This window comes from Polyangiaceae bacterium (assembly GCA_016715885.1).
Classification (GTDB): Bacteria; Myxococcota_A; Polyangia; order Polyangiales; family Polyangiaceae; genus Polyangium.
Map to the genome: position 1 here is coordinate 346,029 of JADJXL010000020.1, position 230,686 is coordinate 576,714.

Genomic DNA, 230,686 nt, shown 5'->3' on the forward strand with positions numbered 1-230,686 from the left:
GTCTTCTTCTTGACCGGGGGGCTCGGTGTCTCGCTCGATCTTGCGGGAAACATCTTCTATGGCGCCAGTACGTGGGAGAAAAAGTACCCGGTTTACCCAATCGTTTCGGTAACCGCGGGCTTGGTCGTGGACCTCGAGGTTTTGCCGTGAAGGTTGGAGATCAAAGGGTTCGTCACCGCGTCGCAGTGCTAAACCTTGCCGCCGTGCTCGTGCTCGTCGTTGCTGCACCAACGGTTGGCGACATCGGGAGTTGCGGCGCCGAGCCTTCGGATCTCGATGCAGTCACGTTCTTCAAGAAAAAGGCCGAGCTCGATTGTGCTCGGTGTCGTGAGTGCGGATTCGTCACGGCTGCTTGCACGCGCGCGTGCGACCCTACACAAGCCCCAACGGCGTTTCCGGAAGGATGTTTTCCCATCCAGCACGATGGTGACGTTTGTCTCCGCGCACTCGAAGCGACCGCATGCGATGGCTATGCGACCTTCGTCGCTGACCAAGGTGCGACGACGCCGACCGAATGCAACTTCTGTCCGGTCGGAGGAGCTCCATGATGCGCGGCCCTTCGTGGCTCGTACGGGTGTTTGTCCTGGCGATCGTTCTTGCGAGCGTGGCGTGCGCACCTCTTCGGCCAGTTGCGACGTCTCACGATGAATGGATCGCGTATCGAAAAACGCGGACGTCTCCAACGCTCGAAGGCCGCATCGTCGCCGCAGCGAGATACCTCGCACGTTACCCGGATGGCGCGTTCGCTCCGGACACGCGCAAGTTTTACCAAGTTGCAGAGCCGCTTTATTTTGAGCACCTACGAAATGCTCACGACGGCCTCTACACGTACTTGGCCGCGCTCCCTCGCGGCCCACACGCGGACGAAGCCAAGCAGCTCCTCTACAGGCAAAATGAAAAGCCCCGCGGCCCCACGGGTTTCGACAGCGGATTGATGACCGTCGATGCTCAGATTGCCGCAGTCGCGGCGCAGCGAACCGAAGCGCGGGAAGAGATTTTGACAGCGGTGCGCATGTGGCTCGATCCGGCGGCCTTCGACAAACCCATCTCCGAGGCGAAGCCGACGCTCGTGATTCCGTGGAGTTTGTCTTTGCCACAGGCGCGATGCGGCAGCGTCGAAGAGCCGAAGACCGACGTGACGCGTATCTGCGTGAAGCTATTGGAGAAAGTTTACGAAGCGACGAACGGTGAGGGGCTCGAAGAACGACAGGCAACGGTCGAGGTCGCAGTGTCTCAGGATGCGAACGGGCGCCCGCGCAAGGTGAGTATCGGCGGTCCGGACTTGTTCGTACGGCTCGAGGAAACCTTTGGAGGTCGTACGATTGCTCCGGACGACACGCGCGGACGCGCTCTGGGCGTATCGCGAGCAACCGATGTTCTGCGGCGTGAGTTCAGCGTGAACGTGTCGGATGATCCTGCGTGCCGGAAGCGCCCAACCGGAGCAGCGGTGATGGAGCTTCGATGCAAGGGAATACGTGTCACCGTCGAAGCGGCTCTCGATGCTGCAAACGACGATCGAATCGTGATTGAGCCCGCTGGCGGTTCGTGAGTTGCCACGAGCCGACGCTGCCCTCGATGTGATACCTGATCGAAGTGGAAGTCGGTCGCATCCTCGCCGATCGTTACGAGATCGCACGGCCATTGGCTGATGGCGCCATGAGCACGGTGTGGGTGGCGGTTGATCGCGAGAGCGGCGCCGACGTTGCGATCAAAGCGATATCGCTCGATGCAGCAGGCTGGCGCGCCGAAGTGCGTGATCGCTTCATGAAGGAAGCGCGTCTTCTCACACGCGGCAAGCACGAGCACCTGGTCGGTGTGCGTGCCGTGGGCGAGACCGAAGACGGCTTTCTTTATTTGGTGCTGGATTTGCTCGAAGGCGAGACGTTGGCAGCGCGTTTGTCACGTGAAACGAAACTCGAGTGGCAAGAAGCAGCGGCACTTGCACTCGGCATCACGCGTGGTGTTGCGGCTTTGCATCGCGCCGGCATCGTGCATCGTGATCTCAAGCCGGCGAACATCGTGCTGCACTGCAGGAACGCAGGCATCGTGCCCACGATCATCGACCTCGGCATCGGAAAAGCAGCCGCGGCTTTGGGCGATCCGGAATTGTGCGCGACGCTCACGGCGACGGGGCAGGTGCTCGGAACACCGCAGTACATGAGTTACGAACAAGCTTTGGGGCAGCGCGACATCGATGCTCGCACGGACGTGTGGGCGCTCGGCGTCATTCTCTACGAGATGCTCGCGGGCACGCGACCGTTCGAGGCTCCAAACACCAACGCCGTGCTTGCGGCAATCCGGCGCAACGCCGTCAAACCGATACGCCAAGCTGCGCCGAATGTTCCCGACGCCTTGGAGCGCATCGTCGAACGTTGCTTGAGCACCGATCGATCGGCGCGCTTCAATGATGCCGAAGCGCTCGCACGAGAGCTCGAATTGGCCATGAAACAACCGCAAACGGTGGCGAATGCGCGTCCATCACGCAGCCGACGCGTGTTTGTCGTGGCACTCGCGGCAGCAGGCGCGGTGTCGACCATCGTCATGTTCGCCGTGGTCCGAACAACGACGGATTCCAATCCTTCGGCGCCCGAAATTTCTGCAAGTGTCAGCCAAGCGTTGACGTCGCACCCGACGAGCAACCCGTCGTCGAGCGTGCCTCTCGCAGTTCCAATCTCGGAACCGCCGCCTTCGAGCACGCCTCCCACCATTGTTCCAAGCGCACGCAAGGTGCCAACTGTGCCGAAGCGAAACGGCGCGCCTGTCACTCGAGTGGATGAAGCGGGCTTTTGAGGATTCGCGCCACTTCATGGACATCAAGGCGCGCGAAGCAAGCTCGACGATAACCGTGCTAGACAGCCAAAAAGTTATTGCCCCTTGGAAATGAGCCGTGACTGAATCTACTGGCCCGAAGCTTCCGTCGACCGAAGTCGCGCCGCGCCCAACACGTAGTGGCGGTGAGGTTGCACGTTTGGTCGTCACACAGGGTGCGAGCGCAGGAAAGATGCTGCTCGTCACGCGCGCCCGCGTGACCGTGGGTCGTCATCCGACCAATGATCTCGTGGTCGTCGACCCTCGCGTATCCGCAACGCACATCGAGATCGAACGTCGGCCTGAAGGGCGCATCCTCGTACGTGACCTAGGAACGACGAACGGCACCTTTCTAGGTACGCATCGTGTGATCGAATGCGAAGTTGGTCCGGGCGCACTGCTCAAGATGGGTGATTCGCTCGTGCGAGTCGAAGTCGATGATCGCGCTGAACCCGAACGTGGAAGTGATGCGGTTCGTTTTGGCGGACTCATCGGCGTGTCGAGCGAGATGCGGGAGCTATTCGCAACGCTCGAGCGAGTCGCACGAACCTCGCTCACCGTGCTTGCCCAAGGCGAGACGGGCACGGGCAAAGAGGAACTTGCTCGAGCGATCCACGCAGCATCGTCGCGCAATGCTGGCCCCTTCATTGTGCTCGACGCAGCCACGCTTCCACCAACGCTGACGGAGAGCGTCCTTTTCGGGCACGAGCGCGGTGCGTTCACGGGTGCGGACGCGCGTCACATCGGTACGTTCGAGCGGGCGCACGGCGGGACGTTGTTCATCGATGAGATCGGCGAATTGCCCCTGGATGTGCAGCCCAAGCTGCTCCGCGTGCTCGAGAGCCGAAGCTTCACTCGCGTGGGCGGGCACGAAGTCATCCCTGTGGACTTTCGGCTCATCGCAGCAACTCATCGTGATCTGCGCGCCGAGATCGATGCTCATCGATTCCGCGAAGATCTCTACTTCCGTTTGGCCGAGGCACGCGTCGTCTTGCCGCCCTTGCGAGCTCGCCCCACAGACGTCCCGATCTTGGTGCAACACTTCTTGGAGGATCTCTCCACGACTGAACAATCGCTCACGATTTCCGAGGAAGCCCTGCGCAGTTTGTCTCTACGTAAATGGCCCGGAAACGTCCGAGAATTGCGCAACGTCATCGCGCGTGCGGCCGCGCTCTGTCAGGACGAACAAATCACGGAACAGGATCTCGCGGGTGAGGGATTCGGCTTCCGTGGAAGCGACGCCGAACGGGAACCGTTGGACCTCCAAGGAACGTTCGCCGAAGCGAAGTCTCGCGCGGTCGATCGATTCGAGCGGGCGTACCTGGATGCGCTCGTTCGTCGTTGCGGCGGCAATCTATCGAAGGCGTCACGACAGGCGGATATCGCGCGGAATCATCTTCGCGCGCTGCTCAAGAAGCGCGGGCTGTACGACCCGGGCGACACTTGAAACCGCTCAAATCGTCAGCGTTTCGATGTGCTGGCCCCACACGCCACGAAGCACATCGCTGATTTCACCGACGGTCGCTCCACGTTTTACCGCGTCGAGGATCGGCGGCAGGAGGTTGTCCGAACCACGTGCAGCACGATCGACGACACCGAGCGCTTCGCTTTTCTCGGGGCGATCGTGCTCGCTGCGCCATTGCCGAGTGCGCTCGGTTTGTTCCTCTTCGACACGAGGATCGATCTTCATCACGGGGATGGGAGCGCTTTCGCCGAGGTAATCGTTGAGGCCCACGATGACTCGCTTCTTCGATTCGATGTCGAGCTGATAGCGGTACGCCGCTGCCTGGATCTCACGCTGCACGTACCCTTGTTCGATGGCGCTCACCATACCGCCCATCTCGTCGATGCGGCGGATGTACGCACGCGCGGCTTGTTCGAGACGCGTCGTCAACGCTTCGATTGCGTAACTTCCGGCAAGCGGGTCGACGAAGTCGGCGACGCCCGACTCGTTCGCGATCACCTGCTGCGTACGGAGTGCGAGCGTTGCGGCTTCGGTCGTTGGTAGTCCAACGGCCTCGTCATAGCTGTTCGTGTGCAGCGACTGACACCCTCCGAGGACAGCAGCCATGGCCTGGACGGCAACGCGTACGACGTTGACCATGGGCTGCTGCGCCAGGAGTGTCATGCCCGCGGTTTGGCAATGGAAACGCAGCGCTTTTGCTTTGTCCGTCTTTGCGCCGAATCGCTCGGTCATGACGGATGACCATAGCCGTCGAGCCGCTCGGAACTTTGCGACCTCTTCGAGCAAGTTGTTGTGACCGTTGAAGAAAAACGAAAGCTGACCGCCGAAGTCGTCGACATCGAGCCCCGCATCGACCGCCGTTTGCACGTACGCGATGCCGTCGGCAAGCGTGAAGGCGATCTCTTGGGCAGCGTCACACCCTGCTTCGCGCATGTGATAGCCGCTGATGGAAATCGTGTTCCAGTGAGGAACTTCCTTGGAGCAGAAAGCAAATATGTCGCTGATCAAACGAAGTGATGGCCGCGGCGGGTAGATGTACGTTCCCCGTGCCACGTACTCCTTCAGGATGTCGTTTTGAATCGTGCCGCGGAGTTTGTCTCTCGGAACGCCATTCTCATCGGCAACTGCAACGTAGAGCGACAAGAGGATCGCTGCGGTCGAGTTGATGGTCATCGACGTCGAGATGCGATCGAGCGGCAAACCTGCGAGCAGTCGGCGCATGTCACCGAGCGAATCGATGGCAACGCCAACGCGACCAACCTCTCCTTTTGCGAGCGCATGATCGGAATCTCGACCCATCTGCGTCGGAAGATCGAACGCGACGGAAAGGCCGGTTTGTCCCTGCCCGAGCAAGTAGTGGTAACGCTCGTTCGACGCTTCTGCGGTGCCGAAGCCGGCGTATTGCCGCATGGTCCAAAGGCGCCCGCGGTACATGTTCGGTTGCACGCCACGCGTGAACGGCGGCATGCCTGGAAAGCCGAGATCGCGCGCCGGATCGAAGCCAAGCGCTTCGAGTGTCGAGGCATCGTAGAGGTCGTCGGCGTCGACGCCCCCAGATCCCGGTTCGCCTGCAAGCAACCCGACGCGAGGTCGTGCTGCCTTGCGTGATTTTGCAAGTCGCGCCTCGAATTCGGCGCGGTCCGACGAATCGTCTGAGCTCTTCATGTTTGTCTAGTGTGGCTCATCCACGAGCCTTGACGAGTCGGGTGAGCGCATCACCCATCGCTCTTGCAAGCTCGTCCATCCTTCTGGTGCCCGACAGCGTATCGCGAAGCTCGTCGGCAACGAGCATCGCTGCGACTTTGCCTCCCACGCGCACCGTTGCAACGGCGACGTCTCGGCTCGACGTTCCCATGACGGCGAGAAGTGCCTCGTGGGCACGCGTCTTGGGGATTGGGCCGAGATAGATGGAAGTGGCCATCGCCGTGGCCATGATGCTCGGTTGATCGTTTGGAATGACAACCTTGCGCAATGCCTCCGGTGACCCAAAAGCTTCGTTGCACATCCAACCGTGAAACGCATCGCGCTTGGCCGTGAAGAGCGCAACGCGATGCGCGAACAGCGACATGCAGCGAAACGCGAGGTCCACGATCGCGTCGCGATTCGTCACGCTCGCGAGCGCCGAGATGGTCGCCTTCACATCGACCATCGACGTGGGCGGAGGAAACTCGACGAGCGTCGCGCGCTGAGGCACGTCGTCGAAGTCGTTCTCGTTGAACGTCGGCTCAGCGGCAGGCGGGGGAACGGGCGTCACCGCTTCGGGGATCGAGTTGAGCGAGATCGTTTCGACGGTCGACGCGGAGCGCGAGGACGCTTCAGGAGGGCTTGCGTGTGCCGAGACAAACGTCGTCTCGATGTCGGTATCTTCGTCAATCGCGCGCCAGGTCGGAGCTTCGTGAACGTTCACCGACGAACTTTCGGTCGGTGCCGCAAACCCCGAGCTTGCGGCAACGTCCCGCGGCGGCGATGGGTTCGTCAAACCCTTCCATGCGGAGACTTCCGGCGGAGCGAAGCCGAGCGGCGGAGGCACGGATTCGTGACCGGGTGGCGGCGCCGATGGAAACGACACGCGTTGTGGCTCTTCTTCGAACCCCAATGTTCGATTCAGTCGTCGAACAGGAGCCGCGGTTGCCTCTCGATTCGGCACGGCGGTTCCCCATGCAGCCGTTCGACCGAGCGACGGTGATTCGTCGAGCTCGGCCTCGTCACGCATGGGTGCAGGTGCACGCGCAGGCGCTCCCCATGCAGCCGTTCGTCCGAGCGACGGTGATTCGTCGAGCTCTGCCTCGTCATGCACGGGTGCTGGTGCACGCGCAGGCGCGCCCCATGCAGCCGTTCGACCGAGCGACGGTGATTCGTCCGTGTCGACATCTTCGTGCAAATCGGCCGCAGCGTGCGCAGGTGCACCCCATGCGGCGGTTCGACCGAGCGACGCGGATTCCTCCACGTCCTCCAAACCATTCGGCAAATCGTGTCGATCCGGCAGGACCGTTCCCCAACCGGCGGTTCGACCGAGCGGGTCAGATTCATTTGAGCTCAAATCATCGACGTACGTGTCCTCGTCGTCGAGCGTCGGCGGAGCTGCGCGTTTGACGACGAGTGGGATCGGTGTGCTTGGAGCCGGAGGCGGTATGGATCCTGGCGCGCCATAGGGCAGGGCGGGTGTGAGCCGTCGTGGTCGTGGTTTTGCCTCCGCAGGTGCATCGACGGCAGCGAAATCGATGCGTCGAATCGCTTCTTCAACGGCTGCAATCGATGCGCGAAGCACGCGCACGGGAGCGTTCAGGTGGAACGCCATTTCCGTTTCGACATGCGGATCGAACGGGTCCGCAGCGGCAACATCGACGACCCCCGTTAGCGGATCGGTACGCGTCGGAAGCGCACACAAGCGCCGCGACATGCTGCGGGGCAGTTTCGCGACGAGCTCTACCGAACCTTGAACGTACCGAAGGCCTGGCCCTGCCAAACGCGCGATTTCGTCATCGAGCTCTGCTTCGGTAACGATGCCGCGTTCAATGAGCGCCCGTGGCAATGAGATGCCGCGCAACTCCGAAAGCAGCAGTGCATCCCGCACATTTTCGCGCGTGACGAGTTCTGACGCGAGCAGCCGCCGACCCAGCTCTACCGACACATGCCGCACGGTACGTGAGGCCGTGAGCCGTCGCAAGAAACCCTTCTATTGCTTTGATTTCAACGGGAAGCGGGGAACTGAAAAACGACTTCCGTTTGGCGGAGCATACCGAGGTTGTCGCGTGCAATGCGTTCGACAGCCGTGGGATCATCACGAAGGCGTTGCACTCGACCGCGCAAAGCTTCGATTTCTCGGCCAAGCTCGGCCGATTCTTCTTCGACTTGCGCAAGCTCGCGTTCGAGACCTCGAAGCCGCGGCAATCCTTCCGGTGAAAAAATCATCACCGGGGCACCAACGACCGCGACGACGAGGATCGCGAGCGGCAGGACTCGTTCGAGCACGAGCGTGAATCGCTGCATGGTCCAAAGGCGTGTGACACGGAAATCATCGGCGGGTCAACTCTTTGGCAGTCTTTTGCAGTGGGGGAACCGACGCTCGTGCCCCGATTGTTCGCGGTTTTTCAGTGACGAAGTGGGCCGCAGTTGGGGCGAGGTTCGTCCCATTTTGCTTCACACACGACTTTCTTCGCGAATTCGAGAAGCTTTGGTTAGCATACGCGCGTTGCGTTCGGCCTCAGGTTGGTCCGGAAAGACCGGCGTGTGCGTCGCTTGAGACATCTCCGAGGAAGCCACCATGTCTGTCGATGTTGTTCGAGGCGAGCTCGAGCGCCTCTTTTCGCTCGATGAATTGATCGCCCTCTCCAAGGATCTGCTTGGTCTCGATCCGGCCGTCGTTGGTGGCGCCGTGTCGAAGGCATCATTTGCCCGCGCGCTGACGGAGCGATGTGTCGCTGAGGACGCGCTCGACGCGCTCGTCGATGCGGTGCTGGTGTCACGCCTGCTCGCCGACGATCGCCTTGCGGATCTGCAAAAGCGCGGAGCGCTTCACGCGGAAGAACTGAAGCCAGGTGACACATTCGGACCGTTCACGGTCAATCGAAAGCTGGGCGAAGGACCACGAGCCGTCGTCGTCGCCGCAACTCGAAAAGACGCGCCCGATGGTCCTGCAGTCGAGCGCACGCTGAAAGTTTTCAGGCGCGATGCGGCAAGCGGGCCGCGCGCCGTGCACCGCTTCTTCGTGGCGCTACGAATCGCAAGTCGCATCAAGCACGACTCATTGCCGGCCTCCGTCGAGATGGGCGTCACGGCAGGGCATCCGTGGGTTGCCTATGCACCCATCGATGCGCAGCCGCTGGCAGCTCGCGTTGCGCGTACGGGTCCGCTGCACATCAACGAAGCCAAGGACATCGTACGCGGTGTGCTCGGAGGTTTGTCGGCACTTCACGCGGCGCGCGTTTTCCACGGGAACATCAAGCTGGAGAACGTGCTCGTCGGGCGCGGCGAGGGTGGAAAAATCCGCGCTTACTTGCTCGATGCCGCGACTGATCGACTCGGCCAGGGATCGACCGGCATCCTGGGTTTGCCCCAGCTGATGAAGGCAGTTTCTCCGGAACGACTTCGGGGCGCGGGGCCAAGCCAGCAGAGCGACGTTTATGCATTCGGCGTGCTCTTGTTCGAGCTGCTCACGGGCAAAGTACCGTTTGCCGGGGAAAACGCTGCGGACATCGCAACGTTGCACCTCAAACAAGCACCGCCGACCGCATCGACGATGGGGCCCAAAGGCTGGATCAACAAAGACCTCGACGAGCTCATCGCGCGCCTGCTCGAAAAGGTGCCCGAACAGCGACCGAACGGCAGTCGCGCGGTGCTCGATATCTTGGATCCGCCTGCCAAAGTTGCCGAAGCCGAAAAAGCTAAGTTCACCGACGAGGAGATCAACGATCTCGCAGATCTGCTCATTGCCGATCCGACGGACAACGACGCAGCAGTCGCGCTGGAAAACGCAGTGCAGCAAGGCGCTGATCCCGCGAAGGTGGGTGATGCGTTCGTCATCGCTGCAGGCGAAGTCGACGAAGGCTCGAGCGCCGGCGAGAAGATCAAAGCCGTGGAGCTGAAGAAGCAGCTCCTCATGCGCGCCTTCCGGACGTACGACAAGAGCGGGGACCTCGAAAAGGCCGAAGAGCTACTCGAACAAGTCATCCAGCTCGACGAAGAAGACGACAGCGCATTCGCAGCACTCGAAGACGTGCGTCGCCGTCGCGGCAAGTACGAGGAAGTTGTCGAGATGCTCCTCGAGCGCAACGAGAAGGCGCAGAACCCCGCAGATCGAGCGCGAGCGCTCATCGAGATCGGCAGCCTGTACGTCAAGGAGCTCGAAGACGTCGAGCAGGGCGTGTTCGCGTTTGCGCAGGCCCTTTCGATCATGCCGGAGGAGGCCGAGTACGCGCGGCAGCTCGAGCGCGCAGCCGGCGGCGACATGAAAATTTGGGCCGAAGCGCTGCAAATTCTCAGCGAAGCCACGACGAGCAAAGACTTGTCGACCGAGTCGAAGATCGCGCTCTTCAATCTGCTCGGTCATTGGTACTCGGAGAAAATCGCGCGGCCCGACATGGGCGTGCCCTGCTTCCAAGCGGTTCTGTCCGCCAACCCCTCGCACGACGACGCAATGGAAGGTTTGGCGCAAGTCTACCGCCGTGCGCAGCAATGGCAGGAGCTTTGTCAGGTGCTGCAGACGCGTGCAGATCGCGCGTCGACGCCCGAAAAGGCACGCAACATCCGCGTGGAAGCGGCCGAAGTTCTCGAAACGAAGCTCGACGATCCGTCACGAGCCAGAGACCTCTTCGAACACGTGTTCCTGGAAGATCCGAGCAACGACAAGGCTGTCGAAGCGCTCGGCCGCATCTACCGGCGCCTCGAAGACTGGGTCGGTTACGCGAAGATCCTGGAACGACGCGCCGACGCGCTCGGCGGGACGGCTCGCGTCGAAGCGCTCTGCAAGATTGGCGAGCTCTACGAGAAGGAGCTCGACGACTTGGCTGAAGCGACGCGACGTTACGACGCAGCCGTCGCGATCGATCCCAAGTCATCGTTCGCTTTGCGCGGCCTCGACCGAATCTACAACCGAACGGGCAAGTACCAGGAGCTCATCGGGAACCTCGAGCAGCAAATCACGATCAGTGGTACGCCGCGACAAACCATCAACCTGTACCAGCGGCTCGCCAAGATTTACGACGAGCAGTTCCTCGATCACCAAAAGGCAGCAACGGCGTACGAAGCCATTCTGCAGATCGATCCGGCGCACGAAGAGACCCTCACGGCGCTCATGCGGCACTACCGCGCGCTCGAACGATGGGAAGAAGTGTCGTCGCTGTACGACCGTCTCTTGCGGATCGTCACGGACGACAAGCGACGCATCGAGCTATTGCTTGCCCAAGGTCGCGTGCTTCTCGAGCAGCTCAGTTCGCACGAGCGTGCATCGAAGGCGTACGAGAAGGTCATCGAGATCGATCCGCAACATGGCGGTGCGCTCGAATCGCTAGCGAACGTGCGAGCTGCGTCGGGCGATGCGCTTGCGGCGCTGTCGGCCATCGAATCGTTGGCGCACAAAGCGACGACGCCGGATAGCCGTGCAGACCTATGGATGCGCGCAGCGAAACTGCTCGACGACAAGGGCGATCGTGATGGTGCCATCGAACGCTACAAGAAGGCGCTGGATGCCGTTCCAGGGCACGTTGGAGCAACGGGCGCACTACGAGCGGCGTACCTCGCACGCGGTGACGCAACGAGCGCGGTGGAGCTCATCTCACGCGAGATCGATACGGCCGAAGGCAACCTTGCGAAAGCTCGGCTCTACGGCGAAATGGCGTTCATCCTCCACGACAAACTCAAGGCGGAAGATCGCGCGATTCAAGCCGCGACGAAGGCCATCGACCTCGACCCGACCAACATGAAGGCACTTTACGTGTCGGGTGAAATTGCCTTCGCCGCAGGCAGGTACGTCGAAGCTTCGAACAGCTACCAATCGCTCGTCAATCGCGTGGATGCGCTGCCGACCGACATCGCCAACGACGTCGTCAGTCACTACATCGACTCGCTCGCGAAGATCGGTTCGACCGAGAAGGCAGCCGTCGCTGTACCAACCCTGCTGAAACTCGCTCCGGATTCCCCGGATGCCATTCGACGCGCAGCGAAGGTTCGGTACGACGCGAAGCAATACAAAGACAGCGTGGAGCTGTTCGGTGATCTGTTGAAGCGTTTCGGTGACGACTCGAGCGTCGAGGATCGAGCGGACGCGATGCTGCACCTCGGTCAAGCGCGCCTGTCGCTCGGCAATGTCGAAGAAGCGGTGCAACCGCTGCTCGATGCCGCCGACTTGATGCCCGAAGCGCCCGAGCCGATCGCTGCGCTCGTTCGTCTCTACGAAGCGAAGAAGGACTGGGAAGAAGTCATTCGCCTCAAGATGCGCAGGCTCGACGTCGTCACGGGCGACGAGCGTGTGGCGCTGTTGCTCGAAGTCGGTGACATCGTCGCCGCGCAATTGGGCGATCGCACGCGTGCGGCAAAGAGCTATGTCGCGGCGCTCGATGAACGACCCGACGATCGAAAGATCCTGACCAAGCTGATGCAGCTCTACAGCGAGGAAAAGGAGTGGGCGAAGCTCATCGAGGTCGTCGTCAAGCTCGCGAGCAAGATCGACGACAAGCGGCAGAAGGCCAAGTACATGCACACCGCGGCCATCGTGAGCTTCAGGCAGCTCGGCGATGCAGACAAAGCGGTCGAGTACTACGACACGGTCATCGAGCTCGATGCGACCAACGACAAGGCTCTCAACGAAGCCATCGAAGTGCGCGAGCAGAAGCAGGATTGGGAAGGCGTCGAGCGGCTTTATCGCACGGACCTCGAGCGAGCGACCGAGGCGAACGACACGGCGCGCATGCTCACGACGATGGGCAAACTCGGTGCACTCTACCAGGACAAACTGGGCAGCATGGCCGACGCGATTGACGCGTACGAAGCGGCGCAATCGCTCGATCTGGAAAACGAGGAGCGCAACGAGCTACTGGCGAAGCTCTACATGAGCGACGCTGCGCAATACTTCGACAAAGCGGTCGAAGCGCAGGTCGGGTTTCTCCGGAAGAACCACACCCGTCCCGAGCCGTACAAGGCCCTCAGGAAGCTCTACACGGAGGGCAAGCGTGCGGACTGCGCATGGTGCTTGTGTCAGGCGCTTGCTTGCATGGGCTTGGCGGAAGCGGACGAGGACCGGTTCTTCAAGCGCATGCGATCGGACACGATGGCTGCGGCGCAAGCACCACTCGTCGAGGACGACTGGCAGAGCAGCGTGATTCATCCGGATGCAGATCCGCTGCTCACGGCGGTATTTGCGGCGATTCAGCCGGCCGTGATCATGAAGAACGGCAAGCCGCTCGAGCAGCTCGGTTATCAGATGGCGTACGCGATCGACTTGTCGCGCCATCCTTATCCGATGTCGCAAACGCTCTTTTACTCGGCAGGCGTGCTGGGGTTGGAGTTGCCGGTGAGCTTCCAAAATCCGGCAGATCCGGGCGGTTTGAGCTTCTTGCACGGCCATGTGCCTGCGCTCGTGCTCGGCGCCGCGGCGCTCGCCACCGAAGTTCCACCGCAAGTGGGCGGATTCATCGCAGCGCGACATCTCACGTACTACCGACCGGGGCTGTACGTGAGGCACCTCGTGCCCACGGGCACGGGTCTTCGCGCATGGCTCTTTGCAGCGATCAAGTTGATTTCGCCAAACTTCCCGATTTCCAACGACATCCAAGGTCCGGTGAAGGAAAACCTGGCAGTCATCGAGGCGGCTGTGACGGGTGCTGCGCGTGATGAGCTGGCCAGTGCCGTCACAAAGCTGCTTCAGGCAGGCGCGATCGACATCAAGAAGTGGGTTGGTGGCGTGGACCTTACGGCGGATCGAGCTGGCTTCATTCTGGCCGCCGATCTCGAGATCGGTCTCGAGATCATCAAGGCGGCGGACGAAAATCAGGCGGGAGTTCCGCAAAAGGATCGGCTCAAGGAGCTCGTGCTCTACTCGGTCAGTGAGCCGTATTTTGCAGTTCGCCGTAAGCTGGGGATCAACATCGACGCTTGATCCGCATCGACAAGCTCGTCTCGACAAGCTACCTGGCTGGTGATCTTGATGTTCGTCGCGACGTTCGTGACGAACACTGGTTGACGTGCAAAATCCTGGGTTGCTACCCTCACGCCCCGTCGCGCGGGCCGTATTGGCTCGACAGACCTCATTGCGCGGTGTTGATACGGGGATGAGTTCTCCGTTCGACTGTTGGAACAACGCCCATGGCGGCCAAAAAAACCCGTAAACTCGCTAAAACCCCGAAGAAGAAGGCACCTGCTCGTTCCAAGCCAGCCAGGAAAGCCACACCTGCTCGCAAGAAAGAAGCTACGAAGCTGAAGAAAAAGCTGCGTGCTCCGGCGGCGAAGCGAGGTCGAGAGACGGCGAAGAAGGCCGCACGCAAAGCGGCGCCTGCGCGTGCCGTGGCGAAGAAGAAGGCTCGGCTCGAGAAGCGCAAAGTGGCTGCGCCGAAGGTGAAGAAGGCCGCCGCGCGCCCGGAGAAGAAGCGAGTCAAGGCCGCAGTCGTCAAGAAGGTCAAGACCGTCAAGAAGGTCAAGAAGATCGCGCGCAAGCCCGAGCGCGTGGTCGAGAAGCGCGAGCTGCGCAAGAAGAAGCTCGAGGCGAAGGCCAAGAAGGCCGAGCGTGCCGAGCGCGCAGCGCGTGCTGTAGCGCGTGAAAAACGCGCGGAGAAAGCGGAGCGAATCCTTCGCAAGAAGCTTCTCAAGGAGCGCAAGCGTGCTGCGGAAGAAGCGAAAGAAGCGAAAGCCGCGAAGGTAGCGAAGCGTGCTGCGGCGGTTGAAGAAGAGCGACCGAAGAAGAAAAAGAAGAAGAAGGTCGTCGCTGAAAAGGCCGTCGCTGAAGCCAAGCCCCCGAAGAAGGCCGAAGTGGCCGAGGGCAAGGTCAAGCTCAAAAAGAAAAAGAAGGTCGTAGCGGCCGAAGCTGTCGAGGCACCGCGGAAGAAGGCGAAGCTCGAAGAGAAGGCGCCCGAAAAGAAGATCAAGGCCAAGGGTGCGCCTGCCGAGAAGGTTCAGGAAAAGGTCGCCAAGCCGGTCGGCGAGGGGAAGGCGAAGGCAGCGCCGGTTGCGGAGAAGGTCAAGGTTCGGGAAGGCGAGAAGCCCTCGAAGATCGTCGGGAAAGCAAAGCCCGAAGAGAAGGGCGCGCCGGTCAAAGCGGAGAAGGGCGCGCCGGTCAAAGCGAAGGCGACGGACGGCGAGAAGGCTGCCGGCAAGGCCGAGAAAAAAGCGCCTAAGCTCGAGAAGCCCAGTGCAGGCGAAGGCAAAGCGAAAGAACCGCGCATCATGGCGGTCCGCGAGCCTGCGCCACGCATTGCGACGATTCCGCTGCCGCTCTTGGCTCCGCCCCGAAAGCCCACCATCGAAGAGCGTTCGGAAATCATCGAAAAGCGGCTCGACTCGCAAACGGAAGAATTCCGGCGCGCGTATACCGATCGTTTCGATATGTCGTGGATTTTCCACGACAGCGCACTCGAAGGCGTCGTTTACACGTTCGAGGAGCTGCGTTCGGGCCTCGGAAGCATGGCGTCCCATTATGCGGATACGGGCATGCAGCCGACGTACGACGACATTCGGCGGCACAAGGAAGCCATCGACTTCGTGCGCGATTACGCCAAGAAAAAGCTACCGATCACGATCGACGTCATTCGGAAGATCTATTTGATCCTGCATCCGGAAGAGGGCGATATCAAAACGGTGAAGTACCGGAAAGACATCCCGCAGCATCGGCTGTATTTCCACGAGTATTCGCCGCCCGACAAGATCCCCTACAAGGTGCGGCAAATCGTAGATTGGTTGAATGACCCGGAGACCCGCAAGACGCGTAATGCACTGCGTATCGCCGCTCGTGCTCACTACGACCTCTTGCGTGTCTATCCATTCCAGAGCGACAGCGGCAAGGTAGCGCGGCTTTTCATGAACCTCCTCTTGATGAGGTCGGGTTTGCCGCCGTCGATCATTCATTCCACCGAGCGGCAGCGTTATTACGAGGCGCTCAAGGGATCGGCCACGACGGTGCTGCAAATGGTGCAAGAAGCCGTCGAAAACGCGCTGTCGAGCGTAGAGAAGCTGCTCGACGAATACGAAACCCGCAAGCGCGCGTTCGTGAGCTGAGGAGTGCCCGGCAAGAGCCCGTTGAGTCGTCGTTCACGTAACGGTTCAACGGGCTGCTGAACGGGCGCGCCAAACCCAGTCACCAAATCCAAACAATTCAATATTCGTACGAGACGAACTGGGTTCGTCGCGGTAGACTCGGGCCACGTCCATGGCCACGAACTCGACCACCGCTGCACGACAAAAGGCTTTGGCCATCTACGATCGGCTGCTTCGGATTCATCCGGATGCGCATTGCGAGCTCGAGCATGTGGACCCGTTCCAGTTGCTCGTCGCGGTCGTGCTGAGCGCGCAGACGACCGACGTGCTCGTCAATCAGGTCACGCCGACGCTCTTCGCGCGCTGGCCGGACGCGCGGTCGCTTTCGACGGCGTCGGTGGACGACGTATCGACGGTGCTGCGCACGCGTCTTGGCATGTACAACCAGAAGGCCAAGAACATCGTTGGACTAGCAAAGAAGCTGGTCGAAAAGCATGGAAGTCAGGTTCCTCGAACGCTGGAGGAACTGGTGGCGTTGCCAGGGGTGGGTCGAAAGACGGCGAACGTGGTGCTCGGCGTGGCGTTCGGCATTCCGTCGGGCGTCGTGGTCGATACGCACGTGCAGCGTTTGTCGCAGCGGCTTGGTTTTACCAAACAAACCACACCGGAAACGATCGAGAAGGATTTGTCGGAATTATTTCCGCGCGATCATTGGGTGATGTTGGCGCACACGCTCATTTTTCACGGCAGGCGAGTGTGTTTTGCGCAGCGTCCGGCGTGTGCGGCGTGTGGTGTCAATGATTTGTGCCCGAACGCGTTTCGAGCGGAGAAGGTGGGGCGCAAGCCGCCGAGGAAGCGAAAGGTCATCGTCGCGGAGCCTGAGGTAACTGGGGGACGCGTGGCAAGGAAACGTGCTGCGACGTCAACGAAGAAAGCGGCCGCGAAGAAGACCGCTGCGAAGAAAGCTACGTCCAAGAAGACCGCTACGAAGCGGGCGCTGTCGCTGACATAGCCCGGTCGTGTTGCGTCATCTTTTGTTAAATCATCCCCCAATTCCAACCCACTTTTCTTGTGGACAGTGCAGAGACCACGTCTTTGCGCCTCTGCGTCTTTGCCCCTTTGCGTTGTTCTTCGGGGTTGAGAACGTATCCGATGTCTTGACGTCGCCAGCGCGTACGTCGACACTGTTGGGATGACGAGCGAGACCGACGGGGCCGTGGAGCATTTCGATGTATTGATCGTGGGCGCCGGGCTGTCGGGCATTGCCGCGGGCTACTACCTGCAAACGCGTTTGCCAGGCAAGCGGTACGCCATCTTGGAGGGGCGAGGTGCGATTGGCGGAACGTGGGACCTGTTCCGTTATCCCGGCATCCGATCCGATTCCGACATGTTTACGCTCGGTTACTCCTTCAAGCCTTGGAAGAACCCGAAATCGATTGCGGACGGGCCGTCGATTCTTGCGTATGTGCGCGAAACAGCTCAGGAATATGGCATTGATCGCCACATTCGATTTCATCAGCGCGTGCAAGCAGCGTCGTGGTCATCGAAAGAAGCGCGATGGACGGTCGATGTCACGGTAGGGCCCGACGCGACGCCTTTTCGTTATACGTGCAATTTTCTTTATGCATGCGCCGGATATTATCGTTATGAGGAAGGATATACGCCCGTTTTCCCTGGGCGCGATGATTTCGAGGGAATCATCGTCCACCCGCAACATTGGCCCGAGGACCTCGATTATCGCGGAAAACGAGTGGTCGTCATTGGCAGCGGGGCGACGGCAATGACGCTCGTGCCAGCCATGGCGCCGACCGCGGAGCATGTCACGATGGTGCAGCGATCGCCCACGTACGTGCTTTCATTGCCATCCGAGGATCGTATTGCGAACAAGCTGCGCGAGGTATTGCCGGAGAAAACGGCGAACACGGTCGCGCGGTGGAAAAACGTGACATTCGCGACGGCGTTTTTCCAATTGTGCCGAAGGGCGCCCGAGGCGGCGCGAAAGCTGTTGCGCAAAGGCGTCGAAGCAGGGCTACCGAATTTCGACATCGATACGCATTTCAATCCGCATTATTCGCCGTGGGATCAGCGGCTCTGCGTGATACCCGATTCGGATCTTTATCGGACCATTCGAACAGGCAAGGTGTCGGTCATTACGAATCAAATTCGTACGTTCACGAAAAAAGGCATTTTGCTCGAATCGGGCGAAGAATTGCAGGCCGACATCATCGTGACGGCGACGGGATTGCAATTGCTCTCGTGCGGTGGGATTCGTTTCGATGTCGATGGGCGTGACGTCGAGATATCCAAGACATTCGTGTACAAGGGATTGATGTTGAGCGACGTGCCGAACTTTGCGCTTTGTGCGGGCTACACGAATGCATCGTGGACGCTGCGTGCCGAGCTTTCGACACGTTATGTGTGTCGGCTCCTCGAACACATGGATCGCAAAGGCTATCGGCAATGCGTCGCGCATCTTCACGAAGGTTCCGTGGAGACTCGGCCGCTGCTCGATTTGACCGCGGGGTACGTGCAGCGAGCGATTGAAAAATTCCCGAAACAGGGCACGAAGGCGCCGTGGTATTTCCCCCAAAACTATTTCATCGATTCGGTGATGATGCGGTTTGGGTCGGTGGACGACGGGGTGATGACGTTTTCGGGGTCCTGAAATGGTCGAGCCGAAAGCGGTAGCCCTTGACTTCATGTTCACAAGAAATCTGTCGTGTTCCTAGAAATTGGCACGTAACGAGTTGTGAATAATGTGCTTGTGTTCGTAGCTGCAATGCACGTAGATTCGTTTCCGTAGGGGAAACGCGTGGCAACGGACATCAAGCTTGACGAATCGCAGGTGATCGTCGAAGCCCACGGGCTCGAAATCACGGGACCAGACCTCGAAATCGACGCAGCCGAACGGCGCGCAGGTGCGGGCGGTACGAACCGCCGGGCGCTCGTGCATGGTCCGGGCGACGCGCTCGTCGTGAATTGGGGTCAAGATTATACAGGTGGCGTGTATTTGAATGGGCTCGTGCGGGCGCTCAACGACGTCACGGTGCCTGCAATGGCATGGCCGTCGCAAATTCGAGCCAATGGGCGCATCGAACCGCTTGGGGTCACGCCAACCCAGGTCGAAACGGTGGCGGTCGGCGCGGAAATCACGCGATTGCGTGGTGAAATGGCGGTGCTTCGCGAGCATGTGGAATTGCTGCGCATGCAGGCGTCGATTCGCGCGGACGCGTCGCATTACACGCAAGATGGTTGGCGCTGGTGTTGCCGCTGCGCGGGACTCGTTTATGGAACGAATGTGACGCGTAGCGTTTGTCCGGCTCCGGGTGGAGGACCGCACGATACGAGCCAAAGCGGTGAATACGTGCTGTTTCCGCATAAATCTCGTTATGCGGGTCAAAGCGGTTGGGGATGGTGCAACAAGTGCCAGGGGCTTTGTCACGGCTCCGCCGTGCTCAGTGGCCATTGTCCGGCAGGATCCGCTCATGATCGCACCGATTCGCCCAATTATTTGATTTGGGCAGCCGAAAATCCGCAAGGCAGCTCGGCAGCCAAAGACTTCCCCGCGCAAGACAATTGGCGCTGGTGCAGTCGCTGTTATGGCCTGCTCCATAGCGGTGGCGGTGTTTGTCCGGCCCCGGGAGGCGGCCCGCACACCAACCAGAGCTGGAATTACCACTTGCAAACGAAATAAGCCGCGGCGGAGGCTACGATGGCCCAACCTCTCTCGACGCTCGAGTATTTGCGAGGTGCTGGTTTGTCCTCGGACGTGCCCATTTCGCTTTCGCAAACGCTGAATCTCGCGACGGGCTCGCGTTTGCGCGCGGCGATCGAACGATTGCGAACGACGTCGGTTTTCGAGTTTCGGGCGAAGCTTCCTCCGGGAGCCGTGGTGCTCGCCGTCGGCGTCGACGAATTGCAGCAAGCCGTGCTCGAACGAATGGCCGGATCGCAAGAGCCGCGCGATATCATGGTGTGGTCACGCGATGGCGCCGAAATGCTGGTGCACGTGCCTTGCGCGTTGCAATTGACGGGGGGATATTTGCTAGCGCATTTCCACGTCGAAACGGTCGAAACTGGCCCCATTGAATTGAAGCTCGTGTTTTTCCTGGGCAATGTCGATGCTGGGGCGGGCAAGGCTGCGAGCGTGACGCATTCGACGGATGCGCCAGACGCGATCATCGACGCATGGGGCGATACATTGCGAGCGGCGGTGTGGGAAGGCGTGCTCGATATCATCGAAGGTGCGGCGGTTCTGGCAAGTCAGGCGGCGGGCGATGTTCCGTTGCGGGTTCTCGGCTTCATCGGCGGCGAAAATAGGATATTGATTGCAGTGGGGGCCTGAGCGATGTCGACGAACGGCGAAAAAAAGCAGACGCCCGCTAGCTCCATCTTGCTCGATGCATCCTGTCGGGCGCTTGGCATTTACAAAAAAGTGCCGCCCGACGACAAGGTCGAATACCAATTCCCCTGGTTTCTCAGTCCGCTGGGCAGTTCCAAAACGGCACTCGCCACGCAAGCTCAAAAGCCCATCGTCGATGCATTGAAGGCGATCCTGACGCTCGATCCGCCCGGCCAAACGACGTCGCCATGGTTTTTCCGGCTGCACAAGTGGGTACCGATTTGGCTCCTGGTGAACGAATTACCCAATGCCGGCCCGCTGGAATTCGATGTGGTGGCGCAGGTGCCGCGTCCTGCAAACCCGACGGCGTTTGCGGCAGTAGACGTGCCGAATCTGGCCGTTCGTGCGCGCTTGGTAAAACTCGTTGCGGGCGGACAAACCGTGGCCGAATTGCAGGATCCCGTGACGCTCGGGGTACGCCTGAGCATTGCCGAGGCCGATCCAGCGCTTACCAACTTGCCGCTGTTTGCAATCTTCGACCTTCAGCTTGCCATGAAGGATCCGCACGAGCTGACGCTCGAATTGACTGACAGCTCGTTTTTGACGACGTCCAATCCAAAGACATCGAGCGAGCAGGCAGCGACACGGTCGGTCGTGTGGAAAACGAACGATTCGCCGGTCTTACCGCTCGTGCACACGACCCTTTTGGTATTGCGCGCCTGGGTGGTGAAGTTATGCAAGACAAACCCCGAGCCGCATATCGCGTGGCGCCTCTACAAGCATCTTTTTCCGCTGCTCGAGGGAACGAAGGGGCCGCAGAATCAAGAGGTTTTGCCCGCATTTCCAATCCAAGCCCTCAAACCGGATTTGTCAGCGCTGAAGCCGTGGCTCAGCAAATTCTTGAATCCAAACGCGGTCATTACGGCAATTTATCATCTGCGGGGACTTCTCACGGGGAAGGACTCGTGGGGAACCGCGCCCGGTTCAGCCATTGCATGGTTTTCTGCGCCGCCGAACGTGGATCAAAACGATTACCACCACGAACCTCCGCAACCTTACGATTTGGGTTTGGTGGTTCGTACCGACGGCGACGTCAATGAGGGCAATGCGTCGCTGGGCTTGCGCGGGCAAGCGTGTTGGGACGTCGGGGACCAAACGACGCGAGTGGGCTTGGCGATTGAGGGCGAATTGCTGCGTGCGGCATGGGAAGGGCTCGGCAGCTTCGACCCCGACAATCCCACGACGCTGACGTTGCCAAGCGGCGCCAAATGCAATGTGACCGCGGGCGAGCTGGCGCTTTTTGTGGTGCTCGAAAAAGTAGTAGATCTTGCCAATACGAACGCTTCGCTCGTAACGGTTGCTCCGTTTGGCGCGTTGAAACGCGTCGAAGTGGGCGCTCGATGGCGCAACGGCGCGATGACGACATTCGTTCGCGTAACGACGACGACTAATTTGGTGCATTCGTTCGCGCAGGCGAGTCCGCAAGCGATTGCTACGCTGGCCGAATTGTCGATGGTTCCCGATGCGGTAAAAACAGCGGTGACGGGCGATGCTGCGTCCTTGCTGAATGCGGTCATCCAATGGGCGAAGGGTCATCTTGGGAATGCCTCGATCGAATTGGGCGGCTTCGCGACGCTTGGCTTCAGCGCAAACGACAATGCCGTAAACCTCGGTATCAATGACAATGCATTCGGCGGTCCTGTTCGGTTAGCGAATACTTCGTTCAACGTGTCGAGCAGCGGCGTGTCGATGACGATGGGCGTGCAAGCAGCTCCAGAATTGGGTTTGTCCACGTCGCCTTCGTTGCAGTGGACGCTGAGTGACGGCACGCCCGATCTCACAGTACATTACGGCAATGCATCATTTTCATTGCTCAATCCGAACGTCACGGTAAATCAAATCGCCAAGGACGTTTTGCGGCCCATGGTCGCAGGGCTCGCCAATGACGTTTTGAATCAAGAGATCTCGAGCGGATTCACCATTGGTGATTTGTTGAATCTGGTTGGGCTCCAAGAATCGGGTTGGGCACCGCCGTCGCCCGAAGTCGTGCTGAATCAAATCCTCACGACGTTCAACATTGCAACGCCGGTCAATGGATCGAGCCCGCCTCAATTCAATCTGACCTCCAACCTTGGCTTCAGCGACGGCGATGTGCGGCTGAACGTCGGCGCCATCAAGCTGGGCATTTTCGACAATGGAGCCATCAAGCCGACCCTGGAGATCGCAGATGTGGTGCTGGAAGCAAACAGCGAACTAGGAAAACCGCTGTATGCGAATGATTGGTTCTCGGTTGGCAAGCTGGGCATGGGGGCAAGCGTCGGCGTCGCAGAGCTGAAACACATTGCATTGCAAGTGCACGACGTGCGATTGCCGCTCGGAAGCGCAGGCGAGTGGTGGTGCAGGGCTTTTGTCGACCGGAAAAGACAATCCGGGCTTGGGTATCGAGCTGCGTTATGAAAATGGCCTCAGCGCCAAGTTTTTGGATGGAAGCCAGGAAATACGCATGGCCATCGATCGCGTCATTGGGCCGATCGATGTGCAACGAATGCGCGCTTCGCTTGCAGGGCAGGGCGAAGCCACGACCGCGTCGATCACGTTCGATGCGGAATTCAAGCTGGGCGGTGTACGCATTGCCCCGCAAGGGCTCGGCGTCTCGATTCCGTTGAAGCACGTCGCCGAACCGAATCAATGGAGCGCAACGCTCGAGGGGCTCGCGCTGTCGTTCCGCGCATCGGGCATCAGCCTCTCTGGAATGCTGGCGAAAACCGATACGGGATTCGTCGGTCAAGCGGCGCTCGATGCATTCGGCTTTCAGCTCGGAGCGCTCGCGGCCTACGAAAAAGTCGCGCCGGATGACGTTGCATCGCTCGTGGTGTTCGGCGTGCTCGACGCAATGCTCGGAGGGCCTCCGTTTTTCGTGGTGACTGGCGTTGCGGCGGGCTTTGGCGTCAATCGCGCATTCGATAGGCCGAAGCGTACGGCGGATCTGAAAAAAAATCCATTGCTCGTGACAATGGACGGCGAAGCGATGGATCTGGCGAGCTTCCGCTCCAATTTGGCGCCGAAGCCTGGAGCGTATTGGCTGGCGGCCGGTGTCAAATTCGTGTCGTACGGATTCATCAAGGGCCGCGCGCTTTTGTACGTGCTTTTCGACGGCGGCTTCGAGCTCGGGCTGATTGCACTTGCAAAAATGGAAATCCCTTCGCTGGTCTTGGTTCAACTGGCGATTGAAGCGGGCCTGAGCACGCGCGAAGAACCTACGCTGTATGCCAAGGCCGCTCTTTACGATAGCTGGCTCTTGCACGAAGATTGCAAATTGACTGGCGGATTTGCATTGCAAGTATGGCCGGGGCTGGGCGATGCGGTGATCACGCTGGGCGGTTATCACCCACGGTTTGCCAAGCCAGACCGCTACCCGGACGTGGATCGAATTGGTTTTCGGTGGTCCCTCGGAAGCGCCATTTCAATCAAGGGAAGCTGCTATTTCGCGATGACCCCACGCGAAGCGATGGGCGGCGGACGGCTCGAAGTCGAAGGGACGTGGGGACCACTTTCGGCCGGATTCCGCGCAGCCGTCGATGGGCTCATTCAATGGGATCCATTCTATTTCGATGTGATGATCGACGTGGGCGTCTGGCTCGCCATCGATACGTGGCTCGGCAAACTGCGATTGTCACTCGGTGTTGGCCTGCACGTGCATGGGCCTCCCATCGGTGGAACTGCGACGATCGATATCGCGGTCATTTCAATCGACATTCCTTTTGGCGACCAAAGTTCACCCAATACAGCGGCTTTGCCCGTTGCCAAGGTATTGCGGGATCACCTGCAGGTGGCATTGCCTGCGGGCACGGCAGAAAATGCTGGCGTCGTGCGCTGGAATGCCCTGGATTTGCTCGCGTCCGATGCCAAAGCGCCATTGCGTGTGAGCGTCGCGTGGGGGCAAGTCGGGAAATCACAAGAACAATCGAGTGCGCCGCGAAAGCTACGACTGGCGAGCGAATTCAAATTGCGCATTGAAAGCGCGGTGCCATTGACGGAGGTTCGATATACCGGAAATGCGTCATCGCTGCGAGATCCCAACGATCCGCTATACTTGACCCTTGCCAAACAGCAAATTCAGCGCGCAGCGCTCATCTTCGACGGTGAAGGTAGCTGGCACCAAGGCGACGTGGAAGGCGTGTTCGGCGAACGGCCAATGGCGCTGTTTGGCCCGTCGGACGCTGCAGGCGCAGTTGGCGACATGACGTGCGAGGTCACGGTCGAAGTGATCTGGAACATGTCCGCCATGCTGCCAACGGCATGTGAAGTAACAAATCTCACGCCCGAGTATTCGACGGATGCCGAGCGATGCCCGTTGCCGCTCGCGCGCGCGCAAAGTGCTGATTTTGCTCAGCAATCCGCCCTGCTTGGCGGCGGCGGAACGTGGGATTTGGCGGGCCTTCAGGCGGTTGCACCGGCGCTCGCTGCGGAATTGAATTCGATGGGGCGGCCATTGCCACGTAAAAACGTGCCTCTGTCGATGCTCGCCGCAGTCGAGCCGGCCGCGTTCTATCGGCACATGAGCCATCCTTGGAAGCGCCCGCGTGTGACGCATGCCGCCGAGGTGCCGCCGCAATTGCTGGAGCTGGCGTACATGGAGCTGCCCGCGGCACCCGTGGCGTGGTCGGGCGCAACGAGCGTCGCGCTGGAGCATGCCGCCGTGCCGCGAGTGACCTTGCCCATGAGCATTCCTCGTTCACCGCTGCTCGCGGGCGTCGAGCTGCACGTGGTGACGCCGCGCACGCGCAATGTCGCGGTGCCCGCAACGCCGCTTGCGCCGGCAACGATGTTCACGATTGATGGCACAATCCCTCGGAGCGCCTCAGCACCCGCGGGACCCGCGCGGCGAAAGCCATTGGTGATTGACCATTCTGCGTTTACGGGATTGAACGGGCACATCCACGAGGCGGACTTGCGCACGGGCGAAGCGTGTGTGGTGAACCTTGCGCCAAAAGGTGCACGCAAAACGGCACCATGGCGCCTTCTGGCAAATGGCGGGCAATCTCTGCGCGTCGTCGCGCTCAATGCGGTGGATCAGGTCGTCGACGACGTGGACGTCGCATCTGGCGAACAAGCATTCAATTTACCACCAGGTTCGCGGCGACTCGCGCTGGTTGGGCTCGGCGTGAACCCGGGTGCACCGAATGCAATTGGATTCAGCCCGGGAACGACGCTCGTGGGCGTTGGCGCTCGAACTTTCGTCGGACCCGGTTGCGTGCTGGTCGCCAGCGAAGGACCGATGCCCCTGCGTACGCCGCTCGGATCGAGCCCCGCGGCCAAGCTGCTCGAGCACGTGACGCGCGTCGATGTGCGATTGCGTGCGGCACATGGAATCGTTGGCGTGCATGTACAAGCATTGCGGAACGACGCACCCATTGACGCCATTGAATGCTTGGTGAACGGCGAGCAAGTCGCGCCGCAATCCGCTGCCGTGCGTGGCAATTCAATGGTGCTTGCGTTTGCCGCGCCGCCGCTGGTCGCCAATGTCTCGGTGCGCGTGCCCGACGGCGTGCGTATCGTGGGCGTTTCGCGCTGGCCTGCACGTTTCGAGCTGCCAACCAATGTATTCGATGTGGCGATTCATCACGTCGTCCGGCCTCGTGCCGACGCCACACGCTTTCGCCTGGAGGTTATGACATGACGACGTTGCTACCGGGCCAATTGCGAGTGTTCGACAATGCGCTACCGCGGCTACGGCCCGATGCCGAGCGCAATTTTTCCATTGACGTGAGCCTCGTCGTCGAGGGCAACGCCGGCGCAATCGCCGAAGTCCAGCCGAGCACCATTCCGTACGAGCTGGTCGATCCCGGCGCGAATGCGCTTTCCGCGACCGATGTGCTGGCCGTGTATCCGCCCGCGGGCGCTGAAGACGCGACCAACGTAATGCTGCCGCATATCGCGCTCCGCGCGCGCACATTGCCGTGGGCAAACTACGTCGGCGGCGGGTCGACCAATTTGCCTTGGATTGCATTGCTGCTTTTCGTGGGCGACGAGGCGACGTTCGTCACGAACAATGGACGCCGATACGCCGTCGTGTCGAATGCGACGCTTCAGGCGCTTTTGCCTACGCCGGCCGAACGCGAGCTGCTTTGCCACGTTCGCGAGCTGCCGACCGATGATCCCGTGGCCGCCAAAGACGACGATGCCTTCGTTGCCATCGTCATTGGAAACCGCCTTCCGATTGCCGAAAAAACCAATCGCGCTTGCTTGGTCGATTTGCGTAACGTAAATGCCTCGGCCGACCCCAAACAGCTCCCGATTCTCTACGAATGGAGCTTCAAAGCCGGGGATGGCGGCGACTTCGAGGCGTATTTTGACCGCTTGCGCAACCCCACGCCCGAAAACGGAACCGGCGGCGTCGTCGCTTTTGGCATTGCGACGGACGGCCAATCCATTACCAATGACGACGGCGAGCTCGAACTCGCGGCGCCCACGCATGCCGACGCGCAACGCAAAGTCAACTATGCTGGTCCGCTCGTCCCGCTGCCTCGCGCATTGGATGATGCCAGCGTTTGTTCGGCCGACGAGGCGCACGCCGTACGCGATGACGGCCGCGAAGTCGCCACGTACGCGACGGCATTCGAGCTTGGGCGGCTGCTCGCATTGTCGAATGCGACCGTGCTCGAAGGGCTGGTCCATTATCGCGACCACCAATTCCGCCGCAAAGTCGACATCGTCATCGATTCGATCACCAACGACATTCCCCAACATCACCCAGCATTTCGCGGTTCGTGGAAGGACGTCTTCAATGATATTTGGGGAGGTCCGTGGATGCCGAAAACCATCGACACGTTGTGGAGTGGCGGCGCCGATCCCACCGGCCTGCGTTCGCTCGTGGGCAAAATCCCCGGCTTGGATCAAGTGCAAGTCGAGCAACTTGCTCAAATCGGCGGCAATTTTTTCGAGCTTGCATTGACCCGCGTCTCGATGCCCCAAGGTCAAACGTGGCATAGCGCTCCCATCACCATGCCGAGTATCGCCATTGGCGACTTATCCGGGTCGAACGTTGCCGATATTTTGGACAATCGCATGCCCGACCTCCGCGCCAGCATCGCGACGCTCGGTATCGACCAAGAGGGATTGCCATGAGCTTTCGCATTCAATCGACCTTCGAAGGACTCGTGGCCCCGCCGCAAGGCACGCCCGATGGCAAAATCGTCGCCGGGCTGCCGCCCGAAGTGCAAACGTGGCTCGAAGATCTGATGCTCCTGCGCGGCGTGCCGCTCCATTACATCGTGCCCGATCCGAGACTTTTGCCCCCGGAATCCATTCGTTTTTTCCACATCGACCCCACCTGGACCGCGCGCCTCGTCGACGGCGCCCTTGCAGCCGCGAACGTCGGCGGATCGCGCGTCGCGCTCAGCAAACCAATGCTCGCGTACGTGCGCAAAATGGTCGCAGCAGGGCTCGCGCAGCGGCTCTTCGGCAACCAAAACGAAATTCACTTGCCAATGCTTTCGGGCATGTTGATTCGCTCGGACTTGGTGCGTCGCTGGCCGGGCCTGAACGTGACCGCATTGGAAGGTAACCAAGCGCTGACGCTGGCGCGCAAAGAGCGCATTGCATCGGGGCTCATGATCGTCATCTTCGCCGGCGTGCCCACGCGCGTGGAGATTGCCGAACCATTCGAAGGAACGCGTTTCGGCGTGGAGCTCAAAGGGACCGCGTTTTCCATCCAAATTCGCCAAAACAATGGCAGCTTCGTGATGGAAAACAATATCCCAAAAACGGTCGCGGTGCAGCCTCGCACAGGCAGTAGCGGCGTGCTCGACATCCAACAACTCGCCAATGCCGTGCACACGGCGCTCGGCTTGCCCGCGTCCACGCCGCTTGGCGCAGCAATGCTCTCGCTGAGTCTTCAGCAGCAACCTTTCGTGCAGGTATTCGCTGGCTCGGATACCGTCGAAACAGCGCGGCTTCAACGAATTCAGCAGGTGCTCGCGTCGCTCCAAGCTGGCAATGGAGGAACCTGATCATGCCGCGTTCCCTCTACCTTCCCGTACACCTTCACGCCAAACTCGTATTGCCCGGCGCTCCTGCGACGAATCCTCCAGCCTTGGATGGGGGCGTTTTCAACGCACCTGTCGGCGATGCATTGGCCCATGGAGTTCATCTGCATTGGGCACTCCCCGATGCGCTCACCCGCGGGCACATCGACGGAAATGCCCTGCAATTTCCTGCTCTTCCGGATCGCTGGCTCGTCATTCGTTTCGCCACCGTTTCCACGTCCCCGCCTGCTCCCGGCACCGCTCCCGCACGACGCTCGTGCAAAGCCTTCGTCCTCGATGCGAAAGTGCCTGGCACCTTGCAGCCCATCGGAGCCCATTCTTTTGCGCCCGAACGTGAATCTCGATGGCTCACGGCCCTCGGCCTTTTGCCCGAAGGCAAAGCCATTGGCGAAGGCTCGGTGAGCGCGCAAAAGCATCTCGAAGCCGCTTATTACGCAACCTCCAAAGGCCGCTTCGGCTGCCATGACGACCTCGCCGACCTCGGCGCAATCGATTGGACTTTGCTGCACCTCTCGTATCTCGTCATTGGCCATTATACGGCGCCCAGCGAAGATCCGCTCACGCGGGCAGCTTCCGATACCGCGCGTAATGAATGGCTCGAACGCATGCGATTGCACGTCGACCTGTCCGAGCGGTTTCTCCGGCGACAACCCCCACTCTCCACAACGGTGCTCGCGGCGCAACGACCACTTCACCACAGCAACGTGAGCATTCCGGATTTCCAAGGATTTCCTACATCAATCGACGACGGGTACTTTGCCGACGCGGTCGGAGGCATTAGCCAAGGCCCACGCATGACGAATGTCATTGCGCGCCTCGAGGCCAACGAGGAATCCACGAGGTTCTGGAGACAGCAGGTTTCGCTGCAAGTTAGCGAATCGACGTCTGCCATCCCCATGCAATCCGAGGATACAGATGCCGTGCCTTCGCGGCTCGTTTGCCATGGCTCTGTCGTCGACGTGGGTTCTGGTGGCGCGTATTGGACGTCTTCCAATACTGTGGGCCAAAGCGTCAGCATCGTCGAAAGCGTCAATGCAGCCATCGATAACGCGCTTTTGAACATTGGCGGCGCCGAAGTGCTCAGTTTGCTCCGCGAAGGCCTCGATGGAGACGTGACATCGCCTGCTGGTCGCCAGGCGCTCGGGCATTTGCTGCATGCTTCGAGCTTCGATGGCGCACCGGATACGATATCGCCCGCCGAATACGATCATTCGCTCGTCATTCGCGACCCGAACGGCGCAGCCGCGCCCCCATTGCCGCAGCTTCCGCCGCAAACGCCGGTGCGTATCGTCGATCGGCGCACCATTCCCGATGCCAAGCTCCCGCTCGGTGTTCTTGCCGCAGACATTGCTGCACTCGTCGCGTCGCTCGGCAATTCGGTGCGCGTGGAAATCGAATCGCGCTTGCGCAGCCATCCTCGTTGGTATCGCGCGAGTAGCCCGATCGTGCAGCTCAGCGGTCAAGGCCGCGGCTTTCGGCACGGTCACGACGGCCGCATGCGCCTCGACGGCCGGCTGCTTTGTCGCGCCGGCGGACAAGCCGTATCCAGCGTGGCGCTCGAGGTCCCTGACATACCGAGCAGCCGGTCGCGCATCATTGGCCAATCGCTCGTCGACCTCGGCCTGGAGCTATCCGTCGAGCCTGCATTCGTGCGCGAGCTCATTTACGAGCACGTTTTGCTCGATCCGACCAATGCGCCGCAAGCCGCTGCAATGTGGATGCTCGGCGCGGTCGATCAATCGCAATATGCAGCGAACAAGGCCCACGAAGCATTTCGACGGGCCACCGAAGGCTGGTGGGCCGCGGCCGATCCCACGTTGACCACGAGCCCACCCGCGGCAGCCGCTTTCAATGGCACATTGCCGGCCCCCATTGCCGTGACGCCCTGGTCCGATCCGTGGCTACCGCTTTTTGCCGATATCGAATACAAATTCACGTCCCATTGCGCCAATTCGAACAACGTGGAGCTCGGGCCGGTCGATACACAATTGGTTGGAACATCGTCGGGGCCGTCCATTACGTTGCAAGCGCGTGAAGTGTTGTCGTCGGCGCTGTCGACGAGCTTGGCGAGCGCCATTGATAGGCTGAGCAAGGAGCTCACGACCACGCCTGCGCAGCTTCAAAAGCTCGGCGAATTGGCTCGTAGCTTTGCGAACCTCGATTTGCTCACCATTGGTTTCGGCGATCTCGATCCCACATTGCGACAGCAGAATCACGCCTATCGAGGCGGCGAGCTTTGTATCAACAAGCTGCGCCTCGTCGATGCATTCGGTGTCGTCCGTACGCTCGTGCAGCCGGGCAGTCCGCACAAATGCACGTTGCCGCCGCGTCTGACGCATTGGGCGCGCGTGCAAGCGCGCATGAGCCAAGCGGATGCCCCCATGACATCGACACCTGCGCCCGATGCGGATCCCGTCCGATCGCCCGTTGCAGGGTATCTCGTGTACGACGCCGTCGAGCATGCGATCGAGTTTTTCAATCGAAATGGCGAACCGCTCGGGCAACTTCGCCACGATCGCATCACGAGCCAAGCGAAATGGGAAGGGGCGCCTGGTCGCAGCAATGTGACGGCAATCGATCAGCCCATTTTGGCGACAATCGACCAAGCGCTTCGAGCTGGCCCCGATCCTGGCAGTCTTTCGACCGAAACGGCGCTCATGGCGGCGCTCAGCGTATTCAGCACGGCACGACAATCAATGGCCCCGCGTCAAGCGAGCGACGACCATCTCGCCATGCTTTGCGGTCGTCCCATCGTCGTATTGCGTACGCGTTTCGATTTTCAGCTTGCCAATACAGGCGCGAGCGATCAGCCCGCGGCGGGCAATCCAACCGCTTCGCCGGGCAACATTCGTATTCGTCTCGGGTCGCTCGATCAGGCCAACGACGGAGTGCTTGGCTTTTTCTTGAAGGACCCTACAGCGGGATGGCGGCTGCACGTGGTTCCCTACTACGCCAATCAAACCTGGAAGGACCCGTATCAGGTCGTGCATCCGCTCATTTGCAAAGACACGACCTTCGACCTATCGCCCAATCACCCGCGTGAAGTCATTCTGCTCCTGGACGGCATTTCGGCATTTCATGTGCAGACGGGTTTGCTCCCGCGCAAGCGTATCGATACGACCGAGCTCGTTCCTGCGCGCGTCATGTCGAAACTATTGCCGACGTTGCGCGTAGGTCCGCTATTGCTCAGCGAAAGCATGCCGCGCATTGCGACGGCGAAATTCAACGACCGTCGGTGGAGTTTCGTCGAGCTCACCGAGCGCAATGAAACGAAAGACACGTTTCGCATCACGCCGCTCGAAGCGTTTGCGCCTTCGCTTTCGGAATTGCCCGACGCGCCATTACGCATGGCCGACGGCTGGTTGCGACTGGATGGTGAGTGACAAGGCGCTTGATCAGCGCGAAAACGCGGCAAAAATCCCTCAACATGGGTCGTGCAGCTGCTGCAAGGGGTGTGTTGACGGCTCGACATGGGTCGCGCAGGCCCTGTACGACCCATGTTCACATGTCAACAAGGGGCGTGCAGGAGCTGTTGGCACCACGTTTACCGCTCGACTTGGTGCATGCAGGGCCTGTTCGACCCAAGGTGACGCCTCGAGATGCCTCGGACAGCGCCTGTATGCACCAAGTTGACGCCTCAACACGGGTCGTGCAGGCGCTGCAAGGGGCATGTTGACGATTTCGGTGCCGTTGTCAGCGGACGTGCTCACGCCATTGCGAAATGCGGGGCGAACGTTTTTCTTGACCAATGGTTTGTCCGTGGTAGAGTTCGTCCGGTGCGTTTGGACGAGCTTGCTGACATGCTCCACGGAAAAGCAAAATTTTACGCTTCTCAGCCATCGCCAAGCGTGGTAAAGGAGAGACATGACCACGACTGCTCCAGGGTCTCAAATGGTCAATTCGCAACGGGTCAAACGTCTCCGAGCTTCGGCAGGCGAGGTGCCGTTCGACGACGACCCCACCGAGTATCCTGAAAGCGAAGTCATGTGCCGGGAGCCGGTCGAGACCGAGATTTGCCTGCAGCTCCAGCCGGTGTTGCGCCGGTATCTGGCAGAGCGGGGGATCGTCGCTTTCGTTGGTTCGGACAATTTCATTTATTGGGTCAAGGGGGACATCAAGGCGTGCGTATCGCCGGATCTCTATGTGCTCCCTGGCATTGCCCCAACGAGTCGCCCGACGAAGTGGGCGGGCACCAAGGACGAGCAGTGTTGGAAGACATGGATTCATCAAGTGGTGCCGAGTGTTGCGATCGAGGTAAAAGCGCGGCACGTGCCGCGCAAGGATGAGCTGCAATCGCCGTCTCGCCACGATGCTTTGGGGACCAAGGAATTGATCGTCTTCGATCCGTTCCACCATCGACGCAGATCTCCACGAAAGCGTTTCGCCGTCTACCGAAGGGACGCCGTTGGCAAGCTCGTGATCGTGCTCGAGACCAATGACGATCGGGTGCATTCCGAGCAGCTCGATGCATTCGTCGTGGCTCAAGATAAAGGGGACGACGCACTCTTGCGGCTTGCCGTCGGTCCGAACGGAGAAAAGCTGTTGCCATTCGAGTCGGAGCTCGTGGAGCTGGAGACGCTACGTGCGGATGAACAAACGCGCCTGCGGCAAGAAGCAGCGCAACGGGCGAACGAAGAAGCGCGACGGGCGAACGAAGAAGCGCGACGGGCGAACGAAGAAGCGCGACGGGCGAACGAAGAAGCGCGACGTGTAGCGGAGCTCGAAGCGGAGCTTGCCCGCCTGCGAGCGAGCATGGCCGAACGCCCCAAACGGGGTGCAAAATCCAAGAAGTAGGCGCACGCGCCAACGTCGAGCCTCGTCAATCACCCCCGATACCACAATTACGACTGTCGAAACCATCTGCGCCGGAAAAGCCAGTACTCCGCGCATTAAAACGCGATGCACGATTCGACGCAGAGCATCCACTGCGTTTGGCCCCGCCTTCCGGCCCATCTCCCTGCAATTCTCCGCGCGCCTCCGCGGCCTCAATCATTCGAGCTTTTTCGGCGGGCGTGAGGGGCCGCTGCGAAGCGCATCCGCAGAATCCCAACATTCCAAGGAAAAAACATGCTGCAATTCGCATCGTACTCGCAATGTAGCACGCATCAAATGGGCCGCCCAGCCACGAACGCGCGAAGGTGAATGTCGACATCTTCCGGCGCACGCAGCGGCAAATCCAGCAGCAATCCGAGGATCCGAATCACCCGAGTCTTCACGGATCCAAAATCAATTCCTGTGACTCCAGCCGGCGGCGCGGCTTCCAGCCTTTCGAGCATTTGATTGACGGGATGCGTGACATGCCCCGTGCCCGAAAGCCATGCACTGAGCACCTTCAGGCCATCGATTCGTGCTCGCTCGGGGTTTTCCGCATGTTCGATGCGCAGCCGAGCAAATCGGAAAAAACTCGCCGCATGCCGCGCTTCGTCTCCGGCAATGTTCATGGCAATCTTTGCCAAGACAGGCTCGGCTGTGGTCCTTGCAAGCGTGTGATATGCATGGGCCGCAGTGACTTCGGAAATGACGTTCGTCACGAGCGTGCCGATGCGCGACTTCATGAACGGCGTCGAAACCCGAGCGCGCTGCACGAAATCGTCGCCAAAGGTTTCTCCACAATGGCTGAGCCATTGCATGAGCACATGCGGGTGCCGTGTTTCTTCGTAAAACCAAATGGCAACCCAACGCGTGATGTCCACGTCGTCGTAAAAATCTTGTAAAAATCGCTGCGTTGCCGAATATGTCGCGTGCTCCGAAAATGCCATCTCGCGCACGAGCGTGCGAACATCCGGCGTCACGACGGACGGGTTGACCTTGTCCCATGCAATGTCGCCCAATTTCCACCGAGCCGCCTCGGCTTCGATGGCGAGTATATCAAAAAGGTTTGTCGTGGATTCGATCGGTACAGATAGGTCGGCTTCGACCGATTCACTCTTCGCGCGAATGGCGCTCGTCGGACAATTCAAAAGAGCAGCTTCGCAACGGGAAACCTCGGACACACGAGGCTGACGTACGACACGACTCGGCCCGTCTTTCATCTCGAATATGCCGGGCGCGAGGGAAGTGCACGCAGCGCACCGAATACAACGCGATCCTTCCACCAAAAAACGCCGCTCAGTGTCTGCCATGTTGCGCTCCAAGATATAGCTCGAGCTCCGCAGCGACCCACGTACCAATGGCTTCGCGAGAATTTTTGTAAAGTCCGCCGCCAAAAAGTTCTTCGCTGTCAAAAGGCAATTGTTTTTCGCCGTCCATGATCATCGTCAATTTGCGCTTGGAGAGCGATCCGACGAGCGCCGCCCAATGCCGACCATCTCGACTGAAACGTAGCGATCCATCGATGACGACATCATAATGATGGCGGGCTTTGTCCACGGCAATGACGGGCCCCTTGGCATCGCGGTACATGAATGCAATACGTTTGCCCTGCGTATCGAACGTGAGTGCAGTGACAGGGCCCGTTCGCGACCAAACGACCTTTCCATCCACCGAAACGAATCCTTCGGCACCGACGCGACCAACGTGCCCCACATGAAGCCCGTCGCCGGAAAAAACCGGCACCTCGACGGCGTCGTACGGGCGACTCGCAGTACGTGGTTCAATGGCATACCAGGTAGCGTCGCGCCTTGCCGTGTAGGCAAAAGCCTTTCCTGCGGGCGCCCAGACGAATGCGGATATTTCATCGAATGAGGGCTGAGGATTGCCATCGACGACGAGATGATAACCAACTCCGAGAGGCTCGGTTTCGGCAATGACCGCCCAATGCTCGCCGGTGGAATCGGTATGGAGGGACCGAGCATAAACGAAATTTGCAGCTTCTTTTCCGCCAATCAAAAGTCGCGCGGGATGCTCGCCGGACTTTTCCACGACGAGCGCGATATCATGCTCGGCTTTTCGTCCGACGGAAAGACCAATCACGCGGCGATGACAATCTCCGGGGTTGTCCTCGATGACTGCACGCGCGCATTCGCCTGCGCCGGCTACATAGCCGAGGCGCTTTCCATCGGCACTCCAGGTCATCGATGCAGGATCAATCCATTCGAATACCGGCCCCACTTTGCCATCGACGACGACGTGCCAACGTTTTTTGTTTTCGGCAGCATAGGCCAAGTGTGCACCATTCGGAGAAAAAACGAGCCCTGCAAGACCATCCCAAGCGGGGCCTTCTTTGAAGTCGCTAACGACATGCCAGCGCTGCGCGCCGTCTTTACCAATGCGAAGTGCCGCAACCGCCGTACGACGACCTCCGTCGGCAAACGCAAATGCATGCGTCGCAATGGCGTCGTATTCGGCGCTCTTTTGGTCGCCCATGACGAGCCACTGTTTTCCGTGGCTTTGGCGAATTTCGATTCGTTTCGTTCTATCGGGCGTATGGCCGTACCAGGCAAGCGCAGACGAACAACCGCAGGACAAACCTACTGAAAGCAGCGCCAGGGCTTTCAGCGCCCGCGTCACAACGTCAAGCCTCCATCGACGACGAGGGCCTGACCAACGATGTAACTCGCTTCGTCCGACGCGAGAAAAAGCACGGCGCGCGCCACTTCGTCGGCATAACCAAGCCTACCTGCCGGAATGCGCTTGCGTTTTTCGTCGAGAAACCGGGAATCGACCTTCGTCGTCATTCCCGCATCAATCAAACCAGGCACGACCGCATTGACCCGAATTCCCTTGGGCGCAAGCTCGGCGCCGAGCGTTCGGGTGAGCGCGATGATTCCGCCTTTGGACGCCGCGTAATTGGCCTGCCCAGGGCTCGCCATGGGCCCGGCAATGGATGCAATGTTGACGATAGCTCCTTTTCGAGCGCGCCACATGGCGCGAATGCCCGCTTTGCAGCATCGCGCCGTGCCGTTCAAATCGGCGTCGATGACGTCGATCCATGCACTTTCATCCATGATCGCAAATGGCCCGTCGCGATTCACCGCAGCGTTGTTCACGAGCACATCGAGCGTACCGGCATCCTTGATGACCGTGTCGAAAGCTTTTTCGACGTCTTCGGGGCGGCGCATGTCGAAAGCAACGCATTGGGCTTTTCCGCCTGCTTTCTCGATACTCGTCGCCGTCTCCAATGCTTCATTTTCGCGCACGCGGTAACCAATCCAAACGCTTGCCCCCTCGGCGGCAAACGCACGCGCCATGGATGCGCCAAGTCCGCGCGAAGCGCCGGTCACGAATACGGTTTTGCCTTCGAAACGCTTCATGGCAAAACGATGGGCGGAAAGGTGTCGGCTCCGCGCGTGCGGTACGTGTGACGATGAGGATCCACGTGCAAGCTGCGGTTGTTGATGAGGGGAGGGGTGCGCGATTTGATCGAAATCGCCGCACCGCCACTTTCGACGGTGAACGTGACGTGAGGATGTGCGACGCTTTTCGCAATCAATCCAATGCCAACCCATTCGTTGCGAACGATGGAAAAAGCGGCAAACAGCACTTCGCCGACCGTTTGACCATCGAGCAAAATGGTTTGCCCTCGAACGATTTCCACATTCGACGTGATGCATGTCGCGCGCACACGCGGGCCGGCCGCACGACGCGCTCGCAATGCTTCCGCTCCGACAAACGTTCGATCGTAAACGATTCGAGATTGGAGCTGCAATTCGAGCGGCGTGAGCGCGGGAGCACCCGCTGCTTTCGGAAGTGTTCGAATGCAAAAATGCCAGTTTTCGAGCGAGCATTGATCGAGCGCCGCGAGACTGACTTCTCTGAGGTCGAGGGGCGCGCCGATGTCCGCGAGGCGCGCGCGCATCGATTCTACCGATTCTTTGGGCACTAACATGTCGTACCCGAATTCGCCTGTTTTTCCGCTGCGAAAACACCGGTACGGCTCGCGATCGAGCATCGTCAAATAGGGCATGCCCAATACGAGCGGCCCGACGAGCGTCGCGACGACCTCCCACGCGTAAGGACCATCGACGCCCCACAATTCATGCGTCAGAGACAATCGATCAATGGTCATCGCAGCACCCGAAACGTACGTGTCGCGCACCATCTCGAGGTACTTTACGAGCTCGTCTTCCGTCGGCCCTTCGGCAAACACAAAATATCCTTCCACGCTGCCGCAGATGTATACGTCTGCGAAAATGCTCGCGTCGTCGCGCAAGAACAGCGTGTGCCACATTTGCCCTTCACGCACGAAAAGTGCGGCAGTGCTCGCATGATCGAGCACCGCAAAAGCATCGGGGCCTCGCACGAGCAAAAGCTTCACGTGGTCGCGCCGCTGCAAACCGGCCGCTCCGCGAAGCGCTTCCATTTCAAGAGCAAGCGTCATGGAAGCCTCCCTTGCTGCCGCATGATGAGATCCACGAGGGCTCCGACGCTGCGCATGGCCGACATCCGTTCTTCTTCATTGGGAAATTTTATGCCAAACTCGACTTCGACGCCAATGACGACTTCGACGACATCGAGTGAATCGAGGCCCAGGCCCGTGCCGAAGAGCGCGACGTCGGGATCGATTTCATCCGGCGATCGATTGAGGAGCGCATGCTGAATGAGCAGTTTGCGGACTCGATCGAGGATGTCTTCGCGCTGGGAAATGTAATCCGCGAGCGGCGGTTCTACCGATACCGAAATGCTTTTGTCACTATCCAATACAGGCGATGCGGTCATACGGTTTCCTCATTGGCAAGCAGGAGCATTGCAACACTGGCCGACGTGCTGCGCGAAGTCGTAACGAGCACGGATTTCGCTGCGCCTTCGCGGATCAAAGCGCAACCCAAGGCAAAAGCAAGGGACGAACGGGAAGCTTCGGCGGTGCCCCAAATACGCGAGACATCGACGAATCCTCGAGGCAATCGGTTGGCATCGGGTATTTCCGGCGCAAGGCATTCTTTGGCAAGCTCGCCGTCGCCGATGACGGCGTCGACCGATTCGCGGTCGCCCATGGCTTGACGGGCCGCAACCTGCATTTCGTTTGGTCCGGCAATTCCCAAACCACCGATTTCGATGTACGAACCTGGTTTCTCCGCGAATGGCATTCGGTCGAGCAGTACGCAAAGCGCGCCTTCCGTCGCATCGGCCACACCGAGCTGGCATTCGTCGACGCTGCCCGCGACGAGACAATCGGTATCCGTTCGACGCGATAGCCACTCGGCCGCAAGCGCAATGGCGAGCAAACCGCTGCCTTCGCCCATGGAAACCGTCGTCGTCGGGCCCAGCAGGCCGAGCGCTCGCGCGCACGCTCCCGCGGGCGCATTCACGGACATACGCGCGAATGCTGCAGCGGACGATGCCATCAAGCCGTGCCGCTGAATGCTTTCATGACACCGATTCGCACTGTCCGCAGGCATTCGAGTCGCAGCCAAAAAAAGCCCGGCACGCGACCGCGCATTGCCCTGCAGAACGCGCTTTGCATCTTGCAAACAAAGCGCAGCGGCTGACGTGAACAAATGCGCCGATCGGTCGAGCCTCCGAGGGTCGAAAACTCGTGATAGCTCACGAAAATCGATGGTACCAATTTGACCAGAATGCGCTGCGGCGAGATCACTGCTCGATGGCGCTCGCGCAAGGCCTCGAGGACCCACCAAACCAATGCCTCGCACAACCACGGAAGCATTCGTTGGCGATGCGCTTTTCGATGACGCATCGACCGCGCCATACGCAAGGGCTGCGTTTGCCCCGCCAAACGCTGCGCTGAGCTTCAACGCGCGTTTGACCGGGTGCGGACGAGGCGCATTTCCTGCAGCGGGATCCGCTGGACATCCGGGCCGCGGCCCTGCGAATCGCAGGGTAGGGGGCACGGCTGCATCTTGCATGCACAAAAGGGAAGCAATGAGCTCGAGAATGCCTGCGGCTCCCTGCGCGTGTCCAAATATGCTTTTCGATGCGCTTGCAAGTGGCTGCTCTGCCCGCGGTCCAAGGCAGCGCTCGATGGCGAGCCATTCGGCGCGATCATTCGTCACGGTGCCCGTCGCGTGAGCATTGACGTAATCGACTTCGTTTCCGGCCCAACCGGCATCATGAAGTGCACCATCGATTGCGCGAGCAACCCCGGCACCGCTCGGATCGGGCGTGGTTTCGTGAAAACCATCGGCAGAAAGCCCATAGCCAAACACTTGCGCATGCACTTGCACGCCGCGCGCGACGGCTCGTTCGAATGGTTCCACAATGACGAACCCTGCGCCTTCGCCAAGTGTCACGCCGGACGGTTCGCTGAATGGAGCGCACTTTTCTTTGCACAAGACGCCAAGCGATGAAAACCCCGCCATAACCTCGCGCAACAGAATGTCCGCGCCTCCCGCCACGACGGCGTCCGCGCGCCCTTCACGAATCAAATCGCGAGCGAGGCCGACGGCGGTCGTCGAAGACGAACACGCCGTCGAAATGGTCAAACATGGCCCCGTGATTTCAAGGTCCCGGGCGACACGTTCCGCAACCTCGTGAAATTCGCAGAATCCTTGACCAAAACAGGTTCCAAAAACGAGCGCTACGCGATTGGGCGCATGGACCCCATCGAGCCCTGCGCCACGCCACGCTTCGCGCGCAGCGAGGGTGGCCATTTCTGCAAGCGAAAAACCCGTCTTCGCTCCCTTGACGCCAAACTCGGAATCCACTTGCACGCGCCCGTCCCACGCGGGCCACGTGCCAACGATGCTCGATGCAAATGGCGAATCGGGAAATCGACTCGTCGGCTTCAAGCCGTCACGTCCGGCGCGCAAGGCGTCCACATGCGCAGGACACCCTGTGCCTAACGCAGAAACGATTCCCATTCCAGTGATGACAGCAAACGGTGCAGTTTGCCCGTCATGCTGCTGCACGCTGCACCGCACCGACGATCAGGAAAATCAGGCCGATGAGCAACAAAATGGGGCCAACGGTCACGCCGAGCACGATACCAGCCCAAAAGAGCGCGCTTTCGCCCGTAGCCAGCCCTGCGAAGATGATACCCAGGAGCACCGAACCGCCGCCAAATCCCATCATGATGCCGCCTGTCGACAATGCCCAGGCCCCCGGTTTGTCTTTCTCTGGTATGGCGGACGCAGGCGGCGGTGGGCCATATGCATTTCCTCCATTCACGACCCCCTGATCCGTCGACAGTTTGGCTTGCCAACCCGAATGCAACGATGCCAGGTGTGTTTGGTGCTTCCAGAACGCCTCTTCCCCGATACGCGCCGAAAGTCGCCGAATCTGGTCGGCTTCCGAATGGTGTTGAGCCTCGATGCGTCGCACTTTCGATACGACGTGGTCGGAGACGAGCGCCGGCGATTGCGCTCGCATCCTGTCGGAAAGCTGAAGAACGCTCGCGCGCGTTGCAAATCGCCGCTCGAATGGCATTCCATCATCCGCGGCGGGCTCCTCGATCCACTTGGCAATGCGCTCGCCGAGAAGCGGGTCCTTGCGCAACGTGTCCTGCACGCGCCGAAAATCCTCCGGCGTGGCTTTTTCGAGCATCTCCGTCATTCCAAGCACCGCGGCATCCATGTCCTTCTGTGCCGCAATGAGTCTCGATTGAACCCCCGGATGCATCTTGTATTCGTCGGGCATGTCGAGGAATCGACCCGTCAAGTACAATGACCTCATCGTTTTCCGTACGAGGGTCGATCCTTTCGCGAATTCTTCATCGAAATTTTTCGCCTTCGAAAGCTTCGCAAGAGGAGCGATGTCATCCGGCAGCACTTGCTTGTCGATCCATGCAAGGCGTTTGTCGAGCGATACGAGAATATCGTTTGCAGCCGTAGGATCGAGCCGATCGGCAATCTTGGAGAGCGCGTCGGGTGTTAGCGGAGCCTGCTGCGTGCTGCAACCAGTCGTGCCCAAACCGAGCAGCGTCGCGCCACCGACGAGCGAGCCAAGCATCCCACGGCGATCCATCTCTTGCCGATCCATAAACCCTCCAATTGCCCAGCGACCGAGCTATTCAAGAGTTGTACCACAGATGAGGCAGCTAACGTCCACGAAAAGCAGCAACGAGATCCGCAGAAGCCGTGTAAGGATCGGTCTCGCGACGAGCTACCGAGAGCGCCGCTCGGTCGATCTGCGCACCCAGATCCGCAATTGCTGCGTCGAACAGTGCGCCGCGCAACTCCGTACGCATGGCTTCGCAGAGCCGCTGGTAACGTCGCTCCTTGCCAGCTTCCGTTCCGGTGAGCCATTGCCGATGTGCTTCGAGCTTCGACAATAATGCCGCAATGCCCTCGTTGCGCGTCGCCACCGTTCGCACGACCGGCGGCACCCACTTGTCCTTGTCATGACGAACCACTTGCTGCGCAACATCCAGCGTTCCAGCCGTGTGCCCGCGCGTGTGCACACCCGCCCGCACGACTTCGCCACCAAGCGCAATCATGAGCTCCAAATCGCGCACGGTCGCATCGGCCCCATCACGGTCCGCCTTGTTCACGGTAAACGCGTCCGCGCACTCCAAAAGGCCCGCCTTGATGGCCTGCACGTCATCACCGAGCCCCGGAGCCATCACGATGAGCGTCGTGTCCGCCGAACGGGTGATCTCGAGTTCGTCTTGACCAACTCCCACGGTCTCGACAATCACCACGTCGGCACCCCACGCATCAAGAATACGCACGATGTCCATGGCCGACCGAGACAAACCACCCAACGCGCCGCGCGTCGCGACGGATCGAATGAAGACCTCCGGATCGCTCGAATGCGCCTGCATTCGAATTCGATCGCCAAGAATCGCTCCGCCCGAAAAAGGGCTCGTCGGATCGATCGCCACCACGGCGACTCGTTCGCCGCGCGCTCGAAATGCCGCGATCAAGCGATCCGTCAGCGTGCTTTTGCCCGCGCCGGGATTGCCCGTGACGCCCAAAATCCACGCGCGCCCCGTGTGCGGAAAAAGATCCACGAGGACTTGCCGATAGTCACCCACTCGATCGTCGACGAGCCTGCACGCTCGTGCAGTCGCACGCATGTCTCGAGCGATGACTTTTTCGGCGATCGGATGCATCGTGGCGCCTTACGTCAAACCCGACGCATTTCGGGGTGTTTGGCCAGCAAATGGTCGAGCCACGCATTGGATAGTTTTTCCTGCGCGCTGTTGGCTCGAAGCCGCGCCGCAAGATTGCGGAAATCCACGGAATCGATGGGTTGGTCCTGGTTGAAACACGTAAAGACGAATTGCTCTTTGCCCGTCGCCGGATCCACCCAGCGCTGCAAACACTGTGCGCAGACCTCTTTCATCATGCATTGCATCGGCGAGTTGATGCTCGCAATGGCCAGGTGCTTCGGATTCAAATGCGGCGCCAATACCCCGTGTCGAGCTTCTCGGACGGCATTCATCATGCGATCCGATCCAATCGCGATGATGCGGCTCACCTCGGCAAGCTTGAACATCTCGCCCCCAATCCGCCCCTCGGCATACGCGATCATCGCTTGCACGATGTTGCCGCGGAAATGCCGATCCACGTCGCGATGCGGCTCGATCGGTTCCCCAGCGTCGGTGCAATACACGACTTGATCCGTCGCGGCTTCGATCTCTTCACGCTTGAAGACATCGACACCATTTCGATAACCCGCAAAGTAAACGACCTTGTCGCCTCGAGCTTTGAGCGCTTTGGCGATGGAGAAAAGCACCGCATTGCCCAGCCCTCCGCCTGCGAGCAACACGGTTTCTCCCGACGGAATCTCCGTCGGTGAACCCGTCGGTCCCATCACCACGACGCGTTCACCTTCGCGCAAAGACGACAAAAGACGCGACGATACGCCCATTTCGAGCGCAATCAGCGACAAGAGGCCCTTTTCCTTGTCGACCCATGCGCCCGTGAGCGCAATGCCCTCCATCGCGAGACGCGTGCCGTCAATGACACGCGACGACGTCTCGTAGTTCTGCAATCGGTAAAACTGCCCCGGTTCGAATCGACGAGCAGCCGCTGGTGCGCGCACGACAACGTCCACAATCGTCGGCGTGAGCCGATCGACACGCACGACCACCGCGTCGAATTCGTCATCGAGCTTCGCGAAAAGCGCCCGCGCCTTCGCATCCCGCTCCGCTTGCGGCGTTTCTGCAAGATGCGCGATGTCCCGCGCAAACAGCGCCGTGACGTGCGGATACGCATCCTTCGCACTCGCCATCGCTTTGACGACGCTCCCCGCGTAATGCGGATGGTTGTCACCGTAAAAACTCACGGCGTGCCGCCCATCGTTGAAGCTCGTGAAGAAACCATCCCGCGCATTCGCCACGGGCTCCACGACGAGTTTGCCCTCGACATCGATCGTCGCCTTGTGCGGCAGAAAGTATTGACGCCGTTTGTCGTACGCGAACACGCCCGGGTTTTCTTTTTCGTACATCACGTTCGGACTCGTTCCCGCCGCAACGCACACCGCTCGCGCAGGCAGCTCGACCATCTCACCCGTGGCCGACCACGTTCCTTTGTCGTCCAACCGTTGGCGCTCGAAGATCATGGCGCGCACGTGCCCGCGTTCGTCGAGCACCGCTTCGATCGGCGCCATGTTCTCGATGTAACGCACGCCTTCTTCGAGCGACTTTTCAACCTCTTCGTGATTCAGCCTGTACGCCGGCGAATCGAGCACCCGCTTGCGATACGCGATCGATACACCACCCCACGCATCGATGAGCTTTTGCAAATTCGGCGCACGCCCCTCGCGCTTCGCACGTTCGCGCTCTTCGCGGACTTCCGCTGCATGCGCACGTTGTTCCGTGATGAACTCACGCTCTTCCTCGTCGAACATCGCCATCACGGAAGCTTCACCGCGTTCGGCGATCAACGTTGCGAGCCGCTCGTCGGTCTTCTCGACCTGCACGATGTAGTACGCGATGAGCTCGGTTGCCGTATCGATCGCGGTCAAACCTCCGCCGATCACGATCGCGGGCAAACGCACCTGAAGGTTTGCCATGGCCGAACGCTTGTAAGCACCCGTCAACTGCAAACCCATGAGAAAATCACTCGCCTTGCGAATCCCGCGAGCAACGTTGTTCTTCAGCGGAATCAGCGTCGGACGCCCAGCGCCAGCAGCTATCGCCACGTGGTCGAAGCCGAGCTTGAAAGCGTCCTCGAGATCGATCGTCCCGCCAAACCTCACGCCACCGTACGCGCGGAAATGACGATGTCGCGCGAGCGTCACGTACAGGGCCGTGAGGAAGTTCTTGTCCCAACGAACCGTGATGCCGTATTCGCTCACGCCGCCAAACCCGAGCAAAATGCGCTCGTCGAGCTCGGTATAGAGCTTCTCGAAGTTACGCACGGGGCGCGGAGGCGTGTCGAACGAACCCGTGAGCTCGACCGGAAGCGGCTCGATCTTGAGCCCGTCGACCGCCGCAACGGCAAACCCTTCGAGGCACAAGTGATGCGCCAGGGTGTACCCGGCGGGCCCGAGGCCCACGACGAGCACGTTGCGCCCGATGTAGGGGCGGGGATGCGGACGATCGATGTTGAGCGGATTCCAGCGCGCGAGCAGCCCGTAGATCTCGAATCCCCACGGGAGCGCGAGCACATCGGTGAGCACACTCGTTTCGACGTGAGGAATGTTGACCGGCTGCTGCTTCTGATAGACGCACGCCTTCATGCAGTCGTTGCAGATGCGGTGACCCGTGCCGGGAAGCATGGGATTGTCGATACAAACCAGCGCGAGCGACGCGATCGAATCGCCTTCGCGGCGCATGATGTGCATCTCGCTGATCTTTTCACCGAGCGGGCAACCATCGAGGTTCACGCCGAGCGGGTTCTTCTTGATCGCACGGGTCTTATTGTCGCGTAGCCCCTTCGAGCACGAATCCTTGTCTCGATCGTGGCAATACAAGCAGTAGTCGACTTCGCGTTCGACTTCGACGGCACTCCCGCGCCTGTCTGTCAGGACGAACCCGTCACGATGGCGTCGCTCGTGTTCGTGACCGACGAACAACTCGGGGAGTTTTTCGTCGGCGCGACGCAAGCGCACGAGGTTCTGGTGCTCGATCGGAATCGGAGCCGTAAGCGACGCCCATTTGGCGGCAGGGTCGTGATGATCGGCCCGACGCGCAGCGAGCCATGCTTCGATCGCATCGAGTGCAAACGCGACGACGCCCGCGTCTTCTGCATCGGACGGCGCGCCTGCGGCCACTGCGATGACTTTCTCGGCCACGCCCGCGAGCAGCGGATCGCTCGCAAGAGATTCGCGCACCTGAGCCGCCAGAGCATGCAGTTCGGGTGTCCAAACGGCCCCACCAGCCTTTGCAGCTTTGCGCGCGACGACGTCGACTTCGAGGAGCCGCAACGTTGCACTCGCAACCGCCAGCTCTTCCTCGAATGACCCACTTTCGATGCGGCTCGCCGGAGCCCCCATGGCCACGAGCGCTCGATGAGCTGCATGCGCCGCTTCGACCGCGGTACCCGTCCACGACTTGCCCGCGTTCGGTTTGAACACCCGCGCTTTCGCGAAATCCTTCTTGAAGGCCCAAAGAGGCGACCTCGTCGTTGCCGCTTCCCGAAGCGCCGTGACCTCACGCTCAACACCGAAAAGCCGAGCGACGAAGCGCGACAAGTGCGGCGCACCGGCAATAAGTGCTTCGGATACGGCTTCGGGCGTCATGCCTTCGCCGTGGCATGCGCGATAGGCGGAAAACCGAGCAAAACCGTCCGCATCTTCCGCTTCGAAGAACGAGAAAAATCGGTCGGTGAGGTCCGCAAGTCGTTGGGGATCAAAAAGATCCGCGTACGAAAACCCTGGTTCACCAAGGACGAGCTCGTCTGGGTTCGACGTGCCGCTGACCCAGGAAGAGAAGTCGACTTGAAGACCGTTTTGCATGACGAACTCACCTTGGTACGAATCGACGAGGAGCGTTTGGACGTGGAGAATCCGGCGTTTGGGGACGATCGGAGGCATCCGCCGCCCGACGCGCGGGCGTCTCTATAGTCCGCAGGTCGGAAAACAGCCACTTGCAACGCGCTGCGCGTGTGCGCGGCGCATGCAGAGGGCAAGCAACATGTAATGCGCCGGATCCACTGGGTGCAAGCGCAGCATTTGCGGCCGTGCGCGGCGATCGCTCAAAAACGGAAAGCTGTACGGAGGATCAGAAGCAGAGCCGCTCGATCGTGCGCGTAGACATCTTCCCAGCAACGACGTCGCGATCACGCATCAGCGCTTTGTGGAGCGGAATGTTCGTGCGAATGCCGCCGATGATGAACTCGTCGAGCGCGCAACGCATGCGCGCAATCGCCTCGTCACGCGTAGCGCCATGCGTGATGACCTTGGCAAGCAGCGGGTCATAGGCGTTGGGAACACGAATGCCCCCGTGCACGCCCGAGTCGACGCGCACATTGCGTCCACCGGGCGCGTGGTATTCGGTGATGAGGCCCGGCCAAGGCGCGAACGTGTGGGGATCCTCGGCGTTGATGCGACACTCGATGGCATGCCCGCGAAGCCCCAGCTCCCGACCGCTGGGATGATCGACGGCTTCACCAGCAGCGACGCGGATCTGACTCTCGACGAGATCGATGCCGGTGATCAACTCCGTCACGGGATGCTCGACTTGCAAGCGCGTGTTCATCTCCATGAAGTAGAGATCGCCACGTTCATCCATCAAAAATTCGAGCGTACCTAGGGACGTGTAGCCGGTTTCTTCGAGCGCCTTTTGGCACATGTCGCCGAGCGCTCCGCGTTTGTCCGGAGTCATCACGGGGCTCGGCGCTTCTTCGACGATCTTTTGGTGACGTCGCTGAAGCGAACATTCGCGTTCGCCAAAAACGAGCACGCGGCCGGGTTTGACTCCTAAAACCTGCAGCTCGATGTGCCGAGGTTCTTCGATGAATTTTTCGAGGTAGATGTCCGGGTTCTTGAAGCCCGCCATCGCTTCGGAGGTGACGGTTTCGAATGCAGACGAGATCTCCGACGCGCTACGCACGATGCGGATGCCTCGCCCGCCGCCGCCTCCCGCAGCTTTGAGGATGATGGGGTAGCCGATGTCGGCAGCTTGAGCGGCAGCTTCGGCAGCGTCCTTGAGAACGCCCGTGCCCGGCAAGAGCGGCAGGCCGTGACGTCTGGCCGTTTCACGCGCCGATGCTTTGTCCCCCCACAATCTCATGGATTCAGGCGTTGGGCCGATGAACGTGAGCCCGCACCGTCGACACAGCTCGGCGAATTCTGCGTTTTCCGAAAGAAACCCGTACCCTGGATGGATCGAGTCTGCGCCGGTCATTTCGGCAGCGGCGATGATCTGCGGGATGTTCAGGTAGCTCTTGCGTGGATCCGCAGGCCCGATGCAAACGGCTTCGTCCGCGAAGCGAACGTGCAGCGCCGCCGAATCGACCTCCGAATGGATGGCGACCGTGGGAACACCGAGCGTGCGGCATGCGCGAATGATCCGCAGTGCGATCTCACCACGATTGGCGATGAGGATTTTGCCGAACAAGGGCCTGGGCCTCCGCTAGCTGCGCCACGCGCGTGAAATCACAGTCTTCTGACACGAAAGAGCTTGGTACCGAACTCGACCGGTTGCCCATCCTGAACGAGACGCTCCTCGATGACCGCCGCATACTCGGCCTCGATCTCGTTCATGAGCTTCATGGCTTCGACGATGCAGAGGGTTTGTCCTGCATGAACCGTCGCGCCCATCGTGACGAAGGGAGGTTTGTCTGGGCCAGGGGCGGCATAAAACGTTCCGACGAACGGCGATGTCACGTAGTCGCTCGCAGGAACGTCACTCGGCAGAGGAGCTTCTGCGCGAGGCGTCGACGTCGCGACGATGTGCGATGTAGCTTCGCGGGGAGCGGACGATGGCGCACCGCGCACGAGGCGAAGGCGTACGTGTTCGTCTTCGAATTCGAACTCGGCAACGTCGCGCTTTTCGAGCAGGCGAAGCAGCGCTTGGATCTGTTTGAGGTCGATGTTCATGCGCAAGATGGCTCGATGATCGACGACCGCGAGAGCGTGTCGCGCGGTCTCGGAAAGCGAGTGGACTTCTAGCGGAAGAACGAGAAAAGGAAAGTGCGTTGTGGCGCGTCACGCGTTACGCGCGCAGCGGCGCTCGACTACGCAGATCGATGTTCGAGGTGGTAGAGCAGGCCGAGAAGTCCGAGCACGTACGATGCAGGGCCGAAGCCACTGATGGATCCAACGCACGCACCAGCGGTGATCGAGTGATGGCGAAACGATTCGCGCGCGGCGATGTTCGTGAGATGCACCTCGATGACGGGAATGCCGCTGGCGCGGATCGCATCGTGAAGTGCAACGGAGGTGTGTGAATAGCCTGCTGGATTGATCACGACACCCACGAAGCCTTCATCCGCTGCGCGACCAACGCGCGTGATGAGCTCGCCTTCGTGGTTGGATTGCATGAACTCGACATCGACGCCTTCGCTGGCTGCGACGGCTCGTACGGCTTCTTCGATGTCTGCGAGAGTCGTTGTGCCGTAGATGGTTGTTTCGCGTTTTCCGAGCCTGTCGAGGTTGGGTCCGGAAACGACGAGGACGCGTCTGAGGGCGGCTGTCAGGTGAGCTCCTTGAGCAGCAGTGGTGCGCGTGTTCGGAGCATGTATCGCGCTTTGCCGAGGTTGCCGTCCGGCCGAAGGGAGAAGGCGATGAAGTAGTTGTTGCCGAGTACGCGGATGAGGGTCGTGACCTTGGCGGCCTGGATCGCGACTTCGGCCGCATCACCTGCTTCGAGCATCTGCGCAGCTCGCTGGATGGACTTGAGCACGACGCTGAACTCGGCGCCGATGATGTTGATGTCGAACGGGGCGTCCGACTTCGAGTAGCTATCGACGGTAATGCCCTCGAAGTCCATGAGGAGGCTAGCAATGCCCCCCTCGGTCCCGTCGACGACCTCCTTGAGGACGGTTTGGAACATAAAGGGAGACGTTAGCGAACCCAGAGCGAAGGGGAAAGATAAAGGCAAGAACAGTGGCTGAGCGGCTCGAAAGACCGGGATTTGTCCGTGCGGGACGATGCGCAAACCGAGTCGAGTTCCTCGATGTTCTTTTGTCTCTTGCATCCCGAGGGCATCCGAGCGATTCCCGCACCTACGGGCCCGCATAAGCCACGCTTGACCCTCGTCCCCGCAAGCGGCTAACGTGCGACGCGACAGGATGGTGACGACTCGCGGCATTCCGTGAAGGAGATCGTCGACGCTTCCACGTCGGTAAGGACTTCGCGGTTACGGCTTCGGGCTGTGATCATGCCGTTATCCACGCGTACCCGAAACCGACAAGGACGGCCTAACCACAATGCGTGCACGAGCTGGGGATCCTCCCCGCACGATGCCTCAAAAAATCCTCGCAGGTCGCGCCACCGATCCGCAGCTCCGAGGGGATCTCGTTCAGGTCAAGGTCGACCAGATCATCCTGTCCCGAAGCCCCGGACGAACCCTGGCTGAAGCCCTTGCGCTCGGCATGAAGAAAACGCCTGTCGAGCTGGCGGTGGCCTACGAGGGCACGTGCGTCACCGACGCGCGATCGCTTGCCGAAATCGCCGACGGAGCACCTCGCGCAGTGCTGCCCGAGTTTCCCGCACACAACGTGCCCATCGCACGCGGCGGCATCGGGTTCCCCGCGCCCGTGCACCTCGAACGATTCGCCGCTCCTGCCAGGTTTGCCCTGACAGACGACATGCGCCTCGCACCCGTGGGAGGCATCGGCATGTTCGCCATGGTGGTTTCTCCTGCCCAACTCGGGCAAGCCCTCGCCACGGGATCCGTGTGGGTCAGGCCTCCACGCAGCGTACAAGTCCACCTGTCGGGTCGCGTGCGTCCGTTCGTGTGCGCGCGCGATGTCGCCCTGGAACTGCTCAGGCGCGGCCTCGACGAGATCGTCCGGCGCATCGAAGCCGAACATCACGCGCCCGTCGTGCTGGAATTCGCGGGCCCGAGCGCACGCCTCATCTCGGTATCGGATCGCGCCGTGTTTTGCGGCATCGCTCCTCAAGTCGGTGCGGCCGCGGCGCTGTTCGTCAGCGACGAAAAAACGGAAGTGTTCCTCCGCGATCAGCGCCGATCCAAAGCGCACCGAGCGCTCGTTCCTGATCCCGGCGCCCCGTGTGAAGAAGTCATCTCCATCGATCTCGCTACCGTAGACCCGCTCCTCATGGACGAGACGGGCACCGTTCGTCCCGTGCGCGATCTCGCGGGCAAACCCGTTGCGCAAGTGGTCCTCGGTGGTGATTCCGGGGTCACGCTGCGCGACATGCTCGCTGCAGCGATGCTCCTGAAGTCCAAGCGCGTGCCTCCGCGGCTGGATCTAATCGTTGCGCCTCCATCACGACAGGTTCTCGAAGTGCTCGCGCAATCGGGATCTCTCGTCGATCTCATCGCAACGGGAGCGCGCATCATCGAGCCGGATCGACGCATCACGCACGGTGATCTCTACCCGCCTCCTCCAGGTGGTTTGTCTTTGCGTACGGCAGATCCCGCGCCGCGCATCTCGGGCTCGCCTCCGTTCGTCGTCGCATCTGCAGAAACGCTCGCGTACGCCGTCGCCACGGGAGCCGTCGGTGATCCGCGCTCATTCAAGCGCCCGGTTCGCGTCACGGTACCGCGCGCGCTTCCGACAGATGATGTGCTCGTGCTTCGCGACAAGAAGGGGGAGGGGACGGTTTCTGGAAAAGCGCCCGCGCTTGCGCCAATCGCAGCGTGGAAAGGCGCCGCCACGCTCGACGTGGTCAAAGGCATCCGCCACGCGCCGGCCTTGGTTGCCGTGGGCCAAAACGCTTCGACGGCAGCGCCGCCTTCAGCAGGCATCGCGCTCGTTCTGCAATCGGTGGACGAAGTGCGAGCGGCCGCAGAAGCGATGATCGAGCTCGCGAACCTGCGCGCTGTCATCGCGCCGCTCATCCCGAGCGGCATCGTCACGATCTTCGCCAGCGAAGGCATCGCAGCGCTCGGCGCCGACGCATCGACGATCGAAGCGCTCGCCAAGGAAAAAACGCTCACGCTGCCCGAACCTGCGCAGTGGTCGAACAAGGTTCGAGCAACCGTTGGTGAACAAACGATCGACTTGGCCTGGCTCGCGATCGGTACCGAGCGCACGTGGACGCACGCGGGAACCTCGAGACCGGCGCCGTCTGGAAAAGGTTCGAAGGCGTAGGGTCTCATCCCCCAGCCCCCTCTCCCTGAACGGAGAGGGGGAGGAGGCGCGCCGTCAGGGAGTGGGAAGGGGTTTGTCCAGCTTGATCCCGCTGATGATGTCGCGCAGCCGAATCGATTGCTCGCTGACCTCGATCTCGATGATCGTCAGACGCTTGGTGATTTCACCGAGCCGCGATGATGCTTTGCCCAAACGTTCCGTGAAGTCTCGGCGCATCTTCTCGGTGTTTTGACGTGAAACCGTGTCGCGCGGATCGTCTTTGACCTTCTCGATCGCCTTCAAGTTGCGCCGCAATTGCTCACTCTCGCGCTCGAGGTTGGCCTGTTCGGTGGAAAGCTTGTTCCGCTCGTCGATCGCGCTGCGGAGCCGAGCACGCGCCTCCCACGCCTTTTTTAGTTCGGCCACGACGAGTTTGTCCGCGCGCGGATCCGCCAAGTAAGCCTTGACCGCATCGTCCGCAAGGTTCGACAAAACATCGACGTTGCGGGTAAAACTGCGCCGTTCTTCCACGTCGAGCGTGTTCGTTCCACGCTTCGGCGTCATGAATGGAACCAGCGCCGTGCCCGTGCCGATGTTGTCCTCGGTTCCCTTCGGTGGATTCTCGAGGCGCGTACCAGGATTGCGCGGATGCTTCACGAGCGTACGAGCGTCGAAGTCCGTGCCGTTACTGACGGTGTATTTCGTGTGATAGACGTAATCGCGCTCGATGTAGAGCTGCCCCGATTCAATCCTCGCAAGCCGCGCACTGAGCTCGTCCTGCTTGCGATCCGTCGTGACCGCGATGCCTCGCTCGAGCGCAAACGGAACGGTCGCGATGGCTCCCGGCGGAAGCGGATCGACCATGCCTTGACCAAGGAACGCTCCGTCGTCGAAGACCGCGATGGGGCCCTTTTCGAGCATGCCCTTCGTGGTGTTCGTAAAGCGAGCTACGCGGAACGGATGGGAGTGCGACGCCGGCACGCCGCCGTCTGGCGCGAACAAGAAGTTGGCTTCGCCTGGAACGCGTTGCGCGAGCAGCAAGACCATCGTCGCGCTCTTGTTCGGAATGTCGACGGGGAAGGGGAGATCGTACCGCGTCGTGCCGCCTTCCACGGCCACCGCAGCAAGCGCATTGACGTTGCGCGGCCCCGACGGAATGACTCCAGGCTCGGGTCGATACGGTTGCGCCGGCATCCCCGTGGCGCGACCGGCGCCCCCATAGTTCCCCGCCACGCTGCGTGAACGCTCGGCCTTCTTCATCGGTGCCGACCGAGATGTCGGAGCCGCCATCCGCGCCTCAGCCGGCATGTCGGCATCTTCGGCCTCGGCAAGCAACCCATCGAGTGTCTCGCCGCCTTCCTCGTCGCCAGCATATCCACCATAAACACCTGGCGGCGGCGGTGGAGGCGCTGGAGCCGCCGATGCGAGCGTCGTCTCGGTTTGCGGAAGTGCTCCGATGACTTCGCCCTGATCCGTGACGACAGGGCGCTGCGGAATGACGGGTTTGTCCAGGGTCGCTTGGAACGCAAGTGGCGCGCCGGCCACGAGCGTGAGCTTCACGCCTTTCCAATCCTCGCCCGATTGGTTCTGCACGATGCCCCAAGCTTGCAAATCCGCGACAGGCTCGGTTGCACCCGCTCCCGGTTTGCCGATGACGAGGCGATACGACGGCCGCCACACGGGCGTCTCCGCAACGTACCCGACGACCAAGTCATGCTCGTTCCCATCGAGCGTCAAACGCACCGTTTCACGGTCGTCCTTCTTCTTTTTTTTCTTCGGCTTCGGCGGCTGCGGAGGCATCGGAAAGCCGTAACGAGCGTCGGGCGCAGGCTCGACCTCGCTCTCGTCCGCCTCTTCCTCGTCGTCGTCGTCGCCCGGTTTCTTGTCGATATCGACGGGAAAGGAAGCGCTTCGCACGCTGCTTCCACCTTGCTCCATCACCGCGAGCGTCGCGAGAAAATCACCAATCCGTTCCGTCCGAACTTTGAACGCAACCTCGGGTTCCTCCACGTGTCCACGACGTTCGTAGTACCCAACGCCGTTGCGATAGATCACCACACGCCGCAGCGACAACGCGCTTTCCACGTCTGGTCCACGTGCGCAACCGCTGAGCGGCAACGCCGCCGCAACGAGGAAAAACCCTCCTACCAAGCCCAATCGCGAACGAAGCAGTCCGATCATCATGCCCTCGAAAACCGAAAGGATACGCCCCCACCGTATCAAACGGCGTCGTTTTTGCGGCCTTACACCACAAATGCGCTAGAACGGCGGCGCCATGCTGCTGCCTTCGATCCGTCCCTCGACAGAACGCTTGGTCCTGTTCGCAACACTGCTCGCGGCGCTACCCGCATGCTCTCAAGGCGGTGAATCGCTGCCACCGAAGCCTGCGGGATCGCCTGGAGCTGCGACATCACAGCCCGTTCCGGTCGTCGAAGTTCCACAGGCGTCGGCATCGGCCGTTGCATCTGCCGCACCCGCGGACGCACAGCCAACAGCGCCGGCTGGACCTGCGATGCCAAAGGATCTGAACATCCTCGTCATCACGGTCGACAGCATGCGCGCCGACATGCCGTGGCTCGGCTACAAGCGCGACATCGCGCCCGTGCTCACGGCTTTCGCGAAGACCGCGGTGTCGTATTCACGCTTCTACGCGATCTCGTCGTACACATCGATGAGCCTCGGAGGGTTTCTCACGGGGCGTTATCCGAGCGAAGTCGATCGCAGTGGGTACTTCTTCGGCAACTACCCCGACAGCGTGTTGATGTTCCCCGAGCTGCTTCAAAAGGCGGGCATTCGCACGATGAGCGCACATGCGCACTTCTACTTCGCACCGGAAAAAGCCGGGTTTCACCAAGGCTTCGACATCTGGGACATCGTCCCGGGCCTCATCAAAGACAACCACACGGACAGGAACATCACGAGCCCGAAGCACATCGAGCTCGCGAAGAAACATCTGTCCGACAAGGCAAACACGGGCGGCCGGTTTTTCGCCTGGTACCACCTGCTCGATCCGCACGACGAGTACATGCCGCACGAAGGCATCGGCCCGTACGGCAAATCGGCGCGCGACAAGTACGACGCTGAAATGACGTTCACGGACAAACACATCGGCGAGCTGTTCGAGTTCGTCGACGCGCAAGAGTGGGGCAAACGCACGGCCATCATCATTTCGGCCGATCACGGCGAAGCATTCGGTGAACACAAGATGTACCGTCACGGCTTCGAGGTTTGGAATGTACTAACGCACGTTCCGCTGATGATCCGCGCTCCCGGCATCACACCGCGACAAATCGACGTGCCCCGCAGCGGGATCGACTTGGCGCCGACCATCCTGGAAATGTTCGGCGTCGAAAAGCATCCGGACATGCAAGGCACGAGCCTCGTGGGCGAGATGTACGGCAAGGATCCGGAACCGCGTGACGTCATCATCGACTTGCCGCGCACGAGCGACAACGACAGGCGCCGCGCGTTCGTGCGAGGTGACTTCAAGCTCATCGCGGAAGGCGACGACTGGGGCTACCGCTTCTTCAACGTCAAAGACGACTGGGACGAGAAAAAAGACCTGAAAAAGTCGCACGCTGCCGAGTTCGAAAAGATGAAGGACGCGTACCAGGAACGCGTCAAGACGATCAAAGATGTTTGTCCCAAGATGCGTGAAAAACTGAAGGGCAAGCGAAAGGGCAAACCCTGCTGAGAGGACTTGGTCGCCTTGGAAAAACTCTCTCGAGGTGCTTCGGGACTGCGCCATCTCCGCTGGGCTCGCGAGATCTACGCGACGCTGGCCGCGCACGTGGAGCAAAGTGATCTCGCGAGCGACCGCAAGACGGCGCTGAAGAAGGAACTGGTTCGCCTCGACAAACAGATCCAGAACCTATCCGCCGCGGTAAAACCTTACCGAGATTTCCTGGAACGCGAACGCGTCAAGTACCGCGGTGCCATCCGCGCAGCGCACCTCGTCGACGACACGGTGCGCACGTCGGCAACCGATACGGTCGCAGCCCAATACGAACAGATTTTGCGGGCCGAGACGGCTTTCCAGCGCGAAGCATTACCCAAGCAACGGGCGCTGAAGGCAAACTTGGAGGTCGCCATCGCAGAGACGCGTGCGCACCTCGAAGAGATGGACATTCGCGTCGCAGGCATCACGTCGGAGAAGTTCCTCACGAGCATCTACCCACCGCTCGTCGTGGATCGATCGCGCGTCGCAGATGACCCGGACGACGACGACGACGCGTCTGGCTACGAGTGCGAGGGCCTCACCCCCTAACCCCCTCTCCGCAAGCGGAGAGGGGGAACTACGCATCGAAGATTCGATTCAAGAGCCCCAGCGCGGCCTTCTTGCGAATCGCTTCGGAGCTCGTCGCACCGACGCACATGGGGCAACCCGACGGACACGAGCAACGCGAAACGAGCTGACGCGTGCGCGAAAGGAGCTCGTGCACTCGTTCGTAGATGCGCTCGGCCAAACCCACGCCTCCAGGAACGTTGTCGAAGAGGAAGATCGTCGGGTCAAACCCAGCGTGCGCGCCTCCAGATGCTCGAGGCGGTAGCTCGCCGCTCTCGTCTCCGCCGTCCCCCAAGGTTTGTCCGATGTCCCGCGGGTCGCACATGAGCGCCAGCGTCGCGACAGTTTCGAGCGCTTTTCCAATGCCGCGCATGCCCTCGATCGCCGCAGCTCGACCCATGCCCATTTCGAGACAAATCGCCTCGGGCACCGTGAGCCAAAAACTCGTCGTGTGCATCTGCATGTCTGGCAAACGCACGTCCCCGTACCCCGTGTTCTCGTGCGTGTGAAACTTGATCTTCTTGTAGCCCACGATCTTCTCGACGATGCTCACCTCGCCGTACCCAATGTTCGCCCTACCAAGCGTGCCGCGTGAGTTTTCCTCGATGACCGTAACCTTGCGGTTTGTCATGGCCGTCGTGAAGTAGTCCGGCTCGACCTTCGCGACGAACGCCTTGTGGTTCTCGTAGTCGAGCTTCTCCACTTGGTACTGCTCGCCATCGTGCTGATAAATGGCTTGCTCGTGCAGCATCGTGTGCGTCGAACGCCAATCGAGCTCCGCCAAAACCTTCCCTTCGACGCGATCGACGATGACAAAATTGTCCCAACCCACGGTCCGAAGACTCACGTGGTTGGCCGGGTACGCATCGGTCGCCCAGTGAAATTTGTCCTGTGATTCGTGAACGACGCCGTGTTTGGCGAGGAACTGCAAAGCTTCGCTCGTGTCCCCCGGCGGCATCTCGCGATAACTCTCGCCCCGCATGAAAGGCAGCTCGAACGCTGCGCATTTCAAGTGCTGGATGAGGACTTCGGTGTTCTCCGGATCGATACGCGCTTGCTCGACTTCGCCGCGCAAGAGGTATTCCGGGTTCTGCGCGAGGTACTGATCGAGCGCCGTGCTGTTGGCGATCATCACGGCGATGCTCGTGCCTCCGCGCCGACCCGCTCGGCCAAACCTTTGCCACGTCGCTGCGATGCTGCCGGGATAACCGGCACAGACGACCGCATCGAGCTCGCCGATGTCGATGCCGAGCTCGAGCGCGTTTGTCGCGACCACACAAAGGATTTCGCCTTCGCGTAGCCCGCGTTCGACTCGCCGGCGCGTTTCCGGCAAGTAGCCGCCGCGATAACCCATGATCGCGTCCGGACCCACTTGATCGCCCACGCGATCGCGAAGGTACTTGAGCATGATCTCGACCGAGTTCCGCGATTGGCCGAAGACGATCGTGGGCACCTTGGCGCCGATGAGATCCACCGCGAGACGCACGGCGCTTTTCAGCGTGCTCGCGCGTACCCCAAGCTCGGCGTTGACCACGGGCGGGTTGTACATGAACAGCCTTCGTGCACCGCGAGGGGCCCCGGATTCGCCGATGACGACGAGTTCGTCTTGACCAACGTCGAGTAACTTGGCGGCGTGTTCAGCGGGGTTGCCGATGGTGGCCGTTGCGCAAAGAAAAACGGGGTTTGCTCCGTGAAACCTCGCCGCACGCACGAGACGCGTCAGCACATGCGCTACGTGCGAACCGAAAACGCCGCGGTACGTGTGCAGCTCGTCGATGACCACGTAACGAAGCCGCTGAAACGTGCGCGCCCAATGCGCATGATGCGGGAGGATACCCGAATGGAGCATGTCCGGGTTCGTCATGACAATCGGACATCGCTCACGCGCAGCGCGCCTCGCGTCCCCCGGCGTGTCCCCGTCGTACACGATGGCCGGGATGGTCAGGCCCGCATCGCGCACGAGCTTTTGAACGCCCGCCTCTTGATCGCGCGACAAGGCTTTTGTCGGGTAAAGGTAGATGGCGCTCGCATCCGGATCGGCCATCAAGGCTTGGATGACAGGCAGGTGAAAACAGAGGCTTTTGCCGCTCGCGGTGGGAGTTGCTACCACGACGTGCTTGCCGCGCTTGGCTTCTTCGAGCGCTTCGGCTTGATGCGAGTAGAGCTTTTCGATTCCGCGGGATGCGAGCGCACGACGCAGCGGTTCGGGCAAGTCGGCTGGAATGCTTCGGTATTTGCCTTCGGACGCGGGAAGCTCGTGATCGGCGGTGAGGCATGGGCGGACGTCGCCCGATGCGATCCACTGCGAAACGACGGCATCCACGCCTACGGGCTGCTTCCAAGGCGGCGGCGGCATGTGCGCGATACTAAACGGATGTACCGCTATGCGCCACTTGCGATGGTGAGGTGGGAGGACTTTGCGTCGCCCTGCTCAATCGCGTACACCTTCCCACCTCATGACTTCCGGCTCGGATCGTCCCGACGAAAACGCTGCAGAGACCGATGCGTCCGATGGATACCGGCCGTCCATTGCGCTGCTTGTGACCGTGACGGCGATTTCGGCGGCAGCGGATCTTGCTTCCAAGTGGTGGGCCAAGGCGATGCTGAGCGGGGCGGATAGGACGAGACCGCGAAGCATCACGGTGATCCCGAATCATTTCGACTTCATCTACACGCTCAATCCGGGGGGAGCGTGGAGCTTTTTGCGTGGTTTGCCGGAAAATTTGCGCCGTCCGTTTTTTCTGTTCGTTTCTTCAGCCGCGATCGTTTTCATCATTGCCGTCTATCGGCGCCTTCATCCCGATCAATGGGCGATGCGTTGGGGTTTGCCCCTCGCCCTCGGAGGTGCCATCGGCAACCTGGTCGATCGCATTCGTTACGGCTCGGTCATCGACTTCATCGACTGGTACATGATGTACAAGGGTCGGGAGGTTCATTGGCCGACGTTCAACGTCGCAGACATCGCGATCGTGGCTGGTGTGCTGCTGATGGCACTCGATACGTTCTCCGGGCGCAAGGGACACGTATCGACCGAAACGCCCCCGAAAGGACCGGGGAATACGCCCGAGCTTTCAAACGCTGACGGCAACTCGACGATACAATCGACGGTCATTGAACCGGCTGGCGGCGTATTGGAGCCGATGCCAAAAGAGTAGACAACCGCCGCAGCGTGGAGTAGCGGCGAAGCCCAACGCAGATTTTGGGGTCGTACGGCGAAGCGCCCCCTCGATGAACCTATGAGCGACGCGGAAACAAAAGAGGGGACAGCGCAAGACGCCAAGGACGAAGCTTCGCCGAAGACGGACGAAACGGCTGCTTTGGCGCCGAAGGCCGACGACGCTGCTGCTCAGGCGAAGCCCGCATATCGGCCCCCCTACGCATTTTTGGTCATCGTCTCCGCAGTAACGCTCGTGGCGGATCTCGGGACGAAACATTGGGCCGTGAAGAACTTGTCGGATCCCTTCGAGCGTCGGGAGATCATCGACGGTTTCTTGGGGCTCGTGCTGGCTCACAACCCAGGTGGTGCGTGGGGATTGCTTCAAAACGAGAGTCCGGCCGTACGCGTGCCGTTTTTCATTCTCGTTTCAATCGTGGCCATCGGTTTCATCGTATCGCTCTACCGCAAGCTTGCGCCGGATCAGACGGCGCTTCGGTGGGGGTTGCCGCTCGTGCTGGGCGGAGCGCTCGGCAACTTGGTCGACCGGATTCGGTATCGCCACGTGATCGACTTCATCGACATGTACACGCGTGAAGGAACGTGGCTGGACAACTTCATCGAACGGTTTACGGGTCCGACGCGCGGCGGGTATCATTGGCCGACGTACAACATTGCGGACATTGCGATCGTCGCGGGTGTGCTGCTCATGGCGGTCGATATGTTCCAATCGCGCAAAGCTGAAAAGAAGGCTGAAGCGGCAAAATGAGGCCGGAGCTTTTTCGAGTATTTTACTTCGATATCGGTTTTCCAGCCTATTTCGGGCTTCTCCTGGCCGGCTTCTTGTTTGCCACGGCATTGGGAACGCTATGGGCACGCAGAATTGGCCAGGATCCGGACGTCATCGTCGATCTCGGGCTCGCGTGCTTGCTCATGGGCGTCGTCGGTGGGCGGCTGCTCCACGTCATCGCTGACGGATACTTCTGGGATTACGTGCACTTGTGCACCGATCCGTCGAAGGTCGATTGGCCGTACAATCAGGCGCAGTGCAATCAGCTCGTCTCTCGCGGATCGGGTTTCAGCCTCGGAGGCTGGTATCCGTTTGGCGAGGAACAACGCGTGCCTCGCGGTGTGTGGGATGCGGCTCGCGGCGTGTGTCATCCGCCCGGGCAAGATTGCTTTGCGTGGGCGAAGTTTTGGCAGGGCGGTTTGGCGTATTACGGCGGCTTCATCGGCGCATCGGCCATGGCCGTGTATCTGCTCCGACGCGACCGTTTTCCGTTTTGGAAAGCTGCCGACATGGCCGGTTTTGCCGTGCCGCTCGGGCTTGGCTTCGGGCGCATCGGTTGTCTGCTCGCCGGGTGCTGCTTCGGCGTACGCACCGACAGCGCGCTAGGTTTGTCCTTCCCGCCGAACAGCCCCGCGAGCCAAGCGCAATTCAAGCTCGGGGAATTGGCGGCCGAGAATCATGTCTCGCACCCCGTTCTTCCGATGCAGATCTTCGAGTCGGCGGTTTCCTTCGCCATCGCTGCATACTGCCTGCTCTACGTGCACGGACGGAAACGTTACGACGGGCAGGTCTTCGTCACGTTCCTCGGGCTTTATGCCATCGGACGTTTCGTGCTCGAGATTTGGCGTGCGGACGATCGAGGTGCGCTCTTTGGCCTGTCGACATCGCAGCTCATTGGCGTCGTGCTGATTGGCGTTGCTTATGCGCTGCACAAACGGCTCTCGAAGCCATCTGCTCCCGTCGCAGCCGCGCCTGCCGCGTGACATGACTTCAACTCGGGCGGGCGTGCACGACGTCAGCCGATTCCCTTGCGCGTTCAGTTTTGCGGGCTTGTCGTGACGGGCGTATTCTCGGTGAATGACTTCATCGCCAGCTCGCTTCGTTCGCGCCGGTCTCACGGCGATATCGATTCTTGCTTTGTCGTTCGCTTCGATGGTCGGTTGCGAGGTCGGTAACTCCAACACCAATCCTCGTCCGCATTGTCCGCCTGATGCCGGGACGAATTGCGGCATCGTGACGACGGGAGGCTCCAACAGCGGCAGCTCGAGCGGCGATGGCGGCGCTGGCGGCTCGGCGGCGTCCAACGATGTCAGCGGAAACGTCGGCGTCTTGAATGACCTCGGTTTCTCGCAGGTCGCGCCCTACATCGGCGCTGCAACGATCTTCACCACATCGAACACGGGCTCCACGATCGACGCTCCTTACGGCGACATGATGCCCTCGTTCAGCCTGCCGTCCGTGATGAGCGGTGCGACCTGGTTTTTCGTGCAAGACCAAACGCTGGGAGCTACGGGGATTTTCTCGACGCATTCGGTGGTGAGCGTGCCCGTCAGTGGCGCAATCACGTTGCCCGTGGTCGATCGCCAAGTCATTGCCGCCATTGCTGGGAGTTTGCCCGCGCCGATCGCGATCGACGACTCGCGTGGTGTGATCGTGATGAAGATCGTTCGCAATGGGCAGCCGCTGTCTGGCGTGTCGCTGACGACACCTCTATCCGGCGCGACGATCGTGTACGACACCGGCGTTGGTTTGTACTCAAACCAAGTGCAAGAGACCGGCCCCGCAGGCGTGATTTTGGCGCTCAACGTGGACGGCCCGAGCGCGGCGGAGATTGTCGATCTGACCCTCACCGACATCGCGCAACAAGCGTTCTTCGTGCAAGTTCGCCTGCAAGCGGGTGCCGCTACGTTTGCCGGTTACGACCTTTGAACCCCGGCGTCGATTCGAAGGCGCAGGCAGCTCAGCCGGCCTTGTCACCCTTCTTCGCTTGATCGTGCTCACGCATTGCGTGTTCGAGCGCTTCGCGCGCGTCGGCAAAAGTGCGTTCGACGTCGTGCACGTGCCGCGCAACCCCCTCGTGATCCCCAGCTTCGGCCTTGTCCTCGATGGCCGCGAAGAGCGCTGCAAGCTGCCTCGCGCCCACCGTGCCGCTCGCGCTTTTCAGCGAATTCGCAACGAGCTCGACCTGCTTCAGATCATTCGTTGCGAGCGCACCGTGGAGCACCGCGATCCGCGTTGGTGTGTCGACGAAGAACGACTGCACGATTTGGTTGGCAATGCCTTCGTCACTGGCTGCCCCGAGATGCCGTAACTGCTCGATCGGCCGAGGATCGAGCACTTCCGCAGACGACACTGTCACGTCCCTCCGGCTCGAGATCCACGATGCACCAGCCTCCAGAGCCGTTCGCAGTTCGTCTAAACGAACTGGCTTGACGAGATAATAATCCATGCCTGCTTCGAGGCACCGTTCGCGCTCACCGGGCATCGCACTGCCCGTCAACGCAATGATGAACGGACGATCATTCGGCTCCCAATCGCGCCAAATGATGCGCGTTGCCTCGAAACCGTCCATGTCGGGCATCTGCACGTCCATGAGCACGACGTCGTGATGACTGCGCCACAGTGCCGCAAGCGCTTCCATCCCGTTCGCCGCAACCTCGCAGCGGTATCCCAACCGTTCGAGCATCATCGAGGCGACTTGCTGGCTGATGGCATCGTCCTCGGCGAGCAGTATTCGGAGCGGCAAACGCGCAGCGATGGGTGCAACGATTCTCCCCGACGGCTTCGACGATGACGGCCTTGGAGACGCCACCGACAGAGCCTCGTGGATCGCGTTGTACAACTGTGCTGGCTTGACGGGCTTGGTCACCACCGACATAGCGCCCCGTCGCACGCTCATCGGAGCGCGATCGAGCAGCGGAGCGAGCAGCACGATGGGCATCGCAGCGAAGGTTTCGTGCAATCGATGAATCTCGGTCGAAGCATCGGCGCCGGCTCCGTCGGGATGGTTCACGTCGACCAGCGCAAGCTCGAACGCGTCGCCGTTGTTGATGCGTGCCAACGCGTCGGCGGGTGAAGCGACCGCAACGGCCGACATTCCCCACGCATCGAGGTGAGCGGCCAGGATTTCGCGGCTCGTCGCGTTGTCGTCCACCACTAGCACTCGACGGCCCGTGAGATGAGGCTGCGCAGGTCGCACATGCGGCAGCGGCTCGGTCACGACGGCGCGCGCAACGAGCGTCACGGTGAACGTCGTCCCCCTGTCGAGCTCGCTTTCGACATCGATGGTCGCATTCATCACTTCGCAAAGCCGTTTGCAGATGGCCAGGCCCAAGTGAGTGCCACCGAATTTGTGCGCCGCCGATGCATCCGTCTGACCGAACGGATTGAACATGCGCTGAAGCCGTTCCGAAGCGATGCCGATCCCGGTGTCTCGAATGGCAAAGGTGATCTCGACGAGCCCGTGCTCACGCGCTCGCGTCGATACCGAAACGTTCACATCACCAACACGTGTGAACCTGATGGCGTTGGCAACCAAGTTCATGAGCACTTGGCGCAATCGCATCTGGTCGCCGTAAATGCGCTGCGGCGTCTTCTGATCGATCGAGTACGAAAGCTCGAGCCGCTTGCGACTCGCTTGAGGTGCCAGCAAGTCGAGCGTCTCCTCGACGCATGCGTGCAGGTCGAACACGCTCACTTCGACTTCGAGATCGCCCGACTGCATCTTTGAAAAATCGAGCATCGCGTTGACGAGGCCGAGAAGCGCATCGCCACTGATTCGAATGAGGTCGACGTGCTGCCGCTGCTCCTTGCCGAGCGAAGTGTCGGCCAGAAGCGTCGTAATGCCGATGATGGAATTGAGCGGCGTGCGCAGCTCGTGGCTCATGTTCGCCAGGAACTGGAACTTCGCTTTTTCGGCCTCCGCAATCTCGCCTCGGGCCACTTCGAGCTCGTTCGATGCACGGCGGTAATCAATCGCCAGCGCAAGCTGATCGGCCACCGTCGCAAGAGCCTCCTGCATTTCGCTCGTCAGCGGATGGCGCAAGTAAGCGGCTACGACGCCAACGAGCCTGCGATCGATGATCAGCGGATAACCACCGAACGACACGATGCCTTCGCGCATCAACCACGACCGCTCACCGACGTGCTGCTCGTTCGCGACCGCGTTCGACACGTAGGCACGCATGTCGCCTGCGATGCGGCCAATCCCGTGCTCCCCAACGTCGATACAATCCTGGGCTTCGTCCGGAAGCGCCGCCGCGCCCGCAGTTGCCCGCAATTCGAGCGCTTCGCCCGTCGCGTTCAGCCTCCAAATGCGTACGAGCGCTGCGTCGAGATGCGTGACGATCTCTTCGGCAACATGCTGGAGCAACTGCTGGGCCGGCCCAGAGCGCACCAATGTTTTACCGATGGTCGCTACGAACTTGACCATCTCGTTGCGCATCTGCGCGACATGCTACCGCCAAACTCTCGAACGTCGGCGAGAGATTGTCAGGACGTAGGCAACTGTTCGCTCTGCTTCCGAGCACGCGCGGCCCGAACTGTATTCTGCAAGAGACACGCAATCGTCATCGGCCCGACGCCACCGGGCACGGGCGTGATGTACGACGCACGCTCCGCTGCGGCCGACGTATCCACATCGCCACAGAGTTTGCCGTTGGCATCGCGATTCATGCCCACGTCGATCACGACGGCGCCGGGCTTGATCCAATCGCCGCCCACCATGCGAGCCCGCCCGACGGCAACCACGAGCACATCCGCTTCCCGACAAACCGCCGGCAAGTCGCGCGTGCGTGAATGAGCCATCGTCACGGTGGCATTCGCTGCGAGAAGCAGCATCGCCATAGGCTTTCCAACGATGTTGCTTCGCCCAACCACGACCGCGCGCGAGCCTTCGAGAGACACGCCCGATTCAGCAATGAGTCGCATGCATCCCGTGGGCGTGCATGGCACGAGCGCCGGCTTACCTGTCGACAGAAGTCCTGCATTGATCGGATGAAAACCATCCACGTCTTTCGATGGCACGATCGCCTCGATGACGCGCTCTTCGCGAATGTGCTTCGGCAGCGGCAATTGCACCAAAATGCCGTCCACCGAATCGTCCGCGCACAATGCCCGCACGCGCTCGAGCAGCTCCGCTTCGCTCGTGTCCGCAGCGAGACGATGAAGCCGCCCTCGCATACCGACCTCGTTCGACGCCTTTTCCTTGTTACGCGTGTACACGACGCTTGCCGGATCTTCCCCGACGAGCACCACGTCGAGCCCCGGAGGACGCCCGAATTCGCTCATGAACCGAGCAACGTCGGCACGAACTTCGTCGCGAACCTTTTGAGCCAAAACTTTCCCGTCGAGGATGCGTGCAGTCATGGGCGCGCAACGTAGTCGAAGCTCGCGCGACGCGCCGCACGAGCCTTGTAGCTGTGCGATATCATTCAGGAATTACCCAATGACCAATCGTCGACTTTTACGAATAGTCCGCAATGATCTCCCAACATGCCTGAGCGAATTCGCCATAAAGCGATCGGTCGAGCGTGGGCATGGGACCACTCATGAGCCCGCTGTGCTGCGCAAACAAAGGCTCCAGCGCCGACTCGATCTTGCTCGCCGTCTCCAGCCACAAGAAGTCCTCGATGGCCGCGCAGATTTGCCCGCGAATCAACGTGGGCACCTCGCGCAAGTGCACTTGGCCCTTCATTCGACGCGATATCAGCATCGCGATGTTGTCCGCATGCTCCGGCCACGCGCGCAGCGCCGCGTGAAATGTCGAGCCCACCAGCCGCAAGATTTCCTGCGCCAACTTGCGTACCCGCGGACGCTGCACGCGCTCCTCGTGCTCCGCAACCATCCGCAAATACGCATCGTCGAACGCCATCAGCAGGTCCTGCGTCAGCATGTCCTGTGACTCGTGCGTCAACTTGAGCCCTGCAATCTGCGCCAAGAACATGTCTCGCAACACACCCAGGCGCGACATGATCGTTCCTTCGGGCGTCGTATCGAGAATCGCCGCGAGCGGATCGATCAAGTGATGGCCAAACGTCGTGAGCACTCGATCCAGAATGCGCTTTTGGTGTTGCTCGCGCGCGAGCACGTTGAGCGCACGCGTGAGGACACTCGAGTTCGGCGCGTCGACGTAGACCTCGCCAGCGCCAGTGCCGTAGTCGTAGAGCCTCAGCGAGTTCAGCATTTCGCGGAAAGCTTCGATGTTTTCCGCCGTGCCGCCCTCTTCACCGTAGACGCGAATGACGAGACCCGAGCCTGCCTGCGACAAGAACAAGCGCTGAATCTCCGCCTCCACATCCTGCGCCGTTATCAGCGGGGGAAGGGCAGCAGATGGCTTCTTCTCAACCGGCGGCATCACGATCCTTTCATCTCCACGGAAAAATGATTCCCCATCAGGAATTGCAGCATCGAACGATCACTCGCGCACCAGCAGCCGTGCCGCAAAATCTCGAAGCTGCGTAGGCGTCGCGCGGTCTTGCACGATGTGGCGAATTTCGACCTGCACATCACGCAATTCCGTCGGCCTGAGCCACTGGAGCGCAAGCCGCGTCGTGTAGTGCATGTTCTTCACGAGCACCGCACGAACGATACCTGTAGCAGGAAATGAAAGTGACACCTCGATTGGCGCGAGCCCATGTACTGCAGCTCCCTCTTCGAGCGCATCATCGAACTTGCTCCGTTTCCACTCGAGAACCTCGTGGAACATGTGCCCCGCTTCGGGTGCGTACGTGCAGAGAGCATCCGGGAGCGTGATCGCGAAGCATGCTTGCGCGTCGAGACCCACGCGAGCTCCTGAATCGAGCTCCACGAGAGGAAAGAAACGCGTGGCAAAAATGGCTTCGCCGCCGCCCCCTTCAACGAGTTCGCGAATTCGCGCTTCGACCGGCCCGTGCATCGCGCCGAGTGTCGCATGAAAAGACACCGGGGCATGCATGCGTATTTCGTGCCACTCGCAACATTTCGTCGCCCACGCCTCGGTTTCCTGCGCACGCACGTTCGACAACTCCATCGCAGCGCTTCCCAGCCGCGAGAAGTTAGCCAACAATGATGACGATGAAGCCGATTGCACGACGTCACTTGATGCTCGCGGGGGCAAGCCTCGTGGGCATCGCTGCGATCGTCGTGCCGCTTCGATCGCCGTCGCTGCGCACGTCGCTTTCCGCGGCATATCGCGCGTTTCGGGATCCGGCGCTCGTCGAACGCAGCCCCATCACGGCGACGTACGAACCGTCGGGATCGCTGCCGCGGATTGATGAAAATCGGCTGCTCGATGCTGCGATCGCGCGCGATTTCGAGAAGGCGACGAACGAAGACCTCGACAATCCCGAAAGCGGCACGCTCTCGGCGCTCGCGATGCCCGACCTGCGCATCCCGATCACGCGTCGAACCATGCGTTTTGTGAAGTTTTTCTCACGAAACGACACGGGACGAACCATGTTCGGGGAACGCTTCGCACGCGGCGGGAAGTATCGTCCCATCATCGAACACGCCTTGCGGGAAGCAGGTTTGCCCGAGGATCTCGTGTGGCTCGCGGCGATCGAGAGCGGTTTCGATCCGCGTGCGACGTCTCCGGCCGGGGCGGTTGGTCTTTTTCAGTTCATGCCCGAAACAGGCGCACTTTACGGCCTCGAACAATCACAGTGGGTCGACGAACGACGCAGCATCACGCGATCGACGACGGCGGCCGTCGCGCATCTGCGGGATCTCTACGAACGGTTCCGTCGCTGGGATCTCGCGCTTGCTGCGTACAACTCAGGCGTCGAAACCGTTTTGCGCGGGATGCAGCGCGCTGCCGAAGCACGACCCAAGGGCGCCCCTGCGACGCCGATCGGGTTTGCCGAGCTTGCCCAGCAGAAGCTTTTGCCCGAAGAAACGATGAACTACGTGCCGCAAATCGTCGCGTTTGCGATTGTCGCGAACAACCGCGCACGGTTTGGCCTGGACATGTTTCACCCCGATCCATCGCTCGAACTTGGCGAGATCGCGGTTCCCGAAGGCACGCGCCTACGCACGATCGCCCGAGCCGCAGGGATCTCGACGCATTTGGTGCGCGAGTACAACCCGGAGCTCTTGCGTGATCGCACGCCGACGTACGGCGGCGACTACATCATTCATTTGCCTGGCGAACGTATCCAACAAACGCTCGCAGCGTTCCCCGCGTACCTCGAACACGAACGAGTGGACGATCCAAACGCGGATCGCGCGACCGAGCATGCCTCCGCGCTTGCGGTTCCGCGCATACCCACCGACGAAACGGACGACGATGGCGCGGCACCACTGCCGCCGCGGCCTTCGCCGATCGGGAAAAATCGCCTCCCGGCGTTCATTCTACCAGGACAAACACCAAGCGGGCTCGACATGTCGGGTCTTGGGGCACTCGGCGCGAAGTTGCCCGCGGTTTACATCGGCGGAGACATTGGTTGGCAGCGGCAAGAAGCGGGTGATCCGCTGTCCGTGCTCGCGGTGAACGATCGCGCGGCGCAGACGGCAGCCAAGGGCCTGAACGCTGCGGCGATCCAGAAGCAGCTCGGCATCGTTGCTACACCAACGAAGGCGTCGCTCGAGGATCCTTTCGAGAAGTTTGTCCTACAAAACGGCGTAATCGTACGGCTTCGAACGGATGCATCGGCTCCACGTGTTGCGATCACGGTGCGTATTGCGGAGGAGCAGGCGGGTGCCGTCGTGGGTGTATCCGATGGGCTCGATCAGCTCGGCACGGGCGAAGTGCGGCACACGATCACGGTGAGCAAGCGCGACGTGGATCTCGGCTTCGAGCTTGCTGCGGGTCGTTTGCGCTTGTTGCTGGGCGAAGCGACGGGTGCGCCGCTCGCGAGCTTGCGGCGTTTGTCCGCGCTTCCGCGGCGTCGTGCGCTGGAGCAGGCGCCGTATGGTCCGGCGTGGCTGACGCTTGGTGATGCGCTGTTTCCGCCGGGTCATCCGCTCGAGGGGCGTGTGCTCGGTGCACGTGAGGATGCGTCGGTCACGCGCGACCTCTTCCTTGCGGAATCGTTTGCGTTCGAACGATCTCCGAATCGCGCTACGATTACGGTGATTGGCGACGTGTCGCGCAAGCGCGTGCAAGAGCTATGCGATCGGCTGCTCATTTCGATGCCTACCGGAGCGGCTGGGGATGTCGGGTTGCACCCGCGCGAAGAGCGTTTGGTCGTCGAGCAGAACGTGCCCAATGTTCGGGCGCTGTATGGATGGATTGCGCCCGGCGAAGAAAACGTGAAATTGCACGCGGCGATGCGCGTGGCGATGTGGATTCTTTCGAGCTCCAAGGGTGGGCGATTGGATCGAGCGCTCGTGGAAAAGGGTTATGCGTCCGAGGTGAAGGCGCAGCTCGATGCGGGCAGTCGAGCGAGCGTGGCGGTGATCGACGTCATGCCGGCCATTCCACACGACGTTGCGGCGGTCGAAGCGCGTCTCGATGCGGAGATCGATGCATTCGTGGAGAGTGGGCCGACGGGCGTGGAAATCGCTTATGCGGTGGCGCATTTGAAGGCGGGCTTGAAGAAGGAATTGGCGAGTCAGGGCGGGGAAATCGCATACAACGCGCCGAAATTCGCGAACAGCGCGCGTATTCGTGAAGCATTCGGCCCAGGGACGACGGACGCGATTGTGGCCGAGCTCGACAAGATGAGCGTGCAAACGGTGAAGCTGGCGCTGAAACAGACGCTCGTGCGGCATCATCGCGTGGTGGTGACGACGATGCCGAAGGGGGCGGGGCAATGATCTGGGGTTTGTTACTCCTGCTTCGTTCGCAATTCAATCACACCTGAAACTACTCTCCACGCACGTCGTCCGGCCAACCGCGATGCGCGGTTTGTCCTCGGAAAAAGTTCGCGACGTATCGATCCGAAACACCACATTGCGCGGCGCTGCGACTTTGCTCCCCGTCGGCACTTCCACCTTCGTGGCCTTCTTCCATCGCTCGAGGTTCGGCAAATTGAAGATGCTCGAAAAGCTGTCGCTCGTTCCTTTGTCAATCTTCATCGTTCGCCATTGAAAGAATGCGTCTCCCCAGAAGTTATCGGACGGAGCAACGACGTGCAGTTTTTCCCGTTCGCCTTCCTTGCACTTCGCGCAATTCGTCCTGAATGCGTAAGCCAGCCCATTTCCAATGGGCATTGCATCCGCAACGATGCTCGTCGTCGCCCGGAATTCATGCGTGCCGACGCGAATGAATCCACGGTCCTCTTCCACGTGAAGTCGGCCATCCGGAAGCGGATCCACCGTTTGTGCCGTCATGTCACGCCAAACGCGCCGGCCATCCTCGTCCGGCGCTCCAATGCAACGCTCCAGCATGTACGTCATCCCCGTCGAACGCCAATCGAGCAACAAATGCGCTGCGCTGTGATGGGGAATGGCTGCACATCCTGATTTCCATACGAGCAAGTTTTTCACGACTCCGCCTTGCGGCTCCGGGTTCGTATCGACGTACTTCACGCCAGGCTCAATTTCGACGACGGGCAACGCGTCCACATCGAGATCGACCATCTCCAGCGTTTTTCGCGGTGGCGTTTGACGAAGCGCAAGCTTTTCCACCGGATTGTTTGCCACGGTCGGCAACGAAATTGTATTGGCTCGTCGAATGAATTGCCGCATCTCGAGCTCAGGCGCGGGCGCAGGGGCAAGCGATTCCATGTAGGCCACCATGGCTGCGCGCTGATCGGCATTCAAGTGCTTCGCATGACCCATTTTATCGTCCGCTTTTGCCAAAAGCTCATCCAGTGACTTGTAACGACCGTCGTGGAAATACGGTGCGCTGCCTGCAATCGACATCAATGACGGCGTATCGAAGGACATTCTTGCTTCCAGCGCCCGACCCGTTCCAATATCGTGCCTCTCTCGATCCGTGCCGCCTTCCGCATGACAAAAACCACACCCTTGAGCGACATCGTGAAAAAGTTCCCGACCCTTCGTAATCAATTCTTTGGACGCGAGGTTTGGCGTGGCCACGGGCGCCTTCATGCGCGAAATGTACGTGACTAGCGCATCCAAATCGGCGCGATCCTTCGTGTCGAATCCCTGGCCTCCCAGGCGCGAAACCGTATGCGTCAGATGATTTTGCACACTCCCATGATCCCCGAACCAACCATAAGGCGCTGCATTCGGAAGACGTCCAGCAAGCGAAATGGTTTGGCGCGGTCCATCCGGCGTCGACCAAGTAAAACCATCCTCCCGGCCATCCGGATGACAACTGGCACACGCCCGGCCATCCCTTGAAATGCGCGGTTCGAACGGATCGTGAAACATTCGGCGCCCACGCTCGAATGCTTCGTCCACTTCGCCCGAAGGACGTGATAACGCAATCGTGACGGGCTTTGCGTCGTATTCGTCGACGGACACGATGCTCACCGCGCGATCGAATTGCGACATGACGACCGCCGTGCGATCGAGCACCGCGAGCCCCAGCGGCCCCCGCGGTAGCTGCACGCGACGCCGAATGAATTGCGCCGCATTTTGCGCACGACCGTCCAATTCGACCAGCTCATCCGAGCCCAAACACGTAACGAAAAGCCGATCGCCCACCGCTGCCGCAGCCCGCGGCAACATGCACTCGAGACTGTGATTATTGGCTAGAGGAATTGGAATGTTGATTTCTTTTTTGGCCACGAGATCCACGACACCGACGAACGGTTTGATGGGATTTTCCGCGCCACCATAAGCCGTCGTAATCTTTGGCTCGCCCGGATCGACCGCAACCATGGGCGCAAATAGGCGCCCGCGTTCATTCATGGCCAGCGCAAATGCTTGCCCTCCCAGAACGGGATCGCCTTCCGACACATGACCAAAGGAACGAATGCGCTTGTTCGACAGCGTATTGACTTTGTCCACCGCGCCCGATTCGAGCTCCACGACGCTGATGTCCGCAGACACCACGTGGCTCACGAATGCATGCCCTCCGGAAACCACGACCGCCCGCGGATCCCGCGCAAGATTGACAACTCGCTCGACCTCGAACGAATTCGTATCGATGATGCCCAAAGCATGCCCATAACCACTCGTCACGACGATTCGCTCTGCATCGTTCGTCACGACCGACGCCAATCCCACGGGCTCGCTCGCCACATCCACGCGACACCGCGTTTCGAGCTCCCCAGACGCGTCGTCCTTTGCCTCCAGCAGCAGCACTTCATTTCGGTCCCGCAATGCCACGGCAAGCCGTCCATCCGACAAGAACACCAATGCCGAAGGTGATCCCGGAAGCGGCGTAACACCCGTTTCGTCACGTTTGTCCAGGTCAATCGTATGTATGGCGCCATCGTCCTCGTTCGCGACGAATGCGAGTGTCTTCTGGCCGCGCTTGGCAAGCACGACGCGATCACCGCGGCCCGCCTGCATGGGCCGCAATGCGGCTTCACGACGCGCAGCACACGGACTTGCATTCGATGGAGCAGCCAGCACGCCTTCATGCGCGATTGACGTAGGCTCCGCAGCGCTCGGCAAAGGCGCCGAATACGATCGCGGCGAAGCGGTAGGAGCGCTCCCGCAGCCAGCAAGAATCGACAGAGACGATGCGGCAAAAATGAGCGAACGGCGACGTGACATGCGAGCCTCCACGATGACGGCCCGCGTCTGGCACGAACCGATCCAAGCGGGAATCAGCGCAATACCTGCAATTGCGGAAGGTGGAGCGTTCGACGAGTGACACGGCGCGTGGGCGACGAACCACACGGCGCGTGAATGCTTTTCAGGTCAATCCGAACATCCCTTTTTCGCAGCCCAGTGAACGTCTTCGCGTTCGCCAACGGGGAGATAGCGAATTTTTTTGCTCCCTCGAGGAGCCGCCACGACGATTTCCACGGGTTTGTCGAAATCAGTATCGAATTCACTTGGCAGCTTCGACGAAAGAACGATGGCGCCTTCGACGAGGCCCGCGCGCGCCGCCGCCGATCCCGCCACCAATCCTCGAATCATTTGCGGCGTGCGTCGCATGCTTTGTCGATCGAATCCGAGCTCGAATACCTTCGTTTTGGTTCGCGACCTGTGAAAACACTTTCCGAATGTATCGTCATCGAGCCGAATTTCGCCGTGGCCTTGCACCATGACCCAAGACAATTCTTCACCTCGACCCGGTCCCAATTCTTCGGCGACGAGATCTCGAAACACGTCGACCGGCACGCTCGTCGACGCTTCGGACGAACGACGGGAAAACAGTTTTCGCATGAGATCATCGAGCGAACGTTTACCCTTGGACGATTTTTGTATGGCCGCATCGATTTGCGCGGCATAAAGCGCGCCTCGTTGATACGCTTCACGCGACCGAGGAATGGGGTGCGATCCCAAATCGCTCACGCCTGGTCCCAGCGTTTTTTCGACGTCGTCAGCAAATTCATCTGGATTGACGAGTTTTTCCGCGAGGGCCACTTTGCGCGCGTAATGAACGGCAAACCCTTCGGAAAACCATGCTTGTTCGTCACCACGATCGCTGACGAGCCGCACGGCTCCGCCAATCCAGGCATGCGCAAGCTCGTGCGTTGCAGCGATGATCCTCGATGCATCGAAGGGAGCTTCACTGCCCATCCACAATCCAAACGATTTGCCAAGAAGCGCTCCGTCGTGTCCTTTGCCCAAGCCCGGTTCGGTCATCACGATATAAGAAAAACGCTCCGGTTTTTCCTCGTGCACCGAGACAAACGTACGCTCGAGCGCTCGGTGCGCCTTGGTAATCGCTCGATGAGCCGCGTCCGCGTCGAATGCGGGCCTTCCGAGGAGCACGAGGCGTCCGGCATTCGGCCGCTCGATCGCGCGCAAACGCCCCGATGCATACACGCCATGCGCAATTTCCCGCGACGTCGCCGAAACTTCGATTTCGTCTCCCGTACCGAACGACGTCGCCCCCGATGCACCCGAAGCAAGCGTGCTCGAACGGATCTGCAAATGAACGGCAGCGGGTTTGTCGAGGCGTGGCAATAACAAGAACGTATGCCCCACGCCGGAAAAACGCTCGCGATCGACATGCAGCGCAAATCGCGGAGCATTTGCCGGCGCCGACGCGACGGAATAACGAATTTCCACGTGTTCGAGCAGGGGTGAACGTTCTAGCTCGATCGTGCGATCGGGCCCCGCATCGGGCCCAGGACGCGTCGCGATTTCGCCTCGCGCATCACGCACACGCAAGGCTCGAATCGCAGCAAACCCGTCGATATTCGCCCACGCCCTCGCAATGACCAATTCTTTCATCGCCGTAGCATCCGGCCCCACGAGATGCATTTCGACATCGACTCGAGCTTGCTCTGGACGTGGCGTCAAACGTAGGGTCAAACCCGCAGGCAGATGCGGAAGAGCTTCGACCTGCATTCGATCGCTCGTTGCCTTTTCGGTGGGCGATGAACGATCGCGGCAAGACAAACAGCTTGCGGACAGCCCCAAAAGGCAAACTACGCGCATCGTCCATGCGTTTTTCCAAACAGACAACGAAATCATGAAGAGGAAAAACGAATGGATGCGGTAGATTTCATGAGCCGAGTTTTTCTTTGACAAACGCGCCAGCGCGTTCGATGGCTTCTGTGGCTTCGGGAACGAACGTGGGAAACGCCTGGAAAACGTGCGTCATTTTGTCCCAAGCTTCGAGCACCACGCTTCCGCCTGCTTCTTTGTAACGTTCCGCGAGCTTGCGGGAATCATCGAGAAGCACTTCGTGTTTGCCGGCTTGGACGAGGAGTGGCGGCAAATTCGACAGGTCTGCAAAGAGAGGCGACGATGAAGTGGGATCCTGACCATTCAAGATCATCTGTGAAAGCTTGGGGAGCAGCCTCGCATCGACCATCGCGTCCCAGTCGGCATTCGTCTTGATGGATTCGCCCGAGACTGTAAAGTCGACCCATGGCGAAAAACACACCAAACATCCAGGTTGCGGAAGTCCGCCTTCCCGAATGCGAAGCGCCGCGGACATGGTGATTCCACCACCGGCCGAATCCCCGGCAATGGCAATGTGAGATGCCGCGATGCCTTCGTTCAGCAGGTATCGATATGCATGCAGAACGTCGTCGATGCAAGCGGGGTAGGGGTTTTCAGGCAAGAGTCGATAATCGACGGACAACGCACGTGCCGATGCCGCTTTTGCAAAACGATGCACCATTTCGAGGTGCGTCGCGGGCGAGCCGAGAACGTACGCACCGCCGTGGCAGTACAAGATGACGCGCCCAGCGTCGGCGCCCTCGGGATTGATCCACGAAGCCGGCACGGGACATGTGGAAGGTTCGAGCTTTGCGCCGTCGGGAATGGGCGTGACGGCAATGAGCTCCAAAAACCACGCCCGCATGTCGGTGGGTGCAGCGCTTTTGGGTGGCTGGGCACGTAAGTAAGCGTTGAGGCGTTCGATTCCAGTCGAGGTCATGCGTGCTCAATTCGCTTTGCGCTCGGGCGTCAAGGCCATTCGAATCGTATCACTTCGGCAAAAAACCAATCGTGTTCTTGCCTTGTTCGTCTTTGCCAATGGCCTCGACATAACGCTTCCAGTCCGCTTCGCCCGGACGGATGATTTGGCTGCCATCATCACGAGGGTAGGGGTCGAAAACGAAGAGTCCCCGAGCGTCACGGCCCACCATGATCCAATGATCCCCGTCGGTACCAAAAATGGATATCTTGGCAGGCCAGCATTGCCCCGCTTTTCCGATGGTGCGTCCGATGTCGTCGTCATTCATCGTGCTGGGAGCCACAAATCCGGCGCGATCCATCAGGTGCTGCAATTTTCGGAAATCCATACCGCCGTCCATACCTCGATAACGGCGGTAGATCAAAATCGCGTAATCAGCGAGCACGCCGAATGTAGCGCCCGCTCCACCCGCGCCGATTTCATCCGCGAGCCGTTCGAGCGCGTTTCGCGTGTCGTCGGAGAGCTCCTCCGCAATCGCATCGACCAAACGCCGCAATCCGGCATATCCGTGCACGGCGAGCGTCGCGCCGACGAGCGACACGGCACCGCACGCGTGCGCTCCTGCCGACGTGCTCGACCCGTTGAGCTGCGTGAGTTTGTCGAGGGCAGCCATTGGATCGGCTGGAAGCTGCTCCTCGTCGCCGACCACGGGCCAATCGACGTGTAAGATACCGTCCGGATCCGACGACGTTACACTCCCGCTCGACATACGGTCTCCCCGACCTTTCGTAGCTGAATCAATCGTATTTCACCGCCGCGTGAAGTGATCGGCAATGACGCTCGCGACGCATGCGGTGAGTTTCTTGCCATAAGCGATGTGCAAGAATTCGTTTGGACCGTGCGCATTCGATTGCGGCCCGAGCACGCCAGTGATGAGAAATTGTGCTTCGGGGAATTTTTCACCGAGCATACCCATGAAGGGAATGGTTCCACCTTCGCCAAATGCCATCGCCGGACGGCCAAAAAACGTACGCGACGCATTTTGCATTGCTTTGTCGAGCCAATCGGCGAGCGGCGGGGCATCCCAACCTTGCGCAGGACTCGACGCGGCAAACGTCACTTGCGCCCCGTACGGCGGATCTTTCTCGAGTGCTTCTTTGAGCGCTCGCGTCGCTTTATCCGGATCGACCCGCGGAGGAATCCGCATCGAGATCTTCAGCTTCGTCGACGGGCGAAGCACGTTGCCAGCGCTCGCAAGAGGCGGCAAACCATCGGCGCCAATCACCGCCATTGCAGGACGCCACGTGCGATTCAAGAGCAGCTCCTGATGGTCCTCGCACACGGGACATGCGCCATCGACCCACGGCATTTCCAGGTAACACATCGACCCGAGCACTTCGGCTGCTCGCTGCGCTTGCTCGACGCGCCCTTCTGGAATGTCGGTGTAGAGTTCTTCAAGTAAAACCCGGCCGGTTTTCTCGTCCTCTACGCGCGAAAGTAGCTGGCGCAAGATGCGGAACGTCGATGCGACGATGCCGGTCGCTGCGCCCGAATGCACGCCTTCGCGCAGTATTTTGACTTCGAGCGTGCCACCGACGAGTCCACGCAGACTCGTGGTCGTCCAAAGCTGCTCGTAATTCCCACAGCCCGAATCGAGGCACACGACGAGGCTCGGATGACCGATGCGGGGCGCCAGCGCATCGATGTATGCGGGCAAGTCGAAGCTCCCGCTCTCCTCGCACGCTTCGATCAAGATCACGCAGCGCGCGTGCGGAATCCCCTGTTCTGCAAGAAGTCGCAGCGCCGCGAGCGATGCGAACGCCGAGTACCCATCGTCGGCGCCGCCGCGTCCGTAGAGTTTGTCGCCTTCACGCACCGGTTGCCAAGGTCCTTTGCCTTCGTCCCAACCGATCATTTCAGGCTGTTTGTCGAGGTGACCGTAGAGGAGCACGGTGTCGTCGCCCTTGCCGGGCAGCTCCATGAAGATGACCGGAGTTCGTCCTTCCAAACGCACGACCTCCACGGACAAACCCGGGATGGGCTGCTTTCGACACCATGCCTCGATGAGCGCAACGGCGCGGTCCATGTGGCCATGTTCGCGCCAGTCGCGATCGAACGACGGAGACTTGCACGGGATGCTGATGTATTCGGTGATCGATGGAACGATCTCCTGCTCCCAGATGCGATCGGTGAAGGCGTTTGCGTGCGTCGTATCGAGCTTCGTGGTCATGCGATTCCTCGGAAGGGGCGGGAGCGTACCGCGCTTCATACAATCACGTGAAGCGCCAAGCACTCGTTTTTTGTGGCGAAAGCCTCGAGCGCTCGGACCCTTCGTGTCGCAAGCTTGTGCACCCTGGGCCGAAAGTTGTAAAGGATGTTTGCGGCATGGTGGGCGCCTCGAGCGACCCAACTGCCCTAGCTCGCGCGTTTCAAAGGTAGAGCACGTGCAACGTCATCAGGGATTACCGAGGCGATTTTCCCCCTTTGCCCTGCGACCATGCAGCGCGACGTCGCGAGGTTTGGCGTGAAGACACCCCGCATGGTCGAAAGCTCGCCCGAGCTCGTCGACGACCCGATCACGCAACGCGCCAAAGCTCGCGTTGGTGCAGTTTTACGCGGCAAGTGGACCATCGATCGGTTGCTCGGGGTCGGTGGCATGGCGGCCGTTTACGAAGGCACGCACCGCAACGGCAAACGCGGCGCGATCAAGATGCTCCACCTCGAGCACTCCACCGACGCCGACGTTCGCGCACGATTTCTGCGCGAAGGCTACGTCGCAAACACCGTGAATCACCCGGGTGCCGTCAGCGTTTTCGACGATGACGTAGCCGAAGATGGATCGGTGTTCATCGTCATGGAGCTGCTCGTCGGCAAGACGCTCGAGGAGCTCTCGCAGGAGCGTCCGGACAAACGCCTTGGGCTTCTGGAGACGATGCGTCATGCCGACAAACTTCTCGACGCACTCGCGGCGGCACACGACAAAGGCATCGTCCATCGCGACCTGAAGCCGGACAACATCTTCATCACGGACGACGGCAACCTGAAAGTGCTCGACTTCGGAATCGCACGCATGCGCGAGGTGCAATCGTCCGCGAAGATGACGAAGACGGGCAGCGCGATGGGAACGCCGGCGTTCATGCCGCCCGAGCAGGCTTTGGGAGAATGGAATCGAGTCGATGGGCGAAGCGATCTTTGGGCCGTTGGTGCAACGATGTTCAGTATGATCATCGGGCGTCACGTGCACGAAGCGGCAACATTGAATCAGCTTCTCTTGAAGGCGATGACGCATCCGGCGCCGCCCATTCGAACGGTTTTGCCAGGTCTTCCTGCCGAAGTCGCCGATCCCATCGACAAGGCGCTCGCGTTTGATCCGAAGGATCGTTTCGACGATGCGCGTGCAATGCAAGCCGCCGTGCGCCGCGCGATTGCGTACCTGGAAAAACACGGCGAGCCGCAGAACCTCGTTCCAGTCGGTCGACCGTCTTTGACGAGCGCGGCGAGCATCAGCGACTTTGCGCCCACGGCAAAGCGTTTGTCGACTGCGCCTGCACGATCGAAAACTCCATTCATCATCGGCGGAATTGCGCTCGCGGCCGTTGCTGGCGGCATTTCCGCCATCATGGTCGGCTCGACGGAGACGTCGTCGACAGTTGCGGTCGCGAGCGATAGCGCGGCGTTGACGTCGGCTCCCAGCGTCTTGCCGGCAGGCCCGGTGGGCGCGCCCAGTACGAATGCATCGGCCACGACGCTCCCCGCCGTAGCAGCATCATCCGCGCCGGACGCATCACCGCCAGCTACATCCCCTGCACGCGATGCAGGCGCGCCAGTTTCGCCGTCCAAACCTCTCGGCACGAACAAGACCGCCCCGACAGGCACTTCAACGACAAAAATTTTCGGCGGTTTCAACTGATGATGCCCCTCATGCACCGCTTCCGTCTTGGCGTATCTCTCATCGGCACGGTCATCGTGCCGATCGCGATCGGGTTTGGCGACGTAGCCGCGGACGAACCCGACGCCAAGACCCGAGCGCAAACCTTGTTTCTCGAGGGACGCAAGGCAATCGACGGCGGAAATTGGGCGGGCGGCTGCCCCAAAGTTCGTCAGAGCCTCGAGCTCTTCGCCGTTGCGAACTCGCACTTCACCGTGGCGCAATGCGACGAACGTGACGGGCGCATCGCCTCTGCGCTCGAACACTGGGAACGGGGCATGGCGCTCGTCGATGACCCCGCCGACCCTCGCACCAAAGTGGCCAAGGAACGCATCGGAGTGCTCGATCCGCGGGTTCCGCGCATTCGCGTGGTGACGCCTGCAGCGAGCGCTCGAGCAGCCGTGATTTTCGACGATGCCGAGCTTTCTCCTGCGGAGCTCGTCAGGCCCTTGCGTGTAAATCCTGGCAAGCATGTGTTCGTCATTCGGGCGAAAGGGAGGCAAGACGTTCGCCGCGAGATCACGATTGCCGAACGAGAGCGCACCGAGTTTGTCGTTACGATCGGTGCACCCGTCGCATCCGTGACGGGTTCGGCAACGGCAGCGCCTTCCTTGGGAGGCCCAGCGCCGCCGCCTCCACCGCCTCATCCGCGCCGCGTGGCGGGGTTTGTCGTGGGAGGTCTCGGGGTCGTGGGTCTGCTCGCGAGCGCGGGGACGGCGTACGGGGTCTCTTCGGCGGACGACGAGATTGAGGCGTGCGGCGATGGTTGCAGCATGGCACAGCGAAATGAGAAGGTGTCGCAATACAAGTCGCTTCTCGTAGCGAATACGGTGACGTTTGGCGTGGGTTTGGCCGGGATAGGCGCGGGGCTCATTTTGGTGCTCACGGCGCCGAAGTCGGCGACCGAAAAGCCCAAGGATGCGGCCGTCGTACCGCTTTTCATGCCGGGTGGCGCAGGAATTGGTTTGTCCGGGAGGTTCTAGTGGATTCTTTTAACAAACTTTTGATTGGTACGTCCATTGCGATGCTCGGCGGCTGCATCCTCGCGTATGACTACGACAAACACGATGGGCAGGGAACGGGCGGGAGCGGGGGAGAAAATGCGGGCGGCACTGGAGGTGGTACCGCTGCGACGGGTGGCAATGGGGGCGAGCCGGCTGGTTCGTCGAGCTCGAGCGGAATGGGTGGGGCGGGCGGAACGGGCGGAATCGGAGAATGCAACGTATCAATCTGCAATGACCCTGCACTTGCCAATTGCAATGCGGGTACCTGCATGCAGCTTGCGTGGGCCAAACGGTTTGGGAGCCTCGAAAAGCGACAGGAAGTTAATACGGTAGCGCTCGACAAGAACGAAAATATCATCATTGCAGGCGCTTACAGCCAAGACGCGTTTTCGCTGGACGCGGTGCCACTCCCGCCCGGTGCGTCCTACCAAAGTTTTCTCGCCCGGATGCATGCGGGCGGCGGCGTAGAATGGGCGCAGCAGGGTCCTTCAGGCGAGTACCTTGCCGTCGCAGCCGATTCGAAAGGCGACATCATTGCTGCAGGCTTTTTGAAATCTGGCGAAACCGAGTACTCATACATCGAAAAGCGCAGCCCTTCGAATCCAACCGCTACGATATGGAACATATCCAGCAGCAACGCCAATCAATATGCAAGGATTACCGCCATCGACGTCGACGCATCCGACAACATCTATGCCGTGGGCACCACGACGAGCGGCTTCAACATCGAGTGCCCTGCGGGATCAGGGACCATGGTGAACATCGTCACGGGGATGTTCATCATAAAATACAATGGAAACGGTGCCTGCCAATGGGCTCAGACGTACAGCACTGGTGCGGGTAACGTCAAGCCGGTGGCCATGCGTCTCGACAACGCTTCCAATTTATGGATCACCGGGCAGTTCCAAAACATTTTGTCGAATTCGGTGGTCAACAAGGACGCCGGCGCTGGTGCCGACATGTTCCTCGCTCCACACAATACGGAGACCGGGGCACCACTAAACCTTTACGTCTACGGACAAAGCGGCGGCGGAAGCGGGTCGATCGAGCCTGCCGCCATCGAAGTGGATGAGACGGGGAATGTCGTCGTCGTGGGGCAGGTGAATGGGCAAACGGTCTTCGAACCGGGGCTCGCGTCGGGACAGCCCGCAGCATTTGTGGCGCGGATTCGCCCAGCCGATGGCGCCCCAAACGCGATCGTTCTTCCCGGTGGCGCGCAGGTATTCGAAGGGACGCGAGCCAGCGGCGTCGCCCTGGGCGCTGGGAAACTCTTCGTCTCGGGTACGTTCGCGACAACGATGGCGGTTGATCCCGCTCGGCCCGATATCGTCGGGCCGGTCGCACCAGGCGGCGGCGCAAGCAACACAGCTTTCCTTGCAGTGCTCGACCCAGTGGTTTTCAAACTTCTTTCATTCGAATACTTCGCAGGCCACGGGGAATCGTTCACGTCGAGACACGTGCACGTGGCAGTAGCACAATCGAGCACGATACTCGCAGGGGGCTGGACCAAGAGCCTCGATTTTTCGAATGGTCAGGGCGGGCAGAATTTTCTCATGCAAGATCCCAGTTCCACCGAAGCGGATATCTTCGTCGCGAGGTTCATCGCTGGGATTCCTTGATCGGCCCCCGGCATTCCTGAATCACCGCGCCGCGAACGTCATGTTGAACGCGGGCATTTCCTTGTCGCCATCTTGCAGTTTGACCGTGCGCCGCGTCGAATAGAGCGCATCGAGCACCGCTACGATTTCCTTGAACGGCGTCCGATTGTCGCTGTGCAATATCGCCTGATCGAGCTTCTTGTCGCTCGGATCGCGGTGATTCGCATTCTGCTGCCACTCTTGCTCGATCCGCTTCGCCAATTCCGGATAACGCACGATATCGCTGCCTTCGCCGGATCCCTTCGGGATGCGCACCTCGCTCACGACCGTTGCGCCTTGTTTCCACACGAGACCGAAATCGGTTTCTCCAATGTGAACATTGAGCACTTTTTCAGGAGGCACGACCGTCGGCGGGTCGGGGCTCGGCGGACCCGGGACCTGAGCATCCGCGTTCATGCGCGAATTCGTCACCCACACGGCCGTAATGAGCAGAAACGCGATGGTACACATCAAAAGATCGATGAACGGAACCATGTTGATTTCCGCATTCGTTGCTTTCTTCTTCCCACCCTCGCCGCCAACGTCCACGCCGCCCATGGTGTGCTCCTTCCACGATATCCCTCGCAAACTCTCCACGAGTAAGCGGGTCACGGCGCGGCTTGACAGACCACTGCATCAAAGGTTCCGAACTTTTTCGAGCCGCCTCCAAATTTATCCGAAACCTCTGGCTTTTACGCATTTGCGAGCATCGTCCAAACGTCCCCATGCGCCGGGCCAGTCGACAACCGTTACCGCGCGATTGTTCCTTTCCGTTTTCAGCGGCCACGCGTCGCGATGTATGCCTCGAGGTCCCGAAGCCCAGCCTCGGAACCTATCTCGTGAAATCGCTCGGTCGCCAAAAGCGCCCGCAATTTCCCAGCTCGCGCAAGGTCTCGCTGCACGACCGCCAAGTCCGACGGTCCTTCCGGTAGCCCAGCTATGACCTCGCGCCGCAACGCGATCGCTCCGTAATCGATGTAATCGAGCCGCGGGTCACGTGGACTTCCAGGCGGGCGTTTTTCATACCGAACCACCATGTCCCCTGAAACTTCGCAATTCGAACTGTCCCAGCGATCTTCATTATGAAACACGCTCATCGTCCCGAGCACCTCGGGATGCGTATTCAAGTCGTCGAGCGGCAATGCATAATCGAACGGAAGATACGAATCGCCATACGTGACGAGGAACGTCGAATCGAGCAGGGCAAGCGCATGACGAAGCGCGCCTGCCGTTCCGAGGCGCGTGGCTCCTTCATCCGATATCACCACGCGAAGACCGAATGAACGGCCATCCCCAACGCTGTCACGAATCGCATCTCCAAGATGCCCTGTGCAAAGAACGATATCGGTATACCCCGATGCCGCAAGTCGTTCGAGCAAGAGATGGCCGAATGGACGGCCAAGAACAGGCAAAAGAAACTTGGGCACGTGGCGCGTGCGCGGGTACATGCGCGTAGCGAGACCACCAGCCAAAATGACAGCCTGCCGTGAAATCTGTCGTGGCAACGGAGCGGTCATGACGGGCGCGAGTGTACCGGGCGGATGCACTTCACGCAATGATCTCTCGCAAGCGAAAGCACAATCGAAATCCTTTCGATGCTCTTGTCATGCGCTCGGGAATTCGTTAGTGTTTTCCCATGCGCGCGACCATCTTTTCTTTCATCGGCCTGTCCTTGTTTTTTCTCTCGGGCTGCGGCAGCGACGACGTCGACGCCCAAAAGACGGAACCCTCGATGGAGGAGCTTGGGCTGGAACCGGGAGCCTGGACGAAGGTGGAGCTTCCCGGCACGGTCTGCGCGAATGGCAGTCAGTACAAGTTCTTCGTGAATCCGTCGCTCGTCGGCAGCAAGGACGTGCTGTTCATGTTCGAGCCTGGTGGGGCATGCTGGGATTACGACAGTTGCGCAGGAAAAACGGGGCTCGGAGCGTCCAATACCGAGGGGATCACGGATGGTCACATCCTGGGTTGGCAACTGGTCTTCCCGTTCTTGAGGCGCGCCGACGAGACGAATCATTTCCGGGACTGGAACTATGTTTATCTGCCGTATTGCACGGGCGACGTACACATCGGCAACACGGTGCGAACGTATGTAGATCCGCTTGGCAAAGATCCGGATCTCGAATTTCATCACAATGGTTACAAGAACATGGTGGCTGCCGCGGAATATACGGCAACGATATTCAAGAATACGTCGCGGCTCGTGGTGGGCGGCTGCAGCGCGGGTGGAGCAGGATCGATCGCGGGGCATTGGTTCGTGCGAAATGCGCTCGCGCCCGAACGTGCGTATTTGATCGACGATTCCGGCCCGCTATTTCCCGGGTCCGTGCATTCCAAACCGCTTTACGATACCATTCGACAAGCCTGGGATCTCGATAGCGTCTTCGAAACGGTCCCCGTCGCGTACGACTCGAACGACATGGGCGGGGTGATCCTGAAGCTATCGGAGCTCTTGCCGAAAGATCGGCTGGCGGTGACGTACTTCTTGCGGGATCACACGTTTTCGTCGTATTCGTACAGGCGTTTTTTCCCCGAGCTCAGCGACGAAGAGCGCCTCGTGCTCTGGAAAGAAGATTCGGATCTGCTCACGGCGGCGTTCGACAAGCACGACAACCTTGCCTATTACTTGCCGTATTGGCGTGATCGTGCGGACAGCCACTGCACGATCGTGCTCGATTACGACGGCACGGAGATTCAGGAAGCAGGCGTCGACTTGTCGGACTTCATCGACAACGTGCTCGACGATGCCAGCCCGCTGCAGAGCTTCCGGGAAAGTCCGCAATCGGGCGAAGACGGGACCCCGTGAGGGGACGGCTAGAAACATCGTCATGATGGTAGGCATCGTCGGATGCACCCATTACGCAATCCATCATTCACGGAGCCGGAGCCGGATCGTTCGGATCTGGCTCAGTGGATTCCCACACGGGTTGGCATCTGCACCCAATCACCTCGCCCTCCTCGTCGATCACGTCCGCCGCTTCCGTATCTTCCTTTTCTCCCACGAAGTCAGGACCGTAGTAACGGCAATCGCCATGCATGCTATGCGGCGACGTCCTCCAAGCACTTGCTGAAATCAGGATGTAATGCCCCACATCGCGGTCCGACGGGAGATGACAAATGGTGTACTTGTCGCCGGGACCCGCCATTGCCAGTGCCGCCCCTCCGGCAATGAATGCACCTGCAACGAAAAGTACCGCCCCCAGTTTTTTCATACAAAAACTCCAACGTGTCGCTGGTTTCTTCACCGCTCCCCGCGCTACCGCTTTGCGCCGCGTCGGAGCCATTGCCACTTTCCCACGAGTCTCGTTGTTTGCAAGAATACATTGAAAAATTATGGGTGGTTGTCGCGGACGAAATGGTCGCGAGGGTGTGAGCAGCGCCGCTAATTTTTTTTCTTGGAGGCATGCATGTCGTTGCGCCGACGGGCCGAAGCTGTGGTAAGGGGAGCTTCATGGCAAACCCGACAGTATTCTTCGACATCGACATCAATGGCCAGCCTGCTGGTCGCATCACGTTCGAGCTCTTCGCGGACGTCACGCCCAAGACGGCCGACAATTTCCGCGCGCTCTGCACGGGCGAAAAAGGCTTCGGATACAAGGGCTCGGTGTTTCATCGCGTCATTCCGAAGTTCATGCTCCAGGGCGGCGACTTCACCAACGGCAACGGCACGGGCGGCAAGTCGATCTACGGCAGCAAGTTCGCCGACGAAAACTTCGAAAAGAAGCACGATCGCCCGGGTCTTCTGTCGATGGCCAACGCGGGTCCGAACACCAACGGGTCGCAGTTCTTCATCACGACGGTCGTCACGAACTGGCTCGACGGTAAGCACGTCGTGTTTGGCCAAGTGACGTCTGGCATGGATGTCGTGAAAAAGATCGAGTCGCTCGGTTCGAGCGATGGCAAAACGTCCGCGAAGGTCTCGATCGCCGACTGCGGTCAGCTTCCGAGCTGACGTCCTGACCTCGTAACGAGCGCCGAGCTTCAGCGCCGGCACTGACGATTTTTTCGCCCCAAACAACTGCGCTTGCGGTATAAGGCCGCGGCGTGGTCTTCTCGTCCGTCGTCTTCGTCTTCTACTTCCTACCTGTGCTGCTGACCGTTTACCTCATGGTGGCGGGAAAGTGGCGTAATACGCTTGGAAACATATGGTTGCTCATCGCGAGCCTCGTGTTTTACGCTTGGGGGGAAGCAACGTATTTGGATTTGCTCTTGGGCACGGTGGCGCTCAACTATGTCGCCGGGCTCATCTTGGTTCGTTACGAGGGTAAGCCGCGTCGAGCGGTACTGGCGGTGGGCATCGCCGCCAATTTGTTGCTTCTTGGATATTTCAAGTATGCCGGGTTTTCGGCGGGAGTCGTTTCGTCGATTGTCGTGGCGATGGGCGGCAAACCGCTGGCCTTCGAGGCTCCGCGATTGCCGCTCGGCATATCGTTCTTCATTTTTCAATCGATGTCGTACCTGCTCGACGTGCACCGCAAAGAAGCTGCCGTCGAACGAAATCCGCTCTATTTAACGCTTTACGTCACGCTCTTTTCGCAGCTCGTGGCGGGCCCTATCTTGCGATTCGCCGATGTTGCGGATCAGATTCGCAGCCGCACGCATCGCCTGAGTGAAATCGCGCGCGGAGCGTCTGAATTCATCATCGGTTTGGCACAAAAGGCGCTCGTGGCGAATACCATGGCGGCTGCTGCGGATGCAGTATTTGCCGAGCAACCGCAGCATTTGTCGGCTGCGGCTGCTTGGTTTGGGATCATCGCATACGCTTTGCAGATCTACTTCGACTTTTCGGGTTATTCGCACATGGCCATTGGTCTTGGGCGGATCTGCGGGTTTTCATTCGTCGACAATTTCAACTTTCCATACGCGTCCCAATCGGTCACGGAATTCTGGCGACGCTGGCACATGACGCTTTCCACGTGGTTCCGCGATTATCTTTACATCCCCCTTGGCGGCAACAGGCTTGGCACGCGGCGCACGGCATTCAACCTCTTTGCCGTGTTTTTCTTGTGCGGCCTCTGGCATGGTGCGGCGTGGCAATTCATCGTGTGGGGATTGTTTCACGGGGCGCTCTTGTCGATCGAGCGTATGGGGTGGGGCAAGCGGCTCGAGCGGTTGCCGCGTTTTTTACGTCATTCGTATACGCTCATGGCGGTGCTGATTGGGTGGGTATTTTTCCGCGCCGATACGCTCTCGTATGCAACTCGATTCTTGGGCACGATGTTCGGTGTCTCGATGTCGGGTGCGTATGTGCATGATTTTGCACGATTTGCGCGTGCCGACGTCGTGCTCGTGGGCATCGTCGCGTGTCTTGCTTCGAGCCCCTTTATGATGACGTCGGTCGAATCCTTCCGAAAAAAGCTCGAATCGGCATCCGAGCGACCGCTGTGGTTCGATCCCGTGCGGGCGCTGGTTGTCATTCCGCTCTTGGCGTTTTCGCTCATTTCGATCTCGTCCGGTAGTCTCAACCCCTTCATTTACTTCCGATTTTGAGGCGACCGATGGATCGAGCCAAATCGAAATCGCTCTTCGTCGCTTTGCAGCACGTCGCGATGCTGGTGGTGTGTTACGTGATGCTTGCGTGGCCGGGTCTCACGACCGACGAAAAAGCGGCCGAAGCAGTGCGGAACGTCGAGCGGCGTAGTGCAGCGCAGAAGCCCGCATGGCCGCAGAATGTCACGCAGTGGCTCGAGTATCCGGCAAAGCTCGAGGCTTACTTGAAGGATCACCATGGATTCCGCACGAAGGCCATTCGGTGGAATAGTTTGGCACGGCTACGCTTGGGCGAATCCAGCTCGGATCGCGTCGTCATTGGGCGCAGCGGATTTTTGTATTACGATGGCGACAAAAAGTTTTTGGATTTGGAACGCGCCATTCCGCTCGATACCAAAGTTCGTGACGCGAGGCTGCGAGTTTGGATGGCTTGGGCAAAATGGATGGACAGTCGTGGCGCAAAATTCCTGATTGCACCGATTCCGACGAAGGGAATCATATATCCCGAGCATCTGCCGTCGTCGGTGTCGCGGTATTTGCCTACGGATCGCAATGAAGTTTTTTTCACGGCGCTTGGCAGCATGGGGCTCAGCGTTGCGAACGTTCGCGCGGGCATTCGAGAAATCGCGGCGACAGAAAAACACTTACTCTATTATAAAACCGATTCGCATTACAACAACCTCGGGGCCTATTACACGTATCGCGAGATCATGAAGAGCGTTGCGGCGTTTTGGCCCGACGCGGATGCCAATACGGTCAAAAACGTGAAGGTCGTTCCTGGTGGAAAAAGGACCACGGATTTGGCCAACTTGCTTTATCTGGCAAAGGATTTCGAGGAAAACGACGTGCAGGCGCTCGTGGCCGAGCCGGTCAAGCTGGAGACGTGGGACAGCAAAGGGCCCGACGGTCGAGGTTATCGGCACTGTCGCACCGCGGAGCGAAAGGGACCGCGGCTGCTCATTTTTCACGACTCGTTTGGTTGGGACCTACGCCGCTTCTTTTGCCAATCGTTTCCGGAGGTGCTGATGGTGCATCACGATTTCAAGGGTCCCTACAAGGCTCCGGTCGAATCGTTCAAACCGGATCTGGTGATATTCGAGCTTGCCGAATATGGGTTTCTCGGTGAATTTGCGATGCCGTGAAGCAAGATACCGGGTCGCACACCGAGTGCTCGCATCGCCGGTGCTCGATTCGAAGCCCTGAATCAAAGTGACTTCGACGTGTCTTGGGGCTTGAAACCGCAAGCAAGATAGGCTTTACTCGACACGATCGGCGTCTTCCGCACCGACCGCTTGTTTTTCCTTCTCCAGGAGCGAGTTTTCATGACGAGACGATACCTGCACTCCGGAACGTATACCCTTGGTCTTGTTGCATCGATATCGGTTGCAACGGCATTATCGGGAGCGTCGTGCTCCGATCCGGTCAATCCATCGACGACCAGCTCCAGCAGCTCTTCGTCCAGCTCGAGCGGCATGGGCGGCGAGGGTGGAGCAGGTGGATCGACCAGTTCGACAGGCGGCAATGCTGGCACGGGCGGCGACGGTGGAACGTTCAATCCGGGTCCCTTCGGCGACTTTCCCAAGGATCCCGTCTTCCTGGATGGGCTCACTTCGGACGTGGCGGATGTGTTCAACAACGCGGGTCCTGCAACGGGGGCAAGCGTTTGCATTTCGGAGCCCGCTTCGGATGCGATGGTTCCGCGCAATTGGACGCCCCTGTTCATCGAATTCAGCCCCAAGATTGGTCAAAACCTATACGAGATCACGCTCGAGGTCGACAATCAGGTCAATCCGCTCGTCGTGTACACGACGAAATACAACTACACCATGCCGACGCCAATGTGGAAGGGGCTTGCGAACAACAGCGGCGGACACGACGTGAAAATCACGATTCGCACGGTGAAGTATGAAAACGGCGTCATTACCGAAGGGCCGTATGCTTCCGACCCAACGATTCTGCACATCGCACCCATTGCGGCGCCGGGATCGGTCGTGTATTCGGCGTTCTCACCACCAAACATTACGACGTTTCGTGGCTTTACCGTCGGAGACTCCGAGACGAAAGTCGTGCTCACCGCAGAATCCGCGGGAATCAACGCGGGCGGCAAACAGACGGGGTGTTTTTCGTGTCACTCTTCGTCACCTGATGGCAAGATCATCTTCTACAGCAGTGACGATGTTCCTGGGTCTTACCGGAGTGTCGACGCGCGTTTGGTCACGGGTGGCAAACCTGGTCCGGAATTGATTTCCGACCCTGCATTTACGCTCCTCGGGCGACACCGCCAAATGAACCCCATCGTGTCGCCGGCGCACTATTCGGCAAACGATGCCGTACTCATTACGACCTACGTCGTCGATCCGAGCATCAAGTACGAGCTCATTTGGACCGACTTGCACGCCGCAGACATGAATGGCTGGGGCGTCATCGCTCGCAATGGTGATCCTCGCAATCCGTCGTCGGCGACGTGGCGTTACGACGGAACGGAAATCGCCTATGTTTCGTCGGCGGGCGGGCAGCAAGGGGTCATCGCTCAAACGACGGGGCCGGATCCCACAATGGACATCTACACGGTTCCGTACAACAATCGCATGGGTGGCGATGCCAAACCATTGCCGGGCGCGAGTGATCCGCAAAAGCGCGAGTTTTACCCGATGTATTCTCCGGACGACACGTTCCTTGCGTTCAACCGGAGCGATGCGGCGACCTCGTCGTACGACACGCCGTCCGCGGAAATCTTCCTCGTGCCGAGTGAAGGTGGAGTACCCACGCGCTTGAAGGCGAACGATCCACAGGAGTGCACGGGCTTGAAGAGCCCAGGGTTGACCAATTCGTGGTCGCGTTGGGCGCCGCAAGCTCCCATGTTCGAAGGCCTGAAATACTACTGGCTCGTGTTTTCGTCCAAGCGTCGCGTTGCGGCCGGTCTTCGTCCGCAGCTCTATGTCTCGGCCATCGTGACCAAAGTGGAGAATGGCAAGGAAGTCATCCATGCCGAGCATCCGGCGGCTCTCGTCACCCCGCAAAATCCCATGGAGAGCAATCATGCGCCGTCGTGGGATTACGCCGTGGTGAACGAAATTCCGAAGTGATCACTTCATAGGCAGTCACTTCTGGGAAACCACATGCCATGACCTCTGCACCTGCCTCCGAACCCACCAGTACTCGATCGCTTTTTCAAGGCCCTCGATCTCGTCTCGATTTCGCGGCTCTTGGTGATCGTCGGTTCTTGGCCATGGTGCCGCTCTTGCTTTTCGCGCTTTCGCTGCCGCTCATTGCGCGGGTGCTCGAACCTACGTGGATCCACGCATCCGATCTCGCGAAAGTGCGCATGTTCGCGCGTTTCTGCGTGGACTTCGTTCTCCTCGGATGTTACCCAGCCATTTTGGTACTGGTACGGCTGGGTATCGCCGAATTGCGCAGTGGCGAGCATCGAATGCTGCTTGCCGTCTATCCGGCATTGACGACCACGTGGCAATGCCTCGTGGCCCTCGATGGCTTCATGCTCGTCGCCTGGCCCGCTCGGTTTTCCCTGCCCATCTTCGTCATGGACCTTGGATTGTCGGTCTTTTCGGCAGCCGCGCTTCCTCTCATTTTGCATCACAAAGCATGGTTTTACGGATTCGATCCCCAAAAACTCCTCGATGCACGCGCTTCGCTCGCGCAATCGCCCGTCGACGTTGCCATCGCGCCCATCGATACGCTTGATTATCGCGTTTTGCAGCTCCTCGCGCGCAGCGGAAGCGACGTTGCCAATGTGATGATCAACGACATTGGCGTCGGTCATCGCGATCTCATGTTGCGCCTCGGCAAACTCACGGCGCTCGGTTACGTGGAAGTCGTCAGCGAAATGCACGGATCGCAAGTCGTTTTGACCACGCGCGCAACCGATACGCTGGCGCTACCGATATCGCTTTTCGTGTGGAACACCGAGGACAAGGAGATACTTGCCGAGCTTGCGGCGGCGCGTTTGTCGCTCGAAGCGCGTGAGCCGCAAAAGGTGGTCGTTGCATGCGCGCGCCTGTGCGAGACCATGTTGAAGAAGTTGATCTCCAAGGTAGAGCCGAAAGTGACGCACGTAGGCGGCAAAGAGCTCGTCAAAGCAACGCTCGGCGAGCTCGTGCAAGCAGCCAGGCAACACAAATTGATTGGCCGTTTCGAAGATAGTTTGTTCTCGGCCATCAACGAGAGGCGCAAAAAGATTCACGCGCGGGAAGGCGAGGCGCCCATCGACGACAACGATGCGTTTGCGCTTTACACGCTGACGGAGATGGTTGCCCGCGAAGTGCTTCGAGGCACGCGCGGCGAAAGCGAGAATTGACGGCTGATCGTCAATAGATGAATTCGTCGTTGCCTTCGGTGACCGTGAGCCACAGAATCGTATCTGCCCGAACGGACGCATCGAGCGTCGCATAGGCTGCTTCCATCGCGTCCGCGTGCGCCTGCGTATACGCCAGTACGTGCAGGATTTGCTTCGGCCACGCGTCCTCCGGCGCCACGTTCGTGGTGCTCGATTGAATGTCCAACAGCTTCTTCGATAACAAGTCGTACGCTTGCTGTTCGGTATATGGATCTTCCGGCGGGAATGCATAGGCACGCGTGACGCTCACGCCAACCTTGAACATGTCGATGGATACGAGCAAATCGGTCTTCTTGCCCATCGGATCCGTATACATGATCTCCGATTCGGTCTTCAGCAGATCCGCAAGCTCGCATCGGTAAAGCACTTCATACGACATGATTTCGCTTTCGAGCGAGCTGCCGCCGAGGTTGCCGATATCGTAAATGATTTTCCCGCCAGGAGAAAGTTTTTCCCGGTCGTACACGTCCATGGCGAAATCGATGGTATCGCGGAAAACGACGGGATCGGGCGATTCGATTTGCATCGCGTCGACGACGCCGCACGCTCCCGTTATCGTCCCGAATCCAGGCAATGGCACCATCGCGGATCCGCCACTGCCGCCCGCACCACCGCCGCCGCCACTACCGGCGACTCCGCCGCTGCCGCCAGCTCCGCCATTGCCTGCCGCGCCGCCATCGCCTCCCATACCGCCGCTACCCGAGCTGCTGCTCGCGCTGGACGAACTGCCAGCGGGCTGCGGCGTTTCGCCAGTGCAAGCGGAGGAGACGAGCGCCGTCGAAAGGAGCAAAACGTGAAGGAAGTGCGAATGTTTCGGCATGATGGGCGAGGTTACCGAATGCCTCGAGAATCAATCAAGCAAATTGCACGAAGACTTTTCCTTTTACGACTGCTCGCGTGTCAAAGCTTCCCGGACATCCATCCGGAGGAGGCCTCATGAAACGTCGTGTTTTTGCTCTTGCGCTCATCATTCCCGCCATGATCGGAACGGAAGCCTGTAAACCCGCCGACGAGATGACGACGGCCGAAGCGATGCAAGCCGTCCAAGAGGCGAGCATTTCGGGCGATGCGGAAAATGTCACGAATGGCAGCATCGAAATCACGACCGACTTCACGATTGGTCAAGCCGCCGAAAATGCCGCGCAAGAGATTCGCTCATTCATCGAGACGCAGCTTCCTTGTGCCGCCATTACCCTTTCCGGCGCGACGCTCTCCGTCGAATACGGCGCAAAGGCTGGAACCTGTACGTACAAAGGCAATACGTATAGCGGCAAACACGAAATCACCGTCGCGAAGAACGACATGAGCGACGTCGTCGTCAATCATACGTGGACGAAATTGTCGAATGGGCGCGTGGAAGTCACGGGCAGCGCGGAAGTCACGTGGAGCGCCGCGAACAAGACGCGCCACGTCGTACACGAGCTCGAATGGACGCGTTTGTCGGATGGCAAGACGGGAACGGGCTCGGGCGATCGCACGCAAAAGCCGCTCGAAGGGGGCCTCGTCGAAGGTTTCCAAGTCGATGGATCTCGCACGTGGCAAAGCGCAAATGGGGAATGGGACTTATCGATTGAAGGCGTGCAATTCCGCTGGATCGACCCGATTCCGCAAGCCGGAACGTATTCGCTCGTATCGCCCAAGGATCAATCGATCACGATGACCTTCTCGCGCATCGACGAAGACACGATCAACGTGACCTTGAAGAGCGGCGAAAAGACGTATTCGTTCGACGTGTCGAAGACCGGCGCCGTGAAGCAATCTTGATACTTGGAATAGGGCGTGGCCCGATGTTTCTGGCGCTTGCGGGGGGGCCCCACTGTTCGAGCCCGCGAAGCGGGCGAGTTTGGGGTCCCGCAAGTGCCAGAAACATCGGGCCGCGCCCGGGGTTTCACTTCAAGAACACACGCTTCGCCCTTGACGGATCTTTCGCGTCAGTCATACTCGCGGCCTCTTACCAAGGGGTCACGCGAGTACGCCATGGATCAACGAAACAGCGCAGTGGTTTGTGGGGGCGGAGGGTTCATCGGCGGGCACCTCGTGGAGGACCTGTTTCGCCGCGGCTACAAGCATGTCCGGTGCGTGGACATCAAGCCGACGGAAGACTGGTACCAAGTTCACCCGAACGCGGAAAACGTCGTCGCCGACCTGAATTTGCGCGACGCAGCGTTTGCCGCGACCAAAGGAATGGACGTCGTCTTCAACCTGGCCTGCAACATGGGCGGGATGGGGTTCATCGAGCTGAACAAGGGACTTTGCATGATCAGCGTGCTGATCAATACGCACTTGCTCCTCGGGGCTCGCGAACACGGCGTCAAGCGATTCTTTTACGCTTCGAGCGCGTGCGTGTACAATGCCGACAAACAACGCGAAAAGAAAATCGAAACGTTCTTGCGCGAAGAAGATGCCTATCCGGCCATGCCCGAGGACGGATACGGCTGGGAAAAACTTTTCAGCGAACGCATGTGCCGGCATTTCCGCGAAGACTTCGGCGTTTCTACGCGCGTAGCTCGGTTTCACAACGTCTACGGTCCTTTCGGGACGTGGGACGGCGGGCGCGAAAAAGCCCCAGCCGCCATTTGTCGCAAGGTCATTGCTGCGAAAATGTCCGGTAAGCACGAAATCGAAATCTGGGGCGACGGCAACCAGACGCGGTCGTTCATGTACATCAGCGATTGCTTGAAAGGCATCGACTTGATTACGAGCAGCGAAACGTGGCACGACCCCATCAACCTCGGATCGGCCGAAGGCGTGACCATCAACCAGCTCGTCGACATCGTCGAAGACATCGCCGGCATCAAACTGAAGCGCAACTACAACCTAAACGCCCCCAAAGGCGTCAACGGGCGAAACAGCGACAACACGCTCATTCAAAAAGTCTTCGGCTGGGAACCCAGCACCAAACTGCGCGACGGCCTCGAAGTGACCTACCGCTGGATCTACGACCAAATGGCCACGCAGCAAAAGTCCAAATAAATTGGCGACACGAAGCAACCAATCGCCCTCGTGAAAACACTTCTGATCCTTTCTCAAACGTTCGTCCCTGACCCGGCGAGCGTCGGACAACACATCGGCGACGTTGCCATCGAAATGGTCCGGCGCGGCTATCGCGTCATCGTGTACACGTCTGCGCGCGGGTACGACGATCCGTCGATCGTATATCCAAAGTACGAAAACCTGCACGGGGTCGAGGTGCATCGCCTCGACTTCGCCTCGTTTGGCAAAAAGTCCATCGCCTCGCGCGTCCTCGGTACCGCGTCGTTCATGCTGCAAAGCCTGTTCGTATCGCTTTCGACGCGGGACCTTGGCGGCATTTTCTTCAGCACGTCCCCGCCGCTCATTGGCACGGCCGCCGTCGTGGCGCATTGGGCGCGGCGCATTCCCATTGCGTACTGGGCCATGGATTTGAACCCGGATCAGCTCATTGCAATGGGAAAGCTCGGCCCGAATGATCTCGTCACGCGCGTGCTCGAGTTTGCGAACAAAATCATCCTCGACGAATCCTCCCTCATCGTGGCGCTCGACAGATTCATGGGCGACCGCTTGCGTGCTCGGGCAGACGTCAAGTCGAAAATGCAAATCATGCCCCCGTGGCCGCACGAAGAGCACCTCGAACCGCTAGCTCACGACCAAAACCCGTTCCGCCCCGCCCATGGCCTCGATGGCAAGTTCGTCGTGATGTATTCGGGTAATCATAGCCCGGCGAATCCTCTCCGCACGCTGCTCGATGCAACGCTTGCCTTCAAAGACGATCCGGGCATCGAGTTTCTGTTCATTGGTGGGGGCCTTGGAAAGAAAGAAGTCGAAGAGCACATTCGGACGCATGGATTGACGAATGTCGTCTCGCTGCCTTACCAGCCGATGAACCAGCTTCGCTATTCGCTTTCAGCGGCGGATGTGCATGTCGTATCGCTGGGCGACGATATGGTGGGCATCGTGCATCCGTGCAAAATCTACGGAGCCATGGCCGTGGGCCGGCCCATTCTGTATTTCGGCCCCAAACCTTCCCACGTGTCGGACTTGCTCGATGAGCACGACATTGGCGTGCACGTATCGCACGGAGACGTCGAGGCTGCCATTTCAGCCATTCGGCACTTGCGCGTGCTTTCGCAGGAAAAGCGCGAAACGATGGGCCGAGCGGCGCAGCGAGTCATGTCGGAGCGGCTGAGCCAAAAGATCCTGTGCACGAGGTTCTGCGATTACCTCGAACAGGCGCTCGAAGGGCGCGACGTCAATTTACCTTCAAGTATCGCCTTCGAAACGCACTGACGGCCTTTTCCAAAAGCACCGACAGCGGCAAGAGGATCATCCAGAGCACCACGATGTTCAGCGGGAACACGATTTCTTGCAGCAATGCGAGCGGCACGAGACGTTCGTGGACGAAATATAGCTCCAGCGTCGATGCTCCAATGAGCATCACGAGTGTGGCCAGCCTCGGAACCCGCTTCAGTATCGCAGCGAGCTCGTACGAACATGCAATCTGCAGTAGAAAATAAAAAATTGCCGCCAAGAGCACGAAAAGGAGCGGGTACAGCATTGCCGGCAGCGTACCTCGCTGGATGAAGAGTCGCGCTGCGACGTACAGCGCAAACAAGAAGCTCACCGCGACGGTATCCCATCCGAAACGATATTTTCGCTCGGGCCCGATGTCTGCCGCCAAATAAGCACCGAACAACATCATTTGAAAGTAGATGAGCCCCGCGAAGAGCCAATTGAGCGACATCCGCTGCATCATATGCATTTCGGGCGCGAGGTAGACCCATAGCCCCAGCACGGGCACCATCACGCCGAAGAGCGTTTTCCGAATCACCTCGGTGCGCTGCGGGCGCAAGACGAAATAAAGCAGCGCGTAATCGAGCATCAGCGGGCCGATGAACGTGTTGTCCGTCGGCCATAAAAAGATTTTCACCGCATCGAGCGGCCCCATCGTCGCGAAATCATTGTGGACGAAGGCGAACGTGAGGCGCATCAGCCAAAACGTCGGATAAATGCGGGCAAAACGTCGCCAGTAATAATCCTTGAACGAGCGCATGTCGCGCTTGGCGGAGAGCCCGAGGCCCAAGCCCGCAATGAAAAAGAATAGGCCGTACCCGAACAGCCCATCGCCTGCGAGAAAAGAAAGCGGGTAATACGCTTCGAGGTGCGAGTTGACGATCAGAATGGCCGCGATGGCCAGGAGCACTCGCGTATTGACGGCAGCGGGAGCTGCACTCGATTTGGCTTCGCCCATGTCGAGATTCGTTTGCGTCAACCTTCGGCGCCCGAGTCGTCGTCCTCGTTTTCGGCGCGGCGTTCCGTTTCTTGTTCAGCGAGGCGCACTTGGTGCAAAATGGCAGATGCGACGTCTTCGCGCACGCCTTCCAATTCGAGCGTCGATTCCACGTGTCTGACGACGCGAATCCACGTATTGCGCGCCTTGAGTGCTTCGCCCGCGGATCCCGTCGCGGCGGATGCCTCGAGGCGATCTTTTTGGTGTTCGAGCGTTCCGAGCTCGCGACCGGCAGCAAACCAAGCTTCCACGACGGTCCACACCGAACCGCGGGGAATGGTGAGTTTTTTCAAAAGTCCCTTGGTGGCGGGAGAAACGCGCTTTGCAGCAATCTCCACATTGCCTGCTTCTTCGAGATAACTGTCTTTGGTGGCGCTCAAGCCCTTGGGGAGAAGCTCGTCGCGTGCGGCAAGGAGCGCGGCGACTTCGTTCGGATCGTCGCTGGCTTCGGCGAAACCATTGAGCAGGTGAAAAACGGCGCGGATTTTTCGGTCGTGACGGCGGTCGATTCGCCCTTGTTTTTCAGAAATGGTGGCGATTTCGCGGGCGGCTGGGTCATCCTTCTTGTGGGTAGTAAGGATACCATCATGAGCGCTTTGGATGAGGTCGAGCAGGCCTTTGCCCGACGAAAGCGCCTCGAACTTGGGGCGATCGCGCGCGGGATCGAGCCAAGCTTCGGTGATGCTGACCATACGCGCCGCGGAGACTTCTTTCAGGCTGCCCATCGATGTGGCTCCTTCGAGCAAGAATGGGCGTGGATCTCACGTCGGCGAGCGGGTGTCAAGGTGGATGACCATGCGGACGGCCCGATGGGGCGGCATTTGCGTGTGGCGCTACGTAGAAAAGGCTCGTCGAGGAGGCTGCGCTACGTACGGCTACGTGCGAGAGGCACGTCGAGGAGGGGTTTGCATGTACGAGTGCGTCGCGAGGGCACGTCGAGGAGGCTGCGCTATGTACGAGTGCGTTGCGGGGGCACGTTGGGGAGGGTGCGCTACGTACGGCTGGATGTGGTGCTCGTCGACTGTCACCTCGGCGCGGGCATCAAGGCAAAATCGCCAAACAATTCGCGGCGCGTCACCCACGGCGTCTGCTTACCGTCCGTCGCTTCCGTGACACGTCGAGCTACATCGTCCAGAATCTCCGATAGTTGCAACGTTCGATCGCCATTGCGATCCGTCGACGGCGCGCGCAAACTTTCGAGCAATGCTCCCGTGAACATGCCGTGTCCGCCTGCAATAGCGGGTTTCGCATCCGTGGGGGAGGGCGGCGTTCCTTCGAGATCGAAGGCTCCTCGCGAGCCAGCCATTTCGTAGCTCAATTGCCGCCCTTTGGATGCCGCGAACACGAGCACGCCCGCACGTTCTGCGCGAGCAAGCGCCGAAGCGAGCGATGCATTGGGCACGACGGCTTCTCGGGAAAAATGCCCCGAATGGCACGCGTCGAGAAATACGACGACTCGGCCGCGTGCTTTCGCGAGTCTATCACCCACGGCTGTCCATCCAATGGCCGTCGAAAGCACTTCCGCTTTTTTGGGACCCGTTTGTCCCGTGAGAAACATCATGTCGGCATCTTCGGCCGGTTTTGCTCCGTGCCCCGCAAATGAAACGATGGCCAAGTCGTTCGCCGACATTTTTTCGAGCGATTGCAGGGCTCCAAGCACGCTCTTCGCCGTCACTTCTTCGTCTCGGAGCAGCGTCACGTGCGCATTGCCAAATGGTTTGTCAGGACCGGCAAGCTGCGAAAACGTGGAGCTGATGGCCTCGGCATCGTCATCGGCGACATCGAGCTGCGCGTCGGGCGGGAATTTTGGGTATTTGCTGACGCCCACCGCGACGACCCAGACGTCCGGCCGCGCCGCTTTGGGAGGTTCGGCGATGATGTCGAGCCACGCGGGGTTCGACGCATAGCCGCGTTCGTCGAAAGCAACGATTCCCACGCGGTTGACGCCAGTCACGAGCGGCACGGCGAGCTCGAGGGCTTTTGCGTCGCCACAAACGGGTTTCGTATCGACGAGGCGCCCTTCGGCGTACGCTCGAATGGTGCGCGCGGAGGCGGCGTCTTCGAGCGATACCGATACCCGTGCTTCATTGGCTGCCACTGCATTCGTCGGAGCGGACGCAATCGTGAGGCGAGGGGGCCGCGAGACGAGCGTATCCACGTCGATCGATTCGCCCGCAAGACGACGGCGAACGATATGGGGAATGTGATAGCTCCGAAGGTATTGTTCCGCCGCAAAAAACTCGAGCGGTTTGTCGAAGACCCAGCCAATGCGCGATGCAACTTCGAGCGTACCTGCATATGCTCCGCGTGGGGTTGCTGCAAGCCATTCGTCGTCCTCGAAATCGTACAGCATGACGCGCATCGTGGCATTTTTGGCGTCCCAGATGCGCACGGCGCCATCGAGGCTGATGGTGGCCGCGATTTTGCCGCTCGGAGACAGTTCGATTTTGGAAATGGCGAGGCCGTCGCTCGTGCCGGAGTGTTCGATATGGCCATGACGAACCACGTGCAGCGCCCCGTCGACATCGCCCACGAGAAAGGCGTCATCGGATGCTGGGGCAACGGTGATGCCTCCTGGGACCACACTGCGCGCAGCTTCGGCGGCCGCGGAAAGTGGAGGTGATTCGGGTGCTTTCGGTTCGACGCGGCGATGCGAATTCATGCGAACTGGCATCGAGGGTGGGTCCGTGTGCGAATGGGTATCCGGTTTTTCTTGACGATCGACGAGGCGGCCATCGGAGAGGGTCCATTCATTGGTGAACCGATCCGTTTCGACGACCAGGCGGTCTTCTTCGGAAAAACGAATCGATTCGGCGCGGCGCACGGGATGCCCGAGCTCCCCGAGAGCGCGGCCCGAGGCGACGTCGAACAAGAGAATGCGGCCCGAATTCGTTCCGACGGCGATTTCTCGACCACTTGGCGCAAATGCGGCGGTCGATGCATAGGGAGTTTCGATGGACCACATTCGCGCGCGATCATGCGTGCGCCAAACGGTGATTTCGTGATCGCTTCGAGCGGCAATCCATGCGCCATCGAGGCTGAGGAGAGCTTCGCGGCGAATGGATTTGGACGCGTCATCGAGCGGCGTGACGGTGTCTTTGTCGACGAGCATGATGGGCGGCGCGTCTTTGCCGGACCTCGAGCCGTCTTTGCCGGAATCGATGAGCACGACGTCGCCTTTTTGCGAAATGCGAAGGGCGCGAATGAATCCGTCTAGTTCGGGCAACGGGACGCGTTTTTCTTCGTACGTGTCTTCCGCAGCGTTGCGACGAAAAATACGCAACGTATCGAAGGGTTCGCCGCATTCGGTGGTGGTGATGGCTGCGCCTCCGGGGGCAATGGCGAACCTGCGTGGATCGAACGTGCGGCAGGGCAGGGGAATGCTGCGGCGCTTGTTGCCGATCTTGTCGAATACTGCAATCGATTGCCCGCGATGCCCGACCCATCGCTCGTGCGATTGCAATCCGCGCCAGGGCATGACGGGTTGATGATCGCCGATGGTCGCGGTCGCTTCGCCGTGCGAAACATCGAGCAGCACGCCGTGTTCACGATAAAGCGGCGCTTGACGCTCGACGAGAAGCCGGGAATTGCCGTCCCAAGACAAACCCGTAATATCGCGCCGAACGAGGAAAATGCGGAGTGCATGACGTTGCTCGACGTCCCACACGCGGACGGCGGAATCGGCGCCGTAGGAGGCAAGGAAGCGGCCGTCATCCGAGTAGGCGAGGTTGTTGACGGCGGCCCAATGGCTCGTTTGGATGAATTGCTGTGGTGGATCGGATACGCGCGCGGCGCGCTTGGGTGGTGCGCACGAGGACTCGGGCACGGCGGGGCGCGAGCATGCGCTGCTGAGCGCGAAAAGCGCAAGGAACACGGGCAAGCGGCTGGCGATGCGGCGCATGGCGATTCGATCTACCACAAGTTCAGCGCACTTGATAAGATGTCTGCGTGCGAATACGTGCGATTGCGATCTTACCGTTCCTGATTGGTGCGAGTTGCGCGCCTGCACCTCGAGCGGCCAACGTAAACGACGCGAAGCAAGACACGGCACCACCGGCTGCCGCAAAGCAGCCCGCGGTCGTCACGGCACATCGTCCTGCGCGGGAAACCCAGGTGGATTGGCTTCCGGCATCACCCGTTGGAACGATGCACGCATGGTCGGCCAATGGTCGGTACTTGGCGCTGACCACGAGCAGCGGCCTGACAGTGCTCGATCTGGGCCGCCAAGCAAATGGGAGCGCGGCAAGCTCGCCTGAAACGACGCAGGAGCCATTCGAGCGCGCCATGACATTCTTGTTGCCCCAATCTACGCGCCGCTGGGGCGGACATGCTGCCTTTTCTCCGTCGAACGATATGTTCGTGTGGGCCATCGATGGCGTGCTGCAAGTGTATTCGACGGCCGATTGGCGTCTGCTTGGACAAACCTCCATGGGCGACCTAGGAAGTCTGGCGTTTCGTACGCCAAACGAAATCGTGATGCGTGCGGGAAACCGATTTTGCAAGACGTCCGTTCCCGAGCTCGGGCCGCTGAGCTGCACGACGCTAAGGGCGCGGCGTTCTGCCGTACCAAGCGTGCAATCGGCTGGATCATGGGGGGATCCCGACTCGCAAATCATGTCGGTTTCCGAGGATCACCGCATCGCACAGTTGTGGGTCATGAGCATGTCCGGCGATCCGTATCAGGTTTGGAATACCGAACGCAATACGCTCATCACCGAAGTAGGCGAAAAAGAATGCGCCCGCGTGTCGAACGAGGTCGTCGCCATCAGCGATGGGAAAACCATTGCACTTGTCGATCCGACGACGGGCAAACGGCGATCGATCACGCGCGCGGTCGCGCAATGCCAATTCGAGCTATCCCCGGACGGTCGATTCATTGCGATCGTCGTACCGAAAAAAGGCGCAGAGATCATCGATACGCTATCGGGAAAGCTCGTTTCGCTCGTCGCCATGGACAACGTGAATTCAGTGCGATTCGACGGCGGAGGGAAACTGCTACGCGTTCAGGGTCGGTCGGGAGCGTGGCTTTCGCCATCCGCGGGCAAACCTTCAAAGGGCAAACGCGAAATCTTGTGGGACGTTGCAAACAAGCGAGAAATCAGCGTCGCCGGCTCCACGCAGGGGCTCGTTTCCCAAGATGGACGCATGCTTGCGCGGACGGGCGGTCGAGGATCGCTGGACATCATAGACATGGTTTCGGGGAAAGCTCGCGAATTGACGTCGCGGCCAGCCGTCCAAGCAGCCGCGATTCATCCGGATGGATCGGCCATCGCCATCGGCTCGGGGCAACACGTTTACTTCGTGTCGCTCAATGGGGGCAAGGTCGAGCAACTTCCGACGTCCGAGCCCATTTCGGGGCTTTCCCTGCGAGGACCGTGGCTTGCAGCAAGCGCGGGCAAGCGACTCTTTTTATGGCGCTGCGCAGCCGCGGGTGGTTGCCTTTTCCAAGCTCCCATCGACGTCGAAGCGGACATCGTCGATATGGCGTTTTCGCCGAATGCAGACGAGATCGCGGTGGCTGCGGGCAATCACGTGATTCGATTCCGAACGGAAGGCGGATCGCGCGTAGGGGCCGTCAATCTGGAAGCGAAAGCCATTGCATTGTCGAATGATGCACGACATGGTTTGTCGTCGAATGCGATACCTCGCGACGAAGAGCAAGGGTTTTTGATATTTCACCGTGCCGAGCTTCGCGTCTGGGACCTGGAGCAGGGCAAACCTGGCGCGCCGGTCAAGATTGCCGAACCGCTTCGCGCCGAGGTTCTGCCGGGAGGCGATGCGTTTCTTTCTGCACCTCCGACGGAGCATTGCGGTGCGGGAACTCCCTTTACGAACGTTCCAGCGCTCTTGAGGCGCAGGCCGCCTCCGTGGACGTGCGGATCGGACTTGGTTCGTTATGACGCACGGACGGGCCTGGACGTGCGGCGTTATTTCGATAATGGTCCGATTGCATTGTCGGGCGACGGAAAGTACGTGGCCGTCGGATCGGGCAGGCGAATGCTGGGGTACGACGTCGAAACGGGCGTGGAGCGGCCGGATTTGGACGGAGCGCTGGCGCCCATCGTCGATGCGGCCGCCACGCATGATGGCCGACGCGTCATTGCTGCAAGCGCCGATGGCTCGGTGCTGGTATGGGACGCCGAGCGAGGCAGCCTTTTGACAAAACTTCTGCCAAGCCGAGATTCAGCGCATCCGGGCGTGGTGGTGCTCGGCCCGGATGGGTCGTTCGAGTTTGTCGGCGGGGTGCGCGACGAACTGATTTGCCTCCAAGGGTCGCGGGTGATCGACTTCGAGCGGTGCGCGAAAGAATGGGGAACGTCGGATCTTTTGAAGGAATTCGGCAAGGTGCGCACGGAGCGCTGAATCAGGGCGCACCGACCATGGTGATGAAGAAGAAAAACCTCTCACGCATGGTCGGCACGGTAGCGAGTTTGCAATGGCAGCCGCTCGTCACTCGATTCTGACGATACGACCTGCCGAGTCGGTTTCGGTTTCGAAGAGATACAGCGCGCCGCCGACCTTGTCGTAGGTCATCGAGTAATCGCTGGTCGTTCCCAGCGTATTGATGGCGCCCAAGTGCGCGGGAGATGCTGATCCCGGTTGCAAGATCACGTGGGTATCTCCGCCGTATTCGCGCACGTAGAGGTGCTGCGGATTGACGAAGGCGTCGACTTCGATGGCATTGCGCGTCGTGCTCGTGTCGAGGGCGGCGATTTTGGTGGCCCCGGCCCAGACGTTCGCTCGGCTGATGCGATAAACGCCTTCGCCGCTGATGCCATTGGCCGCAAGGTAGAAGTATTGGTCGTCAGCAGCGAGGCCGACGCCATACCAGACGTTGGGAGCCGTCCCCAGCAAGATGGGGGTATTCGGTGCATTCGCGGCAACCTGATAGATATCGGTGCTGGCCGACGTCCTGCGTGACGCCATGAAAACGTTGGTGCCGTCGGTGGCAATGGCGTAGGTGGGCGAAGATGCCGTATAGGTGGGCGTCGCGTCCCAGGCGAGACCGGGGCCCCAGGTCGATCCGTCGAAAATGCGGAAGAGGCGGCTCGCGCTCGTCGACGTCGTGGTGTCGACGCTGAAGAGCAGCCCGCCGACGCCAACGAGGTCATAACCGAGGTGTGTCGACGTAATGCCCTGCGCGGTCCCGTATTCGGCAGCCACAGCGCCTACTACATTGGGGAAAGCAAACACGCTGGTCGTATCACCCATGACGATGGTGCTCCCAACCATCGTCATATCGTATTCGACAGTGGCGGATGAGGGGAAGGTGACCTGCATGTCCGTCACGACGCTACCTACGCCGCTATATGCGTAATCTCCAATACTGAAACTGGAGATGGGCGTTGGCGACTGTATGGCAATGTAAAACGTTTTTCCGGGCTCACCGAAGAGTCCGATGGGCGCCGTCGCCGAATCGGTCACGCATGCGATTTCCTGGCCGCCGCTGTCATACACGCCGACGGGGCCAGCGACATTGGCTCCGGAACGTCATTGCGTCGTTCATGAGCGTATAGGAGAACCAATGGATATTGCTTCCCGCCGGAATGCACGAGGGAGCGTCGAGCCTTTGTGTGGACGTGGCAACGATGGGTCCCGAGCCCATGAGCGGTTCGGCCGTGGGCCAACTTTCGCCAATGCCAGGGAAGATTTCGGTGATTTGAACCGTCGCGCCATTGAATTCTTCGCTCGTGGCTTCGCTGGTGACCCAGATGTATGCGGGGCCTGCAGGAGAAGGCGCGGTTATCGAAACGGTGTCCTTGTCCGCGCGACAATGGCGAGATACCTTGGCGACGTCCTGCGGGTCGCATACGCTGAGCACTTCGACGTTCAAATCGCTTTGCGTAAGGGTCGGATCGGTGTTTTGCACGTCGATCTTGAGGACGCTCGTCTGCGATTGTTTGTCGAATTGGATGACGGTATCGACGCCAGTGATGTCGCCATACGTCGCATGATTGTCGCAGGTTATCGATTGAGGTTCGCCCCAGGTCGGCCCCATGTCGAAGGAATTGATGGAAGCGGGCAGGTTCCATGTATGCGGCAGTCCGGGGCCTCCGGGTGGCGTGTAAATCGAGCTTGCAGAGGTATACGGCGCAAAGCATCCTTCGCCTTCGGCATCAATGGCGTCGATCTCTTCGGCCAGGACGCTGACCGCTGGGAACGTGCCCGTCGAATGCTTTTGTACCCATATGTAATAGGTGCCGGCGGGCAGGTCGACGTAGGCGTCCCAGTTGTCCTTGTACCAATGGCATTCGATTGATTTGGCGGTTCCTGGCGAGCAAATATCCGTGATTTCAAGGTTGAGGTAGTTGGCGGTGCCCGTCGATCCGGGCGTGTCGGCCTTGACGTGGAGCAGCTTGCCTCCGCCGGCGAGATTCGCGGATGATTTCGTGTACGCAATGACGACGTCCGGGCCTTTCGTATTGGGGTCGCACGAAAAGTCGCCATTGGAGACCGCGACGGCTCCGGACGCGAGGGTCCACGTGTAGGTCCCGTCCACGACCGTGGCTTGAGACATGGCCATGGTATCGGTGCAGGTCTCCCCGGTGCTCGGGGTGCAACTGGCATTGCAGCCGTCGCTATTCGCCGTATTGCCGTCATCGCAAACCTCGGCGCCGGCAACGATTCCGTCGCCGCACGTCGTCGCGCACATGCTGGGCATGCCCGCACACGTATAGCCAGATTCGGTCGCGCAAATATCGCTACAGCCGTCGCCGCCGAATGCATCGCCATCATCGCATGTTTCCGCGCCCGCAATGATACCGTCGCCACACGTCGTCGCGCACGCGCTCGGCTGACCCATGCAGGAAAACCCGATTTCGACGGCGCAGCTCATGTTGCAGCCGTCGCCATTGTTCGTATTGGCGTCGTCACACACTTCGATGCCAGCGACGATTCCATCGCCGCAGGTCGTCACGCAGGTGCTCGGCTGTCCTGAGCACATGAAGCCGCTTTCGACGGCGCACAGCGCATCGCAACCATCACCACCGTTTGCATCGCCGTCATCGCAAACTTCCATTCCTGCGATGACGCCGTCTCCGCACGTGGTCGCGCACACACTGGGTGCACCCGAGCACATGAAGCCGGATTCGACGTTGCACATTGCATTGCAGCCGTCATTGTCGATTTGATTCGCGTCGTCGCATGTTTCAGCGCCCGCGACAAACCCGTCACCACACGCCGTCACGCACGCGCTCGGCACGCCCGAGCACATGTAGCCGCCTTCGACGGCGCACATGTCGTCGCAACCGTCGCCCGCATTCGAATTGCCGTCGTCGCAAGCTTCGGCGCCCGCGGGGATACCGTCACCGCACGTCGTCACGCACGCGCTTGGCGCTCCCGAGCACATGTAGCCGCCTTCGACGGCGCACATGTCATCGCACCCGTCGCCCGCATTCATATTCGCATCGTCACAAGCTTCGGTGCCCGCGACAAACCCATCACCACACGTCGTCACGCACGCGCTCGGCATACCCGAGCACATGTAGCCGCCTTCGACGGCGCACATGTCATCGCACCCGTCGCCGGCCAATGCATTCGCATCGTCACAAGCTTCGGTGCCCGCGACAAACCCATCACCACACGTCGTCACGCATGTGCTTGGCGCTCCCGAGCACATGTAACCGCTTTCGACGGCGCACATGTCATCGCAGCCGTCGCCGGCATTCGCATTCGCATCGTCGCAAGCTTCGGCGCCCGCTTGAATGCCGTCACCGCACATCGTCGTGCAAGCGCTCGGCTCGCCCGCGCACGTGAACCCGGATTCCGAGTTGCACATTGCATTGCATCCGTCGGCATCATTGATATTGCCGTCGTCGCATGTTTCCGAGCCCGTGATCAATCCATCGCCGCACACGTCGACGGGTCCACCGCCGGATCCAGCCATACCACCGGAACCTCCGCCCCCCATGCCGCCTCCGCCATCGCCGGCGCTTCCGCCCATGCCTCCTTCGCCTGCGTTGCCACCCGAGCCGCTGCTCGTGGTGGTCGTGGTCGAATCATCGTCGCAACCAGCGAGCACGACGCTGGATGCAAGTATCGCGAGACAAACGGCATAACGGCGTTTCATAAGCAGCAACCTCCGGCCGCATCATCGAGAACGTTTGACCAGAAAGCAACATCGTTCGACCAAGGAACCAAGAAAAACGATGCGCGAGTAAGCTTGACACCACACCGAACTTGGGCACAATGGCTGTCACGCTCAATGAAACCTCTCGATGTCACGCAAGAAACCGCGCTCCCCGTGCTTCGAGCGCTCAAGACGATGGCCGTCGCAGATGGCCGGCTCGAAGCTCGCAAGCGCGCTTTCGTCGATGGGTACCAAGAAGACGCCGGGTTGTCGCTCGACTTCGACTCGATCGAAAACATCACGCCCGATGCGCTTGCCGCGAGCATTACCGATCAAGACTTACGCACGGCGATCGTGCAGCGGATGGTGATCGTCGCGCTGCTCGATGAAGAAGCGCATCCAAAGGAAATCGAAGCGCTGCGTGCGTTTGCAAAGGCGCTCGGCGTAAGCGAACCCGCGATACATCAGATGGAGCTGGCAAGGTATGGGCATGTGCGACGCCTTGCATTCGATATGCTGCGCCACGGGTTTTTGGCTCGAGTATTTCGCAACGAATGGAATGCGCGTGGTTTGCGCGGAATCCTGAGCAGCGTGCGAGGCATGTCGGGCGGCAAAAATGCTGCAATCGCGGCCAAGTTCAGGGCGCTTGGAGACTTGCCATTGGGGACTTTGGGAACACATTACATGGCGTACATGGCGGCCAATCGATTTCCGCTGCCAGGTGAACCGAAGGGCGCGCCTGAAATGCTAATATTTCACGACATCGGGCATGCGCTCACGGGGTATTCGACGGACGTGCCCGGTGAAATGCGCATGGCGGGTTTCGAGGCGGGGTACATGAGAGAAGATGGGTTTGGCGTGGTGGCGCTTGGCCTATTCGGTTTTCACATGGGAATACCATTGCCGAACATCGCTGCGTGTCGAGGTGGATTCGACATGGAAGCCATCGAGCAAGGTTATCGGCTCGGTCGGCGTCTGAACGTGGATTTACGTGGGTGGGATCCTTGGCCGTACATGGATCGACATCTCGACGAGGTGCGAGCGGCGCTTGGGCTCGACGGCGAATCTACTTGATGTCGAACACGTAATCGGTGTCGTACGTACGAACGTAGAGCTTGCCGTCTTTCATGACGAGGTAGGTCGGACCACTCTTGAGCGGCGTTTTCGATACGGTTTTGCCATTGGCGCGAGACAGCACGTACAGAAAATCCGGTTCCGCGGTGAACCCATACCCGCAAATGATGTACCCGCCGTGGATGACGAAGTTTTGCGCATTGCACACGAGTGGATCGCTTTGCCAAAAAAGTTCGCCCGTTTTCGCGTCGATCGCGGTAACGAATGCGTTTTTCCCTTTGGAACTTTTTGCGTACGTAGGATGTGCCGTCGACACGTAGAGCACGCCGTCCTTTTCGATGGCCCATGCAACTTGCGCATTCGTGAAATCTTCATCCCCCGGGACGACCTCGAGAGGTTTGACGAACGTCGAAAAGTCGTATTGGAAATGCGGCCTCCCGGACTTGTCGAGGATGATGAATTCATGCATGGACGCCCAATTCGGCCCATAGAGGAGCACGGTGTGGTCGCCGTGTTCGAGAATGAAGTGGAGCTTGTTCGAGCCGAGCGTCGCGGGAACGGAATCTGGTGCCGTCGGCAGGGTGGGTGGGCCGGTCCTGGGCATTCGGCCGGTGAGGGTCAGGCCGTTTTTTTCGAACCACGCAATGTCGTCGGTGATCGCGTTTTTCTTTTCGGATGTTTTTGTTATTTTGGGCGGGTCGCCCGCCTCGACTTTCACGGCTTGCTTCAGCGTGTAGGCAAAAGGAGGCCGGGCAACTTCGATGAGCGACATGACGGGGGCGCCATTGCCCGCGTGCTGCATTTGCGAAGCGCCAGTCGATGTCGGTGCAGCCGTGGCCACGTCCGTCTTTTTCGCAGGCGCATCGCTCTGTGCCGCAGCCGTAGGCGCGGCATTGGCGGTAGCGTCGGTGGCCACGGTCGAGGCGCCCGATTGCGAGTTGGGATTGGTTGGGCTGCTGCTGCAGGCCGCGAGCGCGATCAAGGCAGTAAGCGCGCCGAACCAAGCGGCGCGACGAGGCGAAACGTTGAGCATGACGCGCATCGTAGAACGATTCCCAGCAAAAGTTGCAAGTTTGCCTCACCCCCCAGCCCCCTCTCCGCCGCGCCGCAGGCGCGAGGGGAGAGGGGGCCGGGGGGTGAGGCAGTTCAAGGGCAATCATACCGCTGGTAGCTCACGCCTTCTTCCGTGCGCACCGAATAGATGACGCCGCCGTCGTCGAGCACTGCGAAGTCACGAAATGTTTCTTCCGGCATCGTGTTCACCGGAAGCATTGCACTGCCCGTTGGATAACCCTTCAGCGGCTCGAGACACGTCAAAATGACCACCTCGGCGCCGTTCTGATCGAGCTGCGTGGCGAGATAAATGGTGCCCATCTTGTCGCTGTCGAGCATCAAAATGCCGCGGATTTCAGCTCCATGGCGCAATTCCCTGGTAAAACGGTGCTGCATCGTCGGCCGATCGATCGCCGATACGTACATGCGCCCAGCCGCTACGTCGATGACGCCCGCATGAAGCAAGCTCTGCCCATCGCGCGAAGGCCGCCCTGGCAATTCCCCTCGATCGGCCGAAGGCTGACCATCGGTCGTACCCACGCGCATGAGCGAACCGTGTTCCTTTTCGACATACACGTCGTTGCCGTCGACGAACACGCCCGTCACGAGCCCCGGTTCCTCGAGCCCCTCGCCTTGGAGCGGAATTTCGCCCATCGAATTGCCTTGCTCGTCGTACATGACAATCGATTTGCTGTTGAACCGATCGAGCACCGCGACTTTGCCGTCGTCCGTGATCGCGATGTCTTGCGCGGCTTCTTGCTGTTTCAAAGGAAAAACGCTTTCGGGTTTTCCATCGGCCCCGACCCGAAGCACTCGACCGTTGACCTGGTCCAATACGTACATCCGCCCCTTGCCATCCAAGGTCAAACTCATCGGCGCCTCGGGGTTTGCCTCGTCAGGTCGCATGCGCCCGAGCTCGTCCATGCGACTGCTGCCCCATCCAGCCTTGAAAAAGATGTCCGGGCCCGTGTCCACCGCAGCATCGGAACTACCCGCATCGACCACGATCGTGACGGGACCCGCCGGCCCCGCGGGCCGAGCGCGCGTTTGTTCGGAAGATGTTGCACTCGTAGCAGATTGATCCGCGGCTGCGCCCGAGCCGCGAGAACGGTCGGTCATGCAACCACGAGCAACGACGACACCTACGGCGACGACGGCAATGCCCAGTCCGAGCGCGATACGCTTGCTGTCCATGTCGCATCAGCTTGTACCAGAGGTTGGCCACGAAGGAAAAACTCTCGGGTAACGAAGCGAATTGTTGGCTCGACATGGATCGCCACGTCCTGAGGCATTCACGATCCACCTGGCTAAAGGAGGATCCAGGTCCTTTTTCATGAAGGTTGTTCATGCTGCCGCAAAGTTGCTCGTTCGCAGGACAGCATGGTTGGCATGGAAATTGTGTAGAGCGCGAGCTTGGAGGAGAACCCACGATGAACAACACCGGCCGCTTGACTTTGGTTGCTGCGCTAGCCACTACCTTGGGGATGGGTCTTTTGCCCGCATGTTCGGGCGGAGACGACCTTGGTTCCGAAGAGCTCATTGGAGCGGACGAGACGGTTGCGTCTACGACCGAAGGCGTGAGCGGATCGATTGCCGTGGGCACGAAGCTGAAGTCCACGACGAACGTGAACTTGCGCACGGGTCCGAGCACGAGCTACTCGATTTTGCACGTGGTGCCATCGGGGTCGGAAGTATCGGTCGTTACCGCGGAGCCCAAGAATGGGTGGTACAAGATCAAGCACAATGGCACGACGGGCTGGAGCTCGGGGCAGTACTACACCAAGGTGACGTCGGGCGGCGGCGGCGGCACGTTGAGCGCCGGGCGCGAAGAAGCGCTGAAGCGCGGCAAGTCGGTCGTCGGATTCTCGTATTGGTGGGGCGGCGGCGCATGGCTCGCCGAAGGCCCGTCGTCGTCGACGAAAGGTTCCTGTTCGGGTAGCTGTCCGAGCTGCTCGCATAGCGGCAAGTACGGCGCGGATTGCTCCGGTTTCATTGGCAAGGCGTGGCGCGTGAACGGCGCGACGGGCGCGCTTTCGAAGAATGAGCACCCGGTCAGCACGGCCACGTTGGTGGGTTCGTCGTCGCAATGGTCGACCGTGTCGCGCGGTTCGGTCAAACCGGCTGATGCAATGGTCTACAACACCAACGGCGCCGGACACGTCATCATGTACAATTCGGGTGACGGCTGGGGATCGATGTACGCGACCGAGTGCAAGGGATGCAGCGCGGGCTGTGTCTACGGTCTCCGCACGGCATCGTCGGCGTACAAGGCCATCCGTCGCACGGGCTTTTGATCAGTAAGCTCGTGTTCGTCCCCTCCAACCTTTCGTTCGCAAGCTTCACACTTCATCGCGGCATCCCTCCTGCAATGACATAGCGTCGAGCCGACGGTCCCCTTCGGGACGCGAGCGAGGTCGCTCGATCATCGCCAACCGATGATCGGACGGCCGGACAGGGGCACTCCCGCGCGCCGGATCATGCTTCCGAAGCCTGATTCGAGGGGGTGCCCCTTTCTTTTTTTTGTATTCGTAAAGGATTGCTGTGGAGCTGTGATTCGTCAGCGAAACCAAGAACAAAGATGACCCGACTGTGACGGTCACGTACGCGCGCACATGCGACAACCGGCAATGTGAGCTCCACGCGTTCGGAAACACAAATACTGCCGCCCTCTGCAACGACCCCACCGGAAGAAACGGCTGCCCCAGCGCTCGAAGCTGAAACGGAAAAGCCGCTTCGTTTTTACCACCAACTGGGAGCGGTGCCGTTCATCGTCGTGCACTTGCTCCCGCTGCTTGCGTTCTGGACTGGAGCACGGTGGCAAGATTGGGCTGCTTGTGCCGTGCTTTATTGGGTGCGGATGTTCGGTGTGACCGGTGGCTATCACCGGTACTTTGCGCATCGCACGTACAAGACGAGCCGTGTTTTCCAATTCATTTTGGCATTCTTGGCCCAAACGAGCGCTCAGAAGGGCGCGCTTTGGTGGGGTGCCCATCACCGGGTTCATCATAAATTGTCGGACCATGAAGGCGATCCACACAATTCGCGACGCGGATTTTGGTATTCGCATGTCGGGTGGCTCTTCGCCCCAGAGAATCAAGAAACCGATTACAATCGCATCAAAGATCTCGCCAAGTATCCCGAGCTCGTGTGGCTCAACCGATATTGGCTCGTGCCGCCCACGGTCCTCGGCGTAGCGACGTACCTCATTGGCGGCTCTTCGGCGCTGCTGATTGGGTTTTTCCTGAGCACGGTGCTTTTGTGGCACGGCACGTTCACGATCAATTCGCTCAGCCACATGCTTGGCAATCAACGCTACGAATCGAACGACGACAGCCGCAACAATTGGTTCTTGGCGATCATCACGATGGGCGAGGGGTGGCACAACAATCACCACCACTTCATGAACAGCACGCGCCAAGGGTTTTACTGGTGGGAGTACGACGTGACGTACTACGTCCTGCGCCTGCTCGCCGCCTTCCGAATCGTTTGGGACATCAAAGAACCGCCGGCACGCGTATTCGATCCCAAGACGCACAAGCCCGAACCAGAAGTCATCCCCGCCGTCGTCGTGCAGCGATCGAAAGTGGCGTGACAAACCTGCTCTAGCCCTTCTCCACGCGCATCGCGAACTGCACTTCGTCCCGCGTCACGTAGCGCAAAGGCGTCGCATGCACCTGCATCGGCCATTCGAGCTCCGCAACGAGCCCTCCCGCGTCACGCACCATTTCAATCCATTGCGCCGGCGAAAAGTACGTCCCCCGCACGAGCACCCCGGCCTCCGCATTGCCCGCGACATCCAAAGCCCAAAGCAAAGCGCGCGATAGAGGGCCATAACAAAAGTGATCCTTCACCAGGACACACCGAGACGCCACGCGCAAACATTCACGCAGCACTTCATTTGGCCTAGCGCAATGATGCAGCACATCCGAGATCGTCACGACCTCGAATGCTTCATCCTCGAACGGTAATCGTTCACCGTCGTACGATCGTACCTCGATGTACGTCACCGGCCGCACGAGCACATCCACGCCCAGGACGCGCTGTGCACCGAGTCGCCGCGCTACCTCGGCCGCGATCTCACCATCCCCAGCGCCCACGTCGAGCAGCGATTCTGCCGAGCCCGCAAGTCGCGCAAACGTGTCGGTGACGCGGCTTGCACGCGGGATCTGAACGGCGCGCCGGTGGACCTCGTAAAACGCTCGCTTCAGGACTTGCACGACGGATGCCTTTAGCCGAGCCAGCTTTGCGGGGCAACGTGCTAACGTCCGCGCGCTACGTGAACTCCTCCGCTCCGTCCACAAGAGCCTCGCTGCGCGAAAAGCTCGCCGCGCTTCAAGCGGATCCGCCGCGAGCTGCCGCATCGATCGTCGCAGCGATGTCGATCGTCTCGGCCGTCGTCATCGTGGTCCTGCCGTGGCTGCGCATCACGCATACGCTCGGTTTTCACGACTGGGACGTGCAGACATCGCATCGGCAACTTGTCAAGCAGTCGTTGCTCGAGCACTTCGAGATGCCGTTCTGGAATCCGTACGCGTGCGGAGGATTTCCCGCGTGGGGGTACGTCGAAGCGGGCACGATCCTCGTGTCTCCATGGCTCGCTGCGTATCTGTTTCTCCCGATGGCGCTCGCCCTGCGCATCGAAGTCGTCGGCATGGCGTTTGTCGGGGCCATCGGCGCGTATGCTGCAGCGTCGCGTTTCACCTCGAGCCACGCAGCACGAGCGCTCGTCGTCGCGCTGTGGGCGGTGAACGGGCGGTGGGGCCTGCAAACAGCGGTGGGTCATACGTGGCACCTGGCTTATGCGTTTCTTCCTTGGGTGCTGTTTTTCTTCGAGCGAGCGCGACAAACCCCCTCGCGTTGGCTCGATGTGTCGCTGCTCGGAGCATCCTTCGCGGCGCTCGTGTACAGCGGCGGCATTTACCCATTGCCACATACCGTGCTGGCGCTCGGGCTTTACGCCGTCATGCTCGGCGTTATCGACAAGACCGTCCGGCCGCTCGTGATACTTGGCGTTGGTGGCCTGCTCGGCGTGGGTCTTTCCGCGCCCAAGTTAGTCCCGATGCTGGATGTATTCGGCAAGGCTCCGCGGCTCGTGCCATCCACCGAATCGCTCGAAATCGGCGCGTTTTTCACGCTGCTCACGTCGCCCGATCAAAGCTACTTTTCGCGCCCTGCGCGCGTATCGCCTTATGGGTGGCACGAATGGGGCATGTACATTTCGCTGCCCGGCGTGATTCTTTTGGCGCTGGGGCTTTTGCTCGTGCAAGGCAAGCGCGAAGCGGCGCTGAAAGTGGCGGGTGTGGTGCTGGGCATTTTGGGATTCGGGGCGTTTCATCCGGCAGCACCTTGGACGCTGCTGCATGCGATTGCCCCCGTATTCAAATCGCAGCACGTTCCGTCGCGATTTCTGTATCCAGCGGTCCTTTTGCTCGCAATCGTGGCGGCTGCGGGCATCGGGCGGATCATCGAACGCGCAGGGCGAAGGCGCCCGTGGATCGACGCGGCCGCAGGCATGCTGGTGTTCGCCCTGGCGCTCGACATCGCGCGTGTGGCTCAATTGCCGATGAATCAATCGATGTGGATGGTTCCTCCGGACAAACTACCGCAAGGCCGCGAGTTTTTCTTTACGCAGGAGGCGCCATTTCAATACAAGCGACGAGATTGGGCGGGGCCGCTTTATTTGGCCATGCTCGGAAATACGGGCGTGATCAATTGTTATGGCACACCTCCGTTCGACCGTCGAGGGGCATTGGCGAAGACCGATCCACGTTATCGCGGCGAGCTTTTCGTGGCAGAAGGGCAGGGGACCGCAAAGATCGCGAACCGGACGTTGAATAGCGTCACCATGAGCCTCGATGGAATCACAGCCGAAACGCTGGTCGTGTACAACATGAATTTCGACGAGGGTTGGCGTGCGTCGGCAGGAACCGTGGTAAACAAAGACAATCGAGTTGCCGTGCGAGTGCCTGCGGGAACGCGAGAAGTGACGCTTCGTTATCGAGCACCTGGGTTTGTCTTGGGCCTCGTGGTGGGACTTGGGAGCTTGCTCGCGTGCATTGCGCTCGTTCGCCGCGAGCGCCGGGAAGAAGCGGGAAAGGTCACGGGATGACCATGGCCAAGGAAGAGGCTCGACGGCAATGGTTTGTCCCATCGAAAGGGTGGGCTCGCGGAGCATTGTTGGGAGTGGCTGCTCTGGGCGTGGCTGAATTGGGGCTTCACGTTTACCACGCGAAAAAGGCGCCGAATCCAGGCGATTGGGCGCAGCTCGTGGGGCCGGTTGCCGAAGAGCGTCGTGAAGGCGACGTGGTCGTCGTTGCGCCTTTGTGGGGCGATCCTTTGGCGCGTCAGGCGCTGGGTGACGAGGTGTTCCCATTGAAGGATGCTGCGCGGCCGGACATGACGAGGTACGCCACGGCGCTCGAAATTGGCATGCTTGGACAAACCTCTCCGGAGCTCGCAGGGTTTCGCGAGGTTTCAACGCGAAAAGTCGGGCCATTTACGCTGAGGCGCCTCGAAAACCCGAACTACAAGCCGATCGTCTTCGATTTCGTGGACAACCTCGTGGGCGGCCGAGCTACCGTGCGGACCACGGATCCCGCGGCCAATTGTACGTACACAACGAGCGCGCGGCCCGTCGCAGGGGGACTCGGGGGCCATCCCACGTTTCCGGCTGCACGATTCGAATGCCCTGGAGGTTATTTTTTGAATGTATCGCAAACCGTGATTGCCGATCACGACTTTCGTCCGCGGCGTTGCATATGGGCACATCCGCCGCAGAAGGGCGAAGTTATCATTCGTTTTTCCGATGTGTCCTTGGGAAGCGTCATTCGCGGACATGGGGGCATGTACTGGATGATCGAGCGAGACGGACTCGGAGCCCCCGTATCTATCAGCGTTCGAGTTGACGGGGTCGAGATTGGGAAATATGAGCATCGCGATGGGGATGGGTGGTCGCTCTTCGAGATGCCGCTCGGCGCGCATGCGGGAAAGAAAAGCGCGGTCGTCGAATTTGGTGTATCGACCAGGAACTTCATGCACAGGCATTTTTGTTTCGAGGCGGATTCGCGATGAGTGGCGTGAAGCTCGATTGGAAGGATGATCTCGTCGCCGCGTGTCTTGCTGCGAGTGTCATGGCCGTTTTGGTGGCGACGACGTCGAACCTTGGTTATTCGCGCGACGAAGGATTTTATTTTTATTCGGCCGATACGTATGGAAGGTGGTTCGATCTTTTGTTCTCGAATCCTCGCGCTGCGCTCGATCGGAAGGCGATTGACGGTGCGTGGCGAGTCAATAGCGAACATCCTGGGCTCATCAAGTCGCTCTTCGCGTTGTCACATTTGATATTGCAAAAAAAGCTGCATTTGTTTTCGATGGAGGGGACGAGTTATCGATTTCCCGGCATTGCGCTTGCAGGTGCAGCCGTGGCGCTCGTGTACCGGTTCGGCGCGGAGGCGCGCGGGCGGCTTGCGGGCGTGTTTGCAGCGCTGGCGCTCATTCTGATGCCGCGATTTTTCTATCACGCGCACCTTGCGTGTTTCGACGTGCCGATCGTCACGATGTTTTTGTTGACGGTGTACACGTATTGGAAAAGCCTGCGGCATGGCGGCTGGGCGTGGCCCATTGCAACGGGTCTTTCGTTCGGTTTGGCGCTGGATACGAAGCACAATTCGTGGTTCTTGCCGATTCTGTGCATCGTGCATTCCGCCGTGGTGGTGCTCCGAGCGAAGTATTCGGGGCGTGAATGGAAACCGCTTTTGGATCGAGCACTTGCGACGCTGGGGTGCATGGCGGTGCTCGGGCCGCTCGTGATGTACACGTTTTGGCCATGGATTTGGCACGACACGTTGCCGCGGCTGCGGGCATATGCGAATTTTCACTTACATCATGAATATTACAACATGGAATTTTTCGGGAAGACGTATTGGAAACCGCCGATGCCGAGGCTGTATGCGCCGTTCATGACCGCTGCGACGGTGCCAATGGTGACGCTTTCATTGCTCGTCGTGGGCTTGGTCGTTTGTGCTCGAAGGGAAACGCAGCGGATCAGGCAGATTTGGGCTCGCTATTCAAAATCGCCCGCCCAGGGAGAGTCCGATTTCGCGGCGCTCGCGGTCCCCCGGAACTCGCCCGCTTCGCGGGCTCAAACAACAGGAACCACCACGAGCGCCGCGAAATCGGACATCTCCCCGGGCTCCGCGCATCCCGGTGTGGATGTTCGGCGAACGGACGACGATGCCGGCGTGTTTTTGTTGTGGCTTTGCGGCGCGGGGATTTCTTATGGCGCGTGGGTATTTCCATCGACGCCGATTTTTGGCGGGACGAAGCATTGGATGACGGCGTATCCGTTCCTTGCGCTGTTTGCGGGCGTTGGATTTTCGTATTTGGCGACTGTTTTGCGAATGGAACTGCGTCGCATGAAGCAAGCTCCGCTTCGCCGGGCAGCTCGAGGGCCGATTGCAGCGTCTGCATTTTTTGCAGTGGCGATTGCAGCGCCGGCGGCGGAAACGTGGAGCTCGCATCCGTGGGGGTTGTCGAGCTACACGCCGCTCGTGGGCGGGGCAAAAGGCGCGGCGACGCTGGGCCTCAATCGAACGTTTTGGGGCTACACGACGGGCTCGGTGGTGGATTATTTGAATCGTGAAGTGCCGAAAAATGGCACGGTGTACGTGCATGATACGTCGTGGCCTGCGTGGGAAATGCTTTTGAAAGATGGGCGGCTACGCAAAGACATTCGCGGCACCGGATCGGTGCACGATGCGATGTTTGCGCTGTACCATCACGAGCACCACATGCAGGGGCAGGAATATCAAGCGTGGGTCGCGTACGGGACGGTGCAGCCCGCGCATGTGGCCGGGCTGCACGGAGTGCCGGTGATTTGGATTTATCGGAGGAAGTGAGCGGACGCGGCGCGAATCAGAAGATGTTCACCGCTGGCAAGAGATCGCCCATTTCGTTTGGTCCATCGCCACGGTTGTTCTTGTCGCCAAGACCGAGTTGCCCGTAGGTGCCACGTCCCCAGCACTTGACGGAATTGTCGTCCAACACGGCACACGTGAACGAGTGGCCGGCGGTCAATGCGAGCGCAGTCTTGCCTGTGCCGAGATTCACGATGGGCAGCATGTCTCCCATTTGACCTGGCGCATTACCGCGGCTCAACATGTCACCCTGGCCGAGCTCGCCGTAGGTGCTATGGCCCCAGCATTTGACGCTGCCGTCATTCAAAATCGCGCACCTGTGTTCCATGCCAACGCGGACGGCGATCGCAGTCTTTCCAGTGCCGAGGTCGACGGTGGGCAAGTTGTCGCCCATTTCACCTGGACCATCTCCACGGGTGATGCTGTCGCCCGCGCCGATCGTACCGCCGTAGCCCCAGCATTTGAGGCTGCCATCATTCAGGATCGCGCAGGCGGCGTGATAGTAGATGGAAACGGCCACTGCTGTTTTACCTGTCCCCAGATTGACCGCGGGCAGGTTGTCGCCCATTTCGCCTGGGTGGTCTCCGCGGTCGACATTATTGCCCAGACCGAGCACGCCGAAATCATTCATGCCCCAGCATTTCAGGCTTCCGTCAGTCAGCAGCGCGCACGTATTTCCATAGCCCGTCGTAATGCTCAGGGCCGTTTTTCCCGTACCTAGGTCGACCGCGGGCAGGTTGTCGCCCATTTCGCCGGGATTGTCGCCGCGTTTCTGCATGTCGCCAAGCCCCAACCTTCCTTCGGTGGCGTTTCCCCAACACTTGACCGTGGCATCATTGAGCAATGCGCACGTGTGATGCGCGGGGTTGTTGCCCATTTCGCCGGGACCATCGCCACGAATGAGTTTATCGCCCAAGCCGAGACCTCCGGTGCCATTGGCCCCCCAGCACTTCACGCGGTTGTCTGCGTCGCGAGCACAAGCTGAATCGTAGCCGGCTTCGATTTCCACGATGGGGCCATTGTAAATGCACGTGAAACCGTCGCCTTGATAGTTCGTATTGCACGCGCACGTTCGCGAACCGCTGATATTCGTGCACGTCGCATTGACGTCGCATCCGCCGTTGTTCACGAGGCACTCGTCGACGTCCGCACATGTAAAACCGTCACCCGTGAAGCCCGGATTGCATTCGCATGTTCGCGTGCCGGGCATGTTCATGCACATCGCGTTGGTGTCACAGCCACCGTTGTTCGTCAGGCATTCGTTGATGTCCGTGCAAGTGAGGCCGCCACCCGAATATCCCTCGTTGCACACGCATTGGCCACCCAGACAAAGCGCATCTTGTGCGCAATCACCGTGCGTTGTACATGTATTGATTTTGCACGCTCCTGCGCCATTGCAGTAAGAGTCAGGGCATTCAGCGTCCGGATCCATCGTATTGGCGATCAAGCCGCACACGCCGTCGTATCCGCTGCCCTTTTTCGCTGCCGTGCACGCATAACAGAGCCCACCGCAGTGGTTACCGCAGCAAACCCCATCGACGCACCACCCGGACAAACATTGCGTGCCCATCGTGCAGGGCACGCCGTTGTAGGATTGGCACCCGCCGCTTCCATTGCACGCACCGCCGTAACACTCCTCCTCGGGGTCGGTGTCGTACTTGATGGGTCCGCACGTTCCGTCACTGCCTTGACCTTTTTTAGCAGCCGTGCACGCCAAACACGACCCGGTGCACGCATCGTCGCAACACAAGCCGTCGACGCAATGGCCGGACGCGCATTCCGACGACGCGGCGCACGACGTTCCATTGGGAAGGTTCATCGGCGTGATGCATGCGCCCGCGCCATTGCAATCGCTCGTCGGGCATTCACTATCTGGATCGGTCCCCGCGATGATCGGGCCGCACGCTCCATCGGAGCCTTGACCCTTTTTCGCAGCCGTGCACGCCAAACACGGGTCATTGCACGCGCCGCTGCAGCATACGCCATCCGTGCAGAAACCGGATGCACATTGCGCCGCAGATGCACACGGCGTTCCGTCCGCTGCCGGTTGTTGCGGACTGTTGCACGCGCCCGCCCCGGTGCATTCGCCGTTCGTGCATTCGTTATCCGGATCGGTGTTCGCTGCGATGAGACCGCACACGCCATTGAATCCGGATCCTTTCTTGGCCGCGGAACACGCAGCACACGCGCCCGTGCACACGTTGTTGCAACAATATCCGTCGACGCAATAGTTGGACAGGCATTCCGAGCCGTTTACGCAAGGAAGCCCATTGTAGTATTTGCACGCGCCGCTGCCCGAACATCCTCCACCGTAACATTCTTCGTCCGGGTCGCGGTCGTACCCAATTGACGCGCAAATGCCGTCGGCGCCGCTGCCTTTTTTCGCCTCCGTGCACGCCATGCACGTTCCCGTGCACGCGTTTTCGCAACAGACACCATCGATGCAATAACTCGATGCGCACTGCCCGCCTGATACGCACGCCGTTCCGTTCGCTTGGGGCGTCTGAGGCTGATTGCAGCTTCCCGCGCCGTTGCATTCACCAGGGTTGCATTCGTCTTCGAGGTCTTTGCCGGATGCGATGGGACCACACACGCCATCGTACCCTTGTCCTTTTTTCGCTTCCGAGCATGCGTAGCACATGCTGTTACAGATGTTGCCGCAGCAGAAGCCGTCCACGCAATACCCGGACAAACACTGCGAAGCGCTCGTGCAGGGAACGCCATTGTATTGTTTGCACGTCGACTTGCCGTCGCAGGACCCGCCCCAGCATTCTTCGTCGGGATCGGTATCGTTTGCAATGGGCCCGCACACGCCATTCACGCCGCTGCCTTTTTTGGCCGCCGAACATGCTTGGCAACTGCCCAGACACCAACTGTCGCAACATACGCCATCGGCACAATATCCCGATGCGCATTGCGCAGCCGACGTACAAGGCGTTCCATTCGCAGCAGGCGTTTGCGGCGTCGTACAGCCGCTCGTCCCATTGCATTCGCCGCCGGCACATTCGTTGTCGGGATCGGTATTTACCGCAATGGCACCACATGCGCCATTGTTTCCACTGCCTTTTTTCGCAGCCGAACATGCTTGACACGCGCCCATGCAAATGTTGTTGCAACAATACCCGTCGACACAATAATTCGACAAGCATTGCGCAGCAGACGTGCATGCAGCACCATTGTAGTTTTTGCACATGTTCTTGCCGTCGCATGCGCCGTTCGGACAATCGTTGTCGGGATCGGTATCGTACTTGATCGATCCACACACGCCGTCTGAGCCGCTGCCCTTTTTCGCAGCCGAACATGCCATGCACTTGTTGTCGCACTTGCTATCGCAACAAAAACCATCGACGCAATAGCCGGTCGAACACTGATTGTTCGCGGTGCATGTTTGCGCATTCGAAGGAGGCGGCAATAAGAACGCTTCGCGTTCGCCATCGTCCCTCGTTTCAAGGGAACCGGTCCATTCGCCACCAGCACCGCCATTCCCACCGCCGCCCCCCAACGATTCAGAGCTGCATCCCGACGTCGACAGAGCGACAAAAAGCGCAACCATGAACCACAAGCCTGGAGCAACCCGCGCGTTTTCTCGATGATTTTCGAACACCATGCCAATCGCCTTTCCGCAACATACCACTGCGCCATCGCAGGGTCGTCAAGTGGCGAGTTTGGGTGCGACAAGGGGCGGGAATATTCACGAAGAACGCTCGAATTACTCGAAGATGGTTACCGTACGAAAACCTCAGCCCGACCCAAGGTGCGTCATGGTATACCATTTCCTTGACAGACCTTTGTCGTTGCAATACGCTGTGAATATGCAAGCGCGGTCCGATCAGGCCAGCAAGCAGCTTTTACGTGCCTTCTTGCAACACGACGGCACGTTCACGTCGGAGCTCGAAGTGAGCCCTGATCCGCAAAATGCCGATGGTTACTTCGTGCCAAACGCGCATCGTTCGTCTCCGGTCGTTGCAACGCTGCTCGGACGCATGACGAAGCACGCTTGCTCTCTCGAGCTGTTTTCATCGGCGCCGGACGTGATCGACGTGGGAGAGTGCATTCGCAAGCACCTCAATTTGCGTCACATCCTTCGCAAAAAGCAGGGTGATGCCGGATTGCCCCGCCAATGGATCATTTGCGCGGGCAAACCCACGACGGCATTCGAGGCATACGGTGTGCGTCGCGCCAAAGGTTGGCCTCGAGGTGTCCACAGCCCGCCTTCGGGGCTTACAACGTCGATCGTCGTCGTGAATGAGCTGCCTGAAGAGCGATCGACGCTGCTTCTTGCGTTTGATGGGACGCGGACGAACCTTGAGACGCGCAGTTTCCGAGCTGAAGGCACTGTCCGACGAGGATTTTGAACTGTGCATCGCGCTGCCAATTCTGGTACGCTACCGCATCGAAGCGGCTGCCGAACCCGTTTCACCCGCTGATGAGGAGTTTCTCATGAACACGCAGGAAATCATGGACAGATTCCAGCGAGAAGCCGAGCTGCGTGGCGAGCGACGCGGGGAACTTCGCGGCGAACTGCGCGGGGAACTGCGCGGACGACGAAATACGATACTTCATCTCCTTCGTCGCAAGTTCGGCGAGCTCCCACCCAACATCGCGGCTCGAATTCAGGCCGCAAACGCCGACATGCTCGAGAAGCTCGAAGACAAGCTGCTCTTTGCCAGCTCGCTCGATGAAGTGTTCGCCCCCTGACTCGCTTGACACGATAGCTGTCGTCCTGACGCCAACCCCGCTCACCCCTTCTTCGCCGGCCGCGTCTTCTTCGTCGCCGCCCCACGCTTCGTCGTCGCCTTCTTCCGCGGCGCCGGCTTCTCCACCGCTGCCTCCGTGCGCTTCGCCGTCCGCTTCGCCGGCGTACGCTTCGGCGCTACCCGCGGCGGCGCCTTCGCTCGTACCCCCGCCCGTGGCGCTCGCTTCGGCTTCGCCACAGGCTCCGGCTCCGACTCGGGCGCAACCTCCTCCGCCTCGGCCGTACCGTTGCCGTCATGATGCGGCGCGACAGCAGCCGCCGCAGGCACGACCGGCGGCGGAGCAGGCGCCAGCGCAGGAACCTCCGTCACGAGCGGCGCACCTGCATCCGCCAAGATGCCGTCCACTTCGGATGCAAACTCGGTCACATGCGTGTCAACGTCCCGCGCATCCTGCTCGGACAGCGGCGTGAACACCACTCGCACACTCCGGTCGTCCGGAAGCTCCCACTGCGCCGAACATCCCGTGCGTCGCAATGTCCGCGTCGCCGCTCGATCCATCACACGCATCAGACGCGTGCGACTCGACGGGTCGACCAGACGCACGAGCGGCCTCGTTCGCTCGAGCACCGGAAGCTTCACGACACCTCGCGCAACGAGCGACGACAGCTCATCTGCAACGGCTTCCTCCAGCTCGAGGCGCAAATCGGGAAACGTCTCGTCACCTGTTTCGAACGTCGCGACGCGTGATGCCGGGTCGTAGTTCGAAACTTTGACCCCCAACGACATCGCTGCATGCTCGATCGCCGACGTCACGTGTTCTTCCGGCGCGAGTTTGCCCGCGGTCGCGGCGACGTACCCAAGCAGGTCGAACTCGACGTGCATCACACGCGCGCGCTCGGCTTCCTGCTCTTCGGCGAACGCGTTCATCGCGGCATCGAACACTTCACGTTCGACGATCGCGCGATCTGCAAACACATCCTCGAGGTGCTCCGACGAGAACAGCGTGCGCGCAACGCTCGATGCGAGCAGCGTGAGCGCATCGCGCGTCTGCGGATCGTCGGCGGACGATTGTTCATGTTCGAAGCGATCGGCGATGGGCGACACGAACGCCGAAATTGCATCGTCCACAGCCCGCACGAGCGCCGAGGTGCTCCCCCGGACCACCACGATGCGCCCCCGCCCCTGGAGGCCATCGATGATACGAGTAGCGAGCCTCCGGGAGAGGTTCGGAGCATTCACAGCGATCGAGTTTACCCGCTTTTGGATGGACGGGGAGGGCAGGTCGAGTGCGATTGCAAAGTTGTGATCGTGTGCTCGGGACGCTCAGCCGTCTGTCTCGACGATTTTGACGACGACGTCGCCCACGCGGGCAGGTAGCCGAGTTTGGGCTTCGGACAAACCACTCGAACGAACGCTTACGCGCACGACAAACCCGATGCCGTCTTCTCGTTCGACGCCGACGCCCGCGCACCACGGTTCATGGCCGATTTCGCTTTTGAGCTGCTCTTTGGCTCGACGTGCCGATCCGACGTCGCTCATGAGTCACCTGGATTTGAAATGTTCAAACGGGAGGTTTGTCCTGCACGCGCACGCTCATGGTTGCGCATGTGCGTGCAGGACGTGAGCGAAGATCACTCGCCGTAGCCGATGGCGAGGACGCGGAAGGTGTCGGGCGTGCCCGCGACGTTGTAGACCTTCGCGGTGAAGACGCCGCCCTGTCCGGCATCGAGGTCGTTGCCGGCGACGAGCTCGTTGTTGGCGCCGCAGATCTTGCCGTCCTTGTCGTAGAGCGACACGAGCGCCCAGACGCCCTTGGCCTTGAAGGCACTCTCGTTCGTGATCTTGCCCGTGACCTGATGCGGGTTGTAGCCCTTCTTGGCCGTGAACTTGGTGTCGGAGATCTTGAGCTTGGCTGCCTTGCCGACGAAGAGCGGACGGACAGGCTTGATCTCGGTCTTGTACGAAGCCCACGTCTTGGTCTTGAAGAGCGAGAACGAGCAGGGGACTTTTTCACCCGGCGCGAGGTCGCGGATCATGCTGGAGCACGTGCCGCTGTCGATCGCGGTGTTCGTGGCATCCAAGAAGGTGATCTTGGCGCTCGGGTAACCGATGGGATCGGCACCGGTGTTGTGGATCTCGCCCACGAAATGGATCGAGCTGCCGAAGTCGGCCTTGAAGTTGCGCAGATCTTTGAGCTCGGCCTTCAGGTTCCCACTCTTGGGTGGTTTGAGGTCAAAGGGATCGTCATCGATACCGCCAGCCGAGTTGACCGGGAACGCAGACGGAATCGCGGCAACGACGGCCTTCGCCGCTTTGTTGATGTAGTAGTACGCGATGCCGACACCGATGAGCGTGAGCAAGAAGAGACCACCGCATCCGATGCCGATGATCATGCCGATGTTGGACTTCTTCTGCGGCTGCTGCTGAGGCATGGGCATGCCCATCGGCGCACCCATGGGAGGTCCATATCCGCCACCGGGAGGTGGGCCATAACCGCCAGCACCGGGAGGACCACCGGGAGGGCCACCGAATCCGCCCGCCGGAGGGCCACCGAATCCACCAGGCGGAGCGCCGCCGAATCCACCACCATCAGGCGGAGGGCCGCCACCAGGCGGGCCGCCGTATCCACCAGGCGGAGCACCACCGGGAGGGCCACCGTAACCACCAGGCGGAGCGCCGCCGCCGAAGCCTCCAGGCGGAGGGCCGCCGCCAAATCCACCAGGCGGAGGACCGCCGCCAAATCCACCAGGCGGAGGACCGCCGAAGCCACCACCGTCTGATCCACCCCCGGAAAAACCACCACCACCAGGCGGAGGCGCGGGAGGCGGAAGGCCACCCCCCGGAGGAATTCCTTGTGCCATCTGCGGCTCGCCGCTCGGTTGCTGCATCATGACGCGGCAGTATGCCGCAAAAAGGGGACCTTTTGGCAAACGGATATGCACGGACAATCCCAGATGTTTTCCAAGGGCTGCTAGGCTGGTGATCACGATGAACAACCGAAACGCAGCATCCCGCGGCATCTGGCCGCTTCTCCTCGCCTTGGGGCTGACCGTCGGCACGTTCGCAACCGCGACTTTGGGATGTGGTGGAGCTTCCCAAGCCGAGGTAACGGACCCAAGCACGGCGCCCATTGCCACGACGACATCAGAAGGGTTCGGACAAGCCGAAGTGTCCGATGATTCGAGCTACTTGGAGATCCTCGCGGATCCGCCCACGGACGTGCTCCTCGACGGCAAGTCCATCGGCCGAACGCCAATTAAGAAAGTGCAGGTCACACCGGGCTCGCACGACGTGACGTTCGACGACGACGTCGGTGGCCCGCGCACGATGACCATCACAGTCAATCCGGGCGATTACCAAACGGTGAAGAGCGATCGGCCGCTGTCGCTGAAGAGGCAAGAGTAGAGACAAACACGTTCACAAGTGTTTGCGCGCGATCTCGGCCCACGTACCCGTCGGCTCGATCTCGAGATACTTGCGCCAACACGGCAGCGCTTTCGCGCGATCGCCGGCCTGCTCGTACGCCATCGCCAAGTTGAAGTAGGCATCGGCAAAGCGCGGATCGCTTTCGATGGCGCCGCGGAAAAATGCGACAGCCTCGTACGAATGTCCGTGCTCGAGCATCACGTAGCCAAGGTTGTACTGAGCTTCGGGCTGCTTGCGATCGATGTCGAGCGCTCGGCGATAGAGCAGCTCGGCTTCGTCCACGTTGCCCCGACGAAAGCAGATGTTGCCAAGGTTCGTGTACGCGATGGCGAGCCACGGATCGAGCTCGATCGCGCGGCGATACAGCTCCTCGGCGTCGTTCAGCGTCGCAGGGTTTTCATCGAGCTGCGTGCCGCGCACGTAGTGCTCGTACGCAGTCTTGGCGCGATCGCGGCCGACCATCGGGCGAAGCACGCGCACGACGTCGTCGCGTAGCGCCTTCACTTCGAAGTCGATGACCAGTTGGCCCGTGAGCGGCTCGAACGTTCCCGCAGCGCTCTTGACGACGACGCTGCCTATGCCGTCCGAAACGATCCGCAATTCGGCGAGTGGACGCGTGACCTTGGGCAACGTCGAGCGGATGTTCTCGACGGCTCGGGCGACGTCCTTCAATCGCACCTTCTTTGCGAGCAGATCACGCGCTGCACGGAGCGTGATGAGGTCGCCGAACGTGTACGCGCGACGGCCTTTACGACGGCCACTCGGAGACGCGATGCCCACCTTCACGAGCGATCGCAAACGCTGGGCGGTGATGCCGAGCAAGCGACAAACTTCGGCGCCCGTGTACACGTCGGTCGCGGGTTCGCGCGGTACTGGCGGCGGTTCGAGCGACAAGGCGGGCTGCGCATCGTTGACGGGCGTCGGAGGGCGCGGGGGCTCGGCAACTCGACCTCCACCCGGCCCGAAGACGACGTGAATGACTTTGCCGGCGGCAGAATCGCGACGTTCTTTTTCGTTCATGGCGCGAGGTGACGACATTCTTCGACAACGATAGGGCAGCGCGACGCGCGATCCAGACAAACGTGCCGTTCTACCAAATAGAACCACGCTCGCATCGAAGACGCGAGTCTAGCGCGAGGCTTGGCCCGAGGCCTGCGCATGAACGACAGCAACGACATCGATGGTGACCACCACACCGGCAGGGGATGAACGCACGTCCATCTCTGCAGACACCGGACCTAGTTCACCTTGCGCTCGCGCTCGAGCCTCGCGCACTGCGATTCGCAGCGCACGAAGCCGCAAATGAGGATCACGCGCCAAGAGTGTCGACAGGTTTTCCACATCCACATCCGGGAGCGTGCCGCCTCGTGACGCCGCAACGAGGAGCACACTCGTGGTGCCGTAATACACCGAGCCGCTTCCTTCGATCCGCGCAAGCCCTTCACTGACGACGTCTGCTGCTTCGACGAGCTGCCGCACCGGGCCGTCTTCCACAGCAACGAAGTCGATGCATCTGCGACGAACGAATCCGCCAGGCCCAGCCTTGGCAAGCCCAGGACCGACATGCGGTGATCGAGGCGTCGACGACATTGCGCGTGATCCTAGAGATCTAACGCGTCGAGATCGAAAAAGGTGTTGCGATCGCGATCAAACTTGACCGGGCACCTCGATCCGTGTCTTGGCCGAAACGCCCACGAACTTGGCCCAAGGGCGCCCCCCTTGCGAATGTCGAATCGAACACCACACACACCACGCACGAGCGGTAGGTCGATCGAGGAGCAGGGGATGAGTTATCAGGGCGTCGAACGTCGCAGGTTTTTCATGTACGTCACACGCAACACGGAGTACCACTTTCGGGACGGAATTTGCGTGGCTGTGCGAGATCGACGTACGGGACAATTTCTCGCGGCGCACGTTGCGTTGGGCATGCGTCTCGTCGGCGGAGTGAACCTGACGCCGCGAGGTCCACGCTTGCCGAAGTCGGACAAACCCGAAGTGGGTGACGCGCTTTGTTTGACCAAGTCGGTGGAGTCGAGTCACCAGATCGTGACGAGTCGCATCGAAAGCATCGAGCGACCATCGCGCGACACGGTGGCGATGTACGGCTCGAACTAGGGGACAAACCGAGGCCGGGGGGTTTGGGGGGGCCGAGCCTCGGACCCCCCAACGAAAACTAGGCCTCGCGAAGCGCGCGTCCCACGCGCGCGAAGCGAGCGCGCAAATCCAGGCCGGGCTTCGACTACCCGATGTTACAAAAACCCTCGTAGTCGATGTAGCTCGTGATGGTCGGCGATTCGCCACAAACGGGGCACTGCTTGTCCCGACGTAGTTTCAATTCGCCAAACTTCATCCGAAGCGAATCGTACGTGAGCAACCGACCGATCAACGGATTGCCCTGACCGAGGATCAACTTGATCGCTTCGGTCGCCTGAAGCGTTCCGACGAGGCCCGGTAGGACGCCCAAAACACCCGCTTCTTGGCAGCTCGGCGCAAGATGTGGCGGAGGCGGCTCCGGGTACAAGCATCGATAACAAGGTCCCCCAGCGGCCGGGTGGAACGTCGTCACCTGGCCATCGAATCGGAAGATCGATCCGTGCACGACGGGCTTCTTCATCCACACGGATGCGTCGTTCACCAAGTACCGCGTGGGGAAGTTGTCGCAACCGTCCACGATCACGTCGAACCCCGCAAAGATGCGCTCGACGTTCTCGCTCAGCACACGCTCTTCGAACTTGATGACCTTCACGTCGGGATTGAGGTCGCGAATCATCTTCTCGCCGCTCTCGACCTTGGGCATCCCCACGCGCGACGTCGCGTGCAGGATCTGCCTTTGCAAGTTCGATGCATCCACGACGTCCGCATCCACGAGGCCAATCGTGCCAACTCCCGCAGCCGCCAAATACAACGCCGCAGGACTGCCCAAACCACCCGCACCCAGCAGCAACACCTTGGCGTTCAGCAGTTTGGCCTGACCAACCTCACCAACTTCGGGCAACAAGAGATGACGCGAATAACGATCACGCTGCGCATCCGTCAGCGACGGCGGCATCTCGATCGGGTACGCCATGTCCTTCCAGCGGACAAACCCTGGATTGACATTCTCGACATGCGTATAGCCAAGATCCTGTAGCGTCTTGGACGCGAGCAGCGATCGCGTTCCGCCCGCGCAGTACAAGACGACGTGAGCGTCTTTGTCGGGCACCTTGGCCTCGATCTGCATCTCGAGGAAACCACGCGGAACGCTGATGGCTCCAGGAATGTAGCCGGCCCGGTTTTCTTCCTTCTCGCGCACATCGACGAGCACCATCGGCTCCTTCGATTCGATGCGTCGCTTGATCTCCTCGAGGGACACCGTCGGAATCGTCCTGCGTAGCTCAGCCAAAAGATCGGTGTATGTCGTCGCCATGGTTGTCTTTCTAGATTGGGCAACAATTCGTAAGAGGCAAATCCGGTAACGCAAATCCGGTAACGCAAATCCGGGGGGTATGGGGGGCAGAGCAGAAAGAAACCTAGCCCAAGACTGGATGCTCGCTTCGCGGGCGCAAGCGCCCGCTCCGCGAGGCCAGTTTGCGATGGGGGGCTCGCAGGCGGCTCTTTGAGTCTTTTGGGTCTTCGACCCAAAAGACGAGCCGACTGCTCTGCCCCCCATACCCCCCGGGGACAAACTGAAAGCTCGTGCCACTACTGCTTGGGAACGGGAAGATCCTCGGGGCGCACGCGCAAGCCCGGCAAGACCTCGTCCTTGCGCAAACCACCTTCGCACACGAGCTTCACCGTGCGCTGGTCGAGCATCAATTCCTCGACGAGCGTGATCTGCATCTTGGCCTGGCACAGCGCCAAAATCTTCATGCCCGGCACGATGCGGCCAAGGCGCAGCGCGCTCTTCTTGACCTTGATTTCCTTGTCGTCAGCCAGGCGTTTGACGACGACGTCTTGACCTTTGACCGACGCCACGGTTCCAAGCTCCAGGTTCGGCTCGTCCACGCGAAGCGGCGCCCAGACGCGCAGACCCGGCATCTGATCATCCGGGGGCAACCAATCGGCCGTGTTCTTGGTCGCTAGACGCGCAATCGGCGCCCAACCAACCGCTTTCTCGAAGAGCACTTCGGTGCTCGCCGTGCCCGGATCCGCATCCGTCACGAGCGCGAGATCTTTCGTGCGGCCAATGATCCACACCGGCGTTGCAGGCGCCAGATCGCGCTTCGACGGCGCGTCGCTCTTGGCCGGCGGCAACACCGCAACTTTGCCGTGCGCGAAGCGCTTTTCAGGCTTCTTCTCCGGCTTCATCTTCAAACGCTGCGCTTCGATCCACGTCGTGAGCGCCTGACGCTTCCTGACCACGATCTCGGGCGCCGCGTTTTCTTTCACGGTGCCCTCCAAGTCCCACATCACCAACTTGATGAGCTCGTCGACCTCCGTGAGCCCCTTGGCTGCATCGCGCTGGCCTACGTTCTTCTCCGCGAGCGCCGCAACTTCAGGCGCAAGCCCCTTACGAACGAGCGCAAGAAGTGCCTTGCCACCTTCCGCGTTGGTGTCGCCCTTCTTCACCGCCTCTTCGGCAACACGCGCAGCATCCGCCCAACGCTTGGCACCAATCGGTTCCGCAATGCCCGCCTTGAGCTTCTCCAGAATCGACTCTTCGAGCGCTGCGAGCATCTTCTTGTGCGCCACGGGCCCGAGAACCGTCTTCGTGTCGCCATCCATCATCAGCGACCGCGCCTCGGCATAGTTACCGATACTCGTGGAAGCTTCGAGCTTCGACTGCAGACACTTGACCAAGTCCGCGCCGAGCAGACGCCGAACTTCCTTGTCGAAGTCCTCGCTCGCAAGGTCCTGCATCGGGCTCGCGAGCTGACCGAAGGCACCTTTGCAATCGCCTTCCTTCAGCACCTCTTCGATCTCGTTCGACCAAAGCTTCGCGTGCCGCTTGTCGACCTTCTCCATCTCCTCCTTGATCTGGAAGGTCAGCGACTCGACCCCCATCTCGTTCGCCTCGCGGAGAAGTTTGCGAGCCTTGTCGAAGTCCTTGTCGCTGTACGCGGCATCGGCCTTGTCGATGAGCTGCTTGGCCTTGTCGAACTTCTCTTTTTCGGCGCGATCCTCGGCGGATTCGACCTTCTTCGGTGCCGGCGGCGGACCGCACGCAACGGTCGTTGCACCGAGACACACCACGGCCGCGAGACGCGCACCAATCAACACGAGACGACCAATGGATCCAGGTGCGGACAACGAACTCTTACGCATGAAGGCGCACTTTTCATCGCACAGCGCCCAACGTCAACTTACGCGCGAACTTGTACGCACGCTTCTTGACCATCGCGATCGATCGGCCTACGACCCGAGCACCATGGCGGAAGAGTCGAAGCGGGAAAGCACCGGCGAAACAGCGAGCAGCCGCACGTTCAACAAGCCGCGCATCACGATCAACCAGGTCTACACGAAGAAAGGTGATAGCGGCGACACGGCGCTCGTGGGCGGGCAGCGTGTCCCGAAGGACGATCCGCGCATCGATACATACGGCACCATCGACGAGCTCAACGCGTTCGTCGGTGCCGCTCGGCAAAGCCTTCTCGAGGGCGCAGCAGCCGCATCCGAAGAAAGCGCCACGCGCCTCGAAGCCCTGGCAAACACGCTGCGCCGCGTGCAACACGAACTGTTCAACCTGGGCTCGATCCTCGCCACGCTCCCCGCCGACGTGCATCCGAAACAGCCGCGCGTGACGTCGGTCGACATCGAACGGCTCGAGCAAGAGATGGACGAGTGCCAGGAGCAGTTGCCCCTGTTGCGATCGTTCGTGCTGCCGGGTGGATCGCGCGCCAATACGGACTTGCACGTGTGCCGCACGGTTTGTCGGCGTGCCGAACGTCTATGCGTCACGCTTGCGCGGCAAACCGAAGTGGATCCCGCCGCCGTGACGTACTTGAACCGCCTGAGCGACGCGTTCTTCGTGTGGAGCCGCTACGTCGCGCTGCACTTGGGAACGGGAGAATTGCTCTGGGAGCCGGATGCATCGGCCACGGGGCAGAAGAAGTAGTCTTCTCGCAATGCGCGTCGGCTAAGGACAACCCGCCGGCGCGCTGTCCGCATACGCGTACACGATGCAGTCGTCGATGGACGCCGCGACCTCGGAACACGTCGCCTGCGCGTCGATGTGCGCAACGCATCCATCGAGGCTGCCCTTGTCGTACTCGACGCACTCAGTGCCGCTTTGACTGCGCAGAAGCGTCGGGCACGTGCGCGACGTACCCGCACAACCGACCGCCAACAGCTTGTCCAAGTGCGCATCGGAAAGAGCCGCGCACGCAGCCGCTTCGGTCATCCGTTCGCCGCTCGGAGGCGGTCGGATCTTGCCATCGCTGGGCTGCTCGGGAGGTGTCTCTTCCGAGCCACAACCAGATGCAAACAGCAATGCGGCTGCAGCGAGCAGGATTCGCATGAGTCGGTTATTCTTGATCTTCGAGGAGTGTACCGGCGAGCTCGCTGAGCACGTCACGTGCCGCAACGACCTTGCGTGCCGGAAGCTTGGACAACGCCTTGCGCACCGTGGCCTCGACCGTGCCATTGCGCAGCGAGTCGACCTCTTTGCCCTTGGCAGTGAGCGAGAAGAGCGCGCGTCGAGCGTCCGTCGAATCCACCTTGCGGTCGATGATCCCGCGTGCCTCGAGACGCTTCAACACACCCGTCAACGTGCTCGGATGAATGTGGAGCACATCCGCAAGCTCACCGGCGGAGATCTGCGGGAAACGTCCGACAATCCGAATGACGAGTCGCTGAGGTCCCGTTACACCAAGTGAGACCTCCATGCGCTTCGACGTGGATTGGAGCGCATGATCGACGGCCCATAGCAGCCGCATGAATTCGAGTACTTCACCGAGGCGCTCGGTCTTGTCCTTGTCGCCAGTCTTCTTTTTCTTCTTCTCGCTCGTAGATGCGCTCATGGTCTTGACGAACTCCGCTTCATTCCGTCCTGCACAACACGCTATCCCACCTTGCGCAGCAGATCGAGTTTGGCGAAGAAACCCCGGTTTTCCGCGGCGATACGTGAGACCGATTGACGGGCGACGTCGTGTTGTTGGATGACGGCAAGACAGTCGGCGCCGCCAACCCCGAGACCCAAGTGTTTCTTGCTTTTAGTTTGAATGCAAAATAAAAGTCGACGGTACATTTCGAGGACAACCGCGTGAAAAAAGCAGCCGTTTTTGCAGCAATCTTCGCTTTGGCCGCACCGTCCGTCGCGTTCGGATCAGGCGGACACGCTGATCCCGTCACATCGGTGGTCCTGTATCTAGCCATCATCCTCACGGCTGCAAAACTCGGCGGCGATGTCGCTGTGCGTCTGCACCAACCGGCCGTGCTCGGTGAGCTCGTCGCCGGCGTCGTTCTAGGCAACCTCGGTGCAATCGGTATCGGTGTGCTCGAGCCCATCAAGACCGATGCGAGCATCGACATGCTGTCGCGTTTGGGCGTGCTCCTGTTGCTCTTCGAGGTGGGACTCGAATCCACCGTGGGGCAGATGCTCAAGGTCGGCATCACGAGCTTCATCGTCGCGATACTCGGCGTCGTTGCTCCCTTCGGCCTCGGGTGGATCTTCGGCAAGTTGCTGCTGCCCGACGCGAGCGTCTACGTGCACGCGTTCATTGGAGCCACGCTCTCGGCAACCAGCGTCGGCATCACGGCGCGCGTGCTGCAGGATCTGAACGAATCGCAAAGCCCCGAAGCGCGCATCATCTTGGGCGCAGCCGTCATCGACGACGTGCTCGGCCTCGTGATCCTCGCCGTCGTCACGGGAATCATCGCCGCCGCGGATCAGGGCGGAACGATGAACTTCATCGACATCGGCTTCATCTTCGGCAAGTCGGCCGCGTTCTTGGTCGGCTCTCTCGTCATCGGCGTGTGGCTGAGCCCGCGCCTCTTCACCGTCGCTTCGCGCCTGCAAGTCCGCGGCGTTCTCTTGGCCGTCGGCCTCGCCGTCTGCTTCGTCTTTTCGTGGCTCGCGAGCATCATCGGCCTCGCGCCGATCGTCGGCGCTTTTGCCGCAGGCCTCGTCCTCGAAGACCTTCACTTCCGAGACTTCACGACGCGTGGCGAGACGACCCTCGAGCACTTGATCCAACCGATTGCCGCGTTCCTCGTTCCCGTGTTCTTCGTGCTCATGGGCATGCACACGGACCTGCGCTCGTTCGCAGAGCCCGGTGTTCCACTGCTCGCCGTGGCACTCACCATCGCAGCCATCATCGGCAAACAGGTGTGCAGCCTAGGCGTAGGCAAGGGAGTCGATCGCCTCAGCGTTGGGATCGGCATGGTGCCGCGCGGCGAAGTCGGCCTCATTTTCGCGAGCATCGGGCAGTCGCTGAAAATCGGCGGTCGCCCCGTCATCGATGGTTCCGTGTTTTCAGCCATCGTGGCGATGGTGATCGTCACGACGATGATCACGCCACCAGCTCTCAAGTGGTCGTTCGGACGCCGGCGCAAGCCGCCTGCAGAGGTTGCAGAAAGCAGCGCTCCGCCAAAGAACGAGTCGGCGAAGGACAAGTCACATTGACCTGTCGAGCGCGTGCATCTATTGCCTGATTTCGTGGACGCTCTGCGCACCGATCTCTACCAGCTCACGATGGCCGCCGGCTACTTCCACCGCGGCATGCATCGAAGGCACGCAACGTGTGAAATGTTCGTGCGCCGTTTGCCCAAGCGAAGGCGATACCTCGTCGCCATGGGCATCGAGCGATTGCTCGAGTACCTCGAAAACCTGCGCTTCACGGACGACGAGATCGAGTACCTCCGCAGCGTGCCGGCGCTGCGCGACGCGATGACGCAGCCGTTTTGCGACTACCTCCGCGACTTGCGATTCCGTGGTGACGTGTGGACCGTGCCCGAAGGCACCGTCATGTTCGCCCACGAGCCGTTCGTGCGGATCTCGGCTCCCATCGTCGAAGCGCAGCTCGTCGAGACGTTCCTGCTCTCCGCCATCAATCACGCAACGATGATCGCATCCAAAGCTGCTCGCGTCGTGCACGCAGCCGGTGATGCAGGCGTCATGGAATTCGGCACGCGTCGCACGCACCCCGATGCCGCCGTCACCGCTGCTCGCTGCGCATATGCGACCGGGTTTGTCGGGACGTCCAACGTGCACGCTGGCAAGCTCTTCGGCATCCCCGTGATGGGCACCGCGGCACACATGTGGACGATGGCACATGCCTCGGAAGAGGAAGCCTTCGCGAACTACGTCGACACATTCCCGAACGCATCGATCCTGCTCATCGACACCTACGACACGCTCCGCGGCGCCGAGCGCGCCGCTCGCATCGCCCGCGACAAACTCAAGGGCGTGAGGCTCGACTCCGGCGACTTGCTCGGCCTGTCGAAAGCCGTCCGATCCATCCTCGATGCCGAAGGTTGCAAAAGCGCCAAAATCGTCGCCTCCGGAGACCTCAACGAATACAAAATCGCAGCCCTCCGAAGCGCCGGCGCACCCATCGACCTCTACGGCGTTGGCACCGACCTCGTCGCAAGCCTCGATTCCCCAGCGCTCGGAGGCGTCTACAAGCTCGTCGAAATCGAACAGGACGGAAAAATCGTCCCCATCTGCAAATTCTCTGAAAGCAAGGCAACATTCCCCGGACAGCACCAAGTCTTCCGCTATTTGGATTCAACCGGGAAAATAGCCAAAGACGTCATCGCTCTTGCCGACGAGGACCCCATTTCACTTGGGGAAGGGGTCGCACATGCGCTTTTGGTACCGCGCATGAAAGCGGGCGCACGCACGAGCCCACCCGATAGTTTGGATACAATTCGGCAGCGAGCTCGCGCCGAGATGGCGCAGATGCCGGAAACGCTCCACATGCTCGACGAAGCTCCCGAGCCTTCCGAACGATGGGACGAGCCGTTCAAGGCAAGGCCTTCGCAACGATTGCTGGCGCTCGTCGAGGATGTTCGTGGCCGAATGGTTGGTATTGCCAGGCAATGAGGTAATCCAATGAACAAAATCTTCGTCGATGTCGACGTGCAGCGGGATTTCTGTGAGCCAAACGGGGCCTTGTTCGTGCGAGGTTCACCGAACGATGTGATGCGCAAGCTCGTGGCGCACGCGGTGGACAAGGGCATTCCCATTCTTGGATCGGTCGATTCGCACGCATGGGATGCATGGGAATTCGCTTCGAGCGGGCTTTCGGGACCGAATGGGGAAAAGCCCAATTTTCCGGATCATTGCGTGAAGGGGACCGATGGCTGGTTGAAGGTCGCGGGTACGCTGCCGTCGCGTTTTCGATTCATTCCGAACGTGCAAAATGCGGCCATCGATTCGATCGTTCTCGAGGTCTTGTCGAAGCAGACGCAAGGCGTGTATTTCGAGAAAGAGGTCTACAGCATGTTTGCGAATCCGCAGGCCGAGCGGTTCGTGAAAGCGCTGGTCGAGCAATTCGGCGAAACACCAACGTTTTATGTGTTTGGCGTAGCGACCGATTATTGCGTAAAGGCGGCTGCATTGGGACTTGCCCAACGCGGGTATCGCACGACACTCTTGACGGATGCCGTGGCGGGCATTTCCGAAGACGGGGTGCGCGAGGCAATGGGAGAGATGCAGGCGGCGGGCGTGCGTCTCATGACGACGACGGAGCTTTTGGCGTGAGCGATCACGAATATCCGAAGCCCAGTTTGACGGCGGATGTCGTCGCGTTTTCGCTGGACGAAGGACAACGTTTGTCCGTGCTGCTCATTCAGCGCGGCAGGGATCCCTATGCGGGGCATTGGGCCATTCCGGGCGGTTTTTGCGAACCGACGGAAACGGTAGCGGAAAGTGCGGCAAGGGAGCTCGAGGAAGAGACGGGCATTTCCGGTTTACCGCTCGAGGAGTTGCGCGTTTTTTCGCGGCCGGGTCGTGACCCTCGAGGCTGGGTCGTGAGCATTGCGCATATTGCGATTCTTCCGGTGGATCGGCGCGGCGAAGCGAAAGGCAGCGATGATGCCAAGGACGCGCGGTTTTTCGTGATCACCGCAAACGCGGATGGGACGTTGTCTCTCAGCGCCGATGGAAAACCATCGGGATCGCTTGCATTCGATCACGATGAAATGCTTGCAGCAGCCGTCGCGCGGCTCGAGGAGCGCGCCGCGGTGCTGGTTCCCAAGCTGTTTGGTCGCGACATGACGCCGGACGAAGCGAATCGAGCTTTGCACCGCGCATTGGGCGAAACGAGGTAATCCGACGTGGGGTTTGTCCTATTCGGCCTGACGGGCGGCATTGCTTGTGGCAAAAGCACCGTGGCAGGTCGTTTTCGCGATGCAGGCATCACGGTCATCGACGCCGATCAGGTGGCTCGGCAAGCGGTTGCGCCAGGAACGAGTGGCCTTGCTGAAATCGTGAAGCATTTTGGGCAGGATGTCTTGCGACCCGACGGTACGCTCGACCGCGCCAAGCTTGGTGCCATTGTTTTTGGTGACGATGACAAGCGCAAGACGTTGAATCGCATTTTGCACCCGCGCATCGCTGCTCGAACGATGATGACGGCGCAGGAGCTCGCTGCGCGTGGTGAAATCATGGCGTGTTACGAAGCGGCGCTGCTCGTCGAAAACGGGGTCGCGGACATGTTCAGGCCGCTCGTGGTCGTGGCGGCGCCGGAAGAGACGCAGATTGCTCGGATCATGCAGCGGGATCGCATCAGCGAAGCGGACGCTCGAGCGCGTATTGCAGCGCAGATGCCCGTGGCCGAAAAGACGGCGGTTGCCGATTACGTCATCGATACGGGTGGATCGATGGAGGACACGCTGCGGCAGGCCGATGACGTGCTCGACAAGATCCGGGCCAAGTTGGACGGATGATTGAAAGCATCGACGTTCACGGGTGACGCGTAGCATTTTCCTGCACTTGGGGCGGCGAGCGCCGACGCGAGTTCGCATCGTGCGTGAAACCGGGACCACACGCTGTCATGCGCGTCTTGGTGGATTGTTGTGATCGATCGATAATACGCGGTCTTGGCGCTGCGCACGCAATTTGCTCTACTCGATGGCATGCGAAAACCAAACCGTTCTTCTCACCGTCGCAGCGTCCTTGTTCTCGGCACCATGCTCATGGTCGGCGGTCCAACCGTGGCGTGTAATGTGGATCTTGCCCCGATGGAGCCAAATCCACGTCTCGGTCGGGAGAAACGCGTGTTCTTTTCGAGTGGCTGCGCGAGCTCGATCACGATGCCCGTGGGCGCAACCGACACCATTACGGTGGATCCTGCCCAGGAAAACGGCACATTGCCTACGGACCTCGAGCCCAAGACCTCGGATGCGTCGATCATCGCAATCGCGAATCCATCGTCGACCACGTTCGACATGCGCGCGTTGAAAAATGGCCAAAGCAACATCGAAGTGTGGAGCGCGGGGGCGCGCTACGATTGGCTCACGTTTCATGTCGAACCGGCCAGAGCGGTCAAGGTCGAGTCGGAGCCGGCGATTCTTGCTGGCGGCCGCACGGGTCTCGCAGTCACGGAGGTGTACGGCGCATGCAAGACCGACGAGTGCCTGCTTTTCGGGCACTCGTTCATGAAATGGACGGCGGATCCGGCTTCGGCGCTGACGTTCATCGAAGACACGAAGAACCTTGCGCATTACACGGCGAGCGCGACGCCTGGAACGGGGGCGATTGTCGGCACCGAGCCTTCCGAGGGCGGCGAGCTCGTGCGGCATACGGTCGAAATCGTGGATCCCGCAACGATTACGGGCATTACCGGGACGATAAAGGATACCTCCAACGAAGACGCCAAGCCGGTATCGTTTCCGGGGAGCATACCGATCAATGAATGGTTCGAGGTGCGAATCGTGGGCGAGCGTTCGGGAAAGATACCCGTTGCCATTGCGCGTCACGACATTGAATGGGCTGTTCCCGCAGGTTTGGGTCAGGTTCCGCAAAGCGAGCCGGCGGATCCGTTCGTCTCGATTTTCGCGGCCCCGGGCACGACGGGCAGTTTTACGCTGACGGCCAAAGTAGCGCTGCTCGGCGGAATGGAGCAATCGTTTGTCGTGAACGTCGTCGCGCAGTAATTTGGTAGCCTGACATTGTCTGGAGAGGTTAAATCGGGGGGTAGAGCGCTGACTTGACCCCTTTGTACCCCTCGCGCGGGGTTGAAACCCCGCGCTACACATTAAAAAGTCCCTCACTACCGTTCGGGACTGGCCTTGTGCGGTTTGGGATCATCATCATCATCGATGGTCTCCGCCGATTTCGCAGCAGACGTCACTTCTCGCGATGCATCATGACGCTAGTCCGAGCGCGGCAGCGCGAGCACTTTTTAATGTGTAGCCCCAGGTTTTAACCTGGGGCGGCGTGACAGGCGCTTCAAGTTGGCGCCTATCCCCCATACCCCCCGATTTACCCCTTCCCGAGAAAGTTTGGACCTCGGTCAAACTTTTCCCGGCTCCGTGCGTCGAACGCCCGCCTCCAGGAGCTCCCATGAAAATCTACTCGTTTCGCGGGCCGAGTGGTCCGGCTTTCCTCGCGTTCGTCCTGTTCGCGCTGTTCATGTGCGGTTGTCGGCCTGCGGAGAGCCCCGAATCACGCGATCCGCACGCCGTGACAGCCGAAGGCCTGCTTGGTACGCCCGTTTTGCTCGCCAATGGCGAAAGCACCGTGTACGCAGTGGTTCGCCTCGGAACGGTCCCTCGACCTGCTCAACAACGTGGTCCGGTCAATGTTGCGCTTGCCATCGATACGTCCGGATCGATGGAGGGCGAGGGCATCGAGGCGGCGCGCAAAAGTGGCATGAGCGTCGTCGATTCGCTCGCGGACGGCGATCGATTGGCCATCGTCGTGTTTCACTCGAAAGCGGAAATCCTTTTGGAATCCGAGGAGTTATCGCCAGACGTTCGCGCCGAGGCGAAACAGAAAATCGAAGCGATCGAAGCGCGCGGAACGACCGCGATGGGTGAAGGGCTCGATTTGGCGCTGAACCAAGTCAATGCGCATTTCGATGCCAAAGGAATCAACCGAATCGTCTTGCTCGGGGACGGCATTCCGAATGTTTCTTCGCGGCTCGATTATACGGCGCAGAGGGCAGCTCAACGAGGAATCGTCATTACGACGATTGGCCTGGGCCTCGATTACGACGAAGTGCTGATGGCGAACATCGCCACGACATCCGGCGGTCGATACCGCTATGTGGAAGCTCCGGACAAACTGGCCGCGTTTTTCAAGGAAGAGTTGGGCCGGTTCGATAGCGTTTACGGACGTCACGCATCGGCGACGCTGACGCCAGGACCCGGCGTGCGCATCGATGGGGTCGTTGGGGGACAATCGGGAAGCGAATCAGCGTACGTTCCGCTTGGGGACATCACGCACGGAGATACGCGCGACATCGTCGTTCGATTGATTGTGAAGCCGCGTAAACCTGGCGTGCCGATCGAATTGCTCGATGCGACGATTCAATTCGACGATGCGCTCGAAGACGCCGGACGGCTCGAGCGGCGCGTGTACTTCGGCGCACACACGACGCTCGACGAAGCGGAAGTCGCAAAGGCAAAAAGGCCGGACGTGGAGCTGGCAGCGGCGCTGGCCGAAGCTTCGGCAACGACGATCCAAGCGATGGCCATGGGGAAAAAGGGCCGCTACCTGAGCGCGCGCGACATGCTCACCAAAGGTGCGGAGGCGGCGATTGCGCAGTCGAAGCGGACCCCGAGCCGTGAATTGGAAAAATTCGCAGAAAACATGCGAACCGTGGCCAAGGACATGCCCGAAGTGGATGCGCCGCAGCTCAAGCAGAGCACAGAAAGCCACGGCTACGATTTTTCGGACGATGCGGTCAACGCAGCACCCGCCGAAGCACCCTCGCCCTCCGTGACCAAGATGCGCAAAGAAGTGCATCAACAAGCGGTCGATCAGCTTTATTGACGCGCCCAATCCAGGTTCCCGAGACTGTCCTGACTTGATGTTCAGTACAGCCTGTGCGAACGTTTGGCCTGGTCGCCCATGGCGTCGTTTGCCAGCAAGCTGTCTCGGTTGCCCAAAATGTCCGGGGAAGCACCGGCAGGCCTCGCTACGTCAGCGCCGGCACCCGCGCTCGAGCCCGACAACGCAGCCGCGGCCCTGAAGTCCAAACCAACGCTCGACGAGCTGCGCAATCGCATTTCGCGCATCGTTGCGAAGGTATCCGCGCCAGCCCCCCGGCCCGACCCGACCGCCGCCGAGCTCCCGTTTTACCTGGAACGCACCGACCTCGGCCCTTTGCACGTGCGCCGCGAGCGCGCCGTTCCCGCAGCTCGCGTCGGCCGCGTGCCGCTCGTCGCCGCGCGCGATGCGGAACCCGCCATGCTCTCGCTGCTCGCGCTCGATCCGAACCTTGCATCGTGCGACGTCCGTGGCGCCCTGTTCCTCGATACGGAAACCACGGGCCTTCAAGGTGGCACGGGCACCGTGCCGTTCTTGCTCGGGCTGGCCTACTACGACGACGCGCACGGAGGGTTTGTCCTAGAACAAGCGCTGCTGAGGCGTCTCGGGGAAGAAGCGCCCATCCTGGAGCTCGTCGCGCGGCGCCTCGAAGCGGCGTCCATGATCGTCACGTACAACGGCAAATCCTTCGACATGCCGCTCTTGCGCACGCGCTTCGTCATGAACCGCATGCCCGTTCCTCCGGACAAACCTCACCTCGATTTGGTGCACGTCGCTCGGCGCATTCACGGCCAGCGCCTGAAGAGCCGCACGCTCGTGGCCATCGAGAACGAAGTGCTCGGTCGCGAACGCGTGGGTGACGTCGCGGGAGCCGACGTCGTCGCTTGCTACATGCACTACCTGCGCACGGGCGATGAAAGCGCGCTGCTCGGCGTCATCGAGCACAATGCGGCCGACGTGCTTTCGATGGTCGCGCTCGTGGGTCTCTACGGCGAGCCGTTCGGGAGCCTTGGTGGCGAAGACTTGGCCGGCGTCGCACGCACGCTTCGTCGTGCGGGGCAGCTCGAACGAGCCGCCGAAGCGGCGGAAGCAGCCGTCGACAAGGGAGGTGGCACGTTGGCACGCAGGGCGCGAGGCGACATCGCGAAGGCTCGCGGAGACAAGGCGCGCGCGCTGCTCGATTACGAAATGCTGGCCACCGAAGTCGACGATCCATCGGTACGATTGGAGCTGGCAAAGCTGTACGAGCATCACGTGAAGGCGTTTGCCGCAGCGCTGGCTTTGGTCGAACACGGCACGGGCGAGGCGGATCCCGAGCTGGAAAAGCGACGGGCGCGCCTCAACCGCAAGATCGAGCGACAAGCGTGACCTTGCTTTCGTGCGACCTGTGCTTTCGCGGGTGCATCGACAATGACAAACGCTGCCTTTTGGTTTAACTTAGGAGCGATGTTGACCGTCGGCTGCGCCGGCTTTCCTGTGCCCGCGACTCGCTACTTCAAAGAGTTTCTGTTCGTGGAGGTGCAGGAGACCCACGTGTCGATCCCTGGATCGGGCACCATTCGCCGATGGAAACGCGAAGCGCCGGAGGGGTTCCGCTTCGCGCTCCTGGGTCCGCGTGATGTCGGACAAGAAGGTTTTCGCGAAGGCAAGGTTGTCGAGACCGCACTGAAGAGCCTCGATGCAGTCGCCGAGGAGCTCGAAGCAACGACGGCCGTGTTCACGGCTCCGCCCGAGTTTGCTGCGAACCGCGTGAACAAGGGCATGGTGCGCGATTTTTTGCAGTCCATTCGATCGCGATACGGTCGCGTCATCTTCGAGCCAGCGGCGGGCTGGGATCCGGACGAGTGCGACGAGTTGGCGCAAGAGGTCGGTGCAATTGCAGCGCGCGACCCGCTCGTAGCAGGTCTATCGAAGCGGCAAACCGCGTATTACCGCCTTCACGGTCCAGCGGGGCACAAGTCGCGCTACGAGGATCCGGCCATCGAAAAACTTGCTGATATCGCCAAGGGAGCCAAGCATCACAAGGATGCGACGTACGTGTTCACGAACGTCGACATGTTCGCAGATGCGAAAAGGTTCAAGAAAGCGATGAAGCTGTAGCGCCGATCCGGCTGGCTTCTCGCATGCACCGCGTTGGAGTACGCTGACGCGCGTGCGAGCTTGGATATTTGGCTTGATGACGCTTGTGCCGCTCGGCGTGCTCGGAGCGAGCTGTGCACTCGGGGGGTTCGAGCAAGTTGGGCCGCCACCGGTGGACGCTGGCACCGACCTGGGCTGTCAGCACGCGACGGTACCTTTGCCGCCCAACATTGCCGATGCCGACTTCGGTGACGGCGATCCCAACGCAGAGACGGAGTTCACCGTCGCGCTCAAGGCGATTCGCATGAAGCGCTCTGCCGATGCCGGACCGCTCGGCCTCGACCTCGACCGCTTTTGCAGTTGTCAGGGTGAAACGCCCTCATGCATCCCACCACCCGGCCAAAAAGAAGAACTGGCGTGCGACAAACCCGAAGGGCGAGACAATCAGGCCGCAGCGCTCTTTGGGCTCATCGAAACCGTCTTGCTGTTCGACCCCGAGCAAGACGAGTTGTCCGAGCTTTACAGCAGCTTTGCGAACCTCGGGCGATGGTCGATTCTCATGCGCATCAGCAACTACAATGGCCTAGCAAACGACCCGCAAGTACGTGTCGAGTGGTATCCGAGCGGCGGGACGCCGATGCCTCCGCAGTGGAACGGCTCGGACGAATGGCCGATCGTTCCGTCTGCCATCTCCGATGCGGGCAGCGCCATGGATGGCGGACTCCTTGCGCGCTACTTCGACAACGAAGCGTATGTCGTCGACGGCAAGCTCGTGTTTGCGTTGCTCGAGAGCGAGTTTACCGCGACAAACGGCCTCACCCAACTCTCGATGACCATCTCGGACGGCACGGGCATGGCGCGCATCGAATCCGTGGGCGTTGGGCAATATGCGCTTCGTGACGGGGTCATTGCCGGTCGTGTGAAGCTCATCGACTTGTTCAAGATGGTCACCGATTTTCGTGACCACAACGGCGCGCCGCTCTGTGCAACGGTGTCAAACCCCTTCTGGGGCGTGACGCGAGATGCTTTCTGCCGCGGCCTCGACATCCAAGTGGGATCCCCTCAGCTCAACAAAAAATGCGACGCCTTCTCGGTCGGTCTTGGCTTCGAATCAGAACCAGCGAGGATCGGCGCCATCGAACCCGGGATGTCGGGTCAGATGAACTGCAACCCTGGCGAGGATCCATTGTCGGTCTATCTGGACGCCGGCTGCCCGCCACCCATGAACGTCGACGCCGCCGTTCCTGTGGATGCCCCTATGGACTAGCGTCTGCGTCCGACGAAGCATCGGGCATCGAGGCTGCGCCGGTGCTCGATGTCCCGTCGCCGGTGGGCTGAATGAACGCGCAAGCACTCAGCACTTCAGGCGTTCGCTTGATGATCGCACATGGAAGAATCGTGGTGGGATCAACGCCGGACGCGAGCGCGATGGTTGGGCATTGAGCCATCGATGCAGCGCCGGTTCGGGCGCATCCTGCAGTGGCGTGAATGGCTTCGGTACATGCGTTGATGGAAGCCGTCGATGGATCCGACCCAGGATTGGTCATGCCGTGCAGGCACTGATCGCGGTAGAACGCGGAGCAGTACTGCGACTCGGTATCGCTCACGCCGCATGCAGTTGCGGATTCGCATCGCGCCGCCTCGATCTGTTGGCACGCCTCGACGCCCACAGCATCGCCGGTGCACGCTGATGCAAACGCGCCGGAGAGTGAGCCCACGATTGCAAGGGCAACTGCAGCGGACAACACGCGAGCGTTTTTTCGCACGCGAAACGGGTAGCACGGGGTTTGGCCCGGCGCCGATTTTTCCGCGAAAGTACCAGACATTCGGCCAATGACGAACGCGATGATTCTTTGTGCCGGGCTTGGAACTCGCCTGCGCCCCCTGACCAACGAACTGCCCAAACCACTGGTCTGGTTGGGAGATCGCCCAGCGCTCGCACACATCATCGATCGTCTTGCACGTGGCGGCGTCGATGGAGTCGTGATCAACACGCATCACCTCGCAAACAAGTTCGATCGCGCGACGCTCGCTTCGATGCCGCTCGCCGTTCGTGTCGTTCACGAACCGCACATTCGCGGCACTGCAGGCGGCGTCGCGGGCGCCGCCGAAGCACTCGGCCCCGGCGACGTCATCGTCTGGAACGGAGACATCGTCGCGGATGTGGACATCACAGCGCTGCGAAATTCGTACGAACGTGAAACAACGTCGGGGGCGATCGCCGTGCTCGCCGTGGTCCCGCGACATGCGAAAGGGGAGGGGACCGTGGGGCTTGGAGCGGACGGACGCGTCGTGCGGCTTCGAGGTGAAGTGTTCGGGGAGGAAGCAGGCAGCGCGGATTATGTTGGTGTACAAATGATTGGTGCGTCGTTACGATCTCGCCTTCCGGAGGAAGGATGCTTCATGGCCGATGTCTACTTGCCCGCCCTCCGGCGCGGCGAGCGCATCGCGACGACGGCCGTCGCCACGCGATTCACGGACCTCGGCACGGTGGACACGTACCTCGAGGAAAACCTGCGCTGGCTCCGAGGTTCGGGGGCGAATGCGTACGTGGGTCCCGGTGCAGCAGTGGACACGAGCGTGACGGTCGTGGGCTCGATCGTCGGTGCGAGCGCGACCGTGCGTGGTCAGGGCGAGCTTCGTGATGTCGTGGTTTGGCCGGGCGCAACCGTCACAGCGCCGCTCGCGCGTGCCGTCGTGATGACGAATGGAGACGTCGTGCCTACGGGAAGTACATCTCCACGTTGAGCGCAGGTTTCCCGCTTTCCAGCACGCCTCCCATGATCGCAAGCGTCCCGTTCGGCGCAGGCACGACCGTCGCCCCGGACCGCGGCTCCCGCAGCGGTCGCTCGACCACCGATGGTTTGTCCACGTCAACTTCGAAGACGCGTACGAGCTTGCTTCCCATGGCTTCGTGCCCCACGACGAGCACGCGGCTACCTCCAAGGTAAAACCCGCGCGCCTTCACGAGCGCGACCGGCAGCTCCGCACCGACGACCTCGGTCATCGCGCAACCCGACGTGCAACCTGGATCCCACGTGCGCGTCGCAGCCGCTGCGTTCGTCGCCGTCACACCTCCCACGAGCGCCATGCGTCCTTTGCCAAGCGTCACCGCGGCTGCACCCACCGTCGCATCGGACGGCATGTCCCGAGCCACGAACGCAGTTTGTCCTTCTGGAACCACCTCGAACCCCGCGCCGGCTGCGCTACCGCCTGCAACGACGAGCCCCACACCTTCCGCCCACGCGCTCGCCGCAGACGCTCGCTCCTGCACCAGTGACAACGCCGTCACGAGCCCATCCGTGCTGAACGCGAGCACCCCGCGCGTCGCAGCACCTTCGCGCGTCGCACCAACGATGTAACTCGTGCCCGACGGTGACTCGACGACCACGCCCCCCGCAACATCGGCAAACGACGTCAATCCATCAGGCAGCGGAACCGTCGTCGGACTTCCCTCGGCACCGACGAAATATGCACCGGAATCACCCACGACGAGCATTCCATCGTAGCGGCCAACCAGGGATCCTGCGGCGATCGGCATCGCGCTCGAAGCCGCACTGTTCCACGCGAGCAAGTCGTAAAAATCCCCATCACGCGCCTCACCTCCGCCGTCTGCACCCATCGCCGAGATGCCTCCGGTTGTCGCGACGTACCTTTCGCCAAGCACACACGCGGGCGCATCCACATGCGCGCGATCGAGCGCCCCGGGAGGACGCGCCCACGTCTGAACTCGCTGCACGAAAACAGGGATGTCCTCGCTCGCAAACGCACTCGGCAAGAGCGCCGAAAGCGAGCGACCTCGAACGACGACCAACCCATCCGCCGATGTCCCCGTCACCTCGATCGAAAGCGGTTCTGCCTTTGGTACGTCGCCCAAATCGAACGCTCCGCCCGGCACCGTCTCCGCGGCGAACACGTCACCCCCCGTCGTTCGCGCTTCGATCCGCACTTTTGTGACCGCCGGCGACGCCGTAAACGCGTCCGTCTCCAGCCCCGTCATGATGCGCAGCGATCGCTCGAGCGGCTCTGCCTGACACCCGCACGCGACAGCTCCGGCCGCGAGCAACCCCAACCTCGTTGAACGATGCTTCACTTGATCCGAGCGTACCGCCGCGATCCGAGTGCCGCACGTTTCGACACGCCGTGTGCTAGCAGCACTCCGTGCTCGTAGGCCGCCATCTGCCGCTCGCTCCCGATCCTCTCGCCATCGCGGCTCGACTGCGCGAATCAGGCGCCGATCGCATCGCCCTCCTGCACGCCTCCGACCGCACGCCCGGCGCATACACACGTTATTCGTTCATCGCATGCGATCCCGATCGCGAAAGCCGCGCGCTCGATCCGCTCATCGACGACCCCGACTTGACGCGCGTTTTTGCCACGGGCGCTTTTCGAAGCATCCCGCGATGGATCGGCGTTTTGCCCTACGACGCATTCAGGCACCTCGAACGCCCCGACTGGGTACGCCAAGAAACACGTCCGCCGCCGCTCCTCGATCGCCCGCTTTGGTTGCGATATCCCGCAGTGGTCGTGGTTGACCATACCGAAGGCCGAGTTTTCGCGGTTGGCACTACGCGCGAGCACGTCGGAAACCTGCTTTCGCGCATGGGGACCGCACCTTTGGAGAGCGGTTTCGCGACGCTGAAACGTAAGCCAATTCGCGTCGAAGTCACCGAAAGCGAACCGTCCACGCTGCACATCGATCGCATTCGTGCTGCGAAAGAGCTCATCGCACGTGGGGATCTATACCAAGTCAATCTCGCTCGACGTCTGCGCGTGACGCTTGTCCAAGGTGGGCCACTCGACATGTACGCCCGCATGAGCGCTGCCGCGCCGTCTCCGTTTGGTGCGTGTTTGCAGCTCGATCGTGACTTGGCTGTCGTATCCACGTCACCAGAGCTGCTGCTTCGAGCTGAAACGATGGCATCGACTGATCGGTTGATATCGTCGACGAATTCATCAATGAATCCGATGCATTTTGCGCGACTGTATACGTGTCCTATCAAGGGCACGCGACCTCGAGGGGCAGGGGCATTCGAAGACAGGAATCTGATCCGTGAGCTCGACGAAGACCCCAAGGAAAACGCGGAGTTGACGATGATCATCGATGTCGAACGGAACGACCTGGGACGCGTGGCCAGGGCGGGATCCGTTCGCGTGGTCCGCGGTCCCGAGGTCGTCACACATCGCACAGTGCATCATCGCGAAGCCTTGCTCACAGCATATACCAAAAAGTCAGCTTCTCGCCGCGACGTACTCGAAGCGATGCTTCCCAGCGGAAGCGTGACGGGAGCGCCCAAAGTGCGCGCCATGGAAGTCATCGCGAACCTCGAAGCGCATCGTCGAGGTCTCTACACAGGCGGATTTGGTGCCCTTGCGCACGACGGTTCGATGACCCTCGCCATGGCCATCCGCACGGTCGTACTCCAAAACACCGACGGAGAATATTTTACAGGCGGCGGTATTGTCGCTGACTCGGATCCCCAACGAGAGCTCGAGGAAACACGATGGAAAGCAATTCAGCTCGAAAAAGTAGCGCGGTCATGAAATGTGTGACAATGTAAGAACATGTGATGACAGAAATTTGGGATTGAAGGACGCACTGAAGTAGAAGTCTGGTGGACGATGGGTATTGAAGAACAAGTCCGGCGAATCGTAGTTGGCGCACTCACGGAGCTCGTGGGTAGCGGCGTGCTTCCGCCGGAAGTCGTGCAAGCGCAGTTCGTCGTGGAGCGGCCGAAGCGGCCCGAGCATGGCGATTTGGCGACGAACGCGGCGCTCGTGATTCAGAAGCTGGCCAAGAAGCCTCCGCGCGAAATTGCATCGGCGCTTTCGGAGCGGCTCGGGCAGCATCCGGACATTCGTTCCGTTGAAATTGCGGGGCCTGGTTTTTTGAACTTGCGCCTGGTTCCGGCTGCGTTTCAGCGCGTGCTTGCAGACGTGCTGGAGTCGGGCCCGAGCTACGGGCGTTCGCCGAGCGGCGTGGGCGAACGCGTTCTCGTCGAGTTCGTCAGTGCAAACCCAACGGGACCGCTGCTCGTTTCGCACGGTCGAGGTGCGATCTTGGGGGATGCCGTGGCCACGCTGCTCGAAGCGAGCGGCTGCCGCGTGACGCGTGAGTACTACATCAACGACTTCGGCAACCAGGTGCGTCTCCTCGCCGAGAGCGTTCGCGCGATGGATGCTGGTACGCCCGTGCCCGAAGGCGGCTACTCGGGCGATTACGTGCGCGAGCTGGCGACGTGGGTTCGTCAAAACGATCCCAGTGCGCTCGACGAAGGCGACACGTCGCGTCTCTCGCGCGTGTGCATCGGCCGCATGCTCGATGGTTTGCCCGCGTCGTCGACGCTCCCTGGCATCAAGAAAACGCTAGCGAACTTGGGCATTTGGTTCGACGTTTGGTTCTCCGAAGAGAGCTTGCACAGGTGGGGTCGCGTGAACGCGGCGCTCGTGGAGCTCAAGGCGCGCGGAAGCTTGGACGAACGCGACGGCGCGGTGTTCTTCAAGAGCGTCGAAGAGGGCGACGACAAGGATCGCGTCGTACGCAAGAGCGACGGGGCGTTCACGTATTTCGCGAGCGACATCGCGTATCACGCGGACAAGATCGCGCGTGGATACGATCGGCTCATCAACGTGCTCGGCGCCGATCATCATGGATACACGGCGCGTGTTCGCGGAGCGCTCGCGGCGCTTGGTTTGCCCAAGGAGAAGTTCGAGGTTCTTCTCTACCAACTCGTGAATCTCTTGCGCGAGGGCAAACCCTACAAGATGGGCAAGCGGCTCGGGAACCTCGTGACGATCGAGGAGATCGTCGAAGAGATCGACGAGGCGGCGCAGCGCAAAGGAGCCGGTACCGATGCGCTCAGGTACTTCTACCTGTCGCACGCGAGCGGCACGACCATCGACCTCGACATCGACTTGGCGAAGAAGGCGTCGATGGATAACCCGGTGTTCTACGTGCAATACGGCTACGCGCGTTTGTGTTCGATCAAGGCGCGCGCTCGGGAAACGTTTGGGCTCGAAGTACCAAGGCCGTCTCCGCAGCTTCTCGCACGCATCGAACACCCGGACGAGCTCGCGATCGCAGCGCGTTTGGGGCGCTTTCCAGCGCTCGTGACCGAAGCTGCGGCGCTGCGAGAACCGCACAGGATTTTGCACTTCATTCGTGAACTGTCGCAGGATTTCCAGAGCTACTTCACGAGGCGCAAGCAGGAGGGCGACACGATCTTGCCGCTCGGCGTGCAGATGACGCAGCCCGGTTGGCAAGAGAAGTGGGACCGAGAGAAGAGCGCGGCGCGCCTGCTTTGGGTGGAGGCGATCCGCACCGTGTATGCGGCCGGATTGAAGCTCGCAGGCATCACGGCGCTCGAGCACATGCACAAACTCGCGGGGGAAGCCCAGGCGGCAGGCGACGAGGAGGGCTTGGTATCATGACCGTACGTGACATCGGCGAGGGCGGGACGATCCGCAACCTCGATGAGATTCAAGAAGCCGATCCGGGTGCGCGTCCGTCGCGTGCAGCGGCGCTCGTGCTTGCATCGCTGGGTGGAGCCTGCATCGTGTTTGCCGCGGTGGCGCTTTTGCGCGCGCCGATGAAGCCCAAACCGGCGCAGATCGACCCGCTCGGTGACTTGGTCGCGAAGACGCATCCGGCAGGCGTGAAGCCACGCAGGCCGGATCTTTCGGGCAGTGACATCACGTTTCCGGGGATGCTTTCGGACACGAAAAACACGACGGCGCTCGAAGTCGTGCGTTCGCCGCAGCCGGCTGCGCAAGGGGCATCGGATGCATTGCCGCCGATTCCACCGGAAGCCATGGCGGACAAACTCCCGCCTGCGCCGCTTCCTGCACAGAACATCTTGCAAGCGCCGCCGGAAAACGCTGCGGGCAAAGACACGCTTTCGGCCATGGCGAGACACGTCGCGCGCGAAGATGGCTCCGAGACGGCAACGACGGGCGGACCTGGCGGCTATCAGCTTCAGGTAAGCTCGTTCAAGACGCAGCAGGAAGCGGAGAAGTTTGCGTCTGCGCTGCGTCGTCGCGGGCATCGAGCGTATGTCGAAGCAGCGAACGTCAAAGGTCGTGGGCTTTGGTACCGAGTGCGCATCGGACCGTTCAAGTACAAGAACTCGGCGTCGATCTATCGGCAGGATTTCGAGGCCAAGGAGCGCATGGTCACGTTCATCATCGAGCCGCCGAAGAACAACGTGAAGATCAAGAGCGAGGAGCAAGAATCGGTTGCTCCTGCGTCACCGTAACGGCCTTCGTTACCCGTGTGGTTCGATGGCCGCCGCCACTGAAGTTTCACACGACAACACGCCTTTCGTTCCTGCGATTTTCCCGGCGATTTCTGCCAGTTTTTCCGCGGTGGCTCGCACGATGAACGTGTCGAGGTGCCTCCCGCGATCGATACGTACGTGCTGACTTGCAACGATCACGTCCGGCGTGTTCGGCTCGCTTTCGCAAAGGCGCATGACCTCGCTACGCACGTGCGGTGAATACACGACCGTAAGCGTTGCGATCACGGTCGCTCCGCGGTCGTACGCCGCGCGTGTGAGGTCTGCGCGAACGAGATCGCGAATGGCTTCGGAGCGGTTTTCGTAGCCGCGTTCCGCAATGCGCCGGTCGAACTCGGCGAGCAGCCCGCGTTCCATCGCCACACCGAATCGAACGAGGTCACTCATTACTTTCGCTTCTGCAGATGCTTGCGAACGGCATCTCGAATGGGTGCCGAGACGTTGCGATTCTTGATGAAGTTTCGCATGTCAGACTCGCGTAGTCCGAGCGCGAAGCGGATGGCCATTTGAGGCGGCGTCTTCGGATTTTCCGCCAGGTTTTTCTTGATCGAATAGCTACGAAGCCACTCGCCGGACGTCCCGATGATCTTGAGCACGTCTTCCGAGATGTTGCGGTTTTTCGTGATGAGGTCGACTTCGTCTTCTTGCAGCATCGGGCTGCGTGCCACGGCCGTGCACACGAGACGATTGCGTTCGCGCACGAGCAGCAGGCGTTCTTCTTTCGTGCCGAGTGTGGCACGACGAACCTTCTGACTGATCGACATGTCGGCGATGCGTTTGTGCAGCGGTACGAACTTTTCCTTGACGACTTCTTCGCCGCTCTCGACCTTCTCGACGTGCGTATCTTCCGGCTCCGCGGTCTTCGATGCAGCGGCGTCTGCGGCGATTTCTTCGGCGATCGCCTCGGTCTCTGCGTACACGAGATCGTCTGGCGTCGGCTCTTCGGAGGGCTCGTAGATGAGCTCGCCTTCGAGCGCTTGGGCCGCTTCGCGAAACGTCGGAATTCCGCTGAGATCCAGGCCATTTCTACGTGCGAGATCCACGATGCGATCGGCCGTCGACATCCGCGTTGCCCGGTTCATGTAGAGCAGCTCGATGATGCGCGGATGCTGCAAGAGGCGCGTTTCGTTCGTCGCGACAATCTCGGTGATCGCTTCGGTCCCGGCGCGAGCGAGGTGTTCGATGGAGTCCATCGACACGCGAGGCATCACGACGAGTTTTTCGATGACGTCGACGCGATCGATGTAGGCCTGAGCGAGAGCGTGGATGATTGCGGGCTCGAGGTCCGTGGCGAGGGCGCCTTGAAGAATCGGCGCGGGCAGATTTTTGATGGTGGAGACGGCGGTGTCGTGAACGGCTGCGCGGTCGCTTTGGGTGAGAATGACGACGACGGCGAGCAGTTCGGCGGGCTTGAGGCCGGGCGCGATACCTTTTGCGGCGAGCTCTTGCAGTTTTGGGGGAGCGTCTGGGGCGACGAGTTTTTGCGCCGGGCCTGGAAGAGACGCGATGTCGATCGGTGAAGTCATGCGGATCTCGCTCGAAAAAGCCGCTTCTGGTGAAGGGGAGAGCCCCCCGAGACAGCCGGTCGGCTCGGGCAACGACGGGGGCGGGTATTGCTGACCCGCCTAGTGCGCATTATCTTCACGGGGCTGCGGTCCGTCGCGGCATAAAAAGTTCGGGCCATCGACCATGCAGGCTTCGGAAGGAGCTTGTGGGCGTGGCGCGGCGTCTGCCTGCCGGTAGCGGGCGAGGAGCGGGACTTCGACATGGGGATCATGGATTTCGTCAAGGGCGGCGTTCGCGAGATGATGATCGCGCGGCCGGATCGGTTCAAAAACCTCATCGTCTACAAGCACCCTGATCAGAACATCCCGTTTTATTCACAGCTCACGGTCGACAGCGACGAGTGCGCGCTCTTTTTCAAAGACGGGAAGTACGTCGGCTATTTGCCGCCGGGGCGCCACACGCTGCAAACGCAGAACATTCCGTTTCTGAACAACATCATCAACAAGTTCACGGGCGGTGACGTTTTCATCGCCGAGGTCTTCTTCGTGAAGATGCAACCGATTCGCGGTTTGCCCTTCGGCGGGCCGCTCGAGTCGATGGAGGACCCGATTCTTTTCGAGTTCGTCACGCCGCGCATCTTCGGCGAATACGCGCTCGTCGTGACCGACCCCGTGCGGTTTGTCATTGGCTACCACGGCCAGATGGCGGGATCGCAAGACAACGAGCAGATTCTGAACTGGATCAAGGGCAAGTTCTTCATGAGCGTGAAGACGGTCATTGGTCAGCTCTGCGCGCAGCAAGGCAAGAGCCTCTTGAACCTCGGCGGCATGAGCATGGAGATCGCCGGGCGCATTCAGCAGAGCGCTCCGAACTTGGACGAAATCGGCATCAAGATCCTCGAGATCGGCAACTTCAACATCAACTTCTCGGCCGAGGATCAGCGCATGCTTCGCGAGGCGAATGCCAAGCGAGCCGAAGCTCGTCGCGGCATTGGAATCGCGTCGGACAAGGCGCAAGCCAATCAGTTCGGGCTCGACCAAAAGTTCCAGCAGGACGCGCGTTACGTGCAGCATCTCGCGGGCAACTGGAACAATTACGCCTCGGGCCAAGCGATGATGGGCGCAGGCGAGGGGATGGCCAAGGGCGGAGCGAACGTCGGCATGGCGCAGCTCGGAGCTCAAGCCGCGATGGGCATGAACATGGCGCACATGATGCAGCCGCAGCAATACGCACCGCCGCCGAACTTCGCGCCGCCGCCGCAATTCCAAGGCGGACAGCCGCAGCAGGCCCAGCCGCAGCAAGCACAGCCGCAGCAGCCGCAAGCAGCGGCGGGTGGCGCTGTGAGCATCGAGGTGCGGCTGCAGAAGCTCGCGGCTCTGAAACAACAGGGGCTGATCAGCGACGAGGATTTCAACGCCCGCAAGGCAAAGATCCTCGAAGAGATCTAAAGCTTCGTTGCTTCGTCGGAAGCATTCGAGCTAGGACGATGGACGCGACGCGCTGGACACAGCAGCGTGTCGCGTCGTTCGTTCATCCCTGACGAACGCGGTTTGTCCTCGAGGAAGACGACCTCGTTTTTTTAACCCCCCGCCCAATCCTCAGATAGACTCAACAAGGTGGCGCGACCCGTACGCATAGAGCCTGAAGCGAACGCCTTGCGTGATGCCAACGGCGCGAAAATCGACCCCAGTATGCTCGGAGCCGACAAGCAAAAGCGCACGCGCGCGAGGCGTTGTCCCGAGTGCGAGAAGTTTTTCTCAGGTGAAGTGCGATTTTGCCCGTTCGACGGCGATGCGCTGATCGACGCACCCGACTGGAATCCCAACGCCGATCCACTCGTAGGCCAAGTCGTCGATGGTCGTTATGAAGTGCTTTCGCTTCTGGGCGAAGGTGGCACGGGTTCCGTCTACGAAGTGCGACATACGACGCTCGGACGCAAGTTTGCTCTCAAAGTATTGCGTCACGACATCGCGCAGGATCCCACCACCGTCACGCGCTTCATGCAGGAAGCGAAGGCGGCTGCTGCGATTGGACATCCAAACATCGTCGCCGTGAGTGACTTCGGCGAGGTGCAGCCCGATCGCAGCGCCCCGATCACGTCCAAGGTTCCGTACTTCGTCATGGAGCTGTTGAGCGGCACGACGCTCGCCAATTTGCTTCGTGCCGAGCTCATCTTGTCGCCGGATCGTACGGCTGCCATCGGCCTTCAATGCGCGCTCGCCCTCGCGGCTGCGCACGAAGCTGGCGTCATTCATCGCGACCTGAAGCCCGACAACATCTACCTCGTTCGAAGTGGCGATCGTGAATTCGCCAAGTTGCTCGACTTCGGTTTGGCCAAGATTGCCGGTGCCAGTCGCCTGACGAGACAAGGCATCGTGTTTGGCACGCCGCACTACATGAGCCCCGAACAAGCGCTCGGTCAGCCGGTCGATCACCGCACGGACATCTATGCGCTCGGGGTCATTCTTTACGAATGTTTGACCGGGCGCGTGCCTTTCGAGGCGGACAGCTTCAAGGGCGTCATGGACTTGCACATCAGCGGTGTGCCCGTGCCGCTCGAGCAACGCGTGCAGGATCCATCACGCCTCGGGCCGCTTGGGGACATCGTCATGAGGTGTCTCGAGAAAAACCCTGGGGATCGTTATGCCACGATGGCTGAGGTCGCCAGCGCGCTCGAGGAAGCGCTTCCGCTGATCCCTGGTGCCGATGGCGATGCAGCGTTGCCGCATTTGGAAGGGCAGAGCGCGGCGGGACGCGGACAGAAATCGGACGCATCGAGCGGTGGACCGAAGCCTGCGCTGCTCTTTGTGCTGGCTGCAGCAACGGCCGTGGCAGTTGGTGTCGTCGTGTTTCTCGCGGTGCAACCGGGTCCGGCCGCGACAAACCCACCCGCTCCTGCACCGGCACCGGCACCCGCGCCCGCCCCGACGCAACCCGCGACGCAAGCAACCGTCGCCGCACCTCCGCCGGTGCCCACGCCGACGGCGCCACCACCTGAAGCGACGGCCCCCGAAGCGACAGCTCCTCCCGTGGCCGATACGGCGCCGCCAGCTACCGCGGCTCCAACGCAGCCGCTGCCAACGGCGCCTCCTCCGACGGCGCCCACCGCACCGCTTGTGCGTCCCACATCGAAACCAACCGCAAAGCCTGCCCCAGCACCCGCTCCCGCACCGGCGCCAGCACCTGCGCCAACACCAACCACCAAAAAGAAGCCGCCTGCTGGTGGTGACGTGGTCGATCCTTGGGGCTAGACCAATCTGCGAGCGCACCAATGCGCCGACATGTCGGCTTGACATACTGAGCCCCCGCTCGACATCCTTTGCGGACACCTGCTCGTGGCAAAACAACAACTTCTCCTGGTCGACTCCGACGCGCGCAGCCTCCGTTTGCTGGAAGTGAGCCTCAAGAAGGCCGGTTTCAGCGTGACGACGGCGCAAGACGGCAATGATGCGCTCGCAAAAATCGAACTGTCGCCCCCCGACTTGATCCTCACGGACACTCGTCTGCCCGGTCTCGATGGCTACGGGCTCGTGCGCCGGATCAAGGAAAACCGCGAGTGGGCATCGATTCCCGTCGTCTTTCTAACCAGTCAAAAATCGGTCGAGGATAAAATTCGCGGCCTCGAGCTGGGCGTCGAAGATTACTTGACCAAACCCATCTTCGTCCGCGAGCTCATTGCGCGTGTCAGCATTCTTCTCGCGCGCAATGCTCGCGACGGGTTTGCCTCGAAGCAATTCGCGCATAGCGGACGCACGCGTTTCGCGGGCCTCGTGGCCGACATGGGCGTGGTGGATCTGCTGCAAACCTTCGAAGTCAGTCGCAAAGCAGGCATCGTCCACATCCACAACAACGGGCAAGAAGCGCACATTTACTTCCGCGACGGCAAGGTCATCGACGCCGTCTTGGGGAGGCTTGCGGGCGAAGAAGCCGTCTACCGCGCGCTCCTTTGGAACGAAGGCAATTTCGAGGTCGAGTTTTGCAAGATCGACATGCCCGACGCCATTGGCAGCTCCACGCAGGGGCTGCTCATGGAGGGCATGCGGCGCATGGATGAGTGGGGGCGTCTTTGCGAATCCCTCCCGCCGCTCGACACGATCTTCGACGTGAATGCCGAGGCCCTCGTGGATCGGCTCAACGAAATCCCGGACGAACTCAACGGAATCCTGCGTCTTTTCGATGGCAAACGGAACCTCATGGCGGTCGTCGATGCATCGCCGTTCGAGGACCTGTCGACGATGTCGACCATTTCCAAGCTGTACTTCGAAGGGTTGCTCATTCCGCGAGCACCTGCGTCGGAAAAACCAGAGGAAACGCACGACGACGCGATTCTCGGCGAACAGCATCACGAGGAGATTCCACCGAATACGGTGATGCTTCGCTCGAACCTGCTCGCGACGCGCACCATGACCGGGTACGAAGCGCCAAACGTTCCCGGGGACTTTTTGCTCGACGAATCGGTCGTTCCCGCGGCTTCCGTCGCGGTCCCCGCAAGCTCCGATCGCGTGGGCGTGCCGACACGAGCGCACGACGCACAGTTGCGTGCGCGTGGTGGAGCGACTGCGCCGAAGCCAACCGAGTCGCGTGCGCCAAGCCCGCCGACAGCTCGCTTGGGCAAACTCGCAGGCGCCGAACCTCCGCCGGAGCCCGAAGAGACGGATGCTCCGACGATCGCAAGGCCTGCCGAGAAAGAGCTTCAAAGCCTCGTGGAGCGTGCAACGGCGGCGGCGGCGTTGGCTGCGATAACACCTGCAACGGTGACACCAGCTCCCGCTCCCGCGGCCAAACCCGCCGCACCCGCGCCGACACCGGCCACGGGGCCCGCGCCGATGTCGCACGAAGACCTTGGGCCACCCACGGCGTCGTCGTCCCCATCTCCCGCTCAAGCAGCTCAGGCCGCGCCACCCGCACGTTCTTCCGAGCCGCCCACACGCATTCGAGCTTCCGAACCTCCCACGCGGCATCGTCCTTCCGAGCCGCCGCCGGTGAAGATCGTCGAGGCCGGGCCGCCGATTCGCACGCAAACGCTCGCATCGATCCAAGCGCCCGTTCTGCCTCCGCCAGACCCTCCACCTCCGCCTCCGCCTTCGGAAGAGCCCGCGACGATCGCACGTGATGGCTCGACTGCGCTGAAGGCGCTCGAGAACGAAGAGGCGATGGCGCAGACCGAGCGTCCGTCGCGTACGGCCGCCGATGGCCCGCCGACGCAGCGCGAGTCGTCGTATCCGATGTCGGTCGAACCAAGACCGCCCAGAAGGGCTTCCGAGCCGCCTGTGGTGCGAACGCAGAGCGCTGTACCAGGAAAAACCTACCTGAAAGCCCTGGCTCCGCCGCAGAAGACACCTGCGCCTCGGCTCGAGACCGACACGATGCCGGAAGCAACCGCACCAGTGGTGCCGCCGCGCAAGCAAACGCCTTCGAAGGCGCAAACCGAAGATGATTTCTTCGGCTCCGATGGCCCGTCGCTCGACGACTCGAATTCCGACGCCACGGACACGGGCGATGCGTTCGACGACGATACTGCGCCGAAGTTTTTCGCGGAACCGCCTTCGGGCGATGAAGATGACGACGGCGAATACTCGCCGCTGGGTTTGTCGCCGGAACAACGGGCCAGACGTGCGCGTAACATCAAGATCGTTGGCATCGCCGCCGGCTTCGTCGGACTGTTGATCGGCATCTTCGTCGTTGGGCAAAATTTGATTGGACAACCGGATCCGTCGACTGCGCCCAGCGCAAGTGCTGCTGCTGCGACGGCTCCAACGCCGTCGGCACAGGCAGTCGTCGATGCTGGCGCAGCCGCGCCCGTCGACACCGCGCCTGCCGAGGCAGACGCCGCCCCCGCCGCCGAAACGCCCGACGCGGCCCCTGCGGAACCCGTTGCAACAGGGGAACCTGCGCCGACGGGTGAAGCTCCAGCGCCGGCCGGCGAAGCACCGACGGGTGAAGGTCCGGCACCAACGGCGGAAGCCGTGTCATCGGATGAAACGGGGCCGCTGTCGACGCGCATCATGCGTGCGATGGAGCAAGGCCAGATGGGCAAGGCGCGCAACCTCGCAAGGCAATACACGCAGCAATCGCCGGGCAGCGCGGAAGCTTGGTACCTCCTCGGAGCATCGGGGGGCGGGGCTTCGGCGTTCCGCCGCTGTGCGGAGCTTGCAGGCCCCGAATCTGCTCGCGGTGCCGAATGCCAATCGCTTGCTGGCGACTGATTCGCGTTTGCTCGTCACGCTCGTGACGTGCGCGGATCCAAGAACACAGCGACCAAGTCCACGAGCAGCGTTGCAGCCACAATCGCGATGGCCGCCACGAGAACGGTCGCCGTCACGAGCGGTCCATCGCGATTCACGATCGCTTCCACCGCCATCTGGCCCATCCCTGGCCATCGAAAAAGTTTTTCCGTGACGACCGCGCCTCCCACGAGCGCGCCCAGATCCAGCACGGCGAGCGTCGCGACGGGCACGAGCGCCGTACGCAGCCCGTGCACGACGAGCGCCCGCATGCGCGATGCGCCTTTGGCTCGAGCCGCGCGCACGAAGTCCTGATCGAGCGCTGCACCGAGCTCTGCCCGCACGAGGCGCGCATAAATCGCGCTACCGTGAATGCCGAGCGTGAGCGCCGGGAGCACCAACGATGCGAGGTGCTCTGCCGAGGTTTTACCGTAGCCGTCGTAGGGCAGGAGCCCCAGTCGATGCGCGAGCACGTACTGGAGTGCCAAACCCGTGATGAACGTGGGCGCGCTGATTCCCAGCAGCGCGACGCCTGCACCAAACTCGTCCCATGTCCCACCCGGGCGCGCCGCGGTGCTCACGCCAATCGACAGCCCAATCGCCAAGGCGACGGCCAACGCTGCAAGCGCAAGGTCGAGCGATCGCGGGAGTTTGGCCGCGACGAGATCGACGATCGGTCGCCGATAATGAAAGCTCGTTCCCAGATCGAAGTGCAAACGCTCGACGGATGCGCAACTTCGATGATCGGCCGGGCGCAGAGCGTCCTTTTGCAGAGCCGCGCCAACGTGCACGAGCCGCAGCAAATACCGCGCGTAACGCACGCGAAGTGGACCCGTGAGCCCATAGACCTCGCGCGCTTTTTCGACATCGCGTGCAGATGCTTGAGGGCCGACAATCATCCGAGCGGGATCACCCGGAAGCACATGTACCAGGAAAAACGATAGGGTGGTCACTCCAAACACGACGGTCAGCGCCCACCCAATGCGCCTCAGCGCTCGCCAGAACCAACCGGTCATCGCGCGCCTCGCATCGTGCCGAACGGTAAAAGCATCGATGCCGGGCCAAGCAACCGTCGCCGCTCTACGCGCGCGATCGCTTGTTTGTCGATCCAAACATCACGAAAACGCTGTGGAATGACGGGGTGCGGCACGTAGCCGCGCACGTACGGTTGCCACAGCTCGAAGAGGCGAGGAGCGTGCGTCGGTGCCCACGGGGCTTCATCGCGGATGATGGCTTCAGCACGCGCGAAGAGGCGCTTGCGCGCTTCGGGGTTACGCTCGCGCGACGCGTCATCGAGCGCGCGGTCGAGCTCGTCGCTCTTGAAGAAGGCGTAGTTCTGCGAGTGTTCGTCGTCGATCGCGCGTGACGACAACGTGGGTTCGAAGAAGTTCAGCGCGTCGGGGAAGTCGGCTTTCCACCCGACCCAGCCCATCGTCGATGTGCGTCGCTTCGATACTTTTGCCAAGTACGACGCGTAGCTCGTGAGCTCGAGTCGTACGCGAATGCCGATGCGCGCAAGCTGTTCGACCCACACCTCGGCGGCTTGTTGTTCAAACGTATCGGCCGGGGCGATGTAGTCGACGACGTACGGGTAGCCGCCTTTGCCGGTCGCCTCGTCGAAAGCGTATCCAGCGGCGCGCATCTCCTCGAGAGCAGCGGCGACATCGTGCTTGCGCATCGCTTCAATGGGCGCCGCTCCTGGAATGCCATCGGGCAACACACGATCGATCGCGTGCACTTCGGAGCGCACCTTTTCGAGGACGCTCGGATCGATGGCGAGCGCTACGGCACGACGCACAGCACGCACGTCGAACGGAGGCATCTCCGTGTTCATGAAGATGGCGTTGGTCACGGACGATGCGGACAAGGAGAACCGTCCGGCCCACGCGGGATTCGATCGGTAAAGCGCGCCGTCTTGGCTGCCGAGGTCGCGCACGTAGTCGAGCACGCCGCGTTCGAACTTGTAACGCTGCGCCGTCGCGCGTTCGTTCGTGAGCCATTCGATCGCATCGAGGTACGGGCGACCTGGGATGAAGTACCCATCGTGCCGTTCGAGTCGAATGACGCCCTCGGGCTCCCACGACGCGATGCGAAATGGACCTGCGCCACACGGGGAGGGCGGTTTGGCAGCTTCGACGGTGGCACCGGACGAGGGGCAAACCGGCGCTGCAAAGGAGAGCGTGAGCAGCGAAAGAAACGTCGCGTCCGGGTGATCGAGCGTGATGTCGACGGCGAGGTCGCTCGTGACGCGGATGCCTTCGATGGTCTGCGCTTGCCCCGAGCGAAACGCGGATAGGCCTCGAATGGCTGCGTAGTGGCTCGCGCCTGGGCTTGGCGTGCGAGGGTTCAGCGTTCGTTCGAGCGATCGTTTTACGTCGGCGGCGCGCAGCTTTGCCCCGTCATGAAAGACGACGTTGGGGCGCAAGACGAACGAGTACGTCTTGCCGTCATCGGAGACGTGGAAACTTTGCGCCAGCTCGCCGACGACCTTTCCGTCGTCGCTCCACGTCACGAGCTTGGCGAAGAGCAGGTCGCCGAGTGCCGTTGCGGCTTCGTCATAAGCGAGCGCGGGATCGAGCGTGCGAACGTTGACGATGGTCGCGACGCGCAACGTTCCGCCGCGTGAGGGCGTTTGCGATTGCGCAACGGACTCGATCGGAGCTGCGACGCGCGGTGGAGGAAGTCCGACGAACACGAGCAATGCCGCGGCAACGAGAAGCAGATCGGCAGGCACGCGAGCACCGGGACGTGGAGTTGTTCGAGCGTTGTCGTCGAATGCATCGCGCAGCGCGTCACCCAGACGTCCGAAGCCGAGCACCGTGAGCAAGATGGCGATGCTTGGTGCAGCAACGAGTCCCGGTCGCGACACGAAAAACGGCTCGGCTTCGTGGAGCATGCGTCCCCACGACGGAGCGGGTGGCGGCACGCCGAGCGACAGGTAACCGAGCACCGCTTCAGCCAGGACCATCTGCCCGACGCTCGTCGTGGCCATCACGATGACGATGCTCGCTGCATTCGGCAGAACGTGGCGCGACATGATCCACGGCGCGTTTGCGCCCATGGCACGAGCTGCGAGCACGAAGTCGAGCGAGCAAATTTGGATGGTCTTCGCGCGCACGACACGCGCGATGCCGGCCCACCCGGACAAACCCAGCACGAGGAGCACGGTGAGCGTGTCGGAGCGCCCAACGGCGGCACCGATCGCCGTGACGACCAGCAGAAACGGCAGCGCGAGCAGAATGTCCACGACGCGACTGAGCGACGTGTCGAGCGACTTGACGCGCACCGATGCGGCGTACCCGGCGACGACACCGACGGCGGTGCCGATGGTGGTCGCGATGAGCGTTGCGAGCGTTGCGATGCCGAGCGACGTGCGGGCACCGTGGGCAAGGCGCGCGAAGACGTCGCGATGCAGCGCGTCTACACCGAGCCAATGCGTGAGCGATGGTCCGGGAGGTGCGCCGTTTGCTTCACGTGCGAGCGAAAAATCGTTCGCGTTCGGGGCGTGACGAGCAACGAGCGGACCGAGGAGAGCAAAGCCAACGAGCGCGACGACGATGATGGAACCGATCGCGGCCGCGCGAGTTCGGAAGAAGCTCCGCGCGGCTCGATGAAGCATCACCGTTTGCCCTCCAAGAATTGCCGGATGATCTGGATGGACTCGCGCGGACGCTCTTCATGAGGAACGTGCGCTGCGTCCATGATTTCGAGCTTCGCGGCGGGCATGGCGCGCACGAGACGTTGTGCGTTTGCGACGGGGAAAATGCGGTCGTCTCGGCCCCACATGACGAGCGTCGGCGTGGTGATGCGCGTCAAGCGTGCGACGATGGGGCGCGTGTCGATCGATCGCAGCACCGCGTATGCGCTTTCGCGCGCTGATGGTCCGTTGAAAAATTCGTAGTGTTGATCGATGCGCTCGTAAGGGATTTCCGCACCCGGACGAAAGAACTCGTCACGAAAGTAGGCACGGAAGCCGCGACGCCCGAATATCTGCTTGAAGATGAGTCCACCAACGATGGGAGCGAACGGCAGCCTTGCGCGGAAGCTGAGCGGGAACGGGTAAACGAGCGCATCTTCCAGCACGAGACGCGTCACGAGCTCGGGGTGTTCCGCCGCAAGCGTCAGCGCGATGGCACCGCCCATGCCGTGTCCGAGGACGCAGGCTCGACCGACTCCGAAGGCAGCGATGAGGTCGGCCATGGATTCGGCAAATGCTTCGATTCCGTAGGAATAGCGTGTGAGGCTTGGTTTCTCGCTCTCGCCGAAGCCTGGAAGGTCCGGCGCGATGACGTGAAAGTGTGCGGCGAGCGTTTCGATGATGTCTTCGAAGGATCGGTGACTCGTCAGAAACGTGTGTACGAGCAGAAGCGCCGGGCCCGTTCCTGCTTCGAGCACGCGCATGCGCACGCCTCGGGCGTTCACGTCCCGAAGCATTGGCTCCACGTTGCGGTCGAGATTTTTGGCGACCATGCAGCCCGTAGCCTACCAGCCGTCACGTTTGCGGCAGGCGTGTGATCCAGGGACCCTCGACAAAGGGGGGAGGGGGGATCCAGATCTACGGAGAGGGGTCAAGAAAAAAGAGGTTTTGCGCGGACTGAATATGTCCTACCAGGTGATCGGAAACCGATCAGTCGCCGCATTTCCCGCACGTTCGGCAATAATTCTGATCGGATAGTTTGACTGTATTCTACTCAGTGGAATACATTCACGAGCACTGGTTGGGAGCACTGAGTCGTGGCTGAGGGAATGTTGCAGAGGATATCGGACGAGGCACTCGAGGCACTCGAGCGTGAGCACGAACAGGGCATCACGTCGGCCGAGATTCTCGACATCTTCGCGGCGCACGGCATCAAGTTCAGCGAGGCGACGCTGCGCAAGTACGTGCAGCTTGGGCTTCTCCCGCGCAGCGTGCGCGTGGGCCGCAAGGGCAAACACCAAGGCTCCCAGGGACTCTATCCCGCGACCGTGGTGCGCCAGATTCAGCGCATCAAGGAGATGATGGCGCAGGATTACACGATCGAGGAGATTCAGCGGGAGTTCCTGTTCGTCCGGGGCGAGATCGAAGAGCTCGAACGCACGATTTCCAAGGTGTTCGACGCTTTGCGCGATGCGGCCAAGGAGCGACGAAGCGATACGGCGGATCGGGCAATTCAAAACGAGCTCTTTACGGCGGAGAGGCTTGCCAAAGACCTCGTTTCGAAGCTCAGCGCGATCGAGGAACGTCTCATGGCCGCGGCTCGGCTTTCGAGGGCGAGGGCGACGGGGACGTAGTGAATTTTTCGCGGCGCTCTGGCTGGTGCCGCGCATGAAGTTTCGTTGCCGAGGAAGGACGGCTGGTCCGTCCCGAATCGGGTTGTGTTGGATAAATCAGTGAGACAGGGAGCAGCGCCCCTGCACTCGTTCGGGCCGGTCTCTGAACGAGGAGGGGAACGTGCGCGCGCGAGACGGAAGGCACAGCGGGAGGCAGCGCATGGCAACGATGATCGACAATGATTTCGCGGACTTCGATGGGCTCGACATGGACACGGACAACGATTCGGACGATTCAGAGACCGGCGACGAACACATCGTCGAAGGCGCGTTGGCGCTGAAGCCTCGACCGGCAACGGCTGCGACGGCAACGACGCGTGAGCAGCGTCGATCGCGCCGCAAGCGCGAGGTTCGAGCGCGCACGATCAGCGTGAAACGCATGACGAAGCGCGAGCTGGAAGTGGGTCGGCTCCTGTATCCCGAAACGGATTACTGGAAGCCGAAGACGCGTGCGCAGTGCATCGATGGTCCGCGTCCGTGTCCGTACGTGTCGTGCAAGCACCACTTGTTCCTCGACATTTCGTCGAAAACTGGTGCCATCAAGCTGAACTTCCCGGACCTCGATCTGTGGGAGATGGGCGAAAGCTGCGCGCTCGACGTGGCCGATCGTGGCGGCACGACGCTCGAAGACGTGGGCGCGATCATGAACCTCACGCGTGAGCGTATTCGTCAGGTCGAAGTTCGCGCGCTTGCAAAACTCGAGGCGCTCAACGACATGAACTCGCTGCGCGATTACGTCGACGAAGGCCCCGTCGGCAAGCGCCGTCTGCCGGTGCTCAAGGCCGCCGACCTCGAGGACGAGGATGGAGCGGACATCGACGACGACGATGACGAGGACGACATCGTTGCGCGCGATGACGCCGACGCACTCGATGACGCGGATGACATGTTTTGAGAGCGGCCGCGCACGGGTAAGTTGAAAGCGCGTTCAGTTCGTCCCTCGGGGGGTATGGGGGGCAGAGCAGTCGGCTCGTCTTTTGGGCGCAGCCCAAAAGACTAAAAGGGCCGCCTGCGAGCCCCCCATCGTAAACTAGGCCTCGCGCGTCGGGCGGTTACGCCCGACCGACGCGCGAGCGTACAAATCTAGGCCCGGCTTCAGTTCTGCACGCTTTCAACGGTCCGGTTGAGCTTCGATCACCACGAGCGACGATTCGTTCAACGTCGAGGCGATGAAGATCTGCATGGCTTGCGCTGACGGAGGCGGCGTCGGCGCAAGCGGCCGTCCACTCCACAACGCAACCAATCGCTTGCGCGGATCGAAGCGAGTTTCCGACGCGTGACGCATCGCAAGGTCGGTCGCTCGCTGCATGTCCGCAGGCGATACGCCTGACGTGGCAAGCGTCGACAAGAGCGCCATCAGACCCATCACTGCGCCATCCAGCAAGTCCGATGGAGCGCGCAAGTCGACGACGAGCGCCGCCGCTCGAGCCGTTCCTGTCAAACGTACCGTCGCGCGCACGCCTGATGCCGGAGGAAACGTCTTCTCGAGCAAGCCTCCTTCGCCACCGAGAACGAGCGCCGTGAACATGGCCGCATCGTGCCCAGTTGCCCCCACGGCTGGCACGGGTGCCGCAACGAGCGCCTGACCAAGTCCCGCATCGCGCGGAAGCCGCAGTTTGGAAGGACGCACTCCCTGCGCACCGAGCGTCGCCGCAGAACACGAACGCGACGCATCGCGCGGTGAAAGCCACCGATCGATGGAGAACCCAACTTCGGACGCTTGCGGAACGTCCATGTTCGCAAGCACAGCCACGCGAAGCGGCGTTTCGAGCAGCGAGCGAAGACGCAACCGAGACACTTCGAGCGTCGCTGCGCTGACTCGTGTGAAGGTTCCAAACGGCTCGAACCATGACGGATGCTCGGGGGCAAGCGCTTCTGCGAGCGCTTCGAATGCGATGCCACCACGACCCGTCGAACGCTCCAGGTGCGTGAGCATCGACGTGCGCGCTTCGACAATCGACGACGTCGTGAGCGTCGCGGGCGACAAGGCTCGCATGACGGCGTTGCCCACGCGCCGCGCAAGCTCCGGAGGCGTCTCGCGATCATCACGCGGCGGCGCATGTGCAAAGAGACCAGCACCATCCGCACCGATCCATGGTTCCAGCGTGACACCGGATGTCATCCCATGCGCGGCAACGGCTGATAGGAGCGAGAGCGCAGTGATTCCTGCATCTGCTGCTCCTTCATCGCCCACGCCACAGGGACTCGCGACGAGCACCCACAATTCGCCCTGCCCACGCTCGACCGCAACACGTCGGTCTGCGGCAGGACTTCCCACCGACGCCATCGCGCGTTCATGTTCCTGGACAAACGTACGTCCAGACGAACCTTCTGCACTGGGCGTAGCGCTCGGGGGCAAACCAAGCACGACCGTCGCGCGTGGTGTGAGTCGGGGAATGGGCGACGACAGAGCCCACCACGCAGCGCGGGAAGCAACGTCGCGAGGATCGGGGGCTGCAAGGATTTGCCTCGATACGAGCGAATGATTGGCCTTCACTGCGCTCTCGATGGCGATCTCGTGTTTCGCAATCGCAGCGGCATACGCAGCCGCACGTTCGAGCTTCGTGGCGCTCAGACGCGCTTCGGATTCGAGCGTGATGCTGATGCATCCTCCGTGCGGCCGAGCAAAACCTGCAATCTCCAGCGGGAGGAAGGGATGCGGCAATGCTGCCAATCGCCCGCGTAGCGCCGATCCTGGTGCAGCCAAACGCTCCGCAACGGTGACCGCGGAGATCCCATCGTTCACACGCACGGCAACGACCACGCGTCCCGCATGCCCACCAGGCGGCACGACGTAGGTCGACACGGAATCTGCCGTGGGCAACGTGTCGACCGCGGGACTGCCCGCAGGCCAGCCTTCGCTGCGTGAAAGCTCTTGGAACACCAACGATCCGAAGTCGGTCGGTCCGGCCGCAGCAATCGCCATGCGCCCAGCGTGAAGAGCTTCTCGACGTTGCGCATCGAGCTGCGTGACGAACGCGCCACTCGATGTATCCACTGGAGGTTGTCCGGGTACGACGCCGAGCTGTCCAGTGCAAGCCGCCACGGGATCGAGCTCGGGAGCATCGAGGGGAGCCTTTTGAACGGCTTCAACCCGTTTGGCGACGAGCGCCATGTCGGGTCCCGATGCAGTGATGGGATCACGCATCGCTCGCGAAATCGCCGCGAAAAAGGTTCCCACGCGAGATGCATCTTCCACGAACCATTCGACGCGAAACGCGCTGCGATACGCGCGAACACGCGGGGAAAAACCCGCACTGGTCAAACGCGACTCCACGACTGCCGAGAGTGCCGCCGTGGGAAGCGATCCGAGCCCCGTGGCGAATACGACAGCCAACGCCGGGGCCGGATCGCCTTCGCGATAAATCACCGACAATCGTGGTTTCTGCGCCAGGGCATGGAACGAGATCCGCGCGCTCGGATCAGCGTGGCTACTGATGGCCCCTGGGATCGCAGGTGGAGTCGTCGTTTCGCCGAACAGACCGCATGACGACATCGCCATGGACGCGGCCAAGAGCGCACGACGAACCCAGCGTGAGGGCGCAACGTTTGTCCACGGATCGGCCTTGAAATTCGGCAGCAACGTCTGCATCAAATCTCGAAGTCGTCCGCCGAGCGCGGCGCGATCTTGAAGCCGTAGAAATACGTGACGATGCCCGTCACGGACTTGAACTCGACGCCTTGCGCCAACGGGGGACCGAGCTCCTTCAGGTTGAAGAGCTCGTTCGAGATTGAAGGAACGTCGCTTTGCGGAATGCCTCCGCCGACGTCGATCGGCGCCGAATAGCGGCCGCTGCTGTCGTAAGGATTCCCGGCGATCTTCACGTTCTCGACGCGTACGAGCATGCCGAGCCACTGACGAGCCGATTCGTAGGTCTTCAGATCCGACACAGGAATCGTGTGCGCCGTGAGGTCTGGCCCGAGTTCGAAGCGGAAGGTCAACGTGCCGCCGATTTCGGGCAGCGTGCGACAGTACGGAAACGGGCCCGTCGTTGGACCTCGGAACTCCATGAGGTTCCCGAGCAAATCGACGACATCGCCAGGGAACAGTCGCATGTCGGGCGGACTGAACGACGGCGCGTAGATCGTCATGCCATGGTAGGGGCCCGCTGCCGCGCATGCGTCTTGCGCGTAGTAGTTGCCCGTCGCTCCATCACCCGTCTCGTCGTATCGATCGATCGCGACGATGCGTAGCCCGGCCAAACTCACGGGTTTGTCCAAGGGGTAGGCGCACGACTTGCTGTCGTCGTCGTTCGGCTTGATCCAGGTGGACGGACCGACGACATCAGCCAAACGAGCACCTGCGCCGCAAGGATCTGCAGCGGGTTTGCTCGGCGGATCGCCCACACCGCTGTCGCCGAAGTCGCTGCATGCAGTTCCGAGCAAGACGAACATGCACGCGGCAAGCCGCTGCGTCGTGGATGGTATGTGCCCAAAGAAGGGGAAGCGGCTGGATTTCAAGCGAGTCTCCCGATCGGTCCTTACCACGACTCGCGCGGTGGTGCGGGCAGCTTTCTTTTACGCGGCATAACCAACGTTTTCGTTACGAGCAGCACGCGCGTGGGCGACTCCGTTGCTATAGGAGGTACGTGCTCTCCGGTCGCGTGCTCGCCCTCATCGTGCTTGCTTGGTCGCTGGTCAAGGTGCTCATTGGCCGTGTTTTCGGCCGAAAAACGGGGCTACCGCTGTTCCACGAAAACTACGATGCCGATGGTCTCGCAGCACTCGACGCCGACGAGCGCGAACGCATGCCGCGCTTTGCGCGATGCATCGCGTGCGGGCGTTGTGACATCGGGGAAGCCGAACGCATCGCAGCGTCGCGCGGTCGCTACGCGGGTCTCATGCCCATCGTGCTCGCGTCGTCGCGCAACATGCCCGACTACGATGCCGCCGCCGAGGCGCTCGCGTTCGTCCCCGAGAATGTACTCGTTCGAAAGGAAAAGGTCTGTCCCACAGGGGTTCCTTTCGTCGAGCTTGCCAAATTCGTGCGTTCGAAGGTCATCGCGCGCCCTGAACACGACGCGCAGATCGTTCACGAATGAACGATTGATAGCTAGATCGCACGGCTGAATCTTTGGAGCACCGAACAATTTGCGGTACACCCAAAAGAGGTGTTTGCCGCCATGCTTCAGCATTCTTTTTCTTCACGGATCGCGATCCTCTTCGTACCCGTCATCATCGGTTGCGGCAGCTCTGCGACCGCGACGCCAAAGACACCAGCCATGACGACCTCGAGCTCTGGCCACGCAGCCGTCGCGGTGCCGCCCAAACACGAGGAACGTGGGCAAGCGAGCTACTACTCGGACCGTCTTGCGGGGCGATCGACGGCGAGCGGTGAACCGTACGCGCCCAAAGAGCTCACGGCGGCGCATCGAACATTGCCATTCGGGACGATCGTGCGCATTTGGCGACCCAAGAACGGTCGAGCCATCGAGGTCCGCATCAACGATCGTGGCCCGCATATAAGGGGGCGGATCGTGGATCTGTCGCGACGAGGTGCCGAGGCAATCGGGCTCATTCGTGACGGCGTGGACGATGTGGTGCTGACGGTCGTGTCGCTCCCGCCGCCGAAGCCGAAGAAGAAAAGGCGGTGAAGCCGCCTGCAAGCCCCCCATCGTGACAGGCCTCGATTCGCGCGCGTCCCATGCGCGCGAATCGAGCGTTCGAGCCCTGACCCGACCTCACATCAACCGCAGTCTCGGCCCCGCTGAAAACGCTGCGATGTGACCACTTTCTTCGGCCACGTACACATCGCACCGTTCGTCGACGCGAAACAAATCCGGAATCAGATCGGCGGGCACGCGACCAAGCAGTTTGCCGTCACGCGGACGCACGATCAGAAGCTCCGTCTGCGGCACGAAAAGCGCTCCTGATCGCAACATTGGCTCGAGACGCCGCGGGCGGTCGCCATCAGCGCTGCCAAAGACGTGCCTGTACCGTGTCGCCCCGTCAGATGCGTCGATGCCCACGAGATCACCACTCTCGCTGTTGAGAATGATCGTGCCATCCACCACGACGCACGATGCAGCCGCGCCGCATGCTACGCCGTCGAAACGTTTTTCGCCGGTCGTTCGGTCAAACCCCATGATGCCGGTGCCTCGACGGCCATGCGTGACGATCACGACGGTGTCGCGCGCAAGCAAAGGCGCACCCACGGGAGCTGCTTCCGAAGGGAGATCGACGCTCCAACGCGACGCCCCCGACCACGGATCGACGTGGTGCAAACCCGCTCCACCGCGTTCCACGAAGGCACCATCTCCGCTCACGGCGAACAGCGATTCCTGGTCCACCGCGACGTGCGACGCGAAACGGCGCCGGTCACACACGCGCCAGACAACTTCGCCCGTGAGCACGTCCAGCGCGACGAGCGCTTGTTCGCCCGACGCCACCACGAGCAGTTTGCCCGCACGCCTCACGCGAAAGACGCCGTTGCGCCGAGACGCATAACGCCAGCGAACTTCGCCGCCGTGCAGATCCACCGCCGCAAGGTGCCGCGTTCCTTCGCTGACGACGAGCATGCGAGGCAGCCCTGGCGAGTTGACGACGACCCCGGACGTGCTCGTTCCCGTGCGTGGCGAAAGGTTCGTCGTCCACTGCACGTCACCCGTTTGCAGGTCGATCAGATGCAGCGCTCCTTCGGCTTCGATACGCGCCAAACCGAGCGGCGTGATGACGCTGGTCGCGCGCGGAACGGGCTTTGTCCAGACAATCTCACCGGTGCGCCGATCGAGACAGCTCAACTCGCGCGTGGCTCCAACGACGAACGCATCGCCACACAGAAACGTCGCGCGCAGATCGATCGACGGGACCGCGGCAAGCCATCGCGGCGTAAAACGCAGACGGCTCGTCGCAAGTGAATCGTCATCCGAAGAGGGCGGGGGACGCAGCGCCGCGGCGAATGCGCGATAGCCTTCGGGAGCGTCGTTGATCTTCGACTCGTCACGCGTCGATTCCCGCACGCGATCCCCAAGCTCGCGCACCTTTGCGCGAAACGCATGAAGCCTGAGGTTTTGCGCCTGCGTTCGATCACGACGAACGATCGTTCGCGCGAGCGCACGAGCAAACGCAATGACGCTTTGCACGAGCGAATTCACATCAACAGCGGGAAACGTCCACACCTGGCCGCGATCTTCGGATCCTCGGCGAGGCATGCCGATCGTGAACGATGCGTGCCCTTCTCCTTGCAGGCGCACAGCGCACACGGCTCCACCTGTCGTCAGTCGCCGGTAGTAAGGACGGTTCAACGCGGCTGCCTGAAGCGCGTCGAGCACGAGGTCGACGAGCTGCTCGGCGACCAGAAAGACGAACACCTCGGGCAATTCCCGCGCATGTTCTCCGACGATTACGCGCAGTTTTCCGCGGAACAAGAGGGCAAACAGATCCGTCCGCAGCACGGTCGTCTCCGTCATCGCCGTCGTGGTTGGAATGCGCATCATGAGATCGGCCGCGATGGTGATGGGCACGTCGCCCGTTGGTTCCACCGCGACAAACGTCGGCTCAGCGTCCGCGTCTTCGATCACGAATGGCAACTGCGACCGCAGGTAGTCGCGCGCGGCTGCGCAGCGTGTAGCTTCGCTCCACGCTCGAGCATCGATGTCATCCGTGTTGGCGGCTGCGTTGTGAGGCGTGCGCACACTGCTGATCGAAAGCGCATCGAGCGCACTCACGAGCCGATTGCAGAGTAGGTCCACGTTGACTCGACGTTCGTGAAACGCCACTTCCGGCATCGCCGCCGTGCGCACGAGAGACACGAGCAAGTCCGTGCCCGCGCGTTCGAAACCGATTTCCCAAGGATCGGCGCCTTGGACGAGACGCAGCGCAATACGCTGTCGCCGCGCTGCGGACAGATCCGCAATCGCGTAAGCTAGATCCGCCACGAACGCACTGGCATCGCGTTCGGGCAAATCGGCTAGAGGACCGCGTTCCATCAATAGAAGATTGAAGAGAGCGCGTACCGCCGGGCTCTCGACCGATGAGGTCGAGACAGGCGAGATCTCGGGGCGTTGGGCAACGAGAGATAGGCCGGTCATCCGTGAGGCAATGCTAAAGAGCCTCGCGCCCAGACCTAACTTTTCGGTGACGATCGCCATAGAGTGGACAAACCGAAAGAGGATCGCTAGGAGCCGCGCCGCGTGTCATGCAGATGACGAGGAGCTTGCGACGAACTCTCGTCATCGCGTCGATTGGCGCGGTTTTAGCGCTGATCCCGGCTCTCGTGCTCTTCGACTTCACCGTCGACGATGCGCTGATCATCGCGCGCTACGCGACGCACATCGCGCGAGGAGCGGGATACCGATGGAACGTCGACGGCCCGATCACCGACACGATCACGCCGCTCGGTTTTCCGTATGTGCTCGCGCCTTTTGCGCATGACGGGCCGCTCTCGGCGCTCGCAGCATCCAAGCTCTTGGGCCTCGTTGCGTGGCTCATCGGCGCTGCATTTCTCGCGGTCGCGGTGGATCGATCTTCGAACGACAGCAAGCGCTTCACGGCGCTCTTGCTCGTGCCCGCATCAGCGCCACTCGCCGCGTGGAGCGTCGCGGGACTCGAAACGGGAATCGCTACATCGCTCGCATCGATCGCCGTGTCGCTCATAGCGCTCGGTGTTCCGCGCGTGGGGACGTCGTTCATCGGAATTGCGGCAGCCTTGCGGCCGGAGCTTACGCCGTTCGCGTTCGTCGTTGCGCTCGTTCCATCACCGGGCAAACGCGCTGCCGAATGGAAGCATCTCGTCACACGTGTAGCGCTTGCAGGTTTTCCGTTTGCGCTCGTGGCCATCGTCCGCGTGGCTCTGTTCGGCCGTCCGACGCCTCTCGCCGTGCTCGCAAAACCTTCGGATCCCGCGCTTGGACTGAAGTACGCGATCGCATGCTTTCTGCTCGCAGGGCCGATCGCGATCGTCGCGCCGATCGCGGTTCGTCGCGCCGAACGTTTTGCGTTCGTCCTTTCCATCGCGATTGCCTTTCACTTTGGCGCAGTCGCAGTCGCAGGCGGTGATTGGATGCCGCTCTCGCGGCTCGTCGTGCCCGTCCTTCCCGCATGCGTGCTCGTGGCCGCGCACCTCGCATCGGTCGCGGATGCGCGCGTCACGGCGCTGCGTTTGCTGCTTGCGCTTGCAGGCGAGATCTTCGTGATGATGAAGATTGGCCCGTCGGCCGCGCGCGTTGGTCCGGACAGACTCGAGCTCGTGCGCCAGCTCGAACCGGTGCTTCGGGACGCGCGCGTGATCGGTGCGCTCGACGTAGGCTGGATCGGAGCTTCGACGGAAGCGAGCGTCGTGGACTTTGCCGGCTTGACCGACCCTGCGATCGCGGCGCTACCAGGCGGTCACACGACGAAGCGCATCGGGCCATCGATCATCGACAAGCACGGGATCGACACGCTCGTTTTGTTGCGCGCCCGAGGAGCACCCACGGAGACGCCGTGGACGAACACACTCTTCGATCGCGGCGTCGAACAGCGCGTTGCGCGTTTTCCCGACATTGGGGACGAGTTCGTCGTGGTCGCCGAAAGCTCGATGCCCGGCCTTCCGTACATCGTGCTTCGCAGGCGTGACGATCGAGCGAATGGGGCCTTGATCGAAGGGCCTTGATCCTGCGCCGTGCTCGCCCTTTGATGCAGTCATGGCGCGCCTCGTCGAGAACCTTTCGCGTTTTTTTGGACGCGTCGAAATCATGGCGCGTGGCCTCGAAAACGAGCGTCGCGCGGCCGAAGTTGCGCTCGGTCGCGGACGCCCACTCGAAGCCCGCGAACGTGCCCGAGCGATTCTTGCCGAAGTCCCCGGATCGCCGCTGGGCCTTGCGCTCTGGGCCGACGCCGCCGAAGACGCAGGGCTCGATCATGAAGCAGCATCGGCGCTGAGCGAGCTTGCGGAGCTCGTTCCGTGGCGTGCCGATGTGTGGCTGAGGCTCGGACAAGCACAAGCACGCCTGCAGGATCCGCGGGCAACCGAGTCGTTCGAACGTGCTGCCAATGCACCCGAAGAACGCGACTCCGCGCAGCTCGCGTTGCTCGAGCTGTGCGATCTCGACCTTGGCGCAGGAGACCCAGGTAGAGCCGGCAGATGGCTCGATCGCATCGGCGTATCGCTCAGTGGTGAAGGCAAGACCTTCATGGATCGCGAAGTATCGCTGCGCCGAGCCGAATGTGCCCTCGCGATTGGAGACGTCGAAGCCGCGTCGCGATTTGCTTCGAGCATCGATCCGGAACGCCTCGATGGTCGTGGGGCGCTCGTGCTTGCGCGTATCGCGCTTTCGTCCGGACAAACGAGCACGGCCCTCGATTTAGCGCTCCGCGCATGCATCCTCGATGCACCGGGTTCGTCCGAGCTGCTCTCGTCGTTCGTCGCTGCTTGTCGCGATGCCGTGCTGCTCGACCGCGCGCGCCGCGTCGTTGCTGCAGCCGGTCTCTTCGACGAACCAGCGTGGGCTGCAGCATTTGCGTTTGCCGAAGGACGCACGGCGGATGCGCGAGCAGCGCTTGCTCGAGGTTTGTCCAAGGGAAACCAGGGTGCCGCAGCGGCGCTCTTGCGTCTCGCGACGGAGACGCGCGATCTCGATGCGCTACATGCGCTTGCAGCACGGGATCCGAATCGGCTTCCCGACGACTTGCGGCGACTTCGTGAAGGAGCCGTGCTTGCTGCCGAGGGCCGAGAGCACGATGCGCTCGAACGCTTCGATGGAGTCGGGGGCGACGCATCGGCATGGGCGACCGAGCTTTCGCGCAACGTGATTCGCTCGTGGGTGCCAGCCGAAGGTTCGGCAGCATGGCCGAAGCTGCTCGAGGAGTTGCGACAATCCGCGCGATCACTCGATCGCATCGACCTCGTGTCTGCGGTGGAAGCGATCGCGGTCGAACGCGACCGTCCACTTCGCGTGGCCGTCGTTGGCGAGTTCAACGCGGGCAAGAGCACGTTTCTCAATGCGTTGCTCGGCGAAGACGTTGCACCGACGGGCGTGCTTCCGACGACGGCAACGCTGCATTGGGTGGCGTGGGCGCCTGATCCGTTCGCACGTATCGTCGTCCGCGGTGCCCCAGATCGCGTCGTTCCGCACGGTGGACTCAAAGCTGCGCTGAAGCACCTTGCAAGCTCCGGCGCGCGCGTCGATCGCGTTTTCATTTACGCGCCCATCGAGCGATTGAAGCGCGTCGAGATCCTCGACACGCCGGGCTTCAACGCGCCCGATCCGGATCACATCGCCGCGGCGCGTCATGCCTTCGACGAAGCGCACGTTGCGATTTGGCTACTCGATGCGACAGGCGCGATGAAAGACACGGAGCGCCGCGTTTTGACGGAGATCAAAGAGCTTGGTGTGCCCATTCAAATCCTCGTCAACAAGGCAGATCGTTTGACGACAAAGGAACTCGAGCATGTATGCAATCATGTCGCGGCGGGTTTGTCCGAGACCGGCATTGGTTCGTACACGCCGCCGATCGCGTTCTCCGCGAGGCTTTCGCTGAAGGGGCGACTGGGTGACGTCGCTGCGCTCGAAGCATCCGGGTTCACTGCCGTCGAGGCGCTGTTTTCGGAGCACATCGTCGATCGTTCGTCTGAACTGCGAGAGACGGCGCTTCGTCGAAAGGCGCTGCGGATCGCGTTGGATCTTGCATCGATCGCAGCGGCTCGAGCATCCGAGGATCGCGAGCGGATTCGCGCGGCTCGGTCACGCAGCGATGCGCTCGTGGCCGCTGCGGCGAAGTTGCGGCACGAAAGGCACACGTTTGCGGCCGTCATCGAGAAGGCATTGGATCCCGTGCGTCGCGTGCTCGTTGCGGATCTGCGTCCATTGCGGCGTCTCGGCGACGAGGAGCAGGGGATCGATCCGGGGCTTCAGGCGTACGTTGAGGAACGGTTCGTGGCACGCCTGACCGATCCGATCGTACAGGAGATTGCGCATTTGGCGGGCGTGCCCGCACCTCAGCCGGCAACTGCTGCCGTTCGCGCAGTGCTCCTGGGTGCCGTGTCGGCGCTCGATCCCACACTGGCTCCGCAAGACAGATCGCTCGTGCGCATCATCGATGCAGCGATTGCAGCGTTCGCAGCATCGCTCGTGACGGAGGCAAGTGGAGCATTACCGCCTGCGCCTTTTGCGGCACTCGAGCAGCGCGCGGCGTTGGTCCGAGATGCGCTCGCTGCGCAGGCGTAGAGCGAGCGTCCCGCGTGTGATCTGGACCGTTGGTAGATGCTTGCCGGTGCGCGTGTTTTCGTCGCATGTGGCATACGACACGGCTATCATCCGCCTCTAAACGAATAATGCTTCGAGGCAATGTCATGAATGTGTCGTCCAGCGATCTTAGCAAGCGCAACTTTTGGCGGAGAGGGCTCCTCGGGGGGCTCGCGATGGCGCTCGGTCTCATCGCCACCGCACCTTCGTGCTCCTTCGTCGTCGATACGAACGAAGTGCAGTGCAGCGACACGACTCCGTGCGGTGCTGGCAGGAAGTGCTCCGAAGGTGTCTGCATCGTCGACCCCAACGCAGGGGAAAGCTGTGCGAAGACGAGCGAGTGTGTTGCGTCGAAGGGCGAGTTCCACTTCTGCCGGAAGGACAATGGCGCAGCGACGGGCGAGTGCGTCGCGCTGAAGTCGGCGCTGTGCGACACCGTCGAAGGCGACTATCAAGCTGACGACGTCTTCTTCATCGGCTCGATCCATCCGAAAACACCCGTGGATGGACCGGATGCCATCATCGGCATTTCCATGGAGGAGAGCATCAAACTCGCGCTGAGCGAGCTCAAGAAGACGGCGAATGGTTTGCCCCCGGCAGCGGGACAAACCAGCCGGCGCCAAGTCGTCATGATTGGTTGCAGCGACGAAGGCTACGAGGACAAGAGCGTCGAAGCCGCCACGCACCTCGTCGATAACGTCGGCGTCCAGGCGATCATCGGTGGAGCGTTCAGCGGCATCGCGATCCAGACGGCGACGGAAGTGACGATTCCCAATCAGGTGCTGTTCGTGAGCGCGTCGGGCACCAGCCCCGCCATCACGGACCTCGCGGACAAACCCTCGGGATCAACCGTTGGCCTCGTGTGGCGCACCGTTCCATCGGACAACTTCCAAGCCCAGGCGCTCGTCGAATACGTCAAAACGCTAGAAACGGATGTGCGAACCGAGCTTGGCCTGATGGCTGCCGAGCCGATCAAAGTGGCGATCTTGCACAAAGGCGACGCGTACGGCACGGGCCTCAAGAACGCGCTTCAGAAGGACTTGGTTTTCAACAACAAACCCGCTCTGTCGAACGGCGCGAACTACATCGTCGTCGACTACGGCAACCCGGACGAAGGCATGGGCGGGTTGAACTACGGCGAGGCGATCGACAAAGCCGTCATGAATGGCGCGCACGTCGTGCTCCTGTTCGGCACGGGTGAAGCCATCACCGAGGTGTATACAAAGATCGAGGTCGGCTGGACCGCTCCGACGCACAGGCCGCGATACGTCTTTTCTGACGCGAACTTTTCGGGCGCCGTTGCGGACATCATCAACGTCGAAACGGACGTGATGAAACGCGCTGACCTGCGACGTCGCACGACGGGCGTCGTCCCTGGCCCCGGCGACACGGATTCGCTCTACAAAGCCTTTTTGCTTTCGTACGGATCGCGTCCCGGCGATGCGACGATCTTCGGTTCAGCCAGTGCGTACGATGCGGCGTACCTGCTCTTCTACTCCGCGGCGTTCATCAAGGATGGCCCGATCACGGGCATCAAGCTCGCTGAAGGCATGGCCAATATGTCGAACGCTGCGCCGATGGACGCCGAGGTCGACGTTGGTACGACCGACTTGCCCGGGGCGCTCAACAAAATTGCCGACGGTACCTACACGTCGATTGACTACAACGGCGCGTTCGGCCCGTTGAACTTCGACTCTGCAACGGGCGAGCCCGCGGCCAACGTGCAGATCTTCTGCTTGGCCGACGACGGCACGGGCAAAGCGACACACCAGCTCTCGGGCTCGTTCTACAACGCCGATACGGGCAAGATCGAAGGCGCCGCCGCAGCAGCGTGCAAGTGATTCGGTTCCAAAACCCCCTGGGAACAAGGCTCCAATGAGTTCCTGGGGGGTATGGGGGGCAGAGGAGTCGGCTCGTCTTTTGGGGCAAAGCTCCAAAAGACTCGAGGAGCCGCCTTCGAGTCCCTAACGCGAACTGGACTTTGCGAGCGGGCGCTTGCGCCCGCGACGCGAGCGCCCGAATCACGACGTGCTTGGGGGTTAGAAAGTCCCGTGAAGCTGCACGCCCGTGGGAGACACGTCGAGCTTCACGTCTTTGATGAAGCCGGTTGTCGCGGCGGCGGCAGGTTTGTCCGGTGCAGATGCCGATGGCGAGCGCAATCCGACGATCAGCGTCACGACGCCCGACACCACGGCACCACCCAGGAAGATGTCGGACACCAGCGCGCGCGTCGCGGTCGACTCGGATGCTTCGCGCAACTTCGTCTTTGTCGCTCCCGAATCGACTTTGCGTAGCTCTGCAAGCTCGTCCGATTTCTGCAGCGCAAGCACGCCCGCGACACCCGAAGCGACGGCGAATCCCGCGGTAATGCCAATGCCTGCCCAAGGAATTGCTCGCCCCGGCGGAGGCGGCGGAGGCGGCGGCGGAGGTGGGGGCGGCGGAGGCGGCGGAGGCGGCGGAGGCACCTGATTGATCGGCTTTTCGACAAGCTCGAGCTTGACGCTCGGCGTATCCGAACTCGCGACTTCAATCGTTTGCGTTGCTGGCAGTCGCCCCTCTTTGATGGCCGTGATCTTGTGCCGCCCCGGATTGAGAACGATCGCTTTGGTAAACGGGGTTTTGCCGACGGGCATGTCGTTGATCATGACGTCGGCGTCGGGCACGTTCGTGATGATTTCGACGCGTGCCACACGCCCGCGAAGTTTGTCGATGTCCTTGTCGACTTCCGCTTTGCGCTTGGCGTCGATGTTGGCGCCGCCTTGCTCGAGGTACTTCTCGAATGAACCGAGCGCGCTTGCGTAATCGCTCAATTGGAATTGAACGTTGCCGATGTTGTAGAGAACGTTGTAGTTGGGCGCGAGCTCGTACGCGCGCCTGAACTCGACGAGCGCCGTTCGGTAGTCGCCCTCGTTGAACAGTTCGAGGCCGCGCTTGAAGCGCCGCGATGCCTCCTCCTTGGCCTCCTTCGTCGGTTCAGCAGCGGCGGGAGCGTCGGCTGCCGGTTGCTGCGCGGAAGCCGTAACCGGAAGCAGTGGAAGGAACAGGGCGATGGCGATGGCGAAGCGTCGTGAGTTCTTCATCACTGGTACGGGTTTTTCTCGTCAATGGGTCGGTTTGGCTTTTTGGTACCACCGGTCTTCGTCGGATCTTCGGTCGCAGTCGGTGGAGCCACGATGATGACCTTCGTGGGTTTGTCTTTCGTCGGCTCGCTGGTCGCGGCGGAAGCCGTCGTCGGCGGAGGCGCCGTTGCTGGCGCAGCCGCTTGAGGCACGAGCGCCATCTCGATGGTCAGATCTCTGTCGAACGTCACATCGCGACTACGCGTCCCATATCCTGGAGCTTCCGCTTGAATCATGTGCGTCGCACCGTCGCGCTCGAACTTTCCGACAAACGGGTTTCGCTCGAGAGGTTTGCCGTCGAGCAACACCTTCGCATTGGGAGGCGAAACGTTGATGGAAATTTCTACCTTCCCCGCAGGAGGCGTTGCCGTTGCGACGGTTGGTGGAGGCGGCTGTGGGCGCGTGACAAACCAGATTCCTGCACCGATGGCCGCGGCGGCAATGAGTGCAATGGCGCCGATCATGCCGCGCTTTGCGGGAGCAGCAGGCTGCGACGCCGAGTGCATCGAAGGCGTGGACGCAGTGAGCGCGGTTGGCGACGACGTCGCCGCGCGATTCACTTCTGGTGCCGACGTCGTTGCAGGATTCGATTTCGTCTCACCGGTCGTCGCAGCGCGATCGACCTGCGACATCGGTCCCGACGCTGCGCCGGGATTGTCGAGCTGCGGCAAACTGATCGCTTGAAACTCGGTTGTCGGGAGCGACTTGACGACCTTGAGCTGCGTTTCGACGATGCTCTTGATCTTCTGCCGATTTTCCTCGAAGTGCTTCGCAACGAGCCTGCCGACTTCGCGCAGCGTCGTCTTGTCGTTCATTGAATCGAGCAGCTCTTCGAGCGCCGTCGCTTGCTCGACTGCCGTCGAATAACGATCCTCGCGACGGAGCGCGAGCGACTTCATGACGATCTTTTCGAGCCCTTCGGGAACGTCCGGATCGATATCGCGAGGTGAGGGGATGTCGCCGTTGATCAGGCGATGCAGGACGGTGAGATCGGGAATGCCTTTCCACAATCGACGGCCCGTTGCGGCTTCCCAGAGCATGACGCCCGCGGAGAAAATATCGGCACGACGATCGACTCGTTCGCCCCGCGCTTGCTCCGGCGCCATGTACGCAACTTTGCCCTTGACCACGCCGAGACGCGTTTCAGCCGACGAATTCATCGCCTTGGCGATTCCGAAATCGACGACTTTCACTTGACCGTCGTACGTGACGAACACGTTGTGCGGCGTCACGTCGCGATGCACGACATTGAGCGGCGTGCCGTCGAAATCCGTGAGCTCGTGCGCGTGATGCAAGCCCGTGAGCATGTCGATGATGATGCGCAGGTGCATCGAAAGCGTCAGTCCACCATCGCGACCAATTCGATGCAGCACGCGATTCAGAGGCTGTCCTTCGAGGTACTCCATGGCGATGAAGTACCGATCGCCCTCCTGACCAACCTCGTTCGTCTGCACGACGTTTGGATGACTGAGACGTGCAGCAAGCCGTGCCTCGTCGAGGAACATGCTCAAGAACTCGGGATCCGTCGCAAGCTGTGGCCGGATCTGCTTGATCACGACCAGCTTGTTGAAGCCGGCCGGACCTTGCACGACAGCCAGGTAAACTTCGGCCATACCGCCGTGGCCGAGCTCAGCGATGAGCCTGTATTTGCCGAGGATATTCGCCTCGGGTCCTTTCATCGTATTGGACCCATCCATGGTCGACATTTACCTCGCTAAGGCAACTCGAACGGATTGACTGAGGACGAGAACACCGAGGTGCGCGCCCGTACCGCGAATCATGCTACCCAGACTGCACGTTTTGCGCAATCGATGCGAGTTTTTGACGAAATAAAAATCCCGCGACCCCCCGCACACTCGTTCGCCCTCGAAAAGCCGCTCAGATCGCGACATTGGTTACAGTCGCAGCGCGCACGATGCGTCGCCATGCGCGAACGTATCGCGCGCTGTCGTCGTGCCGAGCGAGCAACAAACTGCAGGCCGAAGCACGGCAAATCCTATTGAAAATCGCATCGAACGGTCCGAAGCTAACGGGCGGCGCGCAGGAAAACCGATAGGATGTGCGCCAACGACGTGGCGACTGGGATGGCGCTCGCGACCATGCGTCGAGTGCGAACAGCACGAATGCCGTGGATCAACGACGCACCTGATCGTCCGGACAAGCGGAGAGCAAGTGGCAGACAAGACGGAATCGAACGAGCAGAAAGACCGCGATTCAGCCGCCAAACGCGCTGCCGTCACGCGGCGCAAGATCGACGTCTACCTCGATCGAGTCATCAACGACGTCGAAGCGATCGCGCGCAATGACGACGGCCGTGCACTCGTGTCGCCACCTCAAGACGAGGCGCGCGCCCTGAGGCTGCATGCCGCTCTGTCGTCGCTCATCGAGGCGAATCGCAAGGCTGGCCGTGCCGGCGAAGCGGCCAATCGTTTGCGCTCCATCGGTCAGCACGTTGCCGGCACGATCGCCGAGCTGCTCGCGAGCACGCGCCAACAAGCCGCCAGCGGCAGTCAGCAGGCTGCGATGGTCAACGACATCACGACGACCATCGAAGAGCTGAACGAAGTTGGTGTTCAAAACGTCGAGAAGGCGGAAGGCATCATCCAGATCGCCGAGCAATCCGAACAGATCTCGCAGGACGGGCAGCGCGACGTCGTCGCCGCAATCGAAGGTATCGACAGGCTGCGCCAGCAAGTCGAGCTCATTGCCGCCAAAATCCTCGACTTGACCGAACGAACGCAGCAAATCGGCGAGATCATCAGCAGCGTCAACGAGATTGCCGAGCAAAGCAAACTGCTCGCCCTTAACGCGTCAATCGAAGCAGCCAAGGCCGGCGAACATGGTCGTGGATTCGCGGTCGTGGCGCTCGAAATTCGTACGCTGGCGGAACAATCCAAACAAGCCACGCAGCAAGTGCGCAGCATCCTCGGAGAAATCCAGAAGGCCAGCCACAGCGCGGCCATGGTCACCGAAGAGGGCTCGAAAGCCGCCACTGAAGGCAGCTCGAAGGTGCGACGCATTGGCGAACGCCTCGGGCAACTCGTTTACGTCATCAACCAGACGACGCGAGCTGCGCGCCAGATCAGCGGCGCGATGCGACAGCAAAGCCTCGGGCTCGAACAAATCGCTTCAGGGATGAAACAAATCAATTTGGCCTCCCACGAAACCAAAATCAGCGTGGAACAGGCCGAAGGTGCACTCGACCGTCTCAGCCAGCTCACCGAGCCCATCCGCGTAGGCGGCGGACACGGCACGGAGGCATGAGGTTGAGCGCCGGTGTCACCAGCCTCGTCCTCACCCGAATGGGTGGACGCCCGGTGGCAGTCTCGTGTGAGCACGTGGTCGAGCTGATTCCGCGTGTCGACATCGACCGCGTCCCGGACTCGCCGGCCAACGTCCTTGGCGTCATCAACCTTCGGGGTCGCGTCGTCCCGATCCTCGATCTGCGAGCGAGACTCTCGTCGAAAGCGACGCTTCCAGCTCACCAGCACCTCGTCATCGTGCGCGGTCGCGCCGACAAACTCATCGGGCTCGCCGTCGACGAGGTTAGTGACGTGATTACGGTCGAGACAAACTCGATCGAGCAACCGGGGGAGGTCGCCGGAGTGCGCTCGCCGGGCGTCGTCCGCGTCGACGACGACCTCGTGCTCGTGCTGTCGCCGGAGGACGCGTACCATGCCTCGGTCTGACGAACCGCCGCGTGGTCCAAGCACAGAGTCGGTCGACCGTTTGGCGAGGTTCATTCGCGCGCGCACGCACCTGCAAATCCGCCCGCGAAGCGTCGACATCGTCGCTCGAGTCGCCGAGCGACGTGCAGCAGCGAAACGCCTTTCGCCGGACGCGTACATCGATCACGTGATCGCCGCGCAGGACGCGGTGGAGCTCGATCAGTTCACGATGGAACTGACGGTTGGAGAGACGCACTTCTTCCGAGGGCCACCGCAGTTCGATGCTTTGCGCAACGAAGTGATCCCCGCGCTCTACGCAAAGAAAAAGCGGACGCGCAGCATCGCTGCCCTCAGTGCAGGCTGCGCCACGGGGGAAGAGGCCTACTCGATCGCAATCGTCCTCCGTGAGGCAGCGCCTGCCGAATCGTGGCGCATGGAAGTCACGGGGATCGACATCAACTCGCGGTCGCTTCAAAAGGCCGAAACCGCGGTCTTTTCCGCGTGGTCGCTGCGCAACGTGCCGGATGCCGATCGGCGTCGCTACTTTCGCATCGAGGGCGAGTCGTTCCATCTGAACGAGGACATCCGCCGCCTTGTGCGGTTCAGGCGCGCGGCGCTCACCGATGCAGCCCTCGACACGCTCTTTCCAACGGGCATCGACCTCGTGGTTTGTCAAAACGTACTCTACTACCTCGAGAACGAAGCGCGTGCAGAGGTGGTTCGCGCGCTGGCGCAATCGCTCGCCATCGGCGGTTACTTGCTGTTCGGACCCGTCGATCACTTTGGCGACGTGCCCGGATGCAAGACCCTCCAATTCGGCGAAATCGTCGTCTACGAACGAACGGGGCTCGTCACGTTACCGCCTCCAACTCCACCTGGAGCGTTGCGCCGTTCTCGCTGGCCTACCGCACCTACGCGCCCGGCCACGGCAAATGCAGTTCCCGGTCATCTGCAGATTCCGACGTCCGCGCCCGTTCCCAAGGATCTCGCCGCAGCCGTGACACCTGCGGCCCCGTCGCTCGCAGACGCATTCGTGCGAGCCAATGCGGGCGATCTTCAGGGCGCGCTCGACTTGCTCGGACCGCTGCTCGACGATGAACCCGAAGAACCGAAGGGGCACTTGCTCGAGGGCTTGATCCTCACCGAGCTCGGGAGTTTCGATGCAGCTCTCGATGCCTTCCGCCGCTGCGTGTACCTCGATCCATCGATGATGCTCGCGCACGCCGGAGCGGCCGTTGCTTGCATGCGCCTTGGCCGCCAGGATCTCGTCGAACGCCATGCCGCACGCCTGCGTGCGCTCGGGCGCGACATGAGCCCCGACGCGACGGTCGACGGGTGGGAGGGCATGACGGTCGGCCGACTTCTACGCATGTTTCAGGAGACAAACCTCTCCGCGCCACGCGCGCTCGAGGTGCTCGGCCGATGAGTTCCACGGAAGAAACCGTCTACGACAAGCTGCGCAAATCCATCGCCCAGCTCGACGAAAAGTTGCGCGAGGGAAACACGGGTGAACGCGACGTTCATCCCCGAATCCTCGCCGAACGCACCAAGCGCATTGCCAAGACGCCCGTTCGCGTCGATCGCGCCCCCGATTCCATCGGGTGCATCGTCTTCGAACGCACGGGGCGCAGATACGCCGTGCAGCTCGAATCCGTAGACGATGTCGGCCCGCTCGGCCGAGTCACGCGCGTGCCCGGAGTACCCCCGTACTTCCTTGGTGTTGCAGCGCGGCGTGGTCGTATCGTAGCTGTCGTCGACTTGCCGCTCCTGTTTACTCCCGACGCTGCTGCGATGAACGAACCCGAGCATCTGGTCATGGCCTCGAACGCCGAAGTTGTCTGCGGCGTAGCGGCCGACTTTTTGCACAACATCATCGAGGTCAATCGGCGCACGATCGCCAAAGCGATGCCGACATTCCCTCCGCTCGTTCAGCGTCACACGCTTGGCGTGCTCGAAGATCGCACCGTCGTACTCGACCTCGTATCGCTCCTGGCCGACCGTGCACTGCGTGTCGAGGAGCGCGGCTGATGCCTCTCGACGATGCCGCCTTCGAAGCGCTTTGCGAAACGTTGCGCAACGAAGCCAGCGAGCAGATCGAGCGCATTGGCACGGCGCTGCTCCTCATCGAGCGTGGTGCCGAGGGCACCGCTCGTGACCAGCTCATCGACGAAGCATTTCGGCAAGCACACAACATGAAAGGTGCCGCCGCTTCGCTCGGTTTTGCGCAAACGGCACGCCTTGCTCATGCCATCGAATCGGTGCTCGCCGCCTTGCGCACCGATGACGACGCTCGCACCCCCGAAGTCTTCGACACCCTCAACGCAGCCCTCTCGACGGTGCCGCACGCGCTTCGTGTCGATCCGAGCGACGACGCCGATCCCGTCGTCACGGAAGCCATCCAAGCGCTCGAAGCGGTTCACGGCAAGCATCAGAACACGCCGGATGCGCCACCCGTGCAGGCAGCTTCGCCGCAAGCGCCCGTCATCATCCCTTCGGAAAGCATCACGGTCGCAACGCGTTCGCGAAGCCCCCAATCCATTCTGCGCCAGCACAACCTCGCCGAAGGCTCTTCACCGCCGCCGCAATACCGCTCCAACTACGTCGAGCCGAAAACCAAGCACAGCGAGCCACCGCCCAATCCACTGACGCCTGTTGCCAGTGGTACTCCGACAGGCGTGCTGATGCCGATTGCGCACTTGCCACCGCCACCAGGTTTTGCACCTCCGCCAACCTACGCCGGTGCACCGAACGCCGTCGCCGCCGCGTATCCGGCGCCAGGTACGGGCAGCGGCGTGTCCACCGGACCCGCAGGCCCCAACTCGCCCAAGACCAACGCACCGGCGACGCCCGGCACAGGTGTACCCGTTTCACCGGGCACTTCGGCTGGTTTGTCTCTACCAGGTGCACGCACCATTTCGCTCGGCGGACCCACGCCTGGACAACCATCGAGAGCCGGCACGAGCGCTGTGTCGATGCCCAACCCCCCCGTGCGACCACAGGCCGAAGAAACGCTGCGCGTGTCCATGAAAAAGCTCTCGGGGCTCATGGCTCAAGTGGGCGAGCTACTCGCTGCACGCGTACGCACCGACCAACGTTTGTCCGAGCTTCGATCCGTACTGGCTGCCGAGGAAGAACGATTCAAGGCGCAAGCGGCGCTCCGCGCGATGGTTCGTGACGACGCACCCCCGCACGTCGAAGGCTGGGCCAAACGGCTCATCGACGTGCAGCAAGACGACCTCGAACACGAGCGCCTTCTCGTCCGCCGTTTGCGCGAGATCGTACGCACGTTCGAGGCCGATGCGCTTCAGTCGACCATCCTCTCGGGACAGCTTCAGGAAGACATCCGGCGCATTCAAACTTTCCCCCTCGCAAGCGTCTTGGAACCGCTCCCGCGTGCCGTTCGAAACATGGCGCGCGAAGGCGGCAAGATGGTCGATCTCGTCATCACCGGCTCGGAGCTCGAGCTCGACAAAAAAGTCCTCGAAGAGCTGCGCGATCCTCTCTACCACCTGCTCCGAAACGCAGTGGATCACGGCTGCGAAGCGCCCACTGTACGAACCGCCGCCGGCAAACCCCCTCGCGGCACCATTCGCATCCACGCCGAACATCGCGGCGACGTCGTCACCATCACGATCGCCGACGATGGCCCTGGAGTCGACGTCGCTGCCGTTCGCCGATCCGCCGTCGCGGCAAACCTCATTTCAGCCGTCGAAGCCGCTGAGATGCCCGAACACCGCGTCCTCGAGCTGCTGTTTGCCCCGGGACTCACGACGCGATCCGAAGCTGGAGGACTCTCTGGACGCGGCGTCGGGCTCGATGCGGTCAGGACAAACATCGAAAAACTCCACGGCTCTGTCACCGTCGAATCGCGACAAGGCGTAGGAACGTCGTTCGTCATCGTTCTGCCATTGACCATCTACGTCGTTCATTCGCTCTTGCTGCGCGTCGGCGAAGAGCAGTTCGCGATGCCGATCTCGGCGATTCAACGTATTCTGCGCATCAGCACCACGGACATCCTCGAGGTCGAGCAAACGCATGCCATCGTCGTCGACGGTCGTCCCATTGCTCTCGTACCTCTCGGAACGCTCCTTGGATTGCCCGTCGAGCTGCCGCCGCCACCCGAACGGATCCCAGTGCTCGTCATCGGCATCGGCGAAACGCGATGTGCGCTGGCCGTACGTGAGATCGTTAGTGATCAAACGGTTTTGGCCAAAAACCTCGAAGCACCACTCATACGTGTTCGAAACATCGCGGGTGCGACGATTATGGGCGACGGACGCGTCGTGCTCATGCTCAACCCCATCGATCTCATCAAGTCGGCATCCGGTCGTGATGCAGCTCGTTTTCAGTCGCTCATCCCGCGCATCGAGCAGCGCACGAACCCCAAATTGCTGCTCGTCGACGACTCGTTCACCACGCGCGCGCTCGAACGTTCGGTGCTCGAAGTCGCCGGCTTCGACGTCGTTGCAGTCGCCGATGGGCAGGAAGCCTTGTCGGCGCTCGAGTTCGAACCCTTCGACATCGTCGTCACCGACGTTTCCATGCCCGAGATGAGCGGGCTCGAGCTTTGCAATCACATTCGCGGCAACGAGCGGCTTCGAAGATTGCCCGTCGTTCTCGTCACATCGCTCGGTTCTGAAGACGATCGCCGCGCAGGACTCGCTGTCGGCGCGGATGCGTACATCGTGAAGAGCGAATTCGATCACGAGGTCTTCGTGCAAACCGTCAACGATCTCGTAGGGAGAGGCTGATGCCACGCGTACTCGTCGTCGACGATTCGGTCGTGATGCGCGACATCGTGCGCGCACATCTCTCCGGTCTTGGTCTCGACCTCGAATTTGCTCCGTCTGCGGAAGAAGGTTTGTCCCGCATGGCGGTCAACCCTCCGTACGACTTGGTCGTCACCGACTACGCGATGCCCGGCATCAACGGGCTCGAGTTTGCCAAGCGTATCAAGGAGAAGGGCGGCATCACTGCGCCGCGAATCATCCTCATCAGTGCCAACAAAGAACTTCGTGAACGCGACTTGCTCGCAACGGGCATCCTCGACGCGTTTTTCCCCAAGCCGCTCGATGGCGCGCAGCTCGCAGCCCGCGTCTCGAGCATCTTGTCGCTGAGCTCTGCGTCGCCCGCAGCGATCATCCCATCGAGCCGCCGAGTGCGATCGGCCATTCGAGTCGTCGTTGCGGACGACACCGAAGTGGGTCGCACGCTCCTCATGCGCGTCCTCAAGGCCGACACCGAGCTCGACGTGGTTGGCGTTGCTCGCGACGGCCAACAGGCCGTGGATCTCGCGGTTCGCGAAAACCCGCAGATCATTCTTCTCGATGCGATGATGCCTGGTCTCGACGGCGTCGCTGCAACTCGGCGCATCATGGCGCTCGCGCCCACGCGCGTCGTCATCGTGTCCGAGCAGCAAGGCAAGGGCGCAGCGGCGCAGATTTTCGCGGCAACCGAAGCGGGAGCGATCGACGTCATTGCGCGTCCGGGGTGGATCGATCCTGCGGGCCCGCAAGCCGTCGCCTTGCGCGACAAGATCAAGATGCTTGCGGAGATCCCCGTCGTTCGTCGTTGGGCTGATGCGCCGCGCTCGGTGCGATCTCGTCGAGGTTCGTCAGGACGCACGATCAACAAAGCTTCTATCGTTGCGATTTGCGCGTCCACGGGAGGCCCCGCGGCGCTCGCGACGCTCTTGCCGGGCATCGCAGCGGTTGCACCCACCGTCCCGATTCTCATCGTGCAGCATGTCCTTGCCGGCTTCGACGAAGCGCTTGCCGAGTGGCTTGCTCAAGTCACGCAGTTACCCGTGCGAATCGCGACCCAAGGCATGCAAATCCGCGGTGGCGTCGTGGTGCTTGCGCCCGAGGGCAAACACCTCATCGCCCAGTCTTCGCACACCATGAGCGTCGTCGAAACGCCCCCGATCGCGAGTCATCGGCCATCGGGAACGCCGCTCTTCGAATCCATCGCACGTCACTTCGGCGACGGCGCGCTTGCCGTGGTTCTCACGGGCATGGGAAACGATGGCGTCGAAGGATTACGTGCCGTGAAGTCCGTCGGCGGCACCGTCCTCGTTCAATCACCGGACACCTGTGTCGTCAGCGGCATGCCTGGCGCCGCGATCGCCAAGGGGTATGCTGATTCGGTGTTGCCGCTCGATGAACTGGCGCTCGAAATTGTCGACCGCGTTCGCGCTCCGGCACGACCCAAATACTGATCCGATTCTGATATGAGTTCGACGATGCAGGAGGCCGAGATCCCGCAGCGGCTCGGGAAGTACCAAATCCTCCGCAGGCTCGCCTACGGCGGCATGGCGGAAGTGCTTCTTGGGCGGCTATCGGGCAGCGATGGATTCGCGCGCGACGTCGTCATCAAGCGTGTCTTGCCGCAATACGCGTCGAACGACGAGTTCATCGGGATGTTTCGCGACGAGGCGCGGATCACCTCACGGCTGCATCACGGCAACATCGTTCAGGTCGTCGAGTTTGGCGAGGAAAACGGCCTCTACTTCTTGGTGCTCGAATACGTCGACGGCCCGAGCCTCGGCGCCATGCTCCACGAGCTTCGAAAACGTAGCGAAAGGCTGAGCGTTCCCGAGGTCGCGCACATCGCCGTCGAAACGGCTCGCGGTCTCGACTACGCGCATCACAAGCTCGGTGAAGACGGCAGACCGCTGCTCATCGTGCATCGTGACGTGAGCCCATCGAACATCCTGCTCTCGCGCGAGGGCGTCGTGAAGCTCGCCGACTTCGGCATTGCGCGAGCGCGCGAGCGACTCAGCCCGACGCAAGGCGGTGCAGGCACCCTCAAAGGGAAATTCGCGTACATGGCGCCCGAAACGATCCTTCGCGGAAGGCTCGATGCGCGCAGCGATCTCTTCTCCTTCGGCGTCGTCATTTTCGAGATGCTCACGGGCCGAAGTGCGTTCACGGGCGAAACCGAAGCGCACACCATTCAGCGCGTGACGATGGAGGATTTGCCCCCGCCATCGACGTTCAACCGCGCCGTTCCGCCCGAGTTCGACGACATTGTCGTGCGGCTGCTCGACAAGGACCCAGACAAGCGTCCAGCTCGAGGTCTCGAGATTGTCGATTCGATTGGCAAGTTGCGCCTGCACACGTCGCCTCCGCCGAGCGAGCTGCTCATGGAAACGATCGCGCGCCTCTTTCCGGTGGATCGTCGGGATCAGAAGGCGACGGTGCGTCCTTCCAAACCACGAGTCATCGTGGTGGATGAATCGCGAACGTTGCGCGCGCTGGTTCGAGCGAGCTTGGGCCAGAAGTACGTGATCGTGGAGGCGTCGACGGGGGACGAGGCGCGGACGGCGATGCGCGGGACAGTACCCGACGCAGTCGTGTGTCAGCGTTCACTCCAAGGCATGAGTGGGATAGATCTCTGCGTGTCGATGCGGGAGAATCCTCGGTTGGATCAAGTACCATTCATCTTGCTTGCATCGGACATTACATCAGCATTGGAAGCCGAGGCCGTCGAGGCCGGGGTGAATGCTGTCTTACCGAAGCGATTTGACCCTAGGCAGCTCGAGTCTACATTGGCGAAGTTGCTGGAGGGGTAGGGGGATGGCGCACGATAACGCGCGTCTTACACCCTTTTCCCGAGATCCGATTGCTTGGCCCGAAGTGCGGCGATTGTTTGGGCTCCGTTCGTCGCAATTTGACGAAGCATGATTGAATGCATCGTTCTTACCGTGACAAACGCTTCAAATGGGTGATAGTATTCGCGGCCATCACCCCACCATGACCCCCGAAGAAGCGCGACAAAAGCTCAATCACCTCCTCTCGCATGCCCAGTATGCCGAAGGCGAACGCCTTGCGCGCGAGGTCCGGGCCGAAGCCATCCGGCAAAACGACCTCGAGCTTGCAACCGATGCCGCCTTTTATCTCGGGCAGTTCTGCTTCGAGCAGCTTCATCATCAGGATGCCTGGGATGCATTGGCGGACGCGCTGGCCGACCGGAGCGAGCTGTACGGGACCAATCACCTGCTCACGACGCAGGTTCGAGCGTGGCTTGCGGGCGTGTCAACGTCGCTCAATCGGAGTGCGGAGGCGCGAGCATTGCTAGCGCGTGCGACGGCGGCCCTGCCGAAAGAACCGACGGATGACGAACGAATGATCGTCGTCGACACGTTGCGCGTCATTGGATTCGTCGAAAATCGTCTCAAACGCAATGATGAGGCCGTCGAACACTTGCGGCGAGCTTTGGAGCTCGTTGAATCCATGAGCCCCCCGGACGAGCTCGAAGTGGCAAGCGTTTGCGTCCTACTGGGTGCGGCCGAAGAATTGGTAAACCATTTCGATCGTGCCGAAGAGCTTTACACGCGGGCGCTCGACATACGCCTGCGGCTGCTCGATGAAAACAACGTACTGATCGCCTATTGTCGCAATCATTTGGGCGTTGCGAAGTTGATGCAGAGCAAACCCGACGAGGCGCGAGAGCTCGTCGACAAATCGATTGCGGGGCTCGAAGCGACGCTTGGTGACAATCCTCTCACGGCGACGTCGCTTGCGACGCGCGCCACGATGCACGCGCTCGAAGAAGACCATGTACGCGCGGTCAATACACTCGAACGAGCGCTCACCATGAAAGAAGGGGCGGGGACGGATACGCCCGAAGTGGCCAGCACGCTTTTGATGCTCGGTTTGGTGCAGATGGGATTTGGAAAGCCGGATCTTGCCGAGCCGCATTTGCGTCGAGCGGTGAAGATTTATTTACCATTTCACCAAACGCAGCTCGAATCGTTGTTCAACGCGTTCAACAATACCATTTCGGTCCTGAATGCGCAGCGCAAGTTCAAAGAAATGATCGCATTCGTGGAGCCGATTTTGACACGATTGCAAGACGAACCGCTCGTGGATCCCAATTTCCTCGGCGCGGTGATCACGGGTTTGTCGACGGGATATCACGGGCTCGGCAAAGCGTCGAAAGCAGAAAAGTTGCTCAAGCGAGCATTGGGTGTCGTCGAATCGCGATTGGGCCCTGAAGCGCGCGAGCTGGAGCCGATATTGCACAATTTGGCGCAGCTTCTCTCAGAAATGGGAAGGCACTCGGAATCGCGCATGTATCGGCAGCGATCCGAGGCGATCTTGGGCAAAGAAAACTGACGGTGGATTGAACGAATCGCGCCGTTGCGGCCTGGATTCGCCGAATGGCTTCACTGCGTCGACGAAATGAATACGTCGTCCAGCGACGTCGCCACGAACAATCGCTCCGTCCATCGCTCGAGCTCTTCGATACTCGCGACGTCGATGCGTTGCTGCACAGCGTCCGGCACATTTCCGAAGCGCAAACGCAACAGGCGGCAAAACGTGTCGTGTACGCCCTTTTTGTGGCCTTCGTCCAGGCCCTTTTTGTGGGCATCCTCTTTCAGCTTGACGATCTCCGCATTGCCCTTCGTAATGAGCGCCCGTGCGACTTCGTTTTCCCCTTCGGCAAAGTCGATCAATGCGCGCACGGCAATGGGACGAATGAAGAGTTTATCCTCGATCACGCCGTCTTCATTCAGCGGGACGAACTTCCCCTCGTCCTTTGACCACTCGGCAACCTGGTTCGTCTTCACGAATATGGCGAATACCCGACGAACTCCACGGTGAATCAAATCTTCCGCCTTGTCCGTCACATCACGCAGCCGCTGCTCGTTCACCACCTCGAACGATATCTCTTCCAAGTAACGTGAACCCGTCGCCGGATCCGTGCCGTCTCGGCACACGCACACGTCCGTTCCGAAGTCGGACTTCTCTGATGCCCGCGTGAGCAGCTCGGTTGACATCGAATACCCGGGCCTTACGTGCGGCGCGGTCAAAAACGCAAGCCGACCCTGCGCTTTGGCATGAGGAAGCAGCGCGACCATCGCCGAAACCTTACGACCTCGAATCATCTCGTAACGCGCCTCGGCTTCGGGCTGCACGAGATGTTCGTCGACAGGTGGAAATGGTGACGTGGGACGGCGATCGGCGCGAGGAATCGACCGAGATTCCACGCCGCCATGAGCGGCTGGTGCGAGAACCATGGGTCCTGCGCTGCTCTTGGGATCCATCGCTGCCCATGATAGCAGAAGAACGGAAAGGTGGGCTAGTTGAAAAATACATCGCGCGGCGCTCGAGGTCGAGGTCGCCCGCTTAATCCGGGACAAACGGTTTGTCAAGGAGCGGTTCGCACGTGACGATGCATTCCAGCCCCAATCACCGACAAACTCTCGCGCCCTCCAAGACAAACACCTCACGCATATTTTCCGCTTGCTGCGCAGTTTCGTTTCTGGTAAGGTCATCGTCGATGGATCCCAAACGTGGCGGTAGCGATGGTGGGATGATACTTGCCCCGGGTGCTGGGGGGCACGCGTCGTCATTTGCTTTCCCAAGCGCCGATCGCAAACCGACGTTTCCACCGGTCGACGAACATCTCGTAAAGCCCGAGGTGTCACGCGAAGAGATCATTCGAGGTCGCAAGATCATCACGATGGGGGCCAACCCGGAACATGCGGAAGCGCACGCACGGGTGGACTTCGTCATCGGCCCGCACGTGCGGCCCGGCGCGGTAGCCGCATCCGATTTGCTCACGCGCGTGAACCAAGGCTCGAACTTTGCCACCGACGTTTGCGTTCGCAACGCAGGCACGGACCCTCGAACGGGCACCCGCTACCTGGAAGAGCTTTCTTTCGAGGTCGTCAACGAACAATCGATGCGCGACGCGAAGGAGAAAGCCGAGGACTTGACTGGGCGCGGAGTTCGTCGCGTGTTCGCGATTTTCGTCAAGAAAAACTGCATTGGCGAATGGTCACAAGCTCGACGCGAGTTCGTGATGCTACCCAATGACGGAATGATCGAAGACCCCATGTTCATTCGACCGATTGCGGTGCAAGCGCTGCTCGACGCTGCGGTCGCGGAAAGCCAAGTCGTCCTCGCCTTGTGGAAAAAAGGCAACCCCGAGCTCAAACGGATTCATCAGCGAGGCATCGATGAGGGGCACAAGAAGGGGCTCGATGAGGGGCACAAGAAGGGGCTCGATGAGGGGCAAAAGAAGGGGCTCGATGAGGGGCAAAAACGTTTGCTACTGACGCTCTTGCAGAAGCGGTTCGGCAACCTTCCGGTGGCCGTCGAAGCCCGTGTGAACACGGCAGATTCCGCTCAAATCGACGCATGGGCCGAAAAACTGCTATCCGCCTCGTCGCTCGACGAAGTGTTCCCGCGCGAGCTCGGCTGATACCTCGAACACCGCTCGGCCCCTCAAAACCACGCCTGCGCCAATGCCATGGCACGCACGTTTTCGGCGCGCCCCGACAAGTATTGCTCCCTGCGAGGTCCCGGGGGGAGCGTCGAGGCGCGCAATTCGATTCCCTCGATGGCCTTTTTCAGCGTCGCACGAGCTTCGTCGACGTCCCCGTGGGCATGAAGCGCCTCGGCAGCAGCCACGCAGAATCCCACGGCCGCATAACCTCCGAATCCAAGCGTCTCCGCAATGCGAAGCCCCTCCCTTGCCAGCGCCGCAGCCTCCGCGTGTTTTCCTTGTCCGCGCAAGGCGTCGAGCAGCACGGTGCAATAACGCAGGTATTCGGAAGGGACGGCAGCTACTATTGGCATGCAAACGCGTATTTCTTCTTCCGCACGCGCAAATTCTCCACGCGAAAGCCACACGATCGCACGCGGCCCGGACGCGAGAAGCGCAAAAACGCTCGCAGGATCAATTTCGACGAACTCACGGCATATTCGTTCGATGTCATCCATTGCAGATGAATCACCCCGCTCCGCGTGCAACACGATGAGCCAAGCGGAGGCAGCCAGCTTCACGAGCATCTCGCCCGCCTGGTCCGCAATGGCAATCGCACCACGAATGCTCGTCTCCGCGTCGTCGAATGCGCCAATCGCCCAGTAGCACCCGCCAAGCAACGCTTTGGCCAAGCTGAGTTTCTGCATGTGCGCCACTCGTTCGAATGCCGCCACGCAACGCTCGGCCGTCGTCACCGCAAACCACGGATCGCTTTCCGTCTGAAATGCCCGGTAAAACCTTTCGATGTCGATACAGGCCCGCGTGTAAATGTCGTCTTCGGGCACGATCGCCAATACCTCGTCGAGCTTCCGTTGCCACATTGGCCATGCTTCACGCATGTTCATCGCTCCAACATGCCGAAAAACGATGGCCACGGCGCGCGCGTAGGCACTCACCGCATCGGGCGCGGGAATGACGCCATGCAGTGTCTCGAACAACGTCGCAACCAATTGAGGCGGTACGGCCTGAACCACGATCAGCATTTGCTCGACGGCTTTGCACCACCAATGACTCCCTGGAGGCAAGAGCGCGATCGCTTCTTCGCCTTTCGTGACGGACTCGGCATACTTCGCCATTCCCAAAAGCGAAATCGCCTCCAGGGCGCGCAATAACCCGAGCATCTCGCCCTCGGGTCCCAATGCCAAACCTCGCTGCGCCCGCGCCAAGGTTTCCGCATTGTCGTTGCGCTCGTGCGATTGCACCGCCGCTCGCCCATACAGTTCGATCGCAGCCGATTTCTCGTCGCCCAATCCAGCATGCTCAGCGAGGACCATGGCGTCCGTCTCGCCCACCGATTCGAGCCAATTGCGCGCCAAACGATGCCCAGACGCCCGATCTCCGTCCAAAAGAAGCCCATACGCCGCATCTCGCACGAGCGCGTGACGGAAGCCATATTCGACCTCGCCAGGAAATCGACTCGTGCGCCGTTTGTCTACGATTTCCTCCTCCACGAGCTGCTCGAGGCACCGCTCGACGTGAAGCTTGTCCTTGGTAAAACCACACACCGTGCGGGCCGCGCCCATCCAAAACGATTCTCCAAATATGCTCCCCGCAAGCAGCACGCGCCTCGGTTCCAAAGGCAATCGAGAAAGCCGCGCCTGAAGCATCGCCATTACCGTCTCGGGCACGTCGTCCGCATTGCCTTCCGCAGCCGCGCGAATGAGCTCCTCCAAAAACAACGCATTGCCACCCGCACGCTCCACGAGCCGCGAAAGCTTCGCCGGCGTCGCCATGGCATCGCCAAGTACGTCCTTGACCAATCGTTCCGCAGCCTTTTTTCCGAGCGGCCGCAGCGACAACTCGTGAACATGCCCCGACCAAAGACACGGGAAAACGTCGTGCACCTCGGGCCTTGCCAGCGCAAGGACGAAGAGCGGCGCGTCGTGGAGCCGCATGGCAGCATCGACCAGTCGAATCGTCGGCCCATCGCCCCAATGCACGTCTTCGAGGACCAACACGACCGGCGCGTTTTTACATTCGGCGCTGAGCCAATCCAAGAACGCATGCTCGATCTGCTCGCTCATGAGTTTGGGATCCATGCGCGCCGCGCGAAGCGCCGGATCGCGTTCGTCTGAAAAATGCACGTCGCACAATTCGCCCAAAAAGTTGCTCACACGCGGCCGGTCGACCGGAGCCACATGCTTGCAAAGCTCATTCAAAAAACGAGCTCCGATTTCATCGAGGGACGCATTGTCGACGACCGCTGCTCCGACGATTCCCGCGTGCTCGAGAATCGCGCGACGAAGCAAACCATACGGCGAGCCCACGACCAAGGGATCACCGAATGCCGTGAGAATCGTGGGCACCTCGCTCTTCGGGCGCCTCGTGAATTCGTGCCTCAAGCGGGACTTGCCCACACCCGGCGGCGCCGTCACGAGCAGCACCTGCGGGATCGATTCGTCGATGCATTGGCGATACACACTCTCGATACGGAACAGCTCCTGCTCGCGTCCGACGCACGGCGTGGGTTTACCGAGCAGAAGCCGGTGTTCGTCGGCGGTGATGCCCTCTTTGCGAACGACGACAAACCCGTCGAATCGTTCGGCTTCGAAACGATGTCCCACGAGGCCCATGGTGACATCGCACAAGGCGACGCCTGAAAAACCAGCAGAATCGACGGCACGCAACTTGTCGAGAAGTTGCACGGCCTTGTCCACGGCAGCGCCAGTGGCCATGCCTTCGTGCACGACGGCGCTTCGGCCCGTCACGACGACGATGCGCGCATCGGGCGAGTTTTCGTGAAGCGCAAGCGCGGCGCGCACCGCCGCCGATGCCTGATCCCCAGCGCTCCCTCGAAGCAGAATGGTGGCCAGAAGTGATCCATCGGCGAGCTCTTCGCAACGCGCTCCGATTTGACGAAGAATGTGCTGCGCGGTCGTTTGTTTCGAGGTCGAAGCATCGCTCGCGGTTGCCACGGGAGCTTTCGATTGCGAGGCCGTTGCAAGCACGACGCTCACGAGCATTTGTTCGGCACTCATCCAGGTCATCGACGCCGACGTCGCAGGCGCGGCTTGATTCACCTGCAAATCGCCCGTCGTTTCTGCCGGCGGCGAGGGCAAACGATGCAGCTCTTCGAGCAGCATGGATGCATCGCGGGGTCGCTGCGATGGATCCTTGGCGAGCATGCGCAAGACCAGGTCGCTCCACGCGGGAGGTACATTGGGACGCACCTTGTGAAGGGCGGTGGGTTCGTCGAAGAGGATGCGCGAGAGGACGGCGGGCATGGAGGGCGCGTCGAATGGAGGCCTGCCAGCGAGGCACTCGTGCAGGACGCATCCCATGGAAAACACGTCAGCAGCCGCGCCGACGTCGGTTGCGGATTTCAACTGCTCGGGTGCCACGTAATTGGGTGTTCCGAGCGCCGCGCCGGTGACCGTCAACGCCATGGTCGATGCTCTGCGCGCAATGCCGAAATCGAGGAGCATGACTTGGCTGACGTCGCCGCTCGGAAGAAAAAGATTGTTTGGTTTGATATCACGATGCACGATGCCTTGCCGGTGAGCTTCGGCCAAAGCTTCGGCCACACGCGTGATCAGCACGATGCTATCGGCCATCGAAAGCGGACCTCGAGCGAGCCTTGCCGAGAGGTCTTCGCCGTCGAGCCATTGCATGGCGAGGTAAAACCGTCCGGTGGGGGTTTTTCCGTGGGCGACATGCGCGACGATGGCGGGATGTCGCAACTCCGCGAGCAATCGAGCCTCGCGTTCGAAGCGATCGAGCGTGGCCGCATCGTGCGAACGTTCCTCGTGCGAGACTTTCAATGCGACGAGCTGGCCGGTCACGCGGTCCTTGGCGCGAAAAACGGTGCCCATGCCCCCACTGCCAGCACTCGCGAGAAGTTCGAACCTTTCGGCAATCATCGTCCCCTGCGCCAGGTCTGCCGCCATTTTATCCTTCCTTGCGGAAAGAGCGGACGACGACCGCGTACTGGCGTCAAGATGGAAGTTCGCAGTGTAATATCGATTGGTGCAATGGAGGGGCGCTGAACCGACGTTGCTTCGGTGCGAACGTCAGAACGAGCACTGCTTGAGGCCGTTGGGCGGGAACATGGGCGTCTTGCACGTCATGCCCATGGGGCATTCATCGTCGGTTGCGCACAGTTGCGTCCCCGTACCATTCGGACCACCCGTGCACATCGGTTCGCAATTCGCCGTCGGTATGCTGCCAGGGCCGCCGAAAATGAGGCAACAGACTTCGCCATTCGTGCAATTCGCGGCGCTCGTGCAATCAGCCGAAAGGCCCTGGCATTGTGCATCGATTGCAATGCAGTTTTGCCCCGCCATGGACGCGCAACACTTTTGCGTGGCCGGATCGCACATCTGATCGCCGCACACGATTGCTGCGCCACCACTGCTCGAACTGGAAGAGCTGCTGGAGCTCGACGCACCGCCACCTTGTCCGCCCATTCCAGCCGTGCCGCCGCCTTGGCCGCCACCGCCGCCTTGTCCGCCAGCGCCCGCGGTACCGCCTTCTCCGCCAGCACCTCCGCCGCTCGACGACGACGAGCTCGTGCCGAGCTGCACGTCTCCATCACCGCCGCAGCCCATGACGAACGCGGCGCCGAAAGCCAAGAGAGTCCAATGCTTCATGCTCAATCTCCGTTCTGGTGAATTGGAAGGACTGCAACACGCGATTCCGTCCATGGCAGCGCTTCCAATGCCCGGCTCGTTAGCATGATCGTCAGCAGGAATCGACATGCAGATTTCGCACTGCGGCAGCTATGGGTGGCCGTCGCTTGGATCGCGACGATTCGCGCATCAGGTGGGCCGCGTTTGTCTTCTGAGCGTTTCCACGGCGGCCGCGAGCGCATCCGCATCCGGCGGACGCGTTGCCCATTCCAACCAGAAACTCCGCGTCGCGCTGTTCGGCTTCGTTTGCGGCGGATCCAGTCGAATGCGCGTCGGCAAGAGCACCGCATCGCCCAAGAGCAATGCTTCGCCCACATCCATCAAGGGAAGCACTTCCGTCAGACCCGCCATGGAATCGGGCATCAATCGCCGCACCACGTTTTGATCCTGATCGTTCGTGAGGCGCAAGATCATGAAATTGTTGCATTGGCTCAAGATCGTACGACTCACGTCATGCGGCCGTTGGCTCACGACGAGCAGCGACACGCCGTATTTGCGCCCTTCTTTCGCGACGGCTTCGAATGCATCGAGAGCCTTGCGTTCGGCGGTTTCGGCCGCTTCGCGCACGGGCAAGTACAAATGCGCCTCGTCGCATACGAGCGTCACGGGGGTGCGCGCGCGAGGGTCCATCCAGAATTGAACATCGTACAAAAGCCGCGCCAATACGCCGACGACCACGGGCAAAACATCGGCCGGGACTTCTGAAAAGTCGACGATTTTGATTCCCGGCGTTCCGCGTCCCGATCCGAGCAGCCGTCGAATTTGCTTCGGCAGCCAATCGTAATGCATCGCTTCGGGGGGCGCTCGAAACAAAAAACCATAACGTCGATCGTCGCACTTGGCATCGAGTCGCGCCAAGAAACGCGTCAATTTGTCGTTCCAATCGCCTTTGATTTCCTTGTCCCGCGCGCCTTTTTTCGTGCCCGTGTTGTCTTCTTCGAGGCGCCCGCGCAAATCCGAAAGCGAATACGGAATGGGCGAATCGACCGTGAACGTTTTCCGAGCTTCCGTTTGTCCGGCGGCTGCAAGCGTCTCGTCTTTCAGCTTGCGAACGTGCTCGGTGAATCGTGCCGCTTGATTGGGCGCATTCTGGTCGCCTCGGTCGAGCAATATCGAGAGCATTTCTTCTCGATTGAGCAGCCAATGCGGCAAAAAAAGCACGTCATCGCGAGGCTCGTCCAAGTCTCCCGGTCCCGCAATGCGCAAACGCGTAGCGACTCGGCGACCGTTTTTCGCTTCCGAAAGCGGCCCGTATTCGCCGTGCATATCGAGCACGATGATGTTGGGATAATCGAGCGCTGCGGCCCGTTCCAAAATCAGCGCTACCGCCCAGCTTTTGCCCGAACCCGTGCTTCCCAAGATGGCCGCGTGCCGCTGAAAGAACCGGTTTCCATCGGCCACCGCCACGGCCGTACGATCCGCGACGAAATGCCCGAGCTGGAGTCGCTCGGCGCGGCCGATGTCTTCCGAAAACAGCGTCATGAGCCGCTGCAAATTGCCAGCGGTCAACAAATACACGTGCCTATCGATTTGCGGAAACGAATCCGCCCCGCGCTTGAACACGTTCCGCCGTTCACCCTCGACGGTGCGAAACGTTCCAATGAGCACCGCGGAAATCGTGTCGTCTTGCACTTCTTCTTGGCGAACGTGACCGTCTTTGTCTTCTTGGTCGAACCTGGTTTCGACGCGAAGTTGCCGCGTGATTCGCTCGACCACGGCAATGTTGAAATCGTGGACCGAGCTACCTTCGATGGCGACGAGCCCGCCCACGCAAATGCGCGTGGCCATCGCATTGTCTGCCACGGAAACATACACGCGTGTCGTATCGACCGCGGAAACGTGCCCGACGACGTCGCTCGACTCGAATTGAAATATGGTGCTCGCCATCGTCAAAAAACCTCTTCTACCAAAGAATCGATCGACCAAAGGGAAAGGCCTGGAAAAAACATTTGCCCGGAGCTCGAGACGAACTCCGTTCCCGCATTGCCGTGAGCATCTTTTGCTTGCACGAGCGCGAAGACGCTCGGATTCGATTCGATGACAGCCTTGGCGCTCGGCGACAAATACAGCGTCATGAGCATGCAGGGTTTGCCTCGGTGGAGCTCACGACGCAATGTTTTTTCGAGGTGTTCGTCGTTGAAGCCATAACCGACGATCAAAAATCGATCGGCCTCTTCGAGAATGCCGTTGGCTGCGGCGCGATGCCTTTCGAAAATGCTTTCGTATCCGCGCTTGTACTTCTGCGCGCCGGGAGTAATCATGAGCCTTCGGCAATCGAGCGGTACGGGGGACCGCACGGGTTCGCCGTCTTGTTCGTACCAATCCAGGCTGCCATGGGGCTTGAACAAACGCACTCGTTTGCGATATATTTTCCGATACGCAGTTCGGTGCGGGCGAATTTCGCTCAAAAACGAATCGCGGCTCGTTTTTTCATCGAGCGCTGCGAAGTAATTTCCGACGAACATGGTGTCGACGCCATAACCGATGGTTTCGGCGGCGACTTCGATGAGGCGGTCATAATTCGAGGTAATGACGTGGACTTCATTGCTCGTCGACGGCGTGATGTGTGGCAATAGCTTCGAGAATGGAAGAATGACGCGTTTGGACAAGGCCGATCGAATCACGCGCGCTTCTTCTTCGGCGATGAGCCCTGCGGTCAGGTCGACGATGGCATTACCCACATTTTCGGACGTGAGCACCGCGTGCAGGGCAACCTCGAGACCCTGGCCGGTTTCTAACACCGCGGTAATGCGGTTCCATTCGTCGAGCTCGGCATGGGAGATGCGCGCTGGCATTTTTTCGCGCAAGTAGGCTTCGAGCCTCGACATGGTCGGAAGTCCCGATGCTGCCGACAGGCCCGATCCGACGAGGGTCACGAGTCCCGTGCGAAAGTGCTCTTGGATGCGCTTTTTGAGCTCGGCGAGGTTCACGCTGGAAAATGTCGTACCAGAGTTCGGACGAGGGACCAAAAAAGTTGCGGGAGTATGGAGCTGGGCCGGGGCTAGGAGCTGAGCTGCGGCAAAATTGCGTCCATCACGGCTCTTGTTTTACTGGAACTGTCCTGGTACAGTGTAGATTATCCAAACTCTCGCCGCGTTCACAATTTCAGCGCAGGTGTCAAGACTATGACGTTCAGCAAATTCGATTCGGTACTTGGTCAAAGGGACCCCCAAAGCCAAAGGAAAGGTCCGGCTTCGAATCGGCCCGTCATCTTGCTCGTGGATGACGATGCCGCCATTCGAGCGTCTTTGTCGATTATGCTCGCCAATCGTTATGAAGTGCTCCTCGCTTCATCGGCGACGGACGGCTTGCGTGCCCTACGCGACGATGTTTGCGCCGTCATCCTGGACGTGAAGATGAAAGGAGAAAATGGGTTTTGGGCGTGTGACCGCATGCGAGACAAATACCCGCTTTTGCCTGTCATCTTTTATTCGGCATTCCAAGATGTCAAAGATCCGTATCGCGTCATCAACGAACATCGACCGTTCGCATACTTGACGAAGGGCGGAGATCCCAAGGATTTGCTCGATGCGCTCGAGCTTGCCGTGCGCCTTTATTCATTGGTTTTGCAGAGCAAAAAGGCCACGAGGTCGGTCGTCGGGGAACACGAACCGATGTCGGCTCGCACATCCGAGCGTAGCTCGAAGTGACGATTTGAGGACGAACGATGCCGCGCCGGTTTACCGAAGTCGTCGAGCTGCACGACGGAGGAACGACTCGTATTTTGCGCACCCGAGATCCGAAGAGCGGTGCGCGTTTGGTGCTGAAGAGTATTCGCCCTGAATTCCACAATGCCGCGCAAGTCGCTCGGCTGCGGCACGAATACGACATTCTCCTGCCGCTCGATGTGCCGGGAGTCGTCAAGGCACTGGATTTGACCGAATACGACGGATGCCCGACGCTCGTTTTGGCAGATCGCGGCGGGGAAGCATTGGAATGGGTACTCGAGCGCGGACGCATCGAGCTATCCCGCGTGCTCGTGCTCGGCATTCGAATCGCGACGGCGCTCGAAAACATTCATTTGCGACGCGTCATTCACAAGGACATCAATCCGAACAACATCGTGCTCATCGACGATGGGGAAGACGTCGAGCTGATTGATTTCGAGCTGGCCACGACGCTGCCACGCATCGTCGAACATGACGTCAGGCCCGACGTGCTCGAAGGAACGCTCGCGTATATCGCGCCGGAGCAAACCGGGCGAATGAACCGATCGATCGACAATCGTACGGATCTGTATTCATTTGGCGCGACGCTTTATCGCATGCTCGTGGGTCGTCCGCCCTTCATCGAAACGGATCCATTGAGCGCCGTGCACGCTCATATCGCGCGGCGGCCCGTACCGCCTGCTCGAATCGACGCCGCGATTCCCGAAGCCGTATCGGCGATCGTCATGAAATTGCTGGCGAAAATGCCCGAGGACCGATACCAAAGCGCGGGCGGCGTGAAAGCGGACCTCGAACGGTGCCTCGAAGGTATGCTGGCGGCCGGATCGATTGCGTCGTTCGAGCTTGGCGCCGATGACGTTTCCGACAGGTTCAGGATTCCCGAGCGATTGCATGGGCGAGAGGCCGAGCTCTTGCAGCTTTATACGGCATTTCAACGGGCCATCGAGGGCGCTTCGGAATTCGTGCTGGTCCATGGTCCCGCGGGCATTGGCAAATCCGCGGTCATCCGTGAATTTGCTCGGACGGTTCGAGCCGGTGCTGGTGCGTTTGCAAGTGGTCAATTCTTGGTTCGGGATGGTGACGCGCCGTATTCGGGTATTGCCGCTGCGCTGGCGCCGCTCATTCGAGAATTCTGTTCGGCAAGTGAAGCGCGCCTTTCCACGCTGCGAACGCGATTGCGCTCGGCGCTTGGCAGCACAGCCGGTGTCGTGACCGAAATCCTGCCGGATTTGGCGCTGGTGCTGGGCGAGACGCCGGCCAAACCGATGGAGCTTCCGGCAGATCAAGCCAAGGAGCGGGCCAAGTTTGCATTCTTGCGATTGTTTCAAGTATTGGCTCGCGACGGGCTCGCGCTGTTCTTGGATGATATTCAATGGGCCGATGCCTCGTCGCTCGAGCTATTGGCGCACCTCGTCACCGACGTTTCCGGGCGCGGGATCGTGATCATTGCATCCGAACGGCAAGATTCGCAATCGAATGGTCGAATTTCACGATTCGTCGATGACCTGGTACACGACGGAGCGGCCGTGACGAACATCGCGCTCGGCCCACTGGATTTGAATGCCGTGCGAGCTTTGGTTTCCGATGCCGTCAATGCCCGAAAGGGGCGCGTACCGGATGCAGACGTCGAGCGGCTCGCGAGCGTCGTTCATCAACGAACGTTCGGAAATCCGCTCTTCGTGGGGACGTTTTTGACGACGCTGCATCGAGATGGTCTCATTGATTTCGATCACGCGACGCGGGCGTGGCGCTGGGACATTGCCGCCATCGAACGCGCATCCGTGCCGGGTGACGTGGCGCTCCTGCTGTCTGAACGAGCGCAGCGCCTCGATGAAGCCGTTCTCTCGCTTTTGCAAGCAGCAGGATGCATTGGAAACGACTTCGACAAGGAGACTCTTTCCGCGATTACGGACGTCGCGTCGGCGCGAGTCGACGCATTGCTTTCGGATGCCGCGCAGGAAGGGTTTGTCTTGGCCACGGGCAGCCAATATGCGTTCGTCCATGCGCGCGTGCGTGAGGCAGTTGTCGAGCTGATGGATGCCGGGAGGTGCAAAGCTTTGCATTTGCGCATCGGGCGAGTGCTTCGTGCAAACGTGCGCGGCGACAAGCTTTATGGGGTGCTCGGGCACATCAACATCGCGGCGGATCTGGTGGTGGATCCGGTGGAACGATTGGAAATGGCCCGCTTGAACCTGGAAGCGGGCAATGCCGCGCGCGCGGCTGCGGCGTTCGAAGCGGCCATGGCCCATTTCGATGCAGGGTTGGGTTTTCTTCCGGTGAATGCATTTGAATCGGAAAAGCGCCTTGCTTTCGACTTGACGCTGGGCGCGGCGGAGACGGCTTATTCGTGCGGCAAGCGAAGTCGTGCCGACGCTCTTTATGCGGATTTGCAAACTCGAGCCCGGGGTGACATCGAACAGCTCGAAGTTGCGTGCGCGCGGGTGCGCATGCACCGAGTGCTCAACGAATACGCTGCGGCCAAAGATCTGGCGCTCGAGGCATTCACGCGACAGGGTATATCGCTGCCTCGAAAAGGGGGCTTGCCGAATGTTCTTTTGGAATTTGGCAAAGCCGAGCTAATGCTGCGCAGATTTTCTCCTGACGACATTTTGGCGCTGCCTGTCGTCAAGTCGGAGAAAGGGGACCTTCTCGCGGCGCTCGCGGAGGACACGCTTTTCGTGGTGTACTTCGAGGATCCGCTGCTGCATTCGGTGTTTACGGCGAAATTCGTGCTATTGGCGCTCGAACAGGGTTTGTCGCCCGTGAGTCCAGCGTGTTTTGCAGCCTATGCGCTGCTCGTGCGGTTGATACGGGGACAAAGCGAGCGTGCGGACGAGCTTTGTCTGATGGCATTGCGGATGTTCGACAAGTTTCCCGAGCTTCCGACGGCGCTCGTGCGTTACATGTACGCGATGCTCATCATGCCATTTCGCCATCCGCTCGCGAAGTGTGTGGCTGCGCTTTCGGACGTGTACAAAGCGGCGATGGACGAGGGAAGCCGTGTTTTCATGAATTTGGCATTGGGTCCGATGGTCGGCTACCAATTTCAACTAGGCGCTCCACTGCCCGAATTCGTTGAAAATTTGGAATCGAACGAGCGACGATTGAACGAATTGGCGCGGGTGACGAACAATCCGCGGACGCACCTGCTTTCGAAGCGAATTGCTCTGTATTTGCAGGGGAAAACGCGCCCAGGATCCTTCGAGACGCTCGATTTGGACGACATTACGTTCGTCCGAGAGCTCGAGCAGGATCCGATGAAGCTCACCGCGCCGCTTTACAATTTTTATCAAGCGTGGGCGCATCTTTTCATGGGAGACCACGACGAAGCAAAACGCGCGTTCGACCGCGTTCCAGATGATATCGTACAGCCGCTTTCGGCCGTGAGCTCGATTGGCGAATATTACTTGGTTCGTGGCCTGGTTCTGGCGACGAGCGTGCCGAACGGCGCGATCGGACGAGCTCGAAATATCGTTGCGCTGCACGCAATTCAGCGCAAGCTTGCAGATTATGCGGCGCATTCGCCAGAAAATTTTGGACAATTCGCCGCGCTTTTGTCGGCCGAAGCCGCGAGGCTCGAAGGGCGTACGATGGCGGCCGCCAAGCATTACGATCGAGCGGCGCAAATGGCGCAATCGTGCGGCTATTTGCAATACGAAGCATATGCGCTGGAACGGGCGGCGATTTTTTGGTACGCGCACGACAATGCGGGGGTTGCGCGGTCGTATTTGCAAAGGGCACATCTTGCGTACGAGCGTTGGGGTGCGACGGCCAAAGTCGTAGCATTGGAGAAGGCGCATCCAGTTTTGCGTCGGGCGCAAACGCATGGAACGTCGACGGTACGAGCAACGAGTACGCAATCGACGAAATCGGTGTCGCTCGATGCACGCTCGATGGTGCGCGCATCGCAAGCGGTTTCAGAAGAAATTGCCCTCGACAAACTCCTGCACAAACTCATGACCGTGGTAGCGCAAGCGACGGGCGCCGAACGCGGAGCGCTCGTGCTGGACGACCCCGCAGGATTCGTTCTCGTCGCAAGTTTCACGGCCGATGGCGGTGCAGTGGTGCGTCCGACTCCGGCGCTTCTCGACACGGTCGACGATTTGCCGTCATCGGTCCTGCAGTATGTGGTTCGTACGGGAAAACCAATCCTTTGCGAAGATGCAACGAGGGACGAAAATACGCGAAATGATGTTTTCGTCACGGCGCATGGAACGAAGTCTCTTTTGGTCGTGCCAATGATGCGGCAAGGGGCTGCGCGGGGCATCCTTTACTTGGAAAACAATCAGCTCGCAGGGGCATTCGATGCGGAGCGGCTGTCATTGTGCGAAGTCGTGACGTCTCAGATGTCCATTTCCATCGACAATGCGCGACTTTATGCGAATTTGGAGCGAATGGTCGAGGAGCGAACGCGGGCGCTGGAAGAGGCGCGAACGCGTCTCGTGGAGCTGGAAAAAAGCACGACGGAAGTTCGGATGGCGGGCGGTTTCGCGCACGAGATGCGAAACGCGCTCACGGCTGCAAAAATGCTCATTGCGGCCATTCGTTTCGAACGAGAGGGCGGTGAAACGCGCAGCCTGTGCATGGACAATGGGGAAGCGCTTTTCGATATGTACCGTTTGCTCGAAAACCGGCTCGATCCAGTGGTGCTCGACGAGGTGGTGCCCATTTTGCGGCAAATCAATGCGAACGAAGAAAAGATTCACAACGTTCTCGGGATGGTGGGGTCATCCATCGAACGCGCTCTTGCCACGACGGGCTTGATTCTCGATTACGCGAAACTCAGCGGCGAGAGCGCAGGGCGGTCGATGACGGAGCTCGGGTATCTGGTGCAAAGCCTGGTGAATGAATCGCAGGCCGATTTCGAAAAACGTGGCATTGCACTGGAAGTCGACATTCCCCAAGGGTCGAGGGTTCGAGGCAATTACGAGCACTGGTATTCGGTGTTGAAGAATTTGGTGCTGAATGCGCGGGATGCGCTCATGGATGTGGAACGCCCCGAGGGGCGCAAGATCCGCATCGTGCTCGAAGAAGGCAGCGACAAACCTCGATTGGTCGTCGAGGACAATGGCACGGGGATCGATCCCAACGTTGCCGCACGCATTTTCGAGCCGTTCGTATCGACGAAACCGGAGTCGGGCACTGGCTTGGGCCTCGGTGTGGTCCGCAAGCTGCTCGGTCTATACCATGCGACGATTGATTTCGAGACGGAAATGGGTCGAGGAACTCGGTTCGTGATCTCGTGGCCTCGAGAGTCGGCATCGACGCACGCCGAATGAAGATGGCCCGGCCGCAGCCCGAATCTTTTCCGGCACTTGCGGTTCCCCCAGACTCGCGCGCTGCGCGGGCTCGAACAGTGGGACCCCCCGCAAGCGCCGGAAAAGATTCGGACTGCGACCTCGATTCCCAAGTTGGGTTCAAAACGTCACACCAAAACTCGCGCGTGTGACAAAACCTCCGGGGCGGAGCCCGGGGAGGTTTATCGCGCCAAACTTTCGCGGTTCGTCCTCGTTTTCCGGCGGGCGGAACGTCATCGATGCCTGACTGGCAAATGCGTATCCCCAATCCATCATGAGCCAAAACGATGCCGTTCGCCCCGGCGCCTTGCCCGCCGTGCCCAGCCGCAAAGCCGCGCCCGCGGACGTGTCCAAGACCATCGCCCACGAGCTCGATTCGAGGTCTACGCCGAGATCCCAATCCTCGATTTTGGCGCTCAGGTTCACGACCGAAGGAACAATTTTTGCGTACAGGTAAAACCTCGATTTGGGCATCCAGCGGCCTTCGACGCCCAATGCAACCCGATTGACGAGGAGGTCCGTTTGCGCGCCACGCGCATACGCCGAGGATGCTCCGATGTTCCACTCACCGAGGAAATGCAATTGGAGGCGCTCGGACTTCCACGGCGTGAACGTAAAACCAAGCGCATTCTGCACCAGCGCATCGCTTTCGGAATACGGATCATACCCTGGGTGCGTCAGGTTCAAGAAACGAAACCCCACGTACACGCCAAACATGTGCGGGCGCGCAGGCGCTTCGGGTTGTTTTACTTCGCTGCCGGCAAATGCTCGATTCACGGCAGCATTGTAGAGCTCGATTTCTCCGGCCGGCGTCGACGCCGCGGTCTTGGGCTCATCCGACGGTGACGGCATCGCCGCTGCATCGACCGCGGCTTCGGGTTTGTCGTCGGCCCGCGCGCTCGATGCGAGCAGCGAAAGCGTGCCCAACGCCGCACATGATAGGGCTCTTGCGACGCTATTCATTGGAATTCTCCCAGCAGCAAACCAAGGTATTCGATGGAGTTTTCGAGCGACGGGTTCGCTGCGTCGAATACCGTGGCACCCACCGTGCCCGCGGGATGAATCGCAACGACAGCTCGGCCTCCATCACGCCGCTCGACTTCGTAGGCGTCTTGCACGCCATAATTCAAGAATACGTTCTTCGGATGGAGCGTACCGAGATCCAGTTGCGCCACTGAATTCGCACCCGGTGCGACCATCCACGCACGCATGCCATCACGCGATACCACCGCACGCGCACCACCGCCGGAAGCGAGAATGGGCGACGCCGTGCGCGAAATCAAATCGAGCACGACGAAATTCCTGCCACTCGGCATGGCCAATATCTTCAGATGATTGTTCGGCGCAGGCACATCGATGACCGAAGACACCGATTCCACGAGCTCCAGCCGCTCGACGCTCTTGTACGGTTTTCCAATCGTCACGCCGAGCGATACGAAAGCCACGTTCGGCGTGGATGTCGACCACACGAGCGCAATATCGCCACCATTCGTCGTTTCACCCACGATATCCGTGACGATCGTAATCCGCTCGAATGCAGCACCAAGGTCCACATCCGACGTCGTTCCCGTCACCGGCTCGACGAGCGTGAGCGCCTTTTTCGACGGCACGAGCGCCGCGAGCCGGAGGCCTCCGTCGGTTTTCACGAATGCCATGTCGGTTGGCACTCCGCCCACGTAATTGATGTTCGGAACCGGCAAGAACGAATGCGGCGATTCTTTGCCCGCTGGCGTGGGCAAGAGATCGAGCACGATGACGTTTGGATCGTTCGCCACACGAATGGCAATGCGCGCATCATCGTCGACGCCCGGCTCGCCATCGCTGACGGCAGTCCCAGCAGGCCGGAGAATATCGGCACCACTCGTCAATTTCACAGTAATTTCGGGCTTTTCCGGGGCACTCAGATCGACCAGCGCAACGTCGCGATCGGTGCTGGCAACGAGCAATCGACGGTTTCCTCCGGGCAGCTCGAGCTCGGGGGTGAACGTGAATGCTTGCGGCCTTCCACCGAAACTTCGCAATGAAATGGGCACGGGATTCGTCGCCGATGCAGGCTGACCAAGCTTGATGAGCACGAGCTCGTTCGGATTTTGCACGAATGTCTCGGTATCCGATGCCGACGGGTAAACGACGGCAAATTCCGACCGTGGATCGATTTCGAGGCCCGAGAGCGGATCCGACAGGTCGTATTTCACGAGCGGCTGCGGATTCACGTTTCCATCGATCACCAAAAGCGACGGGCCTTCGTCCGTCGTTTTGCGCCGCGGCACGTCCCCTCGGCTCAGCGTGAGCAGGCGCGTGCCGTCGGATGTGAGCCTTGCAGCGGCAAAACCATGCCCCATGGGAATCGACATCGGGGCGAGCGACAAGTCGCCTTCGACGGGAAGCATGAGCACGCGATTCGCGTCGCGATCGACGATGGCCGCGGAGCCTCGCAGGCCAGCCGTGATGAGCGGCGTTTTGGTAATGGTTGCGCTCCATTCGGCAGCGCGGTCGGTGCAAGCAGCCGTGCCCATCGCGGTCATGCCAAAGAGCGCGAGCACAGGGAGCCGCCATTTCAATGAACGTAACGTATTCATTCTCCACTCCCATCGATGACCTGCGAAGCAAGCTCGAATCCGGTGAGCGTACGCACGGAGCCCGTGTTGAAGTCCACGAACGTAATGCGACCGTCGGGGTGTTTCTGCGCGACGAATCCTCGTTCAGCGCCCGCGACGATACCTGCCGCAATGGGCTGACTTGCAAGCTCGTACTTTTTCACTTCGAGCGACGGCATCGAAGCAACGTAGAGTCGATATTTGGGGTTCATTTCATCGCCGGTCGCGACAATTGCGCGATGACCTGCCGGAGCAACGGCTACCGATATCGCCGGGGCGTCGAGGCCCATGAGTTTGGCGGGCAAGTCTTCCGCAATCGGCACGATGCTCATGGCTGCGGGGTATTCCGAACCGATACTGCCACCCGCGTCGTGCAAAACGACGGCGTGAGAAGCATCCTCGGTTGGGAAAACCGCCTTGATGGGCGCCCAAAGCTGGATCAGACGCGGATCCGGGACGGCGGCGGACGTATCGAGCACCGTGAGCACGGGGTTTGGCGTGGCATTCGTGTACAAAAGCGCGACAGGACTCTTCGCGGCAAGCGACGCCGAACCAACCGTCGCATTGGATATCGTGACGAGCGGATAACTGAAAGGATCCGCAAGGATGCCCGGAATTGGCAAAAGGCCAACCTGGCTGGTTTCGCGAACGACACCGACCGCTACCGTTCCATCGGGCGAGAGGTCGAGGTCCGTTGGCGGAGCGGGAAATCCAACGTCCGTGCGCGTGCCATCGGCAAGGGAGAAGATGTTGACGAGCTTTTCGCCATCGCGACGAACGAGCGCGTACGAGCCGTCGGGCGTGATGGCAACATCGCGCGTAGAGGCATCACCGATGGGCTGATCCGACAGCTTGATGTTTTTCGCGACAATCGGCGCGCCGCCCGTGAGCGACACGACACTGATGCCGTCTTGCGTGACGGCAAAAGCACGCGTTTCTGCGGAATCGAAAGCAACGGCCACCGGGCGGTATCCGACGGTGAGCGAAGTGGACTTCATTGCGCCGGATTTCAGATCGAGCACGGTGATGTCTTGATATCCGTCAATGGGATCGGCATCGTCGATACGCCGCGCATCGGTCCATGCAATGGCCCACCGGCCATCGTCCGATACGGCCCACGCATTGCCGGACGAAGGCACGGGAAGCGATTCGGCCGTGAGGTCGGTTCCTTTGGCGCGGAGAATGGTCGCATCGTTCGACAGGACATTGAGCACGATGGCGACATCCGCATTGGGATCGGGAATGGCGGCGACGTGCGTCGGAGCATTGCCTGCTTCGACGACGTTGACCTCGAGCGTCGTGGCGTCGATGTATGCCACACGACCGCTCGTGGGATTGGCAATCCACACGTAGTTACCGGTCGCGACAGGCGCGCTGTAATTCGATTCTAGCTCCTCTTCGGGCGGGGGAGGAGGTGGCTCGTTGCCTCCACCGCCGGCGCCGAGATTGCCGCCAGGATCGCCACCGCTGGAAAAGCCATTGGATGCATCGAGACCAGCTTCGCTGGCCGAACAGCCGAATACGGAAGCCATGCCCGCCATCGCGAGCACGGACAGAAGTGCGAGCTCAGTTTTCATGGACGTTCACTTTCAGCAAGAAGGAAGCCGTAAGGGTTCGTCCGTCCAGTATACCGCACATTGCGCCGGTGGGAAAGGGAGGAGTTGGAAAATTCCAGGGGATCCAGACCCGGTCTGCTACTCCACGATGGCCGGATCCACGTCGACGCCCACGGGGCAATGGTCACTGCCCATCACGTGAGGTTCGATGAAGGCGCGGCGCACGTATTTCGCAGCCGCGGGGGACGCAAGTACGTAATCGATACGCCATCCAATGTTTTTGGCCCTTACGCCAAACCTTTGACTCCACCATGAATAATGGCCAGGCCCCGGTTCGAACGCTCGGAAGGTGTCGACATAACCCGAGCCAATCCAGCGGTCGAGCTCGGCGCGCTCTTCCGGCAGAAAGCCGCTCGTTTTTTGGTTTTCCTTGGGCCGAGCAAGATCGATTTCGCGGTGCGCGGTGTTGAAATCTCCAATGACGAGCACCGGCTCTTTGCGCCGCAGCTTCGGTTCGAGCATATCGAAAATGCGTTGGTAAAACGCGAGCTTGAAAGGCACTCGGCCATTGTCGCGCTCGGTGCCGCTTCCATTCGGGAAATATGCATTCACGAGCGTCAGGCGGCCGAACCGCGCGATCTGCACGCGCCCTTCGGCATCGAATTCGCGGTTCTTCATCGTCGTGACGACGCGATCCGGACGCAGGCGCGAAAGCAAGCCGACTCCGCTGTACCCCGGTCTATCCGCCGCGACGAACGCGCGATGCCAGCTTTCGTCGATGGTCGCGATACACGCTGTCGCTTGATCGGCCGCCGCACGCACTTCTTGCACGCCCACGATGTCGGCGTTTGCCCCTGCAAGCCACCCGGAAAAACCTTTTCCCATGGCGGATCGCAACCCATTCACGTTCCAGCTCAGGATTCTCATGGACGAACGCGGCCTTTCACGCGGCCGCGGTCCATATAGACGAGGTCAGGTTTTCTGTCCAGTCGCGATCCGTCGCTCGAAAACGTGCTCGGCAAGCATCCCGACGAGCATTGCCGCGACGAACGCCAAGACGCCGGGGCTTGCCGTGACGAGGTTCACGATGCCAGGACCGGGACAAATGCCCACGATGCCCCATCCAACACCGAAGACGAGCGCTCCGACGACGAGCCGCCAATCGATGTCCTTGCGCTTCGGCAATTGGAAACTCTCGCCCAGAAACGATTGCAAACGACGGTGGGCAAACCGCACGGCCGGAATGTGCACGAGAATCGCGCCGAGCATGACGAACGCGAGGCTTGGATCCCAATTCTCCGGTAACATCCAAAAAACCCAAAACTTTTTCCGGAAGGACCATACCCGAAATGGCAAGTCCAGCGCCGAACAAGAGCCCCGTCACGAGAAAAACCAATCGTGTTTTACCGGTGTTACTCATGACGCACCTCCCAGGATATGCCGAGTCACGAATACGGTTATCGCGGCCGCGGCCATGAAGGTCACCGTTGCAACGAGCGATCGCACAGAAAAGCGGCTCAAACCGCACACGCCATGGCCGCTCGTGCAACCATTGCCGAGCCGCGTGCCGAAACCAACGAGCAAACCGGCAACAATGGCGGGTACGACAGGAACGCTGCTCGCATCGGGGAAACTCGATGGATGAACGATATAAACGACCATCCCAGCAGCGATGAGCCCTCCGATGAAGAGCAGCCTGTCGACGCGGTCCTTTGCGGCACGCATGAGGCCACCGCCGACGATGCCGCTGATCCCAGCGATTCGTCCGCTGAAAAGGAGCAGCACGGAGGCGGCAAGACCGATCAGGGCGCCACCCGCAAGGGCGGGGAGGGGATTGAAGGGTTGCATGGTTGTTTCACACAAGCAACCAGCGTGCCAACCAGTTTCTATTGTATTTCTCGTAGCTTGCGTCGATATGTAACACGGCGTGTTTCAGCGCATGAAACATTCGTATCGCACGATGGGGCGTGGGCGTTTGACTGTAACCAGAACAAAAGCAAAACAGCCAACCCTTTCGGATTGGCTGTCTTACGTACTGCTTGGGCTTACTGGCGGGGTGGACGGGACTCGAACCCGCGGCCTCCGGCGTGACAGGCCGGCGTTATAACCAACTTAACTACCACCCCAATCGTAAACTCGGGGACTGCTCTACTACTTCGACATGCAACCGCTGGTCAAGGACCTTTTTCGCCTGGTGGGCGGGACAGGGTTCGAACCTGCGGCCATCGGCTTGTAAGGCCGACGCTCTACCGCTGAGCTACCCGCCCTGTCGGAGAGGCCGCGGAGTCTACATGGCGAAGCTTTGCCGTCAAGAACTTTTTTGAAGGGGGGTCAGAATTTGTTCGCGCGCTGCGCGCAGGGCTTGGTTCACGATGGGGGGCTCGCGCCTCACCCCCCGACCCCCTCTCCAGCTCCGCGGCTACGCCGCTGCGTGGAGAGGGGGAGAAAGAACGAGCGTCACAATGCCGTAGTTCCCCCTCTCCGCGGAGCGAAGCGACGGGGAGAGGGGGCTAGGGGGTGAGGCGCGAAAGGGCTTCACAGACGCTCTCCCCACCAGCGCCCGATTTGCCTCCCTTCGGATCGAACGGCGATCTAGAGTCGGTCCCGTACGAACACCGAAGAGGAGCAACGGAGAGACACCTATGACGGAGCGGATCGGCATTCTGGCGGGTTGGGAAAAGTCCTTCCCCCAGGCCTTCATCGACAGATGCAACCGAGTATCAGGCATCTCGGCAGAATTCGCGAAGATCGGCGGAACGCCGGAACGCTTCGTTTCGCCGTACCGCGTCCTGGTCGATCGCATCAGCCAAGAAGTGAAGCACTACCGCTTCCACCTCAAAGCCGCGGCTCTCGGTGGCGCCTACGTGATCAACGATCCGTTCTGGTGGAGCGCCGACGACAAGTTCTTCGGCTTCTCGCTCGCATCACGAATCGGCGTCGCAACGCCTCGCACCGTGATGCTGCCGCAAAAAGAATACATCCCCGCCATCGACAAAAATCGCAGCCTGCGCAACCTCGAGTTCCCACTGAACTGGGAAGCCATCGTCGACTACGTCAAGTTCCCCGCCATCCTGAAACCCGCCGACGGCGGCGGATGGAAAGACGTGACGGTCGTGCGCACGCCAGGCGAGCTGCTCAAGGCGTACGACGCATCGGGCCTGAACGTGATGACACTGCAAGAGTTCATCGACTTCGATGACTACGTGCGCTGCATCTGCATCGGCCGCGAACGCGTGCTGACGATTCAATACGATCCCAAACAAATCGGTCCGACGGGGCTGCGAGGGCGTTACATCTTCCGCGACGAAGAACGTTGGCTCCCCAAAGATCAGCACGACCGCGTCGTGCACGATGCCCTGCGCCTCAACCACGCGCTCGGCTACGACATGAACTCGGTCGAGTTCGCCATGCGCGACGGCGTGCCGTACGCCATCGACTTCACGAACCCCGCACCCGACATGCACATCGAGCACCTCGGCGAGCGGTTCTTCGACACGGTGACCGATTGGATGGTCGACTTCTGCGTTCGCGCGGCGAAAGAAGGCCGGACGATTCGCGATCGCTACACGTCGTGGCACAAGCTGGCCGGCGAAGTCGAACCGATTCGTTGGGATCGCGGCGGATGACGAGCGAGAGGCCTCCGAAACACCCGTGGACGGCAGCGATCGACGAAGCCGTCGATCGCTACCACGACGTCCTCACGGCCTACGTGGCTCGAGGCGGAGAAGATCACCTCGCACTGGTCGAGCGCATGGTCGCTCGCGGTGCGGTGTTTGCCGGTAGGCCACTGTGCACGTTTCTCCGGCCAAACTTCGTGCTGCGCCCGCAATACATGCAGCTTCGTCGCGCGGTCGAACACTTTCGCAGTGCCATCATCAAAGCGAAAGACATCGTCCTGCGCGAACCTCAACTGCTCGAGCTGCTCGCGCTCACCGACGGCGAAAGGCGCCTCTTCTCCTACAACCCAGCCTTCGAATCCGTCGGTGTCGTGACGCGTCTCGACGCGATCCTTTCAGGGCCCGACATTTCGTTCGTCGAGCTGAACGCCGAAGGTGCGTTCGGGCCGAGCTACGCGGATCGCCTCACGGAGATCTTCGAAGGCTTTCAGCCGATGCGCGAGTTCATCCGCGGAGCACCGGCGACGCCCATCTACAGCGGCAATTCGCTCGTCGGCGCCATCCTCGATGCATGGCACGAGTTTGGAGGGACGCACGTTCCCAAAGTCGCCGTCGTCGATTGGCAAGAAGTCGCGACTCGAACCGAGTTCGACATGATCTGCGAACGCTTCAAGCGTCACGGCATTCCAGCTCGATTCGTCGACCCGCGAGAGCTCGAATTCAAAGACGGTCTGCTGTCGAGCCGCGGCGAAGTGATCGATCTGGTCTACCGCCGCGTGCTGACGAGCGAGCTGCTCGGGCGCGAAGACGAAGTGAAAGCGCTCATCGAGGCCTACAAGGCGCGCGTCGTGTGCGTCGTGAACAGCTTCCGCGCCAAGCTGCTCGACAAGAAGGTGCTGTTCGCGCTGCTCTTCGACCCACGTGTCACGTCTTCCTTCACGCCGGAGGAAGAGGCGAGCGTGCGTCAGTGCATTCCGTGGACGCGCCGAGTCGAAGAGACGAAGACCGAAGGTCCGGACGGACAAACCATCGATCTGCTTCCTTGGGCACGCGATAACCGAACTCGTTTGGTGCTCAAACCAAATGACGAGCTCGGTGGTCGTGGTGTTCTGATTGGTGCGAGCGTCGAAGGGGCCGTGTGGGAGCGAGCGCTGAAGCTAGGGCTCGTCGATCCGTCCGTCTTGCAGCTTCGCGTTCCGCTGCCAACGTCGATGTTTCCCGAGGTGGGAGCGGCCGGGGAGCTGTATTTTTCGCGTCGCTACATGGAGCTCGATCCGATCCTGTTCCGTGGCGAGCTAGGTGGACTTTTGGGGCGGCTGTCCGCGACGAACATGTGCAACGTGCACACGGGGGCCGGCACCGTTCCGACGTTCATCATCGAGCAAAGCTCTAACGCCGCCTGAGTGAGCGGCTCTATCGTTCATTTGCTTTGAGTTTGTCGACAGGGAGTGACACGCATGAGCACTACGGTTTCTGGGCTTCTCGACAACCAATTCACCCTCGGCATCGAGGAAGAGTTTCAGATCGTTCACCCCGAATCGCGCGAGCTGCGTTCGTACGTGAGTCAGCTCCTCGAGGAAGGTGGCAAGCAGTCGCTGCTTCGCGAGCGCGTGCGTCCGGAGATGCATCAGTCGGTCGTCGAAACGGGCACGGGCATCTGTCGTGACATCAGGCAAGCGCGGTCGGAGATCTGCGAGCTACGAGGTGAGCTGAACGGGCTTGCGAGCAAGCATGGTCTGCGCATCGTCGCCGCCGGCACGCATCCGTTCAGCGATTGGAAGAGGCAGGAGATCACTGATGGCGAACGTTACAAAGTCATCGTCGAAGATCTTCAGGACGTTGCTCGCGCGAACTTGATTTTCGGGCTTCACGTGCACGTGGGCATCAAGGACAAGGAGGTCGCGATCGCGCTTGCGAACCAGGTTCGTTACTTCCTTCCGCACATCTTGGCGCTGTCGACGTCGAGCCCGTTCTGGCTTGGTCGCAATTCCGGTCTGAAGAGCATCCGAAGCGAGATTTTCAAGCGATTCCCGCGCACGGGCATCCCTGGCCATTTCGACTCGTACCATCAGTACCAGTCGTACGTGGACTTGCTGGTGAAGACGGGTTGCATCGACAACGCGAAGAAGATTTGGTGGGACGTTCGGGCGCATCCGTTCTTCGACACGGTGGAGGTGCGCATCTGCGACATGTCGACGCGCATCGACGACACGGTGGCACTCGCGGCGCTCATTCAAGCGATCATGGGCAAACTTTATTTGCTGTACCAACGAAACATGGGCTTCCGCGAGTATGCTCGTGAGCTCGTCGAGGAGAACAAGTGGCGCGCGGTGCGCTACGGCATCGACGGGCAGCTCATCGACTTCGGCAAGCAGAGGCAGGTGCCGCTGCGAGCGTTGATCAGCGAGCTTTTGGATTTCGTGTCGGAGGCGGCCGATATCTTCAAGTCGCAAGAGGAGCTCGATCGCGTGCGCAAGATCCTCGTGGAGGGGACGAGTGCCGACAAGCAGCTTGCGGTTTACGCGAAGACGCAGAGCTATCAGGCGGTTGTCGATCATCTCATCCACGAGACGAGCCTAGGCGCCTGAAGCAGGGGCAAAAAATGTTGAAATCCAAGCCCTTGGAGCATTTTTCGCTGCGACGAGTTGCTGAGGATTTCAGTCCAAGGGGCTCGCTCTGCTACCGTGCTCGTGTGGGAACGAAGAGGAGAGGCTTGCTTCGGATCGCAGCGCTTGCCGTCATCGCGCTTTTTGGATCCGTGGGGACTGCGAGTTGTGCGTCGACGGAGTATCACGCGGAGCCGCCGGGAGAACCTGCGGGTCGCGGGAGTGCATCCGTTCCATCGGGGGCGATAGGGGTTTGCAAACGAGCAGACACGAAGCGCCCTCCGGTCGTGAGCGAAGCGCTTTGGGAAAACGCGCGACCGTGTACGCCGCGAACGCCTCCCGAGCACATTCGACTCGGTTATTCCGACAAGGATGATCCCGAGGTCGAGAAGCAAATCGAGAGTGTTCTTTCGGCGCTGAAAGAAGGGCAGAAAGAAGACGGGGGCAACAACACGATGCTTTCGGCAGTGCGTGGTGTGCGGCAGCGTGCGGTGGACATTCCGACGCTACGTGATCGCGTTTCACGGGACTCGACTTCGGGCGGCACGTGCGACTTCACGTACCTGCTGAACACGATGAGCAAGGCGCGTGAAAAGATCGAGCGGGATTCGTGCACGGCTGATGTTTACGACGTCAAGGAGCTCAAACAAGTTTGTCTGTTCGACGCGGGCAAACCTGAAGCTTCGTGGCTGACGAGCGGCTGGGCGTGTTTGATGAACGTGCGCGCTTTGGGTAGCGATCAGTCGTGTCATCGTTTGTGTGCGTACGATGATTACTGCATGAAGCAGGTGAGTTGCGCAGGTGCGGACATCGATCTGCTGCTGTGCGCGATGGGCATCTGCTTGCCGGTGCAGCGCGGTAGCTACTGATTCGTTGAAGACGAGTCTGGATTTGGCACGCTTGCTTCGCGCGCACGAGTACCGACGGTACGAGCCATTCGCCTGATGCAAGGACGCAGTTGAGGTGTGTTTTTCCTGGCACTCGCGGTCCCCCTGAACTCGCCCGCTGGGCGGGTTCAAACAGCAGGAACCACCACGACCGCCAGAAAAAACACACACCAACCGCTTTACATCCGCTCTGCATTCAATCTCCCCGAATAGACCCTGCTTTGCGCTGTTCACGGAGACGAACGGACGCGTATCGTGTTATTGGGCGTAGGTAGGACGCGCAGGCACGAAAACGATGGCTGACAATGCGATTCCGTCTCCTCGAGACGACGATGATGAAGATGTCCACTGGGCGCTCTCGACAGCAGTGACGCTGTGGGGTCGAGGTGAGCGCGTCGAAGCTTTGAAGTGGCTGAAGCGAGCTGCCGAGCAAGCTTCGGATGCGGACAGGGACATTCGTTCGCTGGAGCTGTTCAAGGCGGCTGCGGACATTCAGCCCTTGATCGCGGCTGCTGCCAGTGCGCAGGCTCAACCGGCACCTTCTGCGCCTGCAACGCAGGCACCCGTAACGCCGCCGCAAGCCGCAGCACCGGCTCCGGCTGCCGCGAGGCCACCGCCTCCGCCGCTTCCGACAAACCGTCCACCGCCGCCAGCTCGAGCACCTCAGCCATCGCTCCCGCCAGCAACGCAAGCGTCACCCGCGATCGCGCCGCCGCCACAGCCTGTGCGCAGCGCGCCTCCGCCAGCACCGCGCGCGAGTGCGCGGCCGCCAGCGTCTTTGCCCGGACAAACCCCGGCGCCGATGTCGGTAGCGCCGGCATCCAGAGCCCCGGTCATCCCGAGCACTCCGCCGCCTCCTGCAGCAGCGCCGCCGGTTGCCGCACCGCGTACAGCAGCAGCGCCTCCCGTGGCGATGCCGACGCGCAAGCGCCTTCCATCGAGAACGGGTGCGCGCAAGAGCGTCGCCGCGGATCCCAATTCGCTTCGTGGGAAAGCCCCGGTCGCGCCGGCAGCAGCACCTCAGAGCAGTCCCGGCAAGCCTGCGAGCGGGTCGAGTAAGCGGGCCGCGCCCAAGACGACGATCATCGATCAAGCGTGGGGCGATTTCGTGGCGTCACCACCGCCGCTCGCGCCGCCTCCGCCGCCGCCTGACGAGGAGGTGACGGCTGCGCGTAATCGGCAGGCGCTTCTCGACATGCCGATCGATGACTTGGACGGCGTGACGCACATCATTTCGGGCAAGAACACGGCGAAACAAGTTGCAGCGGCGAAAGCAGCGGCAGCCGCCGCGGCAGCAGCCGCCAATACGCCGGCGCCGCTTCCGGTCGTCGCGCCGGCACCGATCACCATCACGGCTGCGCCGGCTCCGGTTGCAGCGCCATCACCGGCTCCCGTGTCCGCTCAGGTTCCCGTTGCACCGGCATCCGTGCAGCCGGTGCTGCCGAAGAGCAAAGGCCCGGCAAGCGTGAGGCCTGCGGCGCTGCCGAACATCATGCAGCACCACGCACCGGTGAGCCAACCGCCCGTGACGCAGCCGCAGTCTGTGCAGCCGCACGCGCAGGTTGCACAACCGGTCGCGGCACCGGCCCCGATGGCTCAACCCGCGCCGACACACGCCGTCGCAGCGCCACCTGCCATGACGGCCGCCGCGCGCGTCGCAACCGTCACGGCGATCCGCGTTGCGGTGTTTGGACGGGAAGGGGACATGCGTGTTCTTGCGCTTGCGCCGCACACATCGGCACCGCCAGGCACGGTATCCGCGCTTCTTTTGCCGTCGTCCGAGACCGAAGCGGCGGCGCTTGGAAAACTCTTCGGCCTTTGATCTTTTCACCGGGAACGAGCTTGCCATGAGCGACGAACGCATCCGCCCGACACGCATCCGAGTTTCACGCCTGCAAGAGGTCCAAGTCGAAGCGCTCGTCGAGGTCGAGCGAGCTTGCGCGGCGATGTATCACGACCTTGGTTTCGACGCGGCGGAGGTGCCAGTGCGCACATTTGCGGACATTGCGCACTTGCCGCGGTACCACAACGTGTACGTGGCCGAAGCGGATCACGAGGTCGCGGGCTACGTGGCGTGGCGGGACGAATCGCCGGGCGTGGCGTACATCGAGGAGCTGTCGGTGCATCCGCAGTTTCAGCGCTTCGGGGTCGGCTCGAAGCTGTTGGCCACGGTGGAAGAAGACGCGGTGCGAGCGGGCTTGGCCGACGTCGTTGCGAAAAAGGTCGACAAGGCGGCGTGGGCAACGGCGTTCTACGCGCACCACGGGTTCACGGAGATCGGCGCTGGGGCGAGCGCGAAGGCGCAGGGCTGGGTGGATGAGCGATCCGGCGGAAGGCCGCTGACGCGGCCCGGCGAGGTCGTGATCTGGAAGCGGCTGAGAGCGCAGTAGTCACGGTGGTCGCGCCGCGGTTGTAGGAAGGTGCCAGGCACTTTGGACAAGGTGCCTGGGAAAAGGTGCCAGGCACTTTGGGACGTCGCGGTGTTTGCTGACGTCGACGGGTTCGATGCGCATGGGTCGTCCGCGCGGAGCGGCGGACATGTGACGCGCCCAGCCGTGACGACCACCCGACGTGTTTAGTTGACATAATGTATCTTATGCGAAATTTTGGCGACGGTGCGAGAAGGGGGAAACGGGCTGGAAACGCGGCGTAGTCTGCGTGCAACGACGGTTTGTCCGCGCGCTCCACACGCACGTTACGCGCTTCAAAGGTGCCAACCACTTTGGGCGCAGCCCAACCCGGCTCCCAAGGTGCCAACCACCTTTTCGCAGCGCTCACGCGGGTCGCACGCGCGACCAGGCGCCTCAGAACTGCGGCCAGTCCGCCTTCTTCGATTCGGGTCGCGGCGGCATGACCTGGACTCCAAGCAACGAACCGCCGTTGTCCAGTACGAACGCTCGCACCCCGTGGACCGCCGGCGTCATCGCGAAGCTCGCGCCCGGCAAAATCCCATCGATGAGCCCACCGTTCACCGGTGAAAACAAGAACAACCCGTACCGCGACGTTCCCACGACCAACGCTCCGGCCACCGCCACGGGCATCGTGATGCCGCCTTCCGGCAAGTTCCGCCGCCAAAGCGTGCGACCGTCGTTCGGATCGAGCGCCCACAGCCCCGTCAGACCCGACGCCGCAAACAGAATCCGCTGCCCAGCCACCGTCGGCAGCGGCCCATCATGCGGCGCGTGCTCGGGCTGCTCCCACAACATCAGCTCGGTCACGCCGACCGCCTTGTCATTCACCCACGCCCGCGTGCCGTTTTCCGCGTCGAGCGCAAACACACCGCCCGCATAACTGCCAACGAACACCACTTCGCCCGACGAAATCCGCGACACGACCGGCGTCGTGTCCACATCCAGGTACCGCACGCGATCGCCCGGCGCAGTCGCCTCGGCTTCCGCCGCCAAATCCACGATCGGCCACTGTTCCGACCCATCTTCGGCGTCGTACGCAAGCACAACACCATCGGAAAACGCCGTGTAAATCTTGTCGCGACCCAGCGCCGGCCCTGCGTAACCAGACACTTCCATCCCAAACGCCGGCGTTCGATGCTGATGCCACTTCAGCGCACCCGTGTCCGCATGCATCGCAACGAGCGTGTCGTTCGCGTTCATCACGTACACGATGCCGTTACGCAGCACCGGCCGTCGCAGAACCTCCGCGTTCGTCGCAAACCGCCACAAAAGCTTCCCGTCGCTCGCCGCTACCTTGTACAGAGCCCCATCGTTCGAGCCGAAATACAGCGTATCTTCTTTAGCGTCGTAAAGTGGCTCACTCTGCACCGGACCCAATGTCTCGAATCGCCACAGCGTCGAGCCATCCTGCGCCCGAAGGCAGTACATCCCATTGTCGCTCGACCCGACGAACACGCGCCGGCCTTCGACGTCGAGCGCTGGTTGCCCTCGCTCGTACATCTCCGCTTGCTTACGCGATTCCGACGTCAGCGGGCGGCGAAGCCATACGGACAACGCGCCACCGGGATGATGCAACCACGTCGGCACCTGCGGCGTTGCCGGAATGCCGGATGTCTCACAGCCAAGCGCTCCCACGGCACAAGCCAGCGCCACGCCAAGCGTTGCGACGCTGCGAGATGCGGTGATCGGCCGAAACATCGCCAGCATCGTGCTCAAGGGGTCCCGTTCTGTGGAGGAGCCTTCTTCTGAAGGGCTTCCTGAGCGCGTCGGGCCATGTCCTGAAGCTCTTCCGGCGTGGGCATCTTGCCCGCAGGCGGCTTGCTCGCGGCCGTCGCACCCGGATCGATCTGCGTCAGCAAATCACCCACGGCACCCTTCAAATACCCAATCGGCTGCGGCTCGGTCGAAGGCGTCGTCAGCTTCGTGTTGAGCGGCTCGAGCAATTCCTTTGCCTTCGCCTTGTCGCCCTTCGCAAACAGGATGCGCGCCTCGTGATACGTCGCGAGCTCCTTGTAACCCTTGACGTCGACCCCTCCGAGCTCCTTGAAGCTCGCAAGCGCTCCGTCGAGATCCCCCTTGCCTTCCTTGGCAAACGCAGTGCCTTCCGTTGCTCGACCCTTCACGTCCGGATCGGCTGCGGCAAGCGGCGACGCGAGAACTTCGGCATACGAAGCGATCGCCTTGTCGTACTCCTTCTTCTCGAGGTACGCGCCGCCTTGGCCCAGCTTCGCCAAGATCGCCGCACCGGAACCTGCGTGCTGCTCGACGACGCCACCAAACGCGGTCAAAGCCGCATCGGCTCGTTCGCCGGACGTCTTGAAAACACGCCGCGGATCGTACTCCTTCTCGTCGTCCGAACGCTTGTCCTCCTCGAGCACGATGCCGCGATCCGCCGCAACGCCCGCGAGGAGCTTCGACGACGCTTCACCGGCATTCTTTTCCGTGCGCATCGTGTACAGGACGTACCCTCCCGCACCGAGCAATCCGATGAGAACGACCCACTGGATGATTTGAACGTTCGACTTGAACCACTTGCCGATCGCCGCCGCGCTACGCGCAAGCGCATCGTCGACCATCTCACCCGCATCCAATGAGCCCGCAGCGGGCCCACGCGACGCGGACGCGGCTTGTTCGCGACGCCGCTTGAGTAGCTCCTTGGCCCGAGCGTTTTTGTCCTTCGACAATCCCGCGTCTTCATCGGGGCTCGAAGCATCGACCGCCGCGCGCTTCTTGCGCCGCGCCAGAGCTTCTTCACGACGACGCGCCGCTCGATTCGGTTTCGCAGCTTCAGCCTCTTCGGACTCCTCGGGTTTGTCCTCGGATGCTTCCTTCGCTTCGCCGTCGCCGTCGTCGTCGGCTACGCCGAGCGCCTTCGCAACACGTTGCGCCGCCTCATCCGGCTCGTCCTCGTCCTCGTCCGATTCGTCCGATTCGTCGGCATCGTCAGCTTTTTTTGCCTTCGCTTTGCCGTCGTCATCCTCGGCTTCGTCGTCATCCGAATCCGATTCGTCTTCGTCGCGCTCGTCTTCGTCGCGCTCGTCTTCGTCACGCTCGTCGCGGTCTTTTTGCTGCTTATCCTGTCGCGGCACGCCGGGGACTCTAGCCGCGCCTAGTGCGGCGTCAATCAACCTTCCAGCGTTCGCCTGGCCAAAAATGCCCTCGGACCTCGGCGCCCCCTCGTCCACGAGCAAGCTCAGGGAGACGGCAAGCCTTCGTTCGGCACCCCAGGCGGCAGATCCGACCCCGAAGGCGCGGGCGAGGTCCCGTCGTACGTCTCGGGCGTCCATGGCTCCGGCGGGGGCGGCGGAAGCTCGGGAGACAGCGGGACCACCACACAGACGGTAATCTCGATATTTTGGGTCGCGTACACGACAAACTCCCCAAAGTCCCCCGGACGCACGCCCACCGATTCCGGAAGTGTCGTGAACACCTCGTGAAAGGCTTCACCCGGCGGCACGTGCAAAATCGCGGTCTTCTTCGGATCGAGCTCCGGTGCGCGGATCGGTACGAGCTCACGATCGCGTCCCGTACTCGGACGAACCCGTCCATTGCCCATCCCGAACCGAATTTCACCGGGGCGATCGTCCATCGAACGCGCGCGACAAATGGCGCGAATTTCATCACCCGTGCCGCGTTTGGGCACGACGATACGAATCGGTACGCCACTGCGCGCAAACTGCCGCAGGCGCGCGAGATCGCGATCCCTTGGACCTCCAACGAGTTTGACGATGTCCGCTTCGATGGCGAGACGAAGCCCATTCGGAAGCGGATCCGGAACGCCCAAGAGGCGCACCAGCGGCGCTACGAGCTCCGGACCACCACCCAGCGCAACGAGCGCTTCGGCGAGGGCCACGCGTGCATGCTGATACCGCTCTGTCGCAAGATGCTCTGCAAGCGCAGGCCGCGCCGATTCCTGACCAATCGCCGCAAGCGCTGCCGCCGCATGCGGCGCAAGACGCACGTCATCCAGCGTGTCGATGAGCGCCGTCACCGCGGACTTCGCCTTGATTTTGCCGAGAGCCACGACGATCTCTTTCGCGCGCTCGAACGGCAATCGATCCTTGTCCGCAACATTCTTTCCGTAACCCTCGCGCAGCCACGCGACGAGCTCCGTCTCCCCTCGCCCATCGCCAGATTCCGCAAGCGCGAGCGCTGCCATGTGACGCCATGCCGGATCCGCGTCGGTCACGAGCTCCCGCGTGAGCGATGCACCCTCGCCCAGACGCGTGAGACCCAGCGCGCACCAACGCCGAACCTCGTCGTCCTCGTCGCGCAACAGCGCCAGTCGCATCGTTGCCGCCACTTCGCTCTGGCGCAGCTCGAACAACACTTCGGCCGCCTTGCGACGAATTGCGACGTCCGCATCGTCGAGCAGCGCTGCGACGTCCTCAGCCGCATCGGCATCGCCTGCAATGCCGCGTCTGAGCGCGTCTGGCCATCCTTTGCCTTCGATGCGCAACCCCGCGATCTCGTACCGACCGTGCGAGCCTTCCACAGCTCGAAGCTCCGCACGCATTTCCGCCATGTCCCCAATTCGAACCGCAGACAGATCCCTCGTTTGCCCCGGATCCTGCTTCACGTCGTACAGCGCGCACGCGCCAATCCTTCGAGCACAAACGAGTCGCAACGGGCCGCGTGCGAGCATCGTCATCGTGTCCGTTTCGGCAAACGCAAACCCTCGCGCACTCTCCGGACTGTTCGTTCCCATGATGAACGGCCCGATGTCCGTACCTCGCACACGCGCAGGTCGTGGGATGTCGAGTCCCGCAAGCACCGTTGGAAAGAGATCGACGATCGTCACCGGCGAAGGGACTCGGCGCGGCGAAAACAGGCCCGGCGCGTGCAGGACGAGCGGCACGCGCACCTGCTCTTCGTACACCGATGTGCCGTGATACCGGCCGCCGTGCTCCTGAAACTCTTCGCCATGATCGGCGCTGATGATCACCAGCGCGTTCGGCCTGCGCTTCCGAATGTCCGCGACGATCTCGCCGATTCCCGCATCGGCAACGGCAATTTCCGCATCGTATCGATCGATGTCTCGATCCCCGTATGAGTGGTCCGCATGCGCTTCGTAAGGTTCGTGCGGTTCGAAAAGATGAACCCACATGAACAGGCGTGAATCCGCCTTCGCCGCATCCAGGTAGTCGCGCACTTGATTGGCTCGCAGCGATGCCGATGCAAACTCGACCTTGCGGTATTCAAAGTCGAGCCCGCGATCGCGCATGGCCCCGAAGCGTTCGGCATCGATGAAGAACACGGCGGGCGGATAAAACGCTGCCGTCTTGTACCCGTAGCGTCGAAGCTGACCGGCCCACGTTTCCGAGTCGGCACCAAGACCTTGGAGCACCAACGGACGGATGTACTTGCCCGTCATGAGCGACGTGACCGCGTACGACGTATGCGGCGTCGGCGTGTACGCGTGCTCGAAGACGACTCCGCCCTCCGCGAGCGCGTCGATGTTCGGCGTGATCTTCTTCGGATAACCGTATGAGCTCAAATGATCCGCCCGCAGCGCGTCGACCGTGATGAGCACGATGTCGCGACCGCTCAGATCCAGCGAACGGCCCGCCTGGCGTTGGGCATCGATGAAGGGCGCATCGTCGAGCGGCGGTGGCGGCGACAAGAGCGCCGCGATCTCGACGCCGTTCGACACGATGGGAGCATGCGTGGCGTACACGAGGCGCATGTTGTCCGCAGGCGCCATGCGCTGCGCCGACAGGCTCGCCACGGCACAGCACAATGCGAACGCAACGAGCGCCATGGCCACACGGGCGAGCTTGCCGAAGTAACGCCCGACGACACCACGCGCAGGTCTTGCTTCGGCCGCGGTCAGCTCGCGCAGACCATCGAAGGCGACCGTGACAAACGGCACGACGAGCAGCGACAGCAGCGCCAAACCTCGGTGAAACGCTGGATAAAGACGCGGAAGCACCAGCGCATTCACCAGCTCGAGGACGATCTCGATGACGACTACCGCGAGCACGACGTGCAAGACGAACCGTTTGTCTCGGCGCGGCACGAGCGCTCGCGCGAGAAGTGGCCCTACGGCAAACGCTGCAAAAAAGCCGACGAGCGCCACACCAAGCACGAACGGCACCCGAGCTCCGCCCGCGAGGTGCCGCCCTGTCGACACTCCAAACGCAACCCATGCCCCGTACGCCGCACTCGCGAGCGACAAACCAAGGCGAGCGAGCATCGACTGCGCGTGACGCGCGAGCTCGACGATCACGCCAGCAGCGACTGCAATCGGCGCTGCAGCGGCAAACGTGATGGGCCAAAGCGCGGTGATCGCGAGTCCTGGCTCGTAGATTCCGACGAGCTCACGCCGGTGGACGATCGCTACGACAATGATTTCGAGCAGGAGAAAAGCACCGATGGCGAGGTACCCATCGGCGATGCGCCATGCGAGCGCGATGTCGTCGATGCGCTTGCGACGACGCGGTTCGACCCCGTCGGCTTCCGGCGCCTTCGGCTCATCGACGACGACGCGCTTTTGACTCGCGCTTCGTCGAGGCGCGGCAGGAGGGACGTGCAGACCGTCCCCACCGAGGTCCGTCATGCGTAGCTGATCTCGAGAATCTCGAACGTACGCGGCCCAGCGGGCATGACGACCTTCACCTCGTCACCCACTTCGCGCGAGATGAGCGCACGGGCCAAAGGCGACGACACCGAAATGCGGTTTTGTTTGATGTCCGCTTCTTCCGGCCCGACGATTTGGTACGTGAATTCTTCGCCCGAATCGACGTTCGCAAGCTTCACGCGTGCACCGAACTGCACCTTGCTCCCGCTGAGCTTCGACGGATCGATCACCTCCGCACGACTCAGCGTCTGCTCGATGAACGAGATCCGCGCAACGATGAGCCCCTGACGCTCTTTCGCTGCGTGATACTCCGCGTTTTCGGACAAATCCCCATGATCGCGTGCAACGCCGATGTCTTTGACCACTTGCGGCAGTTCGACTTTCTTCAGCCGTTCGAGCTCATCGCGAAGCCGAGCCTGCCCTTCGGGTGTCATCGGCACCCTCTGTTCAGCCATGAAAGACCCTTACCATGTTTCGAGTACGCGCGCGGCTAGGCAAAGCGGCCGTGCGTGATGGACACACCACACTTCACGGCCCTCGCCATCGCACGATCCGTCGCGGCAGCGCCCGACCCGCATCGCGCGAAGCACGCGCCGCCGCCTTGACGAGCGCCGCGGCTGCCCGCTCGAGCCCAGGACCATCCGCGACATGTGCCGCATCTTCGACGTTGGCCACGACCGTCGTTTTCCCGTCCGCGTCGTCATGTTCGACACGTACGACGAGCGGAATGTCGGCGTCGGGTAGATGCGCAAAACCGCGATACGTGACGACCGATCCTTCTTCGCCCGACCGCTCGACGGCGTAACGCACGCCCGCAGTGGGTCGCATTTGCGACGCATCCATGCGTTCTAGGATCCCTGCTCCGCCTTGGGAGATTGCTTTCCGTCGCGCGCATCGAGATCACCCAAGAATTTGCGCGCCGTCACGGCAAACGGGCCGCCGTACTCGTCGATGACCTTCTGGAACAACGCTCGCGCCTTGTCTTCCTGGTCCATCTTGAGCAGCGTTTCTGCTTTGAGCACCAACGCTTCCGGCTCGAGCTCCGAACCTGGATAGGTCTTCACCGCATGGTCGATGCGAGCGATCACCGCCGGATACCGGTCTTGCCGCAGGTAAAACCGCGCCACGTAAAGCTCGTGCCGAACGAGCCTTCCCTGCACGGCATTTCGCATCTTGCGGAGATCGTCCGAGTAACGGCTGCGCGGATTGTCGCGTAAAACCGCTTCGATTTCGCGATACGCTTCTTGTGCCGTCGCTTGATCGCGTTCTTCCGCAGGCGGGAGCAAGAACGTCTCGTCGATGTCCCGGTAGAGCGACTTTGCAATGCGATACCGCGCGTATTCGACGTCCTTGTCCATCCGGTGGTTCTGGATGAACTCGCGATACGAAGACACCGCATCCGCGTACTTCTCTTGCTCGAAGTTCAGATCCGCCAGGCGCAGTTCGGCAAGCGTCGCGTAACGACTGTAAGGGAACAGCTTGCGCACTTCGGACAGGAGCGCTCGCGCGTCTTCCCACGACTTGCTGCGATATGCGCGCATCGCTTCTTCGTAGGCATCGCGAGCGTCCTCGGTGTACGTCAGAGTCGCCTTGCTCCCGTCGCCGATCTGCATGTCGCAACCCGACAGCAGCGGAAGTGCGGCAAAGGCAGCCGCAAACATCAAAGGCGATCGAGCAAGAGCGAAAACCGCGCGCATCACCGCGTCCCTAACCTTTCCAGGCGCTGCGCGCCAGTGGTTCTGCTTTCGGCATCGCGCATGAATGTTCAGAACGCCAAACAATGGCTCTCGCTGCATCTTGAACGAGGTAGAAGTCCCCATTTTTCGGGCGCTCGTGGTGGGTCCCACTGTTCGAGCCCGCGAAGCGGGCGAGTTTGGGGGAACCATGAGTGCCCGAAAAATGGGGGCTTCTACCGAGGTTCCAATCCCTCGAATCGTTCTGCCACGATTTCGACTGCGTTCTAGGGCATATCGAACTCCGTGGAACACCAGCCATCCGCCGCAAACGAGCTCACTCCGAATCCGCCAGGCGAAGCGCCGGTTCGTCCGACGGTCCTGGTCGTCGATGACGAACGAAACATCCGCCGAACGCTCGATCTGGTGCTTCGAGGCGATGGGTACGACGTCATCGAAGCGGAATCCGGCGAGCAAGCCCTGGAGCTCTTGGCGCACGGCCAAAAGCCCGTCGAGCTCGTCATCATCGACCTGATGTTGCCCGGAATCGGCGGCCTCGAGCTGCTCGCACGCATCCGCCATGACGAGTCCACGCGAGCACTGCCTGTCGTGGTGATCAGCGGACACGCCACCGTTCACGACGCCGTAAAAGCCATCAAACTCGGCGCGGGAGACTTCTTCGAAAAACCCGTCACGCGCGAACGCGTGCTCGTCAGCGTCAAGAACGCGCTCCATTCATCCGAGCTCGCACGCAAAGTTCGCGACCTCGAAACCGAGCTTCTGTCTCGGTACGAAATGATCGGACGATCCGCCGCGATGCAGCGCCTCTACAAGGAGATCGATCGCGTTGCTCCGACGAAAACCGGCGTGCTCATCATGGGCGAAAGCGGCACGGGCAAAGAGCTCGTCAGCCGCGCCATTCACCGTT

168 protein-coding genes, 2 tRNA genes and 1 pseudogene (2 of these 171 only partly in view) are annotated in these 230,686 nt (G+C 60.8%); 91 read left to right on the plus strand and 80 right to left on the minus strand.

Going from position 1 to position 230,686, the window contains the following annotated elements; translation table 11 throughout:
• From IPM54_26840 to IPM54_26860, 5 genes are all read left to right on the plus strand, one after another.
• Window positions 1-150 carry the end of a hypothetical protein gene (locus IPM54_26840; GenBank protein MBK9263408.1) on the plus strand. It extends 450 nt beyond the left edge of the window, so 150 of the gene's 600 nt are visible here — the last part of the coding sequence; the start codon falls outside the window, past its left edge; it ends in the stop codon at window positions 148-150.
• Window positions 147-548: a hypothetical protein gene (locus IPM54_26845; GenBank protein ID MBK9263409.1), complete on the plus strand. Its 402-nt coding sequence runs from the start codon at window positions 147-149 to the stop codon at window positions 546-548. Before IPM54_26840 ends, IPM54_26845 begins: the two co-directional genes overlap by 4 nt.
• Window positions 545-1,549, plus strand: a complete 1,005-nt coding sequence (locus IPM54_26850; protein MBK9263410.1) for a hypothetical protein — start codon at window positions 545-547, stop codon at window positions 1,547-1,549. Before IPM54_26845 ends, IPM54_26850 begins: the two co-directional genes overlap by 4 nt.
• Window positions 1,550-1,593: 44 nt before the next feature.
• Complete coding sequence (locus IPM54_26855; GenBank protein ID MBK9263411.1) at window positions 1,594-2,790, plus strand: serine/threonine protein kinase; 1,197 nt, start codon at window positions 1,594-1,596, stop codon at window positions 2,788-2,790.
• A gap of 97 nt (window positions 2,791-2,887) precedes the next feature.
• Window positions 2,888-4,255 carry a sigma 54-interacting transcriptional regulator gene (locus IPM54_26860; protein MBK9263412.1) on the plus strand — a complete coding sequence of 456 codons (1,368 nt, stop codon included), beginning with the start codon at window positions 2,888-2,890 and terminating at the stop codon, window positions 4,253-4,255.
• 6 nt (window positions 4,256-4,261) lie between these two features.
• On the opposite strand, the gene IPM54_26865 is transcribed toward IPM54_26860, so the two are convergent.
• From IPM54_26865 to IPM54_26875, 3 genes are read right to left on the minus strand one after another with little or no spacing between them, the layout of a single operon-like run.
• Complete coding sequence (locus tag IPM54_26865) at window positions 4,262-5,938, minus strand: methylmalonyl-CoA mutase (GenBank protein MBK9263413.1); 1,677 nt, start codon at window positions 5,936-5,938, stop codon at window positions 4,262-4,264.
• Window positions 5,939-5,954: 16 nt separating this feature from the next.
• Window positions 5,955-7,904 (minus strand): hypothetical protein, encoded by a 1,950-nt coding sequence (locus tag IPM54_26870; GenBank protein MBK9263414.1) that lies wholly within the window; start codon window positions 7,902-7,904, stop codon window positions 5,955-5,957.
• A gap of 59 nt (window positions 7,905-7,963) precedes the next feature.
• A complete protein-coding gene (locus tag IPM54_26875) occupies window positions 7,964-8,245 on the minus strand; it encodes a septum formation initiator family protein (protein ID MBK9263415.1) in 282 nt (93 codons plus the stop codon).
• Window positions 8,246-8,537: 292 nt separating this feature from the next.
• Here IPM54_26875 and IPM54_26880 point away from each other — a divergent pair, with 292 nt between their 5' ends.
• The 12 genes from IPM54_26880 (at window position 8,538) to IPM54_26935 (ending at window position 33,136) form a co-directional block, all read left to right on the plus strand.
• The gene (locus IPM54_26880; GenBank protein ID MBK9263416.1) at window positions 8,538-13,865 is read left to right on the plus strand and encodes a tetratricopeptide repeat protein; all 5,328 of its coding nucleotides are present in this window, start codon (window positions 8,538-8,540) and stop codon (window positions 13,863-13,865) included.
• A gap of 206 nt (window positions 13,866-14,071) precedes the next feature.
• On the plus strand, window positions 14,072-15,973 hold the full coding sequence (locus IPM54_26885) for a Fic family protein (protein ID MBK9263417.1): 1,902 nt from the start codon (window positions 14,072-14,074) through the stop codon (window positions 15,971-15,973).
• A 151-nt stretch (window positions 15,974-16,124) separates the two neighbouring features.
• A complete protein-coding gene (gene nth / locus IPM54_26890) occupies window positions 16,125-16,964 on the plus strand; it encodes an endonuclease III (GenBank protein MBK9263418.1) in 840 nt (279 codons plus the stop codon).
• A 180-nt stretch (window positions 16,965-17,144) separates the two neighbouring features.
• A complete protein-coding gene (locus IPM54_26895) occupies window positions 17,145-18,617 on the plus strand; it encodes an NAD(P)/FAD-dependent oxidoreductase (GenBank protein MBK9263419.1) in 1,473 nt (490 codons plus the stop codon).
• 147 nt (window positions 18,618-18,764) lie between these two features.
• Window positions 18,765-19,646 (plus strand): hypothetical protein, encoded by an 882-nt coding sequence (locus IPM54_26900; GenBank protein ID MBK9263420.1) that lies wholly within the window; start codon window positions 18,765-18,767, stop codon window positions 19,644-19,646.
• A gap of 18 nt (window positions 19,647-19,664) precedes the next feature.
• Window positions 19,665-20,297, plus strand: a complete 633-nt coding sequence (locus IPM54_26905; GenBank protein ID MBK9263421.1) for a hypothetical protein — start codon at window positions 19,665-19,667, stop codon at window positions 20,295-20,297.
• A gap of 3 nt (window positions 20,298-20,300) precedes the next feature.
• Window positions 20,301-22,751 carry a hypothetical protein gene (locus IPM54_26910; GenBank protein ID MBK9263422.1) on the plus strand — a complete coding sequence of 817 codons (2,451 nt, stop codon included), beginning with the start codon at window positions 20,301-20,303 and terminating at the stop codon, window positions 22,749-22,751.
• A complete protein-coding gene (locus IPM54_26915) occupies window positions 22,636-25,974 on the plus strand; it encodes a hypothetical protein (protein ID MBK9263423.1) in 3,339 nt (1,112 codons plus the stop codon). Before IPM54_26910 ends, IPM54_26915 begins: the two co-directional genes overlap by 116 nt.
• Window positions 25,971-27,422: a hypothetical protein gene (locus IPM54_26920; GenBank protein ID MBK9263424.1), complete on the plus strand. Its 1,452-nt coding sequence runs from the start codon at window positions 25,971-25,973 to the stop codon at window positions 27,420-27,422. Before IPM54_26915 ends, IPM54_26920 begins: the two co-directional genes overlap by 4 nt.
• Window positions 27,419-28,306: a hypothetical protein gene (locus tag IPM54_26925; protein MBK9263425.1), complete on the plus strand. Its 888-nt coding sequence runs from the start codon at window positions 27,419-27,421 to the stop codon at window positions 28,304-28,306. The genes IPM54_26920 and IPM54_26925 overlap by 4 nt, the downstream gene beginning before the upstream one ends.
• 2 nt (window positions 28,307-28,308) lie before the next feature.
• Window positions 28,309-31,725 carry a hypothetical protein gene (locus tag IPM54_26930; protein ID MBK9263426.1) on the plus strand — a complete coding sequence of 1,139 codons (3,417 nt, stop codon included), beginning with the start codon at window positions 28,309-28,311 and terminating at the stop codon, window positions 31,723-31,725.
• Between the two features lie 481 nt (window positions 31,726-32,206).
• On the plus strand, window positions 32,207-33,136 hold the full coding sequence (locus tag IPM54_26935) for a hypothetical protein (protein MBK9263427.1): 930 nt from the start codon (window positions 32,207-32,209) through the stop codon (window positions 33,134-33,136).
• Between the two features lie 311 nt (window positions 33,137-33,447).
• On the opposite strand, the gene IPM54_26940 is transcribed toward IPM54_26935, so the two are convergent.
• From IPM54_26940 to IPM54_27000, 13 genes are all read right to left on the minus strand, one after another.
• Window positions 33,448-34,464 carry a ferredoxin gene (locus IPM54_26940; protein ID MBK9263428.1) on the minus strand — a complete coding sequence of 339 codons (1,017 nt, stop codon included), beginning with the start codon at window positions 34,462-34,464 and terminating at the stop codon, window positions 33,448-33,450.
• Window positions 34,451-35,791 (minus strand): hypothetical protein, encoded by a 1,341-nt coding sequence (locus tag IPM54_26945; GenBank protein MBK9263429.1) that lies wholly within the window; start codon window positions 35,789-35,791, stop codon window positions 34,451-34,453. Before IPM54_26945 ends, IPM54_26940 begins: the two co-directional genes overlap by 14 nt.
• Window positions 35,788-36,534 carry an SDR family oxidoreductase gene (locus IPM54_26950; protein MBK9263430.1) on the minus strand — a complete coding sequence of 249 codons (747 nt, stop codon included), beginning with the start codon at window positions 36,532-36,534 and terminating at the stop codon, window positions 35,788-35,790. The genes IPM54_26945 and IPM54_26950 overlap by 4 nt, the downstream gene beginning before the upstream one ends.
• Window positions 36,531-37,601, minus strand: coding sequence for an aminomethyl transferase family protein (locus IPM54_26955; protein ID MBK9263431.1), 1,071 nt, complete (start codon window positions 37,599-37,601; stop codon window positions 36,531-36,533). Before IPM54_26955 ends, IPM54_26950 begins: the two co-directional genes overlap by 4 nt.
• Window positions 37,598-37,939 (minus strand): acyl carrier protein, encoded by a 342-nt coding sequence (locus IPM54_26960; GenBank protein MBK9263432.1) that lies wholly within the window; start codon window positions 37,937-37,939, stop codon window positions 37,598-37,600. The genes IPM54_26955 and IPM54_26960 overlap by 4 nt, the downstream gene beginning before the upstream one ends.
• A complete protein-coding gene (locus tag IPM54_26965; protein ID MBK9263433.1) occupies window positions 37,936-40,086 on the minus strand; it encodes a hypothetical protein in 2,151 nt (716 codons plus the stop codon). The genes IPM54_26960 and IPM54_26965 overlap by 4 nt, the downstream gene beginning before the upstream one ends.
• The gene (locus IPM54_26970; GenBank protein ID MBK9263434.1) at window positions 40,073-41,140 is read right to left on the minus strand and encodes a hypothetical protein; all 1,068 of its coding nucleotides are present in this window, start codon (window positions 41,138-41,140) and stop codon (window positions 40,073-40,075) included. Before IPM54_26970 ends, IPM54_26965 begins: the two co-directional genes overlap by 14 nt.
• A gap of 73 nt (window positions 41,141-41,213) precedes the next feature.
• Window positions 41,214-42,230 (minus strand): methylmalonyl Co-A mutase-associated GTPase MeaB, encoded by a 1,017-nt coding sequence (gene meaB, locus IPM54_26975; protein MBK9263435.1) that lies wholly within the window; start codon window positions 42,228-42,230, stop codon window positions 41,214-41,216.
• Between the two features lie 14 nt (window positions 42,231-42,244).
• On the minus strand, window positions 42,245-46,024 hold the full coding sequence (locus IPM54_26980) for an FAD-dependent oxidoreductase (GenBank protein ID MBK9263436.1): 3,780 nt from the start codon (window positions 46,022-46,024) through the stop codon (window positions 42,245-42,247).
• Window positions 46,025-46,289: 265 nt separating this feature from the next.
• Window positions 46,290-47,627, minus strand: coding sequence for an acetyl-CoA carboxylase biotin carboxylase subunit (gene accC / locus IPM54_26985; GenBank protein ID MBK9263437.1), 1,338 nt, complete (start codon window positions 47,625-47,627; stop codon window positions 46,290-46,292).
• Between the two features lie 38 nt (window positions 47,628-47,665).
• Entirely contained in the window at window positions 47,666-48,109 is a 444-nt protein-coding gene (gene accB / locus IPM54_26990) for an acetyl-CoA carboxylase biotin carboxyl carrier protein (protein ID MBK9263438.1), read from the minus strand.
• 137 nt (window positions 48,110-48,246) lie between these two features.
• Window positions 48,247-48,708 (minus strand): type II 3-dehydroquinate dehydratase, encoded by a 462-nt coding sequence (gene aroQ, locus IPM54_26995; protein MBK9263439.1) that lies wholly within the window; start codon window positions 48,706-48,708, stop codon window positions 48,247-48,249.
• The gene (locus IPM54_27000; GenBank protein MBK9263440.1) at window positions 48,705-49,064 is read right to left on the minus strand and encodes a hypothetical protein; all 360 of its coding nucleotides are present in this window, start codon (window positions 49,062-49,064) and stop codon (window positions 48,705-48,707) included. Before IPM54_27000 ends, aroQ begins: the two co-directional genes overlap by 4 nt.
• A 409-nt stretch (window positions 49,065-49,473) precedes the next feature.
• Here IPM54_27000 and IPM54_27005 point away from each other — a divergent pair, with 409 nt between their 5' ends.
• Window positions 49,474-51,294: a 3-isopropylmalate dehydratase gene (locus tag IPM54_27005; protein ID MBK9263441.1), complete on the plus strand. Its 1,821-nt coding sequence runs from the start codon at window positions 49,474-49,476 to the stop codon at window positions 51,292-51,294.
• A gap of 54 nt (window positions 51,295-51,348) precedes the next feature.
• Here IPM54_27005 and IPM54_27010 read toward each other — a convergent pair whose 3' ends face one another.
• Window positions 51,349-53,454 carry a DUF4139 domain-containing protein gene (locus IPM54_27010; GenBank protein ID MBK9263442.1) on the minus strand — a complete coding sequence of 702 codons (2,106 nt, stop codon included), beginning with the start codon at window positions 53,452-53,454 and terminating at the stop codon, window positions 51,349-51,351.
• Between the two features lie 94 nt (window positions 53,455-53,548).
• On the opposite strand from IPM54_27010, the gene IPM54_27015 reads away from it, so the two are divergent.
• Both IPM54_27015 and IPM54_27020 read left to right on the plus strand, forming a co-directional pair.
• Window positions 53,549-54,967 (plus strand): sulfatase, encoded by a 1,419-nt coding sequence (locus IPM54_27015; protein ID MBK9263443.1) that lies wholly within the window; start codon window positions 53,549-53,551, stop codon window positions 54,965-54,967.
• Window positions 54,968-54,973: 6 nt separating this feature from the next.
• Window positions 54,974-55,540, plus strand: a complete 567-nt coding sequence (locus tag IPM54_27020; GenBank protein MBK9263444.1) for a hypothetical protein — start codon at window positions 54,974-54,976, stop codon at window positions 55,538-55,540.
• Window positions 55,541-55,568: 28 nt separating this feature from the next.
• Here the strand turns inward: IPM54_27020 and IPM54_27025 are convergent, their stop codons facing one another.
• On the minus strand, window positions 55,569-57,914 hold the full coding sequence (locus tag IPM54_27025; GenBank protein MBK9263445.1) for a DEAD/DEAH box helicase: 2,346 nt from the start codon (window positions 57,912-57,914) through the stop codon (window positions 55,569-55,571).
• Between the two features lie 100 nt (window positions 57,915-58,014).
• Between IPM54_27025 and lspA (IPM54_27030) the strand changes: the two genes are divergently transcribed.
• The 4 genes from lspA (IPM54_27030) (at window position 58,015) to IPM54_27045 (ending at window position 61,431) form a co-directional block, all read left to right on the plus strand.
• Entirely contained in the window at window positions 58,015-58,713 is a 699-nt protein-coding gene (lspA, locus tag IPM54_27030; protein ID MBK9263446.1) for a signal peptidase II, read from the plus strand.
• Between the two features lie 81 nt (window positions 58,714-58,794).
• Complete coding sequence (lspA, locus tag IPM54_27035; protein MBK9263447.1) at window positions 58,795-59,481, plus strand: signal peptidase II; 687 nt, start codon at window positions 58,795-58,797, stop codon at window positions 59,479-59,481.
• Complete coding sequence (locus IPM54_27040; GenBank protein MBK9263448.1) at window positions 59,478-60,485, plus strand: prolipoprotein diacylglyceryl transferase; 1,008 nt, start codon at window positions 59,478-59,480, stop codon at window positions 60,483-60,485. Before lspA (IPM54_27035) ends, IPM54_27040 begins: the two co-directional genes overlap by 4 nt.
• Before the next feature lie 94 nt (window positions 60,486-60,579).
• Window positions 60,580-61,431 carry a hypothetical protein gene (locus IPM54_27045; GenBank protein ID MBK9263449.1) on the plus strand — a complete coding sequence of 284 codons (852 nt, stop codon included), beginning with the start codon at window positions 60,580-60,582 and terminating at the stop codon, window positions 61,429-61,431.
• Between the two features lie 31 nt (window positions 61,432-61,462).
• Here the strand turns inward: IPM54_27045 and IPM54_27050 are convergent, their stop codons facing one another.
• From IPM54_27050 to IPM54_27065, 4 genes are all read right to left on the minus strand, one after another.
• Window positions 61,463-63,946, minus strand: coding sequence for a response regulator (locus IPM54_27050; protein MBK9263450.1), 2,484 nt, complete (start codon window positions 63,944-63,946; stop codon window positions 61,463-61,465).
• A gap of 47 nt (window positions 63,947-63,993) precedes the next feature.
• Complete coding sequence (gene folD / locus IPM54_27055; GenBank protein MBK9263451.1) at window positions 63,994-64,869, minus strand: bifunctional methylenetetrahydrofolate dehydrogenase/methenyltetrahydrofolate cyclohydrolase FolD; 876 nt, start codon at window positions 64,867-64,869, stop codon at window positions 63,994-63,996.
• 97 nt (window positions 64,870-64,966) lie between these two features.
• Entirely contained in the window at window positions 64,967-65,857 is an 891-nt protein-coding gene (locus tag IPM54_27060) for a hypothetical protein (protein ID MBK9263452.1), read from the minus strand.
• A gap of 60 nt (window positions 65,858-65,917) precedes the next feature.
• Window positions 65,918-66,511, minus strand: coding sequence for a hypothetical protein (locus IPM54_27065; GenBank protein ID MBK9263453.1), 594 nt, complete (start codon window positions 66,509-66,511; stop codon window positions 65,918-65,920).
• 35 nt (window positions 66,512-66,546) lie between these two features.
• Between IPM54_27065 and IPM54_27070 the strand changes: the two genes are divergently transcribed.
• Complete coding sequence (locus IPM54_27070; protein ID MBK9263454.1) at window positions 66,547-69,237, plus strand: transglycosylase SLT domain-containing protein; 2,691 nt, start codon at window positions 66,547-66,549, stop codon at window positions 69,235-69,237.
• Between the two features lie 33 nt (window positions 69,238-69,270).
• Here IPM54_27070 and IPM54_27075 read toward each other — a convergent pair whose 3' ends face one another.
• The 5 genes from IPM54_27075 to IPM54_27095 form a co-directional block, all read right to left on the minus strand.
• The gene (locus tag IPM54_27075) at window positions 69,271-72,057 is read right to left on the minus strand and encodes a c-type cytochrome (GenBank protein ID MBK9263455.1); all 2,787 of its coding nucleotides are present in this window, start codon (window positions 72,055-72,057) and stop codon (window positions 69,271-69,273) included.
• Between the two features lie 147 nt (window positions 72,058-72,204).
• Window positions 72,205-73,809 (minus strand): hypothetical protein, encoded by a 1,605-nt coding sequence (locus tag IPM54_27080; GenBank protein MBK9263456.1) that lies wholly within the window; start codon window positions 73,807-73,809, stop codon window positions 72,205-72,207.
• 157 nt (window positions 73,810-73,966) lie between these two features.
• Complete coding sequence (locus IPM54_27085) at window positions 73,967-74,848, minus strand: alpha/beta hydrolase (protein MBK9263457.1); 882 nt, start codon at window positions 74,846-74,848, stop codon at window positions 73,967-73,969.
• Between the two features lie 49 nt (window positions 74,849-74,897).
• Window positions 74,898-75,596, minus strand: a complete 699-nt coding sequence (locus tag IPM54_27090; protein MBK9263458.1) for a hypothetical protein — start codon at window positions 75,594-75,596, stop codon at window positions 74,898-74,900.
• Between the two features lie 39 nt (window positions 75,597-75,635).
• Window positions 75,636-77,057, minus strand: a complete 1,422-nt coding sequence (locus IPM54_27095) for a M20 family metallopeptidase (GenBank protein ID MBK9263459.1) — start codon at window positions 77,055-77,057, stop codon at window positions 75,636-75,638.
• 309 nt (window positions 77,058-77,366) lie between these two features.
• Between IPM54_27095 and IPM54_27100 the strand changes: the two genes are divergently transcribed.
• Genes IPM54_27100 through IPM54_27110 form a run of 3 tightly spaced genes read left to right on the plus strand, consistent with a single transcriptional unit; the run spans window position 77,367 to window position 81,378 of the window.
• Window positions 77,367-78,737 (plus strand): protein kinase, encoded by a 1,371-nt coding sequence (locus tag IPM54_27100; protein MBK9263460.1) that lies wholly within the window; start codon window positions 77,367-77,369, stop codon window positions 78,735-78,737.
• 11 nt (window positions 78,738-78,748) lie between these two features.
• Window positions 78,749-79,738 carry a hypothetical protein gene (locus IPM54_27105; GenBank protein MBK9263461.1) on the plus strand — a complete coding sequence of 330 codons (990 nt, stop codon included), beginning with the start codon at window positions 78,749-78,751 and terminating at the stop codon, window positions 79,736-79,738.
• A complete protein-coding gene (locus IPM54_27110) occupies window positions 79,738-81,378 on the plus strand; it encodes a hypothetical protein (protein ID MBK9263462.1) in 1,641 nt (546 codons plus the stop codon). The genes IPM54_27105 and IPM54_27110 overlap by 1 nt, the downstream gene beginning before the upstream one ends.
• Before the next feature lie 21 nt (window positions 81,379-81,399).
• Here the strand turns inward: IPM54_27110 and IPM54_27115 are convergent, their stop codons facing one another.
• On the minus strand, window positions 81,400-81,954 hold the full coding sequence (locus tag IPM54_27115) for a biopolymer transporter ExbD (protein ID MBK9263463.1): 555 nt from the start codon (window positions 81,952-81,954) through the stop codon (window positions 81,400-81,402).
• Window positions 81,955-82,172: 218 nt separating this feature from the next.
• Window positions 82,173-82,913: an NTP transferase domain-containing protein gene (locus IPM54_27120; GenBank protein ID MBK9263464.1), complete on the minus strand. Its 741-nt coding sequence runs from the start codon at window positions 82,911-82,913 to the stop codon at window positions 82,173-82,175.
• A gap of 119 nt (window positions 82,914-83,032) precedes the next feature.
• On the opposite strand from IPM54_27120, the gene IPM54_27125 reads away from it, so the two are divergent.
• On the plus strand, window positions 83,033-84,199 hold the full coding sequence (locus IPM54_27125; protein MBK9263465.1) for a hypothetical protein: 1,167 nt from the start codon (window positions 83,033-83,035) through the stop codon (window positions 84,197-84,199).
• Window positions 84,200-84,266: 67 nt separating this feature from the next.
• Here the strand turns inward: IPM54_27125 and IPM54_27130 are convergent, their stop codons facing one another.
• Window positions 84,267-84,605 carry a hypothetical protein gene (locus tag IPM54_27130; protein ID MBK9263466.1) on the minus strand — a complete coding sequence of 113 codons (339 nt, stop codon included), beginning with the start codon at window positions 84,603-84,605 and terminating at the stop codon, window positions 84,267-84,269.
• Between the two features lie 239 nt (window positions 84,606-84,844).
• Here IPM54_27130 and IPM54_27135 point away from each other — a divergent pair, with 239 nt between their 5' ends.
• The 5 genes from IPM54_27135 to IPM54_27155 all read left to right on the plus strand — a co-directional run bounded on the left by IPM54_27135 (window position 84,845) and on the right by IPM54_27155 (window position 91,198).
• On the plus strand, window positions 84,845-85,345 hold the full coding sequence (locus tag IPM54_27135) for a peptidylprolyl isomerase (GenBank protein MBK9263467.1): 501 nt from the start codon (window positions 84,845-84,847) through the stop codon (window positions 85,343-85,345).
• 92 nt (window positions 85,346-85,437) lie between these two features.
• Window positions 85,438-86,883 (plus strand): MBOAT family protein, encoded by a 1,446-nt coding sequence (locus IPM54_27140; protein ID MBK9263468.1) that lies wholly within the window; start codon window positions 85,438-85,440, stop codon window positions 86,881-86,883.
• An 8-nt stretch (window positions 86,884-86,891) separates the two neighbouring features.
• On the plus strand, window positions 86,892-88,025 hold the full coding sequence (locus tag IPM54_27145) for a hypothetical protein (protein ID MBK9263469.1): 1,134 nt from the start codon (window positions 86,892-86,894) through the stop codon (window positions 88,023-88,025).
• A gap of 180 nt (window positions 88,026-88,205) precedes the next feature.
• The gene (locus tag IPM54_27150) at window positions 88,206-89,969 is read left to right on the plus strand and encodes a hypothetical protein (protein MBK9263470.1); all 1,764 of its coding nucleotides are present in this window, start codon (window positions 88,206-88,208) and stop codon (window positions 89,967-89,969) included.
• 38 nt (window positions 89,970-90,007) lie between these two features.
• The gene (locus IPM54_27155; GenBank protein ID MBK9263471.1) at window positions 90,008-91,198 is read left to right on the plus strand and encodes a hypothetical protein; all 1,191 of its coding nucleotides are present in this window, start codon (window positions 90,008-90,010) and stop codon (window positions 91,196-91,198) included.
• 10 nt (window positions 91,199-91,208) lie between these two features.
• Here the strand turns inward: IPM54_27155 and IPM54_27160 are convergent, their stop codons facing one another.
• The gene (locus IPM54_27160; protein MBK9263472.1) at window positions 91,209-92,057 is read right to left on the minus strand and encodes a hypothetical protein; all 849 of its coding nucleotides are present in this window, start codon (window positions 92,055-92,057) and stop codon (window positions 91,209-91,211) included.
• Window positions 92,058-92,173: 116 nt separating this feature from the next.
• Between IPM54_27160 and IPM54_27165 the strand changes: the two genes are divergently transcribed.
• The 3 genes from IPM54_27165 (at window position 92,174) to IPM54_27175 (ending at window position 95,503) form a co-directional block, all read left to right on the plus strand.
• Window positions 92,174-93,001, plus strand: coding sequence for a hypothetical protein (locus tag IPM54_27165; protein ID MBK9263473.1), 828 nt, complete (start codon window positions 92,174-92,176; stop codon window positions 92,999-93,001).
• A 213-nt stretch (window positions 93,002-93,214) separates the two neighbouring features.
• On the plus strand, window positions 93,215-94,210 hold the full coding sequence (locus IPM54_27170) for an NAD-dependent epimerase/dehydratase family protein (protein ID MBK9263474.1): 996 nt from the start codon (window positions 93,215-93,217) through the stop codon (window positions 94,208-94,210).
• 30 nt (window positions 94,211-94,240) lie between these two features.
• Window positions 94,241-95,503 carry a glycosyltransferase family 4 protein gene (locus IPM54_27175; protein ID MBK9263475.1) on the plus strand — a complete coding sequence of 421 codons (1,263 nt, stop codon included), beginning with the start codon at window positions 94,241-94,243 and terminating at the stop codon, window positions 95,501-95,503.
• On the opposite strand, the gene IPM54_27180 is transcribed toward IPM54_27175, so the two are convergent.
• The 3 genes from IPM54_27180 to IPM54_27190 form a co-directional block, all read right to left on the minus strand.
• Window positions 95,466-96,464, minus strand: coding sequence for a hypothetical protein (locus IPM54_27180; GenBank protein MBK9263476.1), 999 nt, complete (start codon window positions 96,462-96,464; stop codon window positions 95,466-95,468). The two genes, IPM54_27175 and IPM54_27180, sit on opposite strands and share 38 nt — an antisense overlap.
• A 17-nt stretch (window positions 96,465-96,481) precedes the next feature.
• A complete protein-coding gene (locus IPM54_27185) occupies window positions 96,482-97,228 on the minus strand; it encodes a hypothetical protein (protein ID MBK9263477.1) in 747 nt (248 codons plus the stop codon).
• 299 nt (window positions 97,229-97,527) lie between these two features.
• The gene (locus IPM54_27190; protein MBK9263478.1) at window positions 97,528-100,404 is read right to left on the minus strand and encodes a caspase family protein; all 2,877 of its coding nucleotides are present in this window, start codon (window positions 100,402-100,404) and stop codon (window positions 97,528-97,530) included.
• A 47-nt stretch (window positions 100,405-100,451) separates the two neighbouring features.
• Here IPM54_27190 and IPM54_27195 point away from each other — a divergent pair, with 47 nt between their 5' ends.
• Entirely contained in the window at window positions 100,452-102,866 is a 2,415-nt protein-coding gene (locus tag IPM54_27195) for a hypothetical protein (GenBank protein ID MBK9263479.1), read from the plus strand.
• Between the two features lie 87 nt (window positions 102,867-102,953).
• Here IPM54_27195 and IPM54_27200 read toward each other — a convergent pair whose 3' ends face one another.
• Complete coding sequence (locus IPM54_27200; protein ID MBK9263480.1) at window positions 102,954-103,928, minus strand: hypothetical protein; 975 nt, start codon at window positions 103,926-103,928, stop codon at window positions 102,954-102,956.
• A gap of 25 nt (window positions 103,929-103,953) precedes the next feature.
• Window positions 103,954-106,572: a DUF4215 domain-containing protein gene (locus tag IPM54_27205; GenBank protein MBK9263481.1), complete on the minus strand. Its 2,619-nt coding sequence runs from the start codon at window positions 106,570-106,572 to the stop codon at window positions 103,954-103,956.
• A 135-nt stretch (window positions 106,573-106,707) separates the two neighbouring features.
• Here IPM54_27205 and IPM54_27210 point away from each other — a divergent pair, with 135 nt between their 5' ends.
• Window positions 106,708-107,646, plus strand: coding sequence for a hypothetical protein (locus IPM54_27210; GenBank protein MBK9263482.1), 939 nt, complete (start codon window positions 106,708-106,710; stop codon window positions 107,644-107,646).
• On the opposite strand, the gene IPM54_27215 is transcribed toward IPM54_27210, so the two are convergent.
• Both IPM54_27215 and IPM54_27220 read right to left on the minus strand, forming a co-directional pair.
• Window positions 107,639-108,679 carry a hypothetical protein gene (locus IPM54_27215; GenBank protein MBK9263483.1) on the minus strand — a complete coding sequence of 347 codons (1,041 nt, stop codon included), beginning with the start codon at window positions 108,677-108,679 and terminating at the stop codon, window positions 107,639-107,641. The two genes, IPM54_27210 and IPM54_27215, sit on opposite strands and share 8 nt — an antisense overlap.
• A gap of 113 nt (window positions 108,680-108,792) precedes the next feature.
• The gene (locus IPM54_27220; protein MBK9263484.1) at window positions 108,793-109,893 is read right to left on the minus strand and encodes a hypothetical protein; all 1,101 of its coding nucleotides are present in this window, start codon (window positions 109,891-109,893) and stop codon (window positions 108,793-108,795) included.
• A gap of 236 nt (window positions 109,894-110,129) precedes the next feature.
• Between IPM54_27220 and IPM54_27225 the strand changes: the two genes are divergently transcribed.
• Together IPM54_27225 and IPM54_27230 are read left to right on the plus strand one after the other, a co-directional pair.
• Window positions 110,130-110,993, plus strand: coding sequence for an SH3 domain-containing protein (locus IPM54_27225; protein ID MBK9263485.1), 864 nt, complete (start codon window positions 110,130-110,132; stop codon window positions 110,991-110,993).
• Between the two features lie 455 nt (window positions 110,994-111,448).
• The gene (locus tag IPM54_27230) at window positions 111,449-112,291 is read left to right on the plus strand and encodes an acyl-CoA desaturase (protein ID MBK9263486.1); all 843 of its coding nucleotides are present in this window, start codon (window positions 111,449-111,451) and stop codon (window positions 112,289-112,291) included.
• A 10-nt stretch (window positions 112,292-112,301) separates the two neighbouring features.
• On the opposite strand, the gene IPM54_27235 is transcribed toward IPM54_27230, so the two are convergent.
• Entirely contained in the window at window positions 112,302-112,916 is a 615-nt protein-coding gene (locus IPM54_27235; protein ID MBK9263487.1) for a methyltransferase domain-containing protein, read from the minus strand.
• 59 nt (window positions 112,917-112,975) lie between these two features.
• Here IPM54_27235 and IPM54_27240 point away from each other — a divergent pair, with 59 nt between their 5' ends.
• The 3 genes from IPM54_27240 to IPM54_27250 are packed head-to-tail and all read left to right on the plus strand — an operon-like array spanning window position 112,976 to window position 117,596.
• Window positions 112,976-114,808, plus strand: coding sequence for a hypothetical protein (locus tag IPM54_27240; protein ID MBK9263488.1), 1,833 nt, complete (start codon window positions 112,976-112,978; stop codon window positions 114,806-114,808).
• A 2-nt stretch (window positions 114,809-114,810) separates the two neighbouring features.
• Window positions 114,811-115,770: a hypothetical protein gene (locus IPM54_27245; protein MBK9263489.1), complete on the plus strand. Its 960-nt coding sequence runs from the start codon at window positions 114,811-114,813 to the stop codon at window positions 115,768-115,770.
• Window positions 115,767-117,596, plus strand: a complete 1,830-nt coding sequence (locus IPM54_27250) for a glycosyltransferase family 39 protein (protein ID MBK9263490.1) — start codon at window positions 115,767-115,769, stop codon at window positions 117,594-117,596. Before IPM54_27245 ends, IPM54_27250 begins: the two co-directional genes overlap by 4 nt.
• 16 nt (window positions 117,597-117,612) lie before the next feature.
• Here IPM54_27250 and IPM54_27255 read toward each other — a convergent pair whose 3' ends face one another.
• Window positions 117,613-121,221 (minus strand): hypothetical protein, encoded by a 3,609-nt coding sequence (locus IPM54_27255; protein MBK9263491.1) that lies wholly within the window; start codon window positions 121,219-121,221, stop codon window positions 117,613-117,615.
• A 205-nt stretch (window positions 121,222-121,426) separates the two neighbouring features.
• On the opposite strand from IPM54_27255, the gene IPM54_27260 reads away from it, so the two are divergent.
• Window positions 121,427-121,969 carry a hypothetical protein gene (locus IPM54_27260; protein MBK9263492.1) on the plus strand — a complete coding sequence of 181 codons (543 nt, stop codon included), beginning with the start codon at window positions 121,427-121,429 and terminating at the stop codon, window positions 121,967-121,969.
• A gap of 85 nt (window positions 121,970-122,054) precedes the next feature.
• Entirely contained in the window at window positions 122,055-122,312 is a 258-nt protein-coding gene (locus IPM54_27265) for a DUF4351 domain-containing protein (GenBank protein ID MBK9263493.1), read from the plus strand.
• 41 nt (window positions 122,313-122,353) lie between these two features.
• On the opposite strand, the gene IPM54_27270 is transcribed toward IPM54_27265, so the two are convergent.
• The 3 genes from IPM54_27270 to IPM54_27280 form a co-directional block, all read right to left on the minus strand.
• Window positions 122,354-123,550, minus strand: a complete 1,197-nt coding sequence (locus tag IPM54_27270; protein MBK9263494.1) for a hypothetical protein — start codon at window positions 123,548-123,550, stop codon at window positions 122,354-122,356.
• Window positions 123,551-123,634: 84 nt separating this feature from the next.
• Entirely contained in the window at window positions 123,635-123,850 is a 216-nt protein-coding gene (locus IPM54_27275) for a hypothetical protein (protein MBK9263495.1), read from the minus strand.
• A gap of 92 nt (window positions 123,851-123,942) precedes the next feature.
• On the minus strand, window positions 123,943-125,298 hold the full coding sequence (locus IPM54_27280; GenBank protein ID MBK9263496.1) for a hypothetical protein: 1,356 nt from the start codon (window positions 125,296-125,298) through the stop codon (window positions 123,943-123,945).
• Window position 125,299: 1 nt separating this feature from the next.
• Here IPM54_27280 and IPM54_27285 point away from each other — a divergent pair, with 1 nt between their 5' ends.
• Window positions 125,300-125,716, plus strand: coding sequence for a PEGA domain-containing protein (locus IPM54_27285; GenBank protein MBK9263497.1), 417 nt, complete (start codon window positions 125,300-125,302; stop codon window positions 125,714-125,716).
• Between the two features lie 12 nt (window positions 125,717-125,728).
• Here the strand turns inward: IPM54_27285 and IPM54_27290 are convergent, their stop codons facing one another.
• Together IPM54_27290 and IPM54_27295 are read right to left on the minus strand one after the other, a co-directional pair.
• Window positions 125,729-126,757 (minus strand): tetratricopeptide repeat protein, encoded by a 1,029-nt coding sequence (locus tag IPM54_27290; GenBank protein ID MBK9263498.1) that lies wholly within the window; start codon window positions 126,755-126,757, stop codon window positions 125,729-125,731.
• A gap of 108 nt (window positions 126,758-126,865) precedes the next feature.
• Window positions 126,866-127,327: a hypothetical protein gene (locus tag IPM54_27295; GenBank protein ID MBK9263499.1), complete on the minus strand. Its 462-nt coding sequence runs from the start codon at window positions 127,325-127,327 to the stop codon at window positions 126,866-126,868.
• Between the two features lie 195 nt (window positions 127,328-127,522).
• Here IPM54_27295 and IPM54_27300 point away from each other — a divergent pair, with 195 nt between their 5' ends.
• Complete coding sequence (locus tag IPM54_27300; GenBank protein MBK9263500.1) at window positions 127,523-127,852, plus strand: hypothetical protein; 330 nt, start codon at window positions 127,523-127,525, stop codon at window positions 127,850-127,852.
• Between the two features lie 124 nt (window positions 127,853-127,976).
• Here the strand turns inward: IPM54_27300 and moeB are convergent, their stop codons facing one another.
• Both moeB and IPM54_27310 read right to left on the minus strand, forming a co-directional pair.
• Window positions 127,977-129,143 carry a molybdopterin-synthase adenylyltransferase MoeB gene (moeB, locus tag IPM54_27305; GenBank protein ID MBK9263501.1) on the minus strand — a complete coding sequence of 389 codons (1,167 nt, stop codon included), beginning with the start codon at window positions 129,141-129,143 and terminating at the stop codon, window positions 127,977-127,979.
• Between the two features lie 275 nt (window positions 129,144-129,418).
• Entirely contained in the window at window positions 129,419-130,981 is a 1,563-nt protein-coding gene (locus tag IPM54_27310; GenBank protein MBK9263502.1) for a hypothetical protein, read from the minus strand.
• Between the two features lie 103 nt (window positions 130,982-131,084).
• Here IPM54_27310 and IPM54_27315 point away from each other — a divergent pair, with 103 nt between their 5' ends.
• On the plus strand, window positions 131,085-131,771 hold the full coding sequence (locus IPM54_27315) for a cob(I)yrinic acid a,c-diamide adenosyltransferase (protein MBK9263503.1): 687 nt from the start codon (window positions 131,085-131,087) through the stop codon (window positions 131,769-131,771).
• Between the two features lie 21 nt (window positions 131,772-131,792).
• Here IPM54_27315 and IPM54_27320 read toward each other — a convergent pair whose 3' ends face one another.
• Together IPM54_27320 and IPM54_27325 are read right to left on the minus strand one after the other, a co-directional pair.
• The gene (locus IPM54_27320) at window positions 131,793-132,173 is read right to left on the minus strand and encodes a hypothetical protein (GenBank protein MBK9263504.1); all 381 of its coding nucleotides are present in this window, start codon (window positions 132,171-132,173) and stop codon (window positions 131,793-131,795) included.
• Window positions 132,174-132,180: 7 nt separating this feature from the next.
• Complete coding sequence (locus IPM54_27325) at window positions 132,181-132,675, minus strand: MarR family transcriptional regulator (protein MBK9263505.1); 495 nt, start codon at window positions 132,673-132,675, stop codon at window positions 132,181-132,183.
• 335 nt (window positions 132,676-133,010) lie between these two features.
• Here IPM54_27325 and IPM54_27330 point away from each other — a divergent pair, with 335 nt between their 5' ends.
• The 10 genes from IPM54_27330 (at window position 133,011) to IPM54_27375 (ending at window position 143,943) form a co-directional block, all read left to right on the plus strand.
• Window positions 133,011-134,279, plus strand: coding sequence for a cation:proton antiporter (locus IPM54_27330; protein MBK9263506.1), 1,269 nt, complete (start codon window positions 133,011-133,013; stop codon window positions 134,277-134,279).
• Between the two features lie 33 nt (window positions 134,280-134,312).
• Complete coding sequence (locus IPM54_27335; GenBank protein ID MBK9263507.1) at window positions 134,313-135,701, plus strand: nicotinate phosphoribosyltransferase; 1,389 nt, start codon at window positions 134,313-134,315, stop codon at window positions 135,699-135,701.
• A 9-nt stretch (window positions 135,702-135,710) separates the two neighbouring features.
• Window positions 135,711-136,361, plus strand: a complete 651-nt coding sequence (locus IPM54_27340; GenBank protein MBK9263508.1) for an isochorismatase family protein — start codon at window positions 135,711-135,713, stop codon at window positions 136,359-136,361.
• A complete protein-coding gene (locus IPM54_27345; GenBank protein MBK9263509.1) occupies window positions 136,358-136,930 on the plus strand; it encodes an NUDIX hydrolase in 573 nt (190 codons plus the stop codon). Before IPM54_27340 ends, IPM54_27345 begins: the two co-directional genes overlap by 4 nt.
• A 6-nt stretch (window positions 136,931-136,936) precedes the next feature.
• The gene (locus tag IPM54_27350) at window positions 136,937-137,548 is read left to right on the plus strand and encodes a dephospho-CoA kinase (GenBank protein MBK9263510.1); all 612 of its coding nucleotides are present in this window, start codon (window positions 136,937-136,939) and stop codon (window positions 137,546-137,548) included.
• A gap of 243 nt (window positions 137,549-137,791) precedes the next feature.
• Window positions 137,792-138,757 (plus strand): hypothetical protein, encoded by a 966-nt coding sequence (locus IPM54_27355; protein MBK9263511.1) that lies wholly within the window; start codon window positions 137,792-137,794, stop codon window positions 138,755-138,757.
• 409 nt (window positions 138,758-139,166) lie between these two features.
• A complete protein-coding gene (locus tag IPM54_27360; GenBank protein ID MBK9263512.1) occupies window positions 139,167-140,600 on the plus strand; it encodes a VWA domain-containing protein in 1,434 nt (477 codons plus the stop codon).
• A gap of 78 nt (window positions 140,601-140,678) precedes the next feature.
• On the plus strand, window positions 140,679-141,965 hold the full coding sequence (locus tag IPM54_27365; protein MBK9263513.1) for a ribonuclease H-like domain-containing protein: 1,287 nt from the start codon (window positions 140,679-140,681) through the stop codon (window positions 141,963-141,965).
• A 78-nt stretch (window positions 141,966-142,043) separates the two neighbouring features.
• Window positions 142,044-142,697: a DUF72 domain-containing protein gene (locus IPM54_27370; protein MBK9263514.1), complete on the plus strand. Its 654-nt coding sequence runs from the start codon at window positions 142,044-142,046 to the stop codon at window positions 142,695-142,697.
• A 76-nt stretch (window positions 142,698-142,773) separates the two neighbouring features.
• On the plus strand, window positions 142,774-143,943 hold the full coding sequence (locus tag IPM54_27375) for a hypothetical protein (protein ID MBK9263515.1): 1,170 nt from the start codon (window positions 142,774-142,776) through the stop codon (window positions 143,941-143,943).
• Here the strand turns inward: IPM54_27375 and IPM54_27380 are convergent.
• Window positions 143,933-144,442: a hypothetical protein gene (locus IPM54_27380; GenBank protein MBK9263516.1), complete on the minus strand. Its 510-nt coding sequence runs from the start codon at window positions 144,440-144,442 to the stop codon at window positions 143,933-143,935. The genes IPM54_27375 and IPM54_27380 overlap by 11 nt on opposite strands.
• Window positions 144,443-144,509: 67 nt before the next feature.
• Here IPM54_27380 and IPM54_27385 point away from each other — a divergent pair, with 67 nt between their 5' ends.
• A complete protein-coding gene (locus IPM54_27385; protein MBK9263517.1) occupies window positions 144,510-145,424 on the plus strand; it encodes an NTP transferase domain-containing protein in 915 nt (304 codons plus the stop codon).
• Here IPM54_27385 and IPM54_27390 read toward each other — a convergent pair.
• A complete protein-coding gene (locus tag IPM54_27390; GenBank protein MBK9263518.1) occupies window positions 145,399-146,769 on the minus strand; it encodes a hypothetical protein in 1,371 nt (456 codons plus the stop codon). The genes IPM54_27385 and IPM54_27390 overlap by 26 nt on opposite strands.
• Before the next feature lie 68 nt (window positions 146,770-146,837).
• On the opposite strand from IPM54_27390, the gene IPM54_27395 reads away from it, so the two are divergent.
• The 3 genes from IPM54_27395 to IPM54_27405 all read left to right on the plus strand — a co-directional run bounded on the left by IPM54_27395 (window position 146,838) and on the right by IPM54_27405 (window position 150,931).
• The gene (locus IPM54_27395; protein MBK9263519.1) at window positions 146,838-148,220 is read left to right on the plus strand and encodes an anthranilate synthase component I family protein; all 1,383 of its coding nucleotides are present in this window, start codon (window positions 146,838-146,840) and stop codon (window positions 148,218-148,220) included.
• A 78-nt stretch (window positions 148,221-148,298) separates the two neighbouring features.
• Window positions 148,299-150,107 (plus strand): arginine--tRNA ligase, encoded by a 1,809-nt coding sequence (locus tag IPM54_27400; protein MBK9263520.1) that lies wholly within the window; start codon window positions 148,299-148,301, stop codon window positions 150,105-150,107.
• The gene (locus tag IPM54_27405) at window positions 150,104-150,931 is read left to right on the plus strand and encodes an SPOR domain-containing protein (protein ID MBK9263521.1); all 828 of its coding nucleotides are present in this window, start codon (window positions 150,104-150,106) and stop codon (window positions 150,929-150,931) included. The genes IPM54_27400 and IPM54_27405 overlap by 4 nt, the downstream gene beginning before the upstream one ends.
• Before the next feature lie 9 nt (window positions 150,932-150,940).
• Here IPM54_27405 and IPM54_27410 read toward each other — a convergent pair whose 3' ends face one another.
• Entirely contained in the window at window positions 150,941-151,357 is a 417-nt protein-coding gene (locus IPM54_27410) for a ribbon-helix-helix protein, CopG family (protein MBK9263522.1), read from the minus strand.
• Window positions 151,357-152,496, minus strand: a complete 1,140-nt coding sequence (locus IPM54_27415; protein ID MBK9263523.1) for a hypothetical protein — start codon at window positions 152,494-152,496, stop codon at window positions 151,357-151,359. Before IPM54_27415 ends, IPM54_27410 begins: the two co-directional genes overlap by 1 nt.
• A gap of 240 nt (window positions 152,497-152,736) precedes the next feature.
• Here IPM54_27415 and IPM54_27420 point away from each other — a divergent pair, with 240 nt between their 5' ends.
• The 3 genes from IPM54_27420 to IPM54_27430 all read left to right on the plus strand — a co-directional run bounded on the left by IPM54_27420 (window position 152,737) and on the right by IPM54_27430 (window position 158,682).
• Window positions 152,737-153,924, plus strand: a complete 1,188-nt coding sequence (locus tag IPM54_27420) for an SPFH domain-containing protein (protein MBK9263524.1) — start codon at window positions 152,737-152,739, stop codon at window positions 153,922-153,924.
• A 168-nt stretch (window positions 153,925-154,092) separates the two neighbouring features.
• The gene (locus tag IPM54_27425; GenBank protein MBK9263525.1) at window positions 154,093-155,727 is read left to right on the plus strand and encodes a serine/threonine protein kinase; all 1,635 of its coding nucleotides are present in this window, start codon (window positions 154,093-154,095) and stop codon (window positions 155,725-155,727) included.
• Between the two features lie 84 nt (window positions 155,728-155,811).
• Entirely contained in the window at window positions 155,812-158,682 is a 2,871-nt protein-coding gene (locus IPM54_27430) for a response regulator (GenBank protein ID MBK9263526.1), read from the plus strand.
• A 14-nt stretch (window positions 158,683-158,696) separates the two neighbouring features.
• On the opposite strand, the gene IPM54_27435 is transcribed toward IPM54_27430, so the two are convergent.
• From IPM54_27435 to IPM54_27445, 3 genes are read right to left on the minus strand one after another with little or no spacing between them, the layout of a single operon-like run.
• The gene (locus IPM54_27435; GenBank protein MBK9263527.1) at window positions 158,697-159,716 is read right to left on the minus strand and encodes an ABC transporter permease; all 1,020 of its coding nucleotides are present in this window, start codon (window positions 159,714-159,716) and stop codon (window positions 158,697-158,699) included.
• On the minus strand, window positions 159,713-162,322 hold the full coding sequence (locus tag IPM54_27440; GenBank protein ID MBK9263528.1) for an ABC transporter permease subunit: 2,610 nt from the start codon (window positions 162,320-162,322) through the stop codon (window positions 159,713-159,715). The genes IPM54_27435 and IPM54_27440 overlap by 4 nt, the downstream gene beginning before the upstream one ends.
• Complete coding sequence (locus IPM54_27445) at window positions 162,319-163,170, minus strand: alpha/beta hydrolase (protein ID MBK9263529.1); 852 nt, start codon at window positions 163,168-163,170, stop codon at window positions 162,319-162,321. The genes IPM54_27440 and IPM54_27445 overlap by 4 nt, the downstream gene beginning before the upstream one ends.
• A gap of 279 nt (window positions 163,171-163,449) precedes the next feature.
• Between IPM54_27445 and IPM54_27450 the strand changes: the two genes are divergently transcribed.
• Both IPM54_27450 and IPM54_27455 read left to right on the plus strand, forming a co-directional pair.
• Entirely contained in the window at window positions 163,450-163,971 is a 522-nt protein-coding gene (locus IPM54_27450) for a MerR family transcriptional regulator (protein MBK9263530.1), read from the plus strand.
• Between the two features lie 199 nt (window positions 163,972-164,170).
• Window positions 164,171-164,905 (plus strand): hypothetical protein, encoded by a 735-nt coding sequence (locus IPM54_27455; protein ID MBK9263531.1) that lies wholly within the window; start codon window positions 164,171-164,173, stop codon window positions 164,903-164,905.
• Window positions 164,906-165,121: 216 nt separating this feature from the next.
• On the opposite strand, the gene IPM54_27460 is transcribed toward IPM54_27455, so the two are convergent.
• Complete coding sequence (locus tag IPM54_27460; GenBank protein MBK9263532.1) at window positions 165,122-167,602, minus strand: hypothetical protein; 2,481 nt, start codon at window positions 167,600-167,602, stop codon at window positions 165,122-165,124.
• Window positions 167,602-168,471, minus strand: coding sequence for a hypothetical protein (locus IPM54_27465; protein ID MBK9263533.1), 870 nt, complete (start codon window positions 168,469-168,471; stop codon window positions 167,602-167,604). Before IPM54_27465 ends, IPM54_27460 begins: the two co-directional genes overlap by 1 nt.
• A gap of 128 nt (window positions 168,472-168,599) precedes the next feature.
• On the opposite strand from IPM54_27465, the gene IPM54_27470 reads away from it, so the two are divergent.
• Both IPM54_27470 and IPM54_27475 read left to right on the plus strand, forming a co-directional pair.
• Window positions 168,600-169,052, plus strand: a complete 453-nt coding sequence (locus tag IPM54_27470; GenBank protein MBK9263534.1) for a hypothetical protein — start codon at window positions 168,600-168,602, stop codon at window positions 169,050-169,052.
• Window positions 169,053-169,232: 180 nt separating this feature from the next.
• Window positions 169,233-169,604 carry a septal ring lytic transglycosylase RlpA family protein gene (locus tag IPM54_27475; GenBank protein MBK9263535.1) on the plus strand — a complete coding sequence of 124 codons (372 nt, stop codon included), beginning with the start codon at window positions 169,233-169,235 and terminating at the stop codon, window positions 169,602-169,604.
• A gap of 87 nt (window positions 169,605-169,691) precedes the next feature.
• On the opposite strand, the gene IPM54_27480 is transcribed toward IPM54_27475, so the two are convergent.
• Window positions 169,692-172,040 (minus strand): PQQ-like beta-propeller repeat protein, encoded by a 2,349-nt coding sequence (locus tag IPM54_27480; GenBank protein MBK9263536.1) that lies wholly within the window; start codon window positions 172,038-172,040, stop codon window positions 169,692-169,694.
• Between the two features lie 125 nt (window positions 172,041-172,165).
• On the opposite strand from IPM54_27480, the gene IPM54_27485 reads away from it, so the two are divergent.
• The 3 genes from IPM54_27485 (at window position 172,166) to IPM54_27495 (ending at window position 178,015) form a co-directional block, all read left to right on the plus strand.
• The gene (locus tag IPM54_27485) at window positions 172,166-173,602 is read left to right on the plus strand and encodes a hypothetical protein (GenBank protein MBK9263537.1); all 1,437 of its coding nucleotides are present in this window, start codon (window positions 172,166-172,168) and stop codon (window positions 173,600-173,602) included.
• 31 nt (window positions 173,603-173,633) lie between these two features.
• Window positions 173,634-176,156 carry a dynamin family protein gene (locus IPM54_27490; protein ID MBK9263538.1) on the plus strand — a complete coding sequence of 841 codons (2,523 nt, stop codon included), beginning with the start codon at window positions 173,634-173,636 and terminating at the stop codon, window positions 176,154-176,156.
• Window positions 176,157-176,281: 125 nt separating this feature from the next.
• Entirely contained in the window at window positions 176,282-178,015 is a 1,734-nt protein-coding gene (locus tag IPM54_27495) for an ABC transporter substrate-binding protein (GenBank protein ID MBK9263539.1), read from the plus strand.
• A 198-nt stretch (window positions 178,016-178,213) separates the two neighbouring features.
• Here IPM54_27495 and IPM54_27500 read toward each other — a convergent pair whose 3' ends face one another.
• Both IPM54_27500 and IPM54_27505 read right to left on the minus strand, forming a co-directional pair.
• Window positions 178,214-179,254, minus strand: a complete 1,041-nt coding sequence (locus tag IPM54_27500) for a PEGA domain-containing protein (protein ID MBK9263540.1) — start codon at window positions 179,252-179,254, stop codon at window positions 178,214-178,216.
• Window positions 179,254-180,990 carry a protein kinase gene (locus IPM54_27505; protein ID MBK9263541.1) on the minus strand — a complete coding sequence of 579 codons (1,737 nt, stop codon included), beginning with the start codon at window positions 180,988-180,990 and terminating at the stop codon, window positions 179,254-179,256. Before IPM54_27505 ends, IPM54_27500 begins: the two co-directional genes overlap by 1 nt.
• A 475-nt stretch (window positions 180,991-181,465) precedes the next feature.
• On the opposite strand from IPM54_27505, the gene IPM54_27510 reads away from it, so the two are divergent.
• The 8 genes from IPM54_27510 to IPM54_27545 all read left to right on the plus strand — a co-directional run bounded on the left by IPM54_27510 (window position 181,466) and on the right by IPM54_27545 (window position 192,080).
• The gene (locus IPM54_27510; protein MBK9263542.1) at window positions 181,466-182,557 is read left to right on the plus strand and encodes a hypothetical protein; all 1,092 of its coding nucleotides are present in this window, start codon (window positions 181,466-181,468) and stop codon (window positions 182,555-182,557) included.
• A gap of 53 nt (window positions 182,558-182,610) precedes the next feature.
• Complete coding sequence (locus IPM54_27515) at window positions 182,611-182,982, plus strand: purine-binding chemotaxis protein CheW (protein ID MBK9263543.1); 372 nt, start codon at window positions 182,611-182,613, stop codon at window positions 182,980-182,982.
• Entirely contained in the window at window positions 182,969-184,387 is a 1,419-nt protein-coding gene (locus IPM54_27520) for a hypothetical protein (protein MBK9263544.1), read from the plus strand. Before IPM54_27515 ends, IPM54_27520 begins: the two co-directional genes overlap by 14 nt.
• Entirely contained in the window at window positions 184,384-184,989 is a 606-nt protein-coding gene (locus IPM54_27525; GenBank protein MBK9263545.1) for a chemotaxis protein CheW, read from the plus strand. Before IPM54_27520 ends, IPM54_27525 begins: the two co-directional genes overlap by 4 nt.
• Window positions 184,989-187,712, plus strand: a complete 2,724-nt coding sequence (locus IPM54_27530; GenBank protein MBK9263546.1) for a response regulator — start codon at window positions 184,989-184,991, stop codon at window positions 187,710-187,712. Before IPM54_27525 ends, IPM54_27530 begins: the two co-directional genes overlap by 1 nt.
• Window positions 187,712-189,178, plus strand: coding sequence for a response regulator (locus tag IPM54_27535; protein MBK9263547.1), 1,467 nt, complete (start codon window positions 187,712-187,714; stop codon window positions 189,176-189,178). Before IPM54_27530 ends, IPM54_27535 begins: the two co-directional genes overlap by 1 nt.
• A 12-nt stretch (window positions 189,179-189,190) precedes the next feature.
• Entirely contained in the window at window positions 189,191-190,534 is a 1,344-nt protein-coding gene (locus tag IPM54_27540; GenBank protein ID MBK9263548.1) for a protein kinase, read from the plus strand.
• A 181-nt stretch (window positions 190,535-190,715) separates the two neighbouring features.
• Window positions 190,716-192,080 carry a tetratricopeptide repeat protein gene (locus tag IPM54_27545; protein MBK9263549.1) on the plus strand — a complete coding sequence of 455 codons (1,365 nt, stop codon included), beginning with the start codon at window positions 190,716-190,718 and terminating at the stop codon, window positions 192,078-192,080.
• 50 nt (window positions 192,081-192,130) lie between these two features.
• Here IPM54_27545 and IPM54_27550 read toward each other — a convergent pair whose 3' ends face one another.
• On the minus strand, window positions 192,131-193,012 hold the full coding sequence (locus tag IPM54_27550; protein MBK9263550.1) for a Uma2 family endonuclease: 882 nt from the start codon (window positions 193,010-193,012) through the stop codon (window positions 192,131-192,133).
• Window positions 193,013-193,248: 236 nt separating this feature from the next.
• Between IPM54_27550 and IPM54_27555 the strand changes: the two genes are divergently transcribed.
• Window positions 193,249-194,175, plus strand: coding sequence for a DUF4351 domain-containing protein (locus IPM54_27555; protein ID MBK9263551.1), 927 nt, complete (start codon window positions 193,249-193,251; stop codon window positions 194,173-194,175).
• Window positions 194,176-194,198: 23 nt separating this feature from the next.
• Here the strand turns inward: IPM54_27555 and IPM54_27560 are convergent, their stop codons facing one another.
• The 4 genes from IPM54_27560 to IPM54_27575 form a co-directional block, all read right to left on the minus strand.
• On the minus strand, window positions 194,199-198,125 hold the full coding sequence (locus IPM54_27560; GenBank protein MBK9263552.1) for a protein kinase: 3,927 nt from the start codon (window positions 198,123-198,125) through the stop codon (window positions 194,199-194,201).
• Between the two features lie 123 nt (window positions 198,126-198,248).
• Entirely contained in the window at window positions 198,249-198,827 is a 579-nt protein-coding gene (locus IPM54_27565; protein MBK9263553.1) for a hypothetical protein, read from the minus strand.
• A 168-nt stretch (window positions 198,828-198,995) separates the two neighbouring features.
• Window positions 198,996-200,753 (minus strand): DUF87 domain-containing protein, encoded by a 1,758-nt coding sequence (locus IPM54_27570; protein MBK9263554.1) that lies wholly within the window; start codon window positions 200,751-200,753, stop codon window positions 198,996-198,998.
• A 2-nt stretch (window positions 200,754-200,755) separates the two neighbouring features.
• Window positions 200,756-201,796, minus strand: coding sequence for an SIR2 family protein (locus IPM54_27575; protein MBK9263555.1), 1,041 nt, complete (start codon window positions 201,794-201,796; stop codon window positions 200,756-200,758).
• A 195-nt stretch (window positions 201,797-201,991) separates the two neighbouring features.
• Here IPM54_27575 and IPM54_27580 point away from each other — a divergent pair, with 195 nt between their 5' ends.
• Window positions 201,992-202,516 (plus strand): response regulator, encoded by a 525-nt coding sequence (locus IPM54_27580; GenBank protein MBK9263556.1) that lies wholly within the window; start codon window positions 201,992-201,994, stop codon window positions 202,514-202,516.
• A gap of 17 nt (window positions 202,517-202,533) precedes the next feature.
• Window positions 202,534-207,813, plus strand: coding sequence for an AAA family ATPase (locus IPM54_27585; protein ID MBK9263557.1), 5,280 nt, complete (start codon window positions 202,534-202,536; stop codon window positions 207,811-207,813).
• Between the two features lie 138 nt (window positions 207,814-207,951).
• Here IPM54_27585 and IPM54_27590 read toward each other — a convergent pair whose 3' ends face one another.
• From IPM54_27590 to IPM54_27625, 8 genes and pseudogenes are all read right to left on the minus strand, one after another.
• The gene (locus tag IPM54_27590) at window positions 207,952-208,794 is read right to left on the minus strand and encodes a hypothetical protein (protein MBK9263558.1); all 843 of its coding nucleotides are present in this window, start codon (window positions 208,792-208,794) and stop codon (window positions 207,952-207,954) included.
• Window positions 208,791-210,410 carry a hypothetical protein gene (locus IPM54_27595; protein MBK9263559.1) on the minus strand — a complete coding sequence of 540 codons (1,620 nt, stop codon included), beginning with the start codon at window positions 210,408-210,410 and terminating at the stop codon, window positions 208,791-208,793. The genes IPM54_27590 and IPM54_27595 overlap by 4 nt, the downstream gene beginning before the upstream one ends.
• Window positions 210,407-212,005, minus strand: coding sequence for a hypothetical protein (locus IPM54_27600; protein MBK9263560.1), 1,599 nt, complete (start codon window positions 212,003-212,005; stop codon window positions 210,407-210,409). Before IPM54_27600 ends, IPM54_27595 begins: the two co-directional genes overlap by 4 nt.
• Before the next feature lie 117 nt (window positions 212,006-212,122).
• Window positions 212,123-212,911, minus strand: coding sequence for an exodeoxyribonuclease III (gene xth, locus IPM54_27605; GenBank protein ID MBK9263561.1), 789 nt, complete (start codon window positions 212,909-212,911; stop codon window positions 212,123-212,125).
• Window positions 212,912-212,956: 45 nt separating this feature from the next.
• Window positions 212,957-213,404: pseudogene (locus tag IPM54_27610) on the minus strand (YeeE/YedE family protein).
• Entirely contained in the window at window positions 213,401-213,832 is a 432-nt protein-coding gene (locus IPM54_27615; GenBank protein MBK9263562.1) for a YeeE/YedE family protein, read from the minus strand. Before IPM54_27615 ends, IPM54_27610 begins: the two are co-directional and overlap by 4 nt.
• 201 nt (window positions 213,833-214,033) lie before the next feature.
• Window positions 214,034-214,110 (minus strand) — tRNA-Asp (locus tag IPM54_27620).
• Between the two features lie 66 nt (window positions 214,111-214,176).
• A tRNA-Val gene (locus tag IPM54_27625) sits at window positions 214,177-214,251 on the minus strand.
• A gap of 375 nt (window positions 214,252-214,626) precedes the next feature.
• Here IPM54_27625 and IPM54_27630 point away from each other — a divergent pair.
• From IPM54_27630 to IPM54_27655, 6 genes are all read left to right on the plus strand, one after another.
• On the plus strand, window positions 214,627-215,610 hold the full coding sequence (locus IPM54_27630; protein ID MBK9263563.1) for a hypothetical protein: 984 nt from the start codon (window positions 214,627-214,629) through the stop codon (window positions 215,608-215,610).
• Window positions 215,607-217,004 (plus strand): hypothetical protein, encoded by a 1,398-nt coding sequence (locus tag IPM54_27635; GenBank protein MBK9263564.1) that lies wholly within the window; start codon window positions 215,607-215,609, stop codon window positions 217,002-217,004. Before IPM54_27630 ends, IPM54_27635 begins: the two co-directional genes overlap by 4 nt.
• Window positions 217,005-217,058: 54 nt before the next feature.
• Window positions 217,059-218,189 carry a carboxylate-amine ligase gene (locus IPM54_27640; protein MBK9263565.1) on the plus strand — a complete coding sequence of 377 codons (1,131 nt, stop codon included), beginning with the start codon at window positions 217,059-217,061 and terminating at the stop codon, window positions 218,187-218,189.
• Window positions 218,190-218,314: 125 nt separating this feature from the next.
• Window positions 218,315-219,076, plus strand: a complete 762-nt coding sequence (locus IPM54_27645) for a hypothetical protein (GenBank protein MBK9263566.1) — start codon at window positions 218,315-218,317, stop codon at window positions 219,074-219,076.
• Between the two features lie 313 nt (window positions 219,077-219,389).
• Window positions 219,390-220,916, plus strand: a complete 1,527-nt coding sequence (locus tag IPM54_27650) for a hypothetical protein (protein MBK9263567.1) — start codon at window positions 219,390-219,392, stop codon at window positions 220,914-220,916.
• A gap of 25 nt (window positions 220,917-220,941) precedes the next feature.
• On the plus strand, window positions 220,942-221,484 hold the full coding sequence (locus tag IPM54_27655) for a GNAT family N-acetyltransferase (GenBank protein MBK9263568.1): 543 nt from the start codon (window positions 220,942-220,944) through the stop codon (window positions 221,482-221,484).
• 414 nt (window positions 221,485-221,898) lie between these two features.
• Here IPM54_27655 and IPM54_27660 read toward each other — a convergent pair whose 3' ends face one another.
• The 6 genes from IPM54_27660 to IPM54_27685 form a co-directional block, all read right to left on the minus strand.
• Window positions 221,899-223,203 (minus strand): PQQ-binding-like beta-propeller repeat protein, encoded by a 1,305-nt coding sequence (locus IPM54_27660; protein ID MBK9263569.1) that lies wholly within the window; start codon window positions 223,201-223,203, stop codon window positions 221,899-221,901.
• A gap of 14 nt (window positions 223,204-223,217) precedes the next feature.
• Entirely contained in the window at window positions 223,218-224,792 is a 1,575-nt protein-coding gene (locus IPM54_27665) for a tetratricopeptide repeat protein (protein MBK9263570.1), read from the minus strand.
• Window positions 224,699-228,064, minus strand: a complete 3,366-nt coding sequence (locus tag IPM54_27670; protein ID MBK9263571.1) for a sulfatase-like hydrolase/transferase — start codon at window positions 228,062-228,064, stop codon at window positions 224,699-224,701. Before IPM54_27670 ends, IPM54_27665 begins: the two co-directional genes overlap by 94 nt.
• Window positions 228,061-228,540: a transcription elongation factor GreA gene (gene greA / locus IPM54_27675; GenBank protein ID MBK9263572.1), complete on the minus strand. Its 480-nt coding sequence runs from the start codon at window positions 228,538-228,540 to the stop codon at window positions 228,061-228,063. The genes IPM54_27670 and greA overlap by 4 nt, the downstream gene beginning before the upstream one ends.
• 73 nt (window positions 228,541-228,613) lie before the next feature.
• The gene (locus IPM54_27680; GenBank protein ID MBK9263573.1) at window positions 228,614-228,913 is read right to left on the minus strand and encodes a hypothetical protein; all 300 of its coding nucleotides are present in this window, start codon (window positions 228,911-228,913) and stop codon (window positions 228,614-228,616) included.
• Window positions 228,914-228,933: 20 nt separating this feature from the next.
• Window positions 228,934-229,746 (minus strand): tetratricopeptide repeat protein, encoded by an 813-nt coding sequence (locus IPM54_27685; GenBank protein MBK9263574.1) that lies wholly within the window; start codon window positions 229,744-229,746, stop codon window positions 228,934-228,936.
• Window positions 229,747-230,064: 318 nt separating this feature from the next.
• Here IPM54_27685 and IPM54_27690 point away from each other — a divergent pair, with 318 nt between their 5' ends.
• On the plus strand, window positions 230,065-230,686 hold the 5' end (the start) of the coding sequence (locus IPM54_27690; GenBank protein MBK9263575.1) for a sigma-54-dependent Fis family transcriptional regulator. It continues 890 nt past the right edge of the window; the window shows 622 of its 1,512 coding nt (coding positions 1-622); it begins with the start codon at window positions 230,065-230,067; its stop codon lies beyond the right edge, outside the window.

Coding starts and splice junctions, on each gene's coding strand:
- IPM54_26850 (MBK9263410.1), top strand. CDS start 545: ATGATGCGCGGCCCTTCGTGGCTCGTACGGGTGTTTGTCCTGGCGATC.
- IPM54_26865 (MBK9263413.1), bottom strand. CDS start 5,938: ATGAAGAGCTCAGACGATTCGTCGGACCGCGCCGAATTCGAGGCGCGA.
- IPM54_26880 (MBK9263416.1), top strand. CDS start 8,538: ATGTCTGTCGATGTTGTTCGAGGCGAGCTCGAGCGCCTCTTTTCGCTC.
- IPM54_26885 (MBK9263417.1), top strand. CDS start 14,072: ATGGCGGCCAAAAAAACCCGTAAACTCGCTAAAACCCCGAAGAAGAAG.
- nth (MBK9263418.1), top strand. CDS start 16,125: ATGGCCACGAACTCGACCACCGCTGCACGACAAAAGGCTTTGGCCATC.
- IPM54_26895 (MBK9263419.1), top strand. CDS start 17,145: ATGACGAGCGAGACCGACGGGGCCGTGGAGCATTTCGATGTATTGATC.
- IPM54_26905 (MBK9263421.1), top strand. CDS start 19,665: ATGGCCCAACCTCTCTCGACGCTCGAGTATTTGCGAGGTGCTGGTTTG.
- IPM54_26910 (MBK9263422.1), top strand. CDS start 20,301: ATGTCGACGAACGGCGAAAAAAAGCAGACGCCCGCTAGCTCCATCTTG.
- IPM54_26920 (MBK9263424.1), top strand. CDS start 25,971: ATGACGACGTTGCTACCGGGCCAATTGCGAGTGTTCGACAATGCGCTA.
- IPM54_26925 (MBK9263425.1), top strand. CDS start 27,419: ATGAGCTTTCGCATTCAATCGACCTTCGAAGGACTCGTGGCCCCGCCG.
- IPM54_26930 (MBK9263426.1), top strand. CDS start 28,309: ATGCCGCGTTCCCTCTACCTTCCCGTACACCTTCACGCCAAACTCGTA.
- IPM54_26935 (MBK9263427.1), top strand. CDS start 32,207: ATGACCACGACTGCTCCAGGGTCTCAAATGGTCAATTCGCAACGGGTC.
- IPM54_26940 (MBK9263428.1), bottom strand. CDS start 34,464: ATGGCAGACACTGAGCGGCGTTTTTTGGTGGAAGGATCGCGTTGTATT.
- IPM54_26950 (MBK9263430.1), bottom strand. CDS start 36,534: ATGAAGCGTTTCGAAGGCAAAACCGTATTCGTGACCGGCGCTTCGCGC.
- IPM54_26955 (MBK9263431.1), bottom strand. CDS start 37,601: ATGACGCTTGCTCTTGAAATGGAAGCGCTTCGCGGAGCGGCCGGTTTG.
- IPM54_26960 (MBK9263432.1), bottom strand. CDS start 37,939: ATGACCGCATCGCCTGTATTGGATAGTGACAAAAGCATTTCGGTATCG.
- IPM54_26970 (MBK9263434.1), bottom strand. CDS start 41,140: ATGGATCGCCGTGGGATGCTTGGCTCGCTCGTCGGTGGCGCGACGCTG.
- meaB (MBK9263435.1), bottom strand. CDS start 42,230: ATGCATCCGATCGCCGAAAAAGTCATCGCTCGAGACATGCGTGCGACT.
- IPM54_26980 (MBK9263436.1), bottom strand. CDS start 46,024: ATGCAAAACGGTCTTCAAGTCGACTTCTCTTCCTGGGTCAGCGGCACG.
- accB (MBK9263438.1), bottom strand. CDS start 48,109: ATGAACATCGACCTCAAACAGATCCAAGCGCTGCTTCGCCTGCTCGAA.
- IPM54_27000 (MBK9263440.1), bottom strand. CDS start 49,064: ATGTTCCAAACCGTCCTCAAGGAGGTCGTCGACGGGACCGAGGGGGGC.
- IPM54_27005 (MBK9263441.1), top strand. CDS start 49,474: ATGCCTCAAAAAATCCTCGCAGGTCGCGCCACCGATCCGCAGCTCCGA.
- IPM54_27010 (MBK9263442.1), bottom strand. CDS start 53,454: ATGATCGGACTGCTTCGTTCGCGATTGGGCTTGGTAGGAGGGTTTTTC.
- IPM54_27015 (MBK9263443.1), top strand. CDS start 53,549: ATGCTGCTGCCTTCGATCCGTCCCTCGACAGAACGCTTGGTCCTGTTC.
- IPM54_27025 (MBK9263445.1), bottom strand. CDS start 57,914: ATGCCGCCGCCGCCTTGGAAGCAGCCCGTAGGCGTGGATGCCGTCGTT.
- lspA (MBK9263446.1), top strand. CDS start 58,015: ATGACTTCCGGCTCGGATCGTCCCGACGAAAACGCTGCAGAGACCGAT.
- lspA (MBK9263447.1), top strand. CDS start 58,795: ATGAGCGACGCGGAAACAAAAGAGGGGACAGCGCAAGACGCCAAGGAC.
- IPM54_27040 (MBK9263448.1), top strand. CDS start 59,478: ATGAGGCCGGAGCTTTTTCGAGTATTTTACTTCGATATCGGTTTTCCA.
- IPM54_27045 (MBK9263449.1), top strand. CDS start 60,580: ATGACTTCATCGCCAGCTCGCTTCGTTCGCGCCGGTCTCACGGCGATA.
- IPM54_27050 (MBK9263450.1), bottom strand. CDS start 63,946: ATGCGCAACGAGATGGTCAAGTTCGTAGCGACCATCGGTAAAACATTG.
- folD (MBK9263451.1), bottom strand. CDS start 64,869: ATGACTGCACGCATCCTCGACGGGAAAGTTTTGGCTCAAAAGGTTCGC.
- IPM54_27060 (MBK9263452.1), bottom strand. CDS start 65,857: ATGCCGCCGGTTGAGAAGAAGCCATCTGCTGCCCTTCCCCCGCTGATA.
- IPM54_27065 (MBK9263453.1), bottom strand. CDS start 66,511: ATGGAGTTGTCGAACGTGCGTGCGCAGGAAACCGAGGCGTGGGCGACG.
- IPM54_27070 (MBK9263454.1), top strand. CDS start 66,547: ATGATGACGATGAAGCCGATTGCACGACGTCACTTGATGCTCGCGGGG.
- IPM54_27075 (MBK9263455.1), bottom strand. CDS start 72,057: ATGTCACGTCGCCGTTCGCTCATTTTTGCCGCATCGTCTCTGTCGATT.
- IPM54_27080 (MBK9263456.1), bottom strand. CDS start 73,809: ATGCAGGTCGAAGCTCTTCCGCATCTGCCTGCGGGTTTGACCCTACGT.
- IPM54_27085 (MBK9263457.1), bottom strand. CDS start 74,848: ATGACCTCGACTGGAATCGAACGCCTCAACGCTTACTTACGTGCCCAG.
- IPM54_27090 (MBK9263458.1), bottom strand. CDS start 75,596: ATGTCGAGCGGGAGTGTAACGTCGTCGGATCCGGACGGTATCTTACAC.
- IPM54_27095 (MBK9263459.1), bottom strand. CDS start 77,057: ATGACCACGAAGCTCGATACGACGCACGCAAACGCCTTCACCGATCGC.
- IPM54_27100 (MBK9263460.1), top strand. CDS start 77,367: ATGGTCGAAAGCTCGCCCGAGCTCGTCGACGACCCGATCACGCAACGC.
- IPM54_27105 (MBK9263461.1), top strand. CDS start 78,749: ATGCACCGCTTCCGTCTTGGCGTATCTCTCATCGGCACGGTCATCGTG.
- IPM54_27115 (MBK9263463.1), bottom strand. CDS start 81,954: ATGGGCGGCGTGGACGTTGGCGGCGAGGGTGGGAAGAAGAAAGCAACG.
- IPM54_27120 (MBK9263464.1), bottom strand. CDS start 82,913: ATGACCGCTCCGTTGCCACGACAGATTTCACGGCAGGCTGTCATTTTG.
- IPM54_27125 (MBK9263465.1), top strand. CDS start 83,033: ATGCGCGCGACCATCTTTTCTTTCATCGGCCTGTCCTTGTTTTTTCTC.
- IPM54_27130 (MBK9263466.1), bottom strand. CDS start 84,605: ATGAAAAAACTGGGGGCGGTACTTTTCGTTGCAGGTGCATTCATTGCC.
- IPM54_27135 (MBK9263467.1), top strand. CDS start 84,845: ATGGCAAACCCGACAGTATTCTTCGACATCGACATCAATGGCCAGCCT.
- IPM54_27145 (MBK9263469.1), top strand. CDS start 86,892: ATGGATCGAGCCAAATCGAAATCGCTCTTCGTCGCTTTGCAGCACGTC.
- IPM54_27150 (MBK9263470.1), top strand. CDS start 88,206: ATGACGAGACGATACCTGCACTCCGGAACGTATACCCTTGGTCTTGTT.
- IPM54_27155 (MBK9263471.1), top strand. CDS start 90,008: ATGACCTCTGCACCTGCCTCCGAACCCACCAGTACTCGATCGCTTTTT.
- IPM54_27160 (MBK9263472.1), bottom strand. CDS start 92,057: ATGCCGAAACATTCGCACTTCCTTCACGTTTTGCTCCTTTCGACGGCG.
- IPM54_27165 (MBK9263473.1), top strand. CDS start 92,174: ATGAAACGTCGTGTTTTTGCTCTTGCGCTCATCATTCCCGCCATGATC.
- IPM54_27170 (MBK9263474.1), top strand. CDS start 93,215: ATGGATCAACGAAACAGCGCAGTGGTTTGTGGGGGCGGAGGGTTCATC.
- IPM54_27180 (MBK9263476.1), bottom strand. CDS start 96,464: ATGGGCGAAGCCAAATCGAGTGCAGCTCCCGCTGCCGTCAATACGCGA.
- IPM54_27185 (MBK9263477.1), bottom strand. CDS start 97,228: ATGGGCAGCCTGAAAGAAGTCTCCGCGGCGCGTATGGTCAGCATCACC.
- IPM54_27190 (MBK9263478.1), bottom strand. CDS start 100,404: ATGCGCCGCATCGCCAGCCGCTTGCCCGTGTTCCTTGCGCTTTTCGCG.
- IPM54_27205 (MBK9263481.1), bottom strand. CDS start 106,572: ATGAAACGCCGTTATGCCGTTTGTCTCGCGATACTTGCATCCAGCGTC.
- IPM54_27210 (MBK9263482.1), top strand. CDS start 106,708: ATGAAACCTCTCGATGTCACGCAAGAAACCGCGCTCCCCGTGCTTCGA.
- IPM54_27215 (MBK9263483.1), bottom strand. CDS start 108,679: ATGCTCAACGTTTCGCCTCGTCGCGCCGCTTGGTTCGGCGCGCTTACT.
- IPM54_27220 (MBK9263484.1), bottom strand. CDS start 109,893: ATGGACAGCAAGCGTATCGCGCTCGGACTGGGCATTGCCGTCGTCGCC.
- IPM54_27225 (MBK9263485.1), top strand. CDS start 110,130: ATGAACAACACCGGCCGCTTGACTTTGGTTGCTGCGCTAGCCACTACC.
- IPM54_27245 (MBK9263489.1), top strand. CDS start 114,811: ATGGCCAAGGAAGAGGCTCGACGGCAATGGTTTGTCCCATCGAAAGGG.
- IPM54_27250 (MBK9263490.1), top strand. CDS start 115,767: ATGAGTGGCGTGAAGCTCGATTGGAAGGATGATCTCGTCGCCGCGTGT.
- IPM54_27255 (MBK9263491.1), bottom strand. CDS start 121,221: ATGGTGTTCGAAAATCATCGAGAAAACGCGCGGGTTGCTCCAGGCTTG.
- IPM54_27260 (MBK9263492.1), top strand. CDS start 121,427: ATGCAAGCGCGGTCCGATCAGGCCAGCAAGCAGCTTTTACGTGCCTTC.
- IPM54_27265 (MBK9263493.1), top strand. CDS start 122,055: ATGAACACGCAGGAAATCATGGACAGATTCCAGCGAGAAGCCGAGCTG.
- IPM54_27275 (MBK9263495.1), bottom strand. CDS start 123,850: ATGAGCGACGTCGGATCGGCACGTCGAGCCAAAGAGCAGCTCAAAAGC.
- IPM54_27285 (MBK9263497.1), top strand. CDS start 125,300: ATGAACAACCGAAACGCAGCATCCCGCGGCATCTGGCCGCTTCTCCTC.
- IPM54_27290 (MBK9263498.1), bottom strand. CDS start 126,757: ATGAACGAAAAAGAACGTCGCGATTCTGCCGCCGGCAAAGTCATTCAC.
- IPM54_27295 (MBK9263499.1), bottom strand. CDS start 127,327: ATGTCGTCGACGCCTCGATCACCGCATGTCGGTCCTGGGCTTGCCAAG.
- IPM54_27300 (MBK9263500.1), top strand. CDS start 127,523: ATGAGTTATCAGGGCGTCGAACGTCGCAGGTTTTTCATGTACGTCACA.
- moeB (MBK9263501.1), bottom strand. CDS start 129,143: ATGGCGACGACATACACCGATCTTTTGGCTGAGCTACGCAGGACGATT.
- IPM54_27310 (MBK9263502.1), bottom strand. CDS start 130,981: ATGCGTAAGAGTTCGTTGTCCGCACCTGGATCCATTGGTCGTCTCGTG.
- IPM54_27315 (MBK9263503.1), top strand. CDS start 131,085: ATGGCGGAAGAGTCGAAGCGGGAAAGCACCGGCGAAACAGCGAGCAGC.
- IPM54_27320 (MBK9263504.1), bottom strand. CDS start 132,173: ATGCGAATCCTGCTCGCTGCAGCCGCATTGCTGTTTGCATCTGGTTGT.
- IPM54_27325 (MBK9263505.1), bottom strand. CDS start 132,675: ATGAGCGCATCTACGAGCGAGAAGAAGAAAAAGAAGACTGGCGACAAG.
- IPM54_27340 (MBK9263508.1), top strand. CDS start 135,711: ATGAACAAAATCTTCGTCGATGTCGACGTGCAGCGGGATTTCTGTGAG.
- IPM54_27355 (MBK9263511.1), top strand. CDS start 137,792: ATGCTCATGGTCGGCGGTCCAACCGTGGCGTGTAATGTGGATCTTGCC.
- IPM54_27360 (MBK9263512.1), top strand. CDS start 139,167: ATGAAAATCTACTCGTTTCGCGGGCCGAGTGGTCCGGCTTTCCTCGCG.
- IPM54_27365 (MBK9263513.1), top strand. CDS start 140,679: ATGGCGTCGTTTGCCAGCAAGCTGTCTCGGTTGCCCAAAATGTCCGGG.
- IPM54_27370 (MBK9263514.1), top strand. CDS start 142,044: ATGTTGACCGTCGGCTGCGCCGGCTTTCCTGTGCCCGCGACTCGCTAC.
- IPM54_27375 (MBK9263515.1), top strand. CDS start 142,774: ATGACGCTTGTGCCGCTCGGCGTGCTCGGAGCGAGCTGTGCACTCGGG.
- IPM54_27385 (MBK9263517.1), top strand. CDS start 144,510: ATGACGAACGCGATGATTCTTTGTGCCGGGCTTGGAACTCGCCTGCGC.
- IPM54_27400 (MBK9263520.1), top strand. CDS start 148,299: ATGGGTATTGAAGAACAAGTCCGGCGAATCGTAGTTGGCGCACTCACG.
- IPM54_27405 (MBK9263521.1), top strand. CDS start 150,104: ATGACCGTACGTGACATCGGCGAGGGCGGGACGATCCGCAACCTCGAT.
- IPM54_27410 (MBK9263522.1), bottom strand. CDS start 151,357: ATGAGTGACCTCGTTCGATTCGGTGTGGCGATGGAACGCGGGCTGCTC.
- IPM54_27415 (MBK9263523.1), bottom strand. CDS start 152,496: ATGACTTCACCGATCGACATCGCGTCTCTTCCAGGCCCGGCGCAAAAA.
- IPM54_27420 (MBK9263524.1), top strand. CDS start 152,737: ATGGGGATCATGGATTTCGTCAAGGGCGGCGTTCGCGAGATGATGATC.
- IPM54_27435 (MBK9263527.1), bottom strand. CDS start 159,716: ATGACCGGTTGGTTCTGGCGAGCGCTGAGGCGCATTGGGTGGGCGCTG.
- IPM54_27445 (MBK9263529.1), bottom strand. CDS start 163,170: ATGGTCGCCAAAAATCTCGACCGCAACGTGGAGCCAATGCTTCGGGAC.
- IPM54_27455 (MBK9263531.1), top strand. CDS start 164,171: ATGGCAACGATGATCGACAATGATTTCGCGGACTTCGATGGGCTCGAC.
- IPM54_27460 (MBK9263532.1), bottom strand. CDS start 167,602: ATGCAGACGTTGCTGCCGAATTTCAAGGCCGATCCGTGGACAAACGTT.
- IPM54_27475 (MBK9263535.1), top strand. CDS start 169,233: ATGACGACCTCGAGCTCTGGCCACGCAGCCGTCGCGGTGCCGCCCAAA.
- IPM54_27480 (MBK9263536.1), bottom strand. CDS start 172,040: ATGACCGGCCTATCTCTCGTTGCCCAACGCCCCGAGATCTCGCCTGTC.
- IPM54_27490 (MBK9263538.1), top strand. CDS start 173,634: ATGGCGCGCCTCGTCGAGAACCTTTCGCGTTTTTTTGGACGCGTCGAA.
- IPM54_27495 (MBK9263539.1), top strand. CDS start 176,282: ATGAATGTGTCGTCCAGCGATCTTAGCAAGCGCAACTTTTGGCGGAGA.
- IPM54_27500 (MBK9263540.1), bottom strand. CDS start 179,254: ATGAAGAACTCACGACGCTTCGCCATCGCCATCGCCCTGTTCCTTCCA.
- IPM54_27505 (MBK9263541.1), bottom strand. CDS start 180,990: ATGGATGGGTCCAATACGATGAAAGGACCCGAGGCGAATATCCTCGGC.
- IPM54_27520 (MBK9263544.1), top strand. CDS start 182,969: ATGCCTCGGTCTGACGAACCGCCGCGTGGTCCAAGCACAGAGTCGGTC.
- IPM54_27525 (MBK9263545.1), top strand. CDS start 184,384: ATGAGTTCCACGGAAGAAACCGTCTACGACAAGCTGCGCAAATCCATC.
- IPM54_27530 (MBK9263546.1), top strand. CDS start 184,989: ATGCCTCTCGACGATGCCGCCTTCGAAGCGCTTTGCGAAACGTTGCGC.
- IPM54_27535 (MBK9263547.1), top strand. CDS start 187,712: ATGCCACGCGTACTCGTCGTCGACGATTCGGTCGTGATGCGCGACATC.
- IPM54_27540 (MBK9263548.1), top strand. CDS start 189,191: ATGAGTTCGACGATGCAGGAGGCCGAGATCCCGCAGCGGCTCGGGAAG.
- IPM54_27545 (MBK9263549.1), top strand. CDS start 190,716: ATGACCCCCGAAGAAGCGCGACAAAAGCTCAATCACCTCCTCTCGCAT.
- IPM54_27550 (MBK9263550.1), bottom strand. CDS start 193,012: ATGGATCCCAAGAGCAGCGCAGGACCCATGGTTCTCGCACCAGCCGCT.
- IPM54_27555 (MBK9263551.1), top strand. CDS start 193,249: ATGGATCCCAAACGTGGCGGTAGCGATGGTGGGATGATACTTGCCCCG.
- IPM54_27560 (MBK9263552.1), bottom strand. CDS start 198,125: ATGGCGGCAGACCTGGCGCAGGGGACGATGATTGCCGAAAGGTTCGAA.
- IPM54_27565 (MBK9263553.1), bottom strand. CDS start 198,827: ATGAAGCATTGGACTCTCTTGGCTTTCGGCGCCGCGTTCGTCATGGGC.
- IPM54_27570 (MBK9263554.1), bottom strand. CDS start 200,753: ATGGCGAGCACCATATTTCAATTCGAGTCGAGCGACGTCGTCGGGCAC.
- IPM54_27580 (MBK9263556.1), top strand. CDS start 201,992: ATGACGTTCAGCAAATTCGATTCGGTACTTGGTCAAAGGGACCCCCAA.
- IPM54_27585 (MBK9263557.1), top strand. CDS start 202,534: ATGCCGCGCCGGTTTACCGAAGTCGTCGAGCTGCACGACGGAGGAACG.
- IPM54_27590 (MBK9263558.1), bottom strand. CDS start 208,794: ATGAATAGCGTCGCAAGAGCCCTATCATGTGCGGCGTTGGGCACGCTT.
- IPM54_27595 (MBK9263559.1), bottom strand. CDS start 210,410: ATGAATACGTTACGTTCATTGAAATGGCGGCTCCCTGTGCTCGCGCTC.
- IPM54_27600 (MBK9263560.1), bottom strand. CDS start 212,005: ATGAAAACTGAGCTCGCACTTCTGTCCGTGCTCGCGATGGCGGGCATG.
- xth (MBK9263561.1), bottom strand. CDS start 212,911: ATGAGAATCCTGAGCTGGAACGTGAATGGGTTGCGATCCGCCATGGGA.
- IPM54_27615 (MBK9263562.1), bottom strand. CDS start 213,832: ATGCAACCCTTCAATCCCCTCCCCGCCCTTGCGGGTGGCGCCCTGATC.
- IPM54_27630 (MBK9263563.1), top strand. CDS start 214,627: ATGACGGAGCGGATCGGCATTCTGGCGGGTTGGGAAAAGTCCTTCCCC.
- IPM54_27635 (MBK9263564.1), top strand. CDS start 215,607: ATGACGAGCGAGAGGCCTCCGAAACACCCGTGGACGGCAGCGATCGAC.
- IPM54_27640 (MBK9263565.1), top strand. CDS start 217,059: ATGAGCACTACGGTTTCTGGGCTTCTCGACAACCAATTCACCCTCGGC.
- IPM54_27650 (MBK9263567.1), top strand. CDS start 219,390: ATGGCTGACAATGCGATTCCGTCTCCTCGAGACGACGATGATGAAGAT.
- IPM54_27655 (MBK9263568.1), top strand. CDS start 220,942: ATGAGCGACGAACGCATCCGCCCGACACGCATCCGAGTTTCACGCCTG.
- IPM54_27660 (MBK9263569.1), bottom strand. CDS start 223,203: ATGTTTCGGCCGATCACCGCATCTCGCAGCGTCGCAACGCTTGGCGTG.
- IPM54_27665 (MBK9263570.1), bottom strand. CDS start 224,792: ATGGACGCCCGAGACGTACGACGGGACCTCGCCCGCGCCTTCGGGGTC.
- IPM54_27670 (MBK9263571.1), bottom strand. CDS start 228,064: ATGACGGACCTCGGTGGGGACGGTCTGCACGTCCCTCCTGCCGCGCCT.
- greA (MBK9263572.1), bottom strand. CDS start 228,540: ATGGCTGAACAGAGGGTGCCGATGACACCCGAAGGGCAGGCTCGGCTT.
- IPM54_27680 (MBK9263573.1), bottom strand. CDS start 228,913: ATGCGACCCACTGCGGGCGTGCGTTACGCCGTCGAGCGGTCGGGCGAA.
- IPM54_27685 (MBK9263574.1), bottom strand. CDS start 229,746: ATGTTTGCGGCTGCCTTTGCCGCACTTCCGCTGCTGTCGGGTTGCGAC.